The 224,110-nt window shown below is 65.0% G+C and carries 205 protein-coding genes, 1 tRNA gene and 2 pseudogenes (1 of these 208 running past the window's edge); 118 read left to right on the forward strand and 90 right to left on the reverse strand.

Features of this window, described 5'->3' with window-relative positions; genetic code table 11:
- From AC13FN_RS02415 to AC13FN_RS02425, 3 genes are all read right to left on the reverse strand, one after another.
- Positions 1 to 150, reverse strand: partial view of a single-stranded DNA-binding protein gene (locus AC13FN_RS02415; protein WP_482984242.1) — the beginning only. It extends 426 nt beyond the left edge of the window; 150 of the gene's 576 nt are visible here — the first part of the coding sequence; the start codon lies at positions 148 to 150; the stop codon falls past the left edge of the window.
- 166 nt (positions 151 to 316) lie between these two features.
- Positions 317 to 1,864 carry a hypothetical protein gene (locus tag AC13FN_RS02420; RefSeq protein WP_482984241.1) on the reverse strand — a complete coding sequence of 516 codons (1,548 nt, stop codon included), beginning with the start codon at positions 1,862 to 1,864 and terminating at the stop codon, positions 317 to 319.
- Positions 1,848 to 2,885: a hypothetical protein gene (locus tag AC13FN_RS02425; protein WP_482984240.1), complete on the reverse strand. Its 1,038-nt coding sequence runs from the start codon at positions 2,883 to 2,885 to the stop codon at positions 1,848 to 1,850. The genes AC13FN_RS02420 and AC13FN_RS02425 overlap by 17 nt, the downstream gene beginning before the upstream one ends.
- A gap of 788 nt (positions 2,886 to 3,673) precedes the next feature.
- Here AC13FN_RS02425 and AC13FN_RS02430 point away from each other — a divergent pair.
- On the forward strand, positions 3,674 to 4,147 hold the full coding sequence (locus tag AC13FN_RS02430) for a hypothetical protein (protein WP_482984239.1): 474 nt from the start codon (positions 3,674 to 3,676) through the stop codon (positions 4,145 to 4,147).
- 28 nt (positions 4,148 to 4,175) lie between these two features.
- Here AC13FN_RS02430 and AC13FN_RS02435 read toward each other — a convergent pair whose 3' ends face one another.
- Together AC13FN_RS02435 and AC13FN_RS02440 are read right to left on the reverse strand one after the other, a co-directional pair.
- Entirely contained in the window at positions 4,176 to 4,763 is a 588-nt protein-coding gene (locus AC13FN_RS02435) for a cyclin-dependent kinase inhibitor 3 family protein (protein WP_482995096.1), read from the reverse strand.
- Positions 4,764 to 4,859: 96 nt separating this feature from the next.
- Complete coding sequence (locus AC13FN_RS02440) at positions 4,860 to 5,294, reverse strand: NIF family HAD-type phosphatase (RefSeq protein ID WP_482984237.1); 435 nt, start codon at positions 5,292 to 5,294, stop codon at positions 4,860 to 4,862.
- Between the two features lie 348 nt (positions 5,295 to 5,642).
- Between AC13FN_RS02440 and AC13FN_RS02445 the strand changes: the two genes are divergently transcribed.
- Positions 5,643 to 5,888, forward strand: a complete 246-nt coding sequence (locus tag AC13FN_RS02445; RefSeq protein WP_482984236.1) for a helix-turn-helix domain-containing protein — start codon at positions 5,643 to 5,645, stop codon at positions 5,886 to 5,888.
- Positions 5,889 to 6,693: 805 nt separating this feature from the next.
- Here the strand turns inward: AC13FN_RS02445 and AC13FN_RS02450 are convergent.
- Together AC13FN_RS02450 and AC13FN_RS02455 are read right to left on the reverse strand one after the other, a co-directional pair.
- Complete coding sequence (locus tag AC13FN_RS02450) at positions 6,694 to 6,906, reverse strand: hypothetical protein (protein ID WP_482984235.1); 213 nt, start codon at positions 6,904 to 6,906, stop codon at positions 6,694 to 6,696.
- Positions 6,907 to 6,909: 3 nt separating this feature from the next.
- On the reverse strand, positions 6,910 to 7,239 hold the full coding sequence (locus tag AC13FN_RS02455) for a DUF6804 family protein (RefSeq protein ID WP_482984234.1): 330 nt from the start codon (positions 7,237 to 7,239) through the stop codon (positions 6,910 to 6,912).
- A 708-nt stretch (positions 7,240 to 7,947) separates the two neighbouring features.
- Between AC13FN_RS02455 and AC13FN_RS02460 the strand changes: the two genes are divergently transcribed.
- Positions 7,948 to 8,082: an ATP-binding protein gene (locus AC13FN_RS02460; RefSeq protein WP_482995097.1), complete on the forward strand. Its 135-nt coding sequence runs from the start codon at positions 7,948 to 7,950 to the stop codon at positions 8,080 to 8,082.
- A 38-nt stretch (positions 8,083 to 8,120) separates the two neighbouring features.
- Positions 8,121 to 8,357 carry a hypothetical protein gene (locus tag AC13FN_RS02465; RefSeq protein ID WP_482984233.1) on the forward strand — a complete coding sequence of 79 codons (237 nt, stop codon included), beginning with the start codon at positions 8,121 to 8,123 and terminating at the stop codon, positions 8,355 to 8,357.
- Between the two features lie 98 nt (positions 8,358 to 8,455).
- Here the strand turns inward: AC13FN_RS02465 and AC13FN_RS02470 are convergent, their stop codons facing one another.
- Positions 8,456 to 9,097 carry a response regulator gene (locus tag AC13FN_RS02470; protein ID WP_482984232.1) on the reverse strand — a complete coding sequence of 214 codons (642 nt, stop codon included), beginning with the start codon at positions 9,095 to 9,097 and terminating at the stop codon, positions 8,456 to 8,458.
- A 751-nt stretch (positions 9,098 to 9,848) separates the two neighbouring features.
- Here AC13FN_RS02470 and AC13FN_RS02475 point away from each other — a divergent pair.
- Positions 9,849 to 10,133, forward strand: a pseudogene (locus tag AC13FN_RS02475) (IS110 family transposase); the annotation flags it as partial.
- Positions 10,134 to 10,196: 63 nt separating this feature from the next.
- Here the strand turns inward: AC13FN_RS02475 and AC13FN_RS02480 are convergent.
- On the reverse strand, positions 10,197 to 11,816 hold the full coding sequence (locus AC13FN_RS02480; protein WP_482984231.1) for an EAL domain-containing protein: 1,620 nt from the start codon (positions 11,814 to 11,816) through the stop codon (positions 10,197 to 10,199).
- Positions 11,817 to 12,328: 512 nt separating this feature from the next.
- Here AC13FN_RS02480 and AC13FN_RS02485 point away from each other — a divergent pair.
- The 5 genes from AC13FN_RS02485 to AC13FN_RS02505 all read left to right on the forward strand — a co-directional run bounded on the left by AC13FN_RS02485 (position 12,329) and on the right by AC13FN_RS02505 (position 19,158).
- Positions 12,329 to 12,454 carry a hypothetical protein gene (locus tag AC13FN_RS02485; RefSeq protein WP_482984230.1) on the forward strand — a complete coding sequence of 42 codons (126 nt, stop codon included), beginning with the start codon at positions 12,329 to 12,331 and terminating at the stop codon, positions 12,452 to 12,454.
- Positions 12,455 to 12,620: 166 nt separating this feature from the next.
- Positions 12,621 to 13,580 carry a lysophospholipid acyltransferase family protein gene (locus tag AC13FN_RS02490; protein ID WP_482984229.1) on the forward strand — a complete coding sequence of 320 codons (960 nt, stop codon included), beginning with the start codon at positions 12,621 to 12,623 and terminating at the stop codon, positions 13,578 to 13,580.
- Positions 13,577 to 15,679, forward strand: a complete 2,103-nt coding sequence (locus AC13FN_RS02495) for a peptidase domain-containing ABC transporter (RefSeq protein ID WP_482984228.1) — start codon at positions 13,577 to 13,579, stop codon at positions 15,677 to 15,679. Before AC13FN_RS02490 ends, AC13FN_RS02495 begins: the two co-directional genes overlap by 4 nt.
- 378 nt (positions 15,680 to 16,057) lie before the next feature.
- Complete coding sequence (locus AC13FN_RS02500; RefSeq protein WP_482984227.1) at positions 16,058 to 16,735, forward strand: response regulator; 678 nt, start codon at positions 16,058 to 16,060, stop codon at positions 16,733 to 16,735.
- A gap of 17 nt (positions 16,736 to 16,752) precedes the next feature.
- Positions 16,753 to 19,158 carry an ATP-binding protein gene (locus AC13FN_RS02505; protein ID WP_482984226.1) on the forward strand — a complete coding sequence of 802 codons (2,406 nt, stop codon included), beginning with the start codon at positions 16,753 to 16,755 and terminating at the stop codon, positions 19,156 to 19,158.
- Positions 19,159 to 19,666: 508 nt separating this feature from the next.
- On the opposite strand, the gene AC13FN_RS02510 is transcribed toward AC13FN_RS02505, so the two are convergent.
- The 3 genes from AC13FN_RS02510 to AC13FN_RS02520 all read right to left on the reverse strand — a co-directional run bounded on the left by AC13FN_RS02510 (position 19,667) and on the right by AC13FN_RS02520 (position 28,895).
- Complete coding sequence (locus tag AC13FN_RS02510; protein WP_482984225.1) at positions 19,667 to 21,091, reverse strand: DUF1552 domain-containing protein; 1,425 nt, start codon at positions 21,089 to 21,091, stop codon at positions 19,667 to 19,669.
- Positions 21,088 to 25,194: a DUF1592 domain-containing protein gene (locus AC13FN_RS02515; protein WP_482984224.1), complete on the reverse strand. Its 4,107-nt coding sequence runs from the start codon at positions 25,192 to 25,194 to the stop codon at positions 21,088 to 21,090. The genes AC13FN_RS02510 and AC13FN_RS02515 overlap by 4 nt, the downstream gene beginning before the upstream one ends.
- Positions 25,195 to 25,511: 317 nt before the next feature.
- Positions 25,512 to 28,895, reverse strand: a complete 3,384-nt coding sequence (locus AC13FN_RS02520) for an ESPR-type extended signal peptide-containing protein (RefSeq protein ID WP_482993485.1) — start codon at positions 28,893 to 28,895, stop codon at positions 25,512 to 25,514.
- Positions 28,896 to 29,374: 479 nt separating this feature from the next.
- On the opposite strand from AC13FN_RS02520, the gene AC13FN_RS02525 reads away from it, so the two are divergent.
- A complete protein-coding gene (locus tag AC13FN_RS02525; RefSeq protein ID WP_482985217.1) occupies positions 29,375 to 29,794 on the forward strand; it encodes a hypothetical protein in 420 nt (139 codons plus the stop codon).
- Between the two features lie 154 nt (positions 29,795 to 29,948).
- Here AC13FN_RS02525 and AC13FN_RS02530 read toward each other — a convergent pair whose 3' ends face one another.
- A complete protein-coding gene (locus AC13FN_RS02530) occupies positions 29,949 to 30,569 on the reverse strand; it encodes a hypothetical protein (RefSeq protein ID WP_482985216.1) in 621 nt (206 codons plus the stop codon).
- A gap of 231 nt (positions 30,570 to 30,800) precedes the next feature.
- Between AC13FN_RS02530 and AC13FN_RS02535 the strand changes: the two genes are divergently transcribed.
- Positions 30,801 to 30,950 carry a hypothetical protein gene (locus tag AC13FN_RS02535; RefSeq protein WP_482985215.1) on the forward strand — a complete coding sequence of 50 codons (150 nt, stop codon included), beginning with the start codon at positions 30,801 to 30,803 and terminating at the stop codon, positions 30,948 to 30,950.
- 333 nt (positions 30,951 to 31,283) lie between these two features.
- Here the strand turns inward: AC13FN_RS02535 and AC13FN_RS02540 are convergent, their stop codons facing one another.
- The 3 genes from AC13FN_RS02540 to AC13FN_RS02550 form a co-directional block, all read right to left on the reverse strand.
- Complete coding sequence (locus AC13FN_RS02540) at positions 31,284 to 33,824, reverse strand: TcfC E-set like domain-containing protein (protein WP_482985214.1); 2,541 nt, start codon at positions 33,822 to 33,824, stop codon at positions 31,284 to 31,286.
- Between the two features lie 85 nt (positions 33,825 to 33,909).
- Positions 33,910 to 34,404, reverse strand: a complete 495-nt coding sequence (locus AC13FN_RS02545) for a CS1 type fimbrial major subunit (protein ID WP_482985213.1) — start codon at positions 34,402 to 34,404, stop codon at positions 33,910 to 33,912.
- Between the two features lie 71 nt (positions 34,405 to 34,475).
- Positions 34,476 to 35,225 (reverse strand): CS1 fimbrial subunit B flags: Precursor, encoded by a 750-nt coding sequence (locus AC13FN_RS02550; protein ID WP_482985212.1) that lies wholly within the window; start codon positions 35,223 to 35,225, stop codon positions 34,476 to 34,478.
- A 453-nt stretch (positions 35,226 to 35,678) separates the two neighbouring features.
- Between AC13FN_RS02550 and AC13FN_RS02555 the strand changes: the two genes are divergently transcribed.
- From AC13FN_RS02555 to AC13FN_RS02575, 5 genes are all read left to right on the forward strand, one after another.
- Positions 35,679 to 36,296, forward strand: a complete 618-nt coding sequence (locus AC13FN_RS02555) for a PIG-L deacetylase family protein (protein WP_482985211.1) — start codon at positions 35,679 to 35,681, stop codon at positions 36,294 to 36,296.
- Complete coding sequence (locus tag AC13FN_RS02560) at positions 36,296 to 37,435, forward strand: glycosyltransferase family 2 protein (RefSeq protein WP_482985210.1); 1,140 nt, start codon at positions 36,296 to 36,298, stop codon at positions 37,433 to 37,435. The genes AC13FN_RS02555 and AC13FN_RS02560 overlap by 1 nt, the downstream gene beginning before the upstream one ends.
- Complete coding sequence (locus AC13FN_RS02565; protein ID WP_482985209.1) at positions 37,422 to 38,018, forward strand: LbetaH domain-containing protein; 597 nt, start codon at positions 37,422 to 37,424, stop codon at positions 38,016 to 38,018. The genes AC13FN_RS02560 and AC13FN_RS02565 overlap by 14 nt, the downstream gene beginning before the upstream one ends.
- 17 nt (positions 38,019 to 38,035) lie before the next feature.
- A complete protein-coding gene (locus tag AC13FN_RS02570; protein ID WP_482985208.1) occupies positions 38,036 to 38,830 on the forward strand; it encodes a YaiO family outer membrane beta-barrel protein in 795 nt (264 codons plus the stop codon).
- Positions 38,831 to 39,068: 238 nt separating this feature from the next.
- A complete protein-coding gene (locus AC13FN_RS02575) occupies positions 39,069 to 40,574 on the forward strand; it encodes a lytic polysaccharide monooxygenase (RefSeq protein ID WP_482985207.1) in 1,506 nt (501 codons plus the stop codon).
- A 1,082-nt stretch (positions 40,575 to 41,656) separates the two neighbouring features.
- Here AC13FN_RS02575 and AC13FN_RS02580 read toward each other — a convergent pair.
- Entirely contained in the window at positions 41,657 to 42,859 is a 1,203-nt protein-coding gene (locus tag AC13FN_RS02580) for a trypsin-like serine peptidase (RefSeq protein WP_482985206.1), read from the reverse strand.
- 209 nt (positions 42,860 to 43,068) lie between these two features.
- On the opposite strand from AC13FN_RS02580, the gene AC13FN_RS02585 reads away from it, so the two are divergent.
- Positions 43,069 to 43,896 (forward strand): carbonic anhydrase family protein, encoded by an 828-nt coding sequence (locus AC13FN_RS02585; protein ID WP_482985205.1) that lies wholly within the window; start codon positions 43,069 to 43,071, stop codon positions 43,894 to 43,896.
- Positions 43,897 to 45,407: 1,511 nt separating this feature from the next.
- Here AC13FN_RS02585 and AC13FN_RS02590 read toward each other — a convergent pair.
- From AC13FN_RS02590 to AC13FN_RS02615, 6 genes are all read right to left on the reverse strand, one after another.
- Positions 45,408 to 48,074 (reverse strand): autotransporter outer membrane beta-barrel domain-containing protein, encoded by a 2,667-nt coding sequence (locus AC13FN_RS02590; RefSeq protein WP_482985204.1) that lies wholly within the window; start codon positions 48,072 to 48,074, stop codon positions 45,408 to 45,410.
- 392 nt (positions 48,075 to 48,466) lie between these two features.
- Positions 48,467 to 49,006 (reverse strand): hypothetical protein, encoded by a 540-nt coding sequence (locus tag AC13FN_RS02595; RefSeq protein WP_482985203.1) that lies wholly within the window; start codon positions 49,004 to 49,006, stop codon positions 48,467 to 48,469.
- Complete coding sequence (locus tag AC13FN_RS02600) at positions 48,999 to 50,771, reverse strand: hypothetical protein (RefSeq protein WP_482985202.1); 1,773 nt, start codon at positions 50,769 to 50,771, stop codon at positions 48,999 to 49,001. Before AC13FN_RS02600 ends, AC13FN_RS02595 begins: the two co-directional genes overlap by 8 nt.
- Entirely contained in the window at positions 50,772 to 52,820 is a 2,049-nt protein-coding gene (locus AC13FN_RS02605; RefSeq protein WP_482985201.1) for a hypothetical protein, read from the reverse strand.
- 113 nt (positions 52,821 to 52,933) lie between these two features.
- Positions 52,934 to 53,515 carry a hypothetical protein gene (locus tag AC13FN_RS02610; RefSeq protein ID WP_482985200.1) on the reverse strand — a complete coding sequence of 194 codons (582 nt, stop codon included), beginning with the start codon at positions 53,513 to 53,515 and terminating at the stop codon, positions 52,934 to 52,936.
- Positions 53,516 to 54,084: 569 nt separating this feature from the next.
- The gene (locus AC13FN_RS02615) at positions 54,085 to 54,480 is read right to left on the reverse strand and encodes a hypothetical protein (protein ID WP_482985199.1); all 396 of its coding nucleotides are present in this window, start codon (positions 54,478 to 54,480) and stop codon (positions 54,085 to 54,087) included.
- Between the two features lie 138 nt (positions 54,481 to 54,618).
- Between AC13FN_RS02615 and AC13FN_RS02620 the strand changes: the two genes are divergently transcribed.
- The 3 genes from AC13FN_RS02620 (at position 54,619) to AC13FN_RS02630 (ending at position 60,281) form a co-directional block, all read left to right on the forward strand.
- Entirely contained in the window at positions 54,619 to 55,650 is a 1,032-nt protein-coding gene (locus AC13FN_RS02620; protein ID WP_054171200.1) for a LacI family DNA-binding transcriptional regulator, read from the forward strand.
- A gap of 131 nt (positions 55,651 to 55,781) precedes the next feature.
- Complete coding sequence (locus tag AC13FN_RS02625) at positions 55,782 to 56,684, forward strand: ATP-binding cassette domain-containing protein (RefSeq protein ID WP_197644096.1); 903 nt, start codon at positions 55,782 to 55,784, stop codon at positions 56,682 to 56,684.
- A 12-nt stretch (positions 56,685 to 56,696) separates the two neighbouring features.
- Complete coding sequence (locus tag AC13FN_RS02630; RefSeq protein ID WP_482985198.1) at positions 56,697 to 60,281, forward strand: ABC transporter permease/M1 family aminopeptidase; 3,585 nt, start codon at positions 56,697 to 56,699, stop codon at positions 60,279 to 60,281.
- 103 nt (positions 60,282 to 60,384) lie between these two features.
- On the opposite strand, the gene AC13FN_RS02635 is transcribed toward AC13FN_RS02630, so the two are convergent.
- The 6 genes from AC13FN_RS02635 to AC13FN_RS02660 all read right to left on the reverse strand — a co-directional run bounded on the left by AC13FN_RS02635 (position 60,385) and on the right by AC13FN_RS02660 (position 67,180).
- On the reverse strand, positions 60,385 to 60,678 hold the full coding sequence (locus tag AC13FN_RS02635; RefSeq protein ID WP_054171198.1) for a hypothetical protein: 294 nt from the start codon (positions 60,676 to 60,678) through the stop codon (positions 60,385 to 60,387).
- A complete protein-coding gene (locus AC13FN_RS02640) occupies positions 60,675 to 61,139 on the reverse strand; it encodes a GNAT family N-acetyltransferase (protein WP_482985197.1) in 465 nt (154 codons plus the stop codon). Before AC13FN_RS02640 ends, AC13FN_RS02635 begins: the two co-directional genes overlap by 4 nt.
- 140 nt (positions 61,140 to 61,279) lie before the next feature.
- Positions 61,280 to 61,666: an SseB family protein gene (locus AC13FN_RS02645; protein WP_049434524.1), complete on the reverse strand. Its 387-nt coding sequence runs from the start codon at positions 61,664 to 61,666 to the stop codon at positions 61,280 to 61,282.
- Positions 61,667 to 61,791: 125 nt separating this feature from the next.
- Entirely contained in the window at positions 61,792 to 63,504 is a 1,713-nt protein-coding gene (locus tag AC13FN_RS02650; protein ID WP_049434523.1) for an alpha-amylase family glycosyl hydrolase, read from the reverse strand.
- Complete coding sequence (locus AC13FN_RS02655; RefSeq protein WP_197644108.1) at positions 63,504 to 64,991, reverse strand: MFS transporter; 1,488 nt, start codon at positions 64,989 to 64,991, stop codon at positions 63,504 to 63,506. The genes AC13FN_RS02650 and AC13FN_RS02655 overlap by 1 nt, the downstream gene beginning before the upstream one ends.
- On the reverse strand, positions 64,988 to 67,180 hold the full coding sequence (locus AC13FN_RS02660; protein ID WP_482985196.1) for a glucosidase family protein: 2,193 nt from the start codon (positions 67,178 to 67,180) through the stop codon (positions 64,988 to 64,990). The genes AC13FN_RS02655 and AC13FN_RS02660 overlap by 4 nt, the downstream gene beginning before the upstream one ends.
- Before the next feature lie 237 nt (positions 67,181 to 67,417).
- On the opposite strand from AC13FN_RS02660, the gene AC13FN_RS02665 reads away from it, so the two are divergent.
- Positions 67,418 to 69,472 carry a glycoside hydrolase family 97 protein gene (locus tag AC13FN_RS02665; RefSeq protein ID WP_482985195.1) on the forward strand — a complete coding sequence of 685 codons (2,055 nt, stop codon included), beginning with the start codon at positions 67,418 to 67,420 and terminating at the stop codon, positions 69,470 to 69,472.
- Positions 69,473 to 69,749: 277 nt separating this feature from the next.
- Positions 69,750 to 72,518 carry a TonB-dependent receptor gene (locus tag AC13FN_RS02670; protein WP_049413531.1) on the forward strand — a complete coding sequence of 923 codons (2,769 nt, stop codon included), beginning with the start codon at positions 69,750 to 69,752 and terminating at the stop codon, positions 72,516 to 72,518.
- A gap of 253 nt (positions 72,519 to 72,771) precedes the next feature.
- On the opposite strand, the gene AC13FN_RS02675 is transcribed toward AC13FN_RS02670, so the two are convergent.
- Positions 72,772 to 74,385 (reverse strand): alpha-glucosidase family protein, encoded by a 1,614-nt coding sequence (locus tag AC13FN_RS02675; RefSeq protein ID WP_482985194.1) that lies wholly within the window; start codon positions 74,383 to 74,385, stop codon positions 72,772 to 72,774.
- Positions 74,386 to 74,599: 214 nt separating this feature from the next.
- Here AC13FN_RS02675 and AC13FN_RS02680 point away from each other — a divergent pair, with 214 nt between their 5' ends.
- Complete coding sequence (locus AC13FN_RS02680; protein WP_054171191.1) at positions 74,600 to 75,598, forward strand: polyprenyl synthetase family protein; 999 nt, start codon at positions 74,600 to 74,602, stop codon at positions 75,596 to 75,598.
- 114 nt (positions 75,599 to 75,712) lie between these two features.
- Here the strand turns inward: AC13FN_RS02680 and AC13FN_RS02685 are convergent, their stop codons facing one another.
- A complete protein-coding gene (locus AC13FN_RS02685) occupies positions 75,713 to 76,498 on the reverse strand; it encodes a dienelactone hydrolase family protein (protein WP_126560811.1) in 786 nt (261 codons plus the stop codon).
- Positions 76,499 to 76,631: 133 nt separating this feature from the next.
- Here AC13FN_RS02685 and AC13FN_RS02690 point away from each other — a divergent pair, with 133 nt between their 5' ends.
- Positions 76,632 to 77,228, forward strand: a complete 597-nt coding sequence (locus tag AC13FN_RS02690; protein WP_482985193.1) for an SMI1/KNR4 family protein — start codon at positions 76,632 to 76,634, stop codon at positions 77,226 to 77,228.
- A 124-nt stretch (positions 77,229 to 77,352) separates the two neighbouring features.
- On the opposite strand, the gene murD is transcribed toward AC13FN_RS02690, so the two are convergent.
- From murD to AC13FN_RS02705, 3 genes are all read right to left on the reverse strand, one after another.
- Positions 77,353 to 78,762, reverse strand: coding sequence for a UDP-N-acetylmuramoyl-L-alanine--D-glutamate ligase (gene murD / locus AC13FN_RS02695; RefSeq protein ID WP_482985192.1), 1,410 nt, complete (start codon positions 78,760 to 78,762; stop codon positions 77,353 to 77,355).
- On the reverse strand, positions 78,743 to 80,095 hold the full coding sequence (gene murL, locus AC13FN_RS02700) for a UDP-N-acetyl-alpha-D-muramoyl-L-alanyl-L-glutamate epimerase (RefSeq protein ID WP_482985191.1): 1,353 nt from the start codon (positions 80,093 to 80,095) through the stop codon (positions 78,743 to 78,745). Before murL ends, murD begins: the two co-directional genes overlap by 20 nt.
- Before the next feature lie 76 nt (positions 80,096 to 80,171).
- Complete coding sequence (locus AC13FN_RS02705; RefSeq protein ID WP_482985190.1) at positions 80,172 to 82,766, reverse strand: bifunctional aspartate kinase/diaminopimelate decarboxylase; 2,595 nt, start codon at positions 82,764 to 82,766, stop codon at positions 80,172 to 80,174.
- A 75-nt stretch (positions 82,767 to 82,841) separates the two neighbouring features.
- Between AC13FN_RS02705 and AC13FN_RS02710 the strand changes: the two genes are divergently transcribed.
- Both AC13FN_RS02710 and AC13FN_RS02715 read left to right on the forward strand, forming a co-directional pair.
- Complete coding sequence (locus tag AC13FN_RS02710) at positions 82,842 to 83,714, forward strand: PhzF family phenazine biosynthesis protein (protein WP_217015355.1); 873 nt, start codon at positions 82,842 to 82,844, stop codon at positions 83,712 to 83,714.
- Positions 83,715 to 83,805: 91 nt separating this feature from the next.
- Positions 83,806 to 84,684, forward strand: coding sequence for a PhzF family phenazine biosynthesis isomerase (locus AC13FN_RS02715; protein ID WP_217015353.1), 879 nt, complete (start codon positions 83,806 to 83,808; stop codon positions 84,682 to 84,684).
- A 99-nt stretch (positions 84,685 to 84,783) separates the two neighbouring features.
- Here AC13FN_RS02715 and AC13FN_RS02720 read toward each other — a convergent pair whose 3' ends face one another.
- Positions 84,784 to 85,215: an OsmC family protein gene (locus AC13FN_RS02720; protein WP_005408443.1), complete on the reverse strand. Its 432-nt coding sequence runs from the start codon at positions 85,213 to 85,215 to the stop codon at positions 84,784 to 84,786.
- A gap of 372 nt (positions 85,216 to 85,587) precedes the next feature.
- On the opposite strand from AC13FN_RS02720, the gene AC13FN_RS02725 reads away from it, so the two are divergent.
- The 4 genes from AC13FN_RS02725 (at position 85,588) to AC13FN_RS02740 (ending at position 87,832) form a co-directional block, all read left to right on the forward strand.
- Positions 85,588 to 85,986 (forward strand): HU family DNA-binding protein, encoded by a 399-nt coding sequence (locus AC13FN_RS02725; RefSeq protein WP_010483539.1) that lies wholly within the window; start codon positions 85,588 to 85,590, stop codon positions 85,984 to 85,986.
- Positions 85,987 to 86,240: 254 nt separating this feature from the next.
- Positions 86,241 to 86,549 (forward strand): DUF3861 family protein, encoded by a 309-nt coding sequence (locus AC13FN_RS02730; RefSeq protein ID WP_010483541.1) that lies wholly within the window; start codon positions 86,241 to 86,243, stop codon positions 86,547 to 86,549.
- Positions 86,550 to 86,604: 55 nt separating this feature from the next.
- Positions 86,605 to 87,153 (forward strand): hypothetical protein, encoded by a 549-nt coding sequence (locus tag AC13FN_RS02735; protein WP_053442629.1) that lies wholly within the window; start codon positions 86,605 to 86,607, stop codon positions 87,151 to 87,153.
- A gap of 82 nt (positions 87,154 to 87,235) precedes the next feature.
- Positions 87,236 to 87,832 (forward strand): YceB family lipoprotein, encoded by a 597-nt coding sequence (locus AC13FN_RS02740; protein WP_049413438.1) that lies wholly within the window; start codon positions 87,236 to 87,238, stop codon positions 87,830 to 87,832.
- Positions 87,833 to 87,870: 38 nt separating this feature from the next.
- Here the strand turns inward: AC13FN_RS02740 and AC13FN_RS02745 are convergent, their stop codons facing one another.
- A complete protein-coding gene (locus AC13FN_RS02745) occupies positions 87,871 to 88,413 on the reverse strand; it encodes a type 1 glutamine amidotransferase domain-containing protein (protein WP_049434501.1) in 543 nt (180 codons plus the stop codon).
- Positions 88,414 to 88,542: 129 nt separating this feature from the next.
- Positions 88,543 to 89,010 (reverse strand): SET domain-containing protein, encoded by a 468-nt coding sequence (locus AC13FN_RS02750; protein ID WP_217015348.1) that lies wholly within the window; start codon positions 89,008 to 89,010, stop codon positions 88,543 to 88,545.
- Positions 89,011 to 89,219: 209 nt separating this feature from the next.
- On the opposite strand from AC13FN_RS02750, the gene AC13FN_RS02755 reads away from it, so the two are divergent.
- The 5 genes from AC13FN_RS02755 to AC13FN_RS02775 all read left to right on the forward strand — a co-directional run bounded on the left by AC13FN_RS02755 (position 89,220) and on the right by AC13FN_RS02775 (position 94,522).
- Positions 89,220 to 89,675 carry an SUF system Fe-S cluster assembly regulator gene (locus AC13FN_RS02755; protein WP_005408436.1) on the forward strand — a complete coding sequence of 152 codons (456 nt, stop codon included), beginning with the start codon at positions 89,220 to 89,222 and terminating at the stop codon, positions 89,673 to 89,675.
- A 17-nt stretch (positions 89,676 to 89,692) separates the two neighbouring features.
- Positions 89,693 to 91,168, forward strand: a complete 1,476-nt coding sequence (gene sufB, locus AC13FN_RS02760; protein WP_005408435.1) for a Fe-S cluster assembly protein SufB — start codon at positions 89,693 to 89,695, stop codon at positions 91,166 to 91,168.
- A gap of 74 nt (positions 91,169 to 91,242) precedes the next feature.
- Entirely contained in the window at positions 91,243 to 92,007 is a 765-nt protein-coding gene (gene sufC, locus AC13FN_RS02765; protein WP_180836283.1) for a Fe-S cluster assembly ATPase SufC, read from the forward strand.
- Entirely contained in the window at positions 92,007 to 93,269 is a 1,263-nt protein-coding gene (gene sufD / locus AC13FN_RS02770) for a Fe-S cluster assembly protein SufD (RefSeq protein ID WP_482985189.1), read from the forward strand. Before sufC ends, sufD begins: the two co-directional genes overlap by 1 nt.
- On the forward strand, positions 93,266 to 94,522 hold the full coding sequence (locus AC13FN_RS02775; protein WP_482985188.1) for a cysteine desulfurase: 1,257 nt from the start codon (positions 93,266 to 93,268) through the stop codon (positions 94,520 to 94,522). Before sufD ends, AC13FN_RS02775 begins: the two co-directional genes overlap by 4 nt.
- A gap of 888 nt (positions 94,523 to 95,410) precedes the next feature.
- Here the strand turns inward: AC13FN_RS02775 and AC13FN_RS02780 are convergent.
- Both AC13FN_RS02780 and AC13FN_RS02785 read right to left on the reverse strand, forming a co-directional pair.
- Positions 95,411 to 96,367 (reverse strand): RHS repeat domain-containing protein, encoded by a 957-nt coding sequence (locus tag AC13FN_RS02780; protein WP_482985187.1) that lies wholly within the window; start codon positions 96,365 to 96,367, stop codon positions 95,411 to 95,413.
- 3 nt (positions 96,368 to 96,370) lie between these two features.
- A complete protein-coding gene (locus tag AC13FN_RS02785; protein ID WP_482985186.1) occupies positions 96,371 to 101,689 on the reverse strand; it encodes a wall-associated protein in 5,319 nt (1,772 codons plus the stop codon).
- Positions 101,690 to 101,930: 241 nt separating this feature from the next.
- On the opposite strand from AC13FN_RS02785, the gene AC13FN_RS02790 reads away from it, so the two are divergent.
- The 13 genes from AC13FN_RS02790 (at position 101,931) to AC13FN_RS02850 (ending at position 115,407) form a co-directional block, all read left to right on the forward strand.
- The gene (locus tag AC13FN_RS02790; protein ID WP_049434494.1) at positions 101,931 to 102,470 is read left to right on the forward strand and encodes a GNAT family N-acetyltransferase; all 540 of its coding nucleotides are present in this window, start codon (positions 101,931 to 101,933) and stop codon (positions 102,468 to 102,470) included.
- On the forward strand, positions 102,467 to 102,799 hold the full coding sequence (locus AC13FN_RS02795) for a non-heme iron oxygenase ferredoxin subunit (protein ID WP_005412525.1): 333 nt from the start codon (positions 102,467 to 102,469) through the stop codon (positions 102,797 to 102,799). The genes AC13FN_RS02790 and AC13FN_RS02795 overlap by 4 nt, the downstream gene beginning before the upstream one ends.
- A 203-nt stretch (positions 102,800 to 103,002) precedes the next feature.
- Positions 103,003 to 103,407, forward strand: a complete 405-nt coding sequence (locus tag AC13FN_RS02800; RefSeq protein ID WP_049413398.1) for a hypothetical protein — start codon at positions 103,003 to 103,005, stop codon at positions 103,405 to 103,407.
- 150 nt (positions 103,408 to 103,557) lie between these two features.
- Complete coding sequence (locus AC13FN_RS02805; RefSeq protein ID WP_482985185.1) at positions 103,558 to 105,858, forward strand: TonB-dependent receptor; 2,301 nt, start codon at positions 103,558 to 103,560, stop codon at positions 105,856 to 105,858.
- A gap of 68 nt (positions 105,859 to 105,926) precedes the next feature.
- On the forward strand, positions 105,927 to 106,646 hold the full coding sequence (locus AC13FN_RS02810) for a tetratricopeptide repeat protein (protein WP_049434491.1): 720 nt from the start codon (positions 105,927 to 105,929) through the stop codon (positions 106,644 to 106,646).
- A gap of 10 nt (positions 106,647 to 106,656) precedes the next feature.
- On the forward strand, positions 106,657 to 107,334 hold the full coding sequence (locus AC13FN_RS02815) for a Fe2+-dependent dioxygenase (RefSeq protein ID WP_049434489.1): 678 nt from the start codon (positions 106,657 to 106,659) through the stop codon (positions 107,332 to 107,334).
- A 164-nt stretch (positions 107,335 to 107,498) separates the two neighbouring features.
- Complete coding sequence (locus AC13FN_RS02820) at positions 107,499 to 107,909, forward strand: hypothetical protein (protein ID WP_197644133.1); 411 nt, start codon at positions 107,499 to 107,501, stop codon at positions 107,907 to 107,909.
- A 146-nt stretch (positions 107,910 to 108,055) separates the two neighbouring features.
- Entirely contained in the window at positions 108,056 to 110,476 is a 2,421-nt protein-coding gene (locus tag AC13FN_RS02825) for a TonB-dependent receptor domain-containing protein (protein ID WP_482985184.1), read from the forward strand.
- A gap of 242 nt (positions 110,477 to 110,718) precedes the next feature.
- Positions 110,719 to 111,357, forward strand: coding sequence for a PepSY-associated TM helix domain-containing protein (locus AC13FN_RS02830; RefSeq protein ID WP_482985183.1), 639 nt, complete (start codon positions 110,719 to 110,721; stop codon positions 111,355 to 111,357).
- A gap of 26 nt (positions 111,358 to 111,383) precedes the next feature.
- Positions 111,384 to 111,902, forward strand: coding sequence for a DUF2271 domain-containing protein (locus AC13FN_RS02835; protein ID WP_004147429.1), 519 nt, complete (start codon positions 111,384 to 111,386; stop codon positions 111,900 to 111,902).
- Between the two features lie 74 nt (positions 111,903 to 111,976).
- Positions 111,977 to 112,780 carry a DUF4198 domain-containing protein gene (locus AC13FN_RS02840; protein WP_054171170.1) on the forward strand — a complete coding sequence of 268 codons (804 nt, stop codon included), beginning with the start codon at positions 111,977 to 111,979 and terminating at the stop codon, positions 112,778 to 112,780.
- Positions 112,781 to 112,834: 54 nt separating this feature from the next.
- Positions 112,835 to 113,806 carry an FAD:protein FMN transferase gene (locus AC13FN_RS02845; protein ID WP_235651992.1) on the forward strand — a complete coding sequence of 324 codons (972 nt, stop codon included), beginning with the start codon at positions 112,835 to 112,837 and terminating at the stop codon, positions 113,804 to 113,806.
- A complete protein-coding gene (locus AC13FN_RS02850) occupies positions 113,803 to 115,407 on the forward strand; it encodes a sulfite reductase subunit alpha (RefSeq protein WP_049434476.1) in 1,605 nt (534 codons plus the stop codon). Before AC13FN_RS02845 ends, AC13FN_RS02850 begins: the two co-directional genes overlap by 4 nt.
- Before the next feature lie 50 nt (positions 115,408 to 115,457).
- Here AC13FN_RS02850 and AC13FN_RS02855 read toward each other — a convergent pair whose 3' ends face one another.
- The 4 genes from AC13FN_RS02855 to AC13FN_RS02870 form a co-directional block, all read right to left on the reverse strand.
- Positions 115,458 to 116,066, reverse strand: coding sequence for a HutD/Ves family protein (locus AC13FN_RS02855; protein WP_005412516.1), 609 nt, complete (start codon positions 116,064 to 116,066; stop codon positions 115,458 to 115,460).
- A 34-nt stretch (positions 116,067 to 116,100) separates the two neighbouring features.
- Positions 116,101 to 116,826 carry a murein L,D-transpeptidase catalytic domain family protein gene (locus AC13FN_RS02860; RefSeq protein WP_109814063.1) on the reverse strand — a complete coding sequence of 242 codons (726 nt, stop codon included), beginning with the start codon at positions 116,824 to 116,826 and terminating at the stop codon, positions 116,101 to 116,103.
- 17 nt (positions 116,827 to 116,843) lie between these two features.
- Complete coding sequence (locus tag AC13FN_RS02865) at positions 116,844 to 117,929, reverse strand: L,D-transpeptidase (protein WP_482985182.1); 1,086 nt, start codon at positions 117,927 to 117,929, stop codon at positions 116,844 to 116,846.
- A gap of 352 nt (positions 117,930 to 118,281) precedes the next feature.
- On the reverse strand, positions 118,282 to 118,608 hold the full coding sequence (locus tag AC13FN_RS02870) for a ComEA family DNA-binding protein (RefSeq protein WP_012510302.1): 327 nt from the start codon (positions 118,606 to 118,608) through the stop codon (positions 118,282 to 118,284).
- A gap of 201 nt (positions 118,609 to 118,809) precedes the next feature.
- Between AC13FN_RS02870 and AC13FN_RS02875 the strand changes: the two genes are divergently transcribed.
- The 4 genes from AC13FN_RS02875 (at position 118,810) to murU (ending at position 122,440) form a co-directional block, all read left to right on the forward strand.
- Positions 118,810 to 120,303, forward strand: a complete 1,494-nt coding sequence (locus tag AC13FN_RS02875) for a M20/M25/M40 family metallo-hydrolase (protein ID WP_197579600.1) — start codon at positions 118,810 to 118,812, stop codon at positions 120,301 to 120,303.
- A 70-nt stretch (positions 120,304 to 120,373) separates the two neighbouring features.
- Positions 120,374 to 120,643 (forward strand): GlsB/YeaQ/YmgE family stress response membrane protein, encoded by a 270-nt coding sequence (locus tag AC13FN_RS02880; protein ID WP_010483608.1) that lies wholly within the window; start codon positions 120,374 to 120,376, stop codon positions 120,641 to 120,643.
- A 64-nt stretch (positions 120,644 to 120,707) separates the two neighbouring features.
- Positions 120,708 to 121,733, forward strand: a complete 1,026-nt coding sequence (locus AC13FN_RS02885; RefSeq protein WP_197644157.1) for an aminoglycoside phosphotransferase family protein — start codon at positions 120,708 to 120,710, stop codon at positions 121,731 to 121,733.
- Positions 121,730 to 122,440: an N-acetylmuramate alpha-1-phosphate uridylyltransferase MurU gene (gene murU / locus AC13FN_RS02890; RefSeq protein WP_482985181.1), complete on the forward strand. Its 711-nt coding sequence runs from the start codon at positions 121,730 to 121,732 to the stop codon at positions 122,438 to 122,440. The genes AC13FN_RS02885 and murU overlap by 4 nt, the downstream gene beginning before the upstream one ends.
- A 487-nt stretch (positions 122,441 to 122,927) precedes the next feature.
- Here the strand turns inward: murU and hda are convergent, their stop codons facing one another.
- The 3 genes from hda to AC13FN_RS02905 are packed head-to-tail and all read right to left on the reverse strand — an operon-like array spanning position 122,928 to position 125,940.
- The gene (gene hda, locus AC13FN_RS02895; RefSeq protein WP_019336863.1) at positions 122,928 to 123,635 is read right to left on the reverse strand and encodes a DnaA regulatory inactivator Hda; all 708 of its coding nucleotides are present in this window, start codon (positions 123,633 to 123,635) and stop codon (positions 122,928 to 122,930) included.
- The gene (locus AC13FN_RS02900) at positions 123,635 to 124,804 is read right to left on the reverse strand and encodes an AI-2E family transporter (protein ID WP_054171163.1); all 1,170 of its coding nucleotides are present in this window, start codon (positions 124,802 to 124,804) and stop codon (positions 123,635 to 123,637) included. The genes hda and AC13FN_RS02900 overlap by 1 nt, the downstream gene beginning before the upstream one ends.
- A complete protein-coding gene (locus tag AC13FN_RS02905; protein WP_197577974.1) occupies positions 124,801 to 125,940 on the reverse strand; it encodes a DUF2066 domain-containing protein in 1,140 nt (379 codons plus the stop codon). The genes AC13FN_RS02900 and AC13FN_RS02905 overlap by 4 nt, the downstream gene beginning before the upstream one ends.
- Positions 125,941 to 126,039: 99 nt before the next feature.
- On the opposite strand from AC13FN_RS02905, the gene purM reads away from it, so the two are divergent.
- From purM to AC13FN_RS02940, 7 genes are all read left to right on the forward strand, one after another.
- Positions 126,040 to 127,098 (forward strand): phosphoribosylformylglycinamidine cyclo-ligase, encoded by a 1,059-nt coding sequence (gene purM, locus AC13FN_RS02910; protein ID WP_010483620.1) that lies wholly within the window; start codon positions 126,040 to 126,042, stop codon positions 127,096 to 127,098.
- 22 nt (positions 127,099 to 127,120) lie between these two features.
- The gene (locus AC13FN_RS02915) at positions 127,121 to 127,609 is read left to right on the forward strand and encodes a hypothetical protein (protein WP_401744563.1); all 489 of its coding nucleotides are present in this window, start codon (positions 127,121 to 127,123) and stop codon (positions 127,607 to 127,609) included.
- Entirely contained in the window at positions 127,606 to 128,028 is a 423-nt protein-coding gene (locus tag AC13FN_RS02920) for a hypothetical protein (protein WP_054171161.1), read from the forward strand. The genes AC13FN_RS02915 and AC13FN_RS02920 overlap by 4 nt, the downstream gene beginning before the upstream one ends.
- Before the next feature lie 41 nt (positions 128,029 to 128,069).
- A complete protein-coding gene (locus AC13FN_RS02925; RefSeq protein WP_010483625.1) occupies positions 128,070 to 128,732 on the forward strand; it encodes a DUF2238 domain-containing protein in 663 nt (220 codons plus the stop codon).
- A complete protein-coding gene (gene purN, locus AC13FN_RS02930) occupies positions 128,729 to 129,388 on the forward strand; it encodes a phosphoribosylglycinamide formyltransferase (RefSeq protein WP_054171160.1) in 660 nt (219 codons plus the stop codon). The genes AC13FN_RS02925 and purN overlap by 4 nt, the downstream gene beginning before the upstream one ends.
- A 67-nt stretch (positions 129,389 to 129,455) precedes the next feature.
- Positions 129,456 to 130,280 carry a DUF3108 domain-containing protein gene (locus tag AC13FN_RS02935; protein ID WP_049486823.1) on the forward strand — a complete coding sequence of 275 codons (825 nt, stop codon included), beginning with the start codon at positions 129,456 to 129,458 and terminating at the stop codon, positions 130,278 to 130,280.
- Between the two features lie 2 nt (positions 130,281 to 130,282).
- Positions 130,283 to 130,966, forward strand: coding sequence for a DUF3108 domain-containing protein (locus AC13FN_RS02940; RefSeq protein WP_049434451.1), 684 nt, complete (start codon positions 130,283 to 130,285; stop codon positions 130,964 to 130,966).
- 77 nt (positions 130,967 to 131,043) lie between these two features.
- Here AC13FN_RS02940 and AC13FN_RS02945 read toward each other — a convergent pair whose 3' ends face one another.
- The 3 genes from AC13FN_RS02945 to AC13FN_RS02955 are packed head-to-tail and all read right to left on the reverse strand — an operon-like array spanning position 131,044 to position 132,890.
- Positions 131,044 to 131,370, reverse strand: a complete 327-nt coding sequence (locus tag AC13FN_RS02945; protein ID WP_019336869.1) for a hypothetical protein — start codon at positions 131,368 to 131,370, stop codon at positions 131,044 to 131,046.
- A complete protein-coding gene (gene murA, locus AC13FN_RS02950; protein ID WP_197577976.1) occupies positions 131,367 to 132,638 on the reverse strand; it encodes a UDP-N-acetylglucosamine 1-carboxyvinyltransferase in 1,272 nt (423 codons plus the stop codon). Before murA ends, AC13FN_RS02945 begins: the two co-directional genes overlap by 4 nt.
- A gap of 21 nt (positions 132,639 to 132,659) precedes the next feature.
- On the reverse strand, positions 132,660 to 132,890 hold the full coding sequence (locus AC13FN_RS02955; RefSeq protein ID WP_005408396.1) for a BolA family protein: 231 nt from the start codon (positions 132,888 to 132,890) through the stop codon (positions 132,660 to 132,662).
- A 54-nt stretch (positions 132,891 to 132,944) separates the two neighbouring features.
- On the opposite strand from AC13FN_RS02955, the gene AC13FN_RS02960 reads away from it, so the two are divergent.
- The 16 genes from AC13FN_RS02960 to AC13FN_RS03035 all read left to right on the forward strand — a co-directional run bounded on the left by AC13FN_RS02960 (position 132,945) and on the right by AC13FN_RS03035 (position 146,218).
- Positions 132,945 to 133,946 carry a KpsF/GutQ family sugar-phosphate isomerase gene (locus AC13FN_RS02960; protein WP_043398378.1) on the forward strand — a complete coding sequence of 334 codons (1,002 nt, stop codon included), beginning with the start codon at positions 132,945 to 132,947 and terminating at the stop codon, positions 133,944 to 133,946.
- 66 nt (positions 133,947 to 134,012) lie between these two features.
- Complete coding sequence (locus tag AC13FN_RS02965) at positions 134,013 to 134,561, forward strand: KdsC family phosphatase (protein ID WP_010483642.1); 549 nt, start codon at positions 134,013 to 134,015, stop codon at positions 134,559 to 134,561.
- Positions 134,558 to 135,133 (forward strand): LPS export ABC transporter periplasmic protein LptC, encoded by a 576-nt coding sequence (gene lptC, locus AC13FN_RS02970; RefSeq protein ID WP_043398371.1) that lies wholly within the window; start codon positions 134,558 to 134,560, stop codon positions 135,131 to 135,133. Before AC13FN_RS02965 ends, lptC begins: the two co-directional genes overlap by 4 nt.
- 104 nt (positions 135,134 to 135,237) lie before the next feature.
- Positions 135,238 to 135,789, forward strand: coding sequence for a lipopolysaccharide transport periplasmic protein LptA (gene lptA / locus AC13FN_RS02975; protein WP_043398368.1), 552 nt, complete (start codon positions 135,238 to 135,240; stop codon positions 135,787 to 135,789).
- Positions 135,789 to 136,508 carry an LPS export ABC transporter ATP-binding protein gene (gene lptB / locus AC13FN_RS02980; protein ID WP_010483646.1) on the forward strand — a complete coding sequence of 240 codons (720 nt, stop codon included), beginning with the start codon at positions 135,789 to 135,791 and terminating at the stop codon, positions 136,506 to 136,508. Before lptA ends, lptB begins: the two co-directional genes overlap by 1 nt.
- Before the next feature lie 40 nt (positions 136,509 to 136,548).
- Positions 136,549 to 137,973, forward strand: a complete 1,425-nt coding sequence (locus tag AC13FN_RS02985; protein WP_043398365.1) for an RNA polymerase factor sigma-54 — start codon at positions 136,549 to 136,551, stop codon at positions 137,971 to 137,973.
- Positions 137,974 to 138,031: 58 nt separating this feature from the next.
- Positions 138,032 to 138,349: a ribosome hibernation-promoting factor, HPF/YfiA family gene (gene hpf, locus AC13FN_RS02990; protein ID WP_004147311.1), complete on the forward strand. Its 318-nt coding sequence runs from the start codon at positions 138,032 to 138,034 to the stop codon at positions 138,347 to 138,349.
- Between the two features lie 21 nt (positions 138,350 to 138,370).
- Entirely contained in the window at positions 138,371 to 138,823 is a 453-nt protein-coding gene (locus AC13FN_RS02995; protein ID WP_043398359.1) for a PTS sugar transporter subunit IIA, read from the forward strand.
- Positions 138,820 to 139,770, forward strand: coding sequence for an HPr(Ser) kinase/phosphatase (gene hprK, locus AC13FN_RS03000; RefSeq protein WP_005408388.1), 951 nt, complete (start codon positions 138,820 to 138,822; stop codon positions 139,768 to 139,770). Before AC13FN_RS02995 ends, hprK begins: the two co-directional genes overlap by 4 nt.
- Positions 139,771 to 139,797: 27 nt before the next feature.
- On the forward strand, positions 139,798 to 140,682 hold the full coding sequence (rapZ, locus tag AC13FN_RS03005) for an RNase adapter RapZ (RefSeq protein ID WP_482985180.1): 885 nt from the start codon (positions 139,798 to 139,800) through the stop codon (positions 140,680 to 140,682).
- A gap of 417 nt (positions 140,683 to 141,099) precedes the next feature.
- Positions 141,100 to 141,492, forward strand: coding sequence for a PTS sugar transporter subunit IIA (locus AC13FN_RS03010; RefSeq protein WP_010483657.1), 393 nt, complete (start codon positions 141,100 to 141,102; stop codon positions 141,490 to 141,492).
- A complete protein-coding gene (locus AC13FN_RS03015) occupies positions 141,485 to 141,754 on the forward strand; it encodes an HPr family phosphocarrier protein (protein ID WP_005408385.1) in 270 nt (89 codons plus the stop codon). Before AC13FN_RS03010 ends, AC13FN_RS03015 begins: the two co-directional genes overlap by 8 nt.
- Positions 141,755 to 141,756: 2 nt before the next feature.
- Positions 141,757 to 143,526: a phosphoenolpyruvate--protein phosphotransferase gene (gene ptsP / locus AC13FN_RS03020; RefSeq protein ID WP_197643616.1), complete on the forward strand. Its 1,770-nt coding sequence runs from the start codon at positions 141,757 to 141,759 to the stop codon at positions 143,524 to 143,526.
- A gap of 135 nt (positions 143,527 to 143,661) precedes the next feature.
- Entirely contained in the window at positions 143,662 to 145,023 is a 1,362-nt protein-coding gene (gene mgtE / locus AC13FN_RS03025) for a magnesium transporter (RefSeq protein ID WP_010483662.1), read from the forward strand.
- A gap of 59 nt (positions 145,024 to 145,082) precedes the next feature.
- Positions 145,083 to 145,349, forward strand: a complete 267-nt coding sequence (locus AC13FN_RS03030) for a hypothetical protein (protein WP_053442615.1) — start codon at positions 145,083 to 145,085, stop codon at positions 145,347 to 145,349.
- A gap of 71 nt (positions 145,350 to 145,420) precedes the next feature.
- Positions 145,421 to 146,218, forward strand: coding sequence for a carboxylesterase family protein (locus AC13FN_RS03035; protein WP_482985179.1), 798 nt, complete (start codon positions 145,421 to 145,423; stop codon positions 146,216 to 146,218).
- 102 nt (positions 146,219 to 146,320) lie between these two features.
- Here AC13FN_RS03035 and AC13FN_RS03040 read toward each other — a convergent pair whose 3' ends face one another.
- From AC13FN_RS03040 to AC13FN_RS03055, 4 genes are all read right to left on the reverse strand, one after another.
- Positions 146,321 to 146,809, reverse strand: coding sequence for an REP-associated tyrosine transposase (locus tag AC13FN_RS03040; protein WP_159359866.1), 489 nt, complete (start codon positions 146,807 to 146,809; stop codon positions 146,321 to 146,323).
- A gap of 203 nt (positions 146,810 to 147,012) precedes the next feature.
- Entirely contained in the window at positions 147,013 to 147,963 is a 951-nt protein-coding gene (locus AC13FN_RS03045; protein ID WP_053442613.1) for an aspartate carbamoyltransferase catalytic subunit, read from the reverse strand.
- Between the two features lie 15 nt (positions 147,964 to 147,978).
- Positions 147,979 to 148,473, reverse strand: coding sequence for a Holliday junction resolvase RuvX (ruvX, locus tag AC13FN_RS03050; protein WP_010483674.1), 495 nt, complete (start codon positions 148,471 to 148,473; stop codon positions 147,979 to 147,981).
- On the reverse strand, positions 148,466 to 149,032 hold the full coding sequence (locus tag AC13FN_RS03055; protein ID WP_005408377.1) for a YqgE/AlgH family protein: 567 nt from the start codon (positions 149,030 to 149,032) through the stop codon (positions 148,466 to 148,468). Before AC13FN_RS03055 ends, ruvX begins: the two co-directional genes overlap by 8 nt.
- Positions 149,033 to 149,123: 91 nt before the next feature.
- On the opposite strand from AC13FN_RS03055, the gene AC13FN_RS03060 reads away from it, so the two are divergent.
- Together AC13FN_RS03060 and AC13FN_RS03065 are read left to right on the forward strand one after the other, a co-directional pair.
- Positions 149,124 to 150,911, forward strand: coding sequence for a DUF4153 domain-containing protein (locus tag AC13FN_RS03060; protein ID WP_482985178.1), 1,788 nt, complete (start codon positions 149,124 to 149,126; stop codon positions 150,909 to 150,911).
- The gene (locus AC13FN_RS03065; protein WP_482985177.1) at positions 150,908 to 151,453 is read left to right on the forward strand and encodes a DNA-3-methyladenine glycosylase I; all 546 of its coding nucleotides are present in this window, start codon (positions 150,908 to 150,910) and stop codon (positions 151,451 to 151,453) included. The genes AC13FN_RS03060 and AC13FN_RS03065 overlap by 4 nt, the downstream gene beginning before the upstream one ends.
- Positions 151,454 to 151,539: 86 nt before the next feature.
- Here AC13FN_RS03065 and AC13FN_RS03070 read toward each other — a convergent pair whose 3' ends face one another.
- Positions 151,540 to 152,247, reverse strand: coding sequence for a YitT family protein (locus AC13FN_RS03070; RefSeq protein WP_029379885.1), 708 nt, complete (start codon positions 152,245 to 152,247; stop codon positions 151,540 to 151,542).
- A 109-nt stretch (positions 152,248 to 152,356) separates the two neighbouring features.
- Complete coding sequence (locus AC13FN_RS03075) at positions 152,357 to 152,569, reverse strand: DUF4287 domain-containing protein (protein WP_014646220.1); 213 nt, start codon at positions 152,567 to 152,569, stop codon at positions 152,357 to 152,359.
- A gap of 407 nt (positions 152,570 to 152,976) precedes the next feature.
- On the opposite strand from AC13FN_RS03075, the gene AC13FN_RS03080 reads away from it, so the two are divergent.
- Positions 152,977 to 153,873 carry a LysR family transcriptional regulator gene (locus AC13FN_RS03080; protein WP_049434668.1) on the forward strand — a complete coding sequence of 299 codons (897 nt, stop codon included), beginning with the start codon at positions 152,977 to 152,979 and terminating at the stop codon, positions 153,871 to 153,873.
- Between the two features lie 79 nt (positions 153,874 to 153,952).
- Here the strand turns inward: AC13FN_RS03080 and AC13FN_RS03085 are convergent, their stop codons facing one another.
- From AC13FN_RS03085 to AC13FN_RS03095, 3 genes are all read right to left on the reverse strand, one after another.
- The gene (locus AC13FN_RS03085) at positions 153,953 to 154,936 is read right to left on the reverse strand and encodes an aldo/keto reductase (RefSeq protein ID WP_482985176.1); all 984 of its coding nucleotides are present in this window, start codon (positions 154,934 to 154,936) and stop codon (positions 153,953 to 153,955) included.
- Between the two features lie 121 nt (positions 154,937 to 155,057).
- Positions 155,058 to 156,200: a PilT/PilU family type 4a pilus ATPase gene (locus AC13FN_RS03090; protein ID WP_006422552.1), complete on the reverse strand. Its 1,143-nt coding sequence runs from the start codon at positions 156,198 to 156,200 to the stop codon at positions 155,058 to 155,060.
- Positions 156,201 to 156,300: 100 nt separating this feature from the next.
- Positions 156,301 to 157,338 carry a type IV pilus twitching motility protein PilT gene (locus AC13FN_RS03095; protein WP_006422551.1) on the reverse strand — a complete coding sequence of 346 codons (1,038 nt, stop codon included), beginning with the start codon at positions 157,336 to 157,338 and terminating at the stop codon, positions 156,301 to 156,303.
- A gap of 87 nt (positions 157,339 to 157,425) precedes the next feature.
- Here AC13FN_RS03095 and AC13FN_RS03100 point away from each other — a divergent pair, with 87 nt between their 5' ends.
- Positions 157,426 to 158,103 carry a YggS family pyridoxal phosphate-dependent enzyme gene (locus AC13FN_RS03100; RefSeq protein ID WP_428702596.1) on the forward strand — a complete coding sequence of 226 codons (678 nt, stop codon included), beginning with the start codon at positions 157,426 to 157,428 and terminating at the stop codon, positions 158,101 to 158,103.
- A gap of 18 nt (positions 158,104 to 158,121) precedes the next feature.
- Positions 158,122 to 158,943: a pyrroline-5-carboxylate reductase gene (gene proC, locus AC13FN_RS03105; protein ID WP_049434418.1), complete on the forward strand. Its 822-nt coding sequence runs from the start codon at positions 158,122 to 158,124 to the stop codon at positions 158,941 to 158,943.
- A 59-nt stretch (positions 158,944 to 159,002) separates the two neighbouring features.
- Here the strand turns inward: proC and AC13FN_RS03110 are convergent, their stop codons facing one another.
- Positions 159,003 to 159,878, reverse strand: coding sequence for a LysR family transcriptional regulator (locus tag AC13FN_RS03110; RefSeq protein ID WP_049434416.1), 876 nt, complete (start codon positions 159,876 to 159,878; stop codon positions 159,003 to 159,005).
- Between the two features lie 92 nt (positions 159,879 to 159,970).
- Here AC13FN_RS03110 and AC13FN_RS03115 point away from each other — a divergent pair.
- Positions 159,971 to 160,579: pseudogene (locus AC13FN_RS03115) on the forward strand (short chain dehydrogenase); the annotation flags it as partial.
- A 73-nt stretch (positions 160,580 to 160,652) separates the two neighbouring features.
- Here the strand turns inward: AC13FN_RS03115 and soxR are convergent.
- The gene (gene soxR, locus AC13FN_RS03120) at positions 160,653 to 161,087 is read right to left on the reverse strand and encodes a redox-sensitive transcriptional activator SoxR (RefSeq protein ID WP_019336938.1); all 435 of its coding nucleotides are present in this window, start codon (positions 161,085 to 161,087) and stop codon (positions 160,653 to 160,655) included.
- An 82-nt stretch (positions 161,088 to 161,169) separates the two neighbouring features.
- Here soxR and AC13FN_RS03125 point away from each other — a divergent pair, with 82 nt between their 5' ends.
- A complete protein-coding gene (locus AC13FN_RS03125; RefSeq protein WP_049434412.1) occupies positions 161,170 to 162,540 on the forward strand; it encodes an MFS transporter in 1,371 nt (456 codons plus the stop codon).
- A 38-nt stretch (positions 162,541 to 162,578) separates the two neighbouring features.
- On the opposite strand, the gene AC13FN_RS03130 is transcribed toward AC13FN_RS03125, so the two are convergent.
- Both AC13FN_RS03130 and AC13FN_RS03135 read right to left on the reverse strand, forming a co-directional pair.
- Complete coding sequence (locus tag AC13FN_RS03130) at positions 162,579 to 164,600, reverse strand: esterase/lipase family protein (RefSeq protein ID WP_049434409.1); 2,022 nt, start codon at positions 164,598 to 164,600, stop codon at positions 162,579 to 162,581.
- The gene (locus tag AC13FN_RS03135) at positions 164,600 to 165,574 is read right to left on the reverse strand and encodes an Lnb N-terminal periplasmic domain-containing protein (RefSeq protein ID WP_100051461.1); all 975 of its coding nucleotides are present in this window, start codon (positions 165,572 to 165,574) and stop codon (positions 164,600 to 164,602) included. Before AC13FN_RS03135 ends, AC13FN_RS03130 begins: the two co-directional genes overlap by 1 nt.
- Positions 165,575 to 165,746: 172 nt before the next feature.
- Between AC13FN_RS03135 and AC13FN_RS03140 the strand changes: the two genes are divergently transcribed.
- On the forward strand, positions 165,747 to 166,151 hold the full coding sequence (locus AC13FN_RS03140; protein ID WP_054171145.1) for a GFA family protein: 405 nt from the start codon (positions 165,747 to 165,749) through the stop codon (positions 166,149 to 166,151).
- 275 nt (positions 166,152 to 166,426) lie between these two features.
- Here AC13FN_RS03140 and AC13FN_RS03145 read toward each other — a convergent pair whose 3' ends face one another.
- Both AC13FN_RS03145 and AC13FN_RS03150 read right to left on the reverse strand, forming a co-directional pair.
- Positions 166,427 to 169,528: an efflux RND transporter permease subunit gene (locus AC13FN_RS03145; RefSeq protein WP_054171144.1), complete on the reverse strand. Its 3,102-nt coding sequence runs from the start codon at positions 169,526 to 169,528 to the stop codon at positions 166,427 to 166,429.
- 4 nt (positions 169,529 to 169,532) lie between these two features.
- Positions 169,533 to 170,720 carry an efflux RND transporter periplasmic adaptor subunit gene (locus AC13FN_RS03150; RefSeq protein ID WP_054171143.1) on the reverse strand — a complete coding sequence of 396 codons (1,188 nt, stop codon included), beginning with the start codon at positions 170,718 to 170,720 and terminating at the stop codon, positions 169,533 to 169,535.
- Positions 170,721 to 170,876: 156 nt separating this feature from the next.
- On the opposite strand from AC13FN_RS03150, the gene AC13FN_RS03155 reads away from it, so the two are divergent.
- From AC13FN_RS03155 to AC13FN_RS03165, 3 genes are all read left to right on the forward strand, one after another.
- Positions 170,877 to 171,560 carry a response regulator transcription factor gene (locus AC13FN_RS03155; RefSeq protein ID WP_049434398.1) on the forward strand — a complete coding sequence of 228 codons (684 nt, stop codon included), beginning with the start codon at positions 170,877 to 170,879 and terminating at the stop codon, positions 171,558 to 171,560.
- Complete coding sequence (locus tag AC13FN_RS03160) at positions 171,547 to 172,923, forward strand: sensor histidine kinase (protein WP_100049895.1); 1,377 nt, start codon at positions 171,547 to 171,549, stop codon at positions 172,921 to 172,923. Before AC13FN_RS03155 ends, AC13FN_RS03160 begins: the two co-directional genes overlap by 14 nt.
- 98 nt (positions 172,924 to 173,021) lie before the next feature.
- Positions 173,022 to 175,115 carry a TonB-dependent siderophore receptor gene (locus AC13FN_RS03165; protein ID WP_049434395.1) on the forward strand — a complete coding sequence of 698 codons (2,094 nt, stop codon included), beginning with the start codon at positions 173,022 to 173,024 and terminating at the stop codon, positions 175,113 to 175,115.
- A gap of 44 nt (positions 175,116 to 175,159) precedes the next feature.
- Here AC13FN_RS03165 and AC13FN_RS03170 read toward each other — a convergent pair whose 3' ends face one another.
- The 3 genes from AC13FN_RS03170 to AC13FN_RS03180 form a co-directional block, all read right to left on the reverse strand.
- Positions 175,160 to 176,047, reverse strand: coding sequence for a LysR family transcriptional regulator (locus tag AC13FN_RS03170; RefSeq protein WP_049434392.1), 888 nt, complete (start codon positions 176,045 to 176,047; stop codon positions 175,160 to 175,162).
- Positions 176,048 to 176,085: 38 nt separating this feature from the next.
- The gene (locus AC13FN_RS03175; protein WP_049434390.1) at positions 176,086 to 176,967 is read right to left on the reverse strand and encodes an SDR family NAD(P)-dependent oxidoreductase; all 882 of its coding nucleotides are present in this window, start codon (positions 176,965 to 176,967) and stop codon (positions 176,086 to 176,088) included.
- 158 nt (positions 176,968 to 177,125) lie between these two features.
- Complete coding sequence (locus AC13FN_RS03180; protein WP_049434388.1) at positions 177,126 to 177,989, reverse strand: DMT family transporter; 864 nt, start codon at positions 177,987 to 177,989, stop codon at positions 177,126 to 177,128.
- A gap of 132 nt (positions 177,990 to 178,121) precedes the next feature.
- Here AC13FN_RS03180 and AC13FN_RS03185 point away from each other — a divergent pair, with 132 nt between their 5' ends.
- A complete protein-coding gene (locus AC13FN_RS03185; RefSeq protein WP_482985175.1) occupies positions 178,122 to 179,501 on the forward strand; it encodes an aminotransferase-like domain-containing protein in 1,380 nt (459 codons plus the stop codon).
- A 135-nt stretch (positions 179,502 to 179,636) separates the two neighbouring features.
- Complete coding sequence (locus AC13FN_RS03190) at positions 179,637 to 180,311, forward strand: class I SAM-dependent methyltransferase (protein ID WP_049434382.1); 675 nt, start codon at positions 179,637 to 179,639, stop codon at positions 180,309 to 180,311.
- Positions 180,312 to 180,314: 3 nt separating this feature from the next.
- On the opposite strand, the gene smqnr is transcribed toward AC13FN_RS03190, so the two are convergent.
- The gene (gene smqnr / locus AC13FN_RS03195) at positions 180,315 to 180,962 is read right to left on the reverse strand and encodes a SmQnr family pentapeptide repeat protein (RefSeq protein WP_049434380.1); all 648 of its coding nucleotides are present in this window, start codon (positions 180,960 to 180,962) and stop codon (positions 180,315 to 180,317) included.
- Between the two features lie 160 nt (positions 180,963 to 181,122).
- Between smqnr and AC13FN_RS03200 the strand changes: the two genes are divergently transcribed.
- Positions 181,123 to 181,899, forward strand: coding sequence for a DeoR/GlpR family DNA-binding transcription regulator (locus tag AC13FN_RS03200; RefSeq protein ID WP_054171139.1), 777 nt, complete (start codon positions 181,123 to 181,125; stop codon positions 181,897 to 181,899).
- An 11-nt stretch (positions 181,900 to 181,910) separates the two neighbouring features.
- On the forward strand, positions 181,911 to 183,044 hold the full coding sequence (locus tag AC13FN_RS03205; RefSeq protein ID WP_054171138.1) for an MFS transporter: 1,134 nt from the start codon (positions 181,911 to 181,913) through the stop codon (positions 183,042 to 183,044).
- A gap of 72 nt (positions 183,045 to 183,116) precedes the next feature.
- Here AC13FN_RS03205 and AC13FN_RS03210 read toward each other — a convergent pair whose 3' ends face one another.
- From AC13FN_RS03210 to AC13FN_RS03235, 6 genes are all read right to left on the reverse strand, one after another.
- The gene (locus AC13FN_RS03210; RefSeq protein WP_482985174.1) at positions 183,117 to 184,397 is read right to left on the reverse strand and encodes an RICIN domain-containing protein; all 1,281 of its coding nucleotides are present in this window, start codon (positions 184,395 to 184,397) and stop codon (positions 183,117 to 183,119) included.
- Positions 184,398 to 184,563: 166 nt separating this feature from the next.
- On the reverse strand, positions 184,564 to 186,069 hold the full coding sequence (locus AC13FN_RS03215; protein ID WP_054171136.1) for a PepSY domain-containing protein: 1,506 nt from the start codon (positions 186,067 to 186,069) through the stop codon (positions 184,564 to 184,566).
- A gap of 11 nt (positions 186,070 to 186,080) precedes the next feature.
- Positions 186,081 to 188,219, reverse strand: coding sequence for a TonB-dependent receptor (locus tag AC13FN_RS03220; protein WP_482985173.1), 2,139 nt, complete (start codon positions 188,217 to 188,219; stop codon positions 186,081 to 186,083).
- A gap of 129 nt (positions 188,220 to 188,348) precedes the next feature.
- Positions 188,349 to 188,738 carry a DUF2946 family protein gene (locus AC13FN_RS03225; protein ID WP_049434369.1) on the reverse strand — a complete coding sequence of 130 codons (390 nt, stop codon included), beginning with the start codon at positions 188,736 to 188,738 and terminating at the stop codon, positions 188,349 to 188,351.
- 210 nt (positions 188,739 to 188,948) lie between these two features.
- Positions 188,949 to 189,203, reverse strand: a complete 255-nt coding sequence (locus AC13FN_RS03230) for a hypothetical protein (protein ID WP_054171134.1) — start codon at positions 189,201 to 189,203, stop codon at positions 188,949 to 188,951.
- Positions 189,204 to 189,214: 11 nt separating this feature from the next.
- On the reverse strand, positions 189,215 to 189,439 hold the full coding sequence (locus AC13FN_RS03235) for a hypothetical protein (protein ID WP_054171133.1): 225 nt from the start codon (positions 189,437 to 189,439) through the stop codon (positions 189,215 to 189,217).
- Positions 189,440 to 189,927: 488 nt separating this feature from the next.
- Here AC13FN_RS03235 and AC13FN_RS03240 point away from each other — a divergent pair, with 488 nt between their 5' ends.
- From AC13FN_RS03240 to AC13FN_RS03275, 8 genes are all read left to right on the forward strand, one after another.
- The gene (locus AC13FN_RS03240; RefSeq protein WP_482985172.1) at positions 189,928 to 192,264 is read left to right on the forward strand and encodes a VapE domain-containing protein; all 2,337 of its coding nucleotides are present in this window, start codon (positions 189,928 to 189,930) and stop codon (positions 192,262 to 192,264) included.
- Positions 192,264 to 192,521 (forward strand): DUF7696 family protein, encoded by a 258-nt coding sequence (locus AC13FN_RS03245; protein WP_482985171.1) that lies wholly within the window; start codon positions 192,264 to 192,266, stop codon positions 192,519 to 192,521. The genes AC13FN_RS03240 and AC13FN_RS03245 overlap by 1 nt, the downstream gene beginning before the upstream one ends.
- A 90-nt stretch (positions 192,522 to 192,611) precedes the next feature.
- Positions 192,612 to 192,839 (forward strand): hypothetical protein, encoded by a 228-nt coding sequence (locus tag AC13FN_RS03250; protein WP_164191894.1) that lies wholly within the window; start codon positions 192,612 to 192,614, stop codon positions 192,837 to 192,839.
- 41 nt (positions 192,840 to 192,880) lie between these two features.
- Positions 192,881 to 193,519, forward strand: coding sequence for a deoxynucleotide monophosphate kinase family protein (locus AC13FN_RS03255; protein WP_217015287.1), 639 nt, complete (start codon positions 192,881 to 192,883; stop codon positions 193,517 to 193,519).
- A gap of 151 nt (positions 193,520 to 193,670) precedes the next feature.
- On the forward strand, positions 193,671 to 194,054 hold the full coding sequence (locus AC13FN_RS03260) for a hypothetical protein (RefSeq protein WP_019336915.1): 384 nt from the start codon (positions 193,671 to 193,673) through the stop codon (positions 194,052 to 194,054).
- A gap of 356 nt (positions 194,055 to 194,410) precedes the next feature.
- On the forward strand, positions 194,411 to 194,839 hold the full coding sequence (locus AC13FN_RS03265) for a Mor transcription activator family protein (protein ID WP_019336914.1): 429 nt from the start codon (positions 194,411 to 194,413) through the stop codon (positions 194,837 to 194,839).
- The gene (locus AC13FN_RS03270) at positions 194,836 to 195,186 is read left to right on the forward strand and encodes a hypothetical protein (RefSeq protein ID WP_010483765.1); all 351 of its coding nucleotides are present in this window, start codon (positions 194,836 to 194,838) and stop codon (positions 195,184 to 195,186) included. Before AC13FN_RS03265 ends, AC13FN_RS03270 begins: the two co-directional genes overlap by 4 nt.
- Complete coding sequence (locus AC13FN_RS03275; RefSeq protein ID WP_482985170.1) at positions 195,183 to 195,668, forward strand: glycoside hydrolase family 24 protein; 486 nt, start codon at positions 195,183 to 195,185, stop codon at positions 195,666 to 195,668. The genes AC13FN_RS03270 and AC13FN_RS03275 overlap by 4 nt, the downstream gene beginning before the upstream one ends.
- Here AC13FN_RS03275 and AC13FN_RS03280 read toward each other — a convergent pair.
- Positions 195,638 to 195,949 (reverse strand): hypothetical protein, encoded by a 312-nt coding sequence (locus tag AC13FN_RS03280; protein WP_482985169.1) that lies wholly within the window; start codon positions 195,947 to 195,949, stop codon positions 195,638 to 195,640. The two genes, AC13FN_RS03275 and AC13FN_RS03280, sit on opposite strands and share 31 nt — an antisense overlap.
- Between AC13FN_RS03280 and AC13FN_RS03285 the strand changes: the two genes are divergently transcribed.
- From AC13FN_RS03285 to AC13FN_RS03355, 15 genes are all read left to right on the forward strand, one after another.
- A complete protein-coding gene (locus AC13FN_RS03285) occupies positions 195,948 to 196,289 on the forward strand; it encodes a hypothetical protein (RefSeq protein WP_154583008.1) in 342 nt (113 codons plus the stop codon). The two genes, AC13FN_RS03280 and AC13FN_RS03285, sit on opposite strands and share 2 nt — an antisense overlap.
- 110 nt (positions 196,290 to 196,399) lie before the next feature.
- Positions 196,400 to 196,954: a hypothetical protein gene (locus AC13FN_RS03290; RefSeq protein WP_054171128.1), complete on the forward strand. Its 555-nt coding sequence runs from the start codon at positions 196,400 to 196,402 to the stop codon at positions 196,952 to 196,954.
- Complete coding sequence (locus AC13FN_RS03295; protein ID WP_401741376.1) at positions 196,951 to 197,541, forward strand: phage baseplate assembly protein V; 591 nt, start codon at positions 196,951 to 196,953, stop codon at positions 197,539 to 197,541. Before AC13FN_RS03290 ends, AC13FN_RS03295 begins: the two co-directional genes overlap by 4 nt.
- Positions 197,542 to 197,593: 52 nt before the next feature.
- On the forward strand, positions 197,594 to 197,932 hold the full coding sequence (locus tag AC13FN_RS03300; RefSeq protein ID WP_010483777.1) for a GPW/gp25 family protein: 339 nt from the start codon (positions 197,594 to 197,596) through the stop codon (positions 197,930 to 197,932).
- Positions 197,933 to 197,934: 2 nt separating this feature from the next.
- Positions 197,935 to 198,831 carry a baseplate assembly protein gene (locus tag AC13FN_RS03305; protein ID WP_010483779.1) on the forward strand — a complete coding sequence of 299 codons (897 nt, stop codon included), beginning with the start codon at positions 197,935 to 197,937 and terminating at the stop codon, positions 198,829 to 198,831.
- Entirely contained in the window at positions 198,824 to 200,125 is a 1,302-nt protein-coding gene (locus AC13FN_RS03310; protein ID WP_482985168.1) for a phage tail protein I, read from the forward strand. Before AC13FN_RS03305 ends, AC13FN_RS03310 begins: the two co-directional genes overlap by 8 nt.
- Before the next feature lie 7 nt (positions 200,126 to 200,132).
- Positions 200,133 to 201,650, forward strand: a complete 1,518-nt coding sequence (locus tag AC13FN_RS03315; RefSeq protein ID WP_054171125.1) for a tail fiber protein — start codon at positions 200,133 to 200,135, stop codon at positions 201,648 to 201,650.
- A gap of 4 nt (positions 201,651 to 201,654) precedes the next feature.
- The gene (locus AC13FN_RS03320) at positions 201,655 to 202,251 is read left to right on the forward strand and encodes a hypothetical protein (RefSeq protein ID WP_010483785.1); all 597 of its coding nucleotides are present in this window, start codon (positions 201,655 to 201,657) and stop codon (positions 202,249 to 202,251) included.
- A 107-nt stretch (positions 202,252 to 202,358) separates the two neighbouring features.
- A complete protein-coding gene (locus AC13FN_RS03325) occupies positions 202,359 to 203,558 on the forward strand; it encodes a phage tail sheath C-terminal domain-containing protein (protein WP_010483787.1) in 1,200 nt (399 codons plus the stop codon).
- 2 nt (positions 203,559 to 203,560) lie between these two features.
- Positions 203,561 to 204,064 carry a phage major tail tube protein gene (locus tag AC13FN_RS03330; protein ID WP_010483789.1) on the forward strand — a complete coding sequence of 168 codons (504 nt, stop codon included), beginning with the start codon at positions 203,561 to 203,563 and terminating at the stop codon, positions 204,062 to 204,064.
- A gap of 80 nt (positions 204,065 to 204,144) precedes the next feature.
- A complete protein-coding gene (locus AC13FN_RS03335; RefSeq protein WP_019336908.1) occupies positions 204,145 to 204,435 on the forward strand; it encodes a phage tail assembly protein in 291 nt (96 codons plus the stop codon).
- A 120-nt stretch (positions 204,436 to 204,555) separates the two neighbouring features.
- Positions 204,556 to 207,027: a phage tail tape measure protein gene (locus AC13FN_RS03340; RefSeq protein WP_197643677.1), complete on the forward strand. Its 2,472-nt coding sequence runs from the start codon at positions 204,556 to 204,558 to the stop codon at positions 207,025 to 207,027.
- A gap of 2 nt (positions 207,028 to 207,029) precedes the next feature.
- A complete protein-coding gene (locus tag AC13FN_RS03345) occupies positions 207,030 to 207,497 on the forward strand; it encodes a phage tail protein (protein ID WP_049434341.1) in 468 nt (155 codons plus the stop codon).
- On the forward strand, positions 207,481 to 207,696 hold the full coding sequence (locus tag AC13FN_RS03350; protein WP_010483798.1) for a tail protein X: 216 nt from the start codon (positions 207,481 to 207,483) through the stop codon (positions 207,694 to 207,696). The genes AC13FN_RS03345 and AC13FN_RS03350 overlap by 17 nt, the downstream gene beginning before the upstream one ends.
- Positions 207,687 to 208,760, forward strand: a complete 1,074-nt coding sequence (locus AC13FN_RS03355) for a phage late control D family protein (RefSeq protein WP_049410183.1) — start codon at positions 207,687 to 207,689, stop codon at positions 208,758 to 208,760. The genes AC13FN_RS03350 and AC13FN_RS03355 overlap by 10 nt, the downstream gene beginning before the upstream one ends.
- 31 nt (positions 208,761 to 208,791) lie before the next feature.
- Here AC13FN_RS03355 and AC13FN_RS03360 read toward each other — a convergent pair whose 3' ends face one another.
- Positions 208,792 to 209,172 (reverse strand): tautomerase family protein, encoded by a 381-nt coding sequence (locus AC13FN_RS03360; RefSeq protein WP_197578011.1) that lies wholly within the window; start codon positions 209,170 to 209,172, stop codon positions 208,792 to 208,794.
- 565 nt (positions 209,173 to 209,737) lie between these two features.
- On the opposite strand from AC13FN_RS03360, the gene AC13FN_RS03365 reads away from it, so the two are divergent.
- Together AC13FN_RS03365 and AC13FN_RS03370 are read left to right on the forward strand one after the other, a co-directional pair.
- Complete coding sequence (locus tag AC13FN_RS03365) at positions 209,738 to 210,145, forward strand: hypothetical protein (protein WP_217015278.1); 408 nt, start codon at positions 209,738 to 209,740, stop codon at positions 210,143 to 210,145.
- Positions 210,146 to 210,197: 52 nt separating this feature from the next.
- Complete coding sequence (locus tag AC13FN_RS03370; RefSeq protein ID WP_217015276.1) at positions 210,198 to 210,761, forward strand: hypothetical protein; 564 nt, start codon at positions 210,198 to 210,200, stop codon at positions 210,759 to 210,761.
- An 85-nt stretch (positions 210,762 to 210,846) separates the two neighbouring features.
- Here the strand turns inward: AC13FN_RS03370 and AC13FN_RS03375 are convergent.
- The 14 genes from AC13FN_RS03375 to AC13FN_RS03440 all read right to left on the reverse strand — a co-directional run bounded on the left by AC13FN_RS03375 (position 210,847) and on the right by AC13FN_RS03440 (position 222,123).
- A tRNA-Val gene (locus tag AC13FN_RS03375) sits at positions 210,847 to 210,921 on the reverse strand.
- Between the two features lie 133 nt (positions 210,922 to 211,054).
- Positions 211,055 to 211,408 carry a PilZ domain-containing protein gene (locus tag AC13FN_RS03380; RefSeq protein WP_005412452.1) on the reverse strand — a complete coding sequence of 118 codons (354 nt, stop codon included), beginning with the start codon at positions 211,406 to 211,408 and terminating at the stop codon, positions 211,055 to 211,057.
- The gene (locus tag AC13FN_RS03385; RefSeq protein ID WP_482985167.1) at positions 211,405 to 212,361 is read right to left on the reverse strand and encodes a DNA polymerase III subunit delta'; all 957 of its coding nucleotides are present in this window, start codon (positions 212,359 to 212,361) and stop codon (positions 211,405 to 211,407) included. Before AC13FN_RS03385 ends, AC13FN_RS03380 begins: the two co-directional genes overlap by 4 nt.
- Positions 212,358 to 213,023 (reverse strand): dTMP kinase, encoded by a 666-nt coding sequence (tmk, locus tag AC13FN_RS03390; RefSeq protein ID WP_478415709.1) that lies wholly within the window; start codon positions 213,021 to 213,023, stop codon positions 212,358 to 212,360. Before tmk ends, AC13FN_RS03385 begins: the two co-directional genes overlap by 4 nt.
- Positions 213,020 to 214,081: an endolytic transglycosylase MltG gene (gene mltG / locus AC13FN_RS03395; protein ID WP_482985166.1), complete on the reverse strand. Its 1,062-nt coding sequence runs from the start codon at positions 214,079 to 214,081 to the stop codon at positions 213,020 to 213,022. Before mltG ends, tmk begins: the two co-directional genes overlap by 4 nt.
- A 124-nt stretch (positions 214,082 to 214,205) precedes the next feature.
- Positions 214,206 to 215,570: an aminodeoxychorismate synthase component I gene (locus tag AC13FN_RS03400; RefSeq protein WP_049434325.1), complete on the reverse strand. Its 1,365-nt coding sequence runs from the start codon at positions 215,568 to 215,570 to the stop codon at positions 214,206 to 214,208.
- 92 nt (positions 215,571 to 215,662) lie between these two features.
- The gene (gene fabF, locus AC13FN_RS03405; protein WP_049434323.1) at positions 215,663 to 216,925 is read right to left on the reverse strand and encodes a beta-ketoacyl-ACP synthase II; all 1,263 of its coding nucleotides are present in this window, start codon (positions 216,923 to 216,925) and stop codon (positions 215,663 to 215,665) included.
- Between the two features lie 143 nt (positions 216,926 to 217,068).
- Complete coding sequence (acpP, locus tag AC13FN_RS03410; RefSeq protein WP_005415509.1) at positions 217,069 to 217,308, reverse strand: acyl carrier protein; 240 nt, start codon at positions 217,306 to 217,308, stop codon at positions 217,069 to 217,071.
- 152 nt (positions 217,309 to 217,460) lie between these two features.
- On the reverse strand, positions 217,461 to 218,204 hold the full coding sequence (gene fabG / locus AC13FN_RS03415) for a 3-oxoacyl-ACP reductase FabG (protein ID WP_004146899.1): 744 nt from the start codon (positions 218,202 to 218,204) through the stop codon (positions 217,461 to 217,463).
- 82 nt (positions 218,205 to 218,286) lie between these two features.
- Entirely contained in the window at positions 218,287 to 219,231 is a 945-nt protein-coding gene (fabD, locus tag AC13FN_RS03420) for an ACP S-malonyltransferase (RefSeq protein WP_329759759.1), read from the reverse strand.
- Positions 219,232 to 219,382: 151 nt separating this feature from the next.
- Positions 219,383 to 220,165, reverse strand: coding sequence for a BUD32 family EKC/KEOPS complex subunit (locus tag AC13FN_RS03425; protein WP_010483824.1), 783 nt, complete (start codon positions 220,163 to 220,165; stop codon positions 219,383 to 219,385).
- Positions 220,166 to 220,242: 77 nt separating this feature from the next.
- Positions 220,243 to 221,220 (reverse strand): beta-ketoacyl-ACP synthase III, encoded by a 978-nt coding sequence (locus tag AC13FN_RS03430; RefSeq protein ID WP_005415505.1) that lies wholly within the window; start codon positions 221,218 to 221,220, stop codon positions 220,243 to 220,245.
- Between the two features lie 91 nt (positions 221,221 to 221,311).
- On the reverse strand, positions 221,312 to 221,506 hold the full coding sequence (rpmF, locus tag AC13FN_RS03435; protein WP_004154640.1) for a 50S ribosomal protein L32: 195 nt from the start codon (positions 221,504 to 221,506) through the stop codon (positions 221,312 to 221,314).
- 107 nt (positions 221,507 to 221,613) lie between these two features.
- Positions 221,614 to 222,123 carry a YceD family protein gene (locus AC13FN_RS03440; RefSeq protein WP_010483828.1) on the reverse strand — a complete coding sequence of 170 codons (510 nt, stop codon included), beginning with the start codon at positions 222,121 to 222,123 and terminating at the stop codon, positions 221,614 to 221,616.
- A 113-nt stretch (positions 222,124 to 222,236) separates the two neighbouring features.
- On the opposite strand from AC13FN_RS03440, the gene AC13FN_RS03445 reads away from it, so the two are divergent.
- Positions 222,237 to 222,806 carry a Maf family protein gene (locus tag AC13FN_RS03445; protein WP_043398220.1) on the forward strand — a complete coding sequence of 190 codons (570 nt, stop codon included), beginning with the start codon at positions 222,237 to 222,239 and terminating at the stop codon, positions 222,804 to 222,806.
- Positions 222,807 to 223,144: 338 nt separating this feature from the next.
- Complete coding sequence (locus AC13FN_RS03450) at positions 223,145 to 224,083, forward strand: IS110 family transposase (RefSeq protein ID WP_482995098.1); 939 nt, start codon at positions 223,145 to 223,147, stop codon at positions 224,081 to 224,083.
- Positions 224,084 to 224,110: the final 27 nt, after the last annotated feature.

The following is a 224,110-nucleotide window of genomic DNA, read 5'->3' on the forward strand; positions in this document are numbered from 1 at the left end:
ACGTTCCTGCTGGTTGCCATCCTTGTCCTTGCGGACGCTGGTGGTGGCCAGGCTGATGCGGGTGATCGCCATGCCGCTCTGGGTGTACTTCACGTCCGGGTCGTTGCCGAGGTTGCCGACCAGGATGACTTTATTCACTCCCCTTGCCATTCTACTAACTCCAAACTGTTGATATTTAAGGGAAATTTTGTCATTCTTTGTTCGGAGACTATACGTAGGGACATCTCCGAAGCAGCGTCTCTCCCCGTGGCCGTCGCGGTGACAAGGCCGGGTTGAGGCCCCGCCTAAGAAGGGCGGGAGAGCTGCCCAAATCTTATCACTCAGACACTCTCATGACCCCAGGCGATGGACGCCCCTCGTCGATGCTCGCGACGGAGCTTGGCAACCAGAGGCTGCCGGGGAGCGACATATCTGCCGCCCGGCGACCACTGGCATCAGAATGATCATCGGTCGATGCAGCACTATGGAGGGCCGCGGTTGGGCTACTTGGTGAAACTGCTGGGCTCTTTTCCGGCGTCGATTGAATGGTAGGGTGCTGGCGTAGAACCTCACCAACGCGCGCATCCACAAATGCAAACCACCCACACGCCAAGCTCAGGGCAACAACGGCTGCGCCCCCCAACCAAGCCGTGGTTACAAACGATCTTTCGGCCCTCCGGGTGGGCTCCGTGACTAGCGTGGCGTACTCTGTGCCTGGAAGGAAGCGGTACAAGCGATGCTGCCACTCACTACGAAGGGAGCGCTGCAGCTGCATAAAGCGAACGCCGGACGCAATGATCATTGCGATGTAGACAAGTACGACCATCACAATCAAGACAATCAGCACCGGAGGTGCATTGGCAGCGACGCGCGCCGCGACTAAGCCAATCCCGGTTGCCACTGCTGCAGAGACAGCACCGGTCAGCGGGCGGCTCATTTCCGACAGCTTTGCAGTTTCATCGGTAACAGTCTTTCGAAGCTCCCCCAGGATCTTCAGAGTGTCGCGAGCCGTTTCGGAAAGAGACATCTGGTAGGCAATGTGAGCGCTTTCCAGAGCATGCTTTAGATGGGCTTTGAGGAACTCCAAGGTTCCACCCTGCGAGGAACCTGACCGGGCGAGCTCTCCCGCCAGGAGTGTGTGCCTCAGCTCAGCCTCACGCTCGTTCTCGAAGACCCATGCAACCGCGCTCTGCAGTGCATTGAATGTGTCCCGATCCAGGGACTCATCATCATGCTTGAGCGACGGAAGCTCCAGTCGAGGAGGCCCTCGGAACTTCAGTCGAGCGTCTTCAGCATCTATCTCGCTTGGCAGGCAAGCGATGAGTGCAGCCGCAGCTGCAGCGACCCACATCTGTGCTGCCGGCTGACTGAAGGTCACCTCTTTCAGTTCACCCGTTAGCCACAGGCGAACGTCGCTCGGCACTCGTCGGATCTGCGTGTACTCCCGCACTAACCTACGCGGCGACTTAGTAGCTGGAACTTCGACGGGGGCAATGGCCTCATCCCAGCATTGCAGAACGCGTTTGCCGCTTGAAATTCGGCCGGTGAACCCGAAGATTGCCCAAATCGGCGCTTGGTTGTCCTCCTCCAACGCCCGCCGGAGCCCTGAACGCGTCAGCAAACGCAGTACGCCTGCAGCTACAGGAGGCTTTGCCACATGCAGTCGATACGGTCCAAATCCCACCGGTACTGGCTGAGTAGCGTCCAGCGGCTCCCCTGCTCGATCAAAGACCGAGAACTCCCACTCTGCGGCCAAGCACAGAACCTTGAGGGCATCGGCATCAATCTGCGACAACTGCGAAACCACCGCGGCATCGACTGTTTCAGCGACAAGTGCCCGGCCCTGCTCTACAAGGCGGTCAAGAGCTTCACCGAGTGCCTTCACGGACAATTGTCTCCTCCACAATCAACTCGGTGGTGATGGTGATTACCTCGCCTATGCCGTTCTCTCGAGCGGTTCGCTCAACCGTCACGCCATCTGGGTAGGTCACCGTCACCCCTTCGGTAGTGCGGAGCCTACGCATCGCTGGCTTGCGCAGAATCTGGCGATCGGGCGGGAAAACGAGACCAGTCAGGCGTTGGCTTCGCAACTTGCGGGCAATACGATGACGAAGAACAAGTTGGGCATCTTCATCAGGATGGCCGGCGGCGGCAAGGACTGCTTCCACAATCGCGTCTTCATCGATCTGCTCACGTTCTCGCAGACTGGCCTTTGCCGTTTTAAGCGCAGCGGCAGCATCCCGCTCCGGCAACAGATCCGCCGAGGCGATGAGTACCTGCCGCAGGCTCTCAAGCAGCGCACGATTCAAGTCGCCATCGCTACGCGTACGATCAACATCCAAGAATATGGAAAAATAGTCCGCGATGTCTGGCGAAGTCTTCGTGCGATCTCGGGCAGACACTTGCGGATCGGAAATACCCCCATTGATACGGATCAGTGCCGACTTCTGAACTGCCCTCTTGTCATCAATCAGTGCATGGACAATCTGGCGGAGACGTTGCTGACCATCTTCCGAAATGGCCTGTTCAATCGCCTCGCGATAGTCATACTTGATCATGCTGTAGACGCGTACAGCGGGATCGTCCACCCGAAGCTCAAAAATGAAGAATGCGCCATCGCGAGCAGTCATGAGGTGCTGACGCGAGAATGTATCGGACAGCGACTGAGCGCCATCTTCAAAGCCGACTACGTTGGTCGCCATTTGCGATAGCTTGTCGCGTGTAGCGGAGTGCTGTCGGAACTCATGAACAGCAGCTACGTCTGTATCCCGAATACGGGACAGGAAAAATTCTTCGTGCTCGACGGCGCGAGCGAGTTGCGGCTCGAACTCACCATCACCGACCACATGCAGAATCATTCTGTGAATACGCAGTTGCTGGCGCTCATCGTCAGTGAGGAAACCCATCTATTTGACTCCTTGTGCCCCTGGTCCATGTGCGACGGAGGCCCTTGTCGGTTGTACCTTGAGCCTGTCGCGTCGCACGGGCAGAGATTACCCTTTTTCGCCGTTTCATCCACCCTGACAGGAGGCCATTGACCGAGCGGCCGACCTGGATGTTCAGGCCGCCAGCGTCACCGAGACGGCGTAGGTGCTCTGTTGATACCGGCTTACCTCACCAGCTACCCAGTTGTACCGCCTCAGCGCAATGGGCAGGCCCATGCTTGAAGTGCGCTTGGGCCCCAGCACTTTTTCAATGACTCAGCCTTCGGCCATTCGGCAACTCCTGCTACCGTTCAATTCCTCAATTCCGGTTGCCAAGCCTCTATCGCATAACGTGTCGCCAGCCACAGCAGGCTTGGCCGACGGGGTGAGTTATCGGAAAATCCGATAGACAGTCTCAGGGAGGGGTTGATATCCTTCCTGCTGGATGCGCGATTTGAGGGCTATGTGGCCTATGTCGTTAACCAACCGACCCTCATTTCGCCCTGGCCCGAACTGGACGCTTTTGTTCGTTCGCTCGGCCCCTTCCTGGCGTGCGCGTGGTGCGCTCTGGAGCGCTCCAGAACGGCAAGCGCACCGGTGGCGGCAGGCTCCTTGGGCTCTGAAGCACTAGACACCTTAGCCTCGCTTCAAGTGCTGGAGCGTGCCTGCATAGAAGGCTCCACTTTTACGCCCGGTCCTTGTATGAGCCTTTGGCTTGGAACTATCGCCACCGATGGTCCCGCCCGGGTGTGAACCTGGAGGCGTTGCTGTTGGACATCCTCGCTCGCTGGACCACCGACTGCCCAGTTGAGGCCAAGCGGCGCCTTGGTGCCGCACTCTGTGAAAGCGATGCCCGGGCGTACTTGGCCAACCTTTTACGTAAGCATCGACTTCCACCTTCTCTTGGAGACGGCTTGCGAAGCACTCAACTAAAGGAATGGGATGCGCTGGGGCTGGGACGGAAAAGGTACGTGCTCTGGGCGAGCTTACGCAACACCGCTTCTTGGCTTCTTCAGAAGGACATGGGCGAGGCGTCGATTCGCCAGGCGCTTGATCGAGAGATCAGCTCGAAAACCGTGTGGCTCCTTCGTAGGGCCCGGTCAGGAATGCTTGCGACAACCGACTTCTGCTTTGTGCCGACCCAGGATTGGCGCAAGCCGCTGATTCTTGACGTCGCCATGGAAACATTCCTGCCTTTGGGCCAAGAGTACTGGCTTGAGCCTGCATGGCAATGGCGGCTCTGAGCTCCATCGCCGTTTCCCGCCACTGCTCCTACTCGCCATTCCGGGGAAATGACGAACCATGCTGAGGCACGACGCCCATGCAGTACTGCAGGAAGTCTTCTTGCGCCAGTGTCTCAACGGCTCCTGGCCTAACACGTCGAACCATCTTGATCGCCTCAGCCGCAGTCTGCGCAGTCCCAGTTTGCAGGAGGAGCATGCCAGCGACTGTACCGGCTCTTCCAAGCCCCCCCTTGCAATGGACTACTAGCCGACATCCGTCAAAGAGATCACGGACGAGAGCTGAACTCACCTCTTGCCAATGATCCAAAAGCCTATGATCTGGGGCCTCGCCGTCGGTGACCGGAAGACCATGCCAAGTGATGCCCTTATGGGCGGCGATGCGAGGCAATCCATCGATTCGCAGCTCTTGGAACTCCCATGGTTCCAGCAACGAAATCAGGTGCGTTGCGCCCCAGGCCCGAATCGCAGTGATGTCCACATCAAGATCTCTAGCCCAGGAACCGGTCATGGCCGACTCCTGATATTTCCCAGGAGCGAATGTCACACCAATGGCCCCTCCGCTGTCGCCGACTAGTAGCTCTGCGATCCTGATTGGGTGGGTCAAACTAGTTCGCATCGTCGGGTCTCTTCATGTTGTTCCACTCCTTCTCCAGCTACCGGTGACACCGCCCAAGGCAAGTTCTGGCACGATGTGCTTAAGACACAACAGAGGTCACGACTCCTTCCCTAAGCGCGCTTTCAGCACCTCCAGTGCAGCGTCCAATCCCGCATCGTCCTGTGCGTAGGGGGAGCCGAACAAGGGAACTTCTATCCACCACTCCTCTTGACCGGGGTGGACGTAGGCTTCGTGATCATCCAGTAGAAGCGCAGTGCCGTGCGTAGCGCATACATTCCTCAGGTCCTTGGTCGGCCCTTGCCAGTAGATGTACGGGATATGGGCAAACCACATTGGTGCACAGCCCTCGCTAACCAGAAGCTGGGCAACTCCTCGAAAGGTTGGCTCGGGAACTGTTGTATAGATGACCTTGTACTCAAAGATGCAATTGATCGCCTCGAGGAAACGATTCAGACCTGGACGCGGAATTTGACTGACTGCGTTTGAAATCAGCGTCCCTTCGAGATCCATTGCAAGGATGGTCGGGCGCATAGATAGCTGTTCCCAGAGGTTAAGTTGATGCTCCAACACTATCGACCGGCCTGCCACAGAGCTTACATGGCGCCCTTCACGGCGCTGATGACCTCAGATGGCCCCGATCGATTCGCGATACTGCTGTTGCGCGCCAATGAACACAAATCTCTTATCCATCGGTCCGCCGCAAGCGGCAGCCAAGCCCGCAGGGTCCAGCACCACCGCAGTTCGTGCTGCGGCTCCCACCCCGCATCGTCGCTGCAGGCTCATGTTCACGCCCTCGTGACTGAGAGGCAGAGGATATCTGTTTTTTAGATATCTGAGAACTGGATATAGCTTCTGAGGCCGCTCAATCAAGGCGCGGCCGTGCCCAAGTCCATTCATCGCGATGAGTACGCTGTCTTGATCCAGGTGATCAAAGACGCGAGGCTAGGGGCCGGCCTCACCCAGAGCCAGGTCTCCCAACAGCTTGGTCGGAGCCAGTCGTTTATGAGTGACGTCGAGACTGGGAAGCGCAGGCTCGACGTCATTGAACTTAGGGACATCGCCCACTTAGCTGGCCTGACGTTGAGCAAGCTCGTTGCTAGATTTGAGAAGCAACTCAAAGATTGAAAGCGCGAGCCTCGCCACCGCACTTTGCACCACAAAGGTCACACGACAGCCATGCCCCTCGCGGCTTCTACCCTCTCCCCTTCCCAAGACGTTAGGACCTGAACGCCCCAGGCTCGCCGATGTTCTCCCCCGCTGTATCGCATGTTGGAGAGTCCCCTTTGACTTACATTGGGCCAGACCAGAACAAGTGCCAAGCGATGCTTCTGGATGTACAAGGCACCAAACACATCACCTGCGGCGGCCTCCTCAACCTGAAATCCCAGAATGCTGCGACAGCCGTAAGAACACCGCAGTCCTAGACACATCCGCTTGGGCAGCACGAATCAGGCGCTGTTCGAAAGGCAGAAGCGTCGCTTCCAGATGCACAGGAACGAGGCGTCGTTGTACAAGCATTGGCCTAAGACAACCGCGCTCCGCAAGTAATCTGGCTGCTCGCTTCTCGGCTTCACCGCCGGAGGCGCACATCACGCAAACAAAAGCGTATGCCAAACCAAGCCCGGAGTCTTGTGGGGCGAGCACTTCATAGCGCAGCAAGTGGGGTGGCTTAATGTGCATGGGAAAGTGGGGATCGGGTACCTCTTCAATCAGGATGGCGTGCCAACCGAGGTAAAATCGTTCTACGCCGAGCACAAAAAACCTGTCCAGTCAGACATGGCCATCCGATGCCAACACCTGATTGAATCTCAGTTGGCGGCAGCAGGTGCCGAGCCTAGCGTCGGCGTACGGCATTCAGCAGGGAGGCAAAGATCGAGGGAACCATGAACAAAAGACCGGGAGCGGCGAAGAGCAAGGCGAAGACCCAATGTCACTCCCAAATGTTCTTCGCGCACAGGAACTCACCTACAACGACGGGGAGCGTGAACCTGAAGAAGATTGCGGCCAAAACGGCGGTGATCGCCACCCCGGATCCGAATGCATCATCGAGACCCGCCCAGCCAGCCCATACCTGCACCAAGCCAAATGCGAAGAAGAGGACCGCAAAGCCGCAGCCCAGCGTTTGTTCCGTCCGCTCATCCATATGTCAGCTCCGCTTGTCCGCTGGAACACGTAGACCGTAGATAACGATGATAGCCAAGGTCAGCATGTTGACCACAGTCCAAACTTCACGGCTTGCGTGAATAGGAACAAGTGGGTTGTAGATCCCTGCCAGGACACCGAGGCACCAAGCCCAGCCTTTCCCCTGGTGCCTGTACGATCTCAGTGCAAGCCAGGCACAGCCCGCACACATCATCCATCGCATGACGGGATAGAACCCATATGGCATCGTTGGGATCATCGCCAGTGCCAACAACACGACGATAAGCCAAAGCGCTCTGGGTATCCGCACATCAATCCCCCATGAACGAATCATGAATATATCATGCCATATCCGAGGTTGGCGGAAATGCTCAATTGCTTGCTGGAGCCACCTTCTGATTGCGAGATCGATCGGCGCCTTCCAGCATCGAAGGGCTCTGTTCCGGCTAAAAAATCCTGAACTGAACAGCCCCGATTCGCACGACCAGCGGCGCCAGGTGTTCCATCGCCGTTGCGGGCCGTGTCGTCCTAGCGTAGCGCAGCACGAAGGCGGTCCGATCCGAACGCGCGACCCGCAGTAGCTCCGCCGGCATGACCTGAAGGCAGTGCATGGATCATTAGGGGAACCGGCCCGGACCGACGCGACCTCGGGCAAGCAACACCAGCCGGCATGACTGCTTGCTCCTGAGGCGCGCAAGTAGGCAGCAGCAAGGCCGGCCGTTGATCACTCCATGTAGGAGAGATAACAGCAACGATCAAACAGTATGATGCCGCTGACTTCCCCTTCCCGATTGAAGCATGCTCCATCGTCCACGATGGCTGACAGCCGGCCCCGACTGAGATCAGCGATCATTGCGCCTACAAACGCCACGGCTCCGCTCGGACACCTCGTCGGCCCCAAGATCAGCCAGCGCCTCAAGCGGCTGATCACCAATTCCCGCCTGATGGTGTTTGCGTCGCCGGAAGCTATCGACTACCACAGCGGTTGCTGCCTGGACCGGGCAATGGCCGCCGACCTGCCAGCCCGGGACTGGATCGAGCGATGGCAGAACATTCTGATACCGGGCATACCGGTATCGGCAAGACATGGCTGGCCTGGCCTCTGGCCGTCCAGGCTGCACTCAATGGCATCTCCATCGGCTATCGACGCCTGGGCAGGTTAAAGATATGGAGTTGAACCATGCGGATAGTTCACTGCCCAAGCTGCGCAGGTAGTTGGCAAAGACCAAGCTGCTTGTCCTGAACGACTTCGGGCTGATCCCGCTCAGTGGCCATAGCGGTGTCCTGGCCGATCTGCCGGGGCTGCTCGATGATCGGTTGGATCGGGTGCCACCATTGGACTGGGTTGATCACGCAACTCGACAGCAGCCATTGACCTGCCCTTTCGCGATGGTGCGCAGCATCCATCTGCAACTCTTGCAACAAGCACCTTCTGAACCAGGAAAAATTTGAATGGCCAAGCCGCATGAATACAAAGAAGACGCCATTATGATTGAGGGCCCAACTATTTGCCTCACTTCAAGGAAGTCCCACCTGACCGAATTAACTGTTCAATTGGGAATGTCTTCATCACGCAGAAAATCGAAAAGTTCGGCGTCGTTGCTGACGCCCAATTTGCGCATTGCATCGCCCTTCTGGCGGCTGATCGTCGTCTTGCTACGGTTCAAATGTGCCGCAATCGCGGTAATTGATTGACCAGAGGCCAGCAGGCGAACTACTTCGACTTCACGGGGGGATAGTCGCTTGCCCGCGCTTGCCATAGGCTCGGTTCCGAGCTCGGCAATTCTATTCTTAAGGCCGTTACTCACATAGAGTACGCCACGCTGCACCCTCTGCAACGCTCGTGGCAGCTCGTCAAGTGAAGATGCTTTGTCCACCAGTCCAAGCACCCCAACTGAGACCACCATCCGAAGGATACTCAGATTATTCGCCATGCTGAGCAACAGTATTGGTAGATTGGGGTACCTGTGCCGAATCAGCTCCAGCATAGCGAAGCCATCAGGCTGCCGACCTCTTGGCATGGAGAAGTCGGTCACTAGCACGTCACAAGCGTGGCATTCCAGTATCCGTAGCAGCTCGTCCGGACTGCCAGCCTCAGCGACCACATCACCTACGCCGCTGCTTTCAATCAGCGCCCGTATGCCAAAGCGGACGGCAGGGTGATCATCAGCGAGAATGACACGAATTCGCATGGGCTGGTATCAGATCAATAGAGAAGGTAAATGAGGCGGATTCCTAAGGGAAGATACCTCTGAGCGCATCTACATTTCAGCCTCCGCTGAATATTTGGTCTATTTCCGCGCAGTACCGTCGATGCTTTTTGCTTGACCTTGGGGGGATCCTGCTGCTGTTGTGATCACGGCCCTCCTGGACATTGCCCCCCCGCGCACACGCAGTGACAGGCATATTATACGACAACACTGGACGCCCTCTGAGCACGTTGAGAACGCAACGCGACCGCTTTTGTGTCGCAGGCCGATTTTGGGTTCAATCCTCAAGGAGACGTGGATTTGATGTGAAGAAGCACTTTTCTAAAGAGCGGCTCATTGGGTTCCTGCTTAAGGCCGAGGCCAGACTTCCGGTCAATCAATTGTGCTGCAGGCATGGCTTCAGCGAGGCCTCGCACTTCCTGGCAGATGTTTGAGAACGACGTCGTCAAGGGCGTCTGGCGAAGAAGGTGGTGAGCGCACCAGCACACAGGGCGCCTCATCTGATTGGAATTTGTCAGTGTACGTGTCGAGAGCCGGCATGGGCGTCCGCGCAAGCCTGAATCTCAACGATCGCCTTGGTGCTTGGCGCCCGCGCCGAAATCTCCCTTCATCCGTCCGAACAGTTGCTGGAGCTGACACTCGCAGTGATAAGGCTGGGCAAGCGGTGGATCTCTCGCTCTTTCCAGGCTAACGGAGCCGGACGATGAACGGAATCAGGATTGATGTGAGCAGTCTGCACAGGGCGGGTCATCCGGCAGTTTGAGTCAATGCCCTTCTGCCGCGAGGACTGGCACAGAGGCTTGGCCAGACGGCCAAGTCCAACCGCCTGGACACCTATGCATTGGCGCAGATGGTCGCCCTGATGAAACCGCCTTCCTATCAGCCACTGGAGCCTTGGCAGCAGAGGCGGGAATTCGAGCGGGCACGTCGACAGGCAATGCACGCACTAACTGTCGCGCGGCAGCAGCAGGAAATGGCGAGGGATCGCGCGTTGAGTCAACCGCTGCGCGCATCCATCGCGCTCGGTCAACCCACGAACAGCTTTACACAACCCACCACAAGGCACTGCGCCGGTCGCCGGCTACTCCCCCGCCTGCTCACGCTCGAACGGCACGCTACGCGGATTCTGCATGTGCTCCCGCGCCGCGCCGTACTGTTGCTGGCGCTTGCGATGGAAAGCGATGAACTCATCGCGCGGCAACGGTCGCGAAAACAGCCAGCCTTGGCCGAACTGCACGTGCTGGCTGTGCAGGTAGGCCAGCTGCGCTTCGGTTTCCACACCTTCGGCCACCACCCACAGGCCCAGCTCGCGGGCCATGCCGATGATGTGCGGCGTAACCGGGCTGGTCGCGCTTTCGGTGCCGATCGCATCGACGAAGGACTTGTCGATCTTCAGTGCATCCAGCGGCAGCTGCTGCAGGTACTGCAGGCTGGAATAGCCGACGCCGAAATCATCGATGGCCACGCTGTGGCCCGCGCGCCGCGCCGCGGCCAGCATGGTACGGGCACGGTCGATGTCGAGGAAACCATGTTCGGTGGCCTCCAACCAGATCTGCTGCGGCAGGATGCCGCTGCCGGCCATGCGCTGCGAGATCACCTTCAGCGCCCGTCCGCTGCTGATGTCCTCGGCCGCCAGGTTGATCGCGATGTGTGCACTGCGATCCTCGGCCAGCAGCTCACGCATGTCGGCAACCACGTTCTCGATCACCAGGTCGGTGATGGCGGCGATCATTCCGGCTTCTTCGGCCAAGGGAATGAACAGGTCCGGACGCACCTGCGTGCCGTCGGGGCGCTGCCAGCGCACCAGCGCTTCGGCGCCGACGCAGATGCCGGTGTCCAGTTCGATGATGGGCTGGTAGTGCAGGTAGAGTTCGCGGCGGCGGATGGCGATGCCCAGTTCGCCGCGCATCGACAGCCGTCGTCGCGACAGCCAGATCACCAGCCCGGCACCGGCGGCGGCCATCAGCAGGCCCAAGGGCACGAACAGCCACGCCTGCTGCCGGAACGTGGCCGCCAGCGCGGTGCGCGGCGCCGTGGCGATTGCCAGCCATTCACCGCTGCGCGCGCTGGCATACAGGGTGTCGCGGTCCAGGCCCTCGCCGGGCTCACGCAGCAGGCGCTGCAGCAGGGCCGGGTCCATGCCGTCCTGCTGGGTCAGCAGCCGTCCATCCGGACTTGCCAGGGCCAGCCGCACGTCCGGATCGACGATGACGTCGACGAAGCGCCGAGGGTCGACCAGCACGTCATAGGACCCGTACATCATGGACAGCATCGGCCGCCGGCCAGCCGCCTCGGGGCGCACGTTGACGGTGATGCCGGCACCATCGCTGGTGACGTGGTCCGGCGTGGGCTGGTCCACGTCCCGCTGGAACGGGCCCCACGACGTGCAGCGCAGCTTGCCGCCCTCGAAGTAGCCCATCTGGTCCGACGACGGCGTGGTCATCACCAGGGTCTGCATGCGCTGGATGTGTTCGGCCCCGCAGGGGGGCAGCACGTTGGCCTCGGCCGACTTCAATGCCGCCAGTGCTTCCTGGTAGGACACTTCGGTACGGCGCAGGCTGCGCACGGCGATGGCATGCAGCCGTTGCTGCTCGACACTAACGGCACGGTCCCAGGTGGCATAGACCATGAACACGATCGGCACTGCAGCGGTCAGCACGGCCAGTACGGTGCCGCCGATGATGACCCGCAGTCGGCTCATGACCGGGGCTCCAGAGAGGTGTGCAGAGCTGGGCACATGGGCGGGGCCGGTCCTTGGGCGATGGCGGTATATGAACACGGCGCCGGGCTGGGCGGAATGGGACAAATTCGGTAATTGGTCACATTGTGGTGAAAGTGAAACTCACTGCGATTGATCAGTTGGAACGAACTCCTCAAGACGCCTCATCGTGAGAAACAGCTCCATGAACTCATGGCTTCCACGCTTTTTAACCATTCGGGGCCCGACTCCGAAGCCCTAGCCCGCCAGGCAATATTTCGCCAGCCCGCCAAGGCATGAGCCGGCAAGTTTCATGCCAAAAGACCCAATAGGCTGGCGCAACGTTTTGATCGTGCGCACCAGTCATCGCACTGCATTCTCGAACAAGTTGCATGGGGAAGCACACCGCATCGCGTCAACATCACCCTCGCTACGGCCGTATCGGCTGCAGCTCAATGACCGCAGCTGGACACGCCACCTGCATCTTCCACATGTCCCATTCTGGAGTATTCGAAATGATCAAGGTCCTGAACGAACAAGCCGCCAAGAACGTCGTTGGTGGTCTGCGCACCTGCGTGCCGCAGAGCTCCAAGCACAACGGTTGCTTCTATCAGGAAAAGAAGGGCAAGAACGGAAAGTAAGCGGGCCGCTCCAGTGACACGTCGGCAGCACGATGCTTGGCGGCACAATGCCGCAATGCTCCCGTAACGCCCTCCCTCACTGGATCCCCCAAAGCACTGCCGCGCCACAGGCCGGCAGTGCTTTTTCCGCCCCTCACCCATCCGTCATGAACTGCTTCCCACGTCGATGATGTTGACTCGCCTCTGGCTGCACGGCCTTTCCTTGCAGGACCATGTCCGCCGCCAGGCCGGTCAGCTGTACCGCAGCGTTGCGCACCGTATGGCGCAGCGATGGTGGCAGCGCGTGCCATTTTCGGTTGGCGCTTGCGCGCATGCCTTGGTCTTCTATCTAATGGTCCGCGGATGGCCAGTGCGCCGGACCAATCGGCGGACCGCGCGTGCCGGGCAGCGACAACTGCTAGGCGATAGAAGCATCGATTGCTACGATGTTACCTGGCAGCGCAAGCGCGCCATCGAGACGGCGATGAATCACGGCAATCGTGACGTCTTGGAAATGTTGGCGCGCTGTGGCGATGAGCTTCGCGCGCTGCGCAACCAAGCCCACGATGCGCACGCCAAGCCAGTGGTTTTCGCGCCGCTACATTTCACCTCCGACGTCGCCGCTACCGTCATCTGTGGCCTAGCCGCACAACGCCCGGTGCACGCAGTATCCATCTATTCCGTGCATGACTTCAGCCCGTTGATCGTGGACTGGCTGGCGCGGCGCGAGGTCATCGTCCACCAAATCCATCCGGTGGACCAGCCACAACGGTTGCGCTCGGCAATCAAGTCGGTGCGCAAGTCCGGGGTTGGCATGATCATCTATCCAGATGCCCTTCCCCAGCTGACAGAGGCCCTCACGGCCAGTCGCATGCCGGTACGCAGAGCCACCCTGTTCTCGCGGCCCGGTCTACTGCACTCGGGGTTGGGCGAAGTGGCGCAACTGTGCGGCGCCGTGGTCCTACCGTTCTACCTGACGTGGGGAGACGGGGGCCTGAAATTGCGCGCATTTCCGGCGTTTGCGTTCGATCCCACTCTGATGGATGCCTGCATCGAAGCCAGCTTGGTAGAGAGCCCAGGCGACTGGCTGCTATGGCACTACCCCAGCCTGTTCTACTTCAACTCAGCCTCGCCCGGTCCCCCATGAACATCAAGATTCGTCAGCCGCAGATCGTGGTGCAAAATGAAGTGGCCGAGTGCGGTCTGGCGTGTGTGTCGATGCTGCTCGATGCACTGGGCATCCATGTCAGCCTGGAGCAACTCCGCGAACGTCACCGCGCACCACTGGGCGGCATGTCACTGGATTGTATCCAGCAAGTCTTGTGCGCCTATGGCGTGGAAGCCGCCGCAGTCCAGTTCACCCCACAGCAGCCCGCCGAGCTCCCCTTGCCGGCCATCGTGCATTTTGGTGGCAATCACTTCGTCTTGGTGGTACGTCGAGGTGGGTCGCAGTTCCAGGTGCTGGACCCGGCGTGCGGCGCCCGGATCATGCACGCAGATGCCCTGACACGTCACCTGAGCGGCTTCGGTATCGTCGTACAGGCGGTTGATCGGAGCTTCCCGGCGCAGTTCCCGCAGCAGCCGGCCAGCGGACCACAGGCCAACTTCCTATGGCCCGAGACCGGCGCCAGCCAGTGGCGCCTACCGCTGTTCCTGCAGTTGCTGGGTGTCATGGGTGCCTTCCTAACACCGCTATACATTGCGATGACCCTGGATAAGGGCGGTTACTCCGACGGCATCCTGGTGCTCGCAGCGCTGTTTCTCGCCGGCACCATGGCGGCAGCGTACGTAGAGTATCGCTGCAGCACCCTGCTGATGCGGCTGTCAGCGGCGTTCGCCAAGCGCCGGGTCGCATCCGCGTTCATGGCCCTGCTATCCAACCATATCGGCTACTTCGAACGCAGGCCGTTGGGCGATATCTACAACCGGTTCTCAGCATTCGCTGAGGCCTCGCTGGCGCGGACCGCGCTCGGCCATGAGGCCCTGGCCGCCATCGTGGCAGGCACGATCGCCATGGCGTTGATGCTGATGGTTTCCCCGGCACTGGCCATGGTGGGCCTGCTGTCGATTACCGCGCACGGCGTGGCAAGTACCCTATATGCCGCACACCGAGATCGCTTGGCCGTGGAGCAGGAGCGGGTATCCAGCGAATTCGCCGACGATTTGTACGAGAACATCCGCGGGGCAGCAACGGTCAAGATCAGCGCCACCCAGGGGCGCCGCGGGCTGCGCATGGCGAGTAGCTACGGCAACTTTACCGATGCGTGGCAGGCCAACGAACGCGTGGAGCTGTCCCAGCGCCTAGTCTACGGTGTAATCGGTTCGGCCGAGATTCTGATCGTGGTGACCTTGGCGGTCAAGATGATCGGAAGTGGCACGTTCGGCTTTGCAACCTTCTATACATGTATCTTCCTGCGCCATCTTGCAATGGAAAACGCGACTAAGGCATTCCTGGGCTACATGAAGCATCGCAGGCTGCGCGTGGCGGAAAAGCGCGGCGCCGATTTCATCGAGTACGCTAAGGATGCCCTCTCGCCGATGGCATCGCGTAATGTCGACCTAGCTCGCATCGAACTGCGCGACGTCTCCTTCACCTACGATGCGCAGGACATGACTCTAAAGAATGTGCAGTTCACGGTGGCCGCAGACGAAAAGGTCGTGCTGGAAGGTGAATCGGGTAGCGGAAAGACCACCTTGATGAAGCTGCTCTGTGGCCTGTATTCGGCTGACTCCGGACGCGTCCTGATCAATGGTGCAGCTCCGCACGATCCGGCCGCTGCTCTCCGCAACCTATGCTACTTCCAGCGCCACGACGATGTACTTTTCCGTGGCAGTGTGCTGGAGAACATCACGCTGTTCGAAGACGCTCCGGACACGGTGCGGTGCAAGAACATCCTGGAAGTCCTGGGCCTGCTCGAGATAGTGCTGGCGCTGCCAGCAGGCCTAAACACCCAACTATCCGAATCCAACCCCCTACTGTCGGCTGGCCAAAAGCAGCGCTTACTCCTGTCGCGTGCCCTGTACTCGCAACGCCCGGTGTTGGTGTTCGACGAACCCACAGCCAACTTGGACACCATCTCGGCTGAGGGGGTAATTGGTGCCATTACAGCCTACAGCGGAGCCGTGATCGTGATTTCCCACGATTTCACGCATCGCCCCTATTTCGACCGGACCGTGACCATGAATGGGGCGTCTGCTCTGCCGCAAGCTACTTCACCAGAACTGTGGAACCAAGCGCAGAGCTAGCAAGGGGTTGCGGCCAGGCATAGCGTCAAGACAGCCATCAGGCAGAATGGCCACAGCGCCAATCCGATCATCAGGATCTGGCTGAAGGACCAGCTACGCAGGTGGGTACCACGGGTGGGGAGCGGGATCGTCATGGGATTGGATGGAAGGGGCAGAGCCGCTTCTGTGAAGCACGCGTCAACGGGCTGGAGATGATCACGGGGGGGAGCGTGCGAACACATGCAATTCTCTCGAAACACGCCGCTACGACCTTCCCGCCCCCCCATTGCACTGCCGTTAATGTCATGCTGGAATCCAGCTGTCGGCGGGCGACTTCCCCCGGCTGGAGGTTGGCGGCGTCGTTCCATTGGATCCCCCATTCTTCTTACGAGTTTCTATATGAGCGCTTTTCTGCACGTCCCGGCCCGGGTTTTTCTGCTCGATGACCACCACGTCATTCTGCATGGCATGGGCACCCGACTTGCCCAGGAGCCGGATATCGTCGTGGTCGGTACCGCGTCTAGCAGCCGCCAGCTGCTTGACGGGCTTTCCCGGCTGCAGGTCGACATCGTGGTGCTGGATTTTTCGCTGAAACAACAGGACATGGATGGACTGAACTTGATTCGCATGCTAAGCGTCCGTTATCCCCACATTCGGGTGCTGGTGATGTCGGCCTACTACACACCCGACACCGTGAAGCTGGCATTGCGCACCGGCGCGCGCGGCTATATCAGCAAGCGACATGAACTCGACGAAGTTGTGGCGGGTATCCGTGCTTTGGCGCGTGGCGGCCGGTACGTGCATCCGCAAATGACAGCGCAGATCAACGCGTTGAAAGATGACAAGGAAATGCCACCGGCTGCCGGTATCGATCCCGTGCTGGCCAGCAAATTGACCGCGCGGGAACATGAAGTGATCCGGTGCGTCCTACTGGGCATGAGCACCTCCGAAATCGCCCTCAAGTTATCGCGTCGCGCCAACACCATCAGCACTCACAAGGCTGCTGCCTTCCGCAAACTGGGGGTAGACAGCGAATACGAACTGTTGAGCCTGCATAGGGGCAGCGCGAAGACATGAGGCCACGCTGCCGCTGGATGGTTGTGCTTGCCCTTGGCGCGCTACTGCCATTGACGGCGCATGCCCAGCTGGAGCCCGATTTCAGCCCCGAGGAGCGCCAGTGGATCCAAGCACATCCGGTGGTCTACTTCGCAGCCGATCCCAACCTGCCCCCGATCGAGTACATCGTCAACGGCCAGTACCGTGGTCTGGTCTCGGAGTACCTGGCCGCCGTGTCGCGCAAGTCCGGCCTCCGCTTTCGGATGATTCCCACCAAGGATTGGGAGGGCTCGCAACAAGCCTTTTTGGATGGTAAGGCCGACATGTTTCCCAATATCATCCCGCGCCGGCTCTCATCCGCCATCAATGCGCAGATGCTGTACACCCCGGCATACTTCGCCACCCCGACGATCATCGTCACCCGGGCCAATTCTCCGGTGGTACTCGATCTGAAGGACCTGAACGGGAAAACCGTGGCGATTCGCGGAGTTGGCGTCTACTCCAATTTCTTTGCCGAACGCTATCCACAGGTTAAGGTGCTGCCGATTACTCGCCCCGATACTGCCCTGGACGCCGTAGTGGCCGGCGACGCCTTCGCGGCAATCGGGACCGATACCGTATTCCTTCCGTTGATGCGGCGCCGCTACGCCGGCATGCTGAGCATCTCCGGCACGTCCCACGAACTTCTTTACACCTCGCAGATGGGCGTGCGCAGCGACAAGCCCCTGCTGTATTCGATCATTAACAAGTCCTTGGCCAGCCTGTCGGCCCAGGAGACCGATCGGATGGACCATAAATGGCTGGAGCAGACCGACTTTGGCGAGCCGTCGCTGCTGTCCATCATAAAGTACCATTGGTTGCAACTTACCGGCATCGTCATCGGTGTAATGATGCTGGTGTGGTTTGCGCATCGTGCTCGAGCCGCCAAACACCAAGCACAGAAAAGCGAGCGGGCCAAATCGCGCTTTCTGGCGATGATGAGCCACGAAATACGCACCCCGATGAACGCCGTTCTGGCGTCCATCGAGATGCTGGAGCGATCTTCGCTGGACTCGCGCCAACAGCGGTTTGCCACCACCGCGTCCGCTGCGGCCGAGTCACTGCTTGGGTTGGTGGATGAGGTACTGGACCTGTCCAAGCTAGATGCCAAGCGACTGGAGCTGGAACTGATTCCCACTGATATCGAGACGCTGGCCAACAAGGCGGCCGACATTGCACGTGTCAACGCGCAGAACAAGGCGCTGCCAGTGAATGTCACTCTGGAGAATCCAGCCAACCTGGCCGTGCTGATCGACCCCACGCGCTACCGCCAGGTGCTGACCAATCTGCTGGGCAACTCGGTGAAGTTCACCCAGCGTGGCTGCATCAATCTGGACGTGCGCATCGCGCCCTCCGAGGACGACCGGACAGCCGGCACCATCATCAGTACGGTAACCGACACAGGAATTGGCATCGCTCCGGAGCACCTGAGCTCAGTGTTCGACGCCTATTCCCAAGCAGAGAGCTCCACCACCCGCGAGTTCGGCGGTACCGGACTGGGGTTGACCATCTGTCGAGAGCTGGTCGAACTAATGGGCGGCACACTGCAGCTGCATAGTCAACCGGGTATAGGCACCACGGTAACCTTCAAAGTACCGGTGCAGCTGCTGAAGCGCATTACGGAACCCACGACACTCATGCCGGAGGTAAGTACAAGGCCCGCAATTGCTGGCCACTTGGGTAGCCACAAGCATGCGGTGCTGGTCGTGGAGGATCATCCCGGCAACCGATTTATCATCGTCGAACAACTGGACGCACTGGGCATCACCGCCACCGCTGTCGCCAGTGGCAAAGAGGCACTTGCGCAGCTTGAGGCAGCCAACTTCGACCTGGTGCTGATGGATTGTCATATGCCCGGCATGAGCGGATACGAAACCACCCGCCGGCTGCGCGAGCGGGAGGACGGCGCACGGCACCTCCCGGTGATCGCCATCTCTGCCGCGTCTGATTCCTCCCACTTGGGCAAATGCGTGGATGCTGGCATGGACGGCGTGCTGAAGAAGCCGCTGCGGCTGGATGAGCTGCGTGGCATGCTTCGGGCATGGCTGGACTACGTGCCTGCAGACGAGCCGGCCATGGACGAGCCGCCAGTGCACAGCGAGAGCCAGCTACGCGCCATCTTCGAAGCGGCGATGGACGAGGATCTGATCGAGTTGCGGGCTGCACTCTCGACCCAGTCCTGGCAACTGTCGCTGGATCTGCTGCACCGCATCCGCGGGGCAGCCTTCATGGCCAAGGCTGACTCCATCGCCCGCAGTGTGGATTCGTTGGAGACCACTCTGCACGCCAGCAAATTTTCCGATCCGGCAAGTGTCCTTACAGGGTTGGCCGATCTGGTCGCGGAAACACAGCATTGGCGGAGAAGAGTGCAACCCGTGCAGGCTGATCGCGGGCCGCTGCCCTGATCTGCATGCGTCCATCGAACTCCCTCACTCAAGTGAAGCGGGTACCGATCACACGTGGCTTACCCGCAGAATGGAGCCTGAAGCGACGGGCGGTCCGGAGCGACAGTACAGGAGCAGATGCACGGGGACCAACGCCACCAGCGAGGACTCGCAAGCGCGCACCTTCGGCCTGGTGGTCACAGTGATTGAAACGACGCGTACCGCGTCGACTGGACCGAAGCATGGAAATTATGCGCGGCAACCGTCACCGAGTTGATGCAATTACCTCAGGGCCAGACACACAATCGCAATCGCACGGTGAGCCTGCGCGGCTCAGGGCAGCATCCGTTTTGCGTCTCCTCTAGAGCTAGAGAAGGAATGCAACTACCTCAAGAGCGAAGCGGCGCATGTGGCAGATCGACACTGCCTCACCGCCGAATTCAGTGCGAATGCTGCCAACCCGCCGGTGTTACTCTGGAGCGCGGCAGAGGGGCCCGCTCACCTGGAGAGAACATTCCGCCCAACCTGGCTAACTGAGATTCTTGAATATTCCGTTGACCGTTTCGATGTTTTGCGAATAGGGGACCTCACCCGCACCCGCCGCCCGTGCCAACGTAGCCCAGACTCGCTGCATGGAAACCTGCTTCGCCGGCCTAGGGTTGGAAGGATCCCAGAACACCTCACCCTGGTCTCCAATGTCGAAATAGCGACCGGCGCTACCATAGTTCAGCAGACCTCCCGCGCCAATCATCACCAGCGGCATGTCCATGCAGTGTTCCGGTGCACCGTCAGCCATCTCGCTGGTGAACACCACTAGGGTGTGGTCCAGCAGGCTGTCCTCCGGAAGGTCAGGGTCTTGATGACTGGACAGTTCATCCAGGAATTCTTTTACCTTCCTGACATACCATTTCCGGGAGTTCTCCCAGTCCTGTCGATCAGTCGGGGAGGCTGGCCCATCGAACAATCCCCAGTGTGCAAGATCGTGCGGATTCTTGCGGGTACTCACCTCGTTGATCATCAGGCTTTCCAGCGTATAGGCCACCTGTATGGTTGCCACGCGCACGGTGCCGCAGGCCAATGCGGCCGCCACCACTTTATGGTGTGCTGCGTGCACCACATTGCGGTCATTGGATCCGTCAACATCTACCCCACCCAACTCCGGCCGCTCACGCAGGCACTGGCCAGGCTCGACGATCTCCTCCAGTTCCTTGGCTACCTGTTCGACTGCATCCAGATGCGTGACCAGCTTCTGTCTCTCGCTGCCCTGGACCTTGCCCATCGCATCATCGATGTCCTGTTTCACCGGATCGAACACGTGCGCACTGCGTACCACGTCCAGTCCGCGCAGATCAGTACCGAAAATCGAGTCGAACAATACTACGGGGTGCTTCTGCGGAACCCGCGCCGTTCTGCCGTCGAATGAAACGTATGAGGGCTGCCCACCACTGCCCACCTTGGTATGTGGCCCTGCATAGATTGCACCTAGAGTTGGGTTATGACCGGTCAGGTGCCTTGCCAGGATATTGTCTATGGAGGTCTGGCTTTGGGCCCTGTCGCGCAGAATAGCCTGCCAGGCTGCGTGCCCCAGAAATGGGCTGACCGGAGCAGTCCCGGCACTCACGGATGCAAGCCCACGCAGGAAGAGTGCCCGGTTCTTGTAGGCCGCCAACTCCTGGCTGGCCGTGTTCAACTGGAAATCCCCTGTATCGTTACCCATTGCCGTGGGATGCCATATGCCCTTCCCGCCGTTCCACTCACCACCCGCAGCGAATTCGTTGATGCCAAGGCCATCGGGCGTGGTGTAGAAGACCACCTTGAGCTTGGCACCCTCCTGCTTTCCTTGCAGCGCCATGCTAGCCAGGCCATAACGACTGAGCGGTACCATGACGCCCGCCGCAGCTCCTGCCGCCGCCATGCGGATCAAAAAACGGCGACGTGATCTGGACATGTTCATCGTGCGTGCTCCTTTCTGTACCTCAGTGCTGTCGATGTTCCGAGTAGGCGCAGCGCTTCGCGCAACTTTCCGGAATTCTTCAGGTTTTCGCGAACGGAGATGATCAGCGCCCCGGCGTCCCCCGGCGCATCGCCATACACGTAGCGGAAGTAGTTGTCCGCCAGGCATTGCCGTGCTGCGGCTGTGTGTGGAATGATTCTGGCGACCCCCCGCAGGTCGTCGAAATCTGCTGTGTGCACGCCGCCATTATTGAGGAACTCACCTGCCGCATCGATATTGATCAGCTGATCCCGATATGGATTGTTCACCGCATATTCCTGCAACCGGAAACGACCGATGGCATCGTAGTTCTCGAATGAGGCGCCCAGGTCGTTGACGAACTGATGGCAGGTCCAGCAGGATGGATTGACCGGTCCGTTGATCAAACTCATGCGCTCGCGCGTACTAACCGGTCGGTCCGGGAACTGCGGGACGCGGTTGTCGTTTTCCATCGTGCCGAACTGGCGACAGAACATCTGCTCGCGAACCAGGAACCCTCGCCGGACCAGGGAGGTGGTCTCGGTACCAGATTGGGTGGCATGCACGATCGCCTGGTGCAGCAATCCGCCCCGTTTGTCGTCGACGTCCTTTTTCTGCATTTCATCTCCGCTGACGCCGGAGATTCCATAGTGCTGCGCGAGCGACTGGTTGAGGTAGGTGTAGCCGGGATTGAAGAGTTCGTCGAAGGTGCCGTTCGGATCCGAAATCACATGAAGAACAAACGCCTCTTGCTCCCTTTCCATCGTGCTAATCAAGGTCCGGTCCAGCCCCGGTTTTTCCGGGACAACCCCGTAAGTCCTGGTGTAATAGCGTATGAAACGCAGGAACTGTGCCTTGCCACGCTCGGTGGTCAGCATGGCATCGATCTCCGCGGCGATCTGCTCTTCCGTCTCAAGTTGCCCGGCCTCTGCCTTGTCCAGCAGAGCATCGGATGGCGTCGTACCCAGAAAGCCGAACGACAGCGCGGTAGCCAGTTCGTTGGGCGTGAGGCGATAGACGTCGCCCTCTTTTGACCGCGATGCGTCCTTCACCCCCAATTCGGAGCGGTACAGGAAGTTGTTCGACGACAGCATGCCGGCAATCATCAGGCGTGGCCCCTCCACGGCCTCACCTTCCCGCTCGAGCAGCGCCTTGTAGCGGGTCAACTCCGCAGCGTTCAGTGGCCGCCGGAACAACCTGCGCCCCAATGCTGCGACGAATGCATCGGGGTGGCCTGGCTGATAGCCCAGACCGTCCAGATCCACTGCCTTGGCGACCCTCATGGCCTCAGTGTAGTAGGCCAGCACCTCGCTCTTGCCCAACAGCCCCCGGTTGGCCTGTCCCGGATAGCCGAAATCCCTGTCGATACCTTCGTCGGGCAAGTAATCGGCGTCTACCTGGACGTTCAGGACGTCCTTGACTGCATTGACATAGTCCGCACTGGAAAGCTTGCGCAATTGACGCGTGCCAAAGGGGTCGCCTGGATTGAGATACTCCGGCCAGACGTCATTGAACAGGTGATCGGCCACTGCGCCCGCACAGACGCCGTCGCAATGGCCCTGGGCGATGCGATCGCTCATGCTCCTGATCTTTGCGACCAGAGCCGTTCGTCCATTCTCCTGCCACTCGTATGCAATACTCGGACTCTTGAACCCGCTCTTGTGGCACCCCCAACAAGCGCCTGCCGATTGGCCTTCGGAAGGCGCGGCCAACAGAGCCGCACCGATATCGGCCACGGCACGATACCCCATCGTCGGCGCATTCTGATCGCCGTCTGTAGTAACACTGAAGCGCGCTTTGGCCGGCTCCGGGAGGGCAACAAACTGATAGGGTGAAATCAGTTCATAGGTGCCGTACCCAAGCGTCTCGATGACGCTGTCGCCCCAACTGATGGGAATCTCGCGCTCGACGCCGCTGCCTACGTTGACCAGCGTGACGACCCATTGCGCAGGCAAACTGCCGCCTGCGGGGCGCGACGGTGCAGTGATCCTCACGTTGGCGTCGATATCTGGAATTCCGCGATAACCCAGCGATATCGAATGGATCGGGGATTCCGGCGACAGGTCGAACTCGATTCTGGGTTCGACAGGCGTCCACTCCGCGCCGACGTCCGCCATCTCCAGCACATAATGGCCGTAAGGCAATCCGGGGAGGTTGAGCACCGGCCCGGACCATCCCAGTTCCAGTCGTCGCCGCCTACCCTGGGGATCAGTGAGATAGCCGACCGGCACCTCGCCGCTCAGGCTGGGATCGGGTGCTGCGGCCATGGTCAGCGACACCCTGGTATCAGGCACGCCTGCGGAGTCGTAGGACACACGATAGATCACGCCGGCGATGTCGTCGGAGATCAGCACGCTACCGTCGGCCAAGGGGAGAAAGTCCACCGGGCGCCCACTCACGTTGCCTGTAGGCTGCCGCCAGCCGGTCACCAATGGCACGACGCTGACCACTTGGCTGCCGATCACCGTCATCATGCGTACGTCGATGCCGGTGTCGTTGGTACCTCCGCTGTGGAGCGCAACCAGCATGCGCTGGCTACCTGGCAAGGCACCGGGATAGAAGGTCTCGCCGACGAACTTGATCCCCAGCGGGGCAGTGTTGCTTCCCAATGCCAATGCTGGCGCGGTGTAGCGGCGCGGCGAGATTTCCCCGGGCGGCATATCGGCCAGGATCGCGCCGCGGACCAGATAGGGCTGGTTGGGCGGCAGATCCGACGTCCCCTCCCATTCGGCCTGCGTGTACCCCTTGGTCTCCTTTCCAAACACGTAGGGAACACCAAAGTGCTGGTTCTGGCGGGTGACGACGTTGATCTCGTCGGCATTGGTGAAGTTCTGACGGTTGTTGTCGCTAAACCAGATCTGCCCTGTTTCAGGGTTCCAATCGAAACCGACCGAGTTGCGGACCCCTCGCGCCAGCACCGTCGCCGCGCCGGTTGTCAAGTCGTACTTCAGAATCGATCCATAGCGCTCATCTTTTTCCACCATGCAGATGTTGCAGGGGATCCCGACGGCTGTGTACAGCGCGTTGTCCTCCGGGTCGAGTGGATTGAAATGTAGGGGGTGTTTTTGATGCCATTGCCTGCCTCCCTGTTCCCCCATCGGCGGCAAGGGGAAGCGCTTATCATCGGCAGGAAACCTGAGTACGCGCTCGGGCAGAGGATTTTGGTAGGTGGCGTCGGCATCGCGCACCCGGTACAAGTCACCGGTCGTAGCGTAGTACAGGTCGCCATTGCGATAGGCCACGCCATGCGGCTCGATCAGCCCCGTCGCCAGCAGATGCAAGCCTGTTGGCTTGCCGCTGGTGGGATCCAGCGGCAACGCATAGACGAATTCGGAGATCTTCGACGCCTCCCCTGCATACGGGATTCTGCTGGATCCTACATAGAGCACATTTTTACCCAACGCCATCTGCCGGGGCTGGATCAATCCTTGGGCGAACAGTTCCAGCTTCAACCCTGGCAGCGCTACGAGTCCGCTCAGATCCAGCGGCTCGGCGTACTGGGCGTTGAATGTCTCGCTTTGCTTTTCTTCCTCGCTGAACGAAATGATGGCGGGCGTGTTGAGCGGACGGCTGCCGCCCGCTACATTCAGGATCAGGTGGTAGTCGCAGCGTCTGAGCCCGTCGATGCGAAGTTCCTGACCCCAATCGCCCGTAATCGGGTGTTCTTCCAGAACTTCCCCAGGGCATCGCAACGTGCCTGTGATCGCGCCGTCGCGCCGACTTCCTGCAGGTGCCGCCGGCAGTACCAGAACCAGTTCATTGCCATCGATGTCATCGACAGTGCAGGTGCCGTGGTCGATCCAGGCGGATGGCCACCATTCCCCTCCTCCCCCCGTCCCACCCGGCTCGTAGGCCGAGTCTGCGCACCACCCAGTTGCGGGATGCGGCCTGCACTCGTACAAGTTGCCATGATTCTGTACCCGGTCCCCGGCCTCGTAGGCGTGGCCGGCGACCCACCCGTTCGCAGCGGAGCAATCTGCCCGTGGGCTCTGGAGGGCGGCAGAAGCGCTTTCCTGCCGGGAGGAACAGCCCACTCCCCCGGCCAAGATTGCCAGCGTCAAGAGCACCGAACGGTACGTCGACATAGCCCCCTCCCATGACCGGGAAACCTCATGTCCATCGAGTCGGGTTGGTGGTGCGGAGTGCCCCCCTCTCGGTGGTGTCATTCCACTTTTACTTCACCCCGACATTTCGCGAGATTAATGAATCAGCGTGATGAACAAGTGAGAACAACCAAGGCGACTCAGCAGGAAAGTGAGACTTACCTCGCAGATATGCGGCATACACGAACGCCCCGGCTATGGGCCGGGGCGTCTAGCGCCGAGAAGTGGCGACTCAATGGATGTGCGGCATGGCCGCAGACCCTTCCCGTTACATGCGGGCACACACGGCGATGTTCGGCTTACCAGCCAAAGCCTACACCAACACCGATCTGCGACTCGCCGCCACTATATGAACCGCCCAGCGTGATCGCGGCATTGGTTCTTTCGATCACACGCTGATAGCCGACCGAGAGCGCCCTTTGGCCCCCTTGCGTGCCGACGCCGGCGCCCACCTTGTTCTGTCCGCGGACAGCCGATACGCTGGAGGTCATCATCGACATGGCCGTTCCCATCGCACCAATCCTGTCGATTCGGCGATTGGTCATTTCAAAACGATCATCCATGTCCTGGCGCAGGCCTTCCACGGATCCGGTCAGCGATTCGAAATGCGTATCGGCGTAGTCCTTGGCCATCTGGACCTGCTTTTCCACCTCTTCCCGGCTGATGGTGTCGCCCGGCTCCGGCGTGGGCCTAGCGGGCGTAGTGCCACCTCCGCTCTCGACCTCGGTCAGGCGACCATCCAGGCCATCGATTCTTCCCTGCAGGTCATCGCGAATCTGCCCAAGCTGCTCGCCATTGACTGCATCCCGGCTGCCCATTCCGATCTGCCCATTGGCCACACCGGTCAGTACGCGCGCGCCGTCGGCACCGGCAAAGCTGATCCGATTGCCGCCTTGATCTTTACCCACGCTGATATCGCCGGTTACCCCATCCTGACCGACCAGGGAGTCGCCTGGGACGGTGCCGCCCTCTTCCAGCCGGTCGACGCGCGCACTCAAGTTGCTCACATCCTGGTTGGTCGCGTGCAGCTGCCGGCCGGTCACCGCGTCGGTGCTGGTTTCTGACAGCTCACCTGCCGCCACGCCGGTCAACACGCGTTCGCCCCCTGCGGCCCGGCTTGTGCCTGTCCCACTGAAGTCCACAGTATCACCACCCACATCCTTGCCGAAGCTCAGTACACCGTCCGCATCGGGCAGCTCGACAACGGCTTCGCGCTGCTCCACCTCACTCAACCGCACGTCGACTGCATGCAGCTGGCGACCGGTCACCGCATGGGTACTGGTTGTCGACAGCTCGCCGTCGGCCAGCCCCGTCAGCACGCGCACTTCACCGTTCTTGTTGGTGAAATCCACGGCCATGCCTTCCACGCCCGCACCCACCGACAGAACGCCGGTGTCCGGGTCGAAGACCACATGGCCTTCGCCGCCACCGTCGCCAATCATGCCTTCCAGGCGCTCGATCTCGGTCTTGTTGGTGGTGATGCGGATGTCATGGCCGCTCACGGCGGTCTTGATCTCGCCCACTTCCGTGGCCAGCCCGCCGATCTGACCGACCAGGCCGTCGGCGCCGTTGATCGCATCCTCGTGCGCATCCACCTTGACGCCCGTCTGGTCCACCCGCGTATTGGTGGCATGCAGCTGCGCGCCGGTCACGGCATCAGTGCTGGTGGCCGACAGTTCGCCGTCGGCCAGGCCAGTCAGCACGCGCGCTTCACCGTTGCTGTTGGTGAAGTCCACGGCCATGCCTTCCACGCCCGCACCCACCGACAGAACGCCGGTGTCCGGGTCGAAGACCACATGGCCTTCGCCGCCACCGTCGCCAATCATGCCTTCCAGACGCTCGATCTCGGTCTTGTTGGTGGTGATGCGGATGTCATGGCCGCTCACGGCGCTCTGGATCTCGCCCATTTCCGTCCTCAGCCCGCCGATCTGACCGACCAGGCCGTCGGCGCCGTTGATCGCATCTTCATGGGCATCGAGCCGGTCGCCATGATCGGTTAGTGCAGTCTGGATACCGCCCATTTCCGTCGTCAGACCGTCGATCTGATCGACCAGACCATCGGCGCCATTGATGGCTTCTTCATGCGCATCGACCTTGACGCCCGTCTGGTCCACTCGCGTATTGGTGGCATGCAGCTGCGCGCCGGTCACGGCATCAGTGCTGGTGGCTGACAGTTCGCCGTCGGCCAGGCCAGTCAGCACGCGCGCTTCACCGTTGCTGTTGGTGAAGTCCACGGCCATGCCTTCCACGCCCGCACCCACCGACAGAACGCCGGTGTCCGGGTCGAAGACCACATGGCCTTCGCCGCCACCGTCGCCAATCATGCCTTCCAGACGCTCGATCTCGGTCTTGTTGGTGGTGATGCGGATGTCATGGCCGCTCACGGCGCTCTGGATCTCGCCCATTTCCGTCCTCAGCCCGCCGATCTGATCGACCAGGCCGTCGGCACCGTTGATGGCTTCTTCATGCGCATCGACCTTGACGCCCGTCTGGTCCACCCGCGTATTGGTGGCATGCAGCTGCGCGCCGGTCACAGCATCAGTGCTGGTGGCCGACAGCTCGCCATCGGCCAAGCCAGTCAGCATGCGCGCTTCACCGTTGCTGTTGCTGAAGTCCACGGCCATGCCTTCCACGCCCGCACCCACCGACAGTACGCCAGTGTCCGGGTCGTAGACCACATGGCCTTCGCCGCCACCGCCGTTCTCTGCGGTGGTCAGCCGCACATCCAGTTCGCTCAGCGCCGAACCCACGTCGGTATGCGTCTCGTTCCTAAGTACATAGCGCGGAGCCCTGAAATTTCCCGATGCGTCAATGCTCGCGCCGCCGCCCAGCGCGCTGGCGGCACCTTTGAGTTGCTTCAAGTTGACCGCATCGTAATCGGTCGTCCCGTTGGCCAGGTTGACGACGCGGCGACGGGTGCCGTTGTTGCCCACCGACACCGTGTAGTCCTCATCGGCCACTGAGCCAGCGCCCAAGGCCACGGACTGCTCCCCGTAAGCATGGGCGTTGGAGCCGATAGCAACGGCCGCATCGGCCTGCATGGGGTGCCAGTTCGGGTCATCGTAGTTCATTCCCACCAGCGCGTTCCTGCCGATGGCGATGCCGTTTACCCCGCCACTGCCGGCCGGCTGGCCATCTTCCTTCAGTACCTTCGCACCCGCGCCCCACGCCAGGCCACCGGTCGCGGACACATGGCTGTCCTGGCCAATGGCCATGGTGTTGTACGCCTCGGACTTGGCATTGGTGCCGATCGCGAACGAGTTCTCACCGGTCGCGCTGGCGGCGCCACCGATGGCGATGGAATTTCGGCCGGCCGCATCGGCGTCGGCGCCCTCGCTGTTGATGCTGATATGTTCGTGCACGGAGGTCGCATTCGGGCGGGCAACCTCACCATAGGTCGCTGCCGGGGCTTCGCTGCCTACCACGCTCCGTGCCACCTGATCCACGCATTCACCCGAAGAAACAGTCGTGGCGTCCGCCGCCGTCTCCAGCGGCGCGCACTGCGCATCGCCTGAAACTGGTTCAGTGATCGTATCCACCTGCGAGGCGCCGGCAGTACCCAGCAGCAGTGTCAGGGCCAGCGTCGCAAGCTTGGCCTTCTTCCGGCGGCCCTTGGAAAGTTCGGAAGCGACAACCCAGGTATTGAGCGAGCGATTCCAGATGACGCGATAGATGAGGTTCATGGTTGCGGTCTCGCACGGGTCAGGCGAGGAAGCGGCTTCAGGTCTGCGCCCGATAAGTGCTCGCCCATACCTGGCCCTATGAAATTAGAAGAATTGATCGGCGATTCCTGCATCACTCGCACAGGAGGCCCCACATCCTACGGATTTCGACGCGTGGCGATATGCAAGAAGCTCGAGACCCAATGAATCAAAAACTTTAGGATCAGCGCGGGCAACGGCAATGAGCCTGATGCTATGCAGCACTGACGCCTATGCGCGCCGCGCCGTGGGCAAGCCGATCACAAAGCAAAACCAGCCCTTCATTGATCGCAGTTGCGACGACCTCGGGAGCATCACGATTCCACGGCCGGAGTGCAACGCCGTCTATCGTGTGATTCTCAGCAATGGACACTATCCCTTACAGCATCAGAATGACGTCCCTGCCAGTCCCAACAACCAAGGCCAGGGCATGGCCGCCGTGCGTCAGGGAGTGTGTGGCCTTGACCAGGTTGCTGCTCTGGGCGCTGCATGGGGCGAAACTGGATGCGCGCGATCGACTGGAGGTGCGCCGGAACCTGACCCGGCCGCATAATCCTGCCGTGCTGCGGATAGCCCTCTCCAAGCCGCCGTATGACAGCACCGCGCGTTGGGACCGTCTGGGAGAGGCGCACAACGCGCGGGCGCGCTCCCTAAATCAGTCGTTGAATCCGCTGAATCGTCTCAGCCGAGCGGCATACCCGATCAAGGTCGATACCATCGCCTCCAGCGCGGTCGCGCTCGTGCGTGTCCGGCGTGTCTGGATGAATACCGACTCGTTCGGTGTTCACGCAGGGCTCGCTCATCTGGCCGGGGAAATGAAGCGTTGCCCGGAGGAACGTCCAGCTGCTTCGGAAATCACGAACAGCTTCCCTGACGGCTAGCGGTCCTTCGTCGAAATTACCGGGACAGTTCACTGAAAGCCGATACAATCGAATCCTCAAAATGGGACGTCAAGCCAAGAGGGTGCCTGGATCGGGGCATCGGTAATGATCATCACCAGGCACAACAGCAAGAACTAGAAATCGGTGAAACTGCTCACGGATCCGCGTCAAAGATCACGGTTACGCCACCACGCCACACCGATCCACCTTGCGACAGCATTTCACTCAGCGGTGCACCGGACACCGAAAATCGTAGCCGTGACGGGCGATTCTCCACGTACTCGACGGAGCCGAATCTCGGCGCAGGATTCAACAACGTCAACGCCGCATCCACTGCAGGTGCACCTGTTGACACATCGAACATGCCGGGCATCGTGATGGAAATATCGAGTGGCGCTTCGGCGCTGTCACGGTCGCTGCGGATCGCACAGCGCTCACCTAACGTATGCTCGCAGGCCAGTCTGACGCCAAACCGCCCAGAACTGGTGAGCTGGAAAGGCGCTTCCTGCTGCAAGCGGGTGGGCTTACGCCCCTGCTCCAACCAGGTGGACCACCCCCCAACAGGTTGCAGAGCCACCTTTTCGCTACCGGCGGGCAGCACTACACTGAACTCGTGGGCCACTGTGAGGGTCAGATTGAAGCTTATTTCATTATCACTGTAGGTTCCGTATCCAATATCGAAATCCCCACCTTCGCCAACAGTGTATCGGATCACTCCCGTATAGATTCCGTTCTTCATCGCCAACGGATTGGGTGTCTCCAATGAATAGCCCACGGCGATGCTGTCAACTGTGAATCCAACCCCAGGGATCGGATAGGGCTTGGGACGGCGCCAACAGTAGGATCTGCCTTCTGGTAGCTGCCACCCGTAGTGGTACCAAGAGCTAGTGCTGAATCCCAGACGACCGCGACATCCGCCAACCGCGGCCCCGCCTCCTCCTGGCTGGCTACCATCGGGCCCTTTCCTCTGTCGCTGTGAGACCAGGTTCAAGCGGAAACGAACAGTATGGGCAAGACCATCGGGCCCAGTTACATCCACCGTTCTCCAGCTGGCATCAATCGCAGCGAAATGCCACTGACGATGGTCCTCCTGATCACCTTCCAAAAGTCGTTCAGTAATCGTGATGCCGGTCGCAAGGCTGACTTCACCTGGTGAGCAGTACGCAGGGTATTGGGCACAATAGCCCGACTGAGGAGTAGTATTTACAAATGCGTTTCTCGTTGGGTCTAATATGGATGGCTCAAATCGGGCGGTGATCGGTATCTCCACAGCCACTGCCGATTGAGAGCTCACCCCCAGAATTAGTAAGCAAAGGACAGCCATGCGCCCAGCAGCAAAATAGATTGGCATCACGAAATGTCTCCTGGAACCCAAGATTGCTTGATTTTATTCCCCCGGCTATTTGGGTACAAAATATGCCACTGCTTTGAGCCGGACGCTGTTGGTTCTAGTGATGCAAACGCTCTTGATTCAGAGTCAGCAAATTGACTAATTTTCATCGCCAAGCTTACTCCCCTTGGTGTTCACAGCCGTGACGGAAACGGCGCCTGTCGATCCGCAAATGACGTTGCCCGCCAACAGCACGTTATCCTGCAGCTGACTCTGTTCGATATCGAAGGTAATGCTGCAATTGCTAGCGGCTGCTGGCTGCACTTCTAGCGTCGGCTGGCGCCTACTCATTTCCAGGGTGAAGAAGCCATCAACCTCGCTGACGCTACGCCCTGCATGATTGACAACGTACGCGCCACCTAACGGTTTTCCATCGGCATCACGCAAGTGGCCCATCACTGTGACGGTGCTGACCACGTCCACCTTTCCGTATGCTACCCCGCCCTTGTTGAGATGGTAGTTGAGCGAAGCGGGCTGAATCGCCGCCGCCGGCGCGGCGCGGCCATCGAAATCAATGTGAAGGTTGCCGCTACGGTACGCCGTCACCGGTAGGAAGTTGCGGCCTGGCTGCAGCAGGTAGGAATCGCCACGACTATCGATCGCCCGCAGCGAAACGCCCGGCAGGTCTGAGGAAACATCCAGAATCATGCCAGTGCTGGCGTCTCCTTGCAGCGCGCCAGCCACAACCAACTTGCCCCCGCCGATGGCCATCGTGCTTTCAAGGTTCACGCCGCCGCTGAGCAGGCCGCCACTTGACGAACGCTGGGCATAGAAGTCTCCGACCAGGGCCGGGTGTTGGAAGTTCGCGTTGGCGCTCAGGCCGACGCCTTCACCGTCCAGCGAAGCCTGTGCACCCACGCGGCTGATCGGTGCGTCGTCGAAGCTCTGCTGCACACCTGCACTGGCATATAGATCGCGCCCGCCGTCGCGACCTGTGCGGCTGCCTAAGCTTCCACTGTAGCGGCGCCCATCCTGTCCCAATGACAGGTTCAAGGTGAACTCCACGCCTCGGTTGCGACGCTGACCGGTGCTGGTATTACCTGGGCGATCGAAAACCGATGCACGCCAAGTTGCATCGGTACCGAATAGAATTTGGCGTTTACTATAGGCTAGGTCAAGGCCGGCGCCGCTGCTGACGCCTCGGTTGTAAACCGCGCGCGCGGCTAGGCTACCAGTGTCGCCTACGCGATGGTTCAGCGAGACCGCGCTGCTGCGTAGCCAGCCCGAGCGCGTGTCAAAATCTGGCACGACGGGGCGGAACGGAATGTCCTGGTAGACACGCCGCTCCTGCCAAGTCCGGTTGTGTGAAACGGTGACAGTCCCCTGACTGTAGCGCAGCAGACCCTGAAAATCGACGCCACGGCCATTACGATCAGAGGTGTACGCATTGGTGTAGACGTTTAGGCGATCGCTGGCATGCCAATCCAACGAGGTGGCGACTGCGCGCTCATCACCGACCTGCTGTGCGGCCAGACCGACCACGGCCCTCGGGTGGGCCAGATAGTTCAGGATGCCGCCCACGGCGACATCTCCCTCGTCCGGATCCTGAAAGCTGTCGAACAGACTACGCTGCTGTCCCGCGAATGCGCTGTAGCGCCAACGCTGACTGGGGTCGCGCCAATGCGTGGGCTTGTGAATCAGGCTAGTCTCACGCGACGTTTCGCGACCATCTTCGATGACCCGTAGTTCGACCTCGTAGATGCCACCCGGCAGGCGCCTAGTGTCTAGCTGCTGCAGACCAGGCTGCAGCGACTGGGTGTGAATCAGGGCGCCATCGCGGTACACCTCCACGCTACCCTCTCGGTTGGCAGTGACATATACCGGATAAATGCTAACCGCTTGGCTGTCGATGCGTAGATTGTCGGACGAGCCAGCCATCACGCCAACTGTGGTGTAGCTGACAGCACCAGGCGCACGTGGCTGCCGCGTCACGCCCTGAAAGTTGGGCAGGAAGTAGCCTACCCGCAAGAAGTGATCGTTGAACTCTCGCTGTGCATAGAGACTTTGCACTGCGTGACGCAACGCTCCATCCTCACCGCCGCTGCGATCAACCTGGTAGCTGGCATTAGCAGTCCACTGGCCGATGCTGCCCACTGCGTCCACCGCGTAACGTCCGGATGTACTGAAGTTATCACCGCCATAGACATTCAGATGATGGCGCAGAATCAAACCACTGCTACCGCTTTCGGGCAGTGCATGATGCCGTGCCACGCTGACGGCAATCGCCCCTTGCTTGGTCGCGATTGACAGTAGCGAACTTTCCAGACTGTAGTGCAGCTGTGCAAGCCCACTTTCGCACTCACGCTCGCACGCACCCAGTGGGCGCTGCGAGGCAAGCACGGCCAACCAGCGCTCACGTTCGCTATTGGGTAGAACACTCTCGTGGCTGTCAGTGAAGTCAATCAACCGGATGGTATTGTCACGGGCGAGCAACGCTCGGGCGTCGCCGAGGTAGCCACCATCAAGCTCGATGCGCAGTATCAGCGGCACATCGAAAAAGTGGTCCTGGAAACCGTCCGGCAACGAGCCCGCTTGGTCCAGCAGATTGAGGTTATCCAGCGCCGCCGGTGCCGCCTGCGCCGTTGCACAGCCACAGGCAAGCATTACAGCGGCGGCGAGTGGTCGGAAACGGAGCACCATGGCGAGTCCTTGAATAAATGAGGGGCGCTTGCGCGCCCCTCTAGATCGCAGCAACTACTGCTGGGTGGAGCAATTAGTGGGACGATTAAGGAGCGACGCTTTCAAACATCATGAAAACGTTACCCTGGTAGTTGCCCTGGGCGTAGCCAGAACCGGTCGGGGCTGCGGCGGAAACCCTCATCGGGACGCGCTTGCTGGCCGCGGCTTCAGTTGCGGATGCGATCTGGACGGCACTGGCGGCACCCACCGGCAGCGTCATGCCCGCCACCGACACGTTCAGGTCGATCGAGTTGGCAGCGCTGGTCAGGACGGCATTGGTGGTCAGGTAGGCAGTAATTGCCCCCAAACCACTCTTCACGTCGATCTGCTGATCAATCGGATCCAAGCGGCTGGTAGCCAGGTTCCAGCGCATGTTCTGCGTCGTACCGGCCCAATCGCCGACCGGCGACACTTCCAAGCCAGTCGACGACGGCACGGCAGCTTCGACGGTGAACTGTAGGTTGAAGGTTTCGGCGAAGGCAGCGGCCGGAGTCAGGATAATGGCGGCCACGGCGGCCAGAGCGGTCTTCTTGATGGTCATAACGAGGTTCTCCGAGGGAGTGATGATGGCAAGCGGAAGCGTGCCGATGGATGGCGATTCCCGATGGGAATCTAGAGGCTGAGCTGGACGGCACTACGGCTGTCCCCCTCAACGAGTTCGAAGCGATGTTGCAGATCCGCACGACGAGCGAAATCCTGAGTGCGCTGCGGCAGCAAGTGGATCTTGCGGGGCTCGCTGCATTGCGGAGCCTTGCCGCTGCCAATGCACTCGCGCAGATTATCTAGCACTACCGTGGCGTTGCCGAGGTTGCGCAGCACGAATTTGTCGCCTTGCGCTTCGGTACGCACGTCATAAACAGGCTTGTTTGGGTGCACAATTACGAACACCCCATAACCCGTCATTACGTTCACGCCCACAGACAATTTTTGACCATACTCGACACTTTCCAATTCACTCAGCGCGAACTCCCCAGCCTTGGGCATGACCGGAACAAAACGCACGCGGTAGTAGCGCTCTTGGTTGCGGTCGCCCTGGTAGAGCAGGCGCGTGGCTTGCTGGCCATTGGCCGGAACGATCATCCGCGACGGGCTTGCGATCAGGCCAGTTGTGGTTCCGCCGACAGACGCCTGGGAAGTATCTACATCCAACTCGCGCGGCATAAAGTCGGTGCCGTAGTGCACTTCGCGCACGTCGATGCGAACGAATGCAGTGGCATCACCACTATTGCGAACGCGCTTAAGCAACGTACTCTTGCTTGGCTCGAAGTATTCGTACATCGCCCCAACATGGATGACAGGAGCGGCGGCGTGAGACAAGACAGGCGCCACCGCGGCAGCCGCCAGAAGTAACAGACTTTTCATCGGATGACTCCATTATTTGGCAGTTCAAGCAGCGGCGCTTGAATCTAAAAACTACGCAACAGAAGAATCGCTATCACCGGGCTCCGTACTCGCTTGCATTTCGCGAGCTTGAGGTAGATCCGCAATCGAGACTCGACACAATATGCCTTGAAGACGATGTCGCGCCAATACAACAATCTCTAGAAAACAATTCAGGAGATCGCCCGCGAATACCACGTCCGTGAAATTATTGAATTATGGCAAGCATCGCACATCCCCGCCCTTAAAGGATTGCAATTAGTTCGAATTTTCAATGAGTTGTGCACACTGAGGCCGCGGGTCCCGACAAATTATTGAATTAGTTTCATAGCAACCATTTTTGCTATGGATGAGAATGCCGCACCACCCGCAAATCTCGTAATGCGGCACGCCCCTTTCCATGACGGGGCATCCAATTTGTAAGAGGTACAGATCGTGCTCCCCCTTTCCCGCGTCCTCGCCATCGGGGCGCATCCGGATGATATCGAACTGGGCTGCGGTGGCAGCCTGGCAAAGCTCGCCCAGCGCGGCGCCACCGTTCATGCTCTGATCCTGACGCGCGGGAGCCAAGGAGCACCGGAGCCCATCGACCGGCCTTCCGAATCGCACGCGGCGCTGCGCTCGCTGGGAGTGGAGCGGATCGACCAGCACGATCTGCCCGATACCCGCCTGGACAGCCGCGTGCCGGCGCTGATTGCCGCTATTGAACTGGCCTGCAAGCGGGCTGCACCGCAGCGCGTCTATACCATGTTCGAGGATGACCGCCACCAGGACCATCGCGCGATCTTCCAGGCCAGCATCATCGCCTGCCGCGGTGTGCCACAGGTGCTGTGCTACGAGACGCCTAGTTCCTGGCCGAACTTCGCCCCGTGCATCTACGAAGACATCGGCATGCACCTGGAGCAGAAGCTGCATGCATTGTCGCAACACCGCAGCCAGCAGCATCGCGAGTACATGCAGCACGACCAGGTGCGATGCTCGGCGCATTTTCGCGGTCAGCAGGTGGGATTGGGTCCCAGCGAGGGCTTCATCCCCTACCGCATGGTGCTGTGATGAAGACCGCCTTGTTCCTGGTGATGTGCGTGGTGATCGGCAGCCTGCTGGCGATGCGCTGGCGTAGACGACCGAGCGTACACCTGCGCTGCGTCGATGCGGTCGTGGCCGCCTACAACGAAGAGCCCTGCCTGGATCAATCGCTGCGCAACCTGCTGCGCAATCCCTACATCCAACAGGTGATCTGCGTGAACGACGGCTCCACCGACGGCACCGGCGAGGTGATCGATGCGCTGGCCCGCGAGTTTCCCGGGCGACTGGTGGCCATTCACCAGCAGAACACCGGTAAGGGCGGTGCATTGATGAACGGGATTGCCCACGCGACTGCGCGTCAGGTGTTCCTAACCGACGCCGACACCTTCGTCGACCCCGCCAGCAACGGGCTGGGCTATCTGCTGGCCGAGATCGAGGCAGGCGCCGATGCCGTGGGTGGCATTCCCTCGTCCAACCTGCGCAACGCAGGAGTACTTCCACACATCCGCGCCAGCCTGAAGATGCCGATGATCATTCTCAAGCGCAGCTTCCAGCAACTGCTGGGCGGTGCGCCCTTCATCATTTCCGGCGCCTGTGGCATGTTCCGCACCAGTGTCCTGCGCCGGGAAGGCTTCACCGACCGCACCAAGGTCGAGGATCTGGACCTGTCCTGGACACTGGTGGCCAAGGGCTACAAGGTGCGCCAATCCAACCGGTGCGTGGTGTACCCGCAGGAATGCAACTCAATGCGCGAGGAATGGAAGCGCTGGCGCCGCTGGATCGTCGGCTATGCGGTGTGCATGCGCCTGCATCGCCGGCTGCTGCTCACGCGCTTTGGCCTGTTCAGCATTCTGCCTATGCTGCTGGTGGTGCTGGTCGGCCTGGCCGCGATGGCGCTCGCGTGGAGCGGCGCGCTGCAGGCGCACGGCCCGGTCGGCGTGGTGCTGGCGTTGCTGCCATGGGCATGGGTGGTCATCGCGATGGCGTTCGGGCTAATCAGCGCCATCCACCACCGCTCGCCGTTGCTGGTGCTCACCGCCGGCGTGGCCGTGCTCTACGTGCTGTTGGCCTACCTGATCTGGCTCACGCATGGCCTGGCTGGCCTGTTCACCGGCAGGGAGCCCAGCCGCGACAAACCGACGAGGTACGCCAATGTGGTGGAATGAACTCGATGCGCTGGCCGAGTCCCTGGCCAGTCTTGCCCCAGCGATTCACCCCACGGCGGAGGTCGCGCCAACGGCGGTACTTGCGGGAAACGTGGAGATAGGTGCCGGCACCCGGATCTGCCACGGGGCCTACATCCTGGGACCGGTACGGATCGGTGCCGACTGCGTGATCGGCAACAACGTGCTGATCCGCGGACCCGCCGAGATCGGTGACCGCACCCGCATCGGGTTTGCCACCGAGCTGAAGAACGTTACCGTCCAGCACGATGCCAGCATCGGCCCTCAGTGTTTCGTGGCCGACTCCTGCATCGGCGCACACGCCTACCTGGGAGCGCAAGTGCGCACCAGCAACCATCGCCTGGATCGCGCCACGATCCGGGCGATGGTCGACGGCACGTTGCGGGACACCGGCCGCGACAAACTTGGCGCGCTGATCGGCGCCCACGCCAGCCTTGGCGTGCAGGTCATCACCCTGCCCGGTCGTGAAGTTGCCGCACATACCCAACTGGGGCCGCGCATCACCGTTGAACGCAATCTTCCGGCCGGGCGCTATCAGCTGCGCCAGTCGGTCGTCGCCTGTTGAATCTCACCGAGTCCCTCATGACTGCCTCTACCCTCTTCACCCGCCTCGGCGCCCCCTTTGCCCTTGCCGCACTCCCGCTTGGCGCCCATGCACTGGAGCTCAAGAGCGCCGCGCTTCACCATGAGCACACTGCGTATTCCGCCCAGCGCGGCGAGCGCGATGTCACCCAGGTGGATCTCGGTGTGGATGCCGGCAAACACACCCTCGTGTTTGGCCTGGCCCAGGGCCGCCGCGACTTCGGTGGCGATGTCCACCACGGTGAACGCGCCAACGTGCTTGCCTACCACCACTGGAATCATCGCTGGTCCGGCCGCAGCGTGGTGGCTTATGGAAGTGACGATGCGGTGTTCTCCAACCGCGACGTCGGCCACCAGGTGAACTACAAACTGCGTAGCGACCTGATCGTCCACGGCGGGGCCAGGTGGAGCGCCTACGAGGGCAATGTCGAGGCACTGGCGTGGCACGGCGGGGCCAGCCTGTACCGTGGCCGCTGGATCACCTCGTACCGGTACACGCATTACGACCTGTCCGACCGCGATGACGGCGGCAGCCATCTGCTGTCCCTGCGTCTCCGGGATACTGTGGGCGCCGGTTCCACGCAGCTTTGGATGGGCCGCGGCACCTCCGCCTTTGCATATTCGGCCGGCCCCGAACTGCGCGACAGTCACTCAAAGGCGATCAGCCTGCGCCGCGTGCAGCCACTGACCCACGCGCTGCGGCTGGATGCGGTAGTCGGGAGGACGTGGCATGACAGCCCGAACCAGCGCTACCACGGTACCACCGGGCGCGTGGGCGTGAGCTATCACTGGTAAGGTCCTCATGCGACCGCGCCCCATCGTTGGGCGGACCATTCAACAATGGATCAACAGCGCAGCGAGCGCCAACACCCACAAGCCGTGAACTGTCTCAGCTCCAGAGCGAACACCCACAACCACCCCACTGCACCGCCCGGCTGAACCTGTCTGGCGTCGAGGGAAACTGCCACAGGGGTGTCGCTCCCCATCCTCCCCCTGTTGTTTTGTCCACACGAGCGATTCAACGAATGGAAACGTGATCGCGGTCGCGGAGTTGATTGATCAGGGTTCATCGCACCTCCATTTTCACCCTCCCTTGATTCCGACACGCTGCTACTGCACGGACCGTCCAAGACGGACGGTCTTGTCATGCCACGAGGACGACGTCATGAAGCGAGAATGGAAGAGGCGCAGTTGGATGCAACGTACCCACCAGTGGGGTGCGCTGGCGATGGGAATGGCGATGGGAATGGTAGTACTGCCCATCCGGGACGCGCAGGCGCATGGCGCCGTGGCCAAGCCCATAGCAAGGCAATACCAGTGCTTCATCGATCGCGGTTACGACGATCCGGGCAACATCACGATTCCACGGCCGGATTGCCGCGCCGCGTACCACGCGGTCACCGAGCAGGGCTATTACCCCTTCCAGCAGTGGAACGAGGTGGCCGCCAATCCACACAACCAGGGCCAGGACATGGCCGATGTGAAGCGCGCCGTGCCCGATGGCCTGCTCTGCGCCGGTGGCGATCCCAGGAAGCGCGGCCTTGACCAGGTCGCCACGCCCTGGGCGCCACATCCGGCGACACTGGATGCGCAGGGGCGGCTGGAAGTGCGCTGGGACCTGACCCAGCCGCATAACCCTGCCGTGCTGCGGGTATTCCTTTCCAAGCCGTCCTATGACGGCAGCCGCGCCCTGCGCTGGGACGACCTGGAAGAGGTGTACAACGCGCCGGCGCCCGCCCCGGAACCGGCCAACCCGCCAGGCAAGCCGCACCCTACCTATACCATCAAGGTGCCCATTCCCGCCGGACGCGAAGGCAAAGCCGTGCTGTACAACTACTGGCAACGCCAGGACGCCGGCAATGAAGGCTTCTTCAACTGCAGCGATGTCGACATCGATCGCAATGGCGGCGTCGACCCCGGCTTCCCGTGGATCGAAGAGAAACCCTATCTGCCCGGATTCACCCCGGCAGTGGGCGACACGGTGCGGTTCCGCGTGATGGGCGGCGATGCGGGCACGCCGGAAAACAAGTCCGGCATCGAGCGCGTGGACGTCAAATGGCCGATCACTGCAGCGAACGTCGTCAACCATATGTGGGCCCGTGAACTGGCCGAGAAATTGAATGCTGATCATGCCGTGTATGTACGCATCGGGGTACTGCGGGACACCGTACGCAGCCGAGGCAAGCAGAAAGCAAAGGAAATCGTGTTGGACCGGAGCAATCTGGCGGCCAACCGCATCTGGCTCAAGGATGGCTACAGCAGCGCCTTCAGCCTGGATACCGGCGGGCCGGTGGAACCGGGCCACCACTGGCGTCGTGACGCGGTAGCCACCTACCGACAAGGCACGACGGTCATTGGCCTGGATGGCGAAAGCTATACGTGCATGGAAACAGCGTGGTGCAGCCAGATACCGCCAGCAACCTGGGGCGACAAGGACTGGCCGTATGCAGCCGGTAGCGAGGCCGCGCATCGTGAAGGGCATCCGGCCTGGAAGCCCACTGCCGGCGCCAAGGGCAGAGCGAAAACCGGGCATCATTGATCTGCGTCCGGGCCAACCCGAACAGACGCGCCGGTTTGCCGTGCGCGTCTGTTCCATACAACTGCCAAGCGCAATTGGCGCTACTGAAGAGCCCGAACCAAGGTAGAACGTCTGTAGCACATTCAGCGGAACAACGTCCTGCCAGATCTGGCAAATGATCGGCCTCTACGCATCAAACCACACTGCGCCCCGAGCTCCGGGATTACAGCTGAGAAAATTTCGCAATTGTTGTATGGGGCATCCGCTTCGATGATGGCAATGTTCAGCCTCCATTCCCAGCGCGCCAGCGGCACAGGCGAATGCAATCATGAACAACGTGCTCGCCCCCCGAAACAGCCTCTTGGCCATCACTTCCATCTCAGAGGAAGCAGCGACTGCGCCTCGTCGTTCCGCTTTAGCTCTGCTATTGAGGGAGGCAGCGTCCGAGGATGGCGATGTGCTCTACCCATTGCTAGCAATGTTGTTAGAAACCCATCTTGACTACGGCCATGACGACGGCCATGGCTATACGCGCATCCGTGATAGTTTGGATAATGTTGAGCTGCTGCTCGCACTGGATATTGAGCGCATGGGGCTTCGGCGGTCCCACGCCCCTACGGTGCACGCGCAGCTAGCGCTCCGCGCAGGATGCGTTAAGCGATCAGCCCGTCGCGCAGACGGGCAACCATAGTTTTGAACCTAGGGGAAAACATAGGTTCAGCCGTTAGGGACGATGCATGGACCGGACTTTAGTTGCCCGGCAAGCATAGATCTTCAATCACGGCTGCCTAGCCCAAGGCCCCTAGGCATCTGGGCGGAAGCTTCTACAGGTCAGCTTCACAGCTAATCTTTGGCCGTCCCTATTCATTCTCGTCTATCTCCAAGCATCGCGGCGCTGCAACGTCAGTCCGCTCAGATCCGGCGACGTGGAGATCCTTGAATCTCTGACCACCTATGTGGGCCTTACACCATAGTTCGTGTAGCAGACGAACACATAGCTCGCGCAAACCGGGGCGATTGAGGCACCAACTATAGTGTCAATGCACACCATAGTTTGCTCCGCGCGCCAGCGCATTGTCCGGACTGCCCTGCTGGCCAGCCCCCTACTTCGCCTCGTCATCGCCTACAGGAATTTTTCCGCCGAAGTAAGTTGACACTTCTGGCCAGATCGAGGAAATCGGAGTTCCCGAATTACTGCACTCCCCAAATGCCCTGCCCTTGTTGTGCAGGACTAGAGCTCGGTGGTTCTCTCGCGCAATGACAGGCGACCCTGAATTTCCGACCTCGGTATCGCAGCTGTATACTGGCTCGCGCCTGTAGAAGCTATCGATCCGGCATCGCCCTTCAGGCTTGTCGCTCACCACGCTTAGCTCCTTGCGCCGCCCCCCGGGGTGACCTGCGATGAAGATCTCGGTGCCCAGGACCGGCTCTGCGACGTCCAGACCTAAGTAGCCGAATTCGGCGATCGCACCGAAGTCCTTTACGGTGAATAAGGTGTAGTCGAGTCCAGGACTGGTCTTCAACAGGATATCGCCGGCAACTCGGACTGGCGCTACGGGGCCAATGTGCTCACATGCTGGTGCCTGATAGTCGAACCAAAACTCCGCACCTGCGATCTCATCAGCCTCATCGGCACAATGGTTATTGGTGAAAAGCAGGTTATCTGGACCAACTCGCCATGCGGTGCAAGTAAAGCCGTCAATCAACAACATCCGCGCTACCGGGCGCGAGCGATCAAAAGCAACGGAGTCGTCGGAGGCGAAACAGGCCACCGGCCGCTTGTTGTCAGCCATGCAAATTTCATTCGTACCCGCCCCACCGCCCCTCCCCATCTGATGCCGCTCGGCCAGCCTTTCCTCCGAATAGCCCTCCAGATAGCGTTTCACCTCTACACCCTGCCCGGGCAACCATGACTCGCCCGCCCATCCGACGATGCGAAGCGACACCACCGGGCCAAGCACGGACATGGCCGAGAAGCTCGTTGCGCCATCCTGGCCCAACAACTCTTTAGAGACCTTATGAGCATCAAGCTTTGTACGGCCATAGCGATAGACTTGCATTCCGTCTGGACTGGCGACTTCCAAGGTCACGCCATCGGGTAGAGAAAACCGTTCGAAATGGACCTTAATAAAAGTTGCGTCCGCCGCTCGAATTTCGATCGATCGATGACCGGCATCCAAGCGAATATCGACACTTTTGGGCTCGGCGACCCTTCGCAGATTGGCGGACCTCGAACCACTGGGCGCAGCAGGAATAGCGACCGATGGTACCAGCAGCAACATGATAGCAAGTGATCCAAGCTTCATGACTTGAGTCTCCAATCGAAATTATTTCGATAGTGTTCGGGACAGTCTGATTCCGTCGAACAGATAGATACGCCCAAAGGCTGCCTGAGAAATTACAGACACATTTACAGAAGTTCTGTGACCACAGTCGCTATACGCCCCAGCTATCGAGCATCCAAACCTCCAGGGCGGGCGGAAATCTTGATGTGGAATATGGAATATCGAACTATTTGCAGATCAATCGGATGGCCGTTTCGCTAGATTTTACGATCCTCGTAGAGAAAGGTAAGCTCATGCCCGTACGACGCCGCACTGAAGATCACAGCGATTGCAACGCGTCCCGTCGCAATCTTCTGAGAGGCATCGGGGCCACCGGCGCCGCGGCTTGTGCGGCGATGGCGGGAATTGGCCTCTCCCTGCCGGGCGACGCCTTCGCCGTTGCCTTGGAGAAGGACGAGCGCGATGGGTTGAGCCCCCAGCAGGTGCTGGATCGGCTGATGGCCGGAAATGAACGCTTCCGGACCAACCGCCCCCTTCGCCACGACTATCTGGCCCAGAAGGCAGCCACTGGCGGCGGCCAATATCCCACCGCGATCATCCTCAGCTGCATCGACTCGCGCGCGCCAGCTGAGATCCTGATGGATGTTGGTATCGGCGAAGTGTTCAATACCCGCCTTGCCGGTAACCTGATCAACAGCGATGTGCTGGGCAGCATGGAGTTTGCCTGTGCCATGGCCGGTGCCAAACTAGTTCTGGTCATGGGCCACAGCAGCTGCGGCGCCATCAAAGGCGCGATTGCGGGCGCGCAGATGGGCAACCTGACAGGGTTGGTCGATCGCATGAAGCCGGCCGTGGAAGCCACGGTATGCGATGGCAGGCGCGATGAGAAGAATCTGGATTTCGTGGATGAAGTAGCGCGCACGCACGTGCGCATGACAGTGCAGAGCATTCGTCAGCAGAGCAGCGTGCTGGCCGGGCTGGAGCGGACCGGCGTGATCGCACTGAAGGGCGCGATGTACCACCTGAAGGGCGGGCGCATCGAGCTGCTCGACGCCTGAAGCAGCGACGGGAGCGGGGCTTGTGGCATCGCGGTCACGCGACACGGATAGGGTGGTCTGATGCATTCCCCTCAGGGAATTGGACGCCGCCTTGGGGAGCGGACGCGGTTGCACCTGACTGAGTCAACGTTGCCATGCCACGCCAACTTCCAGTTCTTCCCACTAGCCGCCGTCGAGGGTGGGGCACGCTTTAGACAAGGTCCACGAGGTCGCGCTTCAGGATTTCGCCCATATTGATAAAGAGGATTTACAGTTCCGCGATCATCGCGCGAATTCGCTCATGGCGGCCGCGCGGCAGTATTACCTGCTATGAGGTGAAACCGGTTTGGTCCACTACGTACCGTACCGTTACCGCCTCCAGTAGGATCCCACATGCGAATACCCACCCTGGATGACCTGACTCCTTGGCTGTCGCCGCAATCGCTGCGGCGAACGGATCACTCGGTCCGTAGCTGAATGCGCAAGGCTCCTCATTCAGCCCAATCGCCATGAGACACCTCACTCGCGCCCAAGCCGCCAGGCACATGGATGCACATAATTGAGAAGACATCACCGATTAAGATAGGCACGGCTCCGTAAGGACGAGATGAGAATATGCATCCAGAGCACGTAAAGCGCGTTCGGCTGTTTGCCGCAACATCTCTCTACAGCCTGCGCCTGGGCTTCACACTCAGCCGTCGCTGCTGCACTCCGCGTGGGTACCGGCGTGATCGATTGACGCTTCTGATGGGCGCTCCTCCCGAAGCTGGCGCGTTGGTTGCCGCGCCGGGACGCGCGGAGGGAAGTTCTGAAGGTGCTGCTGGGTCTAGCCAAGCACCTACAACCTGCCAGACGCTGTAGAAGACAAGCTTTGGCTGAAGTCGTTTGACGGGCCGCATCTGAGTTCGTATGGGTCGATAGCGCCGGAAAACTCAATGGCGCCTTCCGCTGCGCAGCCGCCGGAGGCGTCCTCCTCAATCTCTTCACACCGTTGCAGGTCTAGTTCTCATAAACACCTGAAATGGAGTCCGGTACCAACGAGCTACTGAGGCATGCAATTAATTGGAGAACTCAGGCGATGGGCCCGGCGCAGGCCCCGCCCCGAGAATACCCCCTGTCGCTTATCGGGCCCTGCAGGAGTGCGACACATCGTTGAAGACTCTGGTGCCACGCCAAGCGTAGAAGACGCTTTGATCATGAGGAGGTGGTGCGCTGAGCCCGCGCTCAACCTGTGAGAAGCACACCTGTCACTGCCAACAATGCTACCCCGCTCAGTGCTGACCATCAGATATCACCAGTGAGGCGTCGATCCCAGAGAATCAGCAGAGCAACAGAGGCCGTCGAGAGCAGTAACCCTTCAGTGGCGCCTGCCTGGTATTCTGCAGCAGCCGCCAACCGGCAAGACCGAGAGCCAGCCAAGTTCAAGTGACGCCTGCATAGAAGACAATCTCAGCGCGCATGTCGAAGCAAGTCCTTGGTCAAGTCAAAGCCAACTGCCTTGACAGGCAGCTGGCGGCGTGACTATTCCCACTTCAGTAGGTGTAGCCCATATGCAGCTGGGCCTGCGTGTCAGTGACGTCAAATTTGCGCTGCGCCATCAACGCGGCGCTGATCGACAGGCGCGCCCGTCGATAGTCAGCGCCCAGCATCAGCCGAAAGTCCGCCCCTCGTGGGATCGCACCCGGGAGCTCAAAGGCCTGGCTGCCGGCGCCATGGAGATGTGCAACTCGACTGCTGGCATTGCCCACCACGGATCCAATCAAGGCAACGTCACCACGCAGCCGCCAGTTCGTGCCGAGTCGCGCGCCCATCGTTGAGCCAAGTTCCATCTGCACGCCGCTGCGCGTGCCTGCGCCCACCGAGAGGCCAAAGGCGTGCGCGCCATACTCATGGAAGCCCTGCTCGCGGCTGTGGTAGGCGCTGACACCGATGCGGGGCTGCCAGTGCACACCGCCTGCGTGAATGTCCCGGCTGAGGTGGCTGCCAAAGCGCGTGCGCGACAGACTGCGGCGGCTGTGCGATTCGAGCTGGGTGCTGCCCCAGCTCAGGCTGCGCTGGCCATCCAGTTGGTGCCACTCGTTACCCAGGCTGTACTGCAGGGTGAATGCGCCCAGCGACTGACCGATGCCTAGGCCGGCAAAACGGGACTGGTTGCGCGTTTGGCCGCCATCGCTGGAGAAATCCGAACCGAGCATGCCCGAGATCAGCTGCAGCTGCCGCCCCCCCGCCATGGGAATCTCCACCTGCATCCCTGCACCGGTCCCGCGCACGCCGTAGGTGGCCTCTGAGTCGGGCCCGAAGGCCAGGACGCGATGTCCGTTGACCGGCGCTGCCCGCGCCAGGCTGGACCAGAAGGCGTCACCGTCAGCGGCCGAGCGTACGCTCGAGGCGGCGAGTTCGCTGCCGGACAGTTGCTGCAGGGCACGATTGAACGCAGTGGCATCGGCCACTTCCAGGCTGTGATAGAGCACGTTGTTGTCATAGCCCGCTTCCAGCGCACCGGCCACCCCCAGGAGTGGAGCGTCGGCAAGTTCGCGGTAGTCATTCCGGGTCATGACCACGTCGACGCTGCCGTGATCATCGCGCTCGGCCTGCGCGCGCCATACCACGCTGGTACTGCGGATATTCTGTTCGCCTCCTTCAGCGCCGGAGAATACCTGGGTCAGTCGCACCTGCGAGGACGCGGTGCCTCGGGTGAAACCGGTATCCACGGCAACATCAGACAGCTGCCCTCCCTGGTGCAACACCATGCGGCCGGCGCTGCCATCGGCGTTGGTCCCGACCGTATACCCGCTGATACCTCTCGGGGCTTGCCAGCCCACGTCCGGGCCGGGTCGATTGGCGTTCGCGGTCGTATCGTCGGCGTTGATGCCGCTGCCATTGCCGTAGACGTGAACGACGCCATTATTGATCAGCTGCCCGCCGGCGCCCGGCCCCATACGGAAGGCGTGCGAATTGTCTGCATGAATGTTGATCACGCCGCCGCGGCGGTTGTTGATGATGGCTGAGCCGTCGGACTGCATGGCGACCATGTTCTGGCCATTGATGCTGCCGGAGACGCCAAGATTGATGGTGCCGTCATTGATGAGCGTGGCGCCGCGACCACCGGACATCGCCACCGCGTTGTCGCCAGTGAGGGTAATCGTGCCTTGGTTCAACAGTGTTGCCCGCAGGCCCTCGGCATGAAGCACCGACAGGCCACGGGCCTGACTCAGGATATGCCCGCCCAGGCGATTGATCCCGGTGCTGGCGTGACTCTCTGCGATCAGGTTCAGGACGCGAGCATCGGCCAGCATCTCGATCGTGCCACGATTGTTGAAACTCTCGATGACATCGCGCTCAGTACCCACCTGCGCAGTGACGGCATTCACCAGCGCGCCTTGGTGCAATACGCCGGATGCGCTGACCGTGCCATGGTTGTCGAACTCAGACATCCCGTTGAGAACAAAGCCGCCGCCATTGACGAGGAGCCTCGCATCGCGACGACGCTCACCATTGTCAAACTCGCTTTCGCCCTGCAGGGTGAGCAAGGTATTGTGCAGCTCCATTTCCCCCAGGTTCTCAATGCCCGAGTCACCGTTGAGGGTGATGCTGGCATTGCGTGCCAGCAGACCGCCGACGTTGTCAACGCTGGCGTCACGCCGCAACAGCAACTGTCCATGCAGCTCTACACGCCCATGGTTCTCCATATCGGCGTCGTTCTCCAGCACAAGCCGTGCCTGCTCACCGACGGTGATCGTGCCGTAGTTGCGCAGGTCACCATCATTGAGAACACGAAGACTGCCCGCCGTAAGCTGCAGCTGCCCGTCATTACGAACGTTGCCCGAGATGCGGGTATCAACGTTCTGGCTCCAGATGGCGTGTGCGCCAGCGGCCGTCAGTGTCTGCAGAGGCCCAAACTGGCCTCCTTCCTGGCCGGGGGTCATATCGCCACCGTTCCCGCCGTTCTGGCCGCCGCCGTTACTACCACCGCCACCGCCGGCAGCTGCAGCACCACCAGCCACCAGGGCCAGGCCACCCATCAGCCAGCCTTTCATGCTCCGGGCATCGCCCTGGTCGTCAGGTTCGCAGCCTTCGGCTACAGAGATGGCGTCGCACTGGTCATCATCTCCCGCGTAGGCGCTCTCCGGTAAGCCCGAGCACAGGGCGAGTGCCACCATCAAGGAAAGAGGACGTTGAGCAACGAGGGGACGACGCATGCAGCAGATCTCCGAGCACGAAATTGAGTGGCGAGGTGCATAGCACCTGCGAGGTCGCAGAGGACCTAAGGCAATGCGAATCGTGATGGAGAACTGCGTCTATGTACCTACAACTTGCTCCAAAACCAACGACTGTGACGACTATCGCTGGTGTCAAGGGCGCGGCTTGTCTGCAATAGACGAGCGCGTGCAGAGACATCATGCCTCCTCCCTAGTTATGGGCCTTCCGTCGGTGCAAAATTTGCGAGGAGAACGCCAGAGTCTATCTATTCCCAGTTCAGCGACATGGACCACAGCTAGCATGTAACAATGGTCGGAAACGTAGATTGGAGCACCCGAGCTAGGTCGGCACTGTGTCTACGGCATTCTTCTTGCACCACGTGGCCATAGGTCTACTCGCCTCCAGCCCTCCAATGATCGAGAATCTGCATCGCATCAACTATCTCGCTCTTTCCTGCGAACCGCCGCTCGAATTCGGAAACAACCCGACGGCAAAGGACAAGACTTGAATCTCTTTCGCTCAGAATCTTTGCAAGAACGTACTTTTCCATCTCCAGCAACCGCTCCCTTCCTCGCCCCGTTCTCACCTGGGAAGCAAGAACATCAAGGTTCCGTTCGAGCGTGACCACCTGATCAATGAGAGAGACGTTCTCGCTCCTGAGCGCAACTCGCTCAGCGACATCACGCCTCTCGATCTTAGCTTTGCTAGTCGAACTCGGAGCTACTGCAACATCAAGGACTCGCAACAGGTCCGCATGTACGAAGTTCCCGAACTTATCCTTCCTATAGAGAGTCGAACGCCCAACTTGATCTCCATTAGGCAGTAGAGCACCACTCACAACTTCGGCTCGGGTGAACTTTTCCCCGGTCGCTAGCAGGCTATCAAGAGATGAAAGGATAGCGGCCCGAAATTGCTCGGATGGCTTACGCATGCCCTGACTCCTTTCGTATCCAACGCAACACCCGCTTGCACATGGCGATAGCCTTGTTCGATGCGGTTCGAAGCTCCGGATAATTCGTCGTTCGATGAACTACCTGGTGACGCTCCAAGCGTTCCTTCCAGATTGACTCCCGCGACAAATCGACACCGAAGTTCGGACATCCCGCACACATCTCAGGCGTTCTGTTTCCATAATTTGGCATCACTCCATCAAGCGAACACTTCGCCCGTCTGGCCCGCCCAAGGGACATGAAGCAGTAGCCATCAGAGTTCGCAACAATTCTAAGACCATGATCGCCGACAATCCTGCGAACAATTACGTCTACCGCATGGGGATCGACAACAACCACAGTCGACTGCAGAATTCTCATATACCGCCTCAGAGTCGAAGACACACCTCCACTCAACTCGCGCACGCCGAGTAGGGAATCCTCAAGAACTTGCACAGTTAGCTCCCTGATGGCCTCAGGCATGAATGACCACGAATCCTCATCTTCAACGTATACTTTCGTGAAGCCCGGATCATTGTGAAGCATGACCCTAGAGAGAAAGAACAGATCCTCCATCTCGAAACGCCACGTCCAGAGCAGCGCGTACGCCCGCCGGAACACATGTGGCCGCAGCTTGCAGTCAACGCCTATGTGCTTGGCGAAGGCATCAAGCAGATTGTAGATACCTCTGGAGTCAAGCGCCCAGTGAGCCTTACCTTCCCTTGAGCAGGTGTGCTGGAATGGGACCCGAAGGAGCAAGGACTGTTCACGCGAGCGAAGCCTCGTTTCCGCCGTGAGGCCGCGAATCACATCCAGCGCGCTCCTGACAACTCCAATCAACGGGCGGGAAGTTGCTCGTCCGCCAGCACACCTTGCGCCTTTGTATTCCCTGCTAATCAGATCTACGCTTTCCTTGACTGATCGAGCTACGTCCTCCTCCTGAATTGCGGCACCTTCATGCTTTCTCGCCGCAGTGAATGAAAGGAGGATGGTGATGCATGCGCCGTAAGTAGCGCGAACCTCCCCAAACAACATGCGTGATGATCGACCACACATGGCCTCAAACCAGGCACTATGCGATGACTTTATTCCGGAATAGCTAAGATAGATCTGAAGATCACGCAGCAGGGCTGGAGCAGCCTCAATCAACGCGATTGCTTCATCAAGGATCCGAAACAGCTCCAGCGGAGGAAGCGTTGGCGTATGCCCATCTGGAACTCCAATGCGACGGGCGATCGCAGCGCGCTCCCGATAGCCAAATGGACTAATTTCGGGCCCATGCCCAACGGCATTGCGCGCCTTCCATGCGTAACTTAGTGCTGATAGCCTGGCATCCGCGGCCGAAGCGCAAAGCTGCAAGCGCTGAACATAGCCAATGTACGCATCTGCATGCACTCGACCAAAACTGCGGATTGAGGTCAATCCTTGATCGAAGCAGCAGAAAATGCAGAACGCCCGGACATTTCTAGCCAGGCACACAACACTACCCGCACTGCGGATTCGAGATGACGGCGAGTCGCAAACCTCCTTGACCAGGCGTTGCCCGTAAGCAATCCAAGATGGCCACGCCCCATACATGACCGTCTCTCGTAGATCGCATTTGAGATCCCAATGAACTGTGTAGCTGGAAGGGGCGACACCCGGAACATGACCAGAGAAGTGCCAAACATCTTCATCGAAATGACCCGAGATCATGTCATTCAACAACGAGAATGCGGGCTTCTGCTGATCAAGCTCTTCCTTACGAAGGCCCGCATGGTCCACCATCTACTCAACCCTCGGCAGAACGATGCAGTTTGCGGCGGATTGTGCCCGCTTTATCTGAGAACTTGGCACTTTGGAGAGCAGTACATGATATTCGGCAAGACGCATCTGCCAGTAGCCGGACCAGCGCGCCGGACTCTCAAACAAAAGGCGAGCTTCACTGGACTCAATGTCGCGGACCCAGGCTAGCCACAGCGCAACCGTCGAGTCATCAGTGAGCACCATATGGGCAAGTTCTACTACCTCCTCCCTCTCCACTTCGTCCCGCGCCTGCTTCGCCGAGCCCGACACACCCTTGACTTCATCCAGCAATCGTTTCTGAAATTCAATCTGGCGACCGCGCAACCTTGACTCAGCACCCAAGCTACCAACGTATCCAACTGTCGTTGAATACTGCTTGTGATTTAGCTTCTTCTTTATTTTCCCGATCGGGGCTCCTTGTAGATGCAGGATAGAAGCTATGGTCGCTCGGAAGCTCCTCGCGCAAGGATGATGCTTGATTGTTTTGAGAAGCGGACTGGATTCTGCATATATTTCCATCGTCCGAGCAGCCATGTCGGCTGCATCTCCGATGTGATACTTACCAATTCCAGACGCCCTATCCTTTCCACCAATTCTCAACATCAGAGGGCAGCGCTCTTCCTTTAGCCATTCCCTCCCCTCTGGAATTTCAAGCAACGCACGGCGATGAATGACCTGATAGCGCCTAGTGAGGATCATTGCTCGATCACCACTCTCAATGGTCGCTGTCGTGGGCCCACCCCTTTTCTTTCCCAGATGGACGTCCCAGTCTCCATCTACGACACCCTCCAGAACGGTTTCGATGGAAGAGTGAATTAGAACTGATGAAACGTTTGGCGCGAGCTCCTCATGGGAGAGAAGCATCATCATCAGATGAGCATGTAGCTTGCTGCTGGGAAAGAACGCAGAAGCAACTCTAGAAGGAGGCCACCCACGGAACTTGAGATAGTCAGCAACTCCCTCTGGCCATAAGGACGACTTTGGAAGGAGCCTGCCATACGTTACATAAAGGACGCTCAGCGCGAGATAAACGGTACGGCGATCAAGTTGCGCATGAGTCCAGCCCTCCACCTCCTTGGCTATGCCCATCGCGACTGGACCCGCGGATTCGACGAGAGACATTATCATCCCACGCTCTTCAGAGAACATTCTCCTTACATCCCTGGATGTCATTCCCCGCGCCTTTAGAAACAAGTAGATTCCAGGTGGCCATTGCTCAACCGCCGGCAGGTCGAACCCATATTTTGCATAAAGAATTATAATCGCATCGTCCTGCGATCTTCCCGAGCCGTAGCTGTCATTGAAACTACTAGAGGTCTTTTCTTCACACACCTTTCCTCCATCAACCTCATCAATCATATGATTGACCAGCTCGCAATCCTCCAGTCTAGATTCAAGCCGATCCATCGATAAGGTATGCACCGCATGGATGGCTGTGATATCAAACAACAACGCAATTGCCACCACGTGATCCAGACGTCGATCCTCCTTGATCTTCTCGAGGCGATATTCATTCCCCAGAATGACGCTATTCACACTATCTCCCGCCAGTTGAGAAAGCGTCGGATAGGCCCTCTTGACTGTTGACTTGAAATTCAGAGGCAGCTCTTCTTCTGGCAGAACGCCCGCACTCATGAGCTTTAGAACAAATCCTCTCGCAGCTCCGTATACTTGCACCTTTGTATTAGCTTGCGAACGATCATCGTTATTTAGTTGCGATCTATACTTCGCAAGAGACGCCGCATTCAACCGACCGTTTTCGGCCTCTGCACAGCGAAAGTATCGAAGAAGTGTATTTCCGATAGACGATGGTGAAGCTTGATCGCGAAGATAGAGATTGGCTTGATAGAGAATCTTACTTCCATTCTCAATATTCTTAAGAACCGCAACGTTCAACCGTTTCCCGGGACCACATACCAAAACCCAATCCTTCACCGGCACATGCGCGATAGCGCCTTCCGCCTCAGCAACAACTAGAGGCGTCCTTCTCAGCCGCTTGCGGCTACTTGAAGTTGCCGCTAAATCGCTCATATGTGTAGATCTCCAAGCTCGCCTCGGATCTGTGTCGCGTACCAACTTGCGCAATGCGCTCCGGCTCCCGAATACCATCCTCATCTAGACGCCTGATCAGCCTAGTTCCGAAGCTATGCCTTAGTCCGTGGAGCCACACTCGCTGCTCCTCTTGCAGCTCGTTGGCTGATATCGCCTTCAAAAACGCGCGCCTCACTGTATTTGAGAACGCCTTGGCAGACATTCCACGCCCCGTGGTCTCCGAGACGAATATTTCCTGCGGTTCCACATAACGCTCTCGCTTTGTCCGAGAAATCCTCTTGAATTTCTTCACGACCAAGTAACGATGCATTGTCAGTCACACGGGCGTGCGCCTTGACCTTTGCAATCCACTCCGATCTCGGCGCCTTGGCCGACCGCTTATCTGTCGACTTATCCTTGAACAAAGGATGAGAAATTGATTCATCGCCGCGCAACGCGATTTGAATCGCATGCAAATTACTAGTCCCGCACAACAAGCGGGCATACCCTTGCTCTTCGACCCAGTAGCAATAGGAAATTGCAGACCTCAATACCTGGCAAGCGTAGTTTTCTGAATTCTTCTTCCCTTTTGAATTAAAACGCTTCGATATCGCGTTTTTGTAAGCAGCGAGCCAAGCCTCGTCTATCGACTCCAGTTCTCGCTCATCTGTTTCCAGTTGTGCAGTCAGGTCCAACAGATGTGCAGCACATGTGCGAATGGACCCGACATTGCGGGTCCTAAGCAGATGAAAGAAATATTCAAGGGAGCGCCGATCAATCTCAAACGCCCGAGTAATGACTATCGGAAATCCTTTGGTAGGACGTCCGTCAATTATTGCTGAGTGCGTATATCTGAGATGCGCCATGCCGAACCTCAACGCTGCAGCGAACAAGGCTAGCTTCTCACAACACGACTACAGAAACCCGAGCAAAGGTCTCACGATGACTATTCAGTCACATTAAACCGTTCAGCGATTCAGCAAAGTTCTCTGACGGGTGACTGGCCAATCCTCACCAATTAATAACAAGACACGGAACGTCTCGTAGAGTCAATCGAGGTGATAAAAGATGACTTTGTTGATGCCGCGCGCCATAGATGGATTCTTCCGTTGTCCGGGGCTGGACCAGTGATAGCACACCCGACGGGGTGCCGATACGCTGGACCTCCCACGGTTGCGAATGGGGGATATCGGAACGAGGCATCTTACCATTCCCTTCGCCCCCGGCCCGTCGGGAATCCGGCCGATCCGGGTCGGAACCGACCTCAACGAAGCAGGGGGCGATCCAGCAGCAGGCCGGTGACCCGCGTGACCTCCCCCACCGCCACCACCTTGGGCCCTTCATGGCAGTGGAAGCGCACGCCCGGCCGGATACGCTCCCGGTGCAGCCCAGCCCTCAGCACCTCATTGACCACGGTCAGGCCGGCCAACAGGGGCTCGCCCACCGGCAGCGGCAGCTCGGTCGCCCAGCTGTCGCCCTCGGCGTGCCGGAAGTCAGGCCAGATCATGAACAGCTCTGGCGCCCCGGCGTCAGCGGCGTAGGCGAAGTCCCAGCGGATACCGTTCCGGGCCGGGGTGCGCCGCCCGCCCTCCTCCGGCGCGAGGATACGGATCCGCGCCTCGAAATCATCCGGAACATCCGGGTACAGGCGAAAAGACACCGCTTGGCTCCATCAGGCTGTGGCACTGACCGTCGCATGCCTGCGACCTTGACCACAAGCAGCATCGGGCGGGACTGCCTGCAGCCACCCCATGGCATCATGCCCAGGCACCTTTTCCCCAGCCCCTTCCGCGCGCCCATGACGATCAAAGGCAAAGCCACCTCCCTGGACATCGCCCACCTGGCCGGGGTCTCCCAGCCGACCGTGTCGCGGGCCCTGCGGGGCAGCCCGATGGTCAATGCCGAGACCCGCGAGCGCATCCTGCGCATCGCCCGCGAGCTGAACTACAAGGTCGACAAGAACGCCTCCAGCCTGCGCCTGCGCAACGCCGGCACCCTGGCCCTGCTGTTCTTCGAGGACCCGACCAACGACGATTCGCTGATCAACCCGTTCTTCCATTCGATGCTGGGCTCGATCACCCGCGCCTGCGCGCTGCACGGGCAGGACCTGCTGGTCTCGTTCCAGCAGCTGTCCACCGACTGGCAGGCCGATTACGAGGACAGCAACAAGGCCGACGGCATCATCCTGCTCGGCTACGGCGACTACCACGAATCGCGCGACCGCCTGCAGCGGCTGGTCGAACAGGGCACGCATTTTGTGCGCTGGGGCGCCGCCCTGCCCGGCCAGCCCGGTGTCTCGATCGGCAGCGACAACTTCCAGGGCGGGCATGACATCACCACCCACCTCCTGCAGCAGGGCTGCCGCCGCATCGCCTTCCTCGGCCATGCCTCCAGCCATTACCCCGAATTCCAGGAGCGCTACCGCGGCCATGTCGCGGCCCTGCAGGACCACGGCCTGGCTGCCGAACCGGCGCTGCAGCACGATGCGATCACCACCGAGGCTTCCGGCCAGGAGGCCTGCCAGGCGCTGCTGGCGCGCGGCGAACCGATCGATGCGATCTGCGCCGCCAGCGACCTGATCGCCATCGGTGCGATGCGCGCCCTGCGCGAGGCCGGGCTACGGGTGCCGCAGGACGTGGCGGTGACCGGCTTCGACGACATCCCGCTGGCCGCCTCGGTGTCTCCGGCGCTGACCACGGTCCAGCAGGACACCAAGCAGGCCGGCCAGCTGCTGGTGGAGCGCCTGCTGGCGCTGATCGGCCGGCAACCGGTGGAGGGCCAGAGCATCCCGGTGAAGCTGGTGGTGCGGGAATCGTCGCTGCGCCGGTAAGCGCCACCAGACCTCCCGCCACGCCTCAACGTGCGACGGCGGAATTCTCCCCCCATGACCAACGGCGGATGCGCACGGAAGCCGATGCGCGGATAACGCGCAGACATCGCCCATGGAAAGGTGTACGTCGCATGCTGAAGATCGATTCGCTGTCCAAGACGTACGCCAACGGCGTGCATGCCCTCAACAACGTCACCCTGGACATCCCGCGCGGCATGTTCGGCCTGCTCGGTCCGAACGGCGCCGGCAAGTCGTCGCTGATGCGCACGCTGTCCACCCTGCAGGAAGCCGACAGCGGCACGGCCACCCTCACCATTCCCGGCGAGGCGCCGATCGACGTACTGCGCGACAAGGACGCGGTGCGCCGCCGGCTGGGCTACCTGCCGCAGGATTTCGGCGTGTACCCGAAAGTCAGCGCGCTGGACCTGCTGGAACATTTCGCGGTGCTCAAGGGCCTGACCCAACGGGCGCAGCGCCGCGAGGTGGTCGATGGACTGCTGCAGCAGGTGAACCTGTGGGACGCCCGCAAGCGCAAGCTCGGCACCTACTCCGGCGGTATGCGCCAGCGCTTCGGCATCGCCCAGGCGCTGCTGGGTGACCCGCGGCTGGTGATCGTCGACGAGCCCACTGCCGGCCTCGATCCGGAGGAACGCAACCGCTTCCTCAACCTGCTGGCGGCCATCGGCGAGAACGTGGCAGTCATCCTGTCCACCCATATCGTCGAGGACGTGACCGATCTGTGCCCGACGATGGCGATCATGAACAAGGGCCAGGTGCTGCTGACCGGCCGGCCTACCGAGGCCATCAACGCGTTGCAGCACCAGGTCTGGCGCAAGCAGGTCGATCCTTCGGAACTGGCCGACCACGAGGCACGCTACGTGGTGCTGTCCACCCGCCTGGTCGGTGGTCGCCCGGTGATTCACGTACACAGCGCCAATGACCCCGGCGACGGCTTCGCCGCCGTAGCCCCCGACCTCGAGGACGTGTACTTCCAGCGCCTGCGCCTGCAGGCCCGTGCCCGCGCGGCAGCCTGAGCGGAGCACGCCATGATCCTCAACTTCTTCCGCTTCGAGCTGCGCGAGCAGCTGCGCTCCCCGCTGCTGTGGCTGCTGGCCGGGCTGTTCGCCCTGCTTGCCTTCGCCGCCGCGTCCAGCGACGCGGTGCAGATCGGCGGTGGCGCCGGCAACGTGCACAGCAACGCGCCCACCGTGATCGCACAGATGCTGGGCATCTTCACCCTGCTCGGCATGCTGGTCACCGCGCTGTTCGTCAGCAACGCGCTGTTGCGTGACTTCGAACTCGGTACCGCTGAACTGATCTTCGCCAGCCCGGTGAAACGCCGCGACTACCTGGCCGGGCGCATCGCCGCCGCCCTGGCGGCAGGCCTGCTGGTCTACGTGCTGATCGCGTTCGGCCTATGGCTGGCACCGTTCATGCCGTGGATCGATCCCGAACGCATGGGCCCGATCAGCTGGCAGGGCTATGCGTGGACGTTCGCAGTCATCGTCATTCCCAACCTGTTGTTCACCACCGCGCTGCTGTCGCTGCTGGCGGCGCTGACCCGCTCGATCCTGTGGGTCTACATCGGCCTGGTGGCCTACCTGGTGCTGTATGGCGCCAGCGCGGCCCTGCTGCGCGACATCGACAACACGTGGATCGCGGTGCTGAGCGAACCGCTGGGCATGCGCGCACTGGGCCGCACGATCCGCTACTGGTCCACCGCCGAGCGCAACAACGGGATTCCCGAGCTGGCCGGTTACCTGCTGGCCAACCGCGCCCTGTGGTTGGGCGTGGCTGCCGCGCTGTTCGCCGCCACCTTCGCGCTGTTCCGCACCGAACGCAGCGGCAGTGGCCGTCGGCGCTGGGGCCGCAGGCAGGCGCAACCGGTTGCCGATGCCACCGGCACCCGCCCCACCCGCGCAACACTGCCGCGCGTGGTACCGGTGTTCACCGCCACCACGGCGTGGCGGCAGTTCCTGCGACAGGTCCGCTTCGATACACGCGGCGTCCTGCGCAGCGTGCCGTTCATCGTGCTGCTGGTACTGGGCCTGGCCAACTTCCTGCCCAGCGCGCTGTTCCGGCAGACCCTGTACGGCACCTCGATCTGGCCGGTCACCTCGCAGATGATCATGGGCCTGCAGGGGGCCTTCAGCTGGCTGCTGGTGATCATCGTGCTGTTCTTCGCCGGTGAGCTGGTCTGGAAGGAACGCAGTGCGCGCATCAATGAAGTGACCGATGCCATGCCGGTGCCGAACTGGGTGCCGCTGTTGGCCAAGTTCACCGCATTGCTGGCGGTGATCGTCTGCTTCCAAGCGGCCGGTGCAGTGGCCGCGATGGGCGTGCAGCTGGCCAAGGGCTACACGCATCTGGAGCCGCTGCTGTACCTGCGCAGCCTGGCGCTGGATTCGGTGGTCTACATCCTCATGGGGGGCCTGGCGCTGGTGCTGCAGGTGCTCACCAACAACAAGTTCGTCGGTTACGCATTGCTGATCGTGGTGATGATCGGTCAGGGTGTGCTGGGCATGCTCGACTACACGCAGAACCTGTACAACTTCGGCAGCTGGCCCAACGCACCCTATTCGGACATGAACGGCTACGGCCACTTCCTGACCGGGCAGCTGGCATTCCAGGGCTACTGGGCCCTGTTCCTGCTGACCTTGATGTGCCTGGCGTCGGCCTTCTGGGTACGGGGTGTCAGCCAGGGACTGCGCCAGCGCCTGGCCCTGGCCGGCCGCCGCCTGCGTGGTCCGACCGGCGCCTTCGCCGCGGTGGCCGCGCTGGCGTTCGTCGGCCTGGGCGGCTGGCTGTACTGGAGCACCAACATCCGCAACGAGTTCATCTCGCCCGACCAGCAGCTGGACCTGCAGGCCCGCTACGAGCGCGAGCTGTCGAAGTACCGCAACCTGCCGCAACCCCGCATTGTCGCCGTGGACAACCGCGTGGACCTGTTCCCGGAATCGCAGTCGATGGTGATCGATGCGAATTGGACGGTGCGCAACACCCACGCCACACCGATCCAGGACGTGCACGTCTCGATGGGTGATGACAAGCAGCTGGTTGCGGTCGATCTGGGCGGACAGACCCTGTCAATGCACGACGCCGATCTCGGCTACCGCATCTACCGCCTGCAGAAACCGCTGCAACCGGGTGAAACCCGCAGCGTGCATTTCCGGGTGGTGCAGAAGCCCAACGGCATCACCGCTGGCCAGGCACCGAGCAACATCGTGGACAACGGCACGTTCTTCAACAGCCGCGTACTGCCCTCGTTCGGCTACAACGAAGGCGCCGAGATCAGCGACCGCAACGAACGCCGCAAGCGCGACCTGGGTGAGCCGCGGCGCATGCCCAAGCTGGAAGACGAAGCCGCACGCGCCAACACCTACATCTCCAACGATGCCGACTGGCTCGACTTCCGCACCACGGTCTGCACGGCACTGGACCAGGTGGCGCTGGCCCCGGGCTACCTCCAGCATGAGACCACGGTCAACGGCCGGCGCTGCTTCAGCTATGCCATGGACCGGCCGATGCTGAACTTCTACGCCTATCTGTCGGCACGCTGGGAGGTGCGCAAGGCGAAGTACAAGGACATCCCGGTGGAGGTCTACTTCGACCCGGCGCACGGCTACAACGTGGACCGTATGATCGAGGCGGTGCAGAAGTCGCTGGCCTACTACGAAACGAACTTCACCCCGTACCAGCACCGCCAGGTGCGCATCATCGAGTTCCCCGGCTATGCGCGCTTCGCGCAGTCGTTCGCCAACACCATCCCCTACTCCGAGGCCATCGGTTTCATCGCCGACCTGCGTGACCCGGACAAGGTGGACTACGTGTTCTACGTAACCGCGCACGAGATCGCGCACCAGTGGTGGGCGCACCAGGTGATCGGTGCCAACGTGCAGGGCGCAACGGTCCTGTCCGAATCGCTGTCGCAGTATTCGGCACTGATGGTGATGGAGCAGGAGTATGGTCGCCAGCGCATGCGCCAGTTCCTCAAGCGCGAGCTGGACGGCTACCTGTCCGGCCGCGGCGGCGAAGCCATTGAGGAACAGCCTCTGGAACGTGTGGAGAACCAGCAGTACATCCACTACCAGAAGGGTTCGCTGGTGTTCTACCGGCTGCGCGAGGAGATCGGCGAGCAGGCGCTTAACCGGGCATTGAAGCGCTTCCTGCAGGACAAGGGCTACCAGCAGCCGCCGTACACCACCTCACGCGAGCTGCTGGACTACATCCGCGCCGAGACCCCGGCCGACCGCCAGCAGCTGGTCACCGACCTGTTCGAGAAGATCAGTTTCTACGACAACCGCGTGATGGTCGCCAGCGCCCGCCAGCGCGATGACGGCCGCTACGACGTGACCCTGGACCTGCATGCTGCCAAGCAATATGCCGACGGCAAGGGCCAGGAAAGCGACGGGAAGATGGATGACTGGATCGAGATCGGCGTGTTCGCCAACGGGCCTTCAGGCAAGGAACGCGACCAGAAAGTGCTGTACCTGCAGCGTCATCACATCACCAGCGCCGATCCGAAGATCACGGTGACCGTGGATGAAAAGCCGGATGAAGCGGGCTTCGATCCGTATAACAAGTTGATCGACCGGGTGAGCGACGACAACCGGCGCAAGGTGACGATGTGAGGCAACGGGGCGCCGGCGCTCCACGCAGCACGTGCGGGCTTGGCTCGGCATTACTGTAGTGCCGAGCCATGCTCTGCACATTGTCCACGGCAGCCGCGAAAACTCAGTGCACCGCGGCCTTCGGCCCCAGCAATGCCAGCAGCACATAGACCACGATCGAGGCGACGGTGCCGAACGCTGCCGGCAACCCGAACGCCCACGCCGAACGGCCCTGCTGGCGTGCCCACTGGGCCAGATGCCAGGCCGCGCCCAGGTTGATCAGCCAGGCAATGACGAACACCGGCCACAGCACCATGCCCACCGCGCGCAGCAGGGGCATGGACACCAGCGCTGCAGCGATCGCTGAGATCAGGAAGATCAGTGCGGAGCGGGAATGGCGCGATGTGGATGCGCTCATGCGGCCAACCTGCGCACCATCACCAGCACGCGATAGCTGCGGTTGTCGGCTTCCTGCAGCGGCTTCCAGCCCAGCCGAGCGTACAGGCCACCATCCAGCGCTTCGGTCTGTAGATACAACTCGGAAACCCCCATCCGCACCGCCTGCGCCGCTGCCTGTTCCACCAGCGCGCCAGCCAGCCCACGCCCGCGATGGCTGTCGGCCACGAACACGCTGCCCAGCCAATGTTCGTACTGTGGGAACGCCTGCACTTCCCGGCGCTTGAGCTGGACTGCGCCAACCACCTGACCGCCATCGAATGCAGCGATCAGGTGCGGGAAACCTTCGGCATCCTGCGGCGGATTGAGCCGCTGCAGTTCCTGTTCCAGTGTCAGGCCGGCGTCCTGGCCCCATTGGGCGTGGTACCACTGGGCCAATTGCTGTCGTTCCGCTGCGTCGGCAGGCAATACCCTGAACTCCATGACCAAGCCTCGATCCCGATGTCGCCCAAGGGGATCACGGACGGCGTTCAAAAGGAAGCCTTCTGTAGCGTCGAGCCGTGCTCGACTGAGCGGGCATTGTGCGAAAGGCAGCCGAGCATGGGCTCGGCTCTACAGGACAATCAGCCCTGGGCGAAATCCTTGAGGATTTCGCCGATTCCGCTGGGCGAGATCTCGAAGCCCAGCGGAGTGCCCGGGTTGATCACCACGCCGTAGCCCCCCGGCACGCGGCGCAGCACGTCCAGCATCAACCAGCGGATCTGGTGTTGGGCCTGCTGGCTGTAGATGCCCACCCGCGATGGATCGGTGAACACGGCCACGTGCAGGGTGCCCTGCTTGTCGAACAGCAGCGGGTCGAAGCCGCTGCCGTCGGGCGTGACCAGGCTGCCGGTCAGCAGCACTACCTCGGAAGCGACGAAGGCCTCCATGAAGGCGCGGATCGGCACCGCCCCGTCCATCGCCGCCTTCAGCAGGGTTTCGATCGGGGTCTGCGGGGCGAGGTCGGTCATGGCGGTACGGCAGGGCGTGAGGGGGGCCTATTGTAGGGTCGAGCCTGCTCGACTGCTCGAAGAGCGTGCCAACCGAGGTTGGCACCCACCAGAGCGGTAGCGCCGGGCCATGCCCGGCGGCGCCCTCACCGTCCCAGACGCTGGTCCCGAGCCTTCTGGTCGGTCATCGCCTTGTCCAGCTCGACCTGCAGCGCCGGCTGCTGCACGGCGGCATCCAGCACGTACACCTTCACGCCATGCGCAGGCACTTCGGCCTTCAGGGAGGCATCCACCTGCAACGAACCGCCGTCCAGCGCGTCACGCCAGCGGCCAGCCTGGACGTAACGCGCCACGGTGAAGCTCCTGGCCTGGTCGCCCTTGTTCAGCAGCACCAGCGCGGTCTGCGCCACCTCGCCCTGCTGCAGCACGCGGAAGAACACCGCCTCATCACCCTTCAGCCGCTCGTTCACCTGCAGGCCGCGCTGCAGCGCCGGGGTGGCTTCGCGCAGTCGTGCGATACGCTGCAGGGGCGCGAAGATGGGGCTCTTCGGCGCCGCATCCACACGCGGCTGGCCGAAGTAGGCGCGGTTGCCGGCGTGCTCGGCGCGGCCACGCATGAAACCGGTCTCCGAGCCGTAATAGACCACCGGAATGCCGCGCGCGGTGAACAGCCAGTTGTGCGCATCGATGAAACCGCTGTCGCTGGCCTGCAGGCGCGGCATGTCGTGGTTGTCGTAGAAGCTCATCAGCTCGTACGGGTTGGCGTACGGGCCACCGCTCAGGTGCAGCGGCTCGGCCAGCGTTTCAAAGCCCTTGCCGGCGGTGCCGAAGGTCTGCTCCAGTGCGCCGCGCAGCGGGAAATCGAGCACGCTGACATTGGCGTTGGCCGGCCAGGTGTGCTCGGCAATGGTCGCCGCGTTGTAGTCGAAGGCTTCGCCGAACATGAACATGCCCGGGTGCTCGGCGCGGATGCGCTTCACGAAGGCATGCCACCACGGGTGCGGCAGCCAGCCGATGGTGTCGATGCGCAGCGCGTCCACGCCCTGCGCGGTCCATTGCAGGTAGGCACCCACCAGGTAGTCCATTACCGCTGGATTGTCCTGGTTGAAGTCGGACAGCTCGGCCAGATTGCCGTCGAAGATCGAACCGTCCTTGCCGTCGACCGGACCGATGTTGTTGTAGAACGCGTGCAGCGGGTTGTGCTTCGGATCCAGTTTCTGCGGCGGCAGGTTCTGGTGGTCGGCAATCAGCTTTCCGTCCTTGTCGAAGATCTGGCCGAACTGCGGCTGCCGCGTCGGCATGGTCCAGGCCGGCGAGCCGTGGTTGCCCACGATATCCAGTACGACCTTCAAGCCAGCACCGTGCAGGCCCTTGGTCAGTCCGGCAAAGTCCAGGTCCCTGCTGGGCAGGTGCTCATCAAGCTTGTAGAAGTTGATGCCCCAGTACCCGTGGTAGCCGGTCTTGCCGCGGTCGGTCAGCGTGCTGGTGCAGCTGATCGGCTTGCTGCCGGTGAAAGCTTCGTCGGGGTTATCCACGATCGGCGTGATCCACACCGCGCCGAAACCCAGGTTGCGGATGTACTGCGCATTGTCGAGCACGCCACGGAAGTCACCGCCGAGGTAGCCGATATTGCCGTCCACCTTGTCCGGGCACGGCACCGGAATATCGAAGGTGCGGTGCTTGCCACCCTGGTCACGATGGTCGTTGGACGGGTCACCGTTGACGAAGCGGTCGGTGACCACGAAGTACACCGCATCGCTGGCGAACGGCTCGGTGGTGCCCACATAGTCCGGGCGCGGCGCGGCCGCCGCGTGGCCGGCCAGCACCAGGGAAACAGCAACAGACAGCGCACCACGCATCACACCACCTCCGGACGGGACGGAACCCACAACACGCACAGGCCGGCGATGAACAGGCTGCAGCCGCCCAGCACCAGTACATGCATCGGCTGGCCACCCAGCAACGTACGCAGGGCGAAGCCGAGCGCGCTGGCCGCGACCAGCTGCGGGATCACGATGAAGAAATTGAAGATGCCCATGTACACACCCATCTTCGACGCCGGCACGCTGTCGGACAGCAGTGCATAAGGCAGCGAAAGAATGGACGCCCAGGCGAAGCCGACGCCGACCATCGACAGCAGCAGCCAGTGCGGGTCGCGGATGAACATCAGCGAGACCAGCCCGGCACCGCCCAGCCACAGGTTGAGCAGGTGGCTCCAGCGCAGGCCGATCGCACGCACCATGAGTGGAATCAGCACCGCCGCCAACGCGGCGAAACCGTTATAGGCGCCAAACAGTACGCCCACCCAGTTGGCGCCTTCGTTGTAGGCCGCCGTCTTCGGGTCGTCCGAACCGAAGTGGACACCGGCCACCGCCGCAGTGGTGTAGATCCACATTGCGAACAGCGCGAACCACGAGAAGAACTGCACCCAGGCCAGCCGCCGCATGGTCACCGGCATCGCGCGCAGGTCGCCGACGATGGCGGCCAGCATATGCGTGCCAGGCAGCGCGCGGGCCACGGCCAGCAGCAGGCCGTAGCCTGCACACAGCCCCGCCAGCACGTACAGCATCCTGTCGCCCTGTCGCCACGCGATCAGCACCGCCAGCAGCACGCCCAGGCCCAGCCATACGGCCACCTGCGCCCAGGGCGCCGGACCGCTGATCGTCGCCGCTGCGTGATGTGCCGGCGGCTCGGCATCATCGAACCCGGCCAGCTCCGCCGGTGAATATTCGCGGGTGCTGACCACCGTCCAGGTGATCGCCGCCAGCAGCACCACCGCGCCGAAGTAGAACGCATAGCGCACGGTGTCCGGCACCTCACCTGCAGCGGCCGTGTTGGCGACGCCGAAGTGGGCGAGGATGAACGGCAGGAAGCTGGCGACGATCGCGCCCACGCCGATGAAGAAGCTCTGCATCGCATAGCCGGTGGGCCGCTGACGCGGTGCCAGCTGGTCGCCAACGAAGGCTCGGAACGGTTCCATCGACACGTTTATCGAAGCGTCGAGCACCCACAGCGTGCCGGCGGCGATCCACAGCGTCGGCGAGTTCGGCATCACCAGCAGGGCAAGCGTGGTCAGCACCGCACCGATCATGAAGAACGGACGGCGGCGGCCCCAGCGGGTCCAAGTGCGGTCGGACAGGTAACCAATCACCGGCTGCACCAGCAGGCCGGTCAGCGGCGCGGCGATCCACAATCCTGGTACCGCGTCGATGTCCGCGCCCAGCGTCTCGAAGATGCGGCTGGCGTTGGCGTTCTGCAGGGCGAATCCGAACTGGATACCGAGGAAGCCGAAACACATGTTCCAGATCTGCCAGAACGACAGTTGTGGCTTGGCGGGACGATTCATCGTGCGTCCTCTTCCGCCGCCACCTGCGTCACCTTCAACGCTTGCACCTGCGCCTGGTTGAGCACGCCGTCGCGCCCGCCCTTTCCGCCGGTGTAGTGCGCGAAATGCTGCAGCGCGCTCATGTTGAAGCCTTCTTCAAGCGCGACCGTGCACGGCCCCTTGGGCACAGCGAACGTTGCCGAGGTCGAGTCCTGCACGGCCACGCTGTGCGGCATCGCAACCGTATGCCGCTGCAATGGCTGGCCCGGGCACTGCAGTGCCAGCTGCTTGACCGCAGCCGTGACGCCGGTGTTGATCGGCCCGTTCGGGTTGCGGTACTGCAGGCGCAGGCGCACCTGCCCGGCCTTGGCCGAGGTGAGCTGCCAGCGATCCTCGCCCTTCAGCACCTGCTGCGGACCGACGCAGAGCATCGGGCTGTGCAGCGATTCCAACGTGCCTTCGCGCCGGGTCAGGCTGAGGCAATGCTGCAGGCCATCGTCGCTGATGCGCGCCACGCCGTTGCTGTCGGTGACCGCCTTGCCGTCCTTCCACAGCACCTGATCGGCTGCCACCGCAACGTTCCAACCCGCGCCCTTGCGCAGGGCCTGCGGTGCCACCGGCGTGGCCGGCGCACGCGCGTTGGCATCCGCAGTCGTGGCAGCGAAACCGGTTGCTGCCGGGGCGGCGACCAGCTGCACCGTCGTGGTGCTGCCACGCGTGGTGGTTCTGCCGGCCACCAGCAGGCCATCGCCCACGTTCTGCGGGCGCTCCAGCACATAGCGCTTGCCGTTGGCTTCCAACGTGATGCGGGGATGCGTGCCGAACAGTTCTGGCACCAGCACTGCCGGCAGCTTGGGCTGCACGCGGCCATCGTCCTGCACGCCGAATACACCTTCGACCACCATCGACAGGTACCCCGCCACCGACCACAGCTGCCGTTCGGAATTGACCACCGGTCCGCTCAGTGCGCCTTCCTCGACATGCACTGCCTGGCTGACCAGCTCGTAGTTCTCCATGTTGGAACCGGCCAGCGCGGCGCCCTGCATCAACGAGCGGATTTCGGCGGCAATGCGCGGTGCATCATCCAGCTGCCGCGCTGCACGCAGCGAGTAGGCACTGACGAACGGCCAGATCGCGCGGTTGTGGTAGATCGGCTGCTGTGCTTCCTGCGGCCAGACCACCGGACTGCCGGCCGGCCCGATCGGGTACGCCGCCAGCGCACGGCGCGCACGCTCGGGCGGCAGCACGTCGGCCAGGATGCCCAGTGACAGGCCGAGCAGATCCACCTTGGCATACGGCACCGGATGCGCGGCTTCACCGATGTAGCTCATGTACTGGCCGATGTCCTCGCGCCAGAAGCGCGCATCGATCTGCTGCGCCAGCGCGTCGGCCCAGGCCTTGTAGTTGGCCGCACGGGCGTCACCACGCTGGGCCGCCAGCCGCTCGGCCAGGCGCAGCGCCTGGTAGTGCAGCACGTTGGTGGACAGCGCGTAGGAATCACCGATGAAGCGCACATCCTCACGGGTCCAGTCCGGATAGGTCTGCTCGCGCCAGTCCAGGAACGAGGTCTCGCCGCGGTACAGGCCCATCTGCCCGTCGAACACCATCGCGCGGTCCTGCGCCAGCGTGCCCTGCAGTGCCTGCCAGACCTGCTCGGAAAACGCGCGATCCTCCAGCAGGTGGCGTGCCGCCAGGAACCACACCACGCGGTCGCTGCTGATCGGCCAGCTGCCGCCGGAACCGGTGTCCTGCGCCACGAACAGGCCGGGCGTGTGCCCGTCGCGCGCCGCCGACAGCTTGAACTGCAGCGACTGCCGGGTGCGCTGCGGATCCAGCCGCGCCAGAGCCAGATCGGCGGCGAAGCTGACATCGCGGGTCCACACATAGGGCCAGCGCGCGCCGGTCTGGAAGCATTCGCACGGCACCGGCCGGCCTTCATCGAACGACGGATCGCGGATCGCGTCCACGCGGTCCTGGTCCATCTCCTGCTGGGCCAGCGCGAACAACGCATCGAACATCACGCTGCCGCTCTGGCTGCGCATCGGCATGGGCGCGATACGCACCTCACCTTTCGGCGCATGCAGCACGAAGCTGCCGTTGGCAGCGGCTTCGGCACGCGCATGGCGGCCGTCGAATTGCAGGTCGGCCGCCTGCGCGGTCGATCCCAGCGCTGCCCCCAGGGCAGCGGTCAGGCAAATGATCTTCAGCATCGAAGCGGCGGACCGGCTTGCGCCCGTCGGCCTCCCTCCCTCTCTGCACGCGTTGTAGGTCCGCACCGTCGTTGCCGGCGGGCGGGCGCGGCCCCTCCCTCAAGGTGCCTTGGCCCCATGGTAGACGCGGGGCTGTCGGCTGCGTCCAGCTGCATACGTATTCATGGCGCCACGCGGTAGCGCGCCTGCTGCGCTGGCTTATGGTCCGGGTCTGCCAACGGCGCCTTGGGAGGGGAAATGCCGATGCCACACACGGTTGTACGCGCGCTGTTCGCGCACCTGTTCGGCCTGGCCCTGTTGGGAGTGGCCACGCTGGCACAGGCCGCGCCACAGGTCGCCAGCGTCGAATCACCGGGCAAAGTGCTCAAGGTCAGCCTCGTGCTGGACGGCGGCACCGCCCGCTACCGAGTCGAGCGTTTCGGCGAGCCTGTGGTGGAGGATTCGAAGCTCGGCTTCGCCCTGCGCGATGGCCGCCTGGACCGCGATTTCGCCCTGCTCGGCCAACAGCGGCGCAGCGTCGACGACAGTTGGGAGCAGCCGTGGGGCGAGCGCCGGCTCACCCGCAACCACTTCAACGAGCTGACCGTGCAGCTGGCCGAAACCACCGGCAGCAAGCGCCGGCTGGATGTGGTGTTCCGCATCTACGACGACGGCCTGGGCTTCCGCTATGTGTTCCCTGAGCAACCGAACCTGCGCGAGGCGATCATCGATGACGAGCTGACCGAGTTCGCCATCGCGCCCGAATCGACCGCCTGGTGGATTCCGGCCGGCGAACCGATCCACTACGAATACCTGTACCAGCGCACCCCGCTGCGCGAGGTACCGCTGGTGCATACGCCGATGACCCTGCGCAGCCGCGATGGCCTGCACGTGGCGATCCACGAGGCCGCGCTGGTGGACTACGCCGGCATGTGGCTGCGCCGCACCGAGGGCCAACGCCTGCGCGCGCAGCTGTCACCCTCCGCCGAAGGCTGGAAGGTGCGCCGTGCCCTGCCCTTCGTCACGCCCTGGCGCACGCTGCAGATTGCCGACCGCGCCGGTGGCCTGGTCGAATCGGACCTGATCCTCAACCTCAACGAACCCAATGCGCTGGGCGATGTGAGCTGGGTGAAGCCAGCCAAGTACCTGGGCGTGTGGTGGTCGATGCACCTGGACAATGAGAGCTGGGCCACCGGGCCGAAGCATGCGGCCACCACCGCCAAGACGAAGAAGGTGATCGACTTCGCCGCTGCGCACGGCTTCCGTGGCGTGCTGGTGGAAGGCTGGAATCCCGGCTGGGACGGCATGTGGGTGGGCAATGGCTACGACTTCGACTTCACCCGCGCCACGCCCGATTTCAACATTGAAGCGCTTTCGGCATATGGACTGAAGAAGGGCGTGCACCTGATCGGCCACCATGAAACCGGCTGTGCCATCGAGCACTACGAGGATCAGCTGGGCGCTGCGCTGGACCTGTACGCACGGCTGGGCGTGGACCAGTTCAAGACCGGCTACGTCTGCGACGATGGCCAGGTCGACCGCCGCAATCCGGCCGGCGGCCCGCTGTGGCGTGAGTGGCATGACGGGCAGTTCATGGCCCGCCACCATCTGAAGGTGGTGCAGGAAGCGGCGCGCCGCCATCTGTCGGTGAACCCGCATGAGCCGATCAAGGACACCGGCCTGCGCCGCACCTATCCCAACTGGATCTCGCGCGAAGGCGCACGCGGCATGGAGTACAACGCCTGGGGCCAACCGCCGAACCCGCCGGAGCATGAGGTCAATCTGGTGTTCACCCGCATGCTGGCCGGGCCGATGGATTACACCCCTGGCATCCTCAGCCTGAAGGGCCGCCACGGCCAGGCCATTCCCAGCACGCTGGCCCGCCAGCTGGCGCTGTACGTGGTGCTGTACAGCCCGATCCAGATGGCCGCCGACCTGCCCGAGCACTACCTGCAGCATCGCGAGGCGTTCCGCTTCATCGAAGACGTGGCGGTGGACTGGGAGCAGAGCCGCGTGCTCGATGGCGAGGTGGGCGACTACGTGACGATCGTACGCCGCGACCGCAACAGCCGTGACTGGTTCCTCGGCAGCATCACCGATGAGCACGGCCGCATGCTGCCGGTATCGCTGGGCTTCCTGGAGCCGGGCGTGCGCTATCGCGCCGAGATCTACCGCGATGGTGACGGCGCTGATTTCCGCAGCAACCCGTTCGCGTTCGCACGAGAAACCCGGGAGGTGACCAGCGCCGATGCCCTGACGCTGGTGCTGGCACCGGGCGGTGGACAGGCCATTCGCTTCACGCCTATCCGTTGAACGTCTTCCTCCCTGCGCGCCGCTGTAGCGCCCGAACCCTCGCTCGGGCAGCGGTGCGCAGCGCCGGAACGCAGCCGAGCATGGGCTCGGCTCTACAGAACGATGCACCTGAAAGCGATTACACCCCTGCAAACGCCATTGAATACGTATGCAGGGTGATTCCCGCGAAGAACGCGCTGCCTACCATAGCGGCGACGACAGCGGCCACCGCGTCGCACGTCCACGGTCACTCCGGGACGTTCACGAATCGATCTGCAACATTGCCTGGGAGGGGAAAATGTTGAACCACAAGCGCAGCGCGCTGAGCATCGCGCTGGCCGTTGTCCTGGCGCCGACGCTGGCGTCGGCACAGTCCACGCAGAGCACCACCACGCCGGCCGCCACCGCCGCCACCAACCTGGATACGGTGCAGGTCACCGGCATCCGCCGCGGCATCGAAAACGCGATCGCAATCAAGCAGGACGCCACCTCGGTGGTCGAGGCGATTTCCGCCGAAGACATCGGCAAGCTGCCCGACGTCAGCATCGCCGAGTCCATTTCGCGCCTGCCCGGCCTGGCCGCCCAGCGCGTTGCCGGCCGTGCGCAGGTGATCAGCGTGCGCGGCCTGTCACCCGACTTCGCCACCACCCTGCTCAATGGCCGTGAAGTGGTCAGCACCGGCGACAACCGCGGTGTCGAGTTCGACCAGTACCCGTCCGAGTTGGTCAACGGCGTGACCGTCTACAAGACCCCGGACGCGGCCCTGGTCGGCCAGGGCCTGTCGGGCACCATCGACATGCAGACCGCACGCCCGCTCAGCTTCGGCGAGCGCGTGATCGCGGTCAGCGGCCGCTACCAGAAGAGCTCCCTGGGCCGCGCCGCCAACATCGATCCGTACGGCAATCGTTTCAGTGCCAGCTACATCGACCAGTTCTTCGACAACACCCTGGGCATCGCCATCGGTTACGCGCACAGCGACATGCCGATCCAGGAGAACCAGGTCGGCCTGTACGAGCCGTGGACCACCGAACACACCGACAAAGGCGAGCGTCGCGGAATCGCGCCAGGCACCTACTTCACCGACGGCATCAAGGCACTGCGCCGTACCGGCAACAACAAGCGCGACGGCGTGATGGCGACGATCCAGTTCCGCCCGAGCAACAGCTGGACCAGCACCTTCGACGCGTTCCACACCGAAGCCGAGCAGATCGACACCGCCAACCAGTTCGAGCTGAGCCTCAGTGGCAATGGCGAGGACAGCAACAATCCCAACGCGATCCTGCCGGTGTTCAGCAATGTCGGCCGCAATGCCGATGGCAGCTTCACCGGTGGCACGATCAGCAATGCGTACCCGCTGGTCCGCGGCATGTACAACAAGCGCAAGGACAAGATCGACGCGTTCGGCTGGAACAACGAGTTCAACGTCGGCGGCGTGAAGCTGGTCGCCGACCTGAACTACTCGAAGGCGACCCGCCGCGAGATCAATCTGGAAAACAACCTGCAGCTGGTGCCGCGCCCGCAGTTCGACACGATCGGCCTGGTGGTGAACAACAACAGCTTCTCGCAGATCACGCCGGGGCGTGACTATTCCAATCCGGACAGCCTGTTCCTGACCAACACGATCTATGGTTCCGGCTACGGCAAGGTGCCGGAGGTCGAAGACCGCTTGAAAGGCGCCAAGCTGGCGGCGACGCTGCCGGTTCCCGAGGCCATGTCCAGCTGGTTCTCGGATGTGGACGTGGGCGTGAACTATGCCGACCGCCGTAAGCAGAAGGCCCAGGCCGAAGGCAACATCCTGCTCGGTGCTCAGGGTGAATCCACCATCGCCCCGGACCTGCAGTACCGCCCGGTCAACCTCGGTTTCGCCGGCATCGGCTACATCCCGTCGTGGAACGTGCCGGCAGCGGTGGGTCGCTACATGACCTTCAACCCGGTCGACAACCTGGACTACCTGATTCCCAAGTCGTGGACGGTCGAGGAGAAGATCACCACCGCGTGGGCACGCCTGAACATCAACACCGACATCGGCGTGGTCGGCGTGCGCGGCAACATCGGCGTGCAGATGCAGCACACCGACCAGAGCTCGGATTCGCGCTACTGGGACAGCTCGCAGCCGGCGGGCAGCAACATCCAGCCCTTCTCTGCCGGCAAGACCTACAAGGATTGGTTGCCGAGCTTGAACCTGGTGTTCATGTTCCCGCACCAGCAGACGCTGCGCTTCGCCGCCGCCAAGCAGGTGGCGCGCCCGCGCGTGGACCAGATGCGTGCCGGCCTGGAATTCGGTGTGGATACCAACAACGGCCGCCCCGGTGGCAGCGGCGGTAATCCGCTGCTGGATCCGTGGCGCGCAACCGCGCTGGACCTGTCCTATGAGAAGTACTTCGGCGAGAAGGCCTACGTGGCTGCGGCGATCTTCTACAAGGACCTGAAGAGCTACGTCTACACGCAGTCGGTGGACAACTATGACTTCAGCGGCCTGCTGGGCAATTACGTGCCGCCGCCGGGCATGACCGCACCGGTGCTGACCACCGGTACCTTCTCCACGCCGCAGAACGGCAAGGGCGGCACGTTGAAGGGGCTGGAGCTGACCGGGTCGTTCCCGCTGGAGATGCTGACCGACAGCCTGCGCGGCTTCGGCGTGCAGGCCAGCGCGACCTTCAACAAGAGCGACATCACCATCCTGGATCCGGAAAGCGCCTCCAGCGTGGGCAGTGACCCGATCAGCCTGCCGGGCCTGTCCAAGCGCGTGTACAACTTCACCGCCTACTACGAGCGCAGTGGCTTTGAAGCACGCGTGAGCCAGCGCCGCCGCTCGGACTTCATTGGTGAAATCGGCAACTTCAACGGCAACCGCACGCTGCGTTACGTGGTGGGCGAGAATGTGACCGATGCACAGGTCAGCTACACCTTCAGCGACAGCAGCAGCCTGCGCGGGCTGACCCTGCTGCTGCAGGGCAGCAACCTGACCAACGAGCCGTACCGCACCTATGCCGGCAGCAAGGACCGCCCGCTGGAGTACATCGAATGGGGCCGCACCTACATGCTGGGCGTGAACTACAAGTTCTGATCACCACCGGGTAGTGCCGGCCGCTGGCCGGCAACCCATGGAATGCCCGCTGCGCAGGCAGCGGGTTTTCTTTTGCGCGAGTGCCGGCCGTTGGTCGGCAAGGCCCATCCACGCATGGCGTGGATCTACCCAGCGACACCCCAACCAGTAGATCCACGCCATGCGTGGATGCCCTTCTCCGAAATCCCACCCACAAAAAAGGGACGGGGCGCTTCGGCCCCGTCCCCGCAAGTACCGCCACCGGAGAAAACGGTCAGCTGCGTCGGGCGCAATACACCGCGCGCGGCGGCAGCTGGAGTTCATTGCCCTGCACCGTGCCCGCATCCGGGCCCGGTACCTCCACCTGCTGCCAGTTGCCCGGCGGCAGCGGATGGCTCACCGCCTCGGCCGACAGGTTGAAGGCCAGCAGGAGGGTTTCATCTGCAAGCATACGCTCGAACAGCAGCACTGGCTCGGCGCTTTCGATGAACCGGATGCTGCCATGCAGGAGCGCCGGCTGGCTATGCCGCCAGGCCAGGAACCCCCGGAATGCGGCCAGGACCGAGCCCGGGTCGCGCTCCTGCACCGCCACGGCCGCGGCGCGGTGCTCGGCCGGGATCGGCAGCCACGGCTGGCCCGTGGTGAAACCGGCCAGCGGCGCATCAGTCCACGGCAACGGGGTGCGGCAGCCGTCGCGGCCCTTGAAGTTCGGCCAGAAGGTGATGCCATAGGGGTCCTGCAGCGCCTCGAACGGCACCTCGGCCTCAGCCAGGCCCAGCTCCTCGCCCTGGTACAGGCAGACCGAGCCGCGCAGCGAGCACAGCATCGCCACCAGCATCCGTGCCAGGCGCGGGTCAGCCGGGTGGCCGCCCCAGCGGCTGACCGCCCGCTCCACGTCGTGATTCGACACCGCCCAGCACGGCCAGCCTTCCGTCATCGCCGCTTCCAGCCGCGAGACCGTGTCGCGGATATAGGCCGCGCTGTAGTCGTCCACCAGCAGCTCGAAGCTGTAGCCCATGTGCAGGCGGCCATCGCGGGTGTACTCGGCCGTGGTGGCCAGCGAGTCCTCCGAGGAGATCTCGCCCAGGCTGACCGCCCCCGGATACTCGTCCAGCAGCGCGCGCAGGCGCTCCAGGAACGGCAGGTTCTCAGGCTGGGTGTTGTTGTAGTAGTGGTACTGGTAGGCGTACGGATTGTCCGGGCTGAAGCCGCGGCCGAAGCGCTTCTCCGCCGGTTTGGCCGGGTTGTCGCGCAGCTGCGCGTCATGGAAGCAGAAGTTGATCGCATCCAGGCGGAAGCCATCCACGCCGCGGTCCAGCCAGAAGCGCACGTTGTCCAGGGTCGCCTGCTGCACGTCCGGGTGGTGGAAGTTCAGGTCCGGCTGGTCGACCAGGAAGTTGTGCAGGTAGTACTGCTCACGGCGCGGCTCCCACTGCCAGGCACCGCCGCCGAACAGCGACAGCCAGTTGTTGGGCGGGGTGCCGTCCTCGCGCGGGTCGGCCCAGACGTACCAGTCCGCCTTCGGGTTGCTGCGGTCCTGGCGGCTCTCACGAAACCACGCATGTTCGATCGACGTGTGGCTCAGCACCTGGTCGATCATCACTTTCAGGCCCAGGCCGTGGGCCTTGGCCAGCAGCCGGTCGAAGTCATCCAGGTTGCCGAACAGCGGGTCGACGTCGCGGTAGTCGGCGATGTCGTAGCCGAAGTCGGCCATGGGGGACTTGAAGAACGGCGAGATCCAGATTGCGTCCACGCCCAGCGCGGCGATGTGGTCCAGGCGCTGGATGATGCCCGGCAGGTCGCCCACCCCGTCGCCGTTGGCATCGAGGTAGCTGCGCGGATAGATCTGGTAGATGACGGCTCCGCGCCACCATGGATAGTGCGACATCGACAGCCCCCCTCCGGGCATGCAGCGCCCGCCGGAAGCGGGCCGAAATCCTGTTCCGGCAAGCTTAGCGGTGGCCTCCCGGGCATGGCGCAACCTGCATACGTATTCACGCAGGCGGCAGCCGTGGCCGGGCCGCGGACGCCGGCCCGCCCGGTTTGCGCCCGAATTCACGGCCAGCGCCTATAATCAGTGGTGAGCCTGAAAGCCTGATCGCATGACCATCACCGAAGACACCCGTCCCGCCCTGGGCCTGCCCCAGATCCAGTCGCTTGCTGCGGCCGACATGGCCGCCGTCGACGCCCTGATCCGGCGCCGGCTGTCCTCGGACGTCGTGCTGATCAACCAGATCGCCGATCACATCATTTCCGCCGGCGGCAAGCGCCTGCGCCCGATGCTGGTCATGCTGGCCGGCCGCGCGGTCGGCAACGTCGGCGCGGACCACCACCAGCTGGCGGCGATCATCGAATTCATCCATACCTCCACCCTGCTGCACGACGACGTGGTGGACGAATCCAGCCTGCGGCGTGGCCGCAGCACCGCCAACGCGCTGTGGGGCAACGCGCCGAGCGTGCTGGTCGGCGACTTCCTGTACTCGCGCAGCTTCCAGCTGATGGTCGAGCTGGAGCGCATGTCGGTGATGCAGATCCTGGCCGATGCCACCAACCGCATCGCCGAGGGTGAGGTGCTGCAGCTGCTGCACGTGCACAACCCCGATACCGATGAAGCCGCGTACCTGCGCGTGATCGAGCGCAAGACCGCGGTGCTGTTCGCCGCCGGCACCCGCCTGGGCGCGCTGGCCAGCGGTGTGGACGAAACCACCCAGCAGGCCCTGTTCGACTACGGCATGCACCTGGGCTACGCATTCCAGATCGCCGATGACGTGCTGGACTACTCGGCCAACGCCGACGAGCTGGGCAAGAACCTGGGCGATGATCTGGCCGAAGGCAAGGCGACGCTGCCGCTGATCCACGCGATGGCGCACTCCGACGACGCCACCCGTGAGCGCCTGCGCACCATCGTGCAGGACGGTGATGCCTCGGCGATGCCGGAAGTGCTGGCTGCGATCCGTGCTACCGGCGGCCTGGAGTACAGCCGCGCGCGTGCCGAGGAATATGCCGAAGCCGCCGAGCGCGCGCTCGATGGCCTGGGCGACAACGACGCGGTCGCCGCCCTGCGCGGCCTGGCCCGCTACGCGGTGCAGCGCTCGCATTGATCGGTTGAGGTGTGCCGACCAACGGTCGGCACCTACCGTGGCTGTGGGTGGATGCCGACCATTGGTCGGCACTGGAACATCGGTGGGTGCCAACCTTGGTCGGCACGCCTTTGTTTACCGGAACCGCTCCTCGAAGAACTCATCCAGCGCCTTCCATGCGCGCTTGGCCGCCCGTTCGTTGTACTGGCAGCCCGGCGGGCTGTTGGCATCACGCTCCGCAAAGCAGTGCACCGCGCCGCTGTAGTTGGTGAATTCCCAGTCGACCTTGGCCGCGTTCATTTCCTTCTGGAAACCGGCGATGTCTTCGGCGGTCACGCTCTTGTCATCGGCACCATTGAGCACCAGTACCGACGGGTGCGTGCCACCGGCCTGCGCCGGCAGCGGCGAACCCAGCCCCCCATGCAGGCTGACCACACCGGCCAATGGCGCACCGGCGCGAGCCAGTTCCAGCACCGTGGTGCCGCCAAAGCAGAAGCCCACCGCGCCGATCCGGCTGGCATCCAGCGGCACCTTGCCGGCCTGCGCCTTGAGCACGTTCACCGCCTCCAGCGCGCGTGCGCGCAGCAGCGGCCGGTCATTGCGCAGCTTGGTCGCCACCGGCCCGGCCTCGGCATCGGTCTTCGGCCGCACACCCTTGCCGTAGACATCGGCCACCAGCACCACATAGTCGTCACCGGCCAGCTGCTTGGCCTTCTCGATGGCCGATTCGTTCACGCCCTTCCAGTTCGGCACCATCACCAGGCCAGGGCGCTTGTCATGCTCGCCGTCGTCATAGACCAGCACGCCACTGAAGGTCGTGCCCTGGTGCTTCCATTCCACCGGCTGCGTCTTCATCGCCGCCCACGCCGGCATCGCCGCCAGCCCCAGGATCATCGCCACACCGCATCGCCAACGATTCATGCGCCTGCTCCGCAAGAAAAAGGGGACGGAGGGGATTAAGCCGTAATCGCCCCTCCCGCGTCGCATTCTGCATTGGCGGCGTGACGCAGGTGTGGTTGGATACGACTTAATCCCCTCCGTCCCCTTTTTTCGCATGAATCTTGTTGATCGCTTTCTGTCTGGCCTGATCCCGCGTTTGCCTGCCGAGGATGCCCCGCAGTGGGCCCACGTGCAGGGCGCCAGCGCCGAAGACCTGCAGCGCCTGCGTGTGCAGTGGCCGCAGGTGCCGGGCAGCCTGGTGGAGCTGCTGTCGCGCGTGGATGGCACCCACTACCGGGAGTACCCCGCGGGCAAGGTCTGCGTGCTGATGCTCGGCTCGGATGTCGAGGACGGCGGCTATCCGTACTACCTGCGATCGGTCGCGCAGATCTTCGAGGACCAGCAGCGGTGGGACGACAGCATCCGTTCCATCTACGAAGAGTGGCTGGATGACGAACCGGAGATTCTCGGCGAGGGCATCGATGCGGATCTGCCGATGAGCCGCCGGCTGTGTTTCTCGCACTGCATGAACAACGGTGGCACCTCGATGCTGTATCTGGATTTCGATCCGGCACCGGGCGGCACCGTCGGCCAGGTGGTGCGCTACCTGCACGATCCGGACAGCTACGCGGTGATCGCACCGAGCTTCGATGCGTACCTGCAGCAGCTGATTGATCGCGATTACGCGTTCATCGATCAGGACGACGATTGAAACCCAGCCGAGCATGGGCTCGGCTCTACAAACGGCGACGGGCGTGGGCTCGGCCCTGCAGTAGATCCACGCCATGCGTGGATGAATGTCTCCGGAGGTTGCCGGCCAGCGGCCGGCACTACCTTCAAGCGATACCCAGCCCGGGAATCGCGCTGATGCTGTCCGGGTCGAATCCGGCCAGTTCGGCGAAATGGCGACCACGCGCCACGTAATCGCGGTAGGCACCAAAACTGGGCGCGCCCGGCGACAGCAGCACCACCCCGCCCTGCGCACCCAGCGCCGCGCGTGCAAGCGCCATCGCCTCGGGCAGGTCGCCGGCGGCGTGCAGGCCGAAGCGACCGGCATCGGCCAGCGGCTGCAGCATCGCGTGGATGCGCGGGCCGTTGCTGCCCATGGTCACAATCTCCACCGGCGGCACGTCGTGCGCCATGTGCTGCATGAAATCGGTCCAGTCCAGGCCGCGGTCATGCCCGCCCACCAGCAGCGCGATGCGCTGCCCGGCGAAGCACTCCAGCGCGGCCAGGCTGGCATGCGGCGTGGTGCTGATCGAATCGTTGACGTAGGTCAGGCCATCGGCCACGCCGATGCGCTGCAGGCGGTTCGGCAGCGGGCGGAAATCCTGCACCGCCGGTGCCAGCGCCACCGCATCCAGGCCCAGCGCTTCCAGCGCGGCCAGCACTGCGCACAGGTTGCCGCGGTTGTGGCGGCCCGGCAGCGGCGTGTTGCGGGTATCGAACACGGGCTGCTCGCCACGGTGCACGATGTCACCGCGCATATGCCAGCCCTGCGGCTGGTTGAACCAGACCACCTCGCTGGCAGGCAACGACAGCCCGGCCAGGTGCGGATCGGCCGCGTTGAGCACGGCAATGCGCGGCGCGGCTTCGGTCACCAGCCGCAGCTTGTCCTCGATGTAGCGCTGTTCGCTGCCGTGCCAGTCCAGGTGTTCCGGGAACAGGTTCAGCACCACGGCCACCTGCGGGCGGGCGCCACTGCGCGCCACTTCGCCGGTCTGGTAGCTGGACAGTTCCACCGCCCAGTACGCGGGCGCGGGCTGCGGATCCAGCACTTCCAGCAACGGCAGGCCGATGTTGCCGACCAGGCCGGTGCGATGGCCGGCGGCACGCAGCAGGTGCGCGACCAAGGCGGTGGTGGTGCTCTTGCCCTTGGTACCGGTCACGCACACGGTGTCGTGCACGATGCCGTCGTCGGCCGCGTGTTCGGCAAACCACAGCGCGGTGCCGCCGATGAAGGTGGTGCCCTGCTCTGCCGCCGCCAGCGCGATCGGCTGGTAAGGGCTGATGCCGGGCGACTTGATCACCACATCGAACGCGGCCAGCGCTTCGGCCGAGGGTTCGCCAAGCACCTGCAGCGCGCCCTGCGTTTCCGCACGCGCGGCTTCGGCTTCAGCGGCCGGGCAGAACAGGCTCAGGCCAAGCGTTGGCAGGCGCTCACGCAGCACCGCAAACGCGGCGCGGCCCTCACGGCCCCAGCCCCACAGCGCAACGCGCTTTCCCTCAAGCTTCGAAATCTTCACGCACCCGTTCCCACAGCGCAGCCGGAACGCGGTGCTCGCCCTGCAGCTGCAGCAGCGGTGCCAGTTCCAGTTCGGCGGCATCCAGCTGCGGCTGGATCTCATTGCAGAAGCGCTTTACCAGCACGTCCTCCTTCCACTCCGGGCGCTGCGCCAGGGTCGCCATCGCCGCACGCGATTCGCGGCCTTCGCCCACGCACTCGAACGGCTTGTGGTCCTGGAATTCCAGCAGCGCGTCGAAGCCACCGGCCTGTTCGGCATCGTCCAGCAGATTGCGGCCGAAGATGCGCACCAGGCGCGTCTTCGGCATGAACGGAGCCAACGCCAGGAACACGAAATGGCACTTCGGGCAGACGCCGCACCAGCGGTTCACCGGGCGCTCGCCGAGGATGTGGAAGTTGCGGTTGCAGCTGGAGAAATGCGCGTCGTAGAAATCGGTCTTGGCGAACTGGCGGGCCACCGCCAGCTCGGACATCGGGCGCAGGAGCGAGTAGTACTGCAGGTCCGCCGCGACGTGCGCCTGCACATGGCTGCCGAACGCCTGCTCGAACGCCCAGCCCTTGGACCACTGGTGATTCACTTCGCCGGTGCCCGGAATCTGGCTGCCGTAGCTGGCCGAACGTTCGTTGGAGAACACCACCTGGTCCACGCCCTGCAGCAGCGCGGCCAGCACCATGATCGCCGAGTTCACCGCGGTGACCGGGATATGGCCGTTCCAGGCGCCCTGGCGGTTGAGCTCGAACAGTTCCGGCGCCAGCGCGCGGCCCAGGTTCAGGATCGGCAGGCCGGTGCGCTCGGCGCAGGCACGGATCAGTTGCGAACCACCGATCCAGGTCACCGTTTCGTCCACGCCGGCACGGCGCAGCGCTTCGATGCTGACCAGCGAATCCTTGCCGCCGCCGATCGCCACCAGTGCGTGCGGCTGCAGGCCCAGCACTGGTGCCTGCACCGCTTCGCCCTGCACCGGCAGGCGGAAACGCCCGCGCAGGTTCAGGCCGTTGCGGTAGGCGAACTCGCCCAGGCCATTGAGGTAGACCGTCTCCACCAGCGCTGCGGTATCGGCATCGATGGCATAGCTGTCGATGCTGACCGTCTCCGGCACGCCGGCCTTGTAGTAGCTGACACCGGCAATCAGGTGCAGCAGCTGCAGCGCACGCTGCACGGCGGCCGCGCGCGCCTCGTCCAGCACGAACGGGGCGCCCGGCACGGTGATGGTTTCCAACATCTCCGGGCCGTCATCGAAGGCGTAGACCAGCTTGGCCACGCCGGTTTCCGCAGCGAATTCGCAGCGGACGAAGCGGAAGCGGGAAACCTGGTGTTTGTCGAAAGCAGTCATGGTGTATCCGGTCAGGCACGGGCCCGCGCGAGGGCGCGGGGCGTGTCGGTGGGCGGGTGCAGGGCGCGCGCGGCGATCATTCGATCACGTCTTCGCGCGGCAGCATCCGCTGGTTGTAGGTGTTGGCCATCGAATAGCCGTAGGCACCGGCATCGGCGATCAGCATCACATCGTCCGGCGCGGTCGACACCGGCAGCTTGCGGCGCTTGCCGAACACATCGCTGGATTCGCAGATCGGGCCGACCACATCGAATGCCGCTTCGGCGTAACCGCCCTGGCGGCTGAGGTTCTCGATGTCGTGCCAGGCGTCGTACAGCGCCGGGCGCATCAGTGCATTCATGCCGGCATCCAGGCCGACGCGGCGCACGCCCTCCTTTTCCACCACCTGGGTGACATGGGTCAGCAGCACACCGGACTCGGCCACCAGGTAGCGGCCCGGCTCGATCGCAAGCCGGAACGCCGGGTGCAGCGACTTGACCTCGGCCAGGCCGGCGGCCCAGGCATCCAGGTCGAACGGCTCGTCCTCGGCGGAATACGGAATCGGCAGTCCGCCACCGATGTCGATGGTCTGCACGCTGCCGATGCGGCGGGCGAAACCGGCCAGCTCATCGCACATCAGGCGCCAGTGCTGCGCGGTCTCCACGCCACTGCCCAGGTGCGCATGCAGGCCGACCACGCGGCTGCCCAGGTCGGTGGCCGCGCGCACGAACTCGTCGACGCGGGCGATCGGCAGGCCGAACTTGGACTCCTTGCCGCCGGTGCGGACCTTGGCGTGGTGGCCTTCGCCACGGCCCAGGTCGACACGCAGCCACAGTTCGCGGTTGCGGAACAGGTCCGGCCAGCGCTGCAGCGCTTCGACGTTGTCGACGGTCACGGTCACGCCCAGCGCGAACGCCGCCTCGTACTCGCTGCGCGGGCAGAAGCTGGGGGTGAACAGCACGCGCTTGGGCGACAGTTCCGGCAGGTGCTGGAACACATGCTTCAGCTCGCCGTGAGACACGCACTCCAAGCCGAAACCTTCGGCTTCCAGCAGCTGCAGGATGGCCGGGTGGCTGTTGGCCTTGATCGCGTAGTAGCGCTGGTCGATCGGCTTGATCGCGGCCAGCGCGCGGGCGCGGGCGCGCACCGTCGGCAGGTGGTAGACGTAGCGCGGCGTACCGGCATCAGCCAGCTGCAACAGGTGGGCACGCTGGCCCCGCCACCACGGCGTGCCACGCGGGCGCACGGTGCCGGCGATTTCGCGCCAGCGCGGGCCGAACACCTCGGTCTCTTCCACCGGCATCGCACCGCTGTCGATCAGCTCGGCGTGCAGCACCGGCAACAGGCCATCGGCATCGGCTTCGTCGATGACGAAGGTCAGGTTCAGGTCGTTGGACGACTGCGAGATCATGTGCACGCGCTCGCGGCCGAAGGTGGCCCACACGTCCGACAGCTTGTGCAGCAGCGAGCGCATGCCACGGCCGACCAAGGTGATCGCCGCGCACGGCACGATCACCTTCACCTTGCAGATCTGCGACAGGTCGGCCGACAGCGCGGCCAGCACATCGGTGTTGACCAGGTTCTCGGACGGGTCCAGCGACACGGTGACGTTGGTCTCGGCCGAACCGATCAGGTCCACCGACAGGCCATGCTTCTTGAACAGGTTGAACACATCGGCCAGGAAGCCGACCTGCTGCCACATGCCGATGCCTTCCATCGACACCAGCACGATGCCGTTGCGGCGGCTGATCGCCTTCACCCCCGGCACCGGTGCGGCGCTGCCGTCGATGCTGGTACCCGGCAGTTCCGGGCGCTCGGTATCGAGGATGGCCATCGGCACGCCGGCATCGCGGCACGGCTTGATCGAGCGCGGGTGCAGCACCTTGGCGCCGGTGGTGGCGATTTCCTGTGCTTCGTAATAGTCCAGGCGGGTCAGCAGGCGCGCGTCCGGCACATCCTTCGGGTTGGCGCTGAACATGCCCGGCACATCGGTCCAGATCTCCACGCGGCTGGCGCCGAGCAGCGCACCGAAGTACGCCGCCGAGGTATCCGAGCCACCGCGGCCGAGGATGGCGGTGCCGCCATCGGCATGCCGCGAAATGAAGCCCTGGGTGATCAGCAGGCGGGTCGGCTGCGCGCGGAAGCGCTGCATCCACTCCGCATCGGCACGCCACTGGCAGTTCACCGACAGGCGCTGCGACCAGTCGCTCTGGTTCGGCTGCGGCGGCATCGCATCCAGCCACTGGCGGGCATCCATCCAGCCCATGTCCAGGCCCGAGGCGTGCAGGTAGGCCGCGCCCAGGGTGGAGGACAACAGCTCGCCCTGGCCCAACACTTCGGCCTGCCAGTCCAGCGGACGGGTGGCCGCACGCGCGTCGTCGAGCAGGCCCTGCAGCGCCGCCAGGCGCTCGGCCAGCACATCGCGGCCCAGGCCCAGTTCAAGCAGGAAGCCCTCGTGGCGCTCGACCAGCGCCGCCACGCGATCACGGCTGTCCGGCGCGCCATCGGCGATCGCGGTCAGTTCGTTGGTGACCCCGGACAGCGCCGACACCACTACCAGCACGCGCGAGCCGGTCTCTTCCGCACGTTTTTTCGCCAGCTTCCCGATCGTGTCCCAGCGATGACGACGCGACACCGAGGTGCCGCCGAACTTCAGTACGATCCAACGATCGACAAGGGGGGAAGCTGACATGGATTGGCTATGTAGAATGTGGGGAAGCCGCCCTCGGGGGCGGAACCTTTGATTCTAAGCGCAATATCACCGTAGATGGCCGTCCTCCGTTACCTGCAGCTCGATGTCTTCGCCCCCCGCCCCGGCACCGGCAACCCACTGGGCGTCATCCTGGACGCCGACGGGCTCTCAAGTAGCCAGATGCAGGCCCTTGCCGCTTGGCTGAACCTGTCCGAGACGGTGTTCTTCCTGCGCCCCAGCACGCCGGGCGCCGACTACCACATCCGCATTTTCACCCCGACCCGCGAGCTGGCGTTTGCCGGCCACCCCAGCGTCGGCGCCGCCTGGGCGGCGGTGACCTGCGGCTTGGCGCAACCGCGCGACGGCGCCCTGTTGCAGCAATGCGCGGCGGGGTTGCTGCCGGTACGGGTGAGCGGTCCGGCCGTGGCACTGCAGATCCAGCTGGCCAGCCCCCCGGCGCGGCAACTGGACACCAGCGCGGACGCCGCGCCGAAGGAGCTGCTGGCGCTGGCTGCCTGTGGGCACGTACCCGAACTGTGGGACAACGGTGCACGCTGGTGGCTGCTGCCGCTGCGCGACGCCGCCGCCGTGCGCGGACTGGCGCCAGACATGGCGGCCCTGCGCGACTGGAGCTTGGCCACCGACGCTACTGGCTTGGCCGTGTTCGCCGACGAGCCCGGCGACGACCACGCCCGCGTGGTGCGCGCCTTCTGCCCCGCTGACGCGGCCGCCGTACCCGAAGACCCGGTGACCGGCAGCGCCAATGCGCTGATCGGCGCCTGGCTGCGGCAGCGCGATGCCCTGCCCGGCCGAGAAGGCCGCTACGTGGCCAGCCAGGGCCGCGAAGTGGGCCGCGATGGCCGCGTGCAGGTGCAGGTCGACGCGCAGGGCACGGTGTGGATCGGCGGCCAGGTGCAGTGCGTGATCGACGGCAGCATCCGTTGGTAGCGTCGGGCCACGCCCGGCGAACGCCGCACACGGACGCCGTGCATGGCCCGGCGCTACCGTATCCCCTCTCGTTTTACGGAGTTTGCCCCCTATGACCACCCGCCGTTTCCTGCAGCTGGACGTGTTCTCCCCGCGCGCCGGCGCCGGCAACCCGCTGGCCGTGGTACTCGATGCCGAGGGCCTGGATGACACCAGCATGCAGGCCATCGCCCGCTGGACGCGGCTGCCCGAAACCACCTTCGTGTTTCCGCCGCAGGCACCCGGTGCCAGCTACCGGCTGCGCATGTTCAGCCCGCAGAAGGAAGTGCCGTTCGCCGGCCACCCCAGCGTCGGTACCGCGCATGCGGTGCTTCAGAAGGGCCTCGCCACACCAGTCGAGGGCGTGCTGGTGCAGGACGGCATTGCCGGTGCTCTGCCGCTGCGCGTCAGCGGTGAAGGCGCGCAGCAGCGCATCGCCATCCGCACCCCGCGCGCGCAGCTGGCCGAGACTGCCGAGGCGACCGATCCTCGCCTGCAGGCCGCACTGAAGGGCTGGCCGCTGGGCACGCTGCCACCGGCACGCATGCAGGGCGGGCGCAGCTGGTGGGTGGTGCAGGTGGCCGATGAGGCCGCATTGCGCGCGCTGCAGCCGGACTGGGATGCGGTGGCCGCACTGGCCGAGACCACCGACAGCATGGGCGTGTTCGCCTATGCCTTCAGCGATGGCAGCGAGGGCTTCGACCTGGCGGTACGTGCCTTCGTCGGCAATGGACGCCGCTTCGAAGACGCCGCCTCCGGCGCCGCCAACGCCGTGCTGGCCGCATGGCTGGACCTGCGCGATGCGCTGCCGCGCGGCCGCGCACCGTTCGAAGTCAGCCAGGGCCGCGAAGTGGGCCACGATGCGCGCCTGACGCTGCTGGTCGACGAGGACGGCGAGGTCTGGTCGGGCGGCCAGGTGCAGACCGTCATCACCGGCACCATCGATTGGTAAAGGGACACTGTAGAGCCGAGCCCACGCTCGGCTGTTCTTCGGCCAGATCACGGGACCTGCAGAAGCCGAGCCTGGGCTCGGCTCTACAGATGCGCCGGCTCAGCCCAGCTCGGCTTCCAGGCTGATCGGCACGGCGCTCAGTGCCTTGGACACCGGGCAGTTCTGCTTGGCGTCATCGGCAATCGCACGGAACTGCGTGGCGTCGATGCCCGGCACCACCGCCTTCACCTTCAGCCGGATCTGCGACAGCTGCGGGCCGCCTTCCAGCGACAGATCGACCTTGGCTTCGGTATCCAGCGAGGTCGGGGTAAAGCCGGCTTCGCCGAGCTTGGCCGACAGCGCCATGGTGAAACAACCGGCGTGCGCGGCAGCGATCAGCTCTTCCGGATTGGTGCCCTTTTCGTCGCCGAAACGGCTGTTGAAGCCGTAGCGGGTCTTGTCCAGCAGGCCACTCTGCGGCGTGCTCAACTGCCCCTTGCCCGACTTCAGATCGCCTTCCCAGTGCGCGGTGGCGTGTCGCGAGATTCCCATGTGCTGCTCCTGCGTGACGGTGATGAACGGTCACCCTCGCACGGGAGGCGTTAGCCCTGCGTCGCTCCGACGCACGCTGGAGGTCGTCTTCCGAACCCGGCGCGTGGACACTTCCTCGCCAACCGGAAACGCATTTCCCTCTTGTTTTCAGTGGTTTCGCGCATTCCGACGATGGGCGGGCGCGGGCCATCGCGCGCGCTGCCACACCCCCATCCCCCACTGCCGGCCATGTACTGAATCGGCCTGGATATGAAAAAACATGCACTTTCCGCGCTTCGGGCTATTGGCGGCGCCCGAGAGTTGCCCTACATTGCGCTTGCCGACGGGGTTCGGCGCCGACCAAACAACCAACCGTTCACGGAACAGGAAACCATGGCAAAGACCGCTAAGAAGGCTGCCCCGAAGAAGGCAGTGAAGAAAGTCGCGACGAAGGCAGCCGCCAAGCCGGCCGCTCCGAAGCCGATCAAGGAAGTGCTGACCAAGTCCGGCCTGGTTGCACACATCGCTGAAGCCTCCGGCGTCATCGCCAAGGACGTCCGCGCTGTGCTGGCCTCGCTGGAAAGCGCCGTCGCCTCCTCGGTGCACAAGAAGGGCGCTGGCTCGTTCACCCTGCCGGGCCTGCTGAAGATCACCACCGTCAATGTGCCGGCCAAGCCGAAGCGCAAGGGCATCAACCCGTTCACCAAGGAAGAGCAGTGGTTCGCTGCCAAGCCGGCCACCACCAAGCTGAAGGTGCGTCCGCTGAAGAAGCTGAAGGACGCCGCGCTGTAAGCGCGCGCCCCAACGCGGATTCCGACGGGACGGCTCTGGCCGTCCCGTTTTTTTTGTCCCGACCACAGCCCGCAACACAGCGTTGCCGCATTCCCGGGAATGCGCGTACAGGCCCGTCGCCATTGGCTGGGCGTGGTCCGTTGCGGCCCCGGAACGTTCCGGGTGGAACACTGCGTGCAGCCCCGGCCATCGCCGCCGGGCACGGCCTTGCCTAAGGTGGGCACATCCTCCACAGCTACGGCGAGCGTCCCCTCATGGCCAGCCCCTCCACCCGCTACCGGATCTCGGTGACCCCCATCGAAAAGGACGGGTTGCAGTGCACCGGGCGCTGCACCATCGAACTGGAACATCGCGCCAGCCGCGACCTGATGCGCCTGCTGGAAGCGGCGCCGCGCACCGCAGGCATCAGCGGCGACGAGCGCGCGACCCTGGTGATCGCCACCCAGCTGCTGCGCGACATCGTGCAGCGCCACGCCGAAACCGAAGGCCATGCCCTGGCCGCCATCGCCGCGCAGGTGCTGCCGGCGCTGGATGCACTGGAACAGCTGCCCTCCTCCCGCTGATCGCGGCACAGCCGATACACTGCCTCCTTCCGTTCGCCTCGGGGAGGAGGCAGACATGCGCAGGTTCCTGATACTGATCGCACCGCTGGTGCTGCTGGCCTGTTCCCGGCCGCCATCGCAACCTCATCCTGCGGATGCCGCTCCGCCGGCCACCGCCGAGGCGGCTGCCCGCGCGAAGCCACAGGCCGCCGCAGAAGGCGATGCAGCGGCCGTGCAGGCCATCGATGTCGATCCCCTGTTTGCCGCCGTCGCGGCCGAGGCCGAGCTGCCGGCGGGAATGCTCAATGCCTATGTCATGGCCCTGCTCAATCGCGATCGCAAGGCCATCGACGCCGCATGGACCTTCCCGCCCAGCGATGCACGACGCGCCGACGATGCCGCATTGCGCCAGCTCACGGACGTGCGCAGCCTGCGCCTGACCAGCGAACTGCCGGTCGCGCGCGACGGTCACCAGCCACCGCAGCTGCTGGAGGTTCCGGTGCAGATCCGCGCGGTGACCGCTGAGGGCACCTTCCGCTTCGGCGGCTGGTACCGCGTGCAGCCCAGCAGCGATGGCCGCGCCTGGCAGATCCAGTCGGCGCAACTGCGGCCATCGCTGGACTGAACCGTTGCAGCGGCATGCACGCGCGATTCAGCCGGCAAGGCTACTCTTTGGTCCATCCATTCCGCATTCACCGGTCACCGCCATGCGCCTGCGTTCCCTGATGACCCGCCTCGCGGCCTCCACCGTGCTGATCGCTGCTGCGATCGGCGCCCAGGCCGCCCCTTCCATTTCCGGCCGCGAACTGTCGGTCGGTGCCAGCGACGTGCAGCAGTACCTCGATGGCAGCTTCCCGCGCACCCAGGACGCCCTGGGGGGCCTGATCGCCCTGACCATGAGCCATCCGCAGCTGAGCCTTCCGGCCGGCGAACGGTTGAACCTGGGCATGGACGTCGCACTGGCCACCGCCGGTGGCAACCCGTCCAAGCTGGGAACGGTGAAGCTCAGCAGCGGCCTGCGCTACGACGCGCAGACCCAGGGCTTCCACCTGCAGCAGCCGAGCGTGGATGACTTCACCCCGGCCAACCAGGGCGGTCGCCTCGATTCGCGCACCCGCGGCCTGCTCAATGCCTGGCTGAGCGACTACGCCCAGCGCGAACCGATCTACAAGCTGGACCCGGCCGTGGCCGGCTTGCTCGGCGCACTGCAGGTGCAGTCGGCACAGGTGAAGAACGGCAAGCTGGTGGTCACCTTCAACCAGAACCTGGGCAACCTGGTGCCGGCAGGCGTGCTGGGTAAATGAGGTAGTGCCGGCCGCTGGCCGGCACTACCCGTAGCGCATCAGGCGGCAAGTACCTTGACCACCGCCTCACTGAAGGCGGGAATGTCGTCCGGCTTGCGGCTGGTGATCAGGTTTCCATCGATCACAACCGCGGTATCGCGCCATTTCGCACCTGCGTTGACCAGATCCTGCTGCAGGGACGGCCAGGACGTCACGTCGCGCCCCTCAGCAAGGCCGCTGTTGATCAGCAACCACGGGCCGTGGCAGATGGCCGCCACAGGCTTGCCGGCTTCATCCACTGCCCGGATGAAGCCGAGTACAACCTCGTCGGTACGCAGCGTGTCCGGATTGATGACGCCTCCGGGCAGGACCAAGGCATCGAAGCGTGCCGGATCCGCTTCATCCAGCGGAATGTCCACCGCGACGGCGTCGCCCCAGTTCTTCTCCTTCCAGCCCTTGATCGTCGCCTCCTTTGCGGGCGACACCACGCTGACGCGCGCGCCCTCGGCTTCCAGCAGCCGCTTGGGTTCGGTCAATTCGGACTGTTCGAAGCCGTGGGTGGCCAGGATGGCAATCTGCTTGCCCTTCAATCGCTCTGCCATGGGTGCACTCCGGTTGGGGGAGCCGACAGAATGGAAGAACGGCCCTTGCACGGCGGTGACCCTGCCGTGCACGGCAGGTGGAGAGCCTCCGGGTAGTGCCGGCCAGTGGCCGGCAGTCCCCGGTACCGGTCAGCGCTTGGGCTGCAGCATGGTGCCGGTGCACTTGGGCGAGCCGCAGCGGCACTCCCAGATCTTCTTCAGCTTGGCGGTATGACGCTCGGCCAGGGTGATGCCGTAGTTGTAGGTCAGTTCCTCACCGGCCTTGATATCGCGCAGCGCCTCGATGAACACCTTGTCGCCACGGCTGTCGCCGTCCTCGCCTTCCTCGATCACTGCCTCGCAGTTCGGGTCGCAGCTGTGGTTGATCCAGCGCGCGTCGTTGCCCTTGTAGTTGGCATCGATCACCCAGTCGTCATTGAGGGTGAACAGGAAGGTATGGCCACTTTCAACGTCGCCGCTGTCATCGGCATCAACGTCGCCGTGGCTGCGCAGCAGGCCCTTGTACTGGATCACGCGCTCGCCCTGCTTGATCGGGGCCACGGAAAACACACCGTTGCCGTGGATGGCGGACTTGCGGGCTTGGATCTTCTTGGGCATCGGCAAGGGAAGTCTGCAGCGAAAGGAACGTTGATTCTCGCCCATTCCGGGTGATTGCGAAAATCACCCCGTTGGCGCAGCATTGCGCCCTGGCAACGGCCCCGGTGTGTTCTCCCGTCCCGGCCCCAGCGCCGGCTGAATGCCCGGGTTGGATGGCGGCGAAGAAAAGCGTACAATTTCAGTCCGCTTTAAGAACCACTCGCATCCCCATGTTGCGCGTCACCAAACTCACCGATTACGCCACCGTCGTACTGACCGTGCTCGCCGCCCGTCCGGGCGAGGTGCTCAGTGCCACCGAGCTGGCCGAATTCACCGGTCTGGAGCCGCCCACCGTCAGCAAGGTACTCAAGCCGCTGGCCCAGGCCGGCCTGGTGGAAGGCCTGCGCGGCGTGCGTGGCGGCTACCGCCTGACCCGCCCGGCCATCGAGATCTCGCTGTTCGAAGTGGTCGAAGCGATGGAAGGGCCGCTGGCCCTGACCGAATGCAGCCACGACCACCACCAGTGTGGCATGGCGCCCAAGTGCGGCGCGCGCAGCAGCTGGCGGCTGATCAACGACGTGGTTTCCGAGGCCCTGCGCGATGTCACCCTCGCCCAGATCCTGCCCCCTCTCCCCCTTGCCGATGACGAACAGCGCCGCACCATCGCTGTCGACGTCGTCTCCTGATCCGTAGGCAGCCCCCCATGGCCACCGAAACCATCGAAAACGTCGCCCACGACGACACCCCCAACCGCGAGATCCACGAGCAGCTCGGCCGCAAGTATTCGGCCGGCTTCATCACCGAGATCGAATCGGACTCCCTGCCGCCGGGCCTGGACGAGGACACCATCCGTGCCCTGTCGGCCAAGAAGGATGAGCCGGAGTGGATGACGCAGTGGCGCCTGGACGCCTACCGTCACTTCCTGACCATGCCGATGCCGGACTGGGCCAAGCTGGAGATCGCCCCGATCGACCTGCAGGCGCTCAGCTACTACTCCGCGCCGAAGGGCCCGAAGTACGCCTCGCTGGATGACGTGCCCAAGGAGCTTCTGGACACCTACGACAAGCTGGGCGTGCCGCTGCACGAGCGCGCCAAGCTGGCCGGCGTGGCGGTGGATGCGGTGTTCGACTCGGTGTCGGTCGGTACCACCTTCCGCAAGGAACTGGCCGAGAAGGGCATCATCTTCTGCTCGATGTCCGAGGCCATCAAGGAGCACCCGGAGCTGGTCCGCCAGTACCTGGGCACCGTGGTGCCGGTGGGCGACAACTACTTCGCCGCGCTCAACTCGGCAGTGTTCTCCGATGGCAGCTTCGTGTTCATTCCCAAGGGCGTGCGCTGCCCGATGGAACTGAGCACGTACTTCCGCATCAATGCCGGCCATACCGGCCAGTTCGAGCGCACCCTGATCGTGTGCGAGGACAAGGCCTACGTGTCCTACCTGGAAGGCTGCACCGCGCCGATGCGCGACGAGAACCAGCTGCACGCCGCCGTGGTCGAGCTGGTCGCGCTGGAAGATGCGGAGATCAAGTATTCCACCGTGCAGAACTGGTACCCGGGCGACGAGAACGGCGTCGGCGGCATCTACAACTTCGTCACCAAGCGTGCCGAATGCCGTGGCGCGCGCAGCAAGGTCACCTGGACCCAGGTCGAAACCGGCTCGGCGATCACCTGGAAGTACCCGTCCTGCGTGCTGCTGGGCGACGACTCGGTCGGTGAGTTCCACTCCGTGGCGCTGACCCATCACCGCCAGCAGGCCGACACCGGCACCAAGATGATCCACGTTGGCAAGCGCACCAAGAGCAAGATCGTCAGCAAGGGCATCAGTGCCGGCCGTGGCCAGAACACCTACCGCGGCCTGGTGCGGGTGGACCGCAACGCCGATGGCGCGCGCAACTACACCCAGTGCGATTCGCTGCTGATCGGCAAGCAGTGCGGCGCCCACACCTTCCCCTACATCGAGGTGAAGAACCCGGGCGCCACCGTCGAGCACGAGGCCACCACCTCCAAGATCTCCGACGACCAGCTGTTCTACTGCCGCGCCCGTGGCATCAGCCAGGAAGACGCGGTGTCGATGATCGTCGACGGCTTCTGCAAGCAGGTGTTCCGCGAACTGCCGATGGAGTTCGCGGTGGAAGCCAAGAAGCTGCTGGAAGTCTCGCTGGAAGGTTCGGTGGGCTGACCGCCCGCCCCTGCCCCTCGCAAACGCATTCTCTTTACCGGCGGGCCGCGGCCCGCCCCACGGAAATCCCCACCATGCTGAAGATCGAAAACCTCCACGCCCGCATCGGCGACAAGGAAATCCTCAAGGGCCTGTCGCTGGACGTCCAGCCGGGCAAGGTGCACGCCATCATGGGCCCGAACGGCGCCGGCAAGTCCACCCTGGGCAATGTCCTGGCCGGCCGCGACGGCTACGACGTGACCGAAGGCAGCGTGCAGTTCGACGGCGTCGACCTGCTGGAGCAGGACCCGGAAGCGCGCGCCGCTGCCGGCCTGTTCCTGGCGTTCCAGTACCCGGTGGAGATCCCGGGCGTGAACAACACCTACTTCCTGCGCGCGGCACTGAACGCCCAGCGCAAGGCACGCGGTGAGGAGGAACTCGATTCCATGCAGTTCCTCAAGCTGGTGCGCCAGAAGCTGGCCGTACTGCACCTGAAGGACGAACTGCTGCACCGTGGCGTCAACGAAGGCTTCTCCGGTGGCGAGAAGAAGCGCAACGAGATCTTCCAGCTGGCCGTGCTGGAACCGAAGCTGGCGATCCTGGACGAAACCGACTCGGGCCTGGACATCGATGCACTGAAGAGCGTGGCCGATGGTGTCAACGCACTGCGCGCTGCTGATCGCTCGTTCCTGGTCATCACCCACTACCAGCGCCTGCTGGACTACATCAAGCCGGACGTGGTGCACGTGCTGGCCGATGGCCGCATCGTCAAAAGTGGCGGCCCGGAGCTGGCACTGGAGCTGGAAGCGCACGGCTATGATTTCCTGAAGGACCGGGTCGTGCCCGAGGCGGCGGTCTGATGAGCGCCCTGCTTGATTCGATGGCCCAGGCCTTCTGCGGCAGCGATGCGCGCCGCGAAGTGCTGGATGCGGCCCTGCGTGACGGCCTGCCGGCCGCACGCAACGAAGCCTGGAAGTACACCTCGCTGCGGCAGCTGGAACGCCGTGCGTTCGCTGCGACACCGCTGCAGGGCCCGGCGCTGGACGCCGCCCTGCTGGACGACATCCCGGCGCCGCGCCTGGTGTTCGTCAACGGCCGCCTGGATGCCGCACTGAGCGACGTGCAGGCCCTGCCGGCCGGCGTGCAGCTGCAGCCGCTGTCGGCCGCACTGGCCGCCGGCGAAGACGCCGCGCGTTTCCTTGGCCGCCGCTACGAGCGCAGCGAAGAGATCTTCGCCCGCCTCAACGCCGCGCTGGCCGATGAGGGCGTAGTGCTGCGCGTGGATGAAGGCGTACAGGTCGAAACGCCGCTGCAGCTGGTATTCGCCAGCGTCGCTGGCGACACCGATCTGGCCTGGCACCACCGTCACCTGATCGAACTGCGTGCCGGCGCCAGCCTGGGCGTGGTCGAGCATCGCTTCAGCGTGGGTGACTCCGCCCACCTGGACAACACCGTGCTGCATGCCCACGTCGCCCGTGACGCCGTGCTCAAGCACGCCCGCGTGCAGGCCGGCAGCGCGCGCCAGACCAGCTTCCTGCGCACCGACGCCGTGCTGGCGCGCGATGCGCAGTACCACCGCGTGGACCTGGAGCTGGGCGCCGCGCTCAGCCGCCATGAACTGAACGTGCGCCTGGAAGGCGACAATGCCCAGCTGACCGCCAACGGCGTGCTGCTTGGCAATGGCCGCCGCCACGTCGAAACCCGCCTGGGTATCGACCACATCGCACGCGATACCGCCTGCGAACTGCTGTGGCGCGGTGTCGCCGCCAACCGCAGCCGCGTGGTGTTCCATGGTGGCATCCAGATCCGCGAAGGCGCCGATGGCACCGACGCGAACCTGTCCAACAAGAACCTGCTGCTGTCGGCCGATGCCGAGATCGACACCCAGCCGACGCTGGTGATCGACGCCGATGAAGTGAAGGCCGCGCACGGCGCGACCGTCGGCCAGCTCGACGCCAATGCGCTGTTCTACCTGCGTTCGCGCGGCCTGCCGCAGGCACAGGCGCAGGCACTGCTCAGTGCCGCGTTCTGCCACGAACCGCTGAAGATCCTGCCGGACGCACTGCGTGCGCAGCTGGCACGCAGTCTGGACAAGGCGTTGGCCGAGGCAGGTGTGGCATGAACCTGTCTACGCCGCGCCCGATCGAAAGCCCCAGCGGTGCCCCCGACTGGGATCGCGTCCGCCTCGACTTCCCGCTGCTGATGCGTGAAGTGCATGGCAAGCCGCTGGTCTATTTCGACAATGCCAACACCGGCCAGAAGCCGGTGCAGGTGATCGGCGCGGTGGACGAGTTCTACCGCCGCTACAACGCCAACGTCAGCCGCGCGGTGCATGCACTGGGCAGCGAAGCCACCGACGCCTACGAAGGCGCACGCAACAAGCTGGCACGCTTTCTCAACGTGCGCCCCAGCGACCTGGTGCTGTGCAGTGGCACCACCTTCGCCATCAACCTGGTGGCCTACTCGTGGGCGCTGCCGCGGCTGAAGGCCGGCGACGTGATCCTGATCACGCGCATGGAACACCACGCCAACATCGTGCCGTGGCAGCTGGTCGCGCAGCGTACCGGCGCCACCATCCGCGTGGCCGAGATCACGCCCGATGGCGCGCTGGACCTGGATGCGCTGCGCGCGGCGATGACCCCGGAGGTCAAGCTGCTGGCGGTCACCCACGTCTCCAACGTGCTGGGCACGGTCAACCCGGTGCGCGAGATCTGCCGCGAAGCACGCAAGCGCGGCATCATCACCGTGGTCGATGGCTCGCAGGCCGTGCCGCACCGCCAGGTCGACGTGGCCGCGATCGGCTGCGACTTCTATGCCATCACCGGCCACAAGATGTGCGGCCCAACCGGCACCGGCGCCCTGTGGGCGCGCCGCGAGCACCTGGACGCGATGCCACCGTTCCTCGGTGGCGGCGAGATGATCAAGGAAGTCAGCTTCGACGGCACCGTGTTCAACGATGCCCCGCACAAGTTCGAAGCCGGCACCCCGAACATCGCCGGCTTCATCGGCCTGGGCGTGGCTGCCGACTACCTGCAGCAGCTTGGGCAGGAGAACGTGGAAGCCCGCGAAGCCGAACTGCTGGCGCACTTCACCGAAGAGCTGCGCCGCGTCGACGGCCTGCGCATCATCGGCGAAGCACCGGAGAAGGCTGCGGTGGTCTCGTTCCTGATCGATGGCGCGCATGCGCACGACCTGGCGACCCTGCTCGACCTGGAAGGCGTGGCCGTGCGCTCGGGCCAGCACTGCGCACACCCGCTGCTGCAGTACTTCGGCGTCGCGGCTACCTGCCGTGCCTCGCTGGCGTTCTACAACACGCATGCCGAGATCGAGCGGTTCATGACCGCGCTGACCAAGGTACGGAAGCTGCTGGGCTGAAGATTCGCCAGAATCGGGGAAGCATGAGAACGCCGCAGGAAACTGCGGCGTTTTTTATTGCGCGCTGGACGCAAGCAAGCAGAGGCGTGACCGGGAAGCACCGAGTGATGCCAGGAACGGGCAATCTCACCGTAATGCCGATCCATCCACCATCAACGGCCTTGAGGCACCATCCCCTACATGCCAACAAGCATGGATACCCCGAAGGCAATCAAGAAGACGTACATCATCACGACGCCCCTCAACACCCACCGTCCCCCCTGATGGAGCGTCTTCCCTTTGGAAGTAAGGGCAAGCACTGCAATACCGCGCAAGCACCTAAGCCACCAATCAACCTTGATGATTCCGACTGCAGCGAGTACTTCCGGCCGTTCACGCTCGATTTTCAGCAACATCCTGTGAGCCGCAAATGCGTTTACCCACATAGCGCCTAGAATGAAGGTAGAGCAGACAGGATAGCTCTCAATAATGACTGTCACTTAGCCCCTACCGGAAGAAAAATGCGAGCCTCATTCAACCTTAATTACCAGTCCATACCGACGGACACGAACAACTCTCGCGAGAACACCCTTGATCACTGATAACCCAGTTCAGCGACGACAGCCTTGCAGCTCGAATCCAAATCAACGTGAAATGATTTAAGCTCTTCTGAGGGCAACCTGCCCTTGTCGTCACGATGCATTACTGCATATCCCCGAAGCGGCCCCTCCTTACCCTCGGGAACAATGTCGTAGAGATCTCTGCCCCACCCCCGCGAGGCCTTCACGTAGTCAGCTATTACCGACATACATGCATCAACATGCCCGCCCTCCTTTACCTCTCGTGCCGAACAACCCGCAGTTGCGACAAGGCACAGCATTGAACCAAGCGTCAGCCTATAAATTATCATTAGCGACCTCCCGGAATGGGGATGAACTCATAACCCTCATGCCCCCGAATCATACCGGGGACTCCCTGCTGTAATTGATAGTCGTAGTCATACCCGTTTGTACCAGGGAAATAACCCTCTGCCCTTGTATTTGGATGCGTATGAAAATATCCCTTTACTATACATCCGCATTCGAATTCAGAAGGCTTTCTAGTGGATTCCATTGACATTCTGTCCCTGGTTCCCGCGGGCGACCTTACCAACTCATGGCCTTCCTCTCCCACAAACTGGACGATCCATCCGCCGTTCTCTCGCTTCAGAGACCCAGACTCCCCTCTGCGAACGGCCGGGGCGAACGGGTTCGAATCATTCCAAGCGCTCTCCATCTGCCCCTTTACTTTAGGATCTCGGGTCCATTCAGGATCGGATGCCCGCGGCTCTCGCCCATAGCTTCCATTCGAACCTGATGCAGCATTCGCAGCTCCCAGAGTTCCCATACGGCTACCTGGAGCGACCATCCCATTCTTTATTTTGCTTCCCACCACTGCGGATCTCCTCTGGCTTTTCTCTTCAGACGCACGCCCGTCCGGGTCCACAAATCTGTAGGGGCTATTGTTACCGTAGAAGTAGCGTCCAAACATTGAGCTCGATGCAGAAATTGGGTCCACACTAAGAAACACACCCAGCCCCGAGTCGTAATACCGCTGCTGCATATAGCTCAGCCCGGTCCCGGAGTCCGTCACATGCCCCGTATATCCCGGCCCATCCTTCAACGGCCGATTGACCACCGCCCCATACGGCTCATACACCGTACGCTCGATGACGTTTCCGCTGGCATCGGTGATCGCCACCGGTGAACCCAGTGCATCAGTGTGGATGTACTCGACGACTTCCTGTGCGACCGCCGGAGCCACACAGGCCGCCAGCACCACCACCGCGAGTACCGCCCGAATCAACAGCGAACAGAGTCCATTCATGGCTTAGTCCCAGTTCAATACGCCACGGGTGACGGGGAAGTCTGCGGACCATGCCGAACAGCCACCGGCGTTGCAGGCCCTGACAATGTAGAGACTGGCGCAGTAGGTCCCGCCGCTCGACTGCACGTAGGTATTGGGGCCGGTGTACAGGCGCCGTCCAGCTCCGGAAGGCTCAAGCTGATACTCCGTTGCCCCCGGAACCGCGCGCCAGCCGACGCTGCACTGCACCTGATAGGGCGCCTTGCGCGTGCTGAGCCACTCCGCCACGTAGATCTGAGTGGCCGCGGGAGGAAGCACGACGGAGACACTGGCGATGCCCGAATAGGGACTGCACCCCGCGAAATTGCACGCCCTCACGCGATAGGCATAGCTGCCATTACCACGGCTGGCACCAAAGCTGTTCCCGCCGCCGTTATGCACCACCGTCCAGCCACCACCGTTGGCACTCTCCTCCAGCACGAAGCTCTCGCTGTTGGCCGGCACCGACCAGCTCAGGCTGTACTGCGGCACGTTCACCAGGCCCGGTGCGCTGATCACCGGCTCGATCGTCGGCGGCCCTATCACCGCTACCGTCGCCGTGGCCGACCACGGTCCGCAGCCTGCGCCATTGCAGGCGGCAACCCGATAGCCATAGTTGCCCACGCCGCGCGCAGCGGTGGCATAGGAACCTGCGTTGCCGTCGAACAGCGTGACCCATCCGCCACCATTACTGCTCTCCTGCAGGGTGTAACGCGTGGCACCAGCCACCCCGTTCCAGCCAATGCCGATACTGCCCGGCGCAGAGCGTGCCGGCGCAGAGAGTCCGGGCGCAGTGGCAGGCGGATACACCACCGTCACCGCAGCCGTGGCGCTGTATCCCGTGCACCCCACCGGGTTACATGCGCGAACCCGGTAGTTGTAGCTTCCCGCTGCCTTGCCACTGAAGGCCTTGGACTGACCGATGGCGTTATGCACCTGGACCCAGGCGCCACCATTGGCGCTTTCCTCCAGCTCATAGCGCTCGGCACCGGAAGCCGCAGACCAAGCCACGTTGTAGCTGCCGTTGAAGGCTGTGGCAGGCACGTTCAAGGTCGGCACGGTGGATGGCGCCAATGCCACGGCCACTGACGCGACGTTGCTCCATCCGCCGCACACCGCACGACAGCCGCGCACCCGGAATTGATAGGTCCCCGTGACCAGGCCGGTGCTGGTGAACGATTGCGCCGCGCCATCGAAGACCGTGCCCCAGGTGCCCGCAAGGGCACGCTGCAGCTCATAGCGATTGGCACCACCGGCCGGGCTCCAGGTCAGGTTCACGCTGCCCTGGGTGATGTAGCCCGGCGCACTCAGCGCGGGAACGCTGGGTGCGGCTTCGCCATGCACCTGGGAAACCAGGCTGCCTGACAGGTAGAGATAGTCGGTCTGCTTGCCGGTACGTTCGTTGCGCTGGAATCGCAGCACGCCACCGTTGTCGTAGAACGAGTAGATTGCCCCCTTGCCACTGGCGCTGGCCTTCACCCGGCGACCGTGGGCGTCGTACTCGTAGCTCTCTGCGGTACCCGCCGCACGCAGCCGGTTGCCGTAGTCAAATGCGAAAGCCTGGCCATTGCGCACCGAAAGATTACCCTGCACGTCATAGCCAAGACCGGTCACGGTTGCCCCGGTTCCGGTTTCGATCACGTTGACCAGCCGATTGGTCGGATCGAAATAGTGCGTACGATCGCGGCTGCCGACCTTGGCACGGCGCAGGTTGTCCAGCGCGTCATACTCATACAAGGCGTTGCCGAAGCCCGGCGCAGTGACCGTCCGCAACCGGTCCAGGCCGTCATAGGTCATGTCCCGGTTACCGGGCGCCCCGGGCAAGCCATCGGAAATGGCCATCACGTTGCCGCCGGCATCGTAGTCGTAGCTGTCATCCAGCACTGCGGCCGCTGCAGTGGCATCGCGGCTGCGGTCGGGCAGCCCGCGGGCATTCTGGGTCAACGTGTGCACGACCCCGTTGCCATATACGAAGCGGGCCAACGCACCGTTGGCGAAGTAACTGGCCTCTTTCGCATAGCCGCCTACCGTCGTCGCCCGACCCAGTGCATCCGGCGTATAGCTGACGACACGCCCGCCCGGATAGGTATTGCTGGCCAGTGTGCCATTGGCATCGTAGCCATAGGCCAGGCTCAGGCTTCCCAGATCCGGATGCTGCAGGGTTTCGCCGCTGAGCAGGCGGCGGCGGTTGTACTGGTAGCGGTTGACGACCATCGGCCGGGCCGGATCGTTCTGCGTACTGATCTCGGCCGGCAGACCATCAGGCGCGTAGGACCAGTTCTGATTTCCGCGCCCATCCGGGAAGATCAGGGCCGACAAGCGGTTGGCGGCGTCGTAACTACGCTTCACCGCACGTCCGCTGGCCAGGGCTTCACTGCGGTTGCAGTCGGTGGTGCTGGTCAAACCCGTACCGGCCGCCGACCACAGCACGTTGCCTGCCGCGTCGTAGTCCTGCACGGTCGCACCGGTTTCCGGTTCGATGGTCTTGCACAGCTGCTGGTAGCCGTCATAGACGTAGCGGCGGGTGAGCGACTGGCTGCCGTCTGCACTGCGGCGGGTGATCGCCAGCGGCTTGCCCAGCGTATCTCGCTGGATCTCGGTCACCACGCCTTCCGGGTGCTGCAGCGTCAGCGGCATCTCGTAGCTGGGCTGGTCGTAGGCAAGATGGCGTGTCGTCGTCGCCTGGCCTCGCGGGTTGGTCACCTTCACCGACAGGTTGCCCACGTACTCGGTGCGGGCAACCAGCGCCCCCAGCTCGGACGATTGACTGACCACGGTGGGGCGGCCCAACGCGTCGTACTGCGTCGTGGTGCCGGTCAAGGCGGCATTGATATCGGAGAACTGCCGCGTGGGATACGAGGCAAACACGGTCTTGCCGCTGGTGTCGTAGCGGGTCACCACGGCGCTGTCCAGCACGTTGTTGGCGTTTTCGGTCACCAGCACCGGGCGGAACATCGCATCCAGGTAGGTATCCGTGCGCCGTCCGCCCTGCGTGCGGGAGTGCTTCCACGCACCAGCGGGCACCCCCAGCTGCGCGCCACCCAGCCGCTGCAGGTCCATGGTTACGCCATTCCAGTTCACGCTGTCGCCGCCAGGGAACTGCTGGCTGCGCAGCCTGCCCATGCTGTCGTAGCTGAAGCTGGTGGTTGCGCCGGTTTCGTCGGTCAGCGAGGTGATCCAACCGTTGTCGTCGACGGCAACCGTGCGCACCGCGCCATTGGGCGCTTCGGGCGTGGCCGGCATGCGCAGCTGCTGCGGAACGCCACGCTTCCATCCCGACAGATGGCTGGTATTGCCGCGGCCATCGGCCACCGAGGCAACCGTGCCGTCGGCTGCGTAGGTCACCTGCTGCGCCAGGCGGCCGAATGCATAGACGCGTAACGGCAGTGCTTTGGCCGTATCGAATTCGGTGCGCGACTGCTCGATGCCATTGAGCACACTGCGCGCCGCCTGGCCGTTCACCCACAGCGCGGGATTGTCGTAGTAGCTGGTGCTGCTGGTGCGACTCTGGCCGGCGGAATTCGCTTCGACAACGGTGACTTCGCGCGCAAATGCATCAAAGGCCTGCACGGTGCGGGTGAACTGCACGCCATCCTGTTCCACAACGGTGGATTGGACGGGGCGGTTGTAATGGGCCTTGAGATCGTTGGCACCGTACTTGAAGTCCTTGCCGGCCTCCTTCGGGAAGGGCGCCGCATCCAGCTGGGCATCCGGATAGTAGTTGTTGCGGTCAATGCGCACGACCGCGCCGCCCGATCGCGTTGTCGTGGACAACAACAGGCCATCGTTGTAGGCAACTTCCTTGCCGAACTCATAGACGCGAACGACACCATCGGGCAGCGTTTCGGTGGTGATCTTCGGCTCTGCCTGGCCCACCGGGATTACTGGACCGCCCAGGTCCTGGGCGAAAGCACCGTTGAGATTGGTGTATTGATAAGTCCACTGTGCAGTGGGCATGCCCGGACCGCTGATGGTCTTGGTCACCAGCGACATTGCGTCACGGTAGACCGGCGTGTAGTTCCAGCCGTCGGCAAACAGGTGATTGTCGCCAGAGGTCTGGCAATCCAGCTTTACATTCTTGCGCCCGTGGCGGAACGGGCGGAACAGGAACGTTCCCAGCGCACCCGACGGATGCTGGATGCTCAGGGTGATCTCGCTGGGCACGATCTTGTTGACGCGCGAGCATGTGGCCGGGTAGTCCATGTACTCCCAGATGCTCTGCCCGATGTAGTCGGCATACTTGTGGGTGACTGACAGCGGCGGCAGGTTGTAGACCCATTGGGTTCCGTCCGGCAGCGTCACTGTCCGCAGGATATCGGCCTCCGTGTACCCGTAAGTCCAGGTGCGCCCTGCAGCGGTTGCGGACGCGATCAGTCCTTTCGCGTTGTAGCCCAGGCTGATCTCGCGGCCATCGTTGGCAACCATGCGCAACAGCCGGTCGCCACTCCACTCGTAGCGCACCCAGTTGCCGAAGCGATCCACAACCTGCGATGGGTACAGGAACACACGCTTTCGATTCAGCAGTGCATTGCTTTCTGGCCCGTAGGGTTGCAGCGTTGCACCGTTGTGGGGCTTGGCGACCATCCAGTCGAAGTAGTACTTGGTACCGTCGGGCGCATGACCAAGGAAGCCTTGTCCCGGCTGTCCGCTCTTCAGGGCGGTCAGGCAACTGAACGTCCAGCCGCCCTTGGTATTCCAAGGCGCCGGTTCGCCAAACTGTGGCTGCGGCTGGCGCGCATCACCGCTGCCTCCCAGGACCGGCTCACCACCACCGCCTGGCAGGGAAAGGCGCACGCCATCCCAGAATGTAGTGGGACTGAAATTGACGGTCTGGGTTTGGCGACGGTTCCAGACCTCCAGCGCTGGGGGCGCCGCCACCGTACTGCAGCGCGCAGCAGGCGCCCAGTAGCCGACAGCAGCGGTCTCCGGCAGATCACCATAGACGCCGGACATGGACGGAATATCCAGATCCCAATCCGAGAATGGGCTCTCACTACTACCATCGCCATCGCGGTAGCTGCGGCCCAAGGTCATCGCCAGGCTGCCATTGCCCGGAATCGAAACATCCGTGGCCTTGAAGCTGATCGAACCGTCATAGAGGTTGACCTGCTCGCCGAAGATCTCGCCCTTCAGCGGCTCGACAAGGTCCCCGTACTTCAGTCGCTTGTCGTACTCCTGCCGCCAGGTGGGAACGATCTGGGCGGAAACGCCGACCGGTGCCAGCACGCACAGGGCAACGACACCGAGAAGCAGACCCTTGGCAGCCATTGCGGCGCGCGGATGAGAAATGAGGCCAGACTGCATGCAGATCCTCCCTGGATCGACGTCCCTGTGTGCCCCACCTGCGCCGAACGGCAGTTGGCCTTCGACCAGGCGGCACCCACGCCGGCAGACAGCCACGCGTTGCTTCACGGTGGGCGGGTGCTGGTCACAGATATGAACGAATAATGAAGATGGCGTCAAGTCCACGCATTGGCCAAACTCGGCAAAGTCACGTCAACCAGCAGCCTCCCGCGCCCTTCCCCGCCCCACATAGAATGTCCCCATGAGCACCCTGACCTTCCGCGCCGCCACGTCGGCCGACATCCCCGCCCTCATTGCCCTCGTCACCTCGGCCTACCGGGGTGACGCCAGCCGCGTCGGCTGGACCACCGAAGCCGACCTGCTGGACGGTGCCCGCATCGACGCCGAGGGCATCCAGGCCGACCTGGACCGCCCGCGCTCCACCATCCTGCTGGCCGAGCGCGGGGACCAGCTGGTGGCCTGCGCCCACGTCGCCGATGTCGACGGCAAGGGCTACTTCGGCATGTTCTCGGTCGACCCGGCCCAGCAGGGTGGCGGCGTCGGCAAGCAGCTGATGGACGCTGCCGAAGCGCACGCCGCACGCGAATGGAACGTGCCGGTGATGCAGATGACGGTGATCGACGTGCGCGACGAGCTGATCGCCTTCTACGAGCGTCGCGGCTACAGCCGCACCGGCATCAAGAAGCCGTTCCCGTATGGCGACGAGCGTTTTGGCATTCCCAAGCGCGACGACCTGCGCTTCGAGATCCTGGAAAAGCCGCTGGCCGGAGCCGCCGCGTGAGCGAGGCCTGGACCTTTGTCTGTGCCGGCAACGAGCTGCTGCCGGGTGAAATGAAGAGCGTGTTCGACGAGGTGACCGGCACGCCGATCGTGGTGTTCAACCTCGACGGCGAGCTGTACGCCCTGGAAGACCAGTGCACGCATGAAGAGTTCGAGCTGTCCTCGGGCGAATTCAACACCACCGAAGGCAGTGTGGAGTGCGTACTGCACGGCGCGCGCTTCGACGTGCGTGACGGCCGCGCCCTGTGTGCGCCCGCCTACAGCCCTGTGCCCAAGTTCCCGGTGAAGCGCGAACACGACGCCGTCTGGACCCGCGACGACCGGGATTGAGGCGGCGCCCCGCCCGGAGAGATCATTCACAGGGCGCCCCGCCAGAGAGCATCCACCCATGGGGTGGATCTACCGGAAGGCCATGAGGACCCTCCCAGGGCGCCCCGGGGTCGCCTCGGGCGGGCGCCACGTCCCGTACATGCGAATCATTATCGTTGATGTTATTCTACGTAACATCTTCGTAACGACTCGGCCCCCGCGCCATGGCTTCGCCCGCGCCCACCGCCACGCTGTGCCAGCTTGCCCGTCAAGGGTGGCCGCTGCTTGTGGTCGTGCTGCTGACGCTGCTGCTGGGCTGGTCGGCATTGCACGAAGGGCGCGGCAACAACCCGGCTGCCCACGGCTGGCAGGCACACGCTGATGATCTGCAGCAGGTCATGCCGATGCCGGCCCCGCCGGCGGACGAGTGCCCGCACCCTGCCGCGCCAGCACCGGAGCCGCCGCTGGATGGCGAGGGCACCACGCCCTGTACCGGACTGGCTCCCCCGCGCGCCGTCCTGGTCGCGCATGTTCCGCTATGGCGCTCCAACGCCCTGCGCTGGCAGCTGCACGATCCCGCACTGCGGTTGAACCCCGGCCACGCACCGCCCGCACCGCACGCCAGCTGAGGCGCCCTGCGGCTTTTGCCGTGCGCCTGTTTACGTTTCCTGCCAGCCGAGCGTCGGCTCGGCTCTACAGATACCGCCTTCTACATGCCGTCGCGCTGCCTGCGCTTCGGCCCGCGCCCTTTTCTGATCCAAGCCACCGCCACCCAGACCATGACCCACATCACGTCTCGCAAGCACGCCCCGCGCGTTTCCCTGCTCGCTACCGCCACCCTGGCCGCCGGCTTCGCACCGCTGGCCGCACAGGCCGCCGACAGCGCCGATGCCAGCTCCCGCAACGCCACCGACCTGGACAAGGTGCAGGTGCGCGGCAGCTGGTTCAATCCGTCCTCGCCGAAGTTCACCGCCGAGCTGCTGGACACCCCGAAGTCGGTGTCGATCGTGTCGGAGAAGCTGATCGCCGAAACCGATGCGACCAACCTGCAGGACGCGCTGCGCATGGTGCCGGGCATCACCTTCGGTGCCGGCGAAGGCGGCAACCCGACCGGTGACCGCCCGTTCATCCGTGGCTTCGATTCGCAGAGCAACGTCTTCGTCGACGGCCTGCGCGACGTCGGCTCGCAGACCCGCGAGATCTTCGACCTGGAGCAGGTGGAAGTGGTCAAGGGCCCGAGCTCGGCCTACGGCGGCCGTGACTCCGGTGGTGGCAGCCTGAACCTGGTGAGCAAGACGCCGAAGCTGAAGAACGAGACCAGCGCCAGCATGGGCATCGGCACCGACAGCTACGCGCGCGGCACCGTGGACGCCAACTACGTGCTGGGCGATGGCATCGCCGCCCGCCTGAACCTGATGAAGCACGCGTCGGACATCGCCGGTCGTGATGCGGCCAATGTCAGCCGTTGGGGCATCGCGCCGTCGATCGCGTTCGGCCTGAACGGCCCGGCGCAGCTGATCGCCAGCCACTACCACATGCAGAGCGATGACCTGCCCGATGCGGGTGGCTTCCCCTACAACAATCCGTTCTCCAGCGGCCCGAACGTGGCCAAGAACGGCGATGGCCGCCCGATGGTGCCGGACCGCAACAACTACTACGGCCTGGTCGACCGTGATTTCCAGCGCACCCGCGCCGATATCAGCACCCTGGACGCCAGCTACGATTTCGGCGGCCACAAGCTGCGCAACATCGCGCGCCTGGGCAACACCAGCAACGACTACCTGTGGACCCAGCCGGACGACAGCAAGGGCAACCCCAACCTGTACGGCACCTTGTGGCGCCGCACCAACAGCCGCGCCGTCGACGTCAAGAGCTTCGCCGACCAGCTGGGCCTGACCGGCGCCTTCCAGACCGGCGCGCTCAAGCACAGCTACAGCGCCGGTGTGGAATACAGCGACGAGAAGATGACCCGTGGCAGCTACCAGATGACGCCGGGCACCGCCAACCCGCTGGAACCCCTCGCTGCCAACAGTTCGCGATGCACGGTGTCCGGTGCCGCTACCGGTTACAACTGCACCGACTTCAACAATCCGAACCCGAACGATCCGTGGGCGGCCGGTCAGACTGTCTACCGCAGCAACAAGGCGCTGGACGTTGAACAGCGCACCAAGACCAAGTCCGCCTACCTGTTCGACACCATCGAGCTCAATGCACAGTGGAGCTTCAACGTCGGCCTGCGTTATGACGACTACTCCACCACCCTGCTCACTCCGGGCAGCACCACTCCCCGCCTGCGCAACGACAACGACTTCGTGAACTACCAGGCCGGCGTAGTGTTCAAGCCGGTGGCCAACGGCAGCATCTACCTGTCCTGGGGTACCTCCTCGACCCCGCCGGGCATGGACGGTGGCGATGGCTCCGACGGCCTGACCGGGCTGGTGGCCGACCTCAAGCCGCAGGACACCAGGAACCTCGAACTCGGCACCAAGTGGGACCTGCTCGACAACCGCCTGAACCTGACCGCCGCGATCTTCCACACCGTGATGAACAACGCACGCGTGACCGTCGACAACGGCACCAGCCAGAACGCCGGCAAGAAGGAGATCAACGGCTTCGAGCTGGGCTTCAACGGCCAGCTGACCGACGCCTGGAGCCTGTACGGCGGCTACACCTACCTGGATTCGGAACTGAAGGACAACGGCTTTGTCTGCGCCGTTTCCGGCCGCACCTGCCCGAGCGGTATTTACGTGCCGTCGCCGAACAACGGCAACGTGTTCCCGAACACCGCCAAGCACAGCGCCAACCTGTGGACCACCTACCGCTTCCCGATCGGCCTGACCATCGGCGCTGGTGCGTTCTACTCGGACAAGCAGTACGGTGACGTTGCCAACATCAAGTGGATTGCCAGCTACACCCGCTTCGACGCGATGGCCAGCTACGCGATCCAGGACAACATCAGCCTGCAGCTCAACGTGCAGAACCTGACCGACAAGACCTACTTCACCAAAGCCTATGCCTCGCACTACGCGAGCATCGCCCCGGGTCGCTCGGCCACCCTGGCACTGAACGTGAAGTTCTGATGTAACTCCGCTCCACCACGGCGGCAGGCTCTCCTGCCGCCGTTTTTGTTTCCGGCGATACTCACCCCATGGCGACCCTTACCCCCATCGACAGCGACGCCCTGGCCGAGCTGCTGCAGCACGATCCGCAGGCTGCCTTCGCGCGCGTGCGCGACGCTGCGCAGGCCGGGCAGGTCGAGGCACAACTGCTGCTCGCGCAGATGCACATGGAAGGCAAAGGCACCGCGCAGGACGCCTCGGCGGCACTGCTCTGGTACGAAACCGCCGCCAACAACGGCGCGCCGATGGCGATGAACATGCTTGGCCGCTGCCACGAACTGGGCCAGGGCACCGCGCCCGACCCGGCGCTGGCTGCGGTGTGGTACCGCCGCGCCGCCGATAGCGGGCTGGACTGGGGCCTGTACAACCTGGCCAACCTGCTGGCCACCGGCCGCGGCGTGACCCAGGACCGCGCGCAGGCACTGGCCCTGTATACCCGTGCCGCACACCTGGGCCATGCCAAATCGATGAACCTGCTGGCCCGCCACCTCGAAGATGGCCTGGAGATCGAGCGCGATCCGCAGGCCGCCCTGGGCTGGTACCGGCGCGCGGCCGAGACCGGCGATTTCCGCGGCCAGGCCAACTACGCCTCGATCCTGCTGCAGGCCGGCCAGATCGAGCAGGCCGTGCACTGGCTGCGGCTTGCACTGGCACACGGCAGCCCGGCGTTCATGGCGCACATCGTCCCGGAACTGGCCGCATCGCCGCATCCACAGGTGCGCGCCCTGGTCGCACCGCCGTCCCTCTGAGGAGTCCCGCATGCTGCTGCACATCCCCGACATTCTCAGCGCCGACCAGGTGGCCGACTTCCGCCGCCGGCTGGATGCCGCCGACTGGACCGATGGCCGCGAGACGGTCGGCCATCTGGGCGCACAGGCCAAGCACAACCAGCAGCTGCCCGAGGCCTCACCGCTGCGCCGCGAACTGGGCGAGATCGTCCTCGTCGCATTGGCCCGGCACCCGCTGTTCTTCAGCGCCGCGCTGCCGCTGAAATACCTGCCGCCACGCTTCAACCGCTACAGCGGTGGCGGCACCTATGGTTTCCACGTCGACGGCGCGGTGATGAACCTGGCCAACGGCGAACAGCTGCGTTCGGACATCTCCTGCACCCTGTTCCTGTCGGCGCCGGACGAGTACGAGGGCGGCGAACTGATCATCAGCGACACTTACGGCGAGCATGAAGTGAAGCTGCCGGCGGGCGACCTGATCGTGTATCCGTCCAGCAGCCTGCACCAAGTGCGGCCGGTGACCCGAGGTGCGCGCGTGGCCTCGTTCTTCTGGGTGCAGAGCATGATCCGCGATGATGTGCAGCGCCGCCTGCTGTGGGAAATGGACGGCTCGATCGAGCGCCTGCGGCAGACCGGCGGCGACGCCGAAGCGGTACTGCAGCTGACCGGCGTGTACCACAACCTGCTGCGGCGCTGGAGCGAAGTCTGAGCCCCATCTGGCCAGCCTGCGACATTTTGGCAATCATTCTCATTTGCAACAGCTAACGGCTCTCATTACAATCACGCCCCGTTGATGCCGGCCGCTGCCGGCAGACCCTTGGGGACCCCTGCTTGCTGCGCCCGCTTCGCCCTCGCCCACTCATCCATCGCAAGATGGGCACCGCCATGCGCGGCCAGCGTCCCGCGCTGGCCAGCCTGCTGGCGTGGGTGGCGATGCTGGTACTGCTGATGGGTACTCTGCCGCTGCTTCCACAGGCCCACGCCGGCAACGCCGCGCAGGCAGTGCAGCCGCCGCTGGAAGAGCGCGGCGGCGAAGCGCCCCTGCAGGAAGAAGCCCCGGCCAAGCTGCGTCGCTGTGCCTCTGCCCCGGTGAAATCGACCGAGAAGGCACACCCGCCGCTGCTGCTGGCCAGCCAGTGGTTGCGTACCGAACTTGAACTCGTACCCGCCACGCCGGCCACGCCCGGCGTGCGCCCGGACTGGCCGCTGGCCGCTCCGGACACGCCCTGGGCCGACGCGCCCGGGCGCCGCCAGCAACGCGGCCAGGCGCCGCCGCTCGCCTGATTCACGGCCCTGCGTGACCGCCTGCGCGGTCGCGTCAGCGCGCCGCTGCCTGCTTCATCCCTGCCGCCCCTGACCGGGCCTCCCCGTGCATGCCGCGCCGTTCGCGCCTGGCATCGCACCACCCTGCATCCTTCGAGGTTACTGCCATGGCCCAGCGCCATCGTGTCCGTTCGTCCCTGTCCCGTACCCTGCTGACCAGCGCCGTGCTGGCGGCCATGACCGCCCCTGCCCTCGCCCACGGTGACGCTTCCGGCGCGCCGCAGACGCTGGACAAGGTGGTGGTCACCGCCTCCGGCTTCGAGCAGAAGGTGGTCGATGCACCGGCCAGCATCAGCGTGGTCAGTCGCGAAGAACTCAGCAAGCGCCCCTACACCAACCTGGTCGACGCGCTGCGCGACGTCGAAGGCATCGATGTCGGCCTGGAAGCCAGCGACAAGAACGGTCGTGCCACCATCTCCATGCGCGGCCTGCCGTCCGAGTACACCCTGGTGCTGATCGACGGCCGCCGCCAGAGCAATGTCGGCCAGCTGTATCCGAACAACTTCGGTGGCGGCCAGTTCGCCTACCTGCCGCCGCTGGACGCGATCGAACGCATCGAAGTGGTGCGCGGCCCGATGTCCACGCTGTACGGCTCGGATGCGATGGGTGGCGTCATCAACATCATCACCCGACGCAACCAGGACAGCTGGCACGGCGCCGTGACCCAGGGCTTCACCGTGCAGCAGGATGACCAGTTCGGTGATGCACGCACCACCGACCTGTACCTCAGCGGCCCGCTGCTGAAGGACCGCCTCAGCCTGGCGGTGCGCGGCAGCTACTACGACGCCAAGGCCTCCAATCCGGAGTGGGATGCACTGACCCTACCCGACGGCAGCCTGTGGGAGCGCAGCATCGGCTTCGGTGGTGGTGGCAAGTCGGTGGCCAACACCAACTGGAACACTGGCGTACGCCTGGATTTCCGCGTCAACGACGATCACGAACTGTGGCTGGACTACGACGTGTCGCGGCAGAAGTACGACAACAGCGAAGGCCAGACCGGCACGCTGGACAGCCTGGCCAGCCTCTGGCGCGTCGGCAACGCGGTCATCCCCAACCCAAACGGCAGCGGCACCGTCACCCGCCGCGTGGTGCAGCCGCGCGTGGGCTACACCGCCTACCAGCGCTACGAGCGCGATCAGTTGTCGTTGACCCACCAGGGCCTTTACAGCTTCGGCACCTGGCAGACCTCGCTGACCCACAGCAAGAGCAGCAACCTCGGCCGTTCGCTGCCGCTGACCCTGGACGAGCGTGCCAGCCTGCAGACGCTGTGGAATGACGTCTGCCGTCGCACCGGTGCCGCCAACAACTGCGCGGCCGGCCGTGGCAATGCGCTGACCGCACTCAATCCCAGCGAAATGGCGCGCCTGCAGGCGTTCCTGCCGCGCCCGCTGCGCACCATGGAATTGGAAGGCTACGTGCTCGACACGATGCTCGACCTCGACTTCGGCGCACACAAGCTGACCGTCGGCGGTCAGTACAACGACACCGACATGATCGATGGCGTGTTCGGCATGGATGGCGCCGGTTATCGCAGCAACACCAAGCAGAAGCACCGCATGTGGGCCCTGTTCGCCGAGGACAACTGGGCGCTGACCGATACCCTCACCGCTACCTTCGGCCTGCGCTACGACGACCACAACGTGTTCGGCAGCCACGTCAGCCCGCGCGGCTACCTGGTGTGGAACGCCAGCGACGCGTGGACCTTCAAGGGTGGCGTCAGCACCGGCTACAAGACCCCGCGTCCGGACCAGCTGTTCCCGGGCATCACCGGCTTCGGTGGCCAGGGCGTTCTGCCGCTGGTGGGTTCGCCGAACCTGAAGCCTGAAACCAGCACCAACTACGAGTTGGCCGCCTACTACGAAGGCCAGCACTGGGGCTTCAACGTGACCGGCTTCTTCAACAAGTTCGAGGACAAGATCGCCAGCGGCGGCACCTTCCCCAACTGCGAAGTGGCCCGCGCCGGCAGCGGCTACTGCGTGGACATCGGCCCAGGCTGGGCAGCACTGGGCTACAGCACCTTCACCCAGAGCGTGAACATCGACAAGGCCGAGACCCGCGGCGCCGAACTGGCCGCGCATGTCGACCTGCTCGACACCCTGCAGCTGCGCGGCAACTACACCTGGACCAAGAGCGAGCAGACCAGCGGCCCCGACAAGGGACGCCCGATCTCGGGCACCACGCCGGCAAAACACATGGCCAACGCCAGCCTCAACTGGCAGATCAACGAAGCGGTCAGCCTGTCGCTGATCGGCGAAGGCCGCTACGACCGCTATCGCGACACCCTCATCGACAGTGCCGGCACCCGCCACGTACGCTATTACGAGGACTACACGATCTTCCACCTGGGCGGCAGCTGGAAGGCCACGCCGTGGCTGACGGTCAACGCACGGGTCAACAACCTGTTCGACAAGGACTTCGTCTCGCAGTCGTGCCTGCTGCTCAATCCCAGCGAGTTCAGCTGCGTGGACGACTACGCGACCAAGGACCAGCGCCGCAGCTACTGGATTTCGTTGAACGCGAAGTTCTGATCGCCGCGCACCGCCTTGGTGGGTGCCGACCTTGGTCGGCACCGCCCTGATCCGGTGGGTGCCAACCTTGGTCGGCACCGCTTCATCCACGCATGGCGTGGATCTACCGAGCCTCGGTAGCGGTAGTGCCTGCCGCTGGCCGGCAGCCGATACCCCCCCTCCGGGATACAGAACGACACGCAATTGCGAGCTATTCTCATCAATGATGTAATGGGCAGTCCCCGTCCGCCCCGAACCGTGCCGTGAGCCGTCCTGCCTCTTCCACCGTGCAGCAGCAACAGAACCGTGGCTTCTGGCTGCGGACGCTGCACCAGTGGCACTGGATCAGCTCGGCGGTGTGCCTGATCGGCATGCTGCTGTTCGCGGTGACCGGCCTGACCCTCAACCATGCAGCGAAGATCGAGGCCAGGCCCGAGGTGCAGAACCAGCACCTGGAACTGCCGGCCGAGCTGCTCGGCCAGCTCGGCACGCGCGAAGACGGCAATGCGCCGATCCCGCGCCCGGCCCGGCAATGGCTGGATACACAGCTGGGCATCGCCATCGGCGGCCGCCCGGCCGAGTGGTCGGCCGAAGAGATCTACCTGTCGCTGCCGCGCCCCGGCGGCGACGCCTGGCTGAGCATCGATCGCGAGACCGGCGCGGTGGAGTACGAATCAACCTCGCGCGGCGGGGTGTCCTACCTCAACGACCTGCACAAGGGCCGCAACGCGGGCCCGGCGTGGGGCTGGTTCCTGGACCTGTTCGCCGTTGCCTGCCTGGTGTTCTGCATCACCGGCCTGTTCCTGCTGCACCTGCATGCGCGGCAGCGGCGCATGACCTGGCCGCTGGTCGGCCTCGGCCTGATGATCCCGCTGCTGATCGCCCTGCTGCTGATCCACTGACTTTCCCTCGTTCCTGGAGCCGCCCCATGCGCGTCACCCTGACCATCGCCCTCAGCGGCCTGCTGGCCACTTCGCCGGCCTATGCCACCACCCTCGACATCAACGTCGAAGTGCCCAAGCTCAACGTGGCCGAGTACCACCGCCCGTACGTGGCGGTGTGGCTGGAAGGCGCCGACCAGAAGGTCGCGGCCAACCTGTCGGTCTGGTACCAGCAGACCAGCAACAGCGAAGGCCATGGCACCAAGTGGCTGCCCGACCTACGCCAGTGGTGGCGCAAGAGCGGCCGCACCCTGCAGGTGCCGGTGGACGGCGTGACCGGCCCGACCCGCCCGGCCGGCAAGCACGCGCTGTCGTTCAACGACAAGCAGCCGGCACTGAAGCAGCTGGCGCCGGGCAACTACACCCTGGTGGTGGAAGCGGTGCGCGAAGTCGGCGGCCGTGAACTGCTGAAGATTCCCTTCACCTGGCCGGCCACCGCCGCACAGAACGGCAAGGCGCAGGGCGCCACCGAACTGGGCCAGGTCACCCTCGCCGTCAAACCCTGAGAGGGGACGGAGGGGATCAAGTCGTAGTTCCCTCCTCCTTGCCGCATCACCCCGCATCCACTGGAGTCTTCCGCATGAAGCGCACGCTCGTCCTCGCCGCCGCCCTGGCCGCTGCCCTTCCCTTCTCCGCCCTGGCCCACAAGGCCTGGCTGCTGCCCTCGCAGACCGTGATCGCCGGCAACGCGCCGTGGATCACCGTCGACGGTGCGGTCTCCAACGACCTGTTCTACTTCAACCACGTGCCGCTGCGCATGGAATCGCTGGTGATCACCGCGCCGGACGGCAGCACCGTGCAGCCGCAGAACGCCTCCACCGGCAAGTACCGCAGCGTGTTCGACATCGAACTGAAGCAGCCGGGCACCTACCGCATCGCGTCGGTCAATGACGGCCTGTTCGCCACCTACGAGCAGAACGGCGAGCGCAAGCGCTGGCGCGGCAGCGTCGCCACCTTCGGCGAACTGCCCAAGGATGCGAAGAAGCTGGAAGTGAGCCAGTCGGTGGGCCGCGTGGAGACCTTCGTCACCAACGGTGCGCCGAACGACACCGCGCTGAAGCCCACCAACCGTGGCATCGAGCTGGTCGCCGTCGGCCACCCGAACGACCTGTTCGCCGGCGAGGAAGCCACCTTCCGCGTGCTGGTCGACGGCAAGCCGGCCGCCGGCCTGGAATTCGAGATCGTGCGTGGCGCCACCCGCTACCGCAACGCGCAGGACGAACTGAAGGTCACCAGCGATGCCAAGGGCGAGATCAAGGTGACCTGGCCGGAAGCTGGCATGTACTGGCTGGAAACCGGCACCGAGGACAACAAGACCTCGGTGAAGCAGGCCGCCAAGCGCCGCCTGAGCTACGTGGCCACGCTGGAAGTGCTGCCGCAGTAATGACGTGGAACGCGATGCCGGGCAGCCCCGGCATCGCATCTGCAGCACACCACCATGACCGATCCCCAGCTCGACATCGCCCGCCTCGGTGGCACCACCATGGGCACCACCTGGAGCGTGTCGCTGGTCGCGCCGCGCCAGCGCGACCTGCACCCGCTGCATGCCGGCATCCAGGCGCGGCTGGACGAGGTGGTCGCGCAGATGAGCACCTGGGAGCCCGGCTCGGACCTGAGCCGCTACAACCGCGCCAACGCTGGCCAATGGTGCGTGCTGCCGGCTGAGACCCGCCAGGTGCTGGCCTGCGCACAGGCCATCGCCGCCGCCAGCGATGGTGCATTCGATCCCACCGTCGGCCCGTTGGTGGCACTGTGGGGTTTCGGTGCACATGCCGGCGAACGCCGCCAGCCCAACGACGCTACCCTGCAGGCAACGCGTGAGCGCTGCGGTTGGCAGCGCCTGCAATTGCGCAGCGATGCGCTGCTGCAACCGGGCGGACTGGAACTGGACCTGTCGGCGATCGCCAAGGGGTTCGGCGTCGATCACGTGGCCGCCTGGCTGCGCGATCAGGGCATCGCTGCTGCACTGATCGAGGTCGGTGGCGAACTGGCCGGCTACGGCCGCAAGCCCGACGGCCACCCCTGGCGCGTACTGGTGGAATCCGCACCGGAAGAAGACGCGCACACCGAAACACCACCGCGGGTGCTGGCGCTGGAGGACAAGGCGGTGGCCACCTCCGGTGATCGCTGGCACCAGTACCAGGCCGATGGCGAGGCTTACAGTCACAGCCTGGACCCGCGCTCTGGCAGACCGGTGCGGCTGGTCGCCGCAGCGGTCACCGTGGTGGCCGACGACGCCATGCACGCCGATGCCTGGGCCACCGCACTGACCGTGCTCGGCCACGAACAGGGCATGGCGCTGGCCGAACGCGAAGGGCTGGCCGTGCGTTACCTGCAACGGGCCGCCGTAGGCCCCCGCGAATTCCTCAGCAGCGCCTTCCAGCGCCTGCTCGACGAGCAGGACGCATGAGCGCACGTCCATCGCGCGCGTGGCTCGGCAACGCACTGGTTCTGTTCCTGTTGGCAGTGATCGGCTGGGCGCTGCTGCGGCTGCATCTTGGTGAAGCCTGGTGGCAGGGCGCGCCGCCGGCACGGCAAACGCAGATCGCGATCATCGCCACCGCGCTGTATGCGCTGGCCTGCGCCGCACTGTGGTGGCGTGGGCGACCGCGCGACGATGCCGCCTGTGGCGACGTCGCACCGATCCTGCTGGTCTGGTCCAGCCAGACCGGCTTCGCGCGTGAGCTGGCCGAACGCAGCGCCGAGGCCCTGCGCGGTGCCGGCGTGCCAGTGCGCGTGCGCGGACTGCATGAGGTCGACGCCGCGTTGCTGGCCGACAGCCAGCGCGCGCTGTTCATCGCCAGCACCACTGGCGAAGGCGATCCACCCGATCATGCGCTGCCGTTCCTGCGCGGGGTGATGGCCTCACCGCCTGCGCTGCAGCACCTGCAGTACGGCGTGCTCGCACTGGGCGACCGCAGTTACGGCCACTTCTGCGGATTCGGCCACCAGCTCGACCAGTGGCTGCGACAGCATGGTGCGCATCCGCTGTTCGATGCGATCGAAGTCGACAACGCCGATCCGGCCGCGCTGCGCCATTGGCAGCAGTTGCTGGGCCAGCTCGGCGGCGGCGCCAGCGAACTGCCCGACTGGAGCCCGGCCGAGTACCAGCCGTGGACGCTGCTGCAACGTGAGCATCTGAACCCGGGCAGCCCTGGCGGCGCGGTGTATTGGTTGCGCCTGCAGCCCCCGGCCGATGCAGATGCGCAGTGGCAGGCCGGTGACATCGCCGAGATCGGCCCGCAGCATGCATCGCACACCGTGCGTGCCTGGCTGGACGCACAACGCTTCGATGCGGATACCGTGCTGGATGATGGGCAGACGTTGCTGGCACGCGTCGCGCGCTCGCACCTGCCCTCATTGGTTCCCCCAGGTGATCTGCCCGCATTGCTGGCGACCCTGCAACCGCTGCCCCATCGCGAGTACTCGATCGCCTCGGTGATGGCCGACGGTGCGGTTGAGCTGCTGCTGCGCCGACAGCTGCGCGCGGACGGCACGCCTGGCATCGGCAGCGGCTGGCTGTGCGACCACGCGGCCATCGGCGAACCGGTGCAGCTGCGCCTGCGCCGCAACGACAATTTCCATGGAGTGGCCGCCGACGTGTCGCTGCTGCTGATCGGCAACGGCACCGGCATTGCCGGCCTGCGCGCGCATCTGCACGAACGTATCCGCAGTGGCGCACGACGGACCTGGCTGCTGTTCGGTGAGCGCACCGCCGCGCATGACTTCCACTTCGGTGAAGAACTGCAGGCAATGCTGGCCGACGGCTCACTGGCGCGGTTGGATGCCGTGTTCAGCCGCGACGGCGGCGCGCATCGCTATGTGCAGGACCGGTTGCTGGCCGAAGCGGCAACGCTGCGGCAGTGGGTGGATGAAGGCGCCACGATCCTGGTCTGCGGCAGCCTGCAGGGCATGGCCCCGGCCGTGGATGCGGTGATCGAGCAGGTGCTGGGTGTTGCGGGCAAGGAAGCACTGCTGCTGGCCGGTCGCTACCGGCGCGATGTGTATTGAGGTTGCCGCATCCACGCATGGCGTGGATGGTGCCCACCGGCGCCCAGGAATCATCCCGCCGCCGCACTGACCCGTATCGCCAACAACTCGCCACCGCCCTGCAACGCGTGCCGCTGGCGCTCGCCGGCCGCCAACCACGCGGTATCGCCCGCCTGCAGCGCCGGCAGGCCGCTGTCGGCACCGAACTCCGCCTGACCGGCCAGCAGATGCAGTGCCCAGGCCACGCCCGGTTCGCAGAAGAAGAACATCGCGCCCACCAGTGGCCGGTGCAGCAGTTCGGCCTGCAGCAGCTCACGCTTCCACATCAGGTTGAAGTCGTGGGTGGTGCCATCGACCAGTTCGCCGTGCAGGGTTTCCTCACCCGCAAACCGCACGCGTCCGTGTGGCGGCAACACCTCGGCCACGCGACCATCGTCGAAGCGGAGGCGCACGCCATTGCCCTGCAGCAGTACCAGTTCGCGCTCCACGCCGGGGAAGGCGGAGAATGCGGCGTCCTGCTCGATCTCGGCCACCGACAGGCGCAGCGCCCAGTCATCCCCCTGCGCAGGCAGGCGCAGGATCTCGCGGGTCCAGCCCAGGCCGTTGCGCCAGCGTTCGCGGCGGTAGTCCAGGCTGGAGATCACCTGGCTCGGAGTGTGCAGCAGGGAGTCGATGTTCATCGGCGCATTGCATCATGCCGCGCGCCGTCGTGCATCACCGCGTGGCGAGCGTGCCCTGGCCACCGCACCCGCCGGCCAGCAGCTGCGAGTGCTTCAGCCAATCCTGGTCGGGGTAGTAAGCAAACACCATCGTGCCGCCACGCAACGCATCGATCAGCGGCCTGGCCACCGACAGCCGCACCGCCGGGCAACCCAGGCTGCGGCCCAGCCGCCCCTGCAGCTGCGCGGTAGCCGGGTTCACGTATGGCGCACCATGGATGACGATCGCTCGGTCACGCGCGCGGTCGTTGAAGCCCGGTTCCAGGCCGGCCAAGCGCAGCGAATATCCATTGCCACCCATGTAGGTCTCCTGCGCTGTGAACGCGCCGAGACTGGACATGAAACTGCCATCGCGGTTGGAGAAGTGCTCGGTGCGGTTCTCGCCGCTGTTGCGGCCATGCGCCACCCATTCCTCGAACAGCAGGCGCTGGTGGGCCAGGTCGAACACCCACAGTCGCGGCTCGGTGGAGGGCCGCGAGTAGTCGATCACGCTGAGGCGATCACCGTTGATGCCCAGCTCCGGCCGTTGCAACGCACAGCGCATGGCGTGCGCCGCCAGCTGCAGCACGTGGCGGTCGGCCTTGGGTGCACTGCGCGACAGCAGGGCAGCCAGATCATCGGCGCTGGTGGCAAGGGCGGGCGTCTGTGCCAGCGCCGGGGCGCTGGCCGAGGTCGCCAGCAGGCCGAACGCGGCCAGCCGGCACAGGCGGGATGCAGTCATGGGCACAACAGGAGGACTCAGTTGCCCTTGAGGGTGGACCCTGGCGGCTCGGATTCCAAGACCGGCTGCATTCCGGATTCAGCCGGGCTTGGGCGGACCGCCGGCAGCGAGGTCACCAGCAGGGTCGTGCCCGGCACCAGCACCAGGTACAGCTGGCGGGCGAAATCGGCCGGCAGCGCCATCGGCAGCGAGGGCGTGGCCAGCAGGTCCGGCGTGGCCTGGGCGCGGTCCTGGCCCAGCAACGGGTAGGCCGTCCACTGGTGCAGGCGCTGGTTCACGTCCAGCGGGCTGGGGGTATCGCTGTAACCCTGCCCCATCACGAACAGGGTGGTGCCCTGGAAGGCTGGCAAGGCGTCGGCCTTCAGCGGCGACTCGCCGATCATCACGCCATCGCGCAGCACGTACAGGCGCTGGTCGTGCAGGCTGACCAGGATGCCGACCTGCCCGGCCGGGGCCGCACTGTCATCCCACCAGGCCTGCGCCGGCGCGCCGCCCTCGGTCTCCGGCAAGGCCTGGCCACGTGCGTTGACCGGCGCCAGCACCGACGGATAGGCCAGGGTCATCGGCGAGCTCTTGGCATCGGCCACGACCACGGTATCGCCGCGCTGGGTTTCACTGAACAACTTCTGCGCGAAGGCCTGCGGCAGGCGCACGCAGCCGTGCGAGGCCGGATGTCCGGGCAGGCTGCCGCCATGCAGGGCGATACCGTCCCAGGTCAGCCGCTGCATGTACGGCATCGGCGCGCTGTTGTAGAGGTTGGACTTGTGGTCCTTGTCCTTCTGCAGGATGGTGAACACACCGGTCGGCGTCTCGTGCCCGGCCTTGCCCGAGCTGATCGTGGTCAGGCCGATGGCGATGCCATTGCGGTAGACGTAGGCGCGCTGCTCATCAAGGCTGACCACCAGCACGATCGGACCGGTCGGCGAGATTTCCGGATGCCACAGGTATTCGCCCGGCTTGAGGTCGGTCGGCCCGCGTACCTCGGCGGTGGCCGCAGCGGCAGCTGCAGGCTTGGCGGCCGGCGTCGGCGCAGCGGCATGAGCCAGCAGCGGCAGGGCCAGTGCAAGGGCGAGCATCAGGGTCGTGGGGCGGTGCGGAAGCATCCAGCGGGGGTCCTTTCCATGCGGAGCGGCCACCGTACACCATCGGCCCGTGGTGGTCGCGGCAAAACCAGGCGCCGGAAATGAAACTGCCCGGCGACACAGCCATGTGTCGTACCGGGCAATCGTTACGTCCTTGTCGGCCTGCTGCCGCCCCCTCGCATCCTGCGCTGTGGGGGTAGCGTTGCATCCTGCACGCGGCCGCGTCTGTCCTGTTTGTATCTCAGCCCCTTCCACAGGTCTGTGATGCCACCATCCTGGTGATTGGTGCCGCGTCCTGCGGCGGTCGGTGGTCACGGCCTTCCTGTCCGTGACTGGTGAACCAGCCTCCTGCCGGTTCCGACGATTCCTGCTGTCAGCGCCTCGGTACGGTTCGCACCGGTACCGATCCGGGTACCGGATCCGCCGGCAACAACCTGTTGCCTACGGTGATCCGCTGTCGATTCCGTTCGACGATTGCTTTCCCTATCCCCTTCACCTGCGTCAGGTCCTCGACGCGATGAAACGGGCCGTGTCTGCGCCGGTGCTCGACGATCGCCTCGGCCTTGGCGGCTCCGACCATCGTCAATCCCTGCTGCAGCGCCTGGGCATCGGCACGGTTGATGTCGATCGGTTCGGCGGCATGCGCCCCAGCGATCCACACGACCAGCACCAGTGCCCTCAACACGACACTCCAAGGCACGACGTGTATCTCCTTGTGGTTCTGGCCGTCCCGACCGGCAATCCCGTCGGTAGGAACAGTGTCCGTCACCACATGCACACAGCCTATCGGTTTCCTGGATTTCTAAAAGCCAGCCAAATACCCGACGTGATGTAGGAAAAACCCTACCCACGGCACAGGCGTAGAATGTCGCGATCACAGCCCATGCAATCGGAGTTTCAGATGGACAGCGCCAAGCTCGGCCAATTCGTCAATGACAAGTGGGACAGCGAGATCGTCCCGCAGTTGGTCGACTACATCCGCATTCCCAACAAGTCGCCGATGTTCGACGCCAATTGGGTGCAGAACGGCTACATGGAACAGGCGGTCACGCTGATGGAGAACTGGGCCAAGGCCCAGCAGCTGCCCGGCCTGAAGGTTGAAGTGGTGCGCCTGGAAGGCCGTACCCCGCTGATCTTCCTGGAAATTCCGGCTACCGGCGCCGAAACCGGCGACGACACCATCCTGCTCTACGGCCACCTGGACAAGCAGCCGGAAATGACCGGCTGGGACGACGACCTCGGCCCGTGGACCCCGGTCCTGCGCGGCGACAAGCTGTATGGCCGCGGCGGCGCCGACGACGGTTACGCCATCTTCGGCTCGCTGGCCGCCGTACTGGCGCTGCAGGCCCAGGGCCTGCCGCACGCCCGCTGCGTGGTGCTGATCGAAGCCTGTGAAGAATCGGGCAGCTACGACCTGCCGGCCTACGTCGACCACCTGGCCGACCGCATCGGCAAGCCGTCGCTGGTGGTCTGCCTGGATTCGGGCTGCGCCAACTACGACCAGCTGTGGTGCACCACCTCGCTGCGCGGCCTGACCGGCGGCAACTTCACCGTGAAGGTGCTCAACGAAGGCGTGCATTCCGGCGATGCCTCCGGCGTGGTGCCGTCCAGCTTCCGCCTGCTGCGCCAGCTGCTGTCGCGCATCGAGGACCAGGACACTGGCCGCATCCTGATCGACGGCATGAACGTCGAGATTCCGGCCGAGCGCCAGGAACAGGCCAAGCGCGCCGCCGAAGTGGTTGATACCGAGATCTTCGAGAAGTTCCCGATGGTCGACGGCCTGCGCCCGATGAACGAGGATCTGACCGAGCTGGTGCTCAACCGCACCTGGCGCCCGGCGCTGTCGGTCACCGGCGTCGGCGGCATGCCGCCGCTGGAATCGGCCGGCAACGTGCTGCGCCCGCAGACCTCGGTGAAGCTGTCGCTGCGCCTGCCGCCGACCGCCGATGGCAAGACCTGCGGCGAGCTGCTGAAGGAAGCGCTGCTGCGCGACCCGCCGAACGGCGCGCAGGTCACCCTGGACCTGGAAAAGGCCTCCACCGGCTGGAACGCCCCGGCCATGGCACCGTGGCTGACCCAGGCCATCGACGACGCCAGCCAGGCCTTCTTCGGCAAGCCGGCGATGTACATGGGCGAAGGCGGCTCGATCCCGTTCATGGGCATGCTGGGTGAGAAGTTCCCGGGCGCCCAGTTCATGATCACCGGCGTGCTTGGCCCGCACTCCAACGCGCACGGCCCGAACGAGTTCCTGCACATCCCGATGGGCAAGAAGGTCACCGCCTGCGTGTCCAAGGTGATCAGCGAGCACTACGCCGCCAGCCTGCGCGGCGAGACCAGCGGTTCGCCGGTGGCTGCCGACAGTGGCACCCGCCACGGCGACCACGGCTGCTGCTGATTACGTCACACCGTGACGGACGCAGTCTGGCCTTGCTAGGCTGCGTCCACCCTTGCTGGAAATCGCGCGCATGAATGGTCTGTTCGGCAGCAGCAGCTGGCTGTACATCATCCTGGTCGGCTTCTTCGTCGGCCTGCTCGGGCGTTTCTTCATGCCCGGCAACAACCGCATGGGCTGCCTGCTGACCATCGTGCTGGGCATCCTCGGTGCGCTGCTGGCCGGCTGGTTTGGCCAGTACATGGGCTGGTACGCCCCCGGTGAGCCGGCCGGTTTCCTCGGTGCGGTAGTGGGTGCAGTGGCCGTGCTGGCGGTCCTGCGACTGTTCAGCGGCCGCCGCTGACCCCGGCCCCCTTTCCCTTTCTGTTCCCGACGTAGGCGCGCCCAGCGCGCCCGGATATGCCTGCATGACCGAACCCGCCTCCGATCCCCAGCGCAGCGCGCAGCGCCTGCAGTGGGCCCGTACCCAGCTCGACGATGCCAACGCGGTGGTCGAACGCGCCTCGGTCGATGCCGGCATGCGCAGCTACTGGCGCACCACCAGCACCGGTGGCAGCCACATCGTGATGGATGCCCCGCCGGGGCTGGAAGATCCGCGGCCGTGGCTGCGCATGCGCGGCCTGCTGCACGACAACGGCCTGCGTGTGCCCGCGCTGCTGGCACAGGATCTGGATGCCGGCTTCCTGCTGCTGGAAGACCTCGGCGGCCCGACCCTGGCGAAGATCCTCGACGAGCGCAACGCTGACGAATGGTTCGGTCGCTCGATCGAACAGCTGCTGCGCCTGCAGGCGATCCCGGTGCCGGCCGACTTCGGCCAGTTCGGCGAAGCGCTGCTGCAGCGTGACGCTGGCCTGTTCGACGAATGGTTCCTGCAGCGCCACCTAAACCTGGAGCTGGACTGCGGCGAGATCGAAGGCCTGCAGCTGGTGCATCGCCGCCTGATGGACAACGCGCTGGGCCAGGCCCAGCTGATGACCCATCGCGACTACATGCCGCGCAACCTGATGCCGGTCGACGACGGTCCCGCCGTGCTGGATTTCCAGGACCTGGTGCGCGGGCCGATCGCCTACGATGCGATGAGCCTGTTCAAGGACGCCTTCCTGAGCTGGCCACTGCAGCGTGTGGACGAGTGGCTGGCGCAGTACCACGAGCGTGCTCGCGATGCCGGCCTGCCGGTGCCCGACCGCGCCACCTTCCTGCGCGATGCCGACTGGATGGGCATCCAGCGCCACGTAAAGATCCTTGGCCTGTTCTGCCGCCTGCGCTACCGCGACAACAAGGGCCATTACCTCGACGACGCGCCGCGCTTCATCACCTATCTGGATGAAGTGCTGCCGCGCTATCGCGAACTGGCGCCGCTGCAGCAGTTGCTGGACGACCGCATCAAGCCGGCGCTGGCCGAACTGGCTGCACCGATGCGCGCGGCCCGATGAAAGCCCTGGTCTTTGCCGCAGGCCTCGGCGAGCGCATGCGCCCGCTGACCCTGCACACGCCCAAACCGTTGCTGGAAGTGGCCGGCAAGCCCTTGATCGTCTGGCACCTGGAACGCCTCGCCGCGCTCGGCGTGCGCGAGGTGGTGGTCAATACCGCATGGCTGGCCGAACAGTTCCCGGCGACGCTGGGCGATGGCAGCCAATGGGGCCTGCGCCTGCATTTCATGTACGAAGGGCAGACCCCACTGGAAACCGGCGGCGGCATCCTCAACGCTTTGCCGGTGCTGGGCGACGCCCCGTTCCTGGTGGTGAACGGCGACATCTGGACTGATTTCGATTTCGCCACGCTGCCGCGCGAACCACAGGGCCAGGCGCACCTGGTGCTGGTCGACAACCCGGCGCAACACCCCGAAGGTGATTACCGCCTCGATGCGCAGGGGCTGCTGCATCACGACCGCGAAGGACCGTGCCTGACCTATGCCGGCATCGGTGTCTACCGCCCTTCGATCGTGGCCGACTGGCGCACGGTGATCGGCGATGCGCCGGGTAGCGAGCGTGTTCCGCCGAAGTTCTCGGTGGTGCCGCTGCAGAAGCATTTCATGGCGCAGGGGTTGATGACGGGGCAGCACCATCGCGGGCGTTGGACCGACGTGGGTACCGTGGATCGCCTGCGCGCGCTGGATGTTGAGTTGGCGGCGAACGGCTGAGCCCCTCGTGGCTGGACTCATTGAAAGCAGAAGCCGTGCTTGGCCGGTCGGGGTGGGCTGCGCAGGGGACGCTGCAAGTACGTCCATGTAAGCTCGGTCGCCGCATCCATGCGGCTCACGCCCCTGCGCAGCCCACCCCGCCCGGCCTCTGACAGTTTCCTTGCGCGTCCAGCCACGGAAGAAAAGAAAGAAGAGCAAAAGCGGGTCGCTTCGCTGCGCTTGCTCTGGTGTCGACCAAGGTCGACACCCACCAACAGCCGTCAGTAGTGCAGTACGCAGTCCCGGCAGATCGCGGGAACCTGTCGAAGGCGGGGTGGGTCCGGTTGCGGGGGCGTGAGCCGCATGGATGCGGCGACCGAGCTTACATGGACGTACTTGCAGCGTCCCCCGCAACCGGACCCACCCCGCCATCCCACGGATAGCCAGCTTTTGACGTTGACGTTGCTTCTGCGGGTGCAGGGCGCAGCCCTGCAAACAAACCCCACCCTCAGTAACGCGGCCGGCCTTCTTCCAGCACTTGGCGCAGGAACGGTACGGTGATCCGCCGCTTCGCCGCCAGCGACTCGCGGTCCAGCCAGTCCAGCAGCGTGATCAACCCACCCAGCTCACGGCCGGTGTGCGACAGCAGCCACTCGATGGCCGCCTCGTCAATCGCCAGGCCACGGCGCAGTGCACGCTCACGCAGCACCGCCGCGCGACCTTCCTCATCCAACGGCTGCAGCAGCACGCGCACGCACTGGCCCAGCCGCGAACGCAGGTCGGGCAGTACCAGGCCCAGTTCTTCCGGCGCCTTCTGCGCCGTGTACAGCACGGTCACGCCCGCAGCGCGCGCGCGGTTGTGGAAATCAAACAGCGCGATCTCGTCTTCGCGATTGCCCGCGATCTCATCCAGGCCGTCCAGCGCCACCAGCTCTCGCACCTCCAGCCCATCCAGCGCCGCACGCACGCGGCCGGCCGCACTGGCCAGCGGCACGTAGGTCGGCAGGCGCCCGGCCTGCTCGGCGCTGGAACACATCGCCAGCGCCTGGTGGGTCTTGCCCGTGCCCGCCGCACCTTCCAGGTAGACCCAGTCGTGGCTGGCACCCACCGCGATCGCGCGCAGCTGCGCCAGCGCGCCATCCGGCGCGCCGATGAAGGTCTCCAGGCGCTGGTCCCGCGGGTAATGCAGGGCCAGCGGCAGTTGCGGCACACCCATCACTTCAGGTCGGGGCCCTTGTCGTTCGGAATGATGATATGGGGGGCATCGACCACGCCATCAAGCACGATCGCAGGCTTCTCGCCCACGTACAGCTCGCTCTGGCGATAACGCTGGTGCGCATAGCGCAGCAGCACGTTGGTCACCGCCGCCACCGGCAGCGCCAGCAGCATGCCGAGGAAGCCGAACAGCTGGCCACCAGCCATCACCGCGAAGATCACCGCCACCGGGTGCAGGCCGATCTTGTCGCCGACGATGCGCGGGGTCAGCACGTAGCTCTCCAGCAGCTGGCCGACGGTGAACACCACGCCGACCAGGATCAGCAGCTTCAGATCGAAGCCCTGCGCCTGCACCAGCGCCGCCACGATCGCCATCAGGATGCCGGTGGTCGCGCCCAGGTACGGGATGAAGCTGATCAGGCCGGCAATCAGGCCGATCAGCAGGCCCAGCTTGAGGCCGACCAGCGACAGGCCGCCGGCATAGATCACGCCCAGCGCCAGCATCACCAGGAACTGGCCGCGGATGAACGCGCCCAGCACCTCGTTGGACTCACGCGCCAGCGCGCTGATGGTGCCGATCTGGTTGCGCGGAATCACCGACGCCACCCGCTCGACCAGCTTGTCCCAGTCACGCAGGAAGTAGAACGCCAGGATCGGCAGCAGCAGGATGTTGACCACCCAGGTCACCATCGCGAAGCCCGAGCGCGAGACGTAGCCCATGAACGTGGTGGCGAAGCCGCCGGCCTGCTGCCAGTGGCTGCGCACCCATTCAATCAGACGGTCCGGATCCATCCACTGCATCACTTCCAGGCCGGTCTTCTGCTCGAACCAGGGAATGCCCTTTTCCATCAACCACGCCTGTGCCTGCGGCGCGACCGCGATCAGGGTGGTGATCTGGCGCTCGATCATCGGCACCAGCACCAGCAGCAGCGCCACGATCACCAGCACCATCGCGGCGAACACCAGCACCACGCCGGTCATGCGCGAGCGGCCGGTGGCCTCGATGCGGTCCACCAGCGGATCGCCCAGCCAGGCCAGCGCCAGCGCCAGCACGAATGGGGTCAGGATCGGCGCCAGCAGCCATACCACCCAGCCGATCAGGCCGGCGAACAGGATGTACTTCAGGCGGCGCAGGAACTGCGCGATTTCCGCTTCCGGGGTCAGAGTCATCGCAGGCGGTACTCGTTGCTGACCGGCGGGGCCACCGGAGTACCGGTGGTGTCATCGATCGGCGTCGGCAGCGCCGGCAGCGGCGCGCTCGGCACCAGCACGCCGTTGTCGCCCAGCATGCGGTTGAAGCCGGCCAGGCCGGTGGTCATCTCCAGGCTCAGCTCCAGCTGGCCGGCCGAAGCGTGCAGCGGGGTGACGTTGCGCACCACCGGCACCTCGCGCAGGCCGGCAGCCAGGCGCAGGTAGTCGTCGGCGCTGTTGATACCGGTGACCACCACCCGGTAGCTGCCGGCCTGGCCGACGGCAGCGCCGGCCTTGGCATAGCGCTTGACCAGCGCATCGGCGGCACCGTCGGCACCGGCGGCCATCGCGCGCATGGCATTGGCGTCCTTGCTGGTCCACTTGTTCAGCTCACGGCCGTTGTCGACGAACACCCAGTCCGCCTGCCAGCCACCGTTGGCGCGGTACAGCTTGCCGATCAGCTGCATCGGCGGCGAGTAGCGCGAAGAGGCGCGGGCCACGGCGGCGCTGTCCTGGCGCCAGATGGCACCGGCCAGTGCCTGTTCGGCGGCACCACCGCTGGGCAGGCCCAGCTTGTAGCCGCGCTCGATGGCGCGGTTCAGCAACGGGCGGGCGGCGTTGGCCTGCTGCACGCTGACCAGGCGCGGACCACTGCCGTCGTCGACGGCCAGCCACAGCACCGGCTTCGGGCGCGGCTGCGGCCACAGCGGCAGGCCCAGCGCCGACACCAGCGAATCGACATCGTCCTCGCGGAAGCGGGCCACCAGCAGGGTACGGAAGCTGGGGGCGCCACTGGCGCTCACGCTCTGGTCCTGCTTGTAGTCGTAGCTGGCCACGTAATCCTTGGCATTGCGCAGCGCCTGCGCCACGCCAGGGCGCGACATCACGCTGCGATCGCCGGACAATTTGCCCAGTACAACGCTCAAGGCGCGGGCCAGGGCGCCGTTGCGGTCGGCTTCGGCTTGGCTGTTGACGGGCACTTCGGCCTCGTACGCGCCGGTGGCGGTGGCAACATCACCCTCGGTGCGCAGGCCGCTCTGGGCCATCGTGGCCACCGGCAGGCTCAGCGCAAGGAGCAGGGTCAGAATCAGGCTGCGGCGCATCAGGACATCCATTGGCTCGACGTATCCGGGGGAATTGTTGCCCGAATACGGCCTTTGCGCCAATGCGGCCTGTTAAAATCGCCCGTTCAACCCCTGCCAGCGCCGACGCCCGTGACCAACACCCCGTCTTCCGCCCCCTCCCCCCTCACCTACCGTGACGCGGGTGTCGACATCGACGCCGGCAACGAGCTGGTCGAGCGGATCAAGCCCCTGGTCAAGCGCAGCTTCCGCCCGGAAGTGATGGGCGGCCTGGGTGGCTTCGGCGCCCTGTTCGACCTGTCCAACAAGTACCGCGAGCCGGTGCTGGTGTCGGGCACCGACGGCGTGGGCACCAAGCTGAAGCTGGCCCACCAGCTGAACCGCCACGATACGATCGGCATCGACCTGGTCGCCATGTGCGTGAACGACGTGCTGGTGCAGGGTGCCGAGCCGCTGTTCTTCCTGGACTACTTCGCCACCGGCAAGCTCGACATCGACACCGCGGCGGCGGTCGTGGGCGGCATCGCCAACGGCTGCACCGAGGCCGGCTGCGCCCTGATCGGCGGCGAAACCGCTGAAATGCCCGACATGTATGCCCCGGGCGAGTACGACCTGGCCGGCTTCACGGTCGCTGCGGTCGAGAAGAGCGAGCTGAAGGACGGCGCCAGCGTGGCCGCCGGCGACGTGCTGATCGGCATCGCCTCGTCCGGCCCGCACTCCAACGGTTACTCGCTGGTGCGCCGCATCTACGACCGCGCCGGTCGCCCGGCCGATCTGGAGCTGGAAGGCGGCGTGAAGCTGGTCGATGCGCTGATGGCGCCGACCCGCCTGTACGTCAAGCCGATCCTGTCGCTGCTGAAGTCGCACGGCGAGGCCATCCACGGCATGGCCCACATCACCGGTGGCGGCCTGACCGAGAACATCATCCGTGTGGTGCCCGAAGGCCTGGGCCTGGACATCCAGGCCTCGTCGTGGACCCTGCCGCCGGTGTTCCAGTGGCTGCAGAAGGAAGGCGCGGTGGCCGACAGTGAAATGTGGCGCACCTTCAACTGCGGCATCGGCTTCGTGCTGATCGTGGCGCCGGACCAGGTGGCTGCAGTGTCCGACGCGGTCAAGGCGCAGGGCCTGGAGCACTGGACCATCGGCCAGGTGGTCACCGCCGAAGGCGCCGAGCGCGTCCACATCGGCTGATCCCGGCAACCCAGGAGCCCGCATGGACGCAACGCCCCCCTTGTCGCCCGCCCCCGTGCCGCCGCCGCTGGCGACGGTACCGGTGTTCAGCGCGCAGGATGCCGATCACCTGCGCATGCTGGCCATCGCGCACTACGTGGTCGGCGCCCTGATCGCGCTGTTCTCGCTGATCTTCATCATCCACATCGTGCTGGGCATCACCGCGCTCACCGGCAACCTGCCGATGAATTCCGGCGGCCAGCCGTCATCGCCGGCCGAGGAGCGCCTGTTCGGCTGGATGTTCACCATCGTCGGCTGCGTCATCGTGTTCGGTGGCGTTACCCTGGGCGCGTTCGTGGCCTACGCCGGCCGCTGCCTGACCCGTCGCCGCCGCTACCTGCTGTGCCTGATCGTGGCCGGCCTGGCCTGCCTGTTCACGCCGATCGGCACCGCACTGGGGGTGTTCAGCCTGATCACCCTGCTGCGCCCGCAGGTCAAGGCCGCCTTCGACCTTCCCGCCGCGACCGCATGACCGCCTCCGGCAATCCGCCGCCGCTGCCACATCAGACCCTGGCGCAGCTGCAGCTGACCAGCCATCTGCAGACGCTGAAAGTGCTGTTCTACGCGTTGGCCGGTTTCCATTGGGTCGCCACAGTGGCGTTCCTCGGCCTCAGCGGCTGGGTGGCCCAGTCACGCGGGCTGGACGATGCCTGGATGCTGACCACGGTCTATGCGTCGATCGCCGGGCTGGCCGCCGTGCTGGGGTTCGTGCAGCTGCACACCGCGCGCCAGCTGTCACATCGCACCGGGCTGGCCTGGTGCCAGCGCGCAGCCTGGCTGGGCGTACTGGCCGGCCCGCTGGGCATGGCCTTGGCCGCCTATGCCTGGGTGTTCCTGTCCAAGCCTGAAATGGCCGCGCTGTTCGACCGCGGCGACCACCTCAGTGTCTGAACCTGCCGGCAGACGCCTTGTCCTGTCCTGATCGATTTCCCATGTCCGCGCCTGCCCTCCCGACGTCCACTTCGCCCACCACCCACCGCTTCTCGGGCCCCAAGAAGCTGGCCTTTGCCACCGTACTGGCGGTGTTCGCCATCAGCTGGGTCCACCCGCTGTGGCCTACCGAACAGGCCCTGCACAGCACCCTGACCGTGATCGGGCTGGCCGCGCTGCTGTGGGTCGACCGTCGCGGCGGCTGGCTGGGCAACGGCGCCTTCATCGCCATCTGCGGCTTCATCGCGCTGCACTGCGTGGCGGCGCGCTGGCTGTATTCCAACGTGCCCTACGACGCCTGGGCGCAGGCGCTGACCGGCTGGTCGCCGAATGCGGCCTTCGGCTGGCAGCGCAATCACTTCGACCGCCTCATCCACTTCCTGTTCGGCGTCTGCTTCACTCCCGCGCTGCTGCAGCTGGCGCGCCATGCGTGGCCCGCGCTGCGCCTGGGCCAGGCCTTCACCCTGGCGGTGATGACGGTGATGTGTGCCAGCCTGGTCTACGAATGGTTCGAGTGGGCCATCGCGCTGGCGCTGTCGCCGGATGCCGCCGAGGCCTACAACGGCCAGCAGGGTGATATGTGGGATGCGCATGCCGACATGCTGATGGCGACCGTCGGCAGCCTGCTGACGTGGCCACTGATCCGCCGGAGTTCCCTGCAATGACCGCCCCAACCCGCATCGCCGTGCTCGCCTCGGGCCGCGGCAGCAACCTGCAGGCCATCCTCGACGCGATCGGCAGCGGCCGCCTGCCGGCCGAGGTGGTCGGCGTGTTCTCCGACCGCCCTGCTGCAGAGGCCCTGCAGCGCGTCGCACCGAACCTGCGCTGGGCACACACGCCGAAGTCCTTCAGCGACCGCGCCGCCTACGAGCAGGCACTGGGCGATGCGCTTGCCGCAGTACAGCCGGACTGGATCGTCTGTGCAGGCTACATGCGCATCCTCGGCGCGGCCTTCGTGCAGCGCTTCAATGGCCGGCTGGTCAACATCCATCCGTCGCTGCTGCCGCTGCACAAGGGCCTGGACACCCACGCGCGGGCGCTGCAGGCCGGTGATGCCGAACACGGTGCCAGCGTGCACCTGGTGGTGCCCGAGCTGGATGCCGGAGCCGTGCTGGCGCAGGTGCGGGTTCCCGTGCTGCCGGGCGACGACGCGCACAGCTTGGCCGAGCGCGTGCTGGCGGTGGAGCATCCGCTGCTGATCGCCACCCTGCAGCTGTTGTGCGCTGGCCGCCTGGCTGAACGGGAGGGCCAGCCGCAACTGGACGGTCACCCCCTGTTTAGCCCGTTGGCCCTAGATTCCGCCGGGAATCTGAACCGGTAACGCCCTTGCACACGCCCCGCTGACTGCGGGGCTGGCATCCTGCCCCCTCCTGCGGTCCCTGTCCTCCATGAAGACCACGACCCTGCTGTCCACTTCATTGCTGCTGTCGCTTGCCGTGTTCCCCGGCGTGGGCTGGGGACAGGCACCGGCGCCCGCCACCCCGCCGGCACCGGTGCCTGCAGCGCAGCCGCCTGCCGAGGCGCCGGCCGTACCGATGCCACCGGCACTGGCCTGGGAGCCACCGCCGCTGCAGCCCTTCAGCGCCACCTACCAGGCCTTCTACAAGGGCAAGGAAGCGGGCGATGCCAGCATGCAGGTCACCCACACCGGCGGCAGCCAGTGGCGGGTGGACATGCAGGTGGTCGGCCGCCGCGGCTTTGCCAGCGTGCTGGGCCTGAACATCGAGCAGAGCACGGTGTTCGAGGAGCGCGGCGGCGTGTATGCGCCGCTCAGCCAGAGCACGGTGCGCAAGGGCCTGTTCCTGGGCAAGAAGGCGGTCGGTACCTACAACTGGCAGGCCGGCACCGCGCAATGGACCGGTGACGTCAAGAAGGAACGCGCGCAGCCGATCCCGCTGCAGGCGGGTGACCAGAGCGCGCTGCTGATCAATCTGGCGATCATGCGCGATGCCCGCCCGGGCGCCGCCATGCATTACCGCTACGTGGACATGGGCAAGGTCCGCGAACACGACTACCAGGCCGCGCCGCAGACCGAGAACGTCGAGGTCGGCGACCTGTCCTACAACGCGCTGCGGGTCTACCGGACCAACGGCGGCAGAAACGAAACCATTCTCTGGATCGCCAACGGTGTCCCCACCCCGGTGCGCATCCTGCAACGCGAAGACGGCGAAGATCGCGTCGATCTGCGCCTGATCGAATACCAAGGAGTCTGAGCATGAACACCCTGACCCGCCACCTCACCTGGATCGCAGCCGCTGCCCTGACCGTGGCCAGCCTGCCGGCCATGGCCCTGGAACCGTTCAAGGCGGATTACCTGGCCAGCTACATGGGCATGCAGGCCAACGGCACCATGACCCTGGCCAGCGAAGGCAGCAACAAGTGGCGCTACAGCCTGCAGGTGAAGAACCAGCTGGCCGACCTGAGCCAGAGCACGGTGTTCGAGGAAGTGCGTGGCCAGCTGCGCCCACTCAGCAGCCAGGACCGTTCGGCACTGCTGGTGAAGAAGCGCAACGTGCAGGCCAACTACAACTGGACCAGCAACCAGGCCACCTGGACCGGCGACATCAAGCCGGACCGTGCGGGCCCCATCGCGCTGAAGGCGGGCGACATGGACGCGCTGCTGATCAACCTGGCGATCGCCCGTGACCTGGCCGCCGGCAAGCCGCTGACCTATCGCATGGTCGACGAAGGCCGCATCAAGAACATGACGTACCGCGTGATCGGCAAGGAATCGATCACCGTGGGCGGCAAGAGCTACGAGGCCACCAAGGTCTCGCGCGCCGACGGCAACAAGGAACTGATCGCCTGGATCGTGCCGGAGTTCCCGGTGCCGGCGCGCATGCTGCAGCGTGAGAGCGGCCGCGATGCGCTGGACCTGACCATCAAGGCGATGAACTGACCGGAGATCCACGTCATCCACGCATGGCGTGGATGGATGTATCCCAAAAAGAAACGCCCGCTTCCGCGGGCGTTTTCTTACTTCTTCGCTTCGGCCGGTTTCTCTTCGGCCGCCTTGAACTCGGTGCGGCAGTCCACGCGGATCTGCTCACCGGTGCTGCGCCAGACGAAGGTGCGGCAATGACGGTTGCCGTCCTGGCTGTCGTTCACTGCGACCGCATAGAACGACTCGATGATTTCATCACGCGTGACCGTGCCATCGCCATTCCAGTCCATGTCCTTCTGCTCGATGCCCCGGGTGATGGCGATGTTGGCGTACCAGGCATAGCCCAGCCACGCCAGCACGATCAGCACCAGGGCCAGCAGCGCCTTGCGACGCGGGCTGAACTTGCCGCGCAGGATCATGGCACGCGCCGGATGGTGGCGCCGAGCGAAGACAGCTTCTCTTCGATGTTCTCGTAGCCACGATCAAGGTGGTAGATGCGGTCGATGGTGGTGTCGCCGCTGGCCATCAGGCCGGCCAGGATCAGCGACGCCGACGCACGCAGGTCGGTCGCCATCACCGGTGCACCGCTCAGGTGCTCGCTGCCACGCACGATGGCGGTATGCCCTTCGACCTGGATGTCCGCACCCAGGCGCAGCAGTTCGTTGACGTGCATGAAACGGTTCTCGAAGATCGTTTCGTTGATCACGCCCACGCCCTCGGCCACGCAGTTGAGCGCCATGAACTGCGCCTGCATGTCGGTCGGGAATGCCGGGTACGGCGCGGTGGTCAGGTTGACCGCCTTCGGCCGCTTGCCCTGCATGTCCAGGGTGATGGTGTCGTCGGTGGTCTCGATCTTCGCACCGGCCTCGACCAGCTTGGACAGCACCGCGTCCATGGTGTTCGGGCGCGCGCGGTTGACGGTGACCTTGCCGCCGGTCATCGCTGCGGCCACCAGGAAGGTGCCGGTCTCGATGCGGTCGGGCAGCACTTCGTGGCGGCCACCGGACAGGCGCTCGACGCCTTCGATCACCAGGCGGGCGGTGCCCAGGCCTTCGATCTTCGCGCCCAGCGCGATCAGGCAGTGCGCCAGATCGGTCACTTCCGGTTCCATCGCGCAGTTGTCGAGGATGGTGGTGCCTTCAGCCAGCACCGCACCCATCAGCACGTTCTCGGTGCCGGTGACGCTGACCATGTCGAAAGTGAAATGGCCGCCCTTCAGGCGCTTGGCGGTGGCCTTGATGAAGCCGTTCTCGACCACGATCTCGGCACCCAGCGCCTGCAGGCCCTTGATGTGCTGGTCGACCGGACGCGAACCGATCGCGCAGCCGCCAGGCAGCGATACTTCGGCCGCGCCGAAGCGGGCCAGCAGCGGGCCCAGCACCAGGATCGAGGCGCGCATGGTCTTGACCAGCTCATACGGTGCCACGTGCTGGTTGACCGAACGCGGGTCGACCACGATCGCGCTGCCGCGCGACAGCGTGCCCTGGTCGATGGTGACCTTGGCCCCCAGCTCGCCCAGCAGCTTCACCGTGGTGACCACGTCGTGCAGGTGCGGCACGTTGGTGATCTCCACCGGCGCATCGGCCAGCAGGGTCGCGCAGAGAATGGGGAGGACGGCGTTCTTGGCGCCGGAGATGCTCACTTCACCGTGCAGCGCAGCGCCGCCGGTCACAACGATCTTGGCCATGTATTCGGGATCTTCTGCGGTTCAGCCGGCTTCGGCCGGGGTCACGGTTTTTAGCGCCAGCGCGTGGATCGCGCCGCCCATCAGGTCGCCCAGCGTGGCATACACCATGCGGTGGCGAGCCAGCGGCATCTTGCCGGCAAAGGCCTCGCAGACCACGGTCGCTTCGAAATGCACGCCATCGTCGCCCTGCACGTCGGCGCGGGCGCCGGGCAGGCCGGTTTCGATCAGATTGCGGATGGTGTCGGCGTCCAACGGGCTTTCCTAATAAAATGTGCCTCCATTCTACTTCCGCTGCGTGGCGTCCGCATGGCCGAATCCCTGTTGCCCCCCCGTTCCGTCGACCCTGCCGGCCTGGTCGCCAGCGGCCGCCGCGTCTTCGAGATCGAGCGGCAGGCGCTGGATGCCGTGGCCGACCGCCTTGGCGAGGCCTTCCAGCAGGCCTGCCAGGCGATCCTGACCAGCCGCGGGCGGGTGGTCGCCACCGGCATGGGCAAGTCCGGGCATATCGCCCGCAAGATCGCCGCCACCCTGGCCTCTACGGGTACGCCGGCGTTCTACGTGCACCCGGGCGAAGCCGGCCACGGCGACCTGGGCATGATCACCGAGGACGACGTGGTACTGGCCCTGTCCTATTCGGGCGAGTCCGACGAGGTGCTGATGCTGCTGCCGGTGCTCAAGCGCCAGGGCAACGTGCTGATTTCCATGACCGGCCGCCCGCAGTCCAGCCTCGCCACCGCCGCCGACATCCATCTGGACGTGAGCGTGCCGGCCGAGGCCTGCCCGCTGGCGCTGGCACCGACCTCCAGTACCACCGCCTCGCTGGCGATGGGCGATGCGCTGGCCGTGGCCCTGCTCGACGCGCGCGGCTTCACCGCCGATGACTTCGCCCGCTCGCACCCGGCCGGCAGCCTCGGCCGCCGCCTGTTGCTGCACATCACCGACGTGATGCACACCGGCGAGGACCTGCCCAGCGTGGGCGCCGACGCCAGCCTCAGCGAAGCGCTGATGGAAATGAGCCGCAAACGGCTGGGCATGACCGCCGTGGTCGATGCCGACGGCGTGCTGATCGGCCTGTTCACCGACGGTGACCTGCGCCGTGCGCTGGACAGCGCGCTGGACGTGCGCACCGCGAAGATCGCCGATGTGATGACCCGCAACCCGCGCACCATCGGTGCTGACCAGCTCGCGGTCGAGGCGGCCCGGCTGATGGAAACCCACAAGATCACCGGCCTGATCGTGGTCGATGGCCAGGGCCGCGCGGTCGGCGCCCTGAACATTCATGACCTGTTGCGGGCCCGGGTGGTTTAACCGACAGTCCGTAGACCCCATTCAGTCTGTAACGCCGCACCTGCCCCCAACGAGCCTGCCGCCCTGATGCCCTGGTCCCCCCTGCCCGCCTTCCCCGCCCATCTGCATGCCGCCGCGGCCCGTATCCGCCTGGCCTGCTTCGACGTGGACGGCACCCTCACCGACGGTCGGCTGTACTACGACAAGGACGGCAACGAGAGCAAGGCGTACTTCGTGCAGGACGGTCTGGGCCTGAAACTGCTGCAGCAGCACGGCATCCATCCGGTGCTGATCACCGCGCGCAACAGCCAGTCCGCGCTCAAGCGCGGCGCCGACCTCGGCATCGATACCCAGATCGCCGTGGGCGACAAGCTGGCCAGCGTGCAGGCGCTGTGCGCGCAGCACGGCATCGGCCTGGAACAGGTGGCGTTCATGGGCGATGACCTGCCCGACCTGGCGCCACTGGGTGCGGTCGGCCTGGCGGTGGCCCCGGCCAACGCCCATCCGTGGATCGCCGAGCGCGTGCATTGGCAGACGCGCGCCGAGGGCGGACTGGGCGCCGCACGTGAGCTGTGCGACATCCTGCTGGCCGCGCAGGGGCATGTGGACGCCGTGCTGGCGAGGTTCGGCGCATGAACCTGCCTACCCTCAACTGGCGCACCGTGCTCGGCATCGGCCTGCTGCTGGCCGCCCTGCTGAGCAGCTGGGCGGCGCTGCGCAACCGCGACAAGGGGCCAGCCAAGGGTGGCCAGGAAGTCGGCGTGGACTACGTCCTGCACGACTTCCAGATCGTCGCCCTGGATGAGCAGGGCAAGGAATCGACCACGCTGCGTGCGCCGCTGCTGGAGCGCCAGCGCGGTGACCAGACCATCAACATCGCCACGCCGCTGTTCGAGATGCCGGACAAGGATGGCAAGCACTGGACCCTGCGTGCCGAGACCGGCTGGCTCAGTGCCAAGGGCGACGAGATGAAGCTGCGCGGCAATGTCGCTGGCGACAGCCCGGCCGGCCCGGGCACGGTGCCGACCACCTTCCGCACCGACCATCTGGACGTGTTCCCGAAGGAAAACCGCGCCCGTACCGACGCCCTGGTGACCATGACCCGCCCGGGCATGGAACAGTCCGGTGTGGGCTTCGAAGTGGATTCGAAGAACAACACGTATCATTTCCTCAGCCAGTCCAAGGGCCGCTACACGCCCAAGCGCTGATTCCGCCGCCAGCCTGCGACGTCTCCGGACAGGCGCAAGGCCGGCAGCTCCACCCGCCCGCCCCCGGTCCAGCCGGGAGGCCCCCACCGGTAGAACGGACCCCGATGAAGATTCCCTTTGCCGCTGTACTCGCGCTTGGTCTTCTTGTCCCCAGCGCCGCCTTCGCCAAGTCCACCGACCGCAACGAAGACATGCACATCGATTCCGGCGCCCAGTCGGGCATGCTCACCGGCGACGGCAAGACCGTGCTGTCGCAGGGCGTGATCATCACCCAGGGTACGCTGGACCTGCGCTCCTCCGAGGCCGAGATCTACCTCAAGGACGGAGAAGCGGTGCGTGTGGTGTTCACCGGCAAGCAGGCCAAGATGAAGCAGCAGCTTGATGACGGCACCTGGATGGATGCGCTGGCCGACCGCATCGACTACGACATCAAGACCGAGATAATCACCCTGACCGGCAACTACAAGGTCACCAGCGCGCGCGGCACCAACGCCGGCCAGCGCATGGTCTACAACACCCGTACCGGCGAAATGAACTCCGGTGGCGACGGCAGCCGCGTGCGCACCGTCATCCCGCCGAAGAGCAAGACCCCGGCCGCGCCGGCGGCACAGCCCAGGGCCACCACGCCGGCACAGCCGGCCGGGAGCAAGAAGTAATGCTCGTCGCCAAGGGCCTGCGCAAGAAGTACAAGCAACGCGAAGTCGTCAAGGACTTCGGGCTGACCCTCGACGCCGGTGAAGTTGTCGGCCTGCTCGGCCCCAACGGCGCGGGCAAGACCACCTGCTTCTACATGATCGTCGGCCTGGTTGCGGCTGACGCTGGCAGCATCGTGCTCGATGGCAAGGACATCACCGGCGATCCGATGTATACCCGCGCCAAGCAGGGCGTGGGCTACCTGCCGCAGGAACCGTCGGTGTTCCGCAAGCTGACCGTGGCCGACAACATCCGCCTGGTGCTGGAACTGCGCGAGGACCTCGATTCGAAGGGCCGCGAGCGCGAACTGAACAGCCTGCTCGACGAACTGCAGCTGGGCCACGTCGCCGACCAGCTCGGCGCCAGCCTGTCCGGTGGCGAACGTCGCCGCTGCGAGATCGCCCGTGCCCTGGCCGCGCAGCCGCGCCTGATCCTGCTCGACGAACCGTTCGCCGGTGTCGACCCGATTTCGGTCGGTGAGATCCAGCGCATCGTCACCCATCTCAAGCAGCGTGGCATCGGCGTGCTGATCACCGACCACAACGTGCGCGAGACCTTGGGTATCTGCGACCGCGCGTATATCCTCGCCGAGGGCAGCGTGCTGGCCCAGGGTTCGCCGGAAGCGATCCTGGACAACGCCGATGTACGTCGCGTCTACCTCGGGGATTCCTTCAAGCTGTGAGTGCAGTCGCCGGGTCCCTCTCCTTCCTTTCGGCACAGGCATGAAGACTCGGCTGCAGACATCGTTGGGACAGCACCTGGTGCTCACGCCCCAGTTGCAGCAGGCGATCAAGCTGCTGCAGATGTCCACCACCGAGCTGGAGCTGGAAATCGCGCAGGCGGTGGAAAGCAATCCACTGCTGGACTGGGCCGACAGCAGTGACAGCAGCAGTACCGCCAACGAAGCCGGCGATGGCAACGACAGTGACGCCCCCGCAGAACGCACCGATGCCGGTGACGACTGGGCACCGGCCGAACTGGACTGGAGCGCGGCCGGCAGCGGCGGCACCTTCGACGATGACGACGACAACGGCAGCGCTGCCGAGCGCGTAGCCGAAACCGAAACATTGGCCGACCATCTGCTGTGGCAGCTGCATCTGTCGCATCTGTCCTTGCGTGATCGCAGCATCGGTGCCGCACTGATCGATGCGTTGGACGACGACGGGTACCTGCGCGAGCCGCTGGCCACCATCGCGGAAACCCTGTTGCCGGCGATCCACGCCGACGAGGACGAGATCCTCGCCGTGCTGCATCGCATCCAGCGCTTCGATCCGGTGGGTGTGGCTGCACGCACGCTGGGCGAATGCCTGCTGCTGCAGCTGGATGTGCTGGCCGGCGACACGCCCGGCCTGATCCTGGCGCGACAGATTGCCGCAGGACCCTTGGAACGGTTGCCACGCAGCGGCGTCGCCGGGCTTGCCCATGAGTTGAAGCAGCCGCTGGACGAGGTCGAGACTGCTGTCGCGCTGCTGCGCTCGCTGGACCCGCGCCCGGGCACGCAGATCGCGCCGCTGTCGCAGGACACCTATGTGGTGCCGGACGTGGTGGTGTGGCGGCAGAACGGCGTGTGGCGCGCGGCGCTGGCCGCGCATGCCGGACCGAAGGTGGTGATCCACCGCGGCTACGAACAGCTGATCCGACGCTGTGGCGACGCCGATGCCGGCTACCTGCGTGCCCAGCTGCAGGAAGCGCGCTGGCTGCTGAAAGGGCTGCAGCAGCGTGGCGAAACCCTGCTGCGCGTCGTGCGCAGCCTGATCCTGCAGCAGGCCGGCTTCCTTGAGTTCGGTGAGCAGGCGCTGCGCCCACTGACCCTGCGCGAGATCGCCGCCGAGCTCGGCCTGCACGAATCCACGGTGTCGCGTGCGATCGCCCGCAAGCACGTGCGTACCCCGCGCGGCACCCTGCCGCTGCGCGCCTTCTTCGCCTCCGGTATTGATACCGAGGGCGGCGGCGAGGCGTCCAGCACGGCCATCCAGGCGATGATCCGGCGCCTGATCGACGACGAGAACCCGCGCAAGCCGCTTTCTGACGCCAAGCTGGCTGACCTGCTCAAATCGTCGGGAATTCCAGTAGCGCGGCGCACCGTGGCGAAGTATCGTGAAGCCATGAACATTTCCGCCTCGCACGAAAGGGTCAGAATCGCTTGACGCGCCGCCGCGCCCGGCGGAGAGGTTCATTGGCACATCCGAACACAGGAGAAACCCGATGCGCATCGAAACGTTTGGCAAAGATGTCGAAGTCACCCCGGCCCTGCAGTCCTATGTAGAGGAGAAGCTGGCCCGGATCGGCAAACACTTCGACCAGCACTGCGAAGCGCGGGTGACCCTCAAGCTGCAGAAGACCGAACACCACGTCGACGCCAGCCTCAACATTCCCGGCCAGACCCTGCACGCCGAGGCCAATGCCCAGACCATGTATGCCGCGATCGACCTGCTTGCGGACAAGCTTGACCGCCTGGTGATCAAGCACAAGGAGAAAAAACAGCAGCACGCGCCGCTGCCGGTGGGCGACAATGGTGGCTGATCGCCACCGTTCCCCGCAGACATGCCCCTGACTGACCTCCTGGCGGCCGTGCAGACCCAGCTCTGCACGGCCACCGACCGCGACAGCGTCCTGCAGGCCGCCGCCGGGTTGCTGGCCTGCCGCCAGGCCAACGCCGAACAGATCTATCTGAACCTGTGCCAGCGCGAAGCGCTTGGCAGCACCGTGATCGGTCACGGCATCGCCATTCCCCACGGCCGCGCGCCAACCCTGGACCGCCCCCGCGGCGCCCTGCTGCGGTTGGCCACCCCGGTCGACTTCGGCGGCGAAGAGCCGGTGGACCTGGTGTTCGCCATGGCCGTCCCCGCCCACTACACCCACCAGCACCTGATGTTGCTGTCCGAGCTGGCCGAGCTGTTCTCGGCGCCGGACATCCGCCAGGCCCTGCGCGAAGCGGGCGATGCCCGGGCCCTGCGCGAGGCGCTGGACATGACCCCACCTGCGAGTGCCGCATGAATACCAGCATCACCGCCCGTGAACTGTTCGAACAGCAGCGCGAGCGGCTGGGGCTGCGCTGGGCTGCCGGCAAGTCCGGCGAGAAGCGCGAGCTGGAGGCCGGCAACACGGTCTCGCGGCGCCCCTCGCTGGCCGGCTACCTCAATGCGATCTATCCCAACAAGGTGCAGATCCTGGGCACCGAGGAACTGTCCTGGCTGGATGCGCTGGAACCGCGCCAGCGTTGGGAGACCATCGAAAAGATCATGCAGTCGCACCCGCTGGCGCTGGTGCTGACCCGCAACCAGGCCTGCCCGGAAGACCTGCGTGCCGCCGCCGATGAATCCGGCACGCCGCTGTGGCTGTCGCCCAAGCGCGGCCACGAACTGCTCAACCACCTGTCCTACCACCTGGCGCGTACGCTGGCACCGCGGGTGATCCTGCATGGCGTATTCATGGAGATCTACTCGATCGGCGTGCTGATCACCGGTGAGGCCGGGTCGGGCAAGAGCGAGCTGGCGCTGGAACTGCTCAGCCGTGGCCATCGCCTGGTCGCCGACGATGCCCCCGAATTCACCCAGATCGCGCCCGACGTGCTCGATGGCACCTGTCCCGAACTGCTGCAGGACCTGCTGGAAGTGCGCGGCCTGGGCGTGCTGAACGTGCGCGAGATGTTTGGCGACACAGCTGTAAAGAAGAACAAGTACCTTCGGCTGATCGTCCACCTGACCAAGCCGATGACCGAACCCACCCCGCATGGCTACGAGCGCCTGACCGGCGACTCGGGCACCCGCCATGTGCTGGACCTGGATGTTCCGCTGATCACCCTGCCGGTGATGCCTGGCCGTAACCTGGCCGTGCTGACCGAAGCCGCCACCCGCCTGCATATCCTGCGTACCAAGGGCATCGACCCGGCGGCGATGTTCATCGCCCGCCACAGCAACCTGCTGGAACGGCGAACGCCCTGATTCCCCTGCCCTTCGAAGAGCCTGTCCATGAGCACCGCAACCCCCTCCGCCCCGACCCTGATCATCGTCAGTGGCCTGTCCGGCTCGGGTAAATCCGTCGCCCTGAAGACCTTCGAGGACCAGGACTACTACTGCTCGGACAACCTGCCGATCCACCTGCTGCCCGACTTCGTGCGCAGCCTGCTGGCCAACCAGGACGGCAGCGCACCACGCCGGCTGGCGGTGGGCATCGACGTGCGCGGCCAGGCCGACCTGAGCCAGCTGGGCGACTGGCGGCAGCTGGCCACCGACGCCGGCGTGGAAGTGAAGGTGCTGTTCTTCGAGGCCAGCGATGAAACGGTGCTCAAGCGCTATGCCGACACCCGCCGTCGCCATCCGCTGAGCCAGCTGGGTCTGTCCCTGCCCGAAGCGATCGCCCGCGAACGCGAGTTGACCGCACCGTTGCGCCGCGAGGCCGATGCGGTGATCGATACCAGCAACCTCAACGTGCACCAGCTGCGGCGGCGGATCATCACCGAGTTCACGATGGACCATGCCACCGGCCTGTCGCTGCTGTTCGAATCGTTCGCCTACAAGCGCGGCGTGCCGGCCGAGGCGGACTTCGTATTCGACGCGCGGGTGCTGCCCAATCCACACTGGGACCCGGACCTGCGCGCGCTCAGCGGCCGCGAACCGGGTGTACGCGACTACCTGGAAGCGCAGCCGGACGTACAGCGCTACCTGGCCCAGCTGATGGATTTCCTCGATACCTGGCTGCCGAAGCTGGGCGATGGCACCCGCAGCTACGTGACCGTGGCGTTCGGCTGCACCGGTGGCAAGCACCGGTCGGTGTTCCTGGCCGAGCGCCTGGCCCGGCATGCCCGCGAGATGGGCTGGGAAGACGTGGCGACGTACCACCGCGAACAGGATTGAGGGGGTCGGCCGGGCTGCGCCCGGCACCCGCGGGTAGTGCCGGCCGCTGGCCGGCAACAGCAACAGCAACAGCAAAAGCGGCATTCCGTGGGATGGCGGGGCGGTGTGGATCTGCAGGACACGCCGTAAACCCGTCCCTGGGGGCTCGATGGCGCCATCCATGGCGCCAACGGTCCTGCAGATCCACACCGCCCCACCTCTGACAGATCTCTGCTGCTGTTGGTAGGTGTCGACCTTGGTCGACACGGTAGATCCACGCCATGCGTGGATGAGTCCCGGTCAGGCATCGAAAAACGCATGGGGTCGGATCCCTTTTCCAGGGGAAAAGGGCTCTGACCCCAGCAACGCTGAATACGGGACACAGTGCCCCTCTCCTGCTGCTATCGCCAATTCACCTTGACCTGTTAACGTGCAGTAATGACCTGTGGCATTCTCCTCGTAACACATCCCGGGGTCGGGACCGCCCTGCTTGACGTGGCGACCCGGCTCCTGCGGCAGTTGCCGCTGAAAACCGAAGCTTTCGAAGTACCGTTCGACGCAGACCTGGACGCTCTTCTCCCGCTTGCCTCGGCCGCGCTGCGGCGGGTCGATGGCGGTGAAGGTGTGCTGATCCTGACCGACCTGTACGGCGCCAGCCCCGCCAACCTTGCCGGGCAGCTGGCCCGTCTGGGGACCCCGGTTCGCCGGGTGTCGGCGCTGAGCCTGCCGATGTTGCTGCGGGTGATGAATTATCCGGAACAGGGACTGGATCAACTGCCCGCCACAGCCGCGGCGGGTACCCGTAATGGAGCGATAGTCGACGATGCTTGAACGAGAACTCACCGTGAGCAACCGCCTGGGCCTGCATGCCCGGGCCACCGCCAAGCTGGTGCAGACCCTGGCGCCGTTCCGCTGCAACGTGACCATGGCCGCCAAGGGCCGTGAGATCAACGCCAAGAGCATCATGGGCGTGATGCTGCTGGCCGCCGGCCAGGGCACCCCGGTCACGGTGCGCATCAACGGCGAGGACGAAGCCGCCGCGATGGAAGCGGTGGTCGGCCTGTTCGAACGCCGCTTCGACGAGGACAGCTGAGCGTGCCGCGCGCGCGCGCCGGCCAGGTCCCTTCCGGCCAGCGGCCGGTACAGCTGCTGGCCGGGCACGGTGCTGCCCGTGGCGCGGCGATGGGCCGGGCGCGGGTGCGCCTGCCGCATGCGCTGGAAGTGGCCGAGCAGCGCGTCGCCGCCCATCAGATCGAGGCCGAACTGGCCCGCCTGCACCGGGCGGTGGATGCCGCGCGCACGGAAATGCACGAGCTGCGCCAGCGCCTGCATGGCGCCTTGAACCAGGAAGTGGGCGAGTTCCTCGACCTGCATGCCCTGCTGCTGGACGATCCCGAGCTGTTGTTCGGGCTGGACGAACTGATCCGCAGCGGCCCCTACAGTGCCGGCTATGCACTGCGCCTGCAGCGTGACCGCCTGGCCAAGGTCTTCGATGGCATGGACGATGCCTATCTGAAGAGCCGCATGGACGACCTGGACCATGTGATCGGCCGCATCCACGCCTTCCTGCAGCCCGAACGGCCGCCGGTGATGAAGGGCCTGGCTGGGGAGATCCTGGTCTGCGACAACATCGCCCCGTCCGAGCTGGCGCAGCTGCAGGCACAGGGCGTGGTCGGCATCGTCACCGCCGCCGGCAGCGCGCTCTCGCACAGCGCGATCCTGGCGCGCAGCCTGCACCTGCCCCTGATCGTCAACGTGCCGCAGCTGCTCAGCCGCGTTGCCGACGGCGACGTGCTGATCATCGATGGCGCCGACGGCAGCATCACCGCCAACCCGCAGGCCGACAACCTGCGCGACTACCGCGCGCGCCTGAAAGAGCATGCGCGCGAGCAGCGCGAACTCGGCCGCCTGCGCAGCAAGCCCAGCCGTACCCGCGACCAGGTCGACATCGCGCTGCTGGCCAATGCCGAATCGCTGGAGGACGTCACCCAGGCACATGCGCTGGGCGCGCAGGGACTGGGCCTGTACCGCACCGAATTCCTGTTCCTGCAGCGCAACGAGCTGCCGGACGAAGAAGAACAGTTCCAGACCTACCGCGATGCCGCATTGGGCATGAGCGGGCGACCGGTCACCATCCGCACGCTCGATCTGGGCGCGGACAAGGCAGACCGCACCGGCCTGACCCTGAGCAATGAAGAGAACCCGGCCTTGGGACTGCGCGGCGTGCGCCTGTCGCTGGCACGGCCGAAGGTGGCTGACACCCAGCTGCGCGCGATCCTGCGGGCCTCGGCCTACGGCAAGCTGCGCGTGCTGGTGCCGATGGTCAGCACCCGCGAGGAACTGCTGGCGGTGCGCCGGCGCATGCTCAAGCTGACCGAACAGCTGCGTGGCGAAGGTCACATGGTGTCCGACCATGTGCCGCTGGGGGCGATGATCGAGGTGCCCGCTGCGGCGTTGGCGCTGGAAAGCTTCATCGATCTGGTCGATTTCCTGTCGATCGGCACCAACGACCTTGTGCAGTACCTGCTGGCCGCCGACCGCAACAACGAAGCGCTGGGTGAGTTGTATTCGCCGTTGCACCCGGCGGTGCTGCGACTGCTGCAGATGGTGATCGAGACCGGCGCGCGCCACCGCATCCCGGTGGCCGTCTGCGGCGAGATGGCCGGCGATGCGCGGATGACACCTCTGCTGCTGGCACTGGGCCTGACCGAATTCAGCCTGCATCCGGGCACGCTGCTGGAGGTCCGCCGCGCGATCCGCGAGGCCGACCTCGCCACACTGCGCGCCCGCGCGCCAAAGCTGCTGGCCGCACGCGACCGCCGCGCCATCGAGCGCTGGCTGGCGCTGGTGGCCGAAACGGCCTGAGCGCCAAGGGTCGTGCCGGTCGCCATGCGTGGCGGCTATGCGTTGAAACATCCCCTTGCGATAATGACGCGCTGAACACCCCTGTTGCCGCATCCTTGCCGGGATCGCGGCTTTTCTTATCCCGCGGGAGCTGCGATGGCTGAAGCTGTACGCCACGACAAGACTGCACGCCAACTGCGGATGCTGTCCGACGCACTGGACAGCGGTCGGCTGGGCCCGGTGCGCCGCCTGGTCAACACCCTGGCCCCGGCCGAGATCGGCAACCTGCTCGAATCGCTGCCGCCGGGCAAGCGCGAGGTGGTGTGGGGCCTGGTCGATCCGGAAGATGACGGCGAGGTGCTGGTCCACGTCGGCGACGACGTGCGCGAGAGCCTGCTCGCGGACATGGACCCGGACGAAATCATCGCCGCGGTCGAAGACCTGGACATCGACGACCTGGCCGACCTGGTCGAAGACCTGCCGGACACGGTCATCGACGAAGTCCTCAAGTCGATGGACCGCGAGAACCGCGAGCGCCTGGAGCAGGTGCTGTCCTACCCTGAGGACAGCGCCGGGCGCCTGATGAACCCGGACGTGGTGACCGTGCGCGCCGACGTCAACGTCGACGTGGTGCTGCGCTACCTGCGCCTGCGTGGCGAACTGCCCGACCACACCGACCACCTGTTCGTGGTCAGCCGGCGCCATCAATACCTCGGCCGGGTGTCGCTGGCGGCACTGGTGACCCACGAGGACACCACCCCGATCAACCGCCTGATCGACGACGAGCAGCCGGCGATCGATGTCGGCGAAAGCGACCAGGAGGTCGCCCGCCAGTTCTCCGACCATGACTGGATCTCCGCGCCGGTTGTGGACGACAACAACATCCTGGTCGGCCGCATCACCATCGATGACGTGGTCGACATCATCCGTGGACAGGCCGAGCACCAGGCGCTGGGCGCCGCCGGCCTGGACGAGGACGAAGATCTGTTCAGCCCGGTCTGGCGCGCCATGCGCCGCCGCTTGATGTGGCTGTCGGTCAACCTGTGCACGGCGTTCCTGGCCTCCAGCGTGGTCGGCCACTTCGAGGGCACCATCGACAAGCTGGTGGCGCTGGCGGTGCTGATGCCGATCGTTGCCGGCCTCGGTGGCAACGCCGGTACCCAGGTGCTGGCGCTGATGGTGCGCGGCCTGGCGCTGGGCCAGGTGGGCGCCTCCAACGCGCGCACTCTGTTGTGGAAGGAGGTACGGGTTGCGCTGTTGAACGGCGTGATGCTCGGCTCGGTGCTGGGCCTGATCGTATTGGCCTGGTTCCATTCACCCGGTCTGTCTGCGGTGATCGCCATCGCGCTGACCTGCAACCTGCTGTTCGCAGCGCTGGCCGGCGTGCTGGTGCCGCTCACACTGAAGCGCTTCGGCTTCGATCCGGCGCTGGCCAGTGGCATCTTCCTGACCGCCGTGACCGACTCGATGGGCTTCTTCACTTTCCTCGGCCTGGCCACCCTGGTGCTGCTGCACTGACCGCATCAAGGATCGGGCCCCGCCACGCGGGGCGCTGACCCCACCCAACTGGAACACCCATGGCAACAACGATCGAAAACTATTTCCAGCCCGGCTGGCGCGATCAGCAGCACACCTGCCCGGCCTGCGAATGGAAGGGCTGCTCGCGCGCCATGGAGATGGAGCTGGACGAGGACGCCACCGAGTACGACTGCCCGGTCTGCGAGAACCCGCTGCTGGTGGTGCTGCATCCGGACATGGCACAGGTGCAGGCAGCCGCCGCCGAAGGCAACGCCGAGGCACAGGAGCAGTTGGACATCATCGCCAGTTTCCCGCGCCCGCAGTGACGCGGCGCACGATGCCGCATTGACGTGTGGCGGACTACGATGCGGTCATACCTGCCGCCTCGGGAAGTCCCATGATCCGTTCGATGTCGCGCTGGCTGCCGCTGCTGGCCCTTCTGATGATGAGCGGTTGCACTTCGCTGCCGGACAGCGCGCGTGGTCGCTTCGAAGCACGTGCGGTGAAGGTGGAGGGAGAGACCGCCTACTACCAGGTGTTCATTCCGGCCGGCGTGCAGGCCGCCGCTCCCACCAACCTCCCGGTCATCCTGTTCCTGCACGGCTCCGGCGAGCGCGGTGCCGATGGCGTCAAGCAGACCCACGCCGGGCTGGGGCCTTACCTGCGCGAGCATCCCGACTTCCCCGCCCTGGTGGTGTTCCCACAGGTACCGGGCCACGAGGAGTGGAGCGGCCGCAACAACCGTGCGGCAGTGGCCGCACTGGACGCCACGATCGCCGAATTCGGCGCCGACCCGGCACGGCAGTACCTGACTGGCATGTCGATGGGCGGCTACGGCAGCTGGAACATCGCGCTGGACGACCCGCGCCGCTTTGCCGCGATCGTCCCCGTGTGCGGCGCGGTACTTGCACCACGCGCGAAGCGCCCAACCCTGTTCGTCGAGCAGGTCGCCCAGGAAACCGATCCGTATGCCGTGATCGCGCAGCGCCTGCGGCACACGCCGATCTGGATCTTCCACGGCGCGCTGGACGACGTGGTGCCGCCGGACGACGACCGCAGGCTGCACGCCGCCTTCCAGGGCGCCGCTGCACGTGACGTGCGCTATACCGAGTACCCCGACGGCAACCACAACGCCTGGGATGCCACCTATGCGGACCCGGCAATGTGGGCGTGGCTGTTCGCGCAGAAGCGCTGAGCCACAGCTTCCGGTAGCTGCCCACCAGGGTTGGATCCTGGCTCCAGTGGCTGTCTATCCTGGTTGGATCCTGGTTTCGGTGGGTGCCAACCTTGGTTGGCACTATCTGTCCGCCCCCATGAACTCCGCCTTGGCAGAACCTTCGAGTTCCCACTGACACCACGCATGCGGGTACTGGCCAAGTTGCGTTGCCAGCCCCACCCTGATCGGATTCGCCATCACATACATCGCGTGCCGGAACAGCGATTCATCAGAGCGGATTGCATGATCGTGATAGCAGGACTGCCAGAAGCGCCCCACCCTGCCCAGTACCCTGTTTGCGTGCACGGCCGTACGCGACTTGAAGCGCTTCATGACAACGTCGAGCGATGCCGCGCGCAGTTGCATCAACCAGTGGATGTGATCCGGCATGACCACGTAGGCAATCGAATGGGTCAGACCTTCCAGATCCAGACGCCGGAACTCCTGCATGGCGGTATCCGCAACGGCGTCGTTGGCGAACAGTGCCGCCCGGCCATGCACGTTCGTTGTGAGGATGTAGCTCTGGCCAATAGTGGAGTGACGGCCCAGCAGGAGGCGGGTGCTGTTCATGCAGAAGAGCATGGGCGGGCGCATGTTCCCTGAACATCGGGAAATCACCTTCGCCCGGGTAGGGCAGTGCCAACCAAGGTTGGCAGCCACCAGAACAACAGCGCCAACCAAGGTTGGCGCCTACCACAGCAGCAGTACCAACCAAGGTTGGCATCTACCAAAGCAGTGGGTGCCAACCTAGGTTGACACCTACCAAGCGGGGATCAGCCCAGCAGGGTTTCCAGCACGGCCATGCGCACGGCGACGCCGTTGGCGACCTGGCGCAGCACCCACGACTGCGGGCCGTCGGCCACCTCGTCGGTCACTTCCACGCCGCGGTTGATCGGGCCCGGGTGCAGCACCGCCGCATCCTTGCCGGCGCGGGCCAGGCGCTCGGTGGTCAGGCCGTACTGCGTGTGATACTGCTCCAGCGACGGCACCAGGCCTTCTTCCATACGCTCGCGCTGCAGGCGCAGCATCATCAGCGCGTCGACGCCTTCCAGCATCGCGTCGAAATCATCGCCGACCACGCAGCCCTTCAGGGTCTCGTCGTCCGGCAGCAGCGACTGCGGGCCGCAGACGCGGATCTCGCCTATGCCCAGCGTGCGCAGCGCATGCAGGTCGGTGCGGGCCACGCGCGAGTGCTTCACGTCGCCGACGATCACCACTTTCATCTTCGAGAAATCCGGGCCCTTGGCCTGGCGCAGGGTCAGCATGTCCAGCAGGCCCTGGGTCGGGTGCGCGCTGCGACCGTCACCGGCGTTGATCAGTGCGGTGCCCTCGCCCGCCGCTTCGGCCAGTGCGGCCACGGCGCCATCATCGGGGTGGCGCACCACGAAGCCGCGCACGCCCATCGCTTCCAGGTTGCGCAGCGTGTCGCAGGCGGTTTCGCCCTTGCGCGTGGACGAGGTCGAGGCATCAAAGTTCAGTACATCGGCGCCCAGCCGCTGCGCGGCCAGCTGGAACGAGCTGCGGGTGCGCGTGGACGGTTCGAAGAACAGCGTGCACACCGCCGAACCGGCCAGCACATGGCGCTTGTTGCCGACGCGACCGACCGCGGCATCGCGGATCTGCCCTGCCCGGTCGAGCAGCTGCAGCAGGGTCTCGCGCGGCAGGCCCTCCAGGGTCAGCAGGTGGCGCAGGCGTCCGGAGGCATCGATTTGCTGGGCGGTCATGGCGGTGTCGGGCAGTCAGGGAATGGGGGTGGCGTCGTCCGGCGACGACAGCCAGCGGTCGATGATCACCGCCGCAGCCACGGCATCGAGGGCAGCCGCATCGCGGCGGCGCTTGCGCCCTTCGGCGCGCTCGACGGCGAAGCGGCGGGCGGCCTCGACCGAGCTGGAACGCTCGTCGATCATCACCACCGGCAGCTTGAAACGTTCCCGCAGCTGGCGGGCGAAGCCCTGCGCACGCTTGCGGTTGGGCTGGTCCTGGCCGTCCAGGGTCAGCGGGTCGCCGACCACCAGGCCATCGGGCTTCCATTCCTTGAGCAGGCGCTCGATCGCGGTCCAGTCCGGGCCGTTGCCGTGCACATCGACCACGGCCACCGCGCGCGCATGCGCGGCGAAGGCACTGCCGATAGCCACGCCGATCCGTCGCGAGCCGACATCGAAACCCAGAACGGTGCCATCACGGCGGATCGCCGGGGCAGCAGGAACCGGTGCGGGCGCGACCGGCTCAGACATGGCCGCTGTAATCCGTCAGCCGGAACAGGTCCACGCCGATACGCGAGGCCGCCCCCTGCCAGCGCTGCTCCAGCGGCAGCTGGAACACCAGTTCGGCATCGGCCGGCACCGTCAGCCAGCTGTTCTCGGACAGCTCGCTTTCCAGCTGCCCTGCGCCCCAACCGGCACAGCCAAGGGTGACCACGGCATTGGCCGGGCCTTCGCCGCGCGCCATCGCTTCGAGGATGTCGCGCGAGGTGGTCAGGTACAGGCCGTCGCCCACGGTCAGGCTGGAATCCCACGCCCGCGCGTCGTCATGGATGACGAAGCCGCGTTCGGGATGCACCGGGCCGCCGTTGAGCACCATGCGCGCCTGCAGGTCGCCATCACCGGTGGTGATGTCCATCTGTGCAAGCACTTCACCCAGCGTGTACTCGGAAGGCTGGTTGACCAGCACGCCCATCGCCCCGTTCTCGTCGTGCTGGCAGATCAGCGCGACGCTGCGGGCAAAGGTCGCGTCGAGCAGCGACGGCAGCGCGACGAGCAGGTGATCGGCAAGGGAGGTCGGCGTTACAGGCATGGCCCCATTCTACCTGCTGGGGCCGATATGGTCGCGCGATGGGCGCGTGCAGCGATGGGCTAGGATGGTGCTTTGCCATGGAAGGTCATCGATGCAGCCCTCTTCGCCCCTGACCCTGCCGGCACGCAGCGCCATCGTCCTGATCGCCCTGCTGCAGGGCCTGATGCTGTATGCCGCGCAGGAACTGTCCGATGCCTGGCCGTTCCGCGATATCGGCTGGCGCTACTGCTGGTACGCCTGGGTGCTGGCCATTCCCAGCGCGGTGGCGCTGAGCCTGGTCGAGCTGGGCCAGCGCCGCCTGTGGCTGCAGGCCGCGCTCGGCTCGGCGGTAGTGCTGGCGTTGGCCGCCTGGATCGGCTGGAACCTCAATGGCGAGACCGCACTGGAATCGGGCGCGCTGCAGTTCCCGCTGACCCTGGGCATGGCCGTGGCGGTGTTCGTGGCCCTGCCCTGGTGGCAGTTCCAGCTGCAGCACGGGCATTGGCGTGCCAGCTACCCGGCGTTGTTCGAGCGCGCCTGGCAGAACGGTCTGACCCTGGCCCTCGCCGCACTGTTCACCGGGCTGACCTGGCTGCTGCTGTGGTTGTGGGCGGCGCTGTTCCAGCTGCTGGAGGTGACGTTCTTCCGCGACCTGTTCCGGCAGGACGCGTTCATTGCGCTGGCCACCGGCAGCCTGGCCGGGTTCGGCGTGCTGATCGGGCGCACCCAGCACCGCGCGATCCAGATCACCCGCCAGGTGCTGTTCGCGATCTGCCGCGGGCTGCTGCCGCTGCTGTCGTTCATCGCGGTGCTGTTCGTGCTGAGCCTGCCGCTCACCGGGCTCGAGCCGCTGTGGAAGACCCGCTCGGCCGCCAGCCTGCTGCTGGTGCTGTCGCTGTTGCTGGTGACGTTCACCAATGCGGTCTACCAGCAGGGGGAAGACAGCGCCCCCTACCCCCTGCTGCTGCGACGCCTTGTTGAAGCCAGCCTGCTGGCGCTGCCGGTCTACGCGGCGCTGGCACTGTACGCGCTGGGCCTCCGCGTGGTGCAGTACGGCTGGACCGTGGACCGGTTCTGGGCAGTACTCGTCGCGTTGGCCGTGGCCGGCTATGCCGTGGGCTACGCGCTGGCGGTGCTGCGCCGGCAGGGGCGCTGGTTGCAGATGCTGGAGCCGGTCAACCGCTGGATGTGCTGGGCGGTGCTGGCACTGGCATTGCTGGGCAACTCGCCGCTGCTGGACCCGGTGCGGCTGACCCTGTCCAGCCAGCTGGCGCGGCTGCGCGCGGACCCGCCGGCGATCACCAGCAGCGACGTCAACGTGCTGCGCTTCGATCTGGGGCGCCGTGGCGTGCAGGCGCTGCGCGAGCTGCAGCGTGATCCGGCCATCACCGCCGATGCCAACGCGCCACAGGTGATCGCGGCAGCGCTGGCACGCACGTCACGCTGGGACGACGGACAGCGCCTCGACAAGGGGCCGCAGGACGTCGTCGCCCTGCAGCGCGCGCTGAAGCTGGCCAAGGGATCCAGCTCGCCACCGGACGATTGGTGGCAGGCACTGGCCACGCGCGCGATCAATGGTGAATCCTGCGCCCAGAGCGAGCGCGACTGCCTGATCGTCCATCGCGACCTGGACGGCGATGGCACCGGCGAAGTGCTGCTGTGCGAGCTGTACACCCACCGTGGACCGGACTGCGTGCTGTATGCACGTGGCAGGGATGCCCAGTGGCGCCGGGCCGGTTCGCTGTTCGGCACCGTCAGCGGCCAGGCCGAGGCGATCAACCAGGCCCTGCGTGATGGCGAACTCACTCTTGTGCCACCGCGTTGGCCGATGCTGTCCATCGGCGGACGCCCTGCGCTGGCCATCGATCCCGAACCCGAATCCAACGAGTCTTCTCCATGAGCGGTTACTGCCTCATCGCCCCGGGCCATCCGGTGCACGACTACTACCACGCCAACGAGTACGGCTTCCCGCAGCGTGAGGAGCGCGAGCTGTTCGAGCGCCTGGTGCTGGAAATCAACCAGGCCGGCCTGAGCTGGGAAACGATCCTGAAGAAGCGCGAGGGTTTCCGCGCGGCCTATGACGGCTTTGATGTGGACCGCGTGGCAGCGTATGCCGAGCAGGACATCGAACGCCTGCTGTCGGACGCGGGCATCATCCGCAACCGGCTGAAGGTACTGGCGGCGATCCACAACGCGCAGGTGATCCAGCAGCTGCGGGCCAGCCATGGCAGCTTCGCGGCGTGGCTGGATGCGCATCACCCGCTCAGCAAGGCCGACTGGGTGAAGCTGTTCAAGAAGACGTTCCGCTTCACCGGCGGCGAGATCACCGGCGAATTCCTGATGAGCCTGGGCTACCTGCCCGGCGCGCACGCCGAGAATTGCCCGGTGCATGCGCGGCTGCTGAAGCTGTCGCCGCCGTGGCTGAAGGCCGCCGGCGGTTGATCGGCGCTCGTGCCAGCCACGCATGGCGTGGCTCTACTGCATGCTGCGGGTGATCTACACGTTCCCGGCGAACGCGGAGAGCGCGATCACACGCCCATGTAGCGGCCGGGGCGGTGGTTGAACATCAGCACCAGGCTGAGCACCACCGCGCCGATGGCCGAATACAGCACCTTGGAAGGCGACAGCACGAAGAACGCGGCCACCATCAGGCAGGCGTCGTAGGACATCTGCACCTTGCCCGCGCTCCAGCCACGGGTGCGCTGCAGATACACCGCCAGGATGCCGATACCGCCGAGGCTGGCACGGTGACGGATGAAGAACAGGATGCCCAGGCCGGACAATGCGCCACCGACGATCGCCGAATACAGCGGGTGGATGTGCGAGAAGTCGATCCAGCGCGGCAGCAGGTCGGTCAGCACGCCACAGGCGGTGACCGCGGCGAAGGTCTTCAGGGTGAATTCCCAGCCCATGCGCCGCACCGCCACCCAGTAGAACGGCAGATTGACCAGCACGAACACCACGCCGAAGTTCCAGTCCAGCGCGTAATGCAGCAGGAACGCCATGCCGGCCATGCCGCCGATCATCAGCCCACTCTTGGCGAAGATGGCCAGGCCCAGCGAGGCCACCATCGTGGCCAGCACCATGCCCTGCACATCCTCGGCGATCGAGTGGCGCAGCGCTTTTTCGTCGGCGGTGGTGCCGGCGCTGTCGGGCGGCGGGGTCAGCGGACCGGCGGTGACCAGGTGGCCGTCAGCGTCGTCGCACGGCGCGGGGCCATGGGAGGGAAGGGACATACGGGTGGGGAACAGCAGGTGGGGAGCGGTATTAGACACGATCTGCATGACAGTTGCAGATGAAATCGTTCAGCTGAATGCGACTTGCCCTGCCGCGGCCCGCCCCTGCTCAGCCCTTGCCGGCCAGATGATGTGCCACCAACGCGTTGGCGTGGCCGTGGCCCAGCCCATGCTCACTTTTCAGGAAGCTGACCAGCTCCATGTGTTTCAGGCCCTTCTTCCCCGCCAGCAGCCCGAACCAGTGCGCCACCGGCTGCCCGTACGTCTTCTCGATGGAGGGGAAATACGAGGCCGGGCCCTTGGGCTTGGTGTCAGTGCTCATGTGCAGCTCCCGTTGAAGTCATTCATTCGACGAACCACAGACGCAGAAATCGACATACCCACACGTCCGACCCAGTGCCGACCGACGGTCGGCACCCACCAAAGCAGAATGCCGTTCCAACAGCTCGCGGGAAACTGTCGAAGGCGGGGTGGGTCCGGTTGAGGGGGCGTGAGCCGCATGGGCCCGAGGCATGCCTCGGGCGGGTTGGGCAAGACGCCCAACCCCGGTCTTGCCGTGTGCGCAGGACAGCGCACACGAGCAAGCGGCGACCGAGCCTACATGGACGCATTTACGACGTCCCCCTCAACCGGACCCACCCCGCCATCCCACGGAATGCACGCATTTGACGTTGACGTTGCCTTGGCTTGAAGCAGGTGCCGGGCGCAGCCCGGCCGTATCATCCCGTCATGCCCCGCGAAAACCTCAACGACCTGCAGGCCTTCGTCCACGTTGCCCGCGAGGGCAGCTTCACCAAGGCCGCCGCCCAGCTGGGCATATCCCAGTCCGCGCTCAGTCATGCCATGCGCGGCCTGGAAGAACGTCTCGGCGTGCGCCTGCTGACCCGCACCACCCGCAGCGTCTCCACCACCGAAGCCGGCGCCCGCCTGCTCGATACCCTGGGCCCACGCCTGGCCGAGATCGAGGATGGGTTGGCCGCGCTGGCCGAGTACCGCGAACGCCCGGCCGGCACCATCCGCATCAATGCCACCGGCCACGCCGCCGAGTACATCGCATGGCCACGGCTGGCGCCGCTGCTGCAGCAGTATCCGGATTTGAAGGTGGAACTGGCCGCCGACTACGGGCTGGCCGACATCGTGGCCGAGCGCTACGACATCGGCATCCGCCTCGGCGAACGGCTGGCGCGCGACATGGTCGCCGTGCCGATCAGCCCGCCGCTGCGCATGCGCGTGGTCGGCGCGCCCAGCTACTTCCGCCAGCATGTGGTGCCACGGCATCCGGACGAGCTGGCAGACCACAACTGCGTCACCCTGCGCCTGCCCACGCATGGTGGGCTGATGCCGTGGGATTTCGGCCAGGATGGCAACGAACTGAGCGTGCGCGTCACCGGCCAGTGGACCTTCAACACCATGGGCATGACCCGCGCCGCTGCGCTGGCCGGCAGTGGATTGGCCTGGCTGCCGGAAGACCAGGTGCAGCCGATGCTGGACGATGGCCGGCTGCAGTCGGTGCTGGACGACTGGTGCCCCCACTTCGATGGCTACTACGCGTACTACCCGTCGCGCCGCCACGTCACCGTGGCGATGCGCACGGTGCTTGATGCGCTGCGTGGGCCGATGGGGTGAGGGTCAAGGAGTGCGGACCAACGGTCCGCACCCACCACCAACGGTCCGCACCTACCAACGGTCCGCACCCACCGGGTGGTCAGCCCTTGGCCTGCGCCGCACGCTGCGCGTTGTAGCGCTCGCCGACGATCGACACTTCATCCAGCGCCTGTGCGATGCGCTGCAGTTCCTCCGGCGCCAGCTGCAGGTTGGCCGCGCCCAGGTTTTCTTCCAGGCGATGGATCTTGGTGGTGCCCGGAATCGGCACGATCCACGGCGCCTGCGCCAGCAGCCAGGCCAGCGCCACCTGCGCCGGGGTCGCGCCCCGTGCAGCAGCAATCGTGCTGATACGATCCACCAGCGCCTGGTTGGCGCGACGCGCTTCCACTTCGAAACGCGGCACGGTGTTGCGGAAATCGTTGGCGTCGAAGGTGGTGTCGGCGTTGATCGCGCCGGTCAGGAAACCACGGCCGAGCGGGCTGAATGGCACGAAGCCGATGCCCAGCTCCTGCAGGGTCGGCAGCAGTTCGTGCTCCGGCTCGCGCCACCACAGCGAGTACTCGCTCTGCACGGCCGCCACTGGCTGCACCGCATGCGCGCGGCGCACGGTAGCGGCGCTGGCCTCGGACAGGCCGAAGTGGCCGACCTTGCCCTCAGCGATCAGGTCGCGCACGGTGCCGGCCACATCCTCGATCGGCACGTTCGGGTCGACGCGGTGCTGGTAGAACAGGTCGATATGATCGGTGCGCAGGCGCTTGAGGCTGGCCTCGGCCACCGCGCGGATGTTCTCCGGGCGGCTGTCCAGGCCGGTATCGACGCGCGCGTCCTTGAAGCCGAACTTGGTGGCGATCACCAGCGTGTCGCGGTACGGCGCCAGCGCCTCGCCGAGCAGGTCTTCATTGGTGTGCGGGCCGTACACTTCGGCGGTGTCGAAGAAGGTCACGCCGCGTTCCACCGCAGCGTGCAGCAGGGCGATGCCCTGGCTGCGCTCGACCGGCTGGCCATAGCCGTGGCTCAGTCCCATGCACCCCAGGCCGAGGGCGGAAACCTTCAGGCCACTGCGGCCGAGTTCACGTGTCTGCATCGTCATGCTCCAGAGGGGGAGCGCTGACGATAAGCCTGCAGGGGCGATCGATTGAACCGACTGGATGGCAGTCGGTCATGACTGGAATTCATCAATCCGGTCACAACCGAAGCCAGCCGGGTCACCGGATCTCGGAGATCTCCACGCCATCCAGCCCCTGCGACAGGGTACGCGCGTCGCCGCCCTGGCTGAGCTTGATGCGCAGGCGTACCTCGTTCTGCGAATCGGCGTAGCGCAGTGCGTCCTCGTAACTGATCTCGCCGGCCTGGTACAGTTCGAACAGGCTCTGATCGAAGGTCTTCATGCCCAGCTGGACCGAGTCCTTCATCACTTCCTTCAGCTTGTGGATCTCGCCATCGCGGATGTAGTCCTGCACCAGCGGCGTGCCCAGCAGGATCTCCATCGCCACCTTGCGCGAGCGGCCATCGGGCGAAGGAATCAGCTGCTGCGCAACCACGCCCTTCAGATTCAGCGACAGGTCCATCAGCAGCTGGTTGCGGCGGTCTTCCGGGAAGAAGTTGACGATGCGGTCCATCGCCTGGTTGGCGTTGTTGGCATGCAGGGTGCACAGCACCAGGTGGCCGGTTTCGGCGAACGCGATGGCATGGTCCATGCCTTCGCGGGTACGCACTTCGCCGATCATGATCACGTCCGGCGCCTGGCGCAGGGTGTTCTTCAGCGCCGCTTCCCAACTGTCGGTATCGATGCCGACTTCGCGCTGGGTGATGATGCAGCCCTCGTGCTTGTGCACGAATTCGATCGGGTCTTCGATGGTGATGATGTGGCCGGTCGAGTTCTGGTTGCGGTAACCGATCATCGCCGCCAGCGAGGTCGATTTACCGGTACCGGTGGCACCGACGAACAGGATGATGCCGCGCTTGGTCATTGCCAGCGTCTTGATGATCGGCGGCAGGCTCAGTTCTTCCACGGTCGGAATGCGCGTCTCGATGCGACGCAGCACCATGCCGACCTGGTTGCGCTGGTAGAAGCAGCTCACGCGGAAGCGGCCGACACCGGACAGGCCGATGGCGAAGTTGCATTCGTGGGTCTTCTCGAATTCCTCGCGCTGTGCCGGGGTCATCACGTTGAGGACCAGGTCGCGGCTCTGCTGCGGCGTGAGCGGGGTCTGCGTGATCGGCGAGATCTTGCCGTTGACCTTCATCGCCGGCGGCATGCCCGCGGTGATGAACAGGTCCGAGGCGCGCTGGTGCGCCATCAGCTTGAGGAACGAAGTGAAATCGATGGTGGTCGCGGTGGTGTTCACGGCGGGCTCCCAATGGGGCATGTACCAGGAAACGGTCGGTGGAGGAAACGGCGCGGGAACGGCGGCGCACTGGCGCACGCCGCCCCGTTGCGGCGCCGCCTTACTCGAACAGGCGCTTGTCCTTGGCGTAGTCGCGGGCCTGGTTGCGGGTGATCAGGCTGCGCTTGACCAGGTCCTGCAGGTGCTGGTCCAGGGTCATCATGCCGTACTGCTGGCCGGTCTGGATGGCCGAATACATCTGCGCCACCTTGTCCTCGCGGATCAGGTTGCGGATGGCCGGGGTGCCGACCATGATTTCCCACGCAGCGGTACGACCGCCGCCGACCTTCTTCAGCAGCGCCTGCGAGATCACCGCGCGCAGCGATTCGGACAGCATCGAGCGCACCATCGGCTTTTCGCCGGCCGGGAACACGTCGATGATGCGGTCGATGGTCTTGGCCGCCGAGCTGGTGTGCAGGGTGCCGAACACCAGGTGGCCGGTTTCTGCGGCGGTCAGCGCCAGGCGGATGGTTTCCAGGTCGCGAAGTTCGCCGACCAGGATGATGTCCGGGTCCTCACGCAGCGCCGAGCGCAGCGCTTCGTTGAAGCCATGCGTGTCACGGTGCACTTCGCGCTGGTTGATCAGGCACTTCTGCGAGGTGTGCACGAATTCGATCGGATCCTCGACGGTGAGGATGTGGCCGTATTCGTTCTTGTTAATGTAGTCGATCATCGCCGCCAGCGTGGTCGACTTGCCCGAGCCGGTCGGACCGGTCACCAGAATCAGGCCCTGCGGCTGCTGGATCACTTCGCGGAACAACGGCGGGCAGGCCAGGTCCTCGAGGGTGAGCACCTCGGACGGAATGGTACGGAACACCGCACCGGCGCCGCGGTTCTGGTTGAACGCGTTCACACGGAAGCGCGCCAGCGACGGAATCTCGAAGGAGAAGTCCACTTCGAGGAATTCCTCGTAATCGCGGCGCTGCTTGTCGGACATGATGTCGTACACCAGCGCATGGACCTGCTTGTGGTCCAGGGCTGGGATGTTGATCCGGCGAACGTCGCCGTCCACGCGGATCATCGGCGGCAGCCCTGCGGACAGGTGCAGGTCGGACGCTTTGTTCTTTACGGAAAACGCCAACAGTTCGGCGATATCCATGAGCGGCTACTCCCCAATAACGGCTTCGACTGGAAGGATCTTTCCCCGGGCGGCAGTATAGCCTCCTGATTCAACGGAACGCGTTACGTGGCCACTCCCCTGCCCCAGATCCTGAGCAACCTGCATGCCGCCGCCGAGACCGCGGGCAGGCCCGATCCACGCCTGCTGGCTGTTTCCAAGACCCAACCGGCCGAGGCCGTGGCTGCGCTGGCTGCACAGGGCCAGCATGCCTTCGGCGAAAACTATGTGCAGGAAGCACTGGCCAAGATGCAGGCGCTGCAGCACCTGGCACTGGAATGGCACCTGATCGGCCACCTGCAGTCGAACAAGGCCGATGCCGTGGCCAGCCATTTCGACTGGGTACAGAGCGTGGACCGCCCCAAGCTGGTGACTGCGCTGGCACGCCATCGCCCGGCCGCGCGCGGCCCGCTGAACGTACTGATCCAGGTCAACATCGACGACGAATCCAGCAAGCATGGCTGTGCACCGGAAGAAGTGGATGCACTGGCCGCGGCGATTGCCGCTGAGCCCACCCTGCGCCTGCGCGGACTGATGGCGATTCCCGCGCCGTGGCCCGAGGCCGAGCGCCGTCGGGATGCATTCGTGCGCATGCGCACACTTTTCCAGTCGCTGGCTGCCCAGCACGCGCAGATCGACACGCTGTCGATGGGCATGAGCAGCGACTACGCCGAAGCCATCGCCGAGGGTGCCACCCTGGTGCGGATCGGCACCGCCCTGTTCGGCGCGCGCCCGCGCCCGGCCTGATTTTCCGAGGAGACTTCCATGGCAGCTGATTCCATCACCTTCATCGGCGGCGGCAACATGGCGCGCAGCCTGATCGCCGGCCTGATCCGCCAGGGCACACCCGCCGCGCACATCCACGTCGCCGAACCGGTGGCCGAACTGCGCCAGGCGCTGGCCGCCGACTTCGGTGTGCAGGTGCATGACAACGCCGCAGATGCCGCCGCGCAAGGTGGCACCTGGCTGCTGGCGGTGAAGCCGCAGGTGCTGCGTGAGGTCTGCCAGTCGCTGCGGGCACTGGCCCAGGCAAACCAGCCGTTGGTGGTGTCGATTGCCGCCGGTATCACCAGCGCGCAGCTGGAACGCTGGCTGGGCGGCAACCTGCCGGTAGTGCGCGCGATGCCCAACACCCCGGCCCTGCTCGGCGCCGGCGTGACCGGCCTGTTCGCAACGCCTTCGGTGGATACGCGGCAGCATGCACAGGCCGAGAAGGTGCTGGCCAGTGCCGGGCGCACGGTGTGGATCGACAGCGAGTCGCTGATGGATTCGGTGACTGCCGTCTCCGGCAGCGGACCGGCCTATGTGTTCCTGCTGGCCGAGGCGATGGAAGCGGCGGGTATTGCCCAGGGCCTGCCGGCCGACGCCGCGCGCACGCTGGTGGTGCAGACCCTGCTGGGCGCCTCGCGCATGCTGGATGAGGCTGGTGAGAGCCCGGCGGAACTGCGCCGCCGCGTGACTTCGCCGAACGGCACCACCCAGGCCGCGATCGAGAGCTTCCAGGCCGGTGGCTTCGAGGCGCTGGTGGACACCGCACTGCGCGCCGCGCAGGTGCGTGGGCAGGAACTGTCTGCGGCGAATGATTGATCCCGATGCGTGCCGACCAACGGTCGGCACCCACCGTCATCCACGCCTGGCGTGGATGCTCATTGCCCCAATGTGGTCATGACGAAATCGACGAAGCACTGCAACCGCGGGCGCGGCCTGCGATCGGGCAGGTAGATCAGGTGCATCGGCCGTGGTTCGGGCAGGTAGTCGCGCAGCAGCGGCTTCAACCGACCTGCTGCGATCTCCGCCGCCAGCAGTGCGGTCGGCTGCAACACCAACCCGGCCCCGGCCACCGCGGCTTCGCGCAGCGCGACACCATCGTTGCAGGTGAGCCGCGCCTCCCAGTCCACCTGCTGTCCATTGGCCAACTGCCAGCCATGCCCGCCGCGCCAGGCCAGGTGGCTCAGGCAGTCGTGCCCCTGCAGATCCGCGGGCGTACGCGGCGTGCCGCGCCGGCGCAGGTAGGCTGGCGCCGCACACAGGCTCATCGCATACGGTGGCAGCGGCCGCGCCACCACCTCCTGCGACGGCAGTGGCCCGACCCGGATCGCAACGTCGAAGCCGTCCTCGATCAGGTCCACACGGCGGTTGCTCAGATCCAGTTCGATGTTCAACTGCGGCTGCGCGCGCAGCAGGCCGGCCAGTTGTGGCGCCAGCACGCAGCTGCCCCAGGTGGTGGGTGCGCTGACCCGCAGCAGCCCGCGTGGCTGTATCTGCAGGCCGGCCACATCGGCCTCGGCCTGCTGCACCTGCTCCAGCACCTGCCGGCACCCGGCCAGGTAGGCACTGCCGGCTTCGGTCAGGCGCTGGCGGCGGGTGTTCCGTTGCAGCAACGCGGTGCCCAGGTGCGCCTCCAGCTGCTGAATGTACTTGCCAACCATCACCGCCGAGACCTGCAGCTGTTCGGCGGCCCCCGCAAAGCTCCCGCGCTCGGCCACGGCGACGAAGGCCTGCATGCAGCGAAGGGTATCCATTGCTAATCCAGAGTTAGGAATCTGCGAAGCATACGCCGCTTACCTAACCGCACCGTGACGGCGCAGACTGCGCTTACTCCCTCACGCAAGGAACGGCCATGAAGATCCTCCTCGTCGGTGCCAGCGGCACGCTCGGCCAGGCAGTCGCCCACCAGCTCGGCCAACAGCATCAGATTCTCGCCGCCGGCCGCAGCAGCGGCGAACTGCGCGTGGACCTGACCGATGACGCCAGCGTCGCCGAACTGTTCGCGCGTACCGGCCCGGTCGATGCGGTGATCTCCACCACCGGCTCGGTGCACTTCGGACCGTTGCAGCAGATGACGCCAGCACAGTTCAACATCGGGCTGCAGGACAAGCTGCTGGGGCAGGTGCGGCTGGCACTGGCCGCCCAGTACCACCTCAACGCCGGCGGTTCGATCACCCTGACCAGCGGCATCATCAGCGCCCAACCGATCCGCGATGGCGTCAATGCCACCGCCGTGAACGCCGCACTGGAAGGCTTCGTGCGTGCGGCAGCACTGGAGCTGCTGCCACGTGGCCTGCGCATCAACGTGGTCAGCCCGAACGTGCTGATCGAATCGATGGCGGCGTACGGCCCCTACTTCCCGGGCTTTGAAGCGGTAAGCGCGCAACGCGCGGCGCTGGCCTTCCAGCGTGCAGTGGAAGGCATCCAGAGCGGCGAGACGATCACGGTCTGGTAAGAAAAAAGGGGACGGAGGGGATTAAGTCGTTAATGCACAAACGACATAATCCCCTCCGTCCCCTTTTCGCGGGTCACTCCCAGCGCATCGGGCCGTCGCCGCGTTCGCCGAGGACGTCACCGGGGTTGGCCAGGCGGCAACGCTGCAGCGACAGGCAGCCACAGCCGATGCAGCCGGTCAGTTCGTCGCGCAGCAGTTCCAGCATATGGATGCGCTCCTCCAGCTCGGTGCGCCAGCGCGCGGACAGCTTGGCCCAGTCGGCCTTGGTCGGTGCGCGCCCCTCGGGCAGGCTTTCGAAGGCACGGCCGACGGCTTCCAGTGGCATGCCCACCCGTTGCGCGACACGGATCACGGCCAACCGTCGCAGCACGTCACGGCTGTAGCGACGCTGGTTGCCGGAGGTGCGCAGGCTGCTGATCAGCCCCTTGCGCTCGTAGAAATGCAGCGCGGAAACCGCCACGCCACTGCGCTGGGAGACTTCGCCAACGCTGAGTTCCTGGGAAACCATTGCTTGACCTAAACTGCGGTTGAGGTGGCATGCTGCTATCTTCGCCGCCAGTTGACAAGCGCGGCCCGCATCTGACTCGTATATGTCCCCCACTCTTTCGCCCGCCGACGCCCGTGCGCCGGCTGATACGTCGATCCTGTCCCCGCGCTACCGCGCCACCACCATCGGCATGGTGGCGCTGGTGGCGCTGCATGCCTTCGAAGCCCTGGCGGTGGCGGCGGCCATGCCGACCGTGGCCGAGGCACTGGATGGCCTGCGCCTGTATGCGCTGGCCTTCGGCGGCACCCTGGCCACCAGCGTGATCGGCATGACGCTGGCCGGACGCTGGGCCGACCGCCACGGGCCCGCCAGGCCGCTGTGGTACGGCCTGGCCTGCTTCGTACTGGGCCTGCTGCTGGCCGGCTTCGCGATGCGCATGGGCATGCTGGTGGCCGGGCGGCTGCTGCAGGGTTTCGGCGCGGGCGCGATCTCGGTTTCGCTGTACGTCATGGTCGGCCGCAGCTACCCCGAGCACCTGCAGCCGAAGGTATTCGCCGCGTTCTCGGCCGGTTGGGTGGTGCCATCGATGGTCGGCCCGGCATTGAGCGGCCTGATCGTGCAGCACCTGGGCTGGCGCTGGGTGTTCCTGGCGGTGCCATTGCTGGCGGTTCCGGCGGCCCTGCTGCTGCGCCCGGCACTCACGCGCATGCAGCCCACCGATGGCGGCCTCGCCGACGATGGGCGAGGCAACGTGGTGCGCTGGGCCAGCGGTGCCTCGCTGGCGGCGTTGTTGCTGTACTTCGGCGGCCAGCAGCAGGGAGCAGCGGCCCTGCTCTGTATCGGCGTGGCGATGCTGGCGCTGCTGTTCTGCGTACATCGACTGCTTCCGCCCGGAACACTGGTCCTGCGCCGTGGCCTGCCCAGCGTGATCGCGCTGCGCGGCATCGCGGCGGCCGCATTCTTCGCGTGCGAAGCCTATCTGCCGCTGCTGCTGCAGCGCGAACGCGGACTGTCGCCCAGCTGGGCCGGCGCCGTGCTCAGCCTCGGTGCGCTGGGCTGGTTCGCCGGTTCATGGCTGCAGGGTCACCAGCAGCGTGGCTGGTCGCGCCAGCAGCTGCTGCGCACGGGTACGTCATTGATGACCGTCGGCATCGCCGCCACGCTGGCGGTGCTGTTCAACGTGGTGCCCCTGCCGGTGTCGCTGCTTGGCTGGGCCGTGACCGGCTTCGGCATGGGCATGATCTACGCCAGCCTGTCGGTGCTGACGCTGTCGCTGTCGGCGCCGCAGGAGCAGGGTGCCAACACCTCGGCACTGCAGCTGAGCGAAGCGCTGTCGGTGACCACCGCGCTGGCGGTTTCCGGCGCGCTGTTCGCGTTGTTCGTGCAAAGCGCACCCCACACCGGTTACGTGTTGTGCCTGGCGATCACCTTCTGCCTGGCGCTGCTGGCCACGGTGATCGCGCGGCGGGTGTAACGCCGCCGCATTGCGGGATTGCCGGCCAGAGGCCGGCACTACCGGGTGCCAGTCCCCATGTCATCGATATCCCGGTGCAGGATGCGCCGCACCTCCAGCACCGCCTGCGGGGTCTCCTGCACGCTGTGGCCGGAAATGACCACCTTTTCGGACAATGCACCCGGCAGGTGCGCGCTCCAGTACGGCACCAGCCCGTCATCGGACTTCTCCACCGGCAGTTCCGGTTTGCGCTGGGCGATGATCGAGTGGTACTTCAGGCCCGCTTCGATCGGCAGCTGTGCGGCGGCCTTCACGAACGGATCGCTGGCCTTGAGGTTGTCGATGCTGTTCGGAATCTTCGGCTTGGCGGTGCCATCGACCTGCTGCTCGGCCTGCGCCAGTGCCATGAACACGTCCTCGAACTTGCCGAGAATGGTCAGCGGCAGGCGCACCAGGCGACCGATCAGGCGGCCGACCTTGTTGCCGGCGATGTCGGTACCCTGGTGCGGCGCGGCGATGAAGATCGCACGTTCCACGTTCGGCTGTGCCTTGAAATGCAGCAACGGCCCCAGCTTGTTCTGCACCCGCTTCAGCCGTTCACCCTTCAGGTCGTAGTTGGCCAGCAGGTCATTCCACAGCACGTCGCCCGAGTCGCTCACCAGCAGCCGGGCCAGTACACCGCCCATGCTGTGGCCGATGTAGACCATGTCCTTCGATGCACGCGTGCTGCCGTTGGGGTCGAAATGCTTCAGCGTATCGTTGAACGCATTGGCGATCTCGTAGCGGTTCAGTGCGATCGGCGCATTGGTCGGGTAATAGACCTGCCACACCTGGAACTGCTGGCGCAGCTCGGGATCACCCATGATCTCGTTGGCCAGGTTCACCCAGGCTTCCGGGCTGCTGGCCAGGCCATGCAGCATGAAGATGATGCGCCGGTTCGGGTCCCAAGGCTGCATCAGGTAGATGTGCGGTTCGCCGATGCCCTCGCTCATGCCGAACAGGGTGCGCAGCGACTGCCGGGCGAAGCCACTCTGCGCCAGCCACAGGCCATAGGCCGCGGTGAAGTTGCCGGCCAGCGGTACCTGCTCACCGTGCAGGGTGATGCGCTCGGTGGCTTCCGGCGAATAGGCATCCAGCTCGACCCGGCGCGTGCGCATCACGTCTTCCAGGCTGCTGCCCTCGAAACGCAGCAGTGCGGTGACGTTGATCGAGGACATCTCACTGAACTCGGGCACCGAATCGTCATGGCGATGACGACGGCCACGGTGCGCGTCGTCGCCGTCGTCCTGCGTGGTCTCGGCCTTCGGGCCATCGGGTTCGATCACCGGCGCGACCAGCTTCGGCGGATCCATCACCATCACCAGCTCGGCGCCGAAACCATCGCGGCGATAGGTGCTGCGCAGGCCGACGAAACTGACGGTACCGGCCGGCACCAGCTGCGCCGGGATGCTCTTCAGGTTCAACTGCTGGTAGTTGGAGGCCAGCGACCAGCTGCCGACCGAGACCGGCTTCGTGTAGTCCTCGCCGGCCAATGCCGCCGCACGCGCACGCACGAACAGCACCACCGCTGCTTTCTCGGCCGCGTAGTTGTAGTAGTCGCGCACCTGCGTCTGGCGATCCTCGAAGGCACGGTCGGACGGAGAGCGGCCACTGTAGAACAGGTAGGCATAGGCATAGCGCGCGGCTTCCAGCCAGGCATCCAATGCCGCATCACTCATCGGCGGGTCGCCGGCGGCAGTCTTCTTCGGCGTCATCGCCAGCGCGGCCTTCACCCACAATTCGGACAGCGCCGACAGCCGCTGCTCGACATTGAGGTCATCGGTCATCAGCAGCGTGCTGCGGCAGACCAGGAAGTCCTTCTCGCACTGCGACTCATCCAGGCCTGCTGCGCTGAGCGTTTCGCGCGCGGCCGGGCTGAGCTTGCCGGTGTTGAGCACATCCGCGCGCTTGTTGACCAGCGAATCGCTGGACTTGACCTGCTTGACGGTCACCATCGCACAGCCGCTGCTGCCCAGCAGCAGGAAGGCGGCAAGCAGCGCCGGCAACATGCGCTGCCAGCGGGTCAGAAAGAGTTGGGTCATTACTGCGGGTCCTGCTCGGTGCCGGGCACGCCCTGGCGGATCACGGTGGAGAAGTGCGGGCCATCACCCAGGTCCAGCGCGCGCTGGGTGATGCGGCCCTTGGCATGCAGCTCGGTGTACGGCACGCCTGGAGTGAGCGCGCCGACCTCCTGCGCGTACTCGGCCAGGTAACCGGACAGCAGCAGGCGGTAATCCAGCGGCAGGCGCGGTGCGATGTGGCGGGCCAGGTCGAAGACGATGGTGGTGCAGTTGCTGGTCAGCGTGTTGTAGAAGCCCGGTTTCGCATCCAGTTCCCGGGCCTGTGCGATGTACGCGGCGAACAGTTCCTTCAGCTGCGCGCGGTCCATGCCATGCAGGCGGTACAGGTAGACATCCTCGCCACGCGCGTTGGTGCGTGTGCGGATGATGTCGGTCTCCTCCGACGCCACCAGGGTCATCTCGAACTTGCGGAAGAAGCCGCCCAGCGCCGAGAACGACTCACCACGCTCCTTGCGGATCTCCAGCGAGAACACCACGTGGCGACCGTCCTCGAAGCCGAACGAGATCAGGGTGTGGGCGATGGCCGGGCCCATCCAGTACGACAGCACCAGGTCGGCCGAGCGCAGCTGGTCCAGGTCGTACTCGCGGCGCACCCAGTGTGCGTCGTAGTCGGTTTCGGTGCGCCAGCTGAAGTCACGCACGTTGTCCAGCACGACGTGGCGGCCATCGAAGGACACCACGTGCAGGCGCTGGGCCACATCATCGGCCCACAGCCGGTCCTGGCGCGGCGTCAGCAGCAGCCACCACAGGCCTGCCAGTGCCAGTGATGCCCCGAACGCCAGGCCCAGGCGGCGCGAGGCACGGCCCCGCACGACCCGCCACGATGCCCACAGCGCCACCAGCAGCCACAGCCCGGCAACGCCGGTAACCAGCCAGCCCGGCCCCGGCAACTGATAGGCCAGCAGCCCGGTCACCCACAGCGCCAGCAGCGCCATGGCACTTCCTGTCATCCATCGTCCTGCGGCGTTCACTGGCATCCTGTCGCGGTCTTGAAGCCGCATAGTTAGCCACAAGCGGGTTCACCGTGGCATCTACGGCCCGTTCAGGCAGGCCGGCGCACCGTCGGCGGCGGCCTCTGCGGCTTCGTTTCACCTCATAGGAGCACTGATGGGCATCACGTCCGTGGCCGGCGTTCCGGTCCAACCCCGGCACCGCGCGACCTGCCACTGCGGCACGGTCGAGCTGCTGCTGGACCTGCCTGATGGCATCGTCGACCCGCGCCGCTGTGACTGCTCGATGTGCCGCCGCCGTGGCGCCATCGCCGCCAGCGTCACACGCGCGGGCCTGCTGGTGGTGCGCGGGCAGAACCACCTGCAGCTGTACCAGTTCAACACGCATGTGGCCGAGCACTATTTCTGCGGCGTGTGCGGCATCTACACCCACCACCGGCGTCGTTCCAACCCGGACCAGTACGGCTACAACGTGGCCTGCCTGGAGGGCATCGACCCGTTCGCACTGGGCATCATTCCGGTCAACGACGGGGTCAACCACCCGGCCGACCGCGGCGACTAGCCTAGTGGCGCGTCCGCCGTGGCGGCGCGGCGACCTTCTGCCACGGCGCCATGCCACTGCGGCCCGCCCGCACGGGGCGTTTCAGCCAGGGCCGACGGGGCGTCGCCTGTGGTTCGGCAGCAACCGGGGGAGGGACAGGTCTGCGGCCGGGCCAGAGATGATCGAGCAGCCACATGGCGGGTCTCCGTGGGGGACGGGGACGACCTACGCTAGCGACACCTGGGCAAAGGACGGGTGATGGCGCTGCGGTAGCCAGATGACAGCCGCGCCCCCCCTCAGTCCTGCGGCCGTGACCGGCCGAGGCGGCGCACCAGCACGAAGAACAACGGCACCAGCACCACCGCCAGCACCGTGCCGGAGACCATGCCGCCAATCACGCTCATGCCGATCTCACGGCGACTGACCGCACCGGCACCGGTGGCCAACGCCAACGGAATCACACCGGCCACAAAGGCCAACGACGTCATCACGATCGGACGCAGGCGCAGGCGTGCGCCCTGCAGCGCCGCCTCCACCGCAGAACTGCCGGCGCGATAACGGGCCTCGGCAAACTCAACGATCAGGATCGCATTCTTGGCTGACAGGCCGATGGTGGTCAGCAGGCCGACCTGGAAGTAGATGTCGTTGACGAAGCCCGCCGCCGTGGTCGCCAGCACGGTACCGATCACGCCCAAGGGGATCACCAGCACCACCGCCACCGGTACCGTCCAGCTCTCATAGAGCGCCGCCAGGCACAGGAAAATGAAAGCGATGGAGGCGGTGTACAGCCACAGCGTCTGGTTGCTGGCCAGTTGCTCCTGGTAGGACAGGCCGCTCCACTGCAGGTCGAATCCGGGTTGATCGGCAACCAGCGCCTGCATGCGCTGCATCGCCTCGCCCGAGCTACGCCCTTCCGCGGCGCTGCCCTGGATCTGCATCGCCGGCAGGCCGTTGAAACGCTGCTGCAGCTGCGGCCCGCGCGCCCAGTGGCTGCTGGCGAAGCTGGCGAACGAGGCCATCTGGCCATTGCCACCGCGCACATACCACTGGCCGATGTCGTCGGGCACGCTGCGGTAGGGCTGGTCACCCTGCATGTAGACCCGCTTGACCCGGCCACGGTCGAGGAAGTCGTTGATGTAGCTGCCGCCCCAGGCCGCCGACAGGGTGGAATTGATATCGGCCTGGGACAGCCCCAGCGCGCTGGCCTGCGCATGGTCGATGTCCAGCCGCAGCTCGGCCTTGTCGCCGAGGCCGTTCAGGCGCACCGAGGTGAGCCCATCGTCTTCGCCGGCCGCACGCACCACCTGTTCCTGCGCTGCCTGCAGGGCCACGCGCCCGGCCGCACTGGTGTCCTGCAACCACAGTTCGAAGCCGCTGGACTGGCCCAGTCCACGCACTGCCGGCGGTGCCAGTACATTGACCCTGGCATCCGGCAAGCTGCGGAAGTAGGCATTGGCACGCGTGATGATCGCCGCAGCGGTGTTGTCGCCCGTGCGCTCATCCCAGGGTTTCAGGGCGAGAAAACCCTGCCCCGCGTTCTGGCCGGTGCCGGCATTGTTGCGGCCGACCACCACGAACACCACGTCCAGGTTCTGCTTCTCGTGCTCCATGAAGTAGCGGCTGATCTGCTCGCCCAGCGCTTCGGTACGCGCCATCGGCGTGCCCTCCGGCGTGGAGAACTGGAAGGTCACCTGTCCCTGGTCTTCCACCGGCAGGAAGCCGGTGGGCATGCGCGCGTACAACGCTATCATGGCGACCACCAGCAGCAGGTAGAACGCCATCCAGCGCCGCGGCCGGGCGACCACGCCACCGAGCTTTCCCTGATAGGCCAACTGGCTGCGCTCGACTCCTCGGTTGAACGCCCTGAAGAAGCGGCCCTGCGGTTTCTGCGCCGAAGATGGCTTGAGCAGGGTCGCGCACAGCGCCGGGGTCAGCGTCAGCGCGACCAGCGCCGACAGCGCCATCGCAGATGCAATGGTGATCGAGAACTGGCGGTAGATGATGCCGGTGGAACCACCGAACAGGGCCATCGGCAGGAACACCGCGCCCAGCACCACGGTGATGCCGATCAGCGCGCCGGTGATCTCGCCCATCGATTTTTCGGTGGCCTCGCGTGGCGGCAGGTGCTCGTCGTGGATGATGCGCTCCACGTTCTCCACCACCACGATCGCATCGTCGACCAGCAGGCCGATCGCCAGCACCATCGCGAACAGGGTGAGCGTGTTGATCGTGAATCCGGCGACCGCCAGCACGCCGAACGTGCCCAGCAGCACCACCGGCACCGTGATCGCGGGGATCAACGTGGCACGCAGGTTCTGCAGGAACAGGAACATCACCACGACCACCAGCACGATGGCTTCGATGAGGGTATGGATGACCCCCTCGATCGAGACCCGCACGAACGGTGTGCTGTCACGCGGATAGGCCACCTGCAGCCCCGGCGGGAAGGTCGGCCGCAGCCGTTCGATCTCCGCGCGCACGGCATCGGCAGTGGCCAGTGCATTGGCACCGGAGGCCAGGGTTACCGAGAAGCCGGCCGCCGGATAGCCGTTGAGATAGCTGCTGGTCTGGTAGTTCTCGGCACCGATCTCCACCCGTGCCACGTCGCCCAGATGCACTGCAGCGCCGTTGGGAAGCGTGCGCAGGATGATCGCGCGGAACTGTTCGGGCGTCTGCAGCCGCGACTGTGCGGTGACGGTGGCATTCAGGCCCTGCGTTGCGCTGGATGGCAACGCCCCCAGCTCACCGGCCGTGACCTGGGTGTTCTGGGCTTGGATGGCCGTGCGCACGTCCGCCGGCATCAGGTCGTAGGCGCGCAGCTTGTGCGGGTCCAGCCACACGCGCATCGCATACGCCGAGCCGAACACATTGATCTCGCCCACACCCGGAATGCGGCTGATCGGATCCTGCACGTTGCTGACCAGGAAGTCGGAAACGTCCACCCGTTCCATGCGCCGGCTGGTGTCATACAGCGAGACCACCATCAACGAATCGCCCTGCGACTTGGCGACCGTCACGCCCTGCTGCTGCACTTCCTGCGGCAGCCGGTTGATGGCCTGGTTGACGCTGTTCTGCACCTGGACCTGGGCGATATCCGGATTGGCGCTCTGGTCGAAGGTGACCGTGATCCGCGCCTGTCCCGATGACGAACTGGTGGATGAGAAGTACAGCAGGTGATCGATGCCCTTGATCTGCTGTTCGATCACCTGGGTGACGCTGTCTTCCACCGTCTGCGCCGAGGCGCCGGTGTAGTTGGCGGTGATGTTGACCTGCGGCGGTGCGATGTCCGGGTACTGTTCGACCGGCAGCTGGCTGACGGCAATCGCGCCGAACGCCATGATGCAGATCGCCAGCACCCAGGCGAACACCGGGCGATGGATGAAGAAGCGCGGCAACATGGGCTCAGTCCTTCCCGGCGGCTGCCGGCGCGACTGCCGCAGCCGGCTTCACCTGCACCGCCATGCCATCGGAGAGCCCCTGTGCGCCGGCCACGACCACCCGTTCTCCGGCAGCGATGCCATCCAGCACCAGCCACTGGTCGCCAATCGCCCGCGCGGTACGGAACAGGCGCAGCTTCGCCTTGCCGCCCTCGTCCACCACCCACACCTGCGCCTCGCCCTTCGGGCTGCGGTCCACCGCAGACTGCGGCACCAGCAGCGCCTGCTGCTGCGTGCCCTGCCCCACCTGTGCCCGCACATACATTCCCGGCAGCAGCTGCCCGGCGGGATTGGGAAAACGTGCACGCAGGGTGATGCTGCCGGTTTCCTGCTGCACGTCGATATCGGCAAATTCCAGGGTGCCGGGCAACGGATACGCACTGCCATCGGACAGGCGCAGCCGCACCGCAGCGGTGGTGGCCTGCACGCCACCGTCGGCGATCGCGCGGCGCAGGGCCAGATACTCGTTGCTGGACTGGGTGATGTCCACGTTCATCGGGTCGACCTGCTGGATCCGCGCCAGCGGGTCGGCCTGGCCGGAGGTGACCAGCGCACCCGGTGTGAACAGCGCACGGCCGATGCGCCCGGCAATCGGCGCGGTCACCGTGGCGAAGCCAAGCCGCGTACGTGCGGTATCCAGGCTCGCCTGTGCCGCCTGCACCGCGGCTGCGGCCTGCTGCCCGCTGGCGATGGCGTCATCCACGTCCTGGCGCGCGGCCAGCTGCTCGCCGCCCAGCGCCTGCATCCGTTGCGCGCGCAGGCGTGCGGTGACTGCCGCCGCTTCGGCGGTTTTCAGGTTGGCCTGAGCCTGATTCAGCGCCGCCTGGTACAGGGCCGGTTCGATCTGGAACAAAGGCTGCCCGGCACGCACGGTTTCGCCCTCCTCGAACAGGCGTTTCACCAGCACGCCATCCACCTGCGGGCGCACATCCGACTCCTGCGATGCGATGGTTCGCCCCGGCAGCTCCTGTTCCATCGCCAGCGGCCTTTCCTGCAGGGTCAGCACCTCCACCTGGTGAAGCCTGCCGGCCGGCTTGGGCGCATCCTTGCCGCAGGCCGTCAACAGGCCGAGCAGAACGAGCGCAAGCAGCAGCGGCCGTCGGAGCCGCGGTGGCCGGGCGTGGTGTGGCAACGGGGTGGGCAGGAGGTTCATCGGGTGCCGGGGTTCCGCGCGCCGGGGGGAGACGCTCGGCGCCGAATATAGAAGACCCGTGCGCGGAATCCGGCGAATCGCGCATGAAACATTTTTCATTTGCAGTCACCGCGAGCGGTTGCGAGGATGGCAGCCATCCAACCTGCACACTGGCCCATGCCGCGCGTACTCACCATCGAGGACGATCTTGTCACTGCGGAGGAAATCGCAACCGAGCTGCGCAGCCATGGCTTCGAGGTCGACGTTGCCGTTGATGGCACTGCCGGCCTCGCATTGGCGCGTGCGGGCGACTACGCGGTGATCACCCTGGACCGCATGCTGCCCGGCATTGATGGCCTGGCGCTGGTCACTGCGCTGCGGCGCGAAGGAATCGTCACCCCCGTACTGATGATCAGCGCGCTGTCGGACGTGGACGAGCGCGTGCGTGGCCTGCGTGCAGGCGGCGACGATTACCTGACCAAGCCGTTCGCCTCGGATGAGATGGCGGCCCGCGTGGAGGTATTGATCCGTCGCCAGAGCCAGGCTGCCGCCATCGACAACGTACTGCGCGCCGGTGACCTGGAACTGGACCTGATGACCCGTTCGGCGCGACGCGGGGGCCACGAGATTGCGCTGCTGCCCACCGAGTTCAAACTGCTCGAATTCCTGGTCCGCAATGCCGGCCAGGTGGTCACCCGCAGCATGCTGTTCCAGGAAGTCTGGGGCTATCACTTCGACCCCGGCACCAACCTGATCGACGTCCACATCGGCCGCGTGCGCAAGCGCATCGAGCAGCCGGGCCGCCCGCAACCCATCACCACCGTACGTGGAACCGGCTATGTCTTCGATGCGCAATCCTGACCAGTGGCGCTCGTCCAGCAGCCGCCTGCTCGGGTTGTACTGCATCCTGTTCGTGGCCTGGTCGAGCCTGCTGCTGGGGGTGATGTACTGGCGCATCTCGGACTACCTCAATGACCTGACCGAATCCGGCCTGCAGCAGCGCGCCCATCTGTTCATGGCATTCGACGGCCAGGCACTGGACGATGCGTTGCGCGACAGCCAGCGCTTCGACCTGCACCAGGTCTATACCTACGGATTGTTCAGCGGCGACGGCGCGCCATTGGCTGGACCGCTGACCGCCATCCCAGCGGGACTGCCGCTGGATGGCAGCTCGCACCCGGTGGAAGGCTGGACATTGGTCGATGGAAAGCACGAGAGCGGCGGCAGCGCGCTTGGCGTAGCGACCCGGGATGGGCGGACGCTGGTGTTCGTGCGCCAGAACGGCAAGCTCATGGCGGTCAACAGCATCATTCTCGATGCACTGCTGTGGGGCGTGTCGCTGACCGTCATCCCTGGCCTGGTCGGCTGGCATCTGCTGCGCCGACGCCCGCTGAAGCGGATCCAGCAGATCGAAGCGGCCACCAGCCGCATCGTCGCCGGCGACCTCGGCCAGCGCCTGCCGGTATCCAACCGTCGCGACGAGATCGATCGGCTGTCGAGCATCGTCAATGCCATGCTGGAACGCATCGAGCAGCTGATGACCGAGGTCAAAGGCGTGTGCGACAGCATCGCCCATGATCTGCGCACCCCGCTCACCCGACTGCGGGCGCATCTGTACCGCATGCGCGTCGGCCTGGACGAACAGGATCCGCATGCAGACCCGCTGGACAGGGCATTGGCGGAAACGGACATGCTGATGGCGCGCTTCACCGCGCTGCTGCGGGTATCCGAACTGGAAAGCCACCAGCGGCGTTCGGCCTTCGACGAGGTCGACCTAGCCGAGCTGCTGCAGGAACTGCACCAGTTCTACCTGCCACTGGCCGAAGAGAAGCAGCAGTTGCTGGAACTGCAGGTGGATCCACAGGTCGGCCTGCTGCGCGGCGACCGTGAGCTGTTGTTCGAAGCGGTGGCGAACCTGCTGTCCAACGCCCTGCAGTTCACCCCTGCGCACGGCCGCATCCTGCTGCGTGCGGTCGATGATCACGGCGCGCCGAGGATCGATGTGATCGACAATGGACCCGGCATCCCGCCGCAGGATCGCACGCTGATCTACCAGCGCTTCTTCCGCGGCAGCAGCAGTGCCGGCCAGGGACCTGGATTCGGCTTGGGCCTGTCGATCGTGGCTGCTATTGCCGGCCTGCACGGCTTCCGGCTGCGCGCGGGCAGCGCCCCGGGCGGCGGCGCCTGGCTGAGCATCCGCGGCGCCTCGGACGGCCTGCCCTGACACCGGGCCTGGGTAACTCAATCGCATTTGGGAATCATTTGTATTTGCAGACACGCATCCGGATAATCCGCCGTCACCGCCTTCCCGGATTCCTGACGATGCCCGCCCTGTCGCCGCGCCGCCCGCTGCTGTACACGCTCGCCCTGCCCACCCTGCTGGCCTCGGCCATCGCCCAGGCCCAGGACGGCCCGGCGGCACGCACCCTGGACAAGGTGACCGTGGTGGCCGAGCGGGCCAGCACCGCGACCAAGACCGACACCGCCCTGACCGAGACGCCGCAGGCGATCAGCGTGGTCACCCAGCAGCTGTTCACCGATCGCGGCGCGCACAACCTGCAGGAAGTGCTGCGCTACAGCGCCGGCGTCACCGCCGATGCCTGGGGCCTGGATACCCGCAACGACGCGACCTCGGTACGCGGGCTGGACCCCGTGCAGTACCAGGATGGCCTGCGCCGCAGCTACGGGTTCAGCCCGCTCGCCCGCCCGGAGATCTACGGCCTGGAACGCGTGGAAGTACTGCGCGGCCCGTCCTCGGTGCTGTACGGTGCCGGCGCCACCGGCGGCATCATCAATGTGATGAGCAAGCGCCCGACCTTTGGCACCCTCACGGGCGAGGTCGGCGTGCAGTTCGGCAGCTTCGACCGCAGGCAGCTGCAGGGTGACATTGGCGGCGCCTTGAACGATGCCGGTACGGTTGCCGGTCGCTTCGTCGGGCTGATGCGTGAATCGAACATGCAGACCGATGTACTCAACGATGACCGCATCTACCTGGCGCCCTCGATCAGCTGGCGCGGCGAACGCAGCACGCTGACCCTGCTGGCCAGCTACCAGCACGACAGGACCGGCTCCAGCCAGCAGTTCCTGCCGCTGGCAGCGACCCTGCTGGCGCCGCCGGGCCGCCGCCTGGACACCTCCACCTTCATCGGCCACCCCGGCTTTGATCGCATCGATTCGCGCGTCTACAGCCTGACCGCGCTGTTCGACCACAGCTTCAATGACGTGCTCAGCCTGCGCTCGGCGGTGCGTTACATCGATGGCAGGACCACCCTGCAGCAGATGTACGTGGACAGCTACAGCAATCCGGCAGATCCCTTCATCGACGCCGACCGCCGCGTGGTCAACCGCACCGCCTACGGCACCCGCCCCGACGTGCAGATCTTCAGCGCCGACAATGCGCTGCAGTTCGATTTCGCCACCGGTGCCTTCCAGCATCTGCTGCTGGCCGGTGTGGACTACAGCCAGTACAAGGAGCAGCTGCAGCGGCTGGACGCCACCGGCACGCCGATCGACATCTACACCCCGGTATCGGTCGCACCGATCGTGCGTGGCTGGGATCGTCAGCCGGACCAGACCTCCACCCAGCTGGGTGTCTATGTGCAGGACCAGATCCGCTGGGCCGACCGCGTCTCGCTGGTGCTGGGCGCGCGCCGCGACCATGCGCGCTCGAAGACCGAAGGCCAACCCAGCCAGACCGACAACGCCACCACCTACCGCGCCGGCCTGATCGGTGACCTCGGCGCCGGAGTATCGCCCTACCTGAGCTACAGCGAATCGTTCCTGCCGGTCACTGGCCAGGACCTGTTCGGCCAGGCCTTCAAACCAATGCGTGGCCGCCAGAGCGAGGCCGGCATCAAGTGGCAACCGGCACGCAATCTGCTGCTGACGATGGCGGCGTACCGCATCACCGAAACCAACCGGCAGACCAACGATCCGGACAACGTGCTGAACGTGGTGCAGACCGGGCAGATCCGCTCCAAGGGCCTCGAGCTGGAAGGCCAGTTCCAGTTCGCCAACGACCTGACGATCACCGCCGCCGTCGCGCGCAATGAGGCCGAAGTCAGCCGCAGCAACTTCGCGCTGGAAGTGGGCCAGCGCCTCAACGACACCCCACAGGACCTGGCCTCGGCCTGGGTGTCCAAGGGCTTCCAGCTGGACGATGCCGCACGCCTGCGCCTGGGCCTGGGCGTGCGCCATGTCGGCAATACGGCGTCGCTGGGCAATGGCGGGCGCATCATCACCCCCAGCTACACGTTGGCCGATGCATTGGTGGAAGTGCAGGTGACCGACTGGACGATGGCATTGAACATCACCAACCTCACCGACAAGCGCTACTACGCCCCGTGCCGCACGTTTGGCGACTGCTTCGCCGGCTACCCGCGCGTAGTCACCGGCACCATCAGCTATCGGTTCTGACCGAGGATCACGCTGACCGCCGATTCAGCAGGTGAACCGGCGGCTCAGCCGCGGGCAGGCAGCTTCGCCACGTCCAGGAAATTGCGCAGCACCGGCGACGCCTGTTCCGGGCGCGTGGAAAACTGCAGGGCGAAACGGGCGGCTTCGCCCTCCAGCACGCGGTAGACGATCTCCTGCGGACGAAAGCTGGCCATGCTGGCCGGCACGATCGCCACGCCGGCGTCCACCGCCACCAGCGACAACACCGCGTGCATGCCCTGCGCTTCCTGTACCACGCGCGGGGTGAATCCCGCCGCCGTGCACAGGCCCAGCACCTGCGCATGGAAGCCGATGCCCTCGCCCGCCGGCCACGAAACGAACGGTTCATCAGCCAGCATCGCCACACTGACCTCCGCCGCATCGGCCAACGCATGTGCACGCGGCAGCGCAATCGCCAGGCGGTCGTGGTCGAAGTCGTGCAGCACCAGCTCGGCGGTGGGAATCGGTGGAATCAGCACGCCTACGTCGATGCGCTGCTCACGCAGCCACAACTGCTGCTGGCGCGAGGTGGCTTCCTGCAGGTGCAACTGCACCTGCGGGTACTGCTGGCGGAAGCGGCGGATCAAACCTGGCAGGCGGCCATACAGCGCACTGCCGACATAGCCTACGCGCAGGCAGCCAGACTGTCCGCTCGCCGCCTCGCGCGTGCGCTGCAACGCCTGCTCAGCCTGCCGCAGCGTTGCACGTGCCTCCACCAGCAACGTCTGCCCGGCCACGGTCAGGCCCAGCGTGCGGTTGCCGCGCACGATCAATTCACTTCCGAGTTCGTCTTCCAGCCGACGTATTGCCGCCGTCAGCGGTGGCTGCGACATGTGCAGGCGGGCCGCAGCGCGGTGGAAATGCAGTTCTTCGGCCACGGCCACGAACTGGCGAAGCAGGCGCAGATCGATCATCTGGGAGCAGGCAGTGAAAACCTGCCTAGGGTACGCCCTCAGCCGCGCGCGTCCACGCTGGCGCGGGCAATGGCCGGCCACTGCAGCGCCACCGACTCGATGCTGTCGGCACTGACCGCACGCAGATCGCGCGGATACGCCACGTGCTCGGCCTCCTGCAGGCGCAGTGCGTGGAACTGGCCATTGCTTGCGCGCAGCACCCAGCCGCCGTCCTGGCAGCGTGTGGATGCCAGATAGGCCACACCTTGCGCAACAGCTTCCGGATGCAGCTCATCGGGCTCACCCTCGATGCCCCACATGCGCGTCTTTGCCACCGGCGAAACCGCATTGACCACGATGCCATGCTCCGCGCCCTCCAGCGCCAGCACATTGACCAGGCCAAGCGCCGCCAGCTTGCCCATCGCATAGGCGGACAGTCCGCGCTGTGCGTACTGCGGATACAGCGCGCGATCCGACGTCGTGATGACGATGCGGCCACCGCCCGCCGCGCGCATCGCCGGCCATGCCGCCTGCGCCAGCCACAGCGGCGTCTTCGCCGCCAGGCACAGCATCTGCTCCAGCGCCTCGTCCTCGATCGCTTCCAGTGGCTGGTACTCGACCCAGCCCGCGTTGTGGATCAGGAAGTCGATGCGGCCGTGCGCCTGCAGCAGTTCCTGCACCAGCGCATGGCAACCGCTGCGATGATCGATGGGACCGCTTGCGGCCTGTACCGCCAGACCCTGCCCCTGCAGCGCCTCGACGCTGCGAAGGATGCGCTGCGGATCGGCGCCTCGGCCATCGGTACCGGCACCGACGTCATGCATCACCACCTGCGCACCGCGCTCGGCCAGCAGGCGACTGTAGGCCAGGCCCAACCCACCCGCGGCACCGGTCACCAGGCCCACCTGGCCCTCGAAGGAAATACGGGAAATCGGCTTCATGGGCACAGCTTCGGCCAAGCGCACTGCCCCGGCCAATACCGTTGACCACCGCCCACGATACGCACCCGCTATCACCGGAAAAAGGGACGGAGGGAGTTAAGTCGTTTCAGGCACAGCAGGGCCAGTTACGACTTAATCCCCTCCGTCCCCTTTTCTGTTCAGCGACTGAAGCGGCGCGCGCCAGCCACGCAGATCACTGCGACCACGGTCACCAGCACCATGCTGAGGCTGACCGATTCGTGCAGCAGCAGCGCGGCCAGGGCCAGGCCGAAGAAGGGCTGCAGCAACTGCAACTGGCCGACGGCGGCGATACCGCCCTGGGCCAGCCCGCGATACCAGAACAGGAAGCCGAGCAGCATGCTGAACACCGCCACATAACCCAGCGCCCACCACGCCGAGGCATCGACCGCGGTGAACGAGGCCGGACGCATCAGCACCGTCAGCGGCAGCATCACCGGCAAGGCCAGCAGCAACGCCCAGCTGATCACCTGCCAGCCGCCGAGATGGCGGGCGAGCCGGCCGCCTTCGGCATAGCCCAGCCCGCACACCACGATCGCCGCCAGCATCAGCAGGTCGGCCTGCAACGAGGCCTCGATGCCGTTGCGCGCGGCATAGCCGACCACGCACGCACTGCCCAGCAGCGAGAACAGCCAGAACGCCGGGCGCGGCCGATCGCCACCCCGCAGTACGCCGAACACCGCAGTGCTCAACGGCAACAGGCCGAGGAACACGATGGTGTGCGCTGATGAGGCGTGGCGCAGGGCAAGCGCGGTCAGCAGCGGGAAGCCGACCACCACGCCGAGGCTGACCACCACCAGCCCCGGCAGGTCACTGCGCCGTGGCCAAGGCTGGCGCAGCATCAGCAGCAGGCCCAGGCCGAGTACCGCAGCGATGGTGGCCCTCGCAGCAGTGACGAATCCGGCATCCAGCTGCAGTACCGCCAGGCGGGTGGCCGGCAATGAGCCGGCAAAGATCACCACGCCAATGAAGCCATTGATCCAACCACTCGCCGACCGTTCCACGCCTATGCTCCTGGGGTGCCGGGCGGCGCCCGGCGGGATCTCCATGGAAGCACCTGCAGCCCGCGCTCCCCAGCTACAATCCAGTACAGTTTCAAATAACTGTACTGCTCACACTTCCAGCACACTTTCGCCATGCCACGCCCGCTTACCCGTATCGAATCGGTCATCCAGGCCGTCCGTACCCGCATCGGCGCGCGGGTGGATGGCCCCGGCTCACGCCTGCCCTCGGTGCGTGCTCAGGCGGCGGCGATGGGCGTGTCGGTCTCCACCGTGGTCGAGGCCTACGAGCGCCTCGCCGCCGAAGGGCTGATCAGCGCCCGTGCCGGTTCCGGCTTCTATGTCAGCGGACCGCCCGCACCGCTCGCTCTGGCCGAAATGGAACCGCGACTGGACCGCGCGGTGGACCCGCTGTGGGTGTCGCGGCAATCGCTGGAAACGCCGCCCGGGCACCTCAAGCCGGGCTGCGGCTGGATGCCCAGCGACTGGCTGTATCACGACGGCATGCGGCGAGGCCTGCGTCGGCTGGCGCGCGGCGATGCTCCCCACCTGGTCGACTACGCCGGCCCGCTCGGCCTTCCGCCGTTGCGCCATCTACTGCAGCGACGTGCCGCCGCGCTTGGCATCGATGCACCCATGGAGCAGATCCTGCTGACCGAATCCGGTACGCACGCGGTCGACCTGATCTGCCGCTTCCTGCTCAAGCCCGGCGACTGCGTGCTGGTGGATGACCCGAGCTACTTCAACTACCACGCGCTGCTGAAAGCGCACCAGGTGCATGCGGTGGGTGTACCGTACACACACGCCGGCCCGGATCTGGACGCGTTCGCGCAGGCGCTGCAGGAGCACGCGCCGCGGCTGTACATCACCAATTCCGGCCTGCACAACCCGACCGGCGCGATCCTCCCGGCCAGCACCGCGCATCGGCTGTTGGGGCTGGCCGAACGCAGCGAGCTGATCATCATCGAAGACGACATCTTTGCCGACTTCGAGCTGCACCCTGCGCCGCGTCTTGCTGCGCTGGACGGGCTTTCGCGGGTGATCCACGTCGGCAGTTTCTCCAAGACACTGTCGGCCGCTTCGCGCTGTGGCTACATCGCCGCGCGCCACGACTGGATCGAAGCGTTGACCGACCTGAAGCTGGCCACCAGCTTCGGCGGTGGCCATCTGGCGATGCAGTTGATGCACATCGCGCTGACCGACAGTGGCTATCGCCGCCACATGCAATCGGTACGCTCGCGCCTGGCCGACGCGCGCCGGCACACGCTGCGTAAACTGCACACGCTGGGCATCACCCCGTGGCTGCAACCGGAAGCCGGCCTGTTCCTCTGGTGCCAGCTTCCCGATGGCCGCGACGCCGCTGCGCTGGCACGGCAATGCCTGCGCGAAGGCATCGTGCTGGCCCCGGGCAACGCCTTCAGCCAATCGCAGCGCGCGGCCGACTATGTGCGTTTCAACGTTTCGCAGTGCCAGGACCCGAGGATCTGGCAGGTACTGGCGCGCGCGCTGCGTTGAGCTGGTAATGCGCGACCAGCGCATCCACCACCATGCGCACGCCCGGCGACTGGCCGCGACGATGCGGCAGCGGCACGCAATGCCCCCTGCGCGCCGCGCTACAGTGGTATGTCCCCCCGCCGCAGGAATCCGCGCATGTCCACGTTCTCCGACCCGCAGGCGGTGGCCCGCTATGCCGAAGCACCGCTGCGCCAGGTGCCCGGTTTCCTCGCGTTGCAGCAGATGAGCCACCTGCTGCTGGCCGAACGCGTTCCCGCACAGGGCCGCGTGCTGGTACTCGGTGCCGGTGGCGGGCTAGAGCTGAAGGCCTTCGCCGAGGCACAGCCGGGCTGGCAGTTGCTGGGCGTGGATCCGGCCGCACCGATGCTGGCCCTGGCCGAGCTGACACTGGGTCGGCTGATGTCGCGCGTGCAGCTGCTGGAAGGCTACATCGACGATGCGCCCGATCTGCGCTTCGACGGTGCCAGCTGCCTGCTGACCCTGCACTTCCTCGACGCCGCGCAGCGCCTGCACACGCTGCGCGAGCTGCACCGGCGCCTGCAGCCCGGCGCGCCGCTGGTGGTGGCGCACCACAGCGTGCCGCAGGATCCGGCCGGCAAGCTGCGCTGGTTGCAGCGCTACGCGGCGTTCGCCGAAGCCTCGGGGGTTGCCCGCGCCGATGCGCAGCGCGCGATCGAGGCCATTGCCGAGCGGCTGCCGCTGCTGGCGCCCGAGCAGGAGGTCGCACTGCTGCACGAGGCCGGCTTCGACGACGTGGAGCTGTTCTATGCCGGCTTCAGCTTCAAGGGCTGGGTGGCGTACGCCGGGTGATGCCTACGGCACCACTGTGATGCCGATGCGCTGCATCAACAGCGCCACCTGCTGCACGTCCAGCGTGGCGCCGCGCAGGTTGGTGCTGCGCAGGTCCAGCTCGCCCAGCTCGGAGTTGGTCAGATCGCAGTCGGTGAAGTTGGCGCTGTTCCAGTCGATGCCCTCGAACTGGCCGCCGGACAGGTCCGAGCCGGCGAAGCTGGCGCCGCTCACATTCGCACCGTCCCAGCGGTTTTCCCATAGCTCGCACTTCTCCAGCGTCACCCGCGAGAAATTGGCATAGCGCAGGTTCGACTTCTTGATGAAGGCACTGCAGAACCCGCTGCGCGTGGTGATCTGGTTCATGAAGCTGGCGTTGCTGAAGTCCGCGCCCTGCGCACGGCACTCACTGATCTCCAGACCCAGCGCCTTGATGAAACTGAAATGGCACATGCTGATGTCACAGCTGCGGAAACTGGCTTCCTTCAGCGTGGCGCCATTGAAGCGGCAGCCGGCGCGGCTGTCGGCATCGTAGAAACTGCAGTTGATGAACTCGGTGCCGGTCAGGTCCGCGCCTGAAAAATCGCACTCGTGGAACTGCTGATCGACCACTTTCTGGCCGGTGTACTGGTCTGCGCGGATGCGCAGCTTGCGGTGAACGGTCGGGGACATCAGGGATTCCATGCCAGGGGCCCCGCCATGATGCCGGGCCGCAAAGGCGATCCATAGACCCCGGGTGCGGCCCGGTTTACCGGCAGTCCAGCCGCGCTGCGCCTACCCTGCCCAAATGCACGTTGTTGCACGTTAATGCACGAAGATGCAGACTTGCAGCATGAGCTCCGATTCCAGCCCCCTCCCCGCCCAGCGCACCCGGCAGATCCTCGAGGAACTGCGCCAGCAGGGCCGCGTGGTCGCCGCCGAACTGGCGCGCCACTATGCCGTCTCCGAGGATTCGATCCGCCGCGACCTGCGCGAGCTGGCCGCCCAGGGCCTGTGCCAGCGTGTCTACGGTGGTGCCGTGCTGCCACCGCCAAAGGAACGCCCGCTGCGCGAGCGCCTGACCCGCGACCGCGGCGACAAGGCTGAGCTGGCCGCCCGCGTCTGCGCGCTGCTGCAACCCGGCCAGGTCGTACTGCTTGATGCCGGTTCGACCAACCTGGCGATCGCCCAGCAGCTGCCGGCCGCTCTCGGGCTGACGGTGATCACCAATGCCCCGCAGATCGCCACCGCCGCCAGCATGCTTGAAGGCACCTCGGTGCAGCTGATCGGCGGCCGCTTGGCCAGCGGTGGCGGTGCGGTCGGTGCCGAAGCGTTGGCCCAGGTGCAACGCCTGCGTGCCGACGTGTACCTGCCCGGCCCCTGCGCGGTGGACGGCGACACCGGCGTGTGGGCGATGGATGCCGAGGAAGCCACGCTCAAGCGCGCGATGGTGGCCTGCAGCAGCCGCATCATCGTCGCCGCCACCACCGAAAAGCTCGGTGCCCGCGGCCACTGGCAGATCGCCAGCCTCGACGAGATCGACGACCTGGTGCTGACCACCACCGCGCCCCCCGCATTGGCGGCGCGCTTCCGCGCCGCCGGCATCGCGGTACACCCCACTCCGCCCTGACCATACCGCTCATGTCCCTTGCCAACCGCGCGCGTGCCGAACAGCACGCGACCCGCGCTGCGTTCTTCATTCCCGGCTTCGCCACCGCGCTGTGGGCCACCCTGGTGCCGTTCGCAAAGGCACGCACCGGGATCAACGACGCCACGCTGGGGCTGGTGCTGCTCTGCCTCGGTGCCGGTTCGCTGCTGGCGATGCCGTTGTCCGGCGTGCTGGCCGCGCGCCTCGGCTGCCGGCGGGTGATGGTGGCCAGCAGCCTGCTGATCTGCCTGACCGTGCCCGGCCTGGCGCTGGCCGGTTCGGCCTGGTCACTGGGGCTGGTGCTGTTCGTGTTCGGTGCCGCCGTGGGCGCGATGGACTGCACGATGAACGTGCAGGCCGTCATCGTCGAGCGCGAAGCGCGGCGGGTGATGATGTCCGGCTTCCATGCCTTCTTCAGCATCGGCGGTTTCCTCGGTGCGGCCACCATGACCGTGCTGATGTCCGCGCAGCTTCCACCGCTGGCATCGGTACTGATCGGCGTTGCCGCCATGCTGCTGGTGATGCTGCTGTCAGCGGCGTACTGGCACAGCGAACGCATGCCGCACGACACACCGATGTTGGCCCTGCCGCACGGCATCGTGCTGTTCATCGGCGTACTCGCCTTCGTCGCCTTCCTGGGTGAAGGCGCGATGCTGGACTGGAGCGCAGTGTTCCTCAGCGATGTGCGTCGCGTCGATGCCAGCCTCGCCGGTATCGGCTATGTGACCTTCACCCTGACCATGACCGTCGCCCGCCTGTTCGGCGATGCACTGGTGGCACGCGTGGGCCGCCAGCGCGCGATCGTGTTCGGCGCTCTGCTTGCTGCGGCGGGCGTGCTGGTGCTGACCCTGGTCACGCCGTGGCAGGCGTCGCTGGTGGGCTATGTGCTGGTCGGCCTCGGCTGCGCCAACATCGCGCCGGCACTGTTCTCGCTGGCTGGCCACCAGACCCGTATGCCCGGAGCCTTGGCGATCACCGCCGTTTCCACGCTGGGCTTCGCCGGCATTCTTGCCGGGCCGGCGCTGATCGGCTTCGCCGCCAACCACTTCGGCCTGATCGCCGCGTTCATCGGCGTGGCCACGGCCTTGTTGCTGGTGGCCGTGTCCACGCGTTGGCTGCGGGTGTAAAGCCCCGCGCCGAAAAGAACCGCGCGCCCGAAGGCGCGCGGCTCAACAACGCTGCATCAGCGGCAGCAGACCTCAGTACGAGGAGAACTCCCAACGCTGATTGTCGCCACCATGGCACATCCACATATGCACCTTGGAGCCGTTGGTGTTGCCCAGGCCCGGGTCATCCAGGCACATATTGGTCTGCGGATTACGGATTTCGCCGACCAGGCGCCAGGACTGGTGGGCGCCACCATTGCACGACCACATGCGGATCGGATTGCCGTCATGGCTTGCCCCATCGGCCGCCTCCAGGCACTTGCCGCCCAGCCCACGGATCGAACCATCCCCACCCAGCTCGAAGCGCTGCTGTGGCACGCCCGTGCAATCCCACAGCTGTACGCGCGTGCCATCTGCGCTGTTGGCACCTTCCACATCCAGGCACTTGCCGCCGACGCCGACGATCGAACCGTTGGCCGGGTTGAACTCCCACTTCTGGTTGCTGGTCTGTGCGTTGCTGTACAGCTGGATCTTGGTGCCGTTGGCACTGGACGCACCGATGGCGTCGAGCACCTTGTTGCCCACGCCGACGATGGAGGTATTGGTGAACTTCCACGACTGGTTCCAATCACCGTGCGCGTCATACAGCTGGATCCGGCTTCCATTGCTGGTGCCGTAACCGACGATATCGAGTACGCGGTTGCTGGGCACACCGGTGATGGTCGACGTGTTGGGCTTCACCGTCCACAACTGCTGCGGCGTGCCCGGCGTGCAGTCCCACACCTGGATGGCGGTACCCGGACCGGTGTTGGCGCCTTCAGCGTCGAGGCACTTGTTGCCTGCACCGCGGATCTCACCAAAGGTGGGAATGTTGCGCAGGTTGACCGGCGCCGACACCGATCCCTGCGAGAACTGGCCATCGCCGCTGAAGGTGGCGGTGATCGATGCGCTGGTGAAGCCGGCGGGCACGGTATAGTTCACCGCAACCTTGGCCTGGCGACCATAGGCGTACCGGTACGTGCAGCGCCGGACATCACGCCAAGCAACCCAACAGCCGTCGTCCAGGTCGGAAACCGTACCCAGAAAGGGGGTATTGGAGGTACTGACCTGGACCTTGCCCACAGGCTGACCGTTGACCTTGAATTCAACGAAACCACCGATCTGGTCGTTTCCTGGAATGAGGTAGAGCCCTAACGCCTGGGACTCGACCTGTGCGGAAAGCTGGATGACCTGCCCCGGCGCCGGAAGCGCATTGGAGACGGCAGCTGTGGTGGTGGTCGGAAAGCTGTACAGGCGCGGGAGAGACCCGGCCTTTGCACCTGCAGACGCCGCTGCAATTCCAATTGCGAGAACACCCATCGAAACGTAATTCATCCTTGCTCCATTTACGCTGTGTGGAAATCCTATCCAGGGACGACCATTGAAACGCTGCAAGTACGGTGCCCCTGCACTCCCTGGCCATCGACATCGACTGCGGGCCTCGGCCTTCATGGCCAGGAACTCCGGATAGTCTCACAGACGGCGCGCTCACGGCAGGATGCTACCGCCGCCTGCGCCGCAGCTTCATCCGCAATCGCCGATAGCCGATCACCGTCGCCGTGGCACAGAGCGCGGTGCCAGCAGCGCTCAGCAGCAGCAACACCGCCAGCCGGGCACCTTCCTGGCGCAGCATCGCCGGCAGGTCCCAGCTGTGCAGGAAGTAGAACAACCAGCGCCCCACCCGCTCGCGATACCCCATCGTCAGCACCGGATCGCCGGTCGCCAGGTCGAGGTAGACGCGGGTCGCCTCGGCATCGCCGAAATCCACCACCGCCACCGGGAAGCGGCGTACCGCTGCGCCGTTCATGGCTTCCGGTGCACGCGGGTAGAAGTACGCATCCGGCGCATGCTGGACCACGAGCTCCTGCATCGGCGCAGCGGACAGCGCCCGCACCTTCTGCTGCAGCCACGCTGCCGGCAGCAACCGCGCAACCTGCAGATGCCCATTGCTGCCGGACACGATGCGGGTCTCGCCCTGCCCGTCCAGCAGCACGGCGAACAGCTCACCACCGATGCGTCGCCACTGGATCTCCACGGGCCTGAACTGCGCAGCGTCGACCATGGCCAGCAGCGCTGCGGGCTCACCCAGTGCGCCATCCACCGCCACCGGACCACCGCGATAACGTCCGCTGTCGATCGCCTCGCGGGTACTGCTGAAGACGCCCAACGGGTTCATCGACATCAGCCCGCTGAAGATCCAGGTGAACACGAAGGCCGCAGCTACCAGCCCGATCAGATGGTGCCAGCGCATCCATGGTTCGACGTACGGCGTCTTCGCACCGGAACGATAGTGCCCACGGAAACGCCAGCGCCATACGCCCACCACGATGCCGCTGATCGCCGCCACCGTGCACAGTGCGGACAGCACGATCACCACCCACGTCCACACCGGGTCGACCGACTGCATGCGCAGGAAGTACAGCCAGTGCAGCCAGGCGCCCACATAGTTCCAGCGCTGCTGCACATGCGGGGCGTCCAGCACCACTTCGCCGGTGTGCGAGGACACATACAGGTCACCCGGCTGCGCGCCCCCTACCTCCACCCGGTACAGCGGCCGGTGCGCGTCCAGCGCGCGCGAGTGCGTCCAGCGATCCTCGTCCACGCGCATCGCGCCCACGAACGCCTGGCCGCCAGCAAACTGTGCAGCGGACGCTTCGGCGCGCTGTGCCGACACCGGAAGCAGAACCTGGCCGGTGCGCGCAGACCAGGCGCCCACGTTGCCGCCGCTTCGCACCACATACGCTGGCTCGCCGCGCAGCGTCGTCAGTGCCACGGCCTCCGGCTCGGCCTGCACGGCGGCCGGCAATGCCGACAGCCCCTGCCAGCCGCGGGCATCCCCCAGCACCGGCAACGCCGCCAGCCGCTCACCCGGCGTCAGCTTCGGGTAGCCGATGAACAGCATCACCATGCCACTCACGAACCACAGCAGCATCAACAGGCACCCACCAATGCCCAGCCAGCGATGCACCAGGTAGGTCCAGCGCCTGGCGGTGGATCGCAGCGTCATGGCCGGCCTCCTCAGAAGCGATGGTCGACGGTGAATTCGACGCGCCGGTCCGCACCCAGCAGCCACTGCGTGCTGGTGTAGTACGCGGTGGCGTAGTACGCCTTGTCGAACACGTTGAACAGCCGCGCGGACAGTCGCGTGCGCGGTGCCGCCTGCCAGGTCAGCGCAAAGTCGGTGGTGCTGTAGCCGGGAAGTTCCAGTGTGTTGGCATTGTCGGCGTAGCGCTTGCCGACATAGCGAACACCCGCCGCTGCGCTCCAGTCCGGCAGGAACTGCCAGCTCAACCATGCGTTGGCCAAGCGCTCGGCCACGTTCGGCGGCACGTTGCCATCGCGCGACACCAGCACCGCCGGCGAACCGCTGGTTTCCAGGAAGTCCTCGAACTCGGCCTTCAGCACCGTGGCGTTGGCATCGAGCGACCACTGCGGCGCGAAGTTCCAGTTCAAGGACGCCTCAATGCCACGCGAGCTCTGCGCGCCCACCTGCACGCGGCGGTCCGGCACCAGCGGATCGCGGCTGAGCAGACCGGTCTTGCGGATGCGATACGCCGCCAGCGTCCACTCGCCGCCATCGAAGGCCTGCTTCAGGCCCACCTCGATCTGCCGGCCCTTGGCCAGGTCGAAGGCACCGTTGGCCGGGCTGATCATCAGCAGGCCACTGACCGGATCCGCCGCCTGCGAGTACTGCGCGTAGAGGCTCAGCGTCGGCTGCAGCGCGAACACCGTGCCTGCACGCCAGCCGGTGCTGCTGTAGGTCTTCGAGAACGCGTTCTGGCCGCTGATCAGATCGGTGCGATCGATGCGCGCGCGGTCGTGACGCAGCCCACCCAGTACCGACCAGCGTTCACTCAACACCAGCCGGTCCTCCACGAACAGCGCGTACTGCTCGGCGCGGTTGCGATAGCGCGGCAGGTTGGGCGCGTCGCTGGCGAACCGGCCTGGCACCGGATCGAACGGATCGACCGGGCCCGAGCTGCCGGCATAGGTGTTGTTGGTGTGCTTGAAGTGCGCACGATTGGCATCGAGGCCCACGGCAAAGCGGTTGGCCAGGCCCGCGATGTTTCCTTGTACCTGCAGTGTCGAGGTCAACCCGGTCTGGTCCTGGTTGTGGGTGATCTCGGTGTTGCCCGAGCGATCGATCAAACCGGTGGCGCGGTTGTAGACATAGGCCTCGGCATTGCGCCAGTCGCGCTGGCTGTCGATCTGGTAGACGCGGGTTCGCCATTCCACGTTCGACGTCGGCGTCCACAGCGTATCAAGTTGGGTCCAGCGGTCGCGATAACGGATGTCGCTGTCTTCCACGTTGTAGTTGCGATGGCGCAATGCCTCCAGCTGCTGCCCACCCACCAGCGGCGTGCCGAAGTAGCGCATCGGTTTCTGGTGGCCCTGCGCATGGGTGAGGGTCAGCTGCAGGTCCGGGCGTGGCTGCCACAGCAAGGCACCGGAGAAGGTCACGTCACTGTTTCGCCCGCGGTCAACCCAGCCACCGCTGTAATTGCCACTCACGTCCAGCCGATAGGCCAGGTCCCGGGTCAACGCACCGCCGCTGCCGAAGCCCAGGCGCGCAGTATCCTCGCTGCCGACGGTCACGCTGATCTCGTTCTCGATGGCGCTACGCGAGGGCTTCTTGGGCACGATGTTGATGACCCCGCCAATGGCGCCATCGCCATGGATGACCGACGCCGGGCCGCGCAGTACTTCGATGCGTTCGATCGACCAGGTATCGAACGGGAAGGTGATGCCCACGCCGCCGTACTGGCGAAGCCCGTCGTACAGGCGCATCACCGAGGCGCCATCGGTGAAGCCTCGGCTGGACAACGCACTCAGGCCGTTGCCCGGGTGCGGCATGGCACTGATCGCGCCTGCCCGGCTGATCGCATCGCTGAGGTTGGTGTCGCCCCGCTGTTCCAGCTGTTCACGCGAGATCACGGTCAGGCTGGCCGGTGTCTGCAGCACGCTCAGGCCCAGCGCAGACGCGGCGCTGGCGGTGGAAGACAGTTCACCGCTGCGGGTGTCGACCACGCGCACGGTATCCAGCGTGGTCGGGGGTGGCGCATCGGCGGCAAGGGCGGGCACGGCGTACAGCAGGGACATGCACAGCGCAGGCAGTGTCGCCCTGCGCAGGCGCGCGGAGTTGGGGTTGGTTTTCATTTGTTCACGGCATGCAGGGCCGCCCCGCAGTGGCAGGGCAGCTCAGGGAATTCGGAGAACGCGCACGCAGCAGTGCCAGGCCATGCCTGGCGGCTCGGCAAAATCAATCCAAAGGCGCGCGCGCAGGGCTCAGGCGGCCATCAAGGCCGGCGGCCCACGCGCTCCCAATGTGCCGCTGATGCGCTGCGGCAACGCCTGCACCGCACCGCGCAACGCGCGGCATACCGGCGCCATCGGCGCCAACAGCAACACTGCCGCCACCAGCAGGGTGATCAGCCGCGCGGCGATCAGGCAGTAGTCGCAGTCCACGCCCATCTCATGTTCGGCGTGTGGATCGGCAGGCGGCTTCTTTTCGGCCTCGCCGTGCGACATCCCGTGATGCTCGTGGTGCCCTTCCATCGCGTGCTGCGCATGCTCTGCGTGCATCGCGTGATTCATGGCAGCCACCGGTGCGGTTGCCGCAACGTGGCCATGTACCAGCCAGCGGCTCACCAACGGGGCGAGCAGCACCAGCAACATGGCAAGCCATGCCAGGGTCTGGAACCGGCGGTGGAGGACAGAACGACGCACGCCGCCATTCTACGGGGCTGCATCCAACCTTGGACCCCGTTCAGGGTTTCCAGAAAGGTGGTGCGACGTTATGACGCAGCCTCTGGCGCTGGCGCTCTCCATGGCCCCAAGGGGGACGGAAGGCGACCTTATGGCCCCTTCCGTCCCCGCGTCACATTGCTAGAACCGTGCGGGCTGCTGCACCGCGCGTTCCAGGAACATGACCCCCGCCTGCAGGCTGTTGCGGGCGTTCTCCAACCAGCGCTCCGGATCGGCCACCGCGAATCGCTCCTGTGCATCCACATCACCCGAGTCGGCCAGGTCAGCCAGCTGCAGATGGATGTGGTTCTCCACCAGGCTCACCAACAGGGCGAGCTCGGCCGACAATCCGGCGATGCGTTCGGTGAAGCCAGCGTCGTTGCTGTTCAGAGACATGTCCCCTGTTCCTATGCGTTGCGGTGTTGATGGATGGCTTCGAAACGCTCGGCACAGGCAGGCCCACAGAACAGCCTGGCCGGATCGTTGTCGAAGTCTTCGCTGCAGTCCGGGTTGTGGCATTCCCCAATGGGCGTGAGTGGGGCAACGCTGCGGGCCCGCGTTGCGTGCTGGGCCAGTGCTCGTTGCAGATGGCGCGCGTCCAGTTCCTGCGCTTCGTCGATGGTGTCCGTCATGCGGGTTGTATTTTATCGAGGGGTCGTCGCACTGATTGAGAACGTCGCGGCCGCGGCCTGCGGCGCGCATGTGGCATCGGGCCGGGGCATTTCATTGAGGTCGGCTTCAGTCATGCAGGCTCCTTGTGCATGGGCGCCCTGGCGGGCGTTTGAGAGAGAGTGAAGGGCCGCGTCGAACGGCCCGGCCATCATCCGGAAACCGGTTCTCGCCGATTGCGACGCAAGAAGGCGATGATGCGGATCTGCGATCGCAGTCGCATGTCCAACCGCGTGGAGCGCCCATGGCGGAACCGGGGACAGCAGGTATCCAAAGGTGTTGCAAATGGCGGATCCATCGGACACCATGACTACATCAACACCTCCCATCACCTACTGACCACTTCGCGTCGGGCCGCCGCCGCATGGCCTGCACAGCGCAGGCATTGCACAGCGCCGTTGCCATCCACGGCCGCTGTGCATCGAACAACGTTCCAAGGGGGTCCCGCCGAATGTACACACCGCACCCAACACAGGACGTCGTCCCGGCGTTCCTGCAGGCCATGCATGCACACGGCATCGTGCCGGACGCCCGCGGACGCGATGCACTCAACGCCGACGGCACGCTGGTGCGCTTCCACGTGGAGGGTGACCGCCGTGGCACCCGCAATGGCTGGGCGGTCCTGTTCGGCGACAACGTGCCCGCAGGCGAGTTCGGCAGCTGGCGTACCGGTACCCGTCACGCCTGGTGCGCGCAATCACCGGCCACGCTGAGTCCCACCGAGCAGCGCGCGATCCGGCAGCGCCAGGAATCGGCCCGGACCGAACGGGAGCGGCAACAACGCGAGCGCGAGGATGCCGCAGCCAAGGCCGCCAACGTACTGTGGCAGCGGGCCATGCCCGCCGACGACAGCCACCCCTATCTTGCGCGGAAGGGCGTGCACGCTCATGGCCTGCGCGTGGCAGCGTGGCCGGTACGCAACAGCGATGGGCTGGTGTTCCGCCACATCGAGAATGCGCTGTTGGTGCCAGTGGTGAACACTGCCGGAAGGATCGTCTCCCTGCAGGCGATCCTTCCCCGTACCGACCCGGCACTGGGGCGCGACAAGGACTTCCTGGCCGGTGGCCGCAAGCAGGGCTGCTTCCATGTCATCGGCAAGCCATTGCCCGGGCATCCCATCGCCATTGCCGAGGGCTATGCCACCGCAGCATCGATCCATCAGGCCACCGGCTGGTGCGTCGTGGTCGCGTGGGACGCGGGCAACCTGACGGCCGTGGCCCGTGCCTGGCGCAACACCGTACCCGATGCCTCGTTCGTGCTCTGCGCGGATAACGACCAATGGACGCGGCAACCTCTGGAGAACCCTGGTGTCAGCCAGGCCACGCAGGCTGCGGTAGACATCGGTGCTCGGGTGGTCTGGCCGGAATTCGCCATCGTGCACGGCGACGATGATCGCCCCACCGACTTCAACGACCTGCATCGGCGTGAAGGCCTGGAAGCGCTGCGCGCGCAGCTGCTTGCCGACCCACCGTGCGCGCCGGACGAAGCCCCCGCCGACAACGGCACACGCTCCCCGGCCGCCGCGAGCTATCAGGTTCCCGGCAACCTCTCCGCCTTCGATACCTTCACTCCGTTCCCGGACAGCAGCGCACGCGGCCGCCCGTTGCCGACCGCGCGCAATCTCGCCGAGCTGTGCCGGCGCACCGGCGTTACGGTGCGTTACAACGTCATCCGCAAGGACCTGGAGATCCTGGTGCCGGACCTGCAGTCCACGATCGACAATGCCAAGGAGGTTGCCGCCGGCGAAGTGATGGACTGCATGCACCGCGCCGGCATGGCCACCGCCAGCTTCGAGACCAACCTGTGCCAGGTGGCCGAAGCCAATCCCTACAATCCCGTTGCCAGCTGGATCACTTCACAGCCCTGGGATGGCCAGTCCCGCCTCCAGGCGTTCTTCGACACCGTGCAGGAAGCCCAGCCCACGCGCATGGCCGATGGTCGCATCCTGAAGGAGGTGCTGATGCGGCGCTGGCTGATCTCCGGCGTGGCGGCCGCCTTTGAACCGGATGGCGTGGTCGCACGGGGTGTACTGACCTTCGTCTCCAAGCAGAATCTGGGCAAGACGCGCTGGGCACGGCAGCTGGCACCGGCCGAACTGCAGCTGATCGCCGATGGCGTGGTACTCGACACCGCCAACAAGGACAGCATCAAGCAGGTCATCTCCAAGTGGATTGTGGAACTGGGTGAGGTCGACGCCACCTTCCGCCGCACTGATATCGCCGCGCTGAAATCATTCATCTCGCGCAGCCACGATGAAATCCGCCGGCCTTACGCACGCACCGAATCGCGCTATGCGCGGCGCACCATCCTGTTCGCCAGTGTCAACGACGAGCGCTTCCTGCGTGACGCGACCGGCAACAGCCGCTGGTGGACCGTGCATGCCGTGGCCTTGGGTGAACCGGCGCGGATCGACATGCAGCAGGTGTGGGCCGAAGCCCATGCGCTATACCGCAATGGCGAGACCTGGCACCTGTCCGGCGAAGAGCTGGATGCACTCAATGCCACCAACAGCGAGCACGAACCCATCTCACCTATCGCCGAGCTGATCGACCGCCACTTCGACTGGTCTCTCCCCGCCGAGCATTGGAGCACGCACTACCGTGCCACCGAGATCGTCATCGCGGTGGGCATCGACAAACCGAACCGGCGCGAGGTCAACGAGGCCGCCGCCTACGTGGTGAAGCGGCATGGCGTGCGCACCCGCGTGGTGGGCAAGGAACGGGCAAAGGTGTGGCTGATGCCACCGCGCAGCCGCAGCCTGTCCGAACACATCGCAGGACCGTTCTGATGCCACGCACCCATGATGGCCGCGAAGTCGGCAGCGACAGCGCCGAGTGGCGCCTCGACTGCGAGGCACGTCGCCTGCTGCAACTGGCGGGCTACCGCTGCATCGACGCTCAAGGGCGGTGCAGAACGATCAGCCCGCGCCGACATCGCCAGCAGTACCTGGCGCGCGTACAGGCCACCCGTGGTCCTGTGGAGCGCGAGCGATTGGCATCACTGGCGGTACGGCAATGGATCGCCAATCCCCCCCAGCCCGTCTAGGATACAAGTAGATGAAAGGTGTTGACTGGAGCGGTCCACAGAGGCAAGATGACTGTATCGGCCACGCCACCTTCCAGGAGCGCTTCCGCCATGCCTCGACCCCGACTGCATGCCTTCGAAGGTGAGCAGCTCACCGTGCGACAGATCCACCAACGGGTACCGGTACTGTCCGAGCGGACCATCCGCGATCACCTTGCTGCCGGCCGTCGTACGCGTACCGCCATGTTGTGCTTTGACCCGATCGCGGCGGCAGCGCGCGGTGGCCGCATCACCCAGCGCATCCTGCGCGCCCGCAGCACCGCCGCATGTGATTCCTGATCCACCGGCAGCGGCCACGTCTTTCAAGGAGTAGATTGCCCATGATTCCCGCGTCCCTCGACAGCGGCCATCGCATGATCGCCGACACGCTGGCTGCGTTCCGTGCCGGGCCTGCCCTGGCCAGCACTGCGCTTTGCGCACGCCCGCAGGCGGGTCCGCCGCTCTACATCGGCATCGCCGGCGCCAAGCGTGCGGGCAAGGACACCCTCGCCAGCGGGCTGGCGTCGGCACTGGTACTGCCCTGCGACAGCTTCGCCGCACCGCTGCGGCAGTTCGTCGCGTCCCTCCTCGGGCTCTCCCTGCGTGAACTGGACAGCCGCAAGGAGGACACCATCGACTGGCTGGCCGAACTCACTCCTCGCCACCTGATGCAGACCGCGGGTACCGAATGGGGCCGCGATCGCGTCCATCCCGAGCTGTGGGTACGCTCGCTGTTCGCGCGCCTGCCTGCGGGAGGACTGGTGCCCGACGTCCGCTTCAGCAATGAGGCCTGCGCGATCCGTCGCCGCGGTGGTGTCGTGATCCGCGTCAGCCGCCCGGGCCATGGAGGCCATGACACCCACGCCAGCGAGCAGCCACTGCCCGATGAGCTGGTCGACATCGAGGTAAGCAACGACGGCAGCCGGGCCGATCTGGTACGCAGGACGCTGGACCAGCTGCTGTCGCGCGGCGTGATCTGAGCCTGGAGCAGGGCCGCGCTGCCCTGCATCTTCCTGACCCAACCGCAGGTTCCAGCCCATCATCAGCGAAAATGATGTAAGGTCGTCCCCCATCACCGACGGCACCTGTCGTCACCCTGCATCCCCAACCATTTCGCAAAGAGGAATTGTCATGGAGGTCGAACAGTTCACGTCGACGCGCCAGAAGGCCATCGAATTGTTCAAGTCGCAGCCCAAGGGTGGCAAGGACATCGTGAGCCTGGACGCGATCTTCATCTCGCTGTGCTCGCTGGCCAACGCCCGGGCCGAGACCGGCACCACCCGGCAGGAACGCACTGCGGCTCGTCCCGGCAGCCAGCAACCTCCCGCGCCGTGGTTCACCGAGACCCTGGCCGCCCTGAAGGGCAAGGGCGAATCGATCACCGTGGCGCGGTTCCTGATGTTCGCCAACCGCTTCCCGGTCAAGCGCATGGACCAGGTCAATGCAGCGCGCTGGCTGCGTGATGCCGGCTACATTCCGCGCAAGACCGGCGGCAACCTGGTATTCGACCTTTGATCCAGCACCACCTGCAGTCCTGAAGCCCCGGCATCGTCCGGGGCTTTTTCGTTTCAGGGCCTGCTCACCTGCATGAGGACGGCCAACGGGGCGCCATCCTCACCCCGTACCTGCCACATCCCTTTGATCTGCCTTTCTCTCCACCCTGTGAGGACTGCGAGTACGAAGGAAAGAGCAAACATCAGCAGCAACAGCCAGCGGCCGCAGGGCGTCATCCGCTGCCCAGCAGCCCTCCTCACCCGTCCTCGGGGCGCCGATGAATACCTTCAGCACGCATATTTGAAAGTAGACGAAAGGTGTTGACTGGCAGTGCGGGATGGCAACAGTGGAGATCAATGCCACTGAAGACATCCTCCATGAACGCCCTGCCCGACAGCATCCAGACCCTGGCCGAGGTCATCGGCGAATCCGCAGCCCTCACGCTGGTGCGTGCGTGGCCGCCGACCACCTCCAGCACCACCGGCCGTCATCGCGTCATCGTCTACGTTCCCTCCACCCTGCCCGACCAGCATCGCCTGATCGACATCCTCGGCCGCGACGTTGCCCAACGGCTGGTCACCCACTTCGGTGGCGAGCTGCTGTTCCTGGCCTCATGCTTTGCGGCCAATGCCCATGAGCGCCGCGAGCAGATCGCACGAGCGGTCGCCTGTGGCATGCCGCGCGAGCACGTCGCGCGCGAGTTCGGTGTCTCGCAGACCACCATCAAGCGCGCCCTGCGTGGCGCCCGTTCCGCGCCACCGCCTGCGGTCCATCCGGCCCTGCTCAAGGGGTACGCACGCGCATGAACGAGAGCGACCTGCTGGCTGGTGTTCCGGACTGGGCCAAGTATCTGGGGGGAACCTCGGGTGTACTGATCGCGGTGTCGCTGTGGCTGCGCCAGTGGTTGTCGTCGGCCAAGGTCGACCGCACCGCAGACGAGGCCACCAGCAACACCCTGCGCACCCTGCAGGAGCAGCTCGCGGCCGAGCGTACCCGCGCCGACGGCCTGATGCACGAGCGCGAAGCAATGGCCCAGGAGATCGGCCAGCTGCGCGGCGAGGTCAACGCCCTGCGCGCGCAGATCGCCCAGCAGAGCGTGCAGATAGACGCGCTGTTGAACCTGGTGCGCAAGCAGCCGGGGGCCGCCGCATGACCGCCGCAGCAGCCAGCGCCCTCGGTGGGGCCAACATCGCCGCATTCCTGGACATGCTGGCGGTATCCGAAGGCACCGACATCCCCAGCCAGCGCTCGCGTGACCACGGCTACGACGTGATCGTGGGTGGCCAGTTGTTCAACGACTACCGCGACCATCCCCGCGTGCTGGTGTCGCTGCCACGCTATGGCATCAAGTCCAGTGCCGCCGGTCGCTACCAGTTCCTGCGCAGTACCTGGGATGACCTGCGCGCGCGGCTGGGCTTGCCCGACTTCGGCCCGGTTTCGCAGGACCGCGCGGCCGTGGCGCTGCTCAAGCAATGCGGTGCCTACGAATTGATCCGCCTCGGTCGCTTCGATGCCGGCGTCAACGCCGCACGACGTATCTGGGCATCACTGCCGGGCGCCGGCTACGGGCAGAAGGAGCATGCACTGGAAACACTGCGCGTGGCTTACCGCGTCGCCGGCGGAGGCCTGCAGTGACGCCCGTCGCCCTGCGGTTCCGCATAGGCCTGCTGGTCCTCGCCGGTACCCACGCAGGCTGTGCCTGGCTGGGGTGGACGCTGCGCGACCGCAGCGCGGACCTTGCCATCGCCACCCTCCAGACCGCACAGCAGGCATCGCGCGCTGATGCGGCGCAGGCCGCACATCAGCGGGACCTCGGCAACGCCCGCGCAGGCGCGCAGGCCGAATCGCAGCGCCTGGCCACGCAGGCCGAACGCACCCGGCAATTCCAAACCCTGCAACAGGACATCGAGACCCATGCCAAGACTCCTGGCCGTGACCGCGGCGATGCTGATGCTGAGTTCGTGCGCATCTGGCGCGAAGCCAACGCCGGCCGCGCCCTGTCGCGTTGATCTCAGCATCGCCCCGGCGCAGCTGCGTGCGCCGGACGAGCTGCCGGACCTGCAGGCGGCCAACGACGATGCGCTGCTACGCAACCACGTTGCCGTCGCGCGGCAGTACCACGCACTGGCCGACCAGCTGCGTGCCCTGCTGTGCAGCCTCGGCAGCCAGCAGGGGATCACCCTCAACGGTACAGCGCCAAAAACACCTGCGGAGTGCGCAGCCACCGGCACTGCCAGCGCGCGACGACGGCGCTGATCCCCGCGGCCACGCCTGCAATGTCCCATGCGGCGGGTGATGGCAACACTGGATGCAGACAGCGCGCGTCCCCGACCTCGCGCATCCTCCCATTCAACGCATGAGCTGACATGGCGACCAACTCCCCCTCTTCCATTCTCGACGCACTGCACCCCGCCATCGAAGCCGCGATCCGCGCGCGCTTTCCGGACTTCGCAACCGTCGAGTTCTATCGCGAACCCGGTGCTGAAGACCTGGCCACACCGGCCTGCCTGCTGGCGATGACCCGCTGTGATCGCAGCAAGGACAAGGACGATGGCAGCGGGCAGATGCAGGCACTGCTGCGCTTCGAGGCACGCGTCGTCGTCGCTGCCGCCACTGCCGACGCGGCACTGCAGCTGCGCAAGGCCGCCGTCGCGCTCGCCAGCTGGCTGCACCAGCTCGGCCGGTTCCCCGGTGCGGCCAGCGGCGCGATCGATGTGATCGCCGCACTGCCCGAAGACACGGCGGCGGCGCAGCCAGGCCTTCGCACCTGGCTGGTGGAGTGGTCATTGCCGGTCGCCTTGGGCAGCAACGCCTGGGAGGAGACCGGAGGCGCAGTTCCCCAGGCCTTCTACAGCTTCGTACCGGAGATCGGTCGTGATCACGAAGCACGCTACCGGCCCATTGAAGGAGCAGCACCATGAGCGCCGAACACGCACGCTTGATCGGCAACCTGCTGATGATCGGCGTTGTGCGCGAGCTGGACGAAGCGGGCGGCCGCGTGCGCGTGGATGCAGACGGCATGCTGACCGACTGGATTCCCTGGCTGGAGCGCCGTGCTGGCCCAGGCGTGCGCAGCTGGTGTGCACCCGAACCCGGCGAGCAGGTGCTGCTGGCGTGCCCCTATGGCGACCCGGGCCAGGCACTCGTTCTCGGCAGCCTGTACCGGGACCGGTTCCCGGCGCCCGCCGACTCGCGGCTGCGGCACCGCACCGAGTTCGCCGACGGTAGCGTTGTCGAGTACGACCGGGAAACCGCAACGCTCAACGTCGATGTCGGCAGCGGCAAGGTCATCGTCACCTGCGCGAATGCACAGGTGATCGCCAGCGCATCGATCGTGCTCGATACGCCGTCGGTCAAGGCGACTGGCGACCTGGATGTCACCGGTGCGATCAGTGCCGGCAAGGACATCAGCACACCCGGCGAGGTCAAGGCTGGCGCCATCGGCCTGAAGGCACACAAGCACACCGCACAGGGTCCGACCGCACCCACCACGCCCGCGCAGCCCTGAACGGCCACGCGTGCAATGCCCTGAAAACCCGCACTCCACGACGATAGAGGCCATGCGAGGAATCGACGCCAACACCGGCAAATCACTGGATGGGCTCGCCCATCTGCACCAGTCCGTGCGTGACGTTCTCACCACGCCCCTTGGCTCCAGGGTACTGCGCCGTGAGTACGGTTCGCGCGTGTTCGAACTGATCGATGCGCCGACCAACCGCTCGCTGCGCATGGACCTGATCGCGGCCACCGTCGACGCACTCGCGCGATGGGAACCGCGGCTTCACGTCGAGAACGTCGACGTCTCCCTCCCCGCCCCCGGCGTGATGATCCTGGCAGTGACCGGAATCCACCTGCCGGACGGCGAGGCCATCACCATCGAAGGAATCGAGGTTCGCTAACCGTGGCATCCGGCTCGTTCACCAGTGTCAATCTCTCCCAGCTGCCTGCACCGGCGGTCATCGAAGTGCTCGATTTCGAGACGCTGTTCGATGAATCGTTGACCGCACTGCAGGCGCTCGACCCCACCTTCGACGCGCTGCTGCCGTCGGACCCGGCCTTCAAGATCCTGGAGGTCTGCACCTACCTGCGTCTGCTCGACCGACAGCGCGTCAACGATGCGGCGCGTGGCGTGATGCTGGCCTACGCAGTCGGCAGCGACCTGGACCAGCTGGCCGCGATCTTCGGCATCGGCCGCCAGATGCTGGACCCGGGCAAGCCGCAGGAAGGCATTCCGCCACGCTACGAGAGCGATGAAGATTTCCGTCGGCGCATCCAGCTGGGTCCGGAAGGCTTCAGCGTGGCCGGGCCGGAAGGCGCCTACATCTTCCACGCGCTGAGCGCCGATCCGCGGGTGCTGGACGCCAGCGCGACCAGTCCGTCGCCGGGTGAGGTGGTGGTCTCGGTGCTGTCGCGTGAAGCCGATGGCACGGCCACCCAGGCGCTGCTCGACGCAGTGGAAGCGAAGCTGAGTGCGGCCGACGTGCGTCCGCTGACGGACCACGTGCTGGTACGCACGGCGGCAATCATCAACTACGCGGTCACCGCCACGCTCTACACCTACGCCGGCCCGGATTCGCAGGTGGTGCTGGCCGAAGCACGCTCGCGCCTGGATCGCTACATCGCCGAGTCGCATCGGCTCGGCCGCGATGTCACCCGCTCCGGTCTGTTCGCCGCATTGCATGCCGAGGGCGTGCAGCGCGTGGAGATTTCCAGCCCGGCGGCTGACGTGGTGGTGGACCGGACCCAGGCCACCTACTGCACTGCGGTGACCCTGACCCATGGCGGCAACGATGAGTGATTCCACCGCACGCCTGATCAGTGCACGCCTGCGTGGCGCGATCGATGGGCACAACCTGCAGTTCCGCCATCCAGGTGGCGCACTGGCCACCCTGCAGGCGGTATACCGCACCGATTGGCAGGGGCGACAACGGCTCTCCAACCAGCCACGCCGCAATCTTCAGCGACAGTCGCAGGATTTCCGCGCCGCTAGCTGGCTGGGCTTCTACAGGAAGCCGGCCAGCCTGGCGGGAGGCGAGTCCGCGCCCGATGGAACCCGCACGGCATTCTCGTTCGCAGCCTCCGACGCCATCGGTGGCCCCAACCAGAACTTCACCGGTCTGGTCGACGACGATGGCTCCGCTTACGCCGATGGAGCACCCACAACCATCAGTGTCTGGCTACGCGCCAGTCAGCCCTGCGCCGTCGATTTCGGTCTGCGCACGCTCGGGGCAGGTCGGACGCGCCTGCCTGTGGGCACGGAGTGGAGACGGCACGCCTTCACCTACACGCCAAGCCCCAATGATCCCGGTCGCGGGCTGGGTATCGTGTTCGATCGGTTGGCATCCCAGAACGCGGGGCTCGCGCCGGACGCCAGGATCCACGTGTGGGGTGCCCAGGCAGAAGCCGGTAGTGGTGCAACAGGCTACATCGCCACCACCGCCTCCACCCCCACCATCATCGACTACGTCCATTCCGGCGAACGGGTCACGCTTGGCACCGCACCGATGCCGGGGATGGTGATAGAAGGCGAGGCGAGCGTGATCGTTCCGGCCGCCGCCACCCTGCTGCCGCCCAACGCCACCCGCGCGGAACGGGTGCTGGCCCGTGCTGCGGTGACCCGCCCGCTGCCAGTGGACATCACCGCGCTGTGGGATGCGGACCGCTGCCCGGCCGCGTTGCTGCCCTGGCTGGCCTGGGCCTTGTCCGTCGACGAATGGAAGGCCTACTGGCCGGAAACGGTAAAGCGTGCCCGTGTGCGCGCCGCGATCGCGATCCAGCGCCGCAAAGGCACCTGGGGCAGCGTCCGCGATGTGGTGGCTGCATTCGGCGGTTCGATCCTGATCCGCGAATGGTGGGAAATGCAGCCGCGAGGTGCACCGCACACCTTCGAAGCGGTGATGACCATCGCCAACCAGGGCGGCGAGACCGCCACCGCCAAGTTCGTCGACGACGTGATCGGCGAGATCAGCCGCACCAAGCCGGTGCGCTCGCACTTCACGTTCACCCAGGGCATGCAGGCCAGCGCCGGTATCGGTGCACTTGCCGGCGCCCATGGCACCACCTTCCGCCGCATCCAACTGATCGGAGAGTAAACCCCGCATGCGCTTGAAAATCACCGACGCCGGCTTCGCCAGGCTGGTCAATCCACCCAACACCGGCACCAGTGCCGTGCTGATCACCGAGATCGGCCTGACGTCCACGGCATTCACGCCGACGGCAGGGCTGACCGCCCTGCCCGGCGAGATCAAGCGGGTCTCGACGTTCGGCGGCAAGGCCGTGGGCGACGACACGCTGCACGTCACGATCCGTGACGACAGCGCTACCGCCTACAGCCTGCGCGGCTTCGGCCTGTACCTGGGCGACGGCACGCTGTTTGCAACCTTCGGCCAGACCGATCCGATCATGGAGAAGACCGCAGCCTCGATGCTGCTGCTCTCCACCGATACCCGCTTCAGTGAAGTCGATACCGCGCTGATCGAGTTCGGCAATGCCGAATTCATCTATCCGCCCTCCACCACCGAGGTGCAGGGCGTGGTCGAACTGGCCACGACGACCGAGACCGAAGAGGGTGCAGATGCCCAGCGTGCGGTGACACCGCGCGGGCTGCGTGCCTTCATCGACAAGCGCTTTGGCGCCAGCGCCCCCACCCAGTTCGTCCGCACGCTGCTGTCGATCGCCACCGATGCCGCGTTCCGCTCCGCTCTGGGGCTGAAATCGGCCGCGTTGAAGGACGAGGGCGCCGACAAGGGCCTGGATGCCGACCTGCTCGATGGCCGCCACGGCACCCACTACCTGGACTGGCGCAACATGACCGGCGTGCCATCCAGCGTGCACGTGCCCGGACAGGTGATTCTGTTCGCCGGTGCCACCGCGCCCAACGGCATGCTGCTGTGCAATGGCGCCGCTGTTCCGCGTGCCAGCTACCCGGCCCTGTTCGCCGCCATCGGTACCCGCTACGGCGCCGGTGATGGCGCAACCACCTTCAACCTGCCGGCAATGCAGGAAGGCACGGTGGTCACACACACACTGAACCCGGAAGCGGTCGGCAGCTTCACCCAGGGTGAGGTGATCCGCCATGCCCACGGCGCAAGCGCGGCAACAGCAGGCAGCCACAGCCATGCCATCTCCGTAGGCGCAGGCGGCGCGCACTCCCACGGTGCCAGCGCCAGTGCCGTCGGCGACCACGCGCATGGTGCGTGGACCGACTCGCAAGGCCACCACGCACATACCGGCGGCACCTCGTGGATCGGCGATCACCAGCATCTCACCGCGTTCGCCGAATCAGGCACCACCTACCCATGGGGCGCCGACTACAACAACCACGCCGGTTCACGCGGCAACCTGGACTACGACAACCCCTGGCCGTACACCAGCCCGGCCGGTGGCCACGCCCACAGCTTCACCACCGACGGCGCAGGCGGCCACGGCCACAACATCGGCATGAACGGCGCCGGCGGCCACTCGCACACCATTTCCATCGCCCAGGTGGGTGACCACGGCCACGCCGCGTCGGCCGCCGACGCCGGTGCGCACACCCACACCGTCGTGGTGGAGAACGCCGGTGGCGACCGCAACCTGCCGGCTGGCCTGCGGATGATCTATTGCATCGCGTACTGAGGACATGAACTTGCCTACCGAACCGCGCTTCGCGCACTCCTACGATCCCGATACCCGCGCCTACATGGGCAAGGTCCGCCTGCAGCCTTCGCCCGACGGCGCCTGGAACCTGCCCGACTTCACCGTGGACGTCGCGCCTCGCCAACCTGCCGGCGAATACCAGGCACTGCGCCTGGCCGAGGATGGCTCACGCTGGGAACTGGTGGCCGATTTCCGCAACTGCATGCTGTGGGACACACGCACCGCGATGGCGGTACCCAACCGCCTCGCGCTGGGCGAGCCGTTGCCCAAGGACGTGACCCTGTCCGAACCATTCAAGCTGGATGGCACCACCGCGCAATACAACGCGTGGAATGCCAGCCGCCGCGAATGGACGCTGCTGCCGGACTACAGCTCGCGACCGCTGTGGAACAAGCACGATGCCAGCTTCGCGACTCCCGTTTCCCGTGGGGTCGCGCTGCCGCCATCGGTCACCGATCTGGCACCGCCTGCAGATCGCAGCTACCCGGTCACCTTCGATGAAGCCCGTGCTGCCTGGGTGATGGTCACTGCCCCCGAACCCGACCCGGCCGCGCAACCGCAACCGCAACCGCAACCGTGATTTCGGGCCACCGCTGCAATTAATCCAGCCGCGGCCAGATACGAACATGTACCCATGCGGCGCAGATCGCGACCGCAGCACCCACCCAACCAAGGAAAAAACAACGCATGGCCGAATTTCTGCATGGCGTGCAGGTCGTCAACATCGATGGTGGTTCCCGCTCGATCGCTGTTGCCTCGACCAGCGTCATCGGCATCGTGGGCACCGCGCCCCGCGCCGACAAGATCGCCTTCCCGTACAACACTCCGGTCCTGGTGACCTCGCGTTCGCAGGCAGCCAAGCTGCTCGCCAACGCCGCAACCGAAGTCGATGAGGGCACCCTCCCGGGCCAGCTCGACGCCATCTTCGACCAGTCCAACGCGGTCGTCGTCGTCATCCGCGTCGAGAAGGGCGCCACCGAGAACGACACCCTGGCCAACGTGCTGGGCGGCGTGAACGCGCAGACCGGTGCCTACACCGGCGTGCATGCACTGCTGGCGGCAAAGTCGGTGGTGGGCATCAAGCCCCGCATCCTGGCGGTACCGGGCTTCACCCACACCCACGAAAAGCGCGATACCGAACTGCTGGCCAACCCGGTCGTGGCCGAACTGCTCGGCATTGCCGACAAGCTGCGCGCGGTGATCATCAAGGATGGCCCGAACAGCAACGACGACGCCGCCAAGAGCACCACCGCTCTGACCGGTTCCAAGCGCGTCTACGTGGTCGACCCGGCGCTGCTGGTGCAGTCCGGTGATGCCATCGTCACGCGCTACGCCTCCGGTGCAGTGGCCGGCGCCATCGCCCGCAGCGACAACGAACGCGGCTGGTGGGCATCGCCGTCCAACCTCGAGCTCAACGGCGTGGTCGGTACCGCACGTGCGATCGACTTCGGCCTGTCCGACGCGACCAGCCGCGCCAACCTGCTGAACCAGTCGAACGTGGCGACCATCATCCGCGAAGGTGGCTTCCGCCTGTGGGGCAACCGTACCGCCAGCAGCGACCAGAAGTGGCAGTTCCTCTGCGTGGTGCGCACCGCCGACATCATCGCCGACAGCCTCGAGGCCGCCCACCTGTGGGCCGTCGACCGCGGCATCAGCAAGACCTACGTCGACGACGTGCGTGAGGGTGTCAATGCCTTCCTGCGCGGCCTGAAGACCCAGGGCGCGATCCTCGGCGGCAACTGCTGGATCGACCCCGACCTGAACGCAGCGGACAGCGTGGCCCAGGGCCGTTTCTACTGGGACTTCGACTTCACCCCGACCTACCCGGGTGAGCAGCTGACCTTCCGCATGCACATGAACAACAACTACGTCTCGGAGATCTTCTAAGCATGGCGCGCAAGATCCGCAAGAACTTCAACTTCTACGTCGACGGCAAGGGCTATGCCGGCAGCGTGATGTCCTTCACCGCCCCCAAGCTGTCGCTGAAGACCGAGGACTTCCAGGCCGGCGGCATGCTGGCCCCGACCGAGATCGTGCTCGGCCATGACAAGCTGACCGCCGATGTCGAGTTCGCCTCCGACGACGCGGAGATCATGAGCAAGTTCCACGTCATCGAAAGCAAGGAATACGGCTTCACCGCCCGCGAAGCGCTGGAAGGCGATGACGGCGAAGTGACCCAGGTCGTGCACAACATGCGCGGCAAGGTGAAGCTGCTGGACCGCGGCGAAACCAAGGTCGGCGAGAAGGGCACGATCAAGGTCAACCTGGCGCTGAGCTACTACAAGCTGACCCATGGTGCCCAGGTCGTGCAGGAGATCGACGTGGTCAACATGATCGCCCGCCAGGGTGGCGTGGACGTGCTGGCCGGCATCCGCGGCGCACTGGGCATCTGAACCCTCGCCGCACTGAAGAACCCGGGGGCGCCTCGCGCCCCCGCATCCATCGCACCGCATCGCATTCCAGGAACGCATCCATGTCCAGCAAGACCAAGACCCCCACCGACACCGTCATCGAGCGCGATGGCTTCGCCGAGATCACCCTCACCCGCCCGCGCCAGGTCAACGGCATGGAAACCGCCGTGCTGCGCATGCGTGAACCGACCGTGGAAGACATGGAGCGCTACCAGGATGACAAGGGCAGCGACGCACAGCGCGAGGTGCGGATGATCGCCAACCTGTGCGAGGTCTCGCCGGAAGACGTGCGCAAGATGCCGCTGCGCGACTACGCACGACTGCAGGCAGGCGTCGCGCTTTTTACCACCTGACCCTGCCTCAGATCAGGCAGGGAGTGCTCGCCCTGGCCGGTCATACCGGCTGGGGCCTGCGCGAGATCATGACACTGCGGGTGTCGAAGTTCATCTGGTGGATTCAGGGATTGCCGGTACATGGCCAGTAACGTTCAAACGACAACGATCACGATCGGCGGCGAGGTGTCCAAGTCACTGAAGGACGCCTTCTCCTTTGCCAACGACGGTATCAAGCGCCTCGGCACCGAGGTGACCCTGCTGGACCGCAGGCTCGCCCGCATGAGTACGACCAGCAAGGAGTACGCCCGCATGCGTTCCCAGGTCGATGCTCTGCGTGCCTCGCAGGTGGCGCTGGAGAGCATCGAAGCAAAGCGCGACGCCAACCTGGAGAAGCGCGGGAAGCTCGGCTCGGCATTTGGCGAGGCACGCGGCACGCTTGGCACCGCCGTCACCGCGCTGGCCAAGCCGGTCGAGAACGCCTCCGGCTTCGCCCGCCAGAACCAGCAGATCGGCGTGGCAGCCAACCTCAGCCGCGCCCAGGTCAGCGCACTGGGGCAGGCCATCCTGGAACAGTCGCGTGCAACCAACCAGGGCGCCGACGCGCTGCAGCGCTCGATCAGGCTGATGATCGACGCCGGCATGGATGCGCAGTCGGCCCAGGCCAGCCTCGGTGCTGTCGGGCGGACCACCACCGTCACCGGTGCCAGCATCGATGATGTGGCCCAGGCTGCGGCCGCCCTGCAGCAGTCGTTCGACATCGATCCCTCGCGCATGCAGAACGCGCTGGATGTGCTGGTGGTCAACAGCCGGCAGGGCGGCCTGGGCCTGAAGGACATGGCCGCAGTGCTGCCTACCCTGGGTTCGTCGTTCGAAGCGATGAAGCTGCAGGGCACCTCGGCGGCCGCCACCCTCGGCGCGGCCCTGCAGGCCACGCTGGACTCGGCCGGCGGCGCCGACAAGGCCGCCAGCAACATGAAGAGCTTCATGTCCGAGGTGCTCTCGCCGGACATTCAGGAGAAGGCCAAGAAGAGCCTGAACCTGGATCTGCGCAGGATCATCGGCGATGCACAGGCCAGCGGCGGCAATCCCTTCGACGCTGCGATGCAGGGAATCATCCAGGCGACCGCGGGCGACCAGAAGAAGATCGGCACCCTGTTCAGCGATGCACAGGCGAAGAACTTCGTCCAGCCGATGATCGAAAACTGGGATACCTACATCCGTGTCCGCGACAAGGCCTTGAATGGATCGGCGGGTACCACCGATGCGGCCTATGCCGATGCGATGCAGACCGATCCGCAGAAGATCGAAGGTGCCAAGATCGCCGTGGACAACCTGTCCAAGGCCTTCGGTGCGGCACTGCTGCCCGCGGTGGGCGAGGCCGCGGTCAAGCTGACCGAGCTGTTGAACGGGGTTACCTCGTTCGTGCAGGAAAACCCGAAGCTGATCGCCAACACCACGCAGATCGTGGTCGGCATGCTGGGCATGCGCACGGCGGTGCTCGGCGCTCGCTACGCCTGGACCTTCCTGCAGGGCCCGATCCTGGGCGTGCAGAAGGCCTTCCAGCTGTTCCGTGGTGGCAGCCTGCTGGCACAGATGGGGCGCTTCGGGCCGATGGCCATGCGCCTGGCATCGGGCTTCCGTGTGGTTGCTACTGCCGTGGCCGCCATCGGTGGTGGTCCGATCACGATCGCCATCGCGGCAATCACCGCAGGCGCCATCCTGGTGCGCAAGTACTGGGAGCCGATCAAGGCATTCCTGGGCGGCGTCTGGGAGGGCCTGAGCGGTGCAGGCACCGCAGCGATGGGTGAACTGATGCGTGCGGTTGAACCGCTGCGCCCCGCCTGGGAAGTCATGAGCGGGTTGATCGGCCAGGCCTGGGACTGGCTGTCGAAGATGCTTGCACCTGCACAGTACACCGGCAACGAACTGTCGCGCGTTGCCCAGATCGGCAGCTTCCTCGGTACCGTTCTGATGGAAGGCCTGAGAATGAACATCCAGCTCATCAGCGGCCTGGTGCAGTACGTCGCCTGGATGGGCAACGTGTACACGACCGTCGCCAGCGGGATCGGAATCGGAATGAGCAAGATGTGGACGGCGATCAAGTCCGGTGCCGAATCCCTGTTCGACTGGCTCATCCCGAAGCTGGATTTCCTCATGCCCTACGTCGAGAAGCTGATGGGGTTCGTCGAAGGGGGCATTGGCAAGGTCAGTGCGCTGGTCGGCAAAGGCCTGGACTTCGGCAAGGAGGTGCTTGCCGGTGGTGCGGAAGCGATCGGCAACGGCATGGTGGGGTACACCAACATGCGGGCCGGCGGCCGAGGTGGCCTGGATGACGCCGTGGGCCTGGTCGGCAACGTCGCCACGTTGGACGCGCCGGGCGCGCGCAAGCGTTGGGGCGGCATCAGCGAGGCCGCTCGCGGTCGCACCGCACCCGACATGCCATCGCCCTCTGCGCGCGGCGTCACCACCGTGCAGCAGCAACAGACCAACAACATCACCATCCACCAGCAACCGGGTGAATCCAGCGAATCGGTGGCGCGTCGCACTGCCGACGAACTGCAGCGTCGCAACGCGGTTGCTGCCCGTGGTGGCCTGGCAGACAGGAACTAAGCATGAAGCGCGAGTTCGTAACCGCATCCATCGACAAGCTGTTGTCCAGTTTCCAGAGCAACGACTCCGGCAACGCCCCGGTACTGCTGATGCTGGGCGGCTTCAAGTTCAGCCTCAACACCGCCGTGTTCCAGGAGATCCAGCAGAGCAACGAGTATGGCTGGGCTGCGCAGGAACGCATCGGGCAGATGGCCGCCCTGCAGTACACCGGCCCCGGCAAGGCCAGCATGACCTTGCCGGGCGTCATCCACTATGCGTTCCGGGGTGCCGGCAATGAGCTCTCGCAGCTGCGCAAGCTGGCGGCACAGGGCAAGCCACAGCGGCTGCTGACCGGCAAGGGCGGAAACCTGGGGCTGTGGGTCATCGACAAGATCGACGCCACTGCCTCCGGCTTCACCGTCGATGCGGGAATCCAGCGGCACGAATTCACCCTCTCCCTGCGGAAGCACAGCGATGGCACGAACGTATAACACCCGCGACGGCGACGTCGTTGACCGCATCGCACATGCGCACTATGGCGAACAATCACCGGCCATTCTGCGCGCGATACTCGACGCCAACCCGGGCCTGGCCGCGCGCGGCGCAGTACTGCCTGCGGGCATCGCGATCACTCTGCCGGACGTGCAGCGCCCCGCCGGCGAACGCAAGGGGATCGCGCTGTGGGACTGAACATCACACCGGCATTCCGCGTGGTGGCCAACAGCCAGGACATCACCGACAAGATCATGTCGCGCTTCAAATCACTGCGCATCACCGACGAGACCGACAACAACTCGGACATGCTGGAGCTGCAGCTGGCCGACCATGATCCGTCCGATCCGATCCAGCTGCCGCCGGCAGGCGCGGAGCTGGAAGCCTTCATCGGCTATGACGGCGAAGTGCGGCGCATGGGCCTGTACATCTGCGATGAGGTGGAGATTTCCGGCTACCCGGGCAGCATGACCCTGCGCGCGCGCGCCGCACCGTTCGAGGCCAGCAAGGGCGGCAAGAACGATCTGCAGACGCAGAAGACGCGCACCTGGAAGAAGGGCACGACGATCGGCGGCATGGTCCAGCGCATGGCCGGCGAGCACGGACTCAGCGCGGCCGTGAGCGGATCGCTGGCGTCGATCGCACTGCCGCTGACAGTGCAGTCGCAGGAGTCGGACATGAACCTGCTGCTGCGCCTGGCCAAGCAGCACGATGCCATTGCCAAGCCGGGCGGCGGCCGCCTGATGTTCGTCAAGCGCGGCGAATCCACCAGTGCCAGCGGTGAGCGCATTCCCGACGTTACCCTGACCCCGGCCGATGGCAGTGGCTACAAAGTGAGCATCGTCTCACGCGAGAAGACCGGCACCACCATTGCCTACTATCGCGATGTACGCGGTGCCAAGCGCCAGGAAGTAAAGCTGGGCAGCGGTGAACCAATCGTGCGCCTGCGCATGGCCTACGCCGACCGCGAAGCCGCCGAAGCCGCAGCGCGCGCCAAGCACCAGGAACAGGCCCGGCAGACGCGTACGCTGAGCTACACCCTGCCCGGCCGCGAGACGCTGATGGCCGAAGCCACGGTGGTGATGCAGGGCTTCCGCGATGGCGTGGATGGGCAGTGGCTGGTCAAGCGCGCCGAGCACAACATCAGCCACGACGGCTACGTGACCAGCATCGAGTGCGAACAACCCAACAGCGCCGACGCAGTGAAGGCGGCCCGCAGTGCGGCAGCCACCGAAGGCGAGCAGGTCGGCAGCGAGGTGTAGATCCACGCCATGCGTGGATGCGCTTCCCGCATCAACTCACGTACTGCGCTACCCCGTTGCCGAACGACCAGTTCTCCTTCTTCACTTCCACCAGGTTGATGAACACATCCTCGCGGCGGATGCCAACCGCCGCATGCAGGCCATCAGCGATGCCGGCATACAGCGCCTTCTTCTGCTCCAGCGTGCGCCCTTCGTTCCAGGTGATCTGGATGCAGATGAAGTCGTCGGTGCGGTCCACGCCCAGGTAGCCGGGGTCGTAAACGAGCGTGCCGGCGTCGTGCTGCTGGAAGATCTGGAAGCGGTCGTTCTCCGGCACGCCCACCGCGCGCATGGCCTGGTAGATGGTTTCGCCGACACGTTGCAGGTAGTCGGCGGATTTACCTTTGCGAAGATCGATGCGGGCGAGCGGCATGGTGGCACTCCAGCGTGGATGGGTAAGGCGACAGGCTGAGACTACGCCTGCCCGGGGCGGTGGGACAGCGCAGGGATGGAACCCTCTGGCTCCATGCGTGACACATTCCCGCCTGCGCGCGCCGGGTGACGGAATTGCCATGGCGGCGCCGCTCTGGAGTCGTCATGTGCACGGTCGGCGTGGGCGGCGATATGCGCCATCAGTGATGGGCGACACAGTCGGCAGATGCTGGAGGGCACAGAACCGGAAACGCTTGGTGTGCCTGCGTGGAGTTGAGAACTTTCCTTACAGACCACCGTGATTGCGCGATCCCATGATCACCGCGCCGAGGCAGATTGCCTGGGCCGGGATTGGCGTCTCGAATAAACGAATGAACACCCATCGCTGCGATTTACGCCGCAGCAGAGAGAATGCACCGATTGCCTTCAATGGCGGCCGGTGCGTGGGGATCGACAGATCCGCCAGGCCTTCTTCTCGATGGGAGTTCGTTTGCCTTGGTACGCCAACCCGCACCGTCCGCCACCTTCACTCCGGAAGGTGGCTCTACGCCAGTGAGGGTTTCGCCATGACCAATCGCACCGCCGACCGTCCCCGCCTGCACGCCCTGATCGGCAACATCGCCGCCGACGTCCCTGAAGAGCTCGCGCACGAGATCGAGTGCGCCTTGCAGGAACAGAACCTGCCCGTGCAGTCGCCCACGTTCTTCGCCTGCCTCAATGCGATCAGCAACGCCGACGCCGATGACGGGCAACCGTGTGGCGGCCTCACCCTCTGCGCCAGCAACCACGCTTCGCTGCGCCGCTCGATGTCCGGGCTCAGCGCAGTGCTCGATCTGCTGCAGGCCGCCGACCGGGCGCGTGCCGAGGCCGGCCCGGAGGAACAGCTGGGCGCCTTCCATACCGACGGACTGATCGTGGCGGCACGACAACTGGTGCGCGAGGCGCATCACTGCCTCGCCGAGGGCCACACCTGACCGGCCCGGATGCGCTCCCGCTACAATCGCGCAGGGAACGCGGGAGGCCGCAATGGACGCCGAACACCTGGAGTATTTCAAGGCCGCCCTGGAGGGCCGCGCAAGCGTAGGCTGGAACGTATGGTTCGCCGCCAACCAGCAGGCGCTGGCACAACAACTGAGCCGCCCTGCACTGCTGCGCTTGAAGTTCAGCAAACTGGATGAAGCCGAACGCTTGCTCGCCCAGGCCGACATCGTGCCTCGCAGCACAGCGGGCAAGCGCTACGAAAAGTACTGCGCGGAGTTCGCGGCAGACGTGGTGGACGCGAACGGTCGCCCGCTGCCAGCCCTCTGGCGCGCAGCGCACGGCGGAGCCATCGGCCTGCTTGCCGATGGCGAGCGTGAGGCCGGCCAGGCGAAGCTGCTCGCGGAGTTCCGCCGCGCCCGCAAGCGCGGGCTGCAACAGGTCCACGAATGGTTGGCCGATCTGTGCTTTGAAGGCGAGATGGAACTGACCAGCGGCAATGCCGAGGTGGGCCGTGGTCTGCTTGCAGTGGTGGTGCAGGCCGGCAGCGGCCACGACCTGCTGGATGCAACGGCACTGATCGCGCGCGCGCTGTTGGACGAACACGGCTGAGACAGGGTCCGCTGCCCGTCGGCCCAGCAGAATCGCAGGCAACAAAAAAGCCCCCATTGCTGGAGGCTTCTTTCGTTCTGCAACATGGTGGGCGGTACAGGGATCGAACCTGTGACCCTTGCCGTGTGAAGGCAATGCTCTACCGCTGAGCTAACCGCCCGGTGTGTTGCTGAGCCGCTCATTATAGGGGCTTTTCAGAGGCCGTCAACAGTTTTTCACATTCGTGTTCACGGGTGTTTCGGGGCATGCAGCCGGGCATCGCCCGGCGCTACAGAAAGGCCCCGCGCGCAGCCTCACATCGTGTGTGTCGGCTTGTCCGAACCGGTCAGGCCGGCCAGCAGGGTTTCGATCTTGTGGCGCACGCCCTCGCCTTCGGCACCGTCGGCCAGCTGCACGCCGATGCCGGCGGTGCGGTTGCCCTGCGCGCCGGCCGGGGTCACCCAGATCACCTTGCCGGCCACCGGCAGGCGCTCGCTGGAATCGGGCAGGGTCAGCAGCAGGAACACCTCGTCGCCCAGGAAGTAGCGCTTGGGCGTGGGCACGAAGATGCCGCCATTCTTCACAAACGGCATGTACGCGCTGTACAGCGCGGCTTTGTCCTTCACGGCCAGGGACAGGATGCCCTGGCGGGCGTTGCTGGCACTCATCGATTTCCCCTTGCGGCAGGCCGCTCGTTCACCTTGTTCCAGGCCAGCAGCAACTCGACCACCGCAAGGTCTGCGCGCACCGTGGTGCGCAGCAGGTCGCGGGTGCGGTTGGCCGCATCGAACCAGGCTGCAAGCTTGTGCAATCGCTCCGGCGTGGTCAAGGCATCGGTGCTGGCCTGGGCCAGCGCCAGGTCGGCGGCAAAGCGCAGGCGCAATGCCGCGTTGTCGTCCCCACACCACTTCTGAGCCAGTTCCACCGCGCCGGTCTTGCCGGCGGCCAGCTGTTCCAGCTCGCGGCCAACCTCGCGGCGCAGGCTCAGGCCGTCTTCGCGCAGCCAGTTGTCGGCCTGGCCGGGATGGCCGCGCGCCGCGTCCAGCGCTTCGCGCGCCGATGCTTCGCTGTGGCCCTGCTGCTGCAGCCAGGCCAGCGCTTCGTGCTGCGGCGGCAGCTTGAATTCCAGGCGCTGGCAACGGCTGCGGATGGTCTGCGGCAGGCGTGCCGGGTCGCTGCTGATCAGCCACAGGTAGCGGCCGGGCTGCGGCTCTTCCAGGGTCTTCAGCAGCGCATTGGCCGCCGAGCGGTTGATCGCATCGGCCGGGTCGACGATCACCACCTGCGCCACGCCGTACTGCGGGGTCAGCGCCAGCGTGTCGGTGATCTCGCGCACCTGCTCGATGACGATCTCGGTGCGCAGCTTGTCGCCGCTCTTGTTCGGGATGAAGCTGACCAGCTGCAGGTCCGGATGGGTACCGGCGGCGATCAGCTGGCGCGTGCGCGTGGCATGCGCGGCATCACCGCGCGCCAGCACGTGATCGGCCAATGCCAGCGCCACCTCGCGCTTGCCCAGCCCGGCCGGCCCGCAGATCAGCAGGCCATGGCCGAGGCGACCGGCATCGAGCGCAGCCACGGTCTGGTCGAACGCGCGCTGCTGCCACGGCGAGAACGTGCTCATGCGCCCTCCCCGTCCTGCAGCCAACGCTCGACACGCGCGACCACATCAGCGGCCACGCGCACCTGCTCCTGGCCCGCATCGATCAACGCGAAGCGCTGCGGGTCCTGCTGCGCACGGCTGCGGAACACTTCACGCACGCGCTGGAAGAAATCGTCCTGCTCGCTTTCGATGCGGTCCGGCCACAGGTCACGGCCGTTGGCGCGTGCGCGGCCCACTGCCACATCCACATCCAGCAGCAGGGTCAGGCCCGGCAGCAGGCCCACCGCGCGTCGTTCCAGATCGGCAATCCACTGCGGATCGAGGCCACGGCCACCGCCCTGGTAGGCATAGCTGGAATCGGTGAAGCGATCGCTCAGCACATAGGCGCCGCGCTGCAGCGCCGGCTGGATCACCTGGCGCACATGCTGCGCGCGCGCAGCGAACACCAGCAGCAGTTCGGCCTCGGCGCTGAGCGGTTCGGCGGCGATCTCGGCATCGGGCTTCAGCACCAGGCCGCGGATGCGCTCGGCCAGGGGCGTGCCGCCCGGCTCGCGGGTCAGCACCACTTCATGACCGTGGCTGCGCAGGCACTCGCGGATGGCGTTGATGGCGGTGGTCTTGCCCGCGCCCTCGCCGCCTTCCAGGCTGACGAAACGCGGGTGGCGAAGCAGCGCGGGACTCATTGCGCCGAGGTCTCATTGGTACGTTGCTGGCGCAGCTGCTGCAGGTAGCGGGCCACTGCGGCGTTGTGCTGGTCCAGGCTGGGCGAGAACACGTGTGCGCCACTGCCATCGCCCACGGCGACGAAATACAGCGCGTCGCCTGCTGCGGGTTGCGCGGCGGCCATCAGTGCATCGCGGCTGGGCATGGCGATCGGGGTCGGGGTCAGGCCGGCACGGGTATAGGTGTTGTAGGGCGTATCGGTGGTCAGGTCGCGGCGGCGGATGTTGCCGTCATATGCGGCACCGATGCCATAGATCACGGTCGGGTCGGTCTGCAGGCGCATGCCGATCTTCAGGCGACGCATGAACACGCCGGCAATCTGCGGGCGCTCGCTGGCCAACGCGGTTTCCTTCTCGATGATCGAGGCCATCGTCAGCAGTTCGTAGGGCGTGTTGATCGGCAGGTCCGGCGCGCGGCTTTCCCAGGCTTCATCCAGCGCCTTTTCCATCGCGGCGTGGGCGCGCTTGAGCACGTCCAGATCGCTGTCACCGCGCTGGTAGACGTAGGTCTCCGGCAGGAAGCGGCCTTCCGGATGCTGGCCACCGAAGCCGAGGCGCTGCATCAGCGCGGCGTCATCAAGATTATCGGTGGTGTGCAGCAGCGGCTCGGCGCGCTTGAGCGCGGCACGCAGCTGGCGGATGTTCCAGCCTTCGATGATGGTGACGCGGTGCTGCAGCACCTTGCCGGCACGCATGCGCAGCAGCAGCTCGCGCGGGGTCAGGTCGCCGCTGAGCGCGTACTCGCCCACCTTCAGCTTGCCGGCGGCATCGAGCTGGCGCGCCAGCAGCTGCCACTGGGCATCCTGGCCCTCGTCCACGCCGGCATCGCGCAGCTTACGCAGCACGCTGTTCATGCCATCGCCACTGGCGATGACCATGCTCTCGGCAGTCGGGGTGATCGGGGCATCGGCGAACCGGGTCTGCTGGTAGAAGAACCACGCGCCCGCGCCAGCCACGACGGCGGCCAGCACCACCACCAGCGTTACCACGAACAGACACCCGCGCTTGGCTCCCGCCATGGACTACCTCTGAACTCGATTCCGTCGTGCAGGATACCGTGCCGGTGGTGTGGGGTCATGACCGGGGCCACACACCCGTGCCGACCAACGGTCGGCACCCACACCGAAGCCGAACCGGCGGCCGTCAGCCTTGCTGGCCGAGCGCGCGCAGCAGGCCGCGGGCCTTGGCGCGGGTCTCGTCCAGTTCCTTGTCCGGGTCCGAATCAACCACGATGCCGGCGCCGGTGCGGAAGCTCACCTCGTGGCCATCCACTTCGGCGGTGCGGATCAGGATGTTCAGGTCCAGGTCGCCATCCCGGTTCAGCCAGCCGAAGGCGCCGGTATAGGCGCCGCGCGGCACCTGCTCCAGTTCGCTGATGATCTGCATGCAGCGCACCTTGGGGCAGCCGGTGATGGTGCCGCCCGGGAACGTGGCGGCGATCACCTCGCCGGGCGTGACCTCCGGGCGCAGATGGCCACTGACGTTGCTGACGATGTGGTGCACATGAGCGTAGCTCTCCACGGTCATCAGCTCGTCGACCACCACGGTGCCGGGCAGGCAGATGCGGCCCAGGTCGTTGCGTTCCAGGTCGATCAGCATCACGTGCTCGGCGCGCTCCTTGGGGTGGCCGACGAGTTCCTGGATGCGCGCGGCGTCGTCATCGCCTTCGAAGCGCGGGCGGGTGCCGGCAATCGGCCGGGTCTGCGCATGGCCAGCATGCACCGAGACCAGGCGTTCAGGCGATGAACTGACCACGTGGCGGCCGTGGGCGGTGAAAAGCCCGGCGAACGGTGCCGGGTTGGCACGGCGCAGCTGCGCGTACAGCGCCTGCGGGCTGACCGGCGCAGCGAACTGCGCGCTCCAGCGCCGCGACAGGTTCACCTGGAACACATCGCCGGCACGCAGGTAGTCGATCACCCGGCGCACGCCGTCGGTGAAGCGCTGCGGCGCATCCTCGGCCACCGACTGCGGCGGCTGCCAGCCCTGCCCGGCTTCGGGCAGCGCGGCCGAAGCCAGTGCCACCAGCGCGTCCAGCAGCGCCTGCTCGCCGGCTTCGGCGATGACGAAGCTGGCATCGTTGTGATGGTCGTGCAGCACCGCGGCCGGGCAGCGCAGTGCCAGCGCGGTCGGGCGGCCGTCCTCGCGCGCACGCGCCGGCAGAACCGGTTCGATCTGGCTGGCCACTTCGTAATCCAGCATCAGCGCCCAGCCGCCACGGAACGGCAGGCTGTGGCTGCCGTCGTGCAACAGGCGCTCGCGCTGCCAGGCACGGTCCAGCACCTGCAGGAAGCTGCCAGCGTGTACCGCATCATGCTGGTCACGCACCTGGCCGTCGGCGTCCAGCCGCAGGCCCTCGCCCTGCGCGGCCAGCAGCAGGCTCCAGCGGCCTTGGGCGGTGCCCGAGGCGGTGGATTCCATCAGCAGCGGGAAACGCGCCGGGTCGTGCTGCTGCAGCGCCAGCAGATCGATCGGATGCGGCAACGGGTGGATCAGCGGTGCGTGGGTCATGGCAGCCAGTTCGGGGGATCAGATGCACGGAAGCCGCCTTGCGGCGGCCTCTTCGCATGTAGAGTCGAGCATGGCTCGACGCTACAACTCGGTCAGACGCGCTTGAAGATCAGCGTACCGTTGGTGCCGCCGAAGCCAAAACCATTCGACATCACTACGTCCACCTTGGCCTGGCGTGCTTCGTTGGGCACGTAGTCCAGGTCGCAGCCTTCGCCCGGCTGCTGCAGGTTGATGGTCGGCGGAATGACGTTCTCCTGCAGCGCCATCACCGAGAAGATCGCTTCCACGCCGCCGGCAGCACCCAGCAGATGGCCGGTCATCGACTTGGTGGAGCTGACCATCATCTTGTAGGCGTGGTCGCCGAAGGCGGTCTTCATCGCCATGGTCTCGCCCAGGTCGCCCAGCGGCGTGGAGGTGCCGTGCGCGTTGAGGTAGCCCACCTGTTCCGGGGTCACGCCGGCGTCCTTCATGGCCATGGCCATGCAGCGGGCGGCACCTTCGCCGTTCTCGCTCGGTGCGGTCATGTGGTACGCATCGGAGCTGGCGCCGAAACCGGCCAGCTCGCAGTAGATCTTCGCGCCACGCGCCTTGGCGTGCTCGTACTCTTCCAGGATCAGGATGCCGGCGCCGTCGCCCAGCACGAAGCCGTCACGGTCCTTGTCCCACGGGCGCGAGGCCTGTTCCGGGGCATCGTTGCGGGTGCTCATGGCCTTCATCGCGCAGAAGCCGCCCAGGGCCGTCGGCGACGAGCCACGCTCGGCACCACCGACCACCATCACATCGGCATCGCCGTACTGGATCATGCGCATCGCGGTACCGATCGAATGGTTCGAGGTCGCGCACGCCGACACCGCCGAGAACGACGGGCCCTTCAGGCCGGTGATGATGCTCAGCTGGCCCGGCAGCATGTTGATGATGGTCTTGGGCACGTAGAAGGGCGAGATCTTCTTGCCCTCGTGGAACTCGATGGTCTGCTCTTCGATGCCGAGCAGGCCGCCGATGCCGGCGCCGACGATGGCGCCGATGCGTTCGGCATTGGCGTCGGTGATCTCCAGGCCCGAGTCGTGCAGGGCCATGAACGAGGCACCGAGGCCGTAATGGATGAACGGGTCCATCTTCTTGGCATCCTTGCCGCTGACCCGGAATTTGCCGAACAGTTCATTGTCGGCGGTGATGTCGAATCCCTTGACCTCACCTGCAATCTTGGTGGTGAACCGATCCAGATAGGCATCAGAAACGTTGGTCAGCGGACCGATGCCCGAACGACCATGGGTGATGCCTTCCCAGCTGCTGGCCAGATCATTGCCCAACGGCGAGACGATACCCAGGCCGGTTACGACGACGCGACGCTTCATTGCTGATTCTCCTGGCCCGGATGGTTTCAACGGGCAACTCGGTTTGCTTCGGTGTGATGCTCAAACACACGGGGCCGCAACAGCGGCCCCATGGGGTGCGGTGCGCGGCGAGCGTGAACCCGCGCGCGCACTGCCGTCTGACATCAGGCCTTGACGTGGGCCTTGATGTAGTCGATGGCGGCCTGCACGGTGCTGATCTTCTCGGCTTCTTCGTCCGGGATCTCGCACTCGAATTCTTCTTCCAGGGCCATCACCAGCTCGACGGTGTCCAGCGAGTCAGCGCCCAGGTCATCGACGAACGATGCGCTGTTGGTGACTTCTTCTTCCTTGACGCCAAGCTGTTCGACGACGATTTTCTTGACGCGTTCTTCGATGGTGCTCATGGGATCTCGCTCCAGATGGAGTTGTGGTTCAAAAGTGGTCGCCATCAAAGGCGATGGCCGTGGGATAGTGTAGTGGAAACCGGCGCGGCCTTGCATCGCAGCAAAAACCTCAGCAGATCAACCACTTGCGGCGCAATCCCTGCGCCCCTTGCTTACGGCATGTACATGCCACCGTTCACATGGAGGGTTTCGCCGGTGATGTAACCGGCAGCCGGGCCGGCCAGGAAGGCCACCGCATGGGCGATGTCTTCCGGCGAACCCAGGCGTTCGAGGGCGATGTCGTTGATCAGCGCGGTACGCGCTTCTTCCGGCAACGCCTTGGTCATGTCGGTGTCGATGAAGCCAGGTGCGACAACATTGACGGTGACACCGCGCGAACCGATTTCCTTGGCCAGCGACTTGCTGAAGCCGATGATGCCGGCCTTGGCGGCAGCGTAGTTGGCCTGGCCGGCGTTGCCGGTCACGCCCACCACCGATGCGATGTTGATGATGCGGCCCTTGCGCGCCTTCATCATGCCGCGCATCACCGCCTTGCTGGTGCGGAACACGCTGGTCAGGTTGGTGTCGATGATCGACGCCCAGTCCTCGTCCTTCATGCGCATCAGCAGGTTGTCGCGGGTGATGCCGGCATTGTTGACCAGGATCGAGATCGGGCCGAATTCCTTGGCGATGCCGTCCAGCACGCTGTCCAGCGCAGCCGCGTCGGTGACATTCAGCGCGCGGCCGTGACCACCGTGGGCGGCCAGGCGCTCACCGATCGCAGCAGCGCCGGATTCGGTGGTGGCGGTGCCGATGACAGTGGCGCCCTGGGCGGCCAGCAGATCGGCGATGGCGGCACCAATGCCACGGCTGGCACCGGTGACCAGTGCGATTTCACCCTGCAGGGGCTTGCTCATGATGTTTTCCTCAGGCTGGGGCGGCCGCCGCACCCGTGCCGCGTGCAGCGGCTACCGGTACGGTCGGCAGGAACAGGGGGGATCAGGCCGACCATGCCTCGCGGGCGGCTTCGAAGTCGCCCGGCGTGGCCAGCGAACGGCCGTCGATGGCCTTGTCGATGCGCTTGACCAGGCCGGTCAGCACCTTGCCCGGGCCGCACTCGGCGATCTGGGTGACGCCACGGCCAGCCAGCGCCTGCACGCAGCCGGTCCACTGCACCGGCTGGTACAGCTGCTGGACCAGCGCGGTACGGATCGCGTCGATGCCGTCATGCACCTTGGCGTCGACGTTCTGCACCACCGGCAGCTGCGGCGCCTGCCAGGCCAGGCCGGCCATCACTTCGGCCAGGCGGTTGGCGGCTTCGCGCATCAGCGGGGTGTGCGAGGGCACGCTCACGGCCAGCTTGACCGCCTTGCGCACGCCCTTCTCGGCCAGCAGCGCCAGCGCGCGGTCGACCGCATCGGCGTCGCCACCGATCACGATCTGGCCCGGCGAATTGAAGTTGGCCGGCACCACCACCTGGCTGCCTGCCGCTTCAGCGCAGACGTCCAGCACCAGCTGGTCTTCGGCGCCGAGCACGGCGGCCATGGCGCCGACACCGGCCGGTGCGGCTTCCTGCATCAGCTGGCCGCGCAGGCGCACCAGGTGCGCGCCGTCATGCAGGCTCAGCGCGCCAGCGGCAACCAGGGCGGTGTACTCGCCCAGGCTGTGACCGGCCAGCACCGACGGGCGCGGACCGCCCACGGCGTTCCAGGCGCGCCACACGCCGATGCTTGCGGCCAGCAGGGCCGGCTGGGTGTATTCGGTGCGGTTGAGCATTTCCTCCGGGCCGCCCTGGGACAGCGCCCACAGGTCGACGCCGGCACCATCGGATGCCTCGGTGAAGGCGTCACGCACCTGCGGGTGCAGTTCAGCCAGCTCGGCCACCATGCCCACAGACTGCGAGCCCTGGCCGGGGAAGACAAAAGCGAGGGTGGATACGGTCACGCGGTCATCCGCTTGTTGCAATCGAAGCAGGCCATGATAAGGGGGAACATGCCGTGTCGTCTGTACGTGCGCGTATGCACGCGTATGGTGAATGGCTGTCGCAACACGCTGGAGATCCGGGGCCGGATGCCTCTCCGACCCCAGCCGCTGATCAGCAGAACAGCTGCAGGACGTCCAGGTCGCCGTCGGCGAGGAAATCCACGCACAGGCCCACCAGCATCAGCACGCCAGCGGTGCTGGCGCCATGGGCGATGAAAATGGAGTGGGCCAGCGCGCGCGCTGAGCGGCCCAGCTTCATGCAGACCCGGGCCAGGCTGCGCAGGCGGCCGCTGACCGCGTGCACGTGCTCGCGCACCGGCGCCTGGGCATCGCCCATCGCCTCGGCCATCATCGCCTGCAGGTGCTCGGGGCGGTCGGCGTAGTACTTGGCCACGCCATAGCCGAACATCAGCCAGTCGCGGGCCTGCGCTTCGGACAGATCCATCACTTCCAGCGGATCTTCCTCGAAGTCGATGAAACCGACGTTCTCGCCATCCCAGGTGAGATTGCGCGGCAACGGCTGGCCGAAATAGGCGCCACGCGCATGCGCTGCGGCAATGGCCAGCATCGCCGCCATCACCAGTCGGTCGCGACCTGCGTCGTCGGCTTCGCGCAGGCAGGTATTGAACGAACTGCCGTTGTCGCCGATCACCAGCGCGGCATGGCCGGTGCCCAGCACGTCGGGCACGTTCACGCCCTGCGCCTGCAGTTCTGCAAGGCGACGGGCTTCGGTTTCGCGTGCGGCGTCGCCGCCACGGTGCGGCGGCGGGCGCAGGGCGTCCAGATGAAAACGACGGGCAACAAAATTGAGCAGGCCAAGGGCCAGCGCCCGGCTTCCCTTGCCGTACTGCTTCAGCCAGGCACGTTGCCCTTCGATGACGATGGGCTCAACCATGACAGGTCCTCCTTAAACGCGTTACGGCCCCAGAGGGGCCGCAACGACAAAGCTTCACGTTGTCGTAACTTGCACTATCAATAGCGCAGCAGAGCCGAACCCCACGTGAAGCCGCCGCCGAAGGCTTCCAGCAGCAGCAGCTGGCCACGTTCGACCCTGCCCGAACGCACGGCGGCGTCCAGCGCCAGCGGCACCGAGCCGGACGAGGTATTGCCGTGCTTGTCGACGGTCACCACGACCTGGTCCATCGACATGTCCAGGCGCTTGGCGGTGGCTTCGATGATGCGCAGGTTAGCCTGGTGCGGAATCAGCCAATCCAGGTCGGACTTGTCCAGGCCGTTGGCGGCCAGGGTCTCGTCCACGACCGAGTCCAGCGCCTTGACGGCGTACTTGAACACGTCGTTGCCCTTCATGTTGATAGTGCCGCCGCCATTGGCGCCGTCCTTGAAGCCGGTCGAGACACCGACCGGGTTCCACAGCAGCTCCTTCTTGCTGCCGTCGGCATGCAGGTGGGTACTGAGGATGCCGGTCTCTTCATCGGCCTTGAGCACGACGGCGCCAGCGCCATCGCCGAACAGCACGCAGGTGGTGCGATCGTTCCAGTCGACCATGCGGGTCAGCGTTTCGGTGCCGATCACCAGCACATGCTTGCAGTCACCGGAACGGATGAATTTGTCGGCCACGCCCAGCGCGAACACGAAGCCCGAGCAGGCGGCGTTGACGTCAAAGGCAGGGCACCCCGCAACACCGAGCTTGGCCTGGATCAGGCACGCGGTGGACGGGAAAATGAGATCAGGGGTGGTCGTGCCGACCACGATCATGTCGAGCTGCGAGGCATCAATGCCTGCGGCTTCAAGCGCGCGCAGGGCGGCGTTGTAGCCAAGGTCGCTGGTGGTTTCGCCTTCGGCCGCGATGTGCCGTTCACGAATTCCGGTGCGCGACTGGATCCACTCATCCGAGGTTTCGACCATTTTTTCCAGGTCGGCGTTGGTCAGGACTTTTTCCGGCAAATAGCTACCGGTGCCCGCGATCCTCGAATAGATCCGCTTGCTCATCATGTTTCCTGTTGCGCGGGCCGCCGATCACCGGCACACCCGGGGAAGAAGGCAAAGGCCGCTGCCCGGAGGCAGCGGCCTTCCCGGCACATCAATCTTCTTCGACGGCCGAGGTCTTGGTCTGGATGACCTTCTTGCCGCGGTAGAAACCATCGGCAGTGATGTGGTGACGCAGGTGCACTTCGCCGGTGGTCGGGTCGGTCGACAGCTGCTTGGCGCTCAGGGCGTCATGCGCACGACGCATGCCGCGGCGGGACGGGGTGACACGGGATTTCTGCACAGCCATGGGATTGCTCCAAACTCGGTTCGTTTTGCTTCGTCGTATCGTCGCGCAGGACGCCAGCGCCCAGCACACTTTCGCTTTCGCCGCAGCCGCCGACGACAATCCGGCTGCTATTGTTTCTTCAGTGCTGCCAACGCCGCGAACGGGTTGGCCTTCTTCGTTTCTTCTTCGCTCGGTGCCCAGTCCTTGTCGACTGCTTCACCGTCGGGCGACAGCGGTACCACCGGCACCGCCAGCACCAATTCGTCCTCGACCAGATCCAGCGGCTTCAGCTGGCCATCTTCCGGCACCAGCAACGCCTCGTATTCCTCCGGCAGGGACGATTCCTCGTCCTCGTCGCGGATCAGGCCAAGCCTCTGGGTCACCTTCACCGGCAACAGGAATCGCTGCATGCTGCGCTGACAGGTCAGCGGCAGCGCGGTGTCGATGGTCAATTCCACATAGGATACCCGCAAGACGTCGTCGCGACCGAATTCAAGCGAGTAATTGCACTCACCGTCGGTATCAGCGACCAACCCCTGCAGGCGGGTCAATTCAGCCAGGGACACCTGACCGTCGAAGCGCCTTCGCGCTACAACCATCCGCCAGGCATCCAGCGTTTCGGGCACGTTCGCGGACATAAGCCGCTGAATACTAAGGATCGGGGCGGCGACTGTCAAATGCCCGCCATACAGGACTTGCTGCTGGCGTTGCGGACACGCCAGACTGCCATGCCCTGCCCCGGTATTCTCGCATGTCACTGGTCCTGGCCTCTACCTCCCGCTACCGCCGCGAGCTGCTGGAACGGCTGGGCCTGCCCTTCGACTGCGCACGTCCGGACGTGGATGAAACTCCCTTGAACGGGGAGGCTCCGCTGGCCCTGGCCACCCGCCTGGCCGCCGCCAAAGCGGCCGAGGTGGCGTCCCGCCATCCCGGCGCGTGGGTGATCGGCTCGGACCAGGTCGCGGACCTGAACGGCCAGCCGCTGGGCAAACCGGGTACGGTCGAGGCCGCCTGTGCGCAGCTGGCAGCGATGTCGGGGCAGATCGTCCGCTTCCACACCGCCGTCTGTCTCAGTCGTGACGGAGAATCATTCACGGCCGTCGATCTGACCGAAGTCTGCTTCCGCACACTGGAACCGGACGAAATCGCCCGCTACGTAGCCACCGAACAGCCGCTGGACTGCGCTGGCAGCTTCAAATGCGAGGGCCTGGGCATCAGCCTGTTCGACGCCATCGACAACCGCGACCCGACCGCGCTGATCGGCCTGCCGCTGATCGCGGTATGCGGATTACTGCGGAGGGCCGGTTTCGCGGTGCCCTGAACGCTCCCGCCAACCTGTAGAGCCGAGCCCATGCTCGGCTGCTTTTCGCTGGGCACCTGCCATCTGCAACAAAAGCAGTCGAGCATGGCTTGTATGTTCCTCCCGGCTCCTACGCTGTATGTAGGAGCCAGGGTGGAGGGACCGTCAAGCATGCATCTGCGGATACCAGCCGACAGACGAGTCGAGCGATCCCCATCCCGCACACGAACGTCGATAAAGGATCGTACGGCCCCCAAAGGGGATCGTCGATGTAGGCAAGCTAACGTCGGTGCGGTACCACCCCAGCCCTTTAAAGATAGCTGGGAGCCGTACAAATGTCTGATTCTCTCGATATTGGCGTGGACGTGGACTCCAAGGAGTTCGTGCCGGCGGTGGCCGACCGCAAGGCCGGTGACAGGGTCGCCAACACCCGGGCCGGGATAGCCAAGTGGCTCAAAACCTTGCCCCAGCGATGCCGGATTGGCATGGAAGCGACGGGACGGTACTACGAGTTGTTGGCTCGGATGGCTGGCCAGGCGGGCCACGTTGTCTATGTAATCGATCCACGGCTGATCAAGAACTACGCTCGGGCGACGGGCTCGCGCGGCAAGACAGATGCCATGGATGCCCAAGCGATCGCCCGCTATGTGAAGAAGGAGAGCGACCGCCTGCGTGAATACGTACCGCGTACTGACGAGCAGCAGCAGATGCACGATTTGCTGCGCAAGCGGCGAGCGCTGGTGGAGACGCGCGCGCGCTTGGAGCAATCCTTCGGGGTAAGCAAAAGTGACCCTGGGGAGCTGTCTGATCTGTTCTGCGCTCTGGCTGGGACGCTGTCCGAGCTGGAAAGCGAACTGCAGCGCTTGGGCCGCGATGGAGAGCATGGCGCGCTCTACAAGCGCCTGCTGACCATCCCGGGTATCGGCCCTGCCGTCGCGTCCCACCTGATTTACTACATGACGCGCTGGCCGTTGGCCAACGCCAACGCATGGATTGCCTGCACCGGCCTGGATCCCCGGCCCAACGAGTCTGGCGGCAGAACTGGACGACGTCGGCTGTCCAAACAGGGCGCACCGATGCTGCGCCAGATGCTCTACATGGCTGCAATGGGGCTCAAGCGGTGTCGCCGGGGGCAACCGCTCTACGACGAGCTGTCAAAACGCGGTCACCCCAGCACCGCCGTCTTCAACATTCTGGCAAGGAAGCTGGCCAGGATCGCCTGGGGCGTGTTCAAAAGCGGCCGAGACTTCGATCCGGCCATGCTGAAGGTCGGTCAAGCCTGCTTCCAGCAGGCTTGACCACGAACATAGGATCTCGACTCTACA

Source organism: Stenotrophomonas sp. 115C5, assembly GCF_056861055.1.

What these genes read in the sequence shown, in the direction of transcription:
- AC13FN_RS02425 (WP_482984240.1), bottom strand. Translation starts at nt 2,885, where the DNA reads ATGGGTTTCCTCACTGACGATGAGCGCCAGCAACTGCGTATTCACAGA.
- AC13FN_RS02435 (WP_482995096.1), bottom strand. Translation starts at nt 4,763, where the DNA reads ATGCGAACTAGTTTGACCCACCCAATCAGGATCGCAGAGCTACTAGTC.
- AC13FN_RS02440 (WP_482984237.1), bottom strand. Translation starts at nt 5,294, where the DNA reads ATGCGCCCGACCATCCTTGCAATGGATCTCGAAGGGACGCTGATTTCA.
- AC13FN_RS02450 (WP_482984235.1), bottom strand. Translation starts at nt 6,906, where the DNA reads ATGGATGAGCGGACGGAACAAACGCTGGGCTGCGGCTTTGCGGTCCTC.
- AC13FN_RS02455 (WP_482984234.1), bottom strand. Translation starts at nt 7,239, where the DNA reads ATGATTCGTTCATGGGGGATTGATGTGCGGATACCCAGAGCGCTTTGG.
- AC13FN_RS02460 (WP_482995097.1), top strand. Translation starts at nt 7,948, where the DNA reads ATGGCAGAACATTCTGATACCGGGCATACCGGTATCGGCAAGACATGG.
- AC13FN_RS02470 (WP_482984232.1), bottom strand. Translation starts at nt 9,097, where the DNA reads ATGCGAATTCGTGTCATTCTCGCTGATGATCACCCTGCCGTCCGCTTT.
- AC13FN_RS02480 (WP_482984231.1), bottom strand. Translation starts at nt 11,816, where the DNA reads ATGAGCCGACTGCGGGTCATCATCGGCGGCACCGTACTGGCCGTGCTG.
- AC13FN_RS02485 (WP_482984230.1), top strand. Translation starts at nt 12,329, where the DNA reads ATGATCAAGGTCCTGAACGAACAAGCCGCCAAGAACGTCGTTGGTGGT.
- AC13FN_RS02490 (WP_482984229.1), top strand. Translation starts at nt 12,621, where the DNA reads ATGATGTTGACTCGCCTCTGGCTGCACGGCCTTTCCTTGCAGGACCAT.
- AC13FN_RS02495 (WP_482984228.1), top strand. Translation starts at nt 13,577, where the DNA reads ATGAACATCAAGATTCGTCAGCCGCAGATCGTGGTGCAAAATGAAGTG.
- AC13FN_RS02500 (WP_482984227.1), top strand. Translation starts at nt 16,058, where the DNA reads ATGAGCGCTTTTCTGCACGTCCCGGCCCGGGTTTTTCTGCTCGATGAC.
- AC13FN_RS02505 (WP_482984226.1), top strand. Translation starts at nt 16,753, where the DNA reads ATGGTTGTGCTTGCCCTTGGCGCGCTACTGCCATTGACGGCGCATGCC.
- AC13FN_RS02510 (WP_482984225.1), bottom strand. Translation starts at nt 21,091, where the DNA reads ATGAACATGTCCAGATCACGTCGCCGTTTTTTGATCCGCATGGCGGCG.
- AC13FN_RS02515 (WP_482984224.1), bottom strand. Translation starts at nt 25,194, where the DNA reads ATGTCGACGTACCGTTCGGTGCTCTTGACGCTGGCAATCTTGGCCGGG.
- AC13FN_RS02520 (WP_482993485.1), bottom strand. Translation starts at nt 28,895, where the DNA reads ATGAACCTCATCTATCGCGTCATCTGGAATCGCTCGCTCAATACCTGG.
- AC13FN_RS02535 (WP_482985215.1), top strand. Translation starts at nt 30,801, where the DNA reads ATGGGCAAGACCATCGGGCCCAGTTACATCCACCGTTCTCCAGCTGGC.
- AC13FN_RS02540 (WP_482985214.1), bottom strand. Translation starts at nt 33,824, where the DNA reads ATGGTGCTCCGTTTCCGACCACTCGCCGCCGCTGTAATGCTTGCCTGT.
- AC13FN_RS02545 (WP_482985213.1), bottom strand. Translation starts at nt 34,404, where the DNA reads ATGACCATCAAGAAGACCGCTCTGGCCGCCGTGGCCGCCATTATCCTG.
- AC13FN_RS02550 (WP_482985212.1), bottom strand. Translation starts at nt 35,225, where the DNA reads ATGAAAAGTCTGTTACTTCTGGCGGCTGCCGCGGTGGCGCCTGTCTTG.
- AC13FN_RS02560 (WP_482985210.1), top strand. Translation starts at nt 36,296, where the DNA reads ATGAAGACCGCCTTGTTCCTGGTGATGTGCGTGGTGATCGGCAGCCTG.
- AC13FN_RS02565 (WP_482985209.1), top strand. Translation starts at nt 37,422, where the DNA reads ATGTGGTGGAATGAACTCGATGCGCTGGCCGAGTCCCTGGCCAGTCTT.
- AC13FN_RS02570 (WP_482985208.1), top strand. Translation starts at nt 38,036, where the DNA reads ATGACTGCCTCTACCCTCTTCACCCGCCTCGGCGCCCCCTTTGCCCTT.
- AC13FN_RS02580 (WP_482985206.1), bottom strand. Translation starts at nt 42,859, where the DNA reads ATGAAGCTTGGATCACTTGCTATCATGTTGCTGCTGGTACCATCGGTC.
- AC13FN_RS02590 (WP_482985204.1), bottom strand. Translation starts at nt 48,074, where the DNA reads ATGCGTCGTCCCCTCGTTGCTCAACGTCCTCTTTCCTTGATGGTGGCA.
- AC13FN_RS02595 (WP_482985203.1), bottom strand. Translation starts at nt 49,006, where the DNA reads ATGCGTAAGCCATCCGAGCAATTTCGGGCCGCTATCCTTTCATCTCTT.
- AC13FN_RS02600 (WP_482985202.1), bottom strand. Translation starts at nt 50,771, where the DNA reads ATGGTGGACCATGCGGGCCTTCGTAAGGAAGAGCTTGATCAGCAGAAG.
- AC13FN_RS02605 (WP_482985201.1), bottom strand. Translation starts at nt 52,820, where the DNA reads ATGAGCGATTTAGCGGCAACTTCAAGTAGCCGCAAGCGGCTGAGAAGG.
- AC13FN_RS02620 (WP_054171200.1), top strand. Translation starts at nt 54,619, where the DNA reads ATGACGATCAAAGGCAAAGCCACCTCCCTGGACATCGCCCACCTGGCC.
- AC13FN_RS02625 (WP_197644096.1), top strand. Translation starts at nt 55,782, where the DNA reads ATGCTGAAGATCGATTCGCTGTCCAAGACGTACGCCAACGGCGTGCAT.
- AC13FN_RS02630 (WP_482985198.1), top strand. Translation starts at nt 56,697, where the DNA reads ATGATCCTCAACTTCTTCCGCTTCGAGCTGCGCGAGCAGCTGCGCTCC.
- AC13FN_RS02635 (WP_054171198.1), bottom strand. Translation starts at nt 60,678, where the DNA reads ATGAGCGCATCCACATCGCGCCATTCCCGCTCCGCACTGATCTTCCTG.
- AC13FN_RS02640 (WP_482985197.1), bottom strand. Translation starts at nt 61,139, where the DNA reads ATGGAGTTCAGGGTATTGCCTGCCGACGCAGCGGAACGACAGCAATTG.
- AC13FN_RS02645 (WP_049434524.1), bottom strand. Translation starts at nt 61,666, where the DNA reads ATGACCGACCTCGCCCCGCAGACCCCGATCGAAACCCTGCTGAAGGCG.
- AC13FN_RS02650 (WP_049434523.1), bottom strand. Translation starts at nt 63,504, where the DNA reads ATGCGTGGTGCGCTGTCTGTTGCTGTTTCCCTGGTGCTGGCCGGCCAC.
- AC13FN_RS02655 (WP_197644108.1), bottom strand. Translation starts at nt 64,991, where the DNA reads ATGAATCGTCCCGCCAAGCCACAACTGTCGTTCTGGCAGATCTGGAAC.
- AC13FN_RS02660 (WP_482985196.1), bottom strand. Translation starts at nt 67,180, where the DNA reads ATGCTGAAGATCATTTGCCTGACCGCTGCCCTGGGGGCAGCGCTGGGA.
- AC13FN_RS02665 (WP_482985195.1), top strand. Translation starts at nt 67,418, where the DNA reads ATGCCGATGCCACACACGGTTGTACGCGCGCTGTTCGCGCACCTGTTC.
- AC13FN_RS02670 (WP_049413531.1), top strand. Translation starts at nt 69,750, where the DNA reads ATGTTGAACCACAAGCGCAGCGCGCTGAGCATCGCGCTGGCCGTTGTC.
- AC13FN_RS02675 (WP_482985194.1), bottom strand. Translation starts at nt 74,385, where the DNA reads ATGTCGCACTATCCATGGTGGCGCGGAGCCGTCATCTACCAGATCTAT.
- AC13FN_RS02680 (WP_054171191.1), top strand. Translation starts at nt 74,600, where the DNA reads ATGACCATCACCGAAGACACCCGTCCCGCCCTGGGCCTGCCCCAGATC.
- AC13FN_RS02685 (WP_126560811.1), bottom strand. Translation starts at nt 76,498, where the DNA reads ATGAATCGTTGGCGATGCGGTGTGGCGATGATCCTGGGGCTGGCGGCG.
- AC13FN_RS02690 (WP_482985193.1), top strand. Translation starts at nt 76,632, where the DNA reads ATGAATCTTGTTGATCGCTTTCTGTCTGGCCTGATCCCGCGTTTGCCT.
- murL (WP_482985191.1), bottom strand. Translation starts at nt 80,095, where the DNA reads ATGACTGCTTTCGACAAACACCAGGTTTCCCGCTTCCGCTTCGTCCGC.
- AC13FN_RS02705 (WP_482985190.1), bottom strand. Translation starts at nt 82,766, where the DNA reads ATGTCAGCTTCCCCCCTTGTCGATCGTTGGATCGTACTGAAGTTCGGC.
- AC13FN_RS02710 (WP_217015355.1), top strand. Translation starts at nt 82,842, where the DNA reads ATGGCCGTCCTCCGTTACCTGCAGCTCGATGTCTTCGCCCCCCGCCCC.
- AC13FN_RS02715 (WP_217015353.1), top strand. Translation starts at nt 83,806, where the DNA reads ATGACCACCCGCCGTTTCCTGCAGCTGGACGTGTTCTCCCCGCGCGCC.
- AC13FN_RS02720 (WP_005408443.1), bottom strand. Translation starts at nt 85,215, where the DNA reads ATGGGAATCTCGCGACACGCCACCGCGCACTGGGAAGGCGATCTGAAG.
- AC13FN_RS02725 (WP_010483539.1), top strand. Translation starts at nt 85,588, where the DNA reads ATGGCAAAGACCGCTAAGAAGGCTGCCCCGAAGAAGGCAGTGAAGAAA.
- AC13FN_RS02730 (WP_010483541.1), top strand. Translation starts at nt 86,241, where the DNA reads ATGGCCAGCCCCTCCACCCGCTACCGGATCTCGGTGACCCCCATCGAA.
- AC13FN_RS02735 (WP_053442629.1), top strand. Translation starts at nt 86,605, where the DNA reads ATGCGCAGGTTCCTGATACTGATCGCACCGCTGGTGCTGCTGGCCTGT.
- AC13FN_RS02740 (WP_049413438.1), top strand. Translation starts at nt 87,236, where the DNA reads ATGCGCCTGCGTTCCCTGATGACCCGCCTCGCGGCCTCCACCGTGCTG.
- AC13FN_RS02745 (WP_049434501.1), bottom strand. Translation starts at nt 88,413, where the DNA reads ATGGCAGAGCGATTGAAGGGCAAGCAGATTGCCATCCTGGCCACCCAC.
- AC13FN_RS02750 (WP_217015348.1), bottom strand. Translation starts at nt 89,010, where the DNA reads ATGCCCAAGAAGATCCAAGCCCGCAAGTCCGCCATCCACGGCAACGGT.
- AC13FN_RS02755 (WP_005408436.1), top strand. Translation starts at nt 89,220, where the DNA reads ATGTTGCGCGTCACCAAACTCACCGATTACGCCACCGTCGTACTGACC.
- sufB (WP_005408435.1), top strand. Translation starts at nt 89,693, where the DNA reads ATGGCCACCGAAACCATCGAAAACGTCGCCCACGACGACACCCCCAAC.
- sufC (WP_180836283.1), top strand. Translation starts at nt 91,243, where the DNA reads ATGCTGAAGATCGAAAACCTCCACGCCCGCATCGGCGACAAGGAAATC.
- sufD (WP_482985189.1), top strand. Translation starts at nt 92,007, where the DNA reads ATGAGCGCCCTGCTTGATTCGATGGCCCAGGCCTTCTGCGGCAGCGAT.
- AC13FN_RS02775 (WP_482985188.1), top strand. Translation starts at nt 93,266, where the DNA reads ATGAACCTGTCTACGCCGCGCCCGATCGAAAGCCCCAGCGGTGCCCCC.
- AC13FN_RS02780 (WP_482985187.1), bottom strand. Translation starts at nt 96,367, where the DNA reads ATGAATGGACTCTGTTCGCTGTTGATTCGGGCGGTACTCGCGGTGGTG.
- AC13FN_RS02785 (WP_482985186.1), bottom strand. Translation starts at nt 101,689, where the DNA reads ATGCAGTCTGGCCTCATTTCTCATCCGCGCGCCGCAATGGCTGCCAAG.
- AC13FN_RS02790 (WP_049434494.1), top strand. Translation starts at nt 101,931, where the DNA reads ATGAGCACCCTGACCTTCCGCGCCGCCACGTCGGCCGACATCCCCGCC.
- AC13FN_RS02800 (WP_049413398.1), top strand. Translation starts at nt 103,003, where the DNA reads ATGGCTTCGCCCGCGCCCACCGCCACGCTGTGCCAGCTTGCCCGTCAA.
- AC13FN_RS02805 (WP_482985185.1), top strand. Translation starts at nt 103,558, where the DNA reads ATGACCCACATCACGTCTCGCAAGCACGCCCCGCGCGTTTCCCTGCTC.
- AC13FN_RS02810 (WP_049434491.1), top strand. Translation starts at nt 105,927, where the DNA reads ATGGCGACCCTTACCCCCATCGACAGCGACGCCCTGGCCGAGCTGCTG.
- AC13FN_RS02815 (WP_049434489.1), top strand. Translation starts at nt 106,657, where the DNA reads ATGCTGCTGCACATCCCCGACATTCTCAGCGCCGACCAGGTGGCCGAC.
- AC13FN_RS02820 (WP_197644133.1), top strand. Translation starts at nt 107,499, where the DNA reads ATGGGCACCGCCATGCGCGGCCAGCGTCCCGCGCTGGCCAGCCTGCTG.
- AC13FN_RS02825 (WP_482985184.1), top strand. Translation starts at nt 108,056, where the DNA reads ATGGCCCAGCGCCATCGTGTCCGTTCGTCCCTGTCCCGTACCCTGCTG.
- AC13FN_RS02835 (WP_004147429.1), top strand. Translation starts at nt 111,384, where the DNA reads ATGCGCGTCACCCTGACCATCGCCCTCAGCGGCCTGCTGGCCACTTCG.
- AC13FN_RS02840 (WP_054171170.1), top strand. Translation starts at nt 111,977, where the DNA reads ATGAAGCGCACGCTCGTCCTCGCCGCCGCCCTGGCCGCTGCCCTTCCC.
- AC13FN_RS02845 (WP_235651992.1), top strand. Translation starts at nt 112,835, where the DNA reads ATGACCGATCCCCAGCTCGACATCGCCCGCCTCGGTGGCACCACCATG.
- AC13FN_RS02850 (WP_049434476.1), top strand. Translation starts at nt 113,803, where the DNA reads ATGAGCGCACGTCCATCGCGCGCGTGGCTCGGCAACGCACTGGTTCTG.
- AC13FN_RS02855 (WP_005412516.1), bottom strand. Translation starts at nt 116,066, where the DNA reads ATGAACATCGACTCCCTGCTGCACACTCCGAGCCAGGTGATCTCCAGC.
- AC13FN_RS02860 (WP_109814063.1), bottom strand. Translation starts at nt 116,826, where the DNA reads ATGACTGCATCCCGCCTGTGCCGGCTGGCCGCGTTCGGCCTGCTGGCG.
- AC13FN_RS02865 (WP_482985182.1), bottom strand. Translation starts at nt 117,929, where the DNA reads ATGCTTCCGCACCGCCCCACGACCCTGATGCTCGCCCTTGCACTGGCC.
- AC13FN_RS02875 (WP_197579600.1), top strand. Translation starts at nt 118,810, where the DNA reads ATGGACAGCGCCAAGCTCGGCCAATTCGTCAATGACAAGTGGGACAGC.
- AC13FN_RS02880 (WP_010483608.1), top strand. Translation starts at nt 120,374, where the DNA reads ATGAATGGTCTGTTCGGCAGCAGCAGCTGGCTGTACATCATCCTGGTC.
- AC13FN_RS02885 (WP_197644157.1), top strand. Translation starts at nt 120,708, where the DNA reads ATGACCGAACCCGCCTCCGATCCCCAGCGCAGCGCGCAGCGCCTGCAG.
- murU (WP_482985181.1), top strand. Translation starts at nt 121,730, where the DNA reads ATGAAAGCCCTGGTCTTTGCCGCAGGCCTCGGCGAGCGCATGCGCCCG.
- hda (WP_019336863.1), bottom strand. Translation starts at nt 123,635, where the DNA reads ATGGGTGTGCCGCAACTGCCGCTGGCCCTGCATTACCCGCGGGACCAG.
- AC13FN_RS02900 (WP_054171163.1), bottom strand. Translation starts at nt 124,804, where the DNA reads ATGACTCTGACCCCGGAAGCGGAAATCGCGCAGTTCCTGCGCCGCCTG.
- AC13FN_RS02905 (WP_197577974.1), bottom strand. Translation starts at nt 125,940, where the DNA reads ATGGATGTCCTGATGCGCCGCAGCCTGATTCTGACCCTGCTCCTTGCG.
- AC13FN_RS02915 (WP_401744563.1), top strand. Translation starts at nt 127,121, where the DNA reads ATGGACGCAACGCCCCCCTTGTCGCCCGCCCCCGTGCCGCCGCCGCTG.
- AC13FN_RS02920 (WP_054171161.1), top strand. Translation starts at nt 127,606, where the DNA reads ATGACCGCCTCCGGCAATCCGCCGCCGCTGCCACATCAGACCCTGGCG.
- AC13FN_RS02925 (WP_010483625.1), top strand. Translation starts at nt 128,070, where the DNA reads ATGTCCGCGCCTGCCCTCCCGACGTCCACTTCGCCCACCACCCACCGC.
- purN (WP_054171160.1), top strand. Translation starts at nt 128,729, where the DNA reads ATGACCGCCCCAACCCGCATCGCCGTGCTCGCCTCGGGCCGCGGCAGC.
- AC13FN_RS02935 (WP_049486823.1), top strand. Translation starts at nt 129,456, where the DNA reads ATGAAGACCACGACCCTGCTGTCCACTTCATTGCTGCTGTCGCTTGCC.
- AC13FN_RS02940 (WP_049434451.1), top strand. Translation starts at nt 130,283, where the DNA reads ATGAACACCCTGACCCGCCACCTCACCTGGATCGCAGCCGCTGCCCTG.
- AC13FN_RS02945 (WP_019336869.1), bottom strand. Translation starts at nt 131,370, where the DNA reads ATGATCCTGCGCGGCAAGTTCAGCCCGCGTCGCAAGGCGCTGCTGGCC.
- murA (WP_197577976.1), bottom strand. Translation starts at nt 132,638, where the DNA reads ATGGCCAAGATCGTTGTGACCGGCGGCGCTGCGCTGCACGGTGAAGTG.
- AC13FN_RS02960 (WP_043398378.1), top strand. Translation starts at nt 132,945, where the DNA reads ATGGCCGAATCCCTGTTGCCCCCCCGTTCCGTCGACCCTGCCGGCCTG.
- AC13FN_RS02965 (WP_010483642.1), top strand. Translation starts at nt 134,013, where the DNA reads ATGCCCTGGTCCCCCCTGCCCGCCTTCCCCGCCCATCTGCATGCCGCC.
- lptC (WP_043398371.1), top strand. Translation starts at nt 134,558, where the DNA reads ATGAACCTGCCTACCCTCAACTGGCGCACCGTGCTCGGCATCGGCCTG.
- lptA (WP_043398368.1), top strand. Translation starts at nt 135,238, where the DNA reads ATGAAGATTCCCTTTGCCGCTGTACTCGCGCTTGGTCTTCTTGTCCCC.
- lptB (WP_010483646.1), top strand. Translation starts at nt 135,789, where the DNA reads ATGCTCGTCGCCAAGGGCCTGCGCAAGAAGTACAAGCAACGCGAAGTC.
- AC13FN_RS02985 (WP_043398365.1), top strand. Translation starts at nt 136,549, where the DNA reads ATGAAGACTCGGCTGCAGACATCGTTGGGACAGCACCTGGTGCTCACG.
- hpf (WP_004147311.1), top strand. Translation starts at nt 138,032, where the DNA reads ATGCGCATCGAAACGTTTGGCAAAGATGTCGAAGTCACCCCGGCCCTG.
- AC13FN_RS02995 (WP_043398359.1), top strand. Translation starts at nt 138,371, where the DNA reads ATGCCCCTGACTGACCTCCTGGCGGCCGTGCAGACCCAGCTCTGCACG.
- hprK (WP_005408388.1), top strand. Translation starts at nt 138,820, where the DNA reads ATGAATACCAGCATCACCGCCCGTGAACTGTTCGAACAGCAGCGCGAG.
- rapZ (WP_482985180.1), top strand. Translation starts at nt 139,798, where the DNA reads ATGAGCACCGCAACCCCCTCCGCCCCGACCCTGATCATCGTCAGTGGC.
- AC13FN_RS03010 (WP_010483657.1), top strand. Translation starts at nt 141,100, where the DNA reads ATGACCTGTGGCATTCTCCTCGTAACACATCCCGGGGTCGGGACCGCC.
- AC13FN_RS03015 (WP_005408385.1), top strand. Translation starts at nt 141,485, where the DNA reads ATGCTTGAACGAGAACTCACCGTGAGCAACCGCCTGGGCCTGCATGCC.
- mgtE (WP_010483662.1), top strand. Translation starts at nt 143,662, where the DNA reads ATGGCTGAAGCTGTACGCCACGACAAGACTGCACGCCAACTGCGGATG.
- AC13FN_RS03030 (WP_053442615.1), top strand. Translation starts at nt 145,083, where the DNA reads ATGGCAACAACGATCGAAAACTATTTCCAGCCCGGCTGGCGCGATCAG.
- AC13FN_RS03035 (WP_482985179.1), top strand. Translation starts at nt 145,421, where the DNA reads ATGATCCGTTCGATGTCGCGCTGGCTGCCGCTGCTGGCCCTTCTGATG.
- AC13FN_RS03040 (WP_159359866.1), bottom strand. Translation starts at nt 146,809, where the DNA reads ATGAACAGCACCCGCCTCCTGCTGGGCCGTCACTCCACTATTGGCCAG.
- AC13FN_RS03045 (WP_053442613.1), bottom strand. Translation starts at nt 147,963, where the DNA reads ATGACCGCCCAGCAAATCGATGCCTCCGGACGCCTGCGCCACCTGCTG.
- ruvX (WP_010483674.1), bottom strand. Translation starts at nt 148,473, where the DNA reads ATGTCTGAGCCGGTCGCGCCCGCACCGGTTCCTGCTGCCCCGGCGATC.
- AC13FN_RS03055 (WP_005408377.1), bottom strand. Translation starts at nt 149,032, where the DNA reads ATGCCTGTAACGCCGACCTCCCTTGCCGATCACCTGCTCGTCGCGCTG.
- AC13FN_RS03060 (WP_482985178.1), top strand. Translation starts at nt 149,124, where the DNA reads ATGCAGCCCTCTTCGCCCCTGACCCTGCCGGCACGCAGCGCCATCGTC.
- AC13FN_RS03065 (WP_482985177.1), top strand. Translation starts at nt 150,908, where the DNA reads ATGAGCGGTTACTGCCTCATCGCCCCGGGCCATCCGGTGCACGACTAC.
- AC13FN_RS03070 (WP_029379885.1), bottom strand. Translation starts at nt 152,247, where the DNA reads ATGTCCCTTCCCTCCCATGGCCCCGCGCCGTGCGACGACGCTGACGGC.
- AC13FN_RS03075 (WP_014646220.1), bottom strand. Translation starts at nt 152,569, where the DNA reads ATGAGCACTGACACCAAGCCCAAGGGCCCGGCCTCGTATTTCCCCTCC.
- AC13FN_RS03080 (WP_049434668.1), top strand. Translation starts at nt 152,977, where the DNA reads ATGCCCCGCGAAAACCTCAACGACCTGCAGGCCTTCGTCCACGTTGCC.
- AC13FN_RS03085 (WP_482985176.1), bottom strand. Translation starts at nt 154,936, where the DNA reads ATGCAGACACGTGAACTCGGCCGCAGTGGCCTGAAGGTTTCCGCCCTC.
- AC13FN_RS03095 (WP_006422551.1), bottom strand. Translation starts at nt 157,338, where the DNA reads ATGGATATCGCCGAACTGTTGGCGTTTTCCGTAAAGAACAAAGCGTCC.
- proC (WP_049434418.1), top strand. Translation starts at nt 158,122, where the DNA reads ATGGCAGCTGATTCCATCACCTTCATCGGCGGCGGCAACATGGCGCGC.
- AC13FN_RS03110 (WP_049434416.1), bottom strand. Translation starts at nt 159,878, where the DNA reads ATGGATACCCTTCGCTGCATGCAGGCCTTCGTCGCCGTGGCCGAGCGC.
- soxR (WP_019336938.1), bottom strand. Translation starts at nt 161,087, where the DNA reads ATGGTTTCCCAGGAACTCAGCGTTGGCGAAGTCTCCCAGCGCAGTGGC.
- AC13FN_RS03125 (WP_049434412.1), top strand. Translation starts at nt 161,170, where the DNA reads ATGTCCCCCACTCTTTCGCCCGCCGACGCCCGTGCGCCGGCTGATACG.
- AC13FN_RS03130 (WP_049434409.1), bottom strand. Translation starts at nt 164,600, where the DNA reads ATGACCCAACTCTTTCTGACCCGCTGGCAGCGCATGTTGCCGGCGCTG.
- AC13FN_RS03135 (WP_100051461.1), bottom strand. Translation starts at nt 165,574, where the DNA reads ATGGCGCTGCTGGCGCTGTGGGTGACCGGGCTGCTGGCCTATCAGTTG.
- AC13FN_RS03140 (WP_054171145.1), top strand. Translation starts at nt 165,747, where the DNA reads ATGGGCATCACGTCCGTGGCCGGCGTTCCGGTCCAACCCCGGCACCGC.
- AC13FN_RS03145 (WP_054171144.1), bottom strand. Translation starts at nt 169,528, where the DNA reads ATGTTGCCGCGCTTCTTCATCCATCGCCCGGTGTTCGCCTGGGTGCTG.
- AC13FN_RS03150 (WP_054171143.1), bottom strand. Translation starts at nt 170,720, where the DNA reads ATGAACCTCCTGCCCACCCCGTTGCCACACCACGCCCGGCCACCGCGG.
- AC13FN_RS03155 (WP_049434398.1), top strand. Translation starts at nt 170,877, where the DNA reads ATGCCGCGCGTACTCACCATCGAGGACGATCTTGTCACTGCGGAGGAA.
- AC13FN_RS03160 (WP_100049895.1), top strand. Translation starts at nt 171,547, where the DNA reads ATGCGCAATCCTGACCAGTGGCGCTCGTCCAGCAGCCGCCTGCTCGGG.
- AC13FN_RS03165 (WP_049434395.1), top strand. Translation starts at nt 173,022, where the DNA reads ATGCCCGCCCTGTCGCCGCGCCGCCCGCTGCTGTACACGCTCGCCCTG.
- AC13FN_RS03170 (WP_049434392.1), bottom strand. Translation starts at nt 176,047, where the DNA reads ATGATCGATCTGCGCCTGCTTCGCCAGTTCGTGGCCGTGGCCGAAGAA.
- AC13FN_RS03175 (WP_049434390.1), bottom strand. Translation starts at nt 176,967, where the DNA reads ATGAAGCCGATTTCCCGTATTTCCTTCGAGGGCCAGGTGGGCCTGGTG.
- AC13FN_RS03185 (WP_482985175.1), top strand. Translation starts at nt 178,122, where the DNA reads ATGCCACGCCCGCTTACCCGTATCGAATCGGTCATCCAGGCCGTCCGT.
- AC13FN_RS03190 (WP_049434382.1), top strand. Translation starts at nt 179,637, where the DNA reads ATGTCCACGTTCTCCGACCCGCAGGCGGTGGCCCGCTATGCCGAAGCA.
- smqnr (WP_049434380.1), bottom strand. Translation starts at nt 180,962, where the DNA reads ATGTCCCCGACCGTTCACCGCAAGCTGCGCATCCGCGCAGACCAGTAC.
- AC13FN_RS03200 (WP_054171139.1), top strand. Translation starts at nt 181,123, where the DNA reads ATGAGCTCCGATTCCAGCCCCCTCCCCGCCCAGCGCACCCGGCAGATC.
- AC13FN_RS03205 (WP_054171138.1), top strand. Translation starts at nt 181,911, where the DNA reads ATGTCCCTTGCCAACCGCGCGCGTGCCGAACAGCACGCGACCCGCGCT.
- AC13FN_RS03210 (WP_482985174.1), bottom strand. Translation starts at nt 184,397, where the DNA reads ATGAATTACGTTTCGATGGGTGTTCTCGCAATTGGAATTGCAGCGGCG.
- AC13FN_RS03215 (WP_054171136.1), bottom strand. Translation starts at nt 186,069, where the DNA reads ATGACGCTGCGATCCACCGCCAGGCGCTGGACCTACCTGGTGCATCGC.
- AC13FN_RS03220 (WP_482985173.1), bottom strand. Translation starts at nt 188,219, where the DNA reads ATGAAAACCAACCCCAACTCCGCGCGCCTGCGCAGGGCGACACTGCCT.
- AC13FN_RS03225 (WP_049434369.1), bottom strand. Translation starts at nt 188,738, where the DNA reads ATGTTGCTGGTGCTGCTCGCCCCGTTGGTGAGCCGCTGGCTGGTACAT.
- AC13FN_RS03230 (WP_054171134.1), bottom strand. Translation starts at nt 189,203, where the DNA reads ATGTCTCTGAACAGCAACGACGCTGGCTTCACCGAACGCATCGCCGGA.
- AC13FN_RS03235 (WP_054171133.1), bottom strand. Translation starts at nt 189,439, where the DNA reads ATGACGGACACCATCGACGAAGCGCAGGAACTGGACGCGCGCCATCTG.
- AC13FN_RS03240 (WP_482985172.1), top strand. Translation starts at nt 189,928, where the DNA reads ATGTACACACCGCACCCAACACAGGACGTCGTCCCGGCGTTCCTGCAG.
- AC13FN_RS03245 (WP_482985171.1), top strand. Translation starts at nt 192,264, where the DNA reads ATGCCACGCACCCATGATGGCCGCGAAGTCGGCAGCGACAGCGCCGAG.
- AC13FN_RS03250 (WP_164191894.1), top strand. Translation starts at nt 192,612, where the DNA reads ATGCCTCGACCCCGACTGCATGCCTTCGAAGGTGAGCAGCTCACCGTG.
- AC13FN_RS03255 (WP_217015287.1), top strand. Translation starts at nt 192,881, where the DNA reads ATGATTCCCGCGTCCCTCGACAGCGGCCATCGCATGATCGCCGACACG.
- AC13FN_RS03260 (WP_019336915.1), top strand. Translation starts at nt 193,671, where the DNA reads ATGGAGGTCGAACAGTTCACGTCGACGCGCCAGAAGGCCATCGAATTG.
- AC13FN_RS03265 (WP_019336914.1), top strand. Translation starts at nt 194,411, where the DNA reads ATGAACGCCCTGCCCGACAGCATCCAGACCCTGGCCGAGGTCATCGGC.
- AC13FN_RS03270 (WP_010483765.1), top strand. Translation starts at nt 194,836, where the DNA reads ATGAACGAGAGCGACCTGCTGGCTGGTGTTCCGGACTGGGCCAAGTAT.
- AC13FN_RS03275 (WP_482985170.1), top strand. Translation starts at nt 195,183, where the DNA reads ATGACCGCCGCAGCAGCCAGCGCCCTCGGTGGGGCCAACATCGCCGCA.
- AC13FN_RS03285 (WP_154583008.1), top strand. Translation starts at nt 195,948, where the DNA reads ATGCCAAGACTCCTGGCCGTGACCGCGGCGATGCTGATGCTGAGTTCG.
- AC13FN_RS03280 (WP_482985169.1), bottom strand. Translation starts at nt 195,949, where the DNA reads ATGGGTCTCGATGTCCTGTTGCAGGGTTTGGAATTGCCGGGTGCGTTC.
- AC13FN_RS03290 (WP_054171128.1), top strand. Translation starts at nt 196,400, where the DNA reads ATGGCGACCAACTCCCCCTCTTCCATTCTCGACGCACTGCACCCCGCC.
- AC13FN_RS03295 (WP_401741376.1), top strand. Translation starts at nt 196,951, where the DNA reads ATGAGCGCCGAACACGCACGCTTGATCGGCAACCTGCTGATGATCGGC.
- AC13FN_RS03300 (WP_010483777.1), top strand. Translation starts at nt 197,594, where the DNA reads ATGCGAGGAATCGACGCCAACACCGGCAAATCACTGGATGGGCTCGCC.
- AC13FN_RS03310 (WP_482985168.1), top strand. Translation starts at nt 198,824, where the DNA reads ATGAGTGATTCCACCGCACGCCTGATCAGTGCACGCCTGCGTGGCGCG.
- AC13FN_RS03315 (WP_054171125.1), top strand. Translation starts at nt 200,133, where the DNA reads ATGCGCTTGAAAATCACCGACGCCGGCTTCGCCAGGCTGGTCAATCCA.
- AC13FN_RS03320 (WP_010483785.1), top strand. Translation starts at nt 201,655, where the DNA reads ATGAACTTGCCTACCGAACCGCGCTTCGCGCACTCCTACGATCCCGAT.
- AC13FN_RS03325 (WP_010483787.1), top strand. Translation starts at nt 202,359, where the DNA reads ATGGCCGAATTTCTGCATGGCGTGCAGGTCGTCAACATCGATGGTGGT.
- AC13FN_RS03330 (WP_010483789.1), top strand. Translation starts at nt 203,561, where the DNA reads ATGGCGCGCAAGATCCGCAAGAACTTCAACTTCTACGTCGACGGCAAG.
- AC13FN_RS03335 (WP_019336908.1), top strand. Translation starts at nt 204,145, where the DNA reads ATGTCCAGCAAGACCAAGACCCCCACCGACACCGTCATCGAGCGCGAT.
- AC13FN_RS03340 (WP_197643677.1), top strand. Translation starts at nt 204,556, where the DNA reads ATGGCCAGTAACGTTCAAACGACAACGATCACGATCGGCGGCGAGGTG.
- AC13FN_RS03345 (WP_049434341.1), top strand. Translation starts at nt 207,030, where the DNA reads ATGAAGCGCGAGTTCGTAACCGCATCCATCGACAAGCTGTTGTCCAGT.
- AC13FN_RS03350 (WP_010483798.1), top strand. Translation starts at nt 207,481, where the DNA reads ATGGCACGAACGTATAACACCCGCGACGGCGACGTCGTTGACCGCATC.
- AC13FN_RS03360 (WP_197578011.1), bottom strand. Translation starts at nt 209,172, where the DNA reads ATGCCGCTCGCCCGCATCGATCTTCGCAAAGGTAAATCCGCCGACTAC.
- AC13FN_RS03365 (WP_217015278.1), top strand. Translation starts at nt 209,738, where the DNA reads ATGACCAATCGCACCGCCGACCGTCCCCGCCTGCACGCCCTGATCGGC.
- AC13FN_RS03370 (WP_217015276.1), top strand. Translation starts at nt 210,198, where the DNA reads ATGGACGCCGAACACCTGGAGTATTTCAAGGCCGCCCTGGAGGGCCGC.
- AC13FN_RS03380 (WP_005412452.1), bottom strand. Translation starts at nt 211,408, where the DNA reads ATGAGTGCCAGCAACGCCCGCCAGGGCATCCTGTCCCTGGCCGTGAAG.
- AC13FN_RS03385 (WP_482985167.1), bottom strand. Translation starts at nt 212,361, where the DNA reads ATGAGCACGTTCTCGCCGTGGCAGCAGCGCGCGTTCGACCAGACCGTG.
- tmk (WP_478415709.1), bottom strand. Translation starts at nt 213,023, where the DNA reads ATGAGTCCCGCGCTGCTTCGCCACCCGCGTTTCGTCAGCCTGGAAGGC.
- mltG (WP_482985166.1), bottom strand. Translation starts at nt 214,081, where the DNA reads ATGGCGGGAGCCAAGCGCGGGTGTCTGTTCGTGGTAACGCTGGTGGTG.
- AC13FN_RS03400 (WP_049434325.1), bottom strand. Translation starts at nt 215,570, where the DNA reads ATGACCCACGCACCGCTGATCCACCCGTTGCCGCATCCGATCGATCTG.
- fabF (WP_049434323.1), bottom strand. Translation starts at nt 216,925, where the DNA reads ATGAAGCGTCGCGTCGTCGTAACCGGCCTGGGTATCGTCTCGCCGTTG.
- acpP (WP_005415509.1), bottom strand. Translation starts at nt 217,308, where the DNA reads ATGAGCACCATCGAAGAACGCGTCAAGAAAATCGTCGTCGAACAGCTT.
- fabG (WP_004146899.1), bottom strand. Translation starts at nt 218,204, where the DNA reads ATGAGCAAGCCCCTGCAGGGTGAAATCGCACTGGTCACCGGTGCCAGC.
- AC13FN_RS03425 (WP_010483824.1), bottom strand. Translation starts at nt 220,165, where the DNA reads ATGGTTGAGCCCATCGTCATCGAAGGGCAACGTGCCTGGCTGAAGCAG.
- AC13FN_RS03430 (WP_005415505.1), bottom strand. Translation starts at nt 221,220, where the DNA reads ATGAGCAAGCGGATCTATTCGAGGATCGCGGGCACCGGTAGCTATTTG.
- rpmF (WP_004154640.1), bottom strand. Translation starts at nt 221,506, where the DNA reads ATGGCTGTGCAGAAATCCCGTGTCACCCCGTCCCGCCGCGGCATGCGT.
- AC13FN_RS03440 (WP_010483828.1), bottom strand. Translation starts at nt 222,123, where the DNA reads ATGTCCGCGAACGTGCCCGAAACGCTGGATGCCTGGCGGATGGTTGTA.
- AC13FN_RS03445 (WP_043398220.1), top strand. Translation starts at nt 222,237, where the DNA reads ATGTCACTGGTCCTGGCCTCTACCTCCCGCTACCGCCGCGAGCTGCTG.